The following is a 230,686-nucleotide window of genomic DNA, read 5'->3' as shown; positions in this document are numbered from 1 at the left end:
CGTTTCTCGCGGCTTGGAAGTACCAGCAGAAATGATTCAAGCCTGCAAAGAACATGAGATCACAATTTTGCGTTCGCCCATCTCAACCTCACGTCTGCAAGGAGAGCTTTCTAGTTTCCTCGATGGGCGCTTAGCCACAAGAACCAGTGTCCATGGGGTATTAGTGGATGTCTATGGACTAGGCGTTTTGATTCAAGGCGATAGCGGAATTGGGAAAAGCGAAACAGCCTTAGAGTTGATCAAACGTGGGCATCGGTTGATCGCTGACGATCGGGTGGATGTGTATAAGCAAGATGAATTGACTTTGGTAGGGGAACCGCCGAAAATCTTGCAGCACTTGATCGAGATCCGCGGAATCGGGATCATCGATGTCATGAATCTTTTTGGTGCCAGTGCCGTACGAGGGTATATGCAGGTTCAAGTAGCGGTGTATTTAGAAGCTTGGGCGAAAGACAAAAAGTATGATCGACTAGGAACCGATGATACGACGGTTGAAATTGGTGGCGTCGATGTACCACAAATCAAGATCCCCGTAAAAACTGGTCGAAATGTTGCGATCATTATCGAAGTCGCTGCCATGAATTTCCGAGCGAAAACGATGGGCTACGATGCAACGAAGACCTTTGAAAATCGATTGACGCAATTGATCGAAGAAAATTCTGGAAACTAGAGAGGATAAGATAGATGTTAGGTTTAGTAAATCGAGTCGCATTTGAACTATTTGGTTTGCCGATTTATTGGTATGCGATCATTATCGTATCAGGCGTGATCATTGCTATGTGGTTAAGCACGAGAGAGGCGGTTCGTGTCGGGCTCAAGCCAGATGATGTGACTGACTTTATGTTGATTGGATTGCCAGTAGCGATCATTGGTGCGCGGCTTTATTATATTCTGTTTGACTTGCAATACTACATTGATGACCCAAGTCAAATTTTCAATATTCGATCTGGTGGGATCGCCATCTACGGCGCACTGATCGCCGGGGGGATCTGGCTATACTTTTTCTGCCAACGAAATTTTATTTCTCCCTGGACCTTCTTAGACATCGCCGCACCAAGTGTCTTATTGGCACAAGGCATCGGGCGTTGGGGCAACTTTATGAACCATGAAGCTTTTGGCGCTGAAGTCAGCCGCTCCTTCTTAGAAAGTTTGTATATACCGAAATTTATTATCGATAATATGTATATTGATGAAGCGTATCGGCAGCCGACCTTTCTTTATGAATCGGTTTGGAACGTGATTGGATTTATCGTTTTGATCTTCTTGCGTAAGAAAACTGGGTTATTAAAAGAAGGCGAAGTCTTCTTGAGCTACTTGATTTGGTATGGATTCGGGCGCTTCTTTATTGAAGGAATGCGTACCGATAGTTTATACTTATTTGGTGGAATCCGTGTGTCACAGGCACTTTCCGCTTTATTATTCTTCGGAGCGATCGCTTTAATGATCTGGCGCAGGAAAAAACAAGCGTTAAAGGATTACAACCGCAGCTTTGGTAAGAACCAAACGATTATCTAAACAGTTATTTTATCGAAATTATGGTAAAATGATGAAGTGCATGAATTTGCGAAAAGGATAGAGGAGGTTTCCATAGTGAAACAGAAAATCGCCGTCTTAGGTCCCGGATCATGGGGGACTGCTTTGGCACAAGTCTTGTCTGAAAATGGACATGAAGTGACTATTTGGGGGAACAATCCCGCCCAAATCGATGAAATCAATACGTATCATACGAATCGGCATTATTTGCCAGATCTGAAATTGCCTGAAAATATCTTAGGCTGTAAAGATTTAGAAGAGGCGATCCAAGATGCCGATGCCGTTTTGTTTGTCGTACCAACCAAAGCGATTCGTGCCGTGGCACAAGAGTTCGCTGAAAAGACAACCGGCAAGCCAGTCATCATCCATGCCTCAAAAGGATTAGAACAAGGCAGTCATAAACGAATCTCAGAAGTACTTGCCGAAGAGATCCCAGCTGATAAACGACAAGAAATCGTTGTCTTGTCAGGACCATCACATGCCGAAGAAGTCGCTGTCCATGATATCACGACGATCACGGCAGCTTCAGAAAATGAATCGGCTGCGAAATATGTACAAGAGCTATTTATGAATGATTACTTTAGAATCTACACGAATAACGATGTGATCGGTGTCGAAACTGGCGCCGCTTTGAAAAACATCATCGCCATTGGTGCCGGTGCTATCGCAGGACTTGGCTTTGGGGATGATGCGAAGGCAGCGATCATGACCCGTGGGTTAGCAGAAATCAGTCGTCTTGGTGTGGCAATGGGAGCCAATCCTTTGACCTTTATCGGATTGAGTGGGGTTGGCGATTTGATCGTCACTTGTACCAGTGTCCATTCACGGAATTGGCGTGCAGGAAACCTATTAGGAAAAGGCCATAGCTTAGATGAAGTGTTAGACAATATGGGGATGATCGTTGAAGGAGTTTCAACCACCAAAGCTGCCCGCGAATTAGCAGAAGCTTTGGCGGTGGAAATGCCAATCACAGAAACGATTTATTCGGTCTTGTATGAAGGCAAAGACATCAAGCAAGCAGCGAAAGATATTATGCTGCGAGACGGCAAAGAAGAAAACGAATTTACGGTAGATCAATCATTATGATTAAAGGAGCGAGTCACATGAATGTCAAAAAAGCAGTTATCCCAGCAGCTGGTCTAGGTACCCGATTTTTACCAGCTACAAAAGCAATGGCAAAGGAAATGTTGCCGATCGTTGACAAACCAACGATTCAGTTTATCGTGGAAGAAGCTTTACAATCAGGGATCGAAGATATTTTGATCGTCACAGGGAAAGCAAAGCGTCCGATCGAAGACCATTTCGATGCCAATTTAGAATTAGAGATGAATCTAAAAGAAAAAGGCAAAACGGAGCTTCTGAAATTAGTGGAAGAAACAACTGACGTAAATCTTCACTTCATTCGCCAATCTCATCCGAAAGGATTAGGTCATGCCGTATTACAGGCTCGAGCATTTGTCGGAAATGAACCGTTCGTAGTTATGCTAGGTGATGACTTGATGGAAGATCAAGTACCGTTGACCAAACAGTTGATCGATAATTATGAAAAAACGCATGCATCAACGATCGCTGTCATGGATGTTCCTCATGAAGATACATCAAAATACGGGATCATTGATCCTGGTATGGAAGTTGAAAAAGGCTTGTTCAATGTCAAAAACTTTGTTGAAAAACCAGCGCCAGAAAATGCGCCAAGTGATTTAGCAATTATTGGCCGCTACTTGCTGACCCCTGAAATTTTTGATATTTTAGCCAATCAAGAACCAGGTGCTGGTGGTGAGATCCAATTGACGGATGCCATCGACACATTAAACAAAACTCAACGCGTCTTTGCTCATCAATTTACCGGCAAGCGTTACGATGTAGGAGATAAATTCGGTTTCTTAAAAACAAGTATCGAGTATGGTCTAGTGCACCCTGAAGTTAAAGACAACTTGAAAGAGTATTTGATCGAGTTAGGAAAAGAACTAGCTCCGGCTCAAAAAGAAGTCAAAGAAGCACCGAAAGCGTCAAAAAAATAACAAAAACTCCTAAACAAGGCGATTTCTGATGAAATTGCTTTGTTTTATATTATTTCCTGTTGAAAGCGGATAATTTTCTTAAAAATGCAGTCTTTTATTTGTAGAAAGTGCAGTGAAATGCTATTCTTAATATAAGTAAATGGGGAAAGGAGCCATTCTATGTCAGGAGGAGAACTAGCTGCATTGATTGCTGCGATCGCATTTGTCGTATTGGTCATTTTCGTCGTTCGTTTGTTGATGCAAGTCAGCAAGACAATGACCAAAGTAGACAAAACGGTCGAAGAGGCAAACACAACCATCCGTGTCATTACCAAAGACGTTGATATTCTTTCAAAAGAGGTTGAAGGTCTTTTGGTAAAAACGAATGAGCTTTTACAAGATGTGAACGGAAAAGTCGCAACCATCGATCCTTTGTTCACAGCAGTTGCAGATCTAAGTACCAGTGTTTCAGAACTAAATGTTTCTGGAAAAAATTTAATTACGCGCGTGGGTAGTCTTGGCCGGACCACTGCCAAAGCAACGGTAGCTGGAAAAGTCGGTCAAACAGCCATGAAATTTTTCAAAGACAAAAATAACCAAAAATAAAAGGAGGACTTTCAATGAGTAAAAAAGGCGGATTTTTATTAGGAGCAATCATCGGAGGAACAGCGGCAGCAGCAGCAGCACTTTTGTTGGCGCCAGAATCTGGTAAAACATTAAGAAATAAATTAGCAAAACAAGCAGACGATTTATTAGATAAAGCATCTGATTATGGTGATTTAGCCAAAGAAAGAAGTACGGATCTTGTCGATATCGCTAAAGACAAAGCGGCAAAACTAAGCGAGCAAGCATCTGACTTCACCGGTTCTTTAACAGCGAAAGTCGATGACTTAAAAGAAACAGCAGCTGGTTCATCAGAAGAAACCGTTGAAGAGTTAAAGAAACAAGCAGGTGATCTATCAGAACGCTTCAAAAAATCAGCGAACGAGGTCAAAGAATCAGCGAAAGATGCCAAAGTAGACGCTGATGACACGGTGCAAGATATCATCATTGATGCAAAATCTTCTGCAGCGGATATGAAACAAACCGTCAAAGAAGGAGCACAAGAAGCAAAACCTGTCGTTGAAGAAGCCAAAAAAGACGGTCAAGCAGCCGCAGCTGATTTGAAAAAAGAAGCTGGAAAAGCAGCAGATGATGCCAAAAAAACAGCGAAAGCAGAAACAAAAGATGCCAAAGCTGACTTAGAAGATGCGAAAGAAGAATTAAAAGATACATTAGAAAAAAACAATCCTGAAGCATAAGTAAGGATACAAAAATTTGATTACTTCAAAAGATAAAAACGTTCGCCAGTTAAATCGGCGAACGTTTTTTTGTGATTTGGTAGTTATTCGTTTGATGCTTGGGTGATTTCCCAATCGCAAAGTTGATAGAGCCAATCCTGCAGTTGACTGAATGGAAAGCCAATTTCCTCAGCGAGACCAACATTGATCGAATAAGCAGGTGTACCATTATAAGGGCCTTGATCGCCTGTTTCTGAAAAGAGCGGGGAAAGACCAGTTTTTTTCGTCACGTATTGCAGCACTTCTTCTAAGGAAACTGTACCTTTTGACGCACCATTGATGGGTCCTGTGAACGAGCTAGTACCTAGAAACGCTAAAAATTTACCAGCCTCTTGGGCATCCACAAAGCCCATTTGATGCGTTAGATTATCGACAGCCATTGGCTTTTGCTTTATCAGATGGTCAATGTAAAAGGTAAAACGTTTTGTGTAATCATCTGCACCGATCACATAAGGAAAGCGGACAAAAACGGACGGGATTTGACTGTATTTTTGGGTCAGGATCTCTTCCACGGTTCGCTTGCCTTGTGCATAATCGACCTCCTCAGAGCCAACCAGTCTGAAGGGTTCTTTAGCAGGGTCAAAATCCGCTTCAATCAAATCGAAGTGTAATTCATGGTATGCAGACATTGAGCTAGTAACGATGTAGCGCTTCGGTGTGACATGACGCAGTAGAATCTCAATGTCGTTGGAAGTATAAGCAATATTGTCGTAAATGACCTCATAGGTTTCTTTTGTTAATGCCGTTTTGATACTTTCTTCCTCCGTGCGATCGAAGATGATTCTGTTGACTTGATCGCCAAAGGAATCTTTCGTGTTCCCTCGGGTAGCGATCGTCACGTCCAATCCTTGATCAATTAGTGATTGGACCAAATATTTACCGAAAAAACGCGTGCCGCCTAAAACCAACACTTTTTTACTCATAAGAACACTCCTTTTCATGTAATGCCAACATGTTGCGCCGTTTCATTAGGAAAATCAAGATAAGATCAATAATTCTTTTGCTGTCTTGGTAAAAGGTACACAGCCATCTGCAGTGACATACACACAGTCTTCAATGCGGACACCGACCTGATCTGGTAAATAAATGCCCGGTTCGATAGAGAAGCACATGCCTTCTTCGATCACTAAATCATTGCCAGTGATCAAAGAGGGGAACTCATGAACCGTGGTCCCGATGCCGTGACCTAGACGATGGTTGAAGTAGTCGCCGTAGCCATAGCCAGTAATCACATCACGAGCAATCTTGTCTAATTCTCCAGCGGTAATCCCAGGTTTGACCGCTGCTTGCGCTGCTAGTTCTGCTTCAAGAACGATGTCATAAATTTTTCTTTGTAATGCAGTTGGTTCTTTATAGGCAACCGTTCTGGTTGCATCACTGCAATATCCTTTCCAAACGACCCCTAGGTCAAACAAGACAAGTTCATTGGCAGTCACTTTGCGGTCACCAGGTACGCCATGAGGACTGGCTGCATTAGCACCAGCTAACACCGTCGTATCGAAGGACATATGGGAAACCCCACGTTTTTTCAACTCGTACTCAATTTCCGCCACGATTGCCATTTCGCTGACGCCTTCTTTGATGGCAGCAAACCCAATCTCAAAAGCAACGTCTGCCCAGTTGCCAGCTTCTAGCAAGGTGTCAATTTCAGCAGCCGTTTTGGTTAACTGCATTTTTTGAATGACCGGAGTCACATCTAAAGAAAAATCGGTCTGTGGCAAAAACCGTTTCAATGCTTCATAGCGCTCGACGGAAAGGTCATTTTTTTCTAGTGCCAAGGAAGAAACTCGGTAACGAGAGGTCAATTCCTGACAGATTTTCGCCCAAGGGTCTTCGCTATCGAGATAACCGATAATGTCAAAAGGCCAGCCGCTATTTTTTGCTTCTTCTACTTCCAGAGCTGGTGTGAAAAGAAAGGGATCTTTTCCAGGTGCGACAAACAAAGCAAGGACCCGTTCATGAGGTTCACTTTTAAAACCTGAAAAATAAGCGATTGTTGCTGGATTAGAAATATAGGCAACATCTGCACCATTGGTTTTCAACCAGCCATTTAACTCATTGATTTTTTTATCATTCATTTGAAAAAACCTTCTTTCAAGTATTCTTTTTCTATTTTATCATGCTTTAGAAGAGAATAGGGGCGGGGAAAGTAGGAAATTGCTAAGTTTTCATGAAAACAAAATTAAAACGGTTGCAAATACGGAAAAAATTTGCTATTCTAACAAAGAAATGTAAATAAGATTTTCTGAAAATAGAATAAGGGAGATATATCATGGAAAAACAAACAATTACGATTTATGATGTTGCACGGGAAGCGAATGTATCGATGGCAACTGTTTCACGGGTAGTCAACGGAAATCCAAATGTAAAACCAGCAACTCGTAAGAAAGTGCTGGAAGTGATCGACCGCTTGGATTATCGTCCAAACGCAGTTGCTCGAGGGTTGGCAAGTAAAAAAACCACGACTGTTGGTGTCATCATTCCTGATGTCAGCAATATGTTCTTCTCATCACTTGCTCGTGGGATCGATGATGTAGCGACCATGTATAAATACAATATCATCTTAGCCAACTCTGATGGCGATACGATGAAAGAAGTCAACGTTTTGAACAACTTGTTAGCAAAACAAGTGGACGGCGTTATCTTCATGGGTCATCGCATCACGGATGAAATTCGCGGGGAATTCTCTCGCTCAAAAACACCAGTCGTTTTAGCTGGTTCGATCGATCCTGATGAACAAGTAGGAAGTGTCAATATCGATTACACAGCAGCTGCCAAAGATGCTGTTTCATTATTGGCGAAAAACAATCAAAAAATCGCTTTTGTCAGCGGTGCTTTGATCGATCCAATCAATGGCCAAAACCGCTTGAAAGGCTATAAAGAAGCCTTGAAAGAAAACAACCTTGAATATTCTGAAGGGTTGATCTTTGAATCACCATACAGCTTTAAAGAAGGCTTAGCCTTAGTTGATCGCATCATCAACAGTGGTGCAACAGCAGCTTATGTCACAGACGATGAGTTAGCCATCGGCGTCTTAGATGGTTTGTTAGACAAAGGTGTTAAAGTTCCTGAAGATTTCGAGATCATCACCAGCAACAATTCATTATTGGCTGAAGCAGCTCGTCCACGCTTATCAAGCGTGACGCAACCATTGTATGATATGGGTGCCGTTGCGATGCGTCTATTGACAAAAATGATGAACAAAGAAGATGTAGAACAAAAAACGATCGTCTTGCCTTACGGTATTTCAGAAAAAAGCTCTACGAAATAAGCAGCGATTTGATCAAACGATCAGTGGAACAACGCCTTGTTGTTCCACTTTTTGCTTCAACGATCGTTCGTGTGGGGAGAAAATCTATGGATTTTCTCCTCACACTTTTTTTGCATAAAAAAACTGATCAGCACAAGGCTGATCAGTCATCATTATTGTTGGTATTTTGTTGATTATTGTTTTGCTGTTCCTCATCGTCATCCTCATCATTTGCCGTAGGTGTAACATTGTTGGATGCGTTATTCGATGATGTATTCGACGAACGATTTGTTGAACGGCTAGAAGATGCTTTTCTCCAATAGTCAGCGTAGTTTGCATCTGAACCACCTAGTCCAAATTTGAAATCGACCGTATCTGGTCCGCCAGTGGCCCAATACGAAGTAACGGTACTGCTTGGATTGGTATAGGTTCGATTATCGACTCGCACGGTTCCTCCTGGTTGGGTACCAGTAAACTTGGAAACTTGAGCTTTTTTGACATCATTAGAAAGTTCAAACTTCTGATTCACACCAAAGACTTCTTGGTTTGTTTGATAAATACGATTGATCAAGTAAGCCATATAGTTGGCTGTCCGAGTTCCTGCAGCGCTATCGGTCCCTTTATTGTCATCTCGACCTGACCAGCTGCTGATGGTGATCGATGGGGTGGAGACGACTAGCCAAGAGTCCGACCAGTTGTTGGTGGAACCAGTTTTTCCGACCCAATCGGCATTTCCGAGGTTCCAATCCAATCCGCTGATAACCGATTTAAAGGAACTGGTTTTTTGCTCATCGATGACACTACGCATCATGTCGGTCATGATGGAAGCCGTCGCTTCTGAAAAGACTTGGACAGGTTTGGCTTCATGCTGGTAAAGCACTTCGCCTTCATTGTCTTTGATTGATTCGATGATATAGCCTTGCTGATAAACACCATTATTGGCAAATGTTTGGAAGCCATTCGTTTGATTCAAGACTGTGACATCTGTAACCCCTAATGGCGCTGATTCATACGCCCAGCTATTATCTTCGGGATAGCCCATTTTGCTTAAATAATTTGTGTAGGCATAAAAATGATCGCCTTCTTTTTCCCAAAGATCTTGGAAAATATTTGTCGCTGCGATATTACTGGAAACCTCCAATGATTCACGAATCGACATAAAAGTATTGGTTCCACGGTTTGTGGCATTGACGATCGGCTCACCGGCGTTTTCTCCTGTCCGCCATTTTGCGGCATAGTCAGAAACCATCGATTCAGAGCCCATTAAGCCACTTTCGATCGCCGGTCCGTAAACCAGCATGGGTTTGATACTTGAACCTGCTTGGCGTTTGGCATCAAAGGCATGGTTGAATTGATTGTCAGCATAGTTACGACCGCCAATAAAGCCTAGTACTTTCCCAGTGGCGTTGTCCATCATGACATTGCCGACTTCGATGGTGGAGTCACCCCAGTTGTCTAGCATATAGCCGTATTTGTCGACGGCATCTTGCATCGCATTATAAATATCTTTATCGATCGTTGATGTGACGGTATAGCCGCCATTAACAAGTTTTTGCTGCGCCAATTCGAAGTATTTTTGATAGGTTTCCTCTTTGGCGTATTCTTCGTCACTGACATCATCTTCATCTGCCAGCTGTTTGGCAATAATGTCTTTTGCTTCATTTAACACAGTGTAATAAAGGAAGCTTTGATCCGTTTGTTCAATGGCTTCTTGTTTTTTGAAGTCTTGCTTCAAGTCATAATTAAGCGCCTCTTCGTATTCTTCTTTCGTGATATCGTGGTTACGATACATACTGAAGAGCACGAAGTCTTTTCGTTCTAAGCCAGCGGTCAAGTTTTCCTTGATCTCACCCGTATTTGTATAAGGGCTGTAGACGATCGGGCTTTGTGGCAGACCCGCAATAAAGGCTGCTTGCGGTAAAGACAGGTCAGCTGCGTTGACGCCAAAAATTCCTTGCGCCGCTTCTTGCACACCTGCGATATTTTGCCCTTTATTGTTTCGACCAAAAGGGGAGATGTTTAAATACATGGTGACGATCTCATCTTTATCGAAAAATTTCTCCACTTCCATGGCTAATAAAATCTCATTGGCTTTGCGTTTAAAGGTCGTTTCACTGGAAAGGATTTGTTGTTTTACCAGCTGCTGGGTCAAAGTGGAACCCCCGCTGCCGCCAAAGCCTGTCGCTTCTGATAATAATGCCCGCACGACTGCTTTTGGTACGACCCCATTATGAATATTAAAATATTCATCCTCTGTTGCGATGATCGCTTTTTTCAAATAATCTGAAATTTGATCGGAATTAACCGACGTTCGCATTAGATCCGAGCGAATCGTTGCGATTTTGCTGCCATCAGCGTATGCGAGTTGAGAAGTCTCTGTGATGTCGGTCAATTCTTTTTGTAACTCATCTTTAGAAGGAGCTGCGGTATCTTCCACAAGAAAAGCAAAGTAGCCAGCACCGATCCCTAAGGCTAAAGAACCGCCTAGAACCAGCAAAGAAATAGCAACTAAGAACAAGGCATGTAAAACCCTAAGACTGATGTTGAAATAGAACCAGCCTCTATTTTTGTTTTCTGTATTCTTTTGATTTTTCGTTTTCTGGGACAAAAAGAGTCACCTCAATAAATTAGAATAGATTCCGTGTAATTATAGCAAAAAACAAGGCGCTTGGGTAGCACCCTATCTGTTATCGAAAGAAGTGTGCGAGAAAATGCCAGTTGGTGTTTGTATTGAACCAGCGATAATAAAGGAAAATGAACGGATTTGCCTAAAAGTTTCTTTTTTGGTAAAGGACTTTGAGAGAAAGACTTTTCATTGACCTCTTTTTCAGTTAAGATGAACAATGAAGCAATTATTAGGAGGAGAAAGAATGAGTACAGACTTTTTTGAAGAGCTAAAGCAACGCGGATTAGTTCATCAGACCACAGACGAAGCAGCCTTGACCAAACAATTAAATGAAGAGTCTGTGAAACTATATATCGGCTTTGATCCTACCGCAGATAGCCTGCATATTGGTCATTTATTGCCTATTTTGATGTTGCGCCGTTTCCAACAAAACGGACATGTGCCGATTGCATTAGTAGGCGGTGGTACAGGAATGATCGGTGACCCATCCTTTAAAGATCAAGAACGTCAATTAAACACACTAGATACCGTTTTAGAATGGTCACAAAGTATCAAGAGCCAATTATCTCGCTTCATTGATTTTGATGACCAAGAAAATCCTGCCATCATTGCCAATAACTATGAGTGGCTAGGGGAATTGAAACTGATTGATTTCTTGCGCGACACTGGGAAAAACTTTACCATCAATTACATGATGAGCAAAGAAAGTGTCAAACGTCGGATCGAAACTGGGATCTCCTACACGGAATTTGCATACCAGCTATTACAAGCCTATGACTTTTTGAATCTTTACGACAACCACGGTTGCTTGTTGCAATTAGGCGGTAGCGATCAATGGGGGAATATCACCTCTGGGATCGAGTTATTACGTCGTGAGCGTGAAGTCCAAGGGTTCGGTTTGACTATGCCATTGATCACAAAAGCAGATGGAACGAAATTTGGGAAAACAGAAGGCAATGCGGTTTGGCTAGATGCCAAGAAAACGACGCCTTACGAGTTCTACCAATTCTGGATCAATACGGATGATCGTGATGCAGTCAAATTCTTGAAATATTTCACCTTCTTATCATTAGAAGAAATCGCTGCGATCGAAGCAGAGTTTAACGCTGCACCAGAATCTCGAGCAGCACAAAAAGCTTTGGCAAAAGAAGTCACTACTTTGGTTCATGGGGCAGAGGCTTATGAACAAGCCTTACGCATCTCAGCAAGTTTATTCAGCGGCAATATCAAAGAATTGAACGCTGAAGAGATCGAACAAGGCTTCAAAGGGGTGCCAAGCCATCAGGTAACAGCAGATGATTCTTTAAACATCGTTGAAGTGTTGACGACTGCTAAAATCGAACCATCAAAACGTCAAGCAAGAGAAGACGTTCAAAATGGTGCCATCTACATTAATGGGGAACGCGTCCAAGACCTAACGTACGAGCTCCAAGCAAGTGACCGGATCGGTAGAAAATACGTCGTGATTCGTCGTGGCAAGAAAAAATATTTCTTATTAACATTTTAATCGCAAAAAGCGAACCGCCTTGTTGGTTCGCTTTTTTCAAATTTTTGTAGAGGAAGGGTTTTTGTTGGAATGGGAAATATAGTGTTGAATGCCGCCGGTTTATTTGCCATGATCTTCTTAGGGTATTTTCTTAAGCGGCTAAATGTCCTTTCGAAAGCGGATGGCTCGATCTTATCCAAAATTATTTTGAATGTGACGTTACCGGCAGCAATCATTTTGAATTTAGCTTCAATGCAAGTACAAGTCAGTGCGCTTAGTTTGATTGTGATCGCGTTGATCATTACGATCGTTCAGATCCTCTTCGCATTTTTCTTGACCAAAAAAGAATCGAACACGCTGCAGCAGTTTGCGATGTACTGCGGGTCAGGCTTTAATATCGGCAATTTTGCGATTCCTTTTGCCCAAAGCTTTTATCCTTTAGGGATTCCGCTGATTTCGCTGTTTGATATGGGGAACAGTATCATGTTGGCAGGGGGAACGACGATTTTCATCGAATTCTTGATTGGAAAGCGGACGACGTTTGAACCAGGGAAAATCTTTTTGAATCTCCTGCGTTCGCCAACGTTTACTATTTATCTAGTGATGCTGATTATCCGCAGTGCGGATTGGAGGATTCCCGAAGCGGCATTGGCGCTTGTCCAACCAATCGGGATCGCAAATACGTTTTTGTCCATGTTTATGATTGGCTTATTTTTGGATTTCCGCTTACCGAAGCACACCACCCAAACCGTGATCAAAATTTTAAGCTTGCGGTACGGACTGGCATTCGTGCTGTTCGCAGCTTTCTATGTTTTACCAATCCCAGTTTTATTAAAGCCAGTTCTTTGTTTGTTAGTGTTTGCTCCAATTCCTTTATTCGGTGTCATTAATTCCGTGATTGCTGGAATGGAGGAAGAAGCGGTGGGGTTCGTTTCTTCCATTAGCTTTTTGATAAGTATGCCGCTAATGACGGGTGTTCTGATGTTATTTGGACTCGCTTGATAAAAAAATACGGCAATGAGCAAAATAATCGCTTTACAAGGCGCTTTTATCGATAATAGAGAAGACTAGATTTAGGAGGAAAAGAAAAATGTTGATTGGTTCACACGTTTCAATGAGCGGCAAAAAAATGCTTTTAGGAGCAGCAGAAGAGGCAGCTAGCTATCAAGCTACTACGTTTATGATCTATACCGGAGCTCCGCAAAACACGCGGCGCAAACCGATCGAAGAAATGCAGATCGCAGCTGGACAAGACTTTATGACGGAAAAAGGAATTTCGAATATCGTCGTCCATGCCCCGTACATCATTAATTTAGGCAATACCATCAAACCAGAAAACTTTGGCTTTGCTGTTTCGTTCTTACAAGAAGAAATCCAACGAGCCCAAGCTTTAGGTGCAACTCAAATCACATTGCACCCCGGTGCCCATGTCGGTGCAGGACCAGAAGCTGGGATCAAGCAGATCATTAAAGGCTTGAACGAGGTCCTTGAAAAAAATCAAACTGCCCAGATCGCATTAGAAACAATGGCAGGTAAAGGCACCGAGATTGGTCGCAGCTTTGAAGAATTGGCAGCAATTATCGATGGTGTCACCTTAAATGAAAAATTATCCGTTACCCTAGATACTTGTCACACGAATGATGCTGGCTACAATGTCAAAGAAGACTTTGACGGCGTGTTAAACGAGTTTGACAAAATCATCGGGTTGGATCGCTTGAAGGTCATCCATGTCAATGATTCAAAAAATCCACAGGGCAGCCACAAAGACCGACATGCGAATATTGGTTTTGGCACGATCGGCTTTGAAGCCTTGAATAAGATCGTTCATCATGAGCAATTATCAGCATTACCGAAAATTTTGGAAACACCCTATGTCGGCGAAGACAAAAAGAATAAAAAAGCCCCTTATGGCTATGAAATCGCGATGCTGCGGGAGAAGACCTTTGATCCTGAGCTATTGACGAAAATCATGGCGGGTGCTTAAACGGTTCATTTAACCATGAGCCAGCTTATTATTGGAGGAAGAAAAATGGACTTTCAGTTGCTGATCGATGCCGCGAAACAAAAACTGGGATTCAGACAGCTCTCTCAATTTGCAGAAGCAGGGAGTGTCGCGGCAGCTCTGGCTACTGCAGATGGACAGATTTATACAGGGATCTGTATCGATACCAGCTGTTCTATGGGTTTTTGCGCCGAACAGGCTGCGGCTGCGCAAATGATCACCGATGGTCAGCAGCGGGTGTTACTGATGGTTGCAATCAATTCGGCAGGTGAGCCGATCCCACCTTGTGGTCGTTGTCGTGAATTCATCAGCCAGCTGGATCCTGCCAACCATAACACGCAGGTCATGATCGCAGCAGGAAAAATCATGACGCTAGAAGAGCTGTTGCCTGTTGATTGGAAAGCATCAAAATAAAAAGAGTCCCCTTAGACCGCTGTGTTCTAAGGGGACTCTTTGTTTTATCGATCCATAGACGAGCTACGTTTTTGGATAAAAAAACTCCTCAACAAGCAATAGCGCTTTGTTGAGGAGTTGATCGATAGCAATGATTAGAATTTTTTCGCAGCAGCTGCTACGCGTTCTAAACCTTCAGCAATGATTTCTGCTGTTTTAGAAGGATCTGCATTGTGGCCTTCAATGATTACTTCTTCTATGATGTTCATGCCGAACATACCACCGAAAACTTTTTCCATAAAGGTTACAGCGTTTTCCATTGCGCTCATTTCGCCTGAGTAAACACCACCACGGGCATTCAATAGAACGATTTCTTTGTCTTTCAGTAATTGGTTCATTGAACCATCTTCGTTATAAGAAAAAGTAAAGCCAGCTTGGAAAATATAGTCGATGAATGTGTGCAAGGCAGCAGGAATCGTTAAGTTCCACATTGGGAAAGCGAAAACGATGGTATCCGCTGCTGCGAATTTGTTCATCACGTCTTGGCGGACAGTCATCAATTCTTGTTCTTCTTGGTTTAATTCTTGTTCTTGTGAAAGTTTGCCAAATGCTTCAAATAACGTTTGACCGATATAAGGCATTGGTTGTGCGTACACATCAAAGGTTACAACGTCCACATTGTTGGTATCAAGATTTTCAACGAACGTATCAAACATTTTTGCAGATACTCCATCAGGACGGTTATTGGCTTTAACAACTAAAATATTTTTCATTTTTTTCCACCTTTACTTTAAGTAAGTTTTAATCACAAAATGTAGTATACTATAAAATAATTTTGCTTACAATAAATAAGTACACTTTTTTTAAAAAAGCTGGAATTTTGCAGTTTTTTTCACACAGATTTGGTAAACTTTAGAGAAAACAGGAGGATTTATATGAAAATATTCGTGGTCGAAGATGACAAATCGTTAGTCAAAATGATGGAAAATCAATTATCCCGCTATGCGTATCAAACCTTTGTTCCAGAAAATTTCGCTGCGGTTTTAGATGAATTCTTGATGATCCAACCTGATTTGGTTTTGTTGGATGTCAATCTTCCTTATTATGATGGGTTTTATTGGTGCCAAAAAATCAGGGAACGCTCGTTGGTTCCAATTCTCTTCATCTCCGCCCGTGACGGCAATATGGATCAAGTGATGGCTCTAGAATATGGTGCTGATGATTATCTAGTCAAACCTTTTTCTTATGATTTGCTGCTGGCAAAAGTAAAAAGCCACATCCGCAGAGTCTACGGGGATTATGCACAGTCTGATCGGGCGAGAAGTTTGAAAGCCGGCGAATTGATCTACTATCCCGAAGCATTGAAGATGGTCTATCGTGAAGCCAGTGAATGGCTGACTGTTCGAGAAGGAGAATTATTGACCCTGTTAATGTCGGCACACCCAGAGATGGTCAAACGGGAACGGATCTTAAATCTATTATGGGATGATGAGCGCTTCGTTGATGACAATACGCTTTCTGTCAATGTCGGCCGTTTGCGAAAAAAATTGGCGGCAATGGGCATCAATGATCCGATCCAAACGATTCGCGGAAAGGGCTACGCTTTATCAGTGATAGGTACGGAAGAATGAAAGCATATGCAAGTGTTCATTTACCTAAACTACTCGTTACGTTCCTAGCCATTTCATTGTTCGTTTTAGTGATTTGGTTGGATGGCTATCGAAATTACCTCGTAATTGGTTATGGTCTGCTTCTATTTGGGCTGTTCATTGTTCTTGTTTATTTGGTAGATTACCTTTCCAATACTGCGTTTTATCAGTATATCAAGCATGGAAGAGCGACAAACCGAAGCAATGGCTACCTTTCCAAGCAATGGCGCAAGCAGTTCGATGCCCATGAACAGCAAGAGCAAGAGCGGCTGACAGAATTAGATCAGCACCATCAAAATCATATTCGTTTCATGAATATCTGGGTTCATCAAATGAAAACACCTGTCTCAGTTTTGGCGCTAATGGCTGAAAGTGAAGAAGTCGATAGCTATGATCTTTTGGCTGAAACAGATCGCTTAAAAAGTGGCTTGGCGACTGCGCTGAATTTTGTGCGCTTGGAAGATTTCACGGAGGACTTCGTTATCGAATCAGCCTCATTGTTGGAATTGTTAAAACACAGTATCGGTGACCAGAAGCGAAATTTTATTCGCAGTGAAGTCTATCCGAAGCTGATGAGTGAAGCAGATATCACGGTGACAACAGACAAAAAATGGCTAGGTATTTTGCTCTTTCAACTCATCAGCAACGCCATCAAGTACTCAAAGCCAGACAGTAAAGTCTATTTTGAGATCGATCCTTTTTCTAGAAGCTTAACGATCGCAGATGAAGGCTGCGGGATTGCAACAGCGGATCTCCCGCGAGTTTTTCGCCCCTTTTATACAGGTCAGAATGGGCGGCAAACAGGAGAGGCAACTGGGATCGGTCTTTATTTAGTTGAAACGATCAGTACGCAATTAGATATCGATGTGTCGCTTGCCTCTAAGGAGAATCAAGGCACGACAGTTACCTTAACATTTCGGAGGTGAAGGCTTTCTTACAATTTTGTAAGCTTTCTATCATGAAATCGATAACTGATTGCGGTGCCGCCTGCTAAACTGGTAGCAAAGGAGTGAAGATGATGGCTTTACTAGAATTGAAAAATGTATCGAAAACCTATACAGGGGAAGTGTCTGTTGAGGTTTTACAACAAATCGATCTCAAAGTGCCAGAAGGAGAATTTATCAGCATTATGGGGCCATCTGGCAGTGGCAAGACCACCATGCTGAATTTGGTGGCAACATTGGATAAACCGACTTCAGGTTCGGTGATTCTCAAGGGAGAGCAGCCACTAGAATTATCTAAGCAAAAACTCGCGGAGTTTCGTCGTCGGCAACTAGGCTTTGTTTTTCAAAACTACAATTTGCTTTCGCCATTGAGCGTGCTTGAGAATGTGATTTTACCATTGACATTGGATCGGGTGCCAGTTCCTGAGATGAAAGAACGTTCGGAACAGCTATTACGTGAACTTGGGATCTATGAGAAAAAAGACAAACGCATCTATCAGCTTTCCGGTGGAGAGCAGCAGCGAGTTGCGATTGCTAGAGCTTTGATCCATCAACCAGAATTGCTTTTAGCAGACGAACCGACGGGTAATCTTGATTCCAAGGCAGCACGAGATGTCATGGAAATACTAAGTCAGATGAACAAACAGCGCAAAGTCACTACCATGATGGTCACCCATGATCCGTATTCCGCCAGCTTTTCTGATCGGGTCGTTTTCATCAAAGACGGAAAGCTGTATAACGAAGTCTATCGTGGTGCTGATCAACAGCAATTTTATCAAAAAATTCTTGAAGTCCTAGCACATTTAGGAGGTCGCCGTCATGAATTTCAGACAGTTGATCATTCGTAATCTGCGGGGAAATTTTCGAACCTATGCAGCATACTTCGTCAGCAGCGCTTTTGCAGCGATGGTGTTTTATATCTTTAGTCTTTTGCTCTTTCATCCGCAATTGGAAGAAAACTTATCTAATAGCGATACACTTTCAAGCTTAGCTAAGGTCGGTCTATCCGTCGCACTCGTGGTGATCGCCTTACTGTCGCTGTTGTTTTTATGGTATACATTTGTGGTCTTTTTGAAACGACGCAAACGTGATCTGGCGATCTACTTGATTTTGGGGATCGAAGAAAAAGATCTGCGAAAGATTTTGTTTGTCGAAAATGCCCTTTTAGGAACCTGTGCCACAGTATCTGGTATTGGGTTGGGGATTTTAGTGACGAAATTGTTGCTGCTGATTGCGCAAAATGTCATGTATCTAACAGAAGGACTGAAATTTATTGTTCCTATGGAAGGTTTAGGATTGACCTTTGGGATCTATGTCTTTATTTTCCTCTTGATCTCCTTTTTCAGTACTCGGACCTTGCAAGGAGAACAGATCATCTCATTGATCAAGGAAAATGAAAAACCTCGTCCTGAGCCAAAAAGTCATTGGGCATTGGCATTTTCAGGAATTGTGCTGTTACTAGTTGGCTATGGATCGGTCTTTTATTTTAGCTACCAAACGTACTCCATGCTGCCACTTATGCTAGGAGTCTTGTTGACTGTTGCAGGCACGATTTTGTCATTCCATCAGTTCAGCGTATTTCTGTTGAAACGATTAAAAAAACGCCCGACCTTCTTACGAGGGACTCGGATGCTGACTATCAGCGAATGGATCTTTCGCATGCGAGACAATGCGGCGATGTATAGTCTGATCGCTATTAGTACCTCCGTGGCATTCGTTGGGATTTCCGTGATGCTGGCGATTGGCAGTTCTTCTTTTTCTTCAATCCAAGGAATCAGTGTAGCCTATGTGTTCCCGTGGTCTGGGCCAGAAGACCTCGATCATTCTGAAGGAAAAGTGAATGAAATTAAAACTGCCATAGAAGAAAAAGGGTACTCACCTGTAACGGATAGTGTTTCCTTACTATGGGCCTATGCGAATCTTGATGAATCTGCAGTTATGAATGATTCATTTTATACGACGAATGGCTTTTCAATTATGCGAGAAAGCGACTATCAGAAAATGATGAAACAAATCGGTGAGGAAGCTGATTCTGTTGCAGATAATCAAATAATGACACTTAGTGCTAATTATTCACGTCGAAAACAGCTTCTAGAAGTCCCTGAGAACGAACGCACAAGTATCTATCCACTTGAATTAGGTTCAGAAACCGGTATAAAAAAGGATGTTACGATTGTCCACAGCCCCTCAATGCTTTCTCTGGATTACTTTGGATTGTCAGTTGTGACAGATAAGACCTTTGAGGAATGGCAAGCTCTCTTACAAGAATCTAACGATGATATGGAATCTGGTTTTATTTGGTTAGACTATCCAGAATGGGCTGAAACACCTGAATTGGTATCTGATTTCAATGGAAAGTTAGATAAAGAAAATGCCTTGATCGATCAGCAATACGAAGAACTCAGTCGGGAGTTTGAAGCCAAAGGTGACTATACAGATGAAGAATGGTCAGAAGCGGCAAAAGACATTCCGATGCGTACGTCTTATACCTCGAAATACCAAGTTTTCCAAGAAAATCGTCAAGGAAATGGCATCATTTTAATGATCACGGTATTACTAGGTTCGGTTTTCTTTATTTTCTCCGCTTCGATTATCTATTTCCGTTTATTTGCAGATTTAGATAAAGATGGAGCGTATCATCGTTCCTTGCATATTTTAGGTGTGTCGCCCAAGGAGCGTCACAACGTTCTGAAACGCCAACTGCAAGTGATGTACTTCTTGCCAACAGTCGTGGCAATGATCCATTTTGCGGTGGCAATGACCGCTTTGCGTATTTTAGTAGAATTGCCTGTTTGGCAATACTATGGTGTGATCGTTAGTCTCTTTTTGATTTTCCAAATCGTTTTTTACTTTGTTTGTCAGTACCGGTACTTCCAGCAAATTGATAGGATCGCCGATCCGACAGAGTGATTTATTTTTTAGCCAAATCCCTTTCAATCAACACAGATTGGGATTTGGTTTTTTGCTTGCTGCATTGTTATTTTTCTTTCACCAATGAAGCGTTTTAATTGTGTAAATCACCGAAAAGCCGATAAAATTAGTTAACACTGATTCTATTAGGCAGTCGCGGATACGCGGCAAGAATGTGGCAACTGGAAGACTATTTTTCTCACCGTGAAACGAAAAGACAACTGTTAATGAAAATATTCATGTCGAGTACAGTAATTGCTGTGACCGATGGGTTTAGCTAAGCGATCACTTAAGGGAGGAAACCAATGATCAAACGTTTAGGAAAAGCATTTGCTGTCTTGCTGCTGTTGATTCCTGTTTTTGCTGGTATGCGGGTAGTTTATGGGGAAACCGATGTGGGTGCCAAGCTGATCACAAATGTATCGATCGTTAATAGCCACAACGAGGTCATCACAAGTATTGAAAAGGATGATTCCTTTAAAATAGATATGACCTGAAGTTTGGAGGACTTAGGTGATTTAAAAGCAGGTGACAAAGCGACCGTCACTTTGCCAGCTGAGATTGAAGGCGTTAATAATACGTATGCTTTATACGATGAAAATAACAACTTAGTGGTCAATGTTACCCAAGTTGGCAATCAGCTGACCTTTGTTTTCACGGAATTTGTCGAACAAAATACCAATGTACATGGGGACTTTTATTTTTGGACAAAGTTCAGTGATGACGTGATAGAAAACCAGATCAACAACATCAACTTTGAAACGGCAAATGGGACGCAATCGGTGCCTATTTTTATTCAAGCAGTGGATGATTCAGGGGAGGGTGCCTTACTCACCAAACAAGGACTGTATTTAGGTACGCAACAACCCAAACGAATCATTGATTGGCGAGTGTATATCAACTCGTTTGACACGGACCAAGTGACGATCAAAGATGGAACGTTTATTGACTTTTTAGGTCCTCATCAGACTTTAGTCAGTACGAGTGCTCGAGTGGTCTATGGACCCAGCGTTTCCAACCCAACGTATGTCGAGCAAGTACCGATTGTTTTAAATAGTGACGGATCCTTTGAAATTCCTTTGCGGGATACAGAGGAACGGATCTACATTACCTACAAAACAGAAACGGATGGTTCATTGGAACAATATACCAATCGGGGCATCCTTGATGCTTTGGTCAATGATGTGCCAAGAACAAGCAGTATTACTGGCTATACGCCACGCTATGGTGGCGGTGGTGGCGGAACCGGTGAACCAGGAGAGTCCAGCAGCACGGAACCAAGTAGCGAAAGTAGTACAAGTAGCAGCACGGAACCAAGTAGTGAAAGTAGTACAAGTAGCAGCACGGAACCAAGTAGTGAAAGTAGTACAAGTAGCAGTACGGACCAAAGTAGCGAAAGCAGTATGATTAGTAGTTCAGAATCAAATAACGGGAGTAGTTCTAGTAATAATGGAGCGATTACACATCAAAGTTCAACCCCTGGGAACATGCAGGTATCCCAATCAAATAATTTGCATAATCAATCAGAAAAACAGCAGTTTCCTCAAACGAATGAATCGTCTAATCATTTATGGATTGCAATAGGAATGGTTTTAGCAGGATGCGCATTGAAGTTAAGTTGGAGTAAATTTATCAGGTAGATAGAAACTGACATTTTGGAGGCAGTTTATTTACTTGGAAGAATAATTAATAAAGACTTATTTAAAGGGAAGATGCCATTTTATTGGGTCTTTCCTTTTTTTTTTCGGCGCATGTTTTCTCTGAGAATTCATTATAATTTCCTTATCAAGTTATCTTGAAATATTCATTTAGGAAGTGAGAAAATGAGAAAACTGGTTGGAATTGTGTTGATTTTGCTGTTAGCGGGATTATTGCTGCTGGTGTTTGGTTTCGATCATTCTTCAGCAAAAGAACGAGCCGGAGGGAATTTATCGTTTTCTGTTCAAACGAACCGAGTGATCTATGATGAAGCCTTGAAAGTCATTACGATCCCGGTACGGCCGAACAAAACGCTGACTTCAGAAAACGTTTGTATCCGTTTAACTTATGGTTGGGATGGCAATGGACACAGTGAAAAGGTGATTGGTGAAACGTATCTAACAAATGTCGATTGGTTTTCAGGTGTTGAAAACTACTTAAGGATCTATGCTGAGATGGCCATCGATGAGATCAAAAGTGTGGATAAAGTAGATTTAGTTGTGATTTATGACGGTGAAACAACGATTACTGAAAACTTGAAGCCTAGTCAATGGCAGGTAATAACACCCTCGAGCTCTAGTGAGCGCACGAACTCTGAGATAAGCGCAAGCTCTAAGGTGTCTGAAGAAACAGGCTCTTCCTTTAGTAGTATCGAACCGAAATTTAGCGACTCTCAATCGACGGATCCAAGGACGTCTACTACGGAAAACACAAGTCTGGATTCTCAAAGTATCGAAAGTAGTCACAATGCAAGTGAGTCAGAAAACTTCAACACCCAACCAGTCAGTGAGAGTGAATCGACTCAGATAACTAGGAGTCGAGAAACCACCGCAACAATAGGAACAACGACCGTTAGTGAAGCTGCATCTGAGAATCTTTCAGATGCAGAAACGAAACCAAATAAATTAGCGCCGAACCAAAGTCAGTCAAGCAAGCGAAGTGTTTCCTCTAATGATCCCACAGGCAAACAACTCGCTAAAGCATCGTCTTCAGTGAAAATGGAACAGGAACAACGTACGGAGACAAGCAGTGCTAAGGAGGTCAATGGAGTTGTACTACCGAAAACCGGCAGCAAAAATACGAGTATTCACTATTTACTCTTTGGTTTAGGCGTGGTTATCCTTACTGTCTTCCTTTACTGGCTGAATCGAAAGTTATTTTCTGATGAGAGGCAGTAAAGAAAAAATCCGAGGATAATGAGAGAATTGATAACCCACGATTGGAATTTTCTTCCCCAGAAAGCACAATCACGTTTTGTTTTACCGTTTTTAACAAAATGTCTGACGATCGTTTTGAGGCGTCAGACTTTTTTTATGAAAATATACAGATAACGAAAGGAAAATTTGTTAAAAGTGATTTGACAGAAAAGAGCGCACGGTGGTACCATCACCAAACACTGACAGCTTACAATTTTGTAAGATGACAAATTTAGGATAAAAACAGCGTTTGCTGATTATACAAGCGAGGGAAATTTCATGTTACACGCACTTTTGGATGCGACAGAAAAACAAATTTATGCTTTTCTAAGTTATTGTTACGAAACGAACAAGGAAGACTATACAATTAAAGAGCTCTCAGGTGTTTTCGATAGGAAAACCACCAAAATGCAGTCGATCGTTCAGCAAGTAGAGGTGTTTCGCGCACGCTATCCTCAGTTTACTTTGACCTATGATCGACTGGAGAAAGAAGTGACGATTGCTTTTTCTCCACGATTCCTAATGAGTCAAGCCTATAGTGTATTGTTGCAGGGAACCGTTGGGTTTATCTTGCTGGATGCACTCTTTCAGGGGGATTATCATTCCCTTGAACAACTCAGCCACAAAATCTTTAGCAGTCCCCGCACGATTCAACGAAAATTGCAGGAGTTAAATCATGTTTTGGCGAATTATCATTTGTCCTATAGTTTAAAAAAAGGTGATCCTTTGGCAGGTGCTGAATATGCGATCCGCTATTTTTATCATCTTACCTATTGGCAAATTTTTGATGAGAAGGACTCACAAGTCTTGGCATCGATCAAGGAGAAAGAGCAGGCTGAAGCGTTGTTTGAAACCCATGCTTCTTATATGAGAAAAATCGATATCGATAAATTTCTTCATCTATTCGCTATCTCCGTGCAAAGAATCCATCAAAAGCATCCGCTTTCGTTTTTACCAAACGAAGTACTGACCTTTGAGCACCCATTAATTGAAAAAAACAGTTTGATCAGGTCTTTTTGAACCCATTGATTCACAGGAATCATCTGCCGTTTTCTGAAATTTCGGAGGTTGAACGCAGCTTCTTGTATTATATGTTTGGGGTAATGAACACCTATCTTGAGGAGGATCTCGATGCTGCTAACATCTCGTGGCTGACTCAGCCAAAGTACCAGCAAGAAGCGCAGCTCGTTGAAAAACTAGCCGTGTATTTTCGGTTGACGTTTACAGAAGCCGAAAAAAACTATTTACTGGTTAATCTGGTCATGATCCATTCCGCCTCTGGCTGTTTTGGTACGCGACAAAAAAGCGATAGTTTTGGCAAAACAACCGACGAGCAAGAGCTGCAAGCCGCTTTTCCAGTGCTTTATCCAACCATGAAACGGTTTTTTTGGGAAGCGACTGTTTCTTTACCAGCGTTGCGTAGATTACTGCAAATGAATGATCGTTTGATTTTTCAATACTGTATGTTACTGAGAGTTATTTTTATCAAATATGAACAGCCGGTCACGTTCTCGATCCATTCGAAATACGGAAAAACGCAAGAGCTTTGGATCAAGAACCGCTTGATGAATGCCACGCATCGAGCGATGGCCCATTATTCGCTGTCTCAAAAACCAGATTTGGTGATCAGCGATTATCCGATCCATCAGGAATTTTCCGAGGAAGAACAGCCTTACCTCTTTTATTGGAATGGTCACCCAAGCGCAAAGGAGTGGAAACAGCTCAAGCAAGTGATCAAACAGATCAGAAGTGCCAAGAACAAGGCAGCGTTCGCCCAACTGGCATTCACCCAAACGGAGTGAGCCATCTATAAGATCGAGCAAATAGAACTTATAATTTTGCCAAGCTTTTCACTAGCAGCAATAGGGCAAACGTGAAAAGCATCAGTGATAAACGAAGTTGTCAAGAAGCAAAAACAGGAGCACCGATGTTCCTTTTTCGCTTCTTGACTTTTTTTTACAGAGATGGCATGGTATACATATTATCATAACGTTTTTTATTTAAAATCGTTGCAGAAATGGTGTTAGGAAGAAGGGGTAACTTTGACAGAAGTATTAGCACTGCAAAATGTTTCCAAATTGATTGGAACCAAACGAATCATTGATGATGTTTCCTTTGTGGTGGACCAAGGACAAGTCGTTGGTTTATTAGGGCCCAATGGGGCTGGGAAGACGACGATCATCCGAATGATCGTTGGCTTGATGAAGCACAACACAGGATCGATTGCCATTATGGGAAATTTATTGGATTCTTCTTTTAAAACAGCGATTGCCTCAGTCGGAGCGATCGTTGAGAATCCTGAGTTTTATAATTATATGACCGGTTATGAGAATTTGATGCAGTATCAGCGTATGGCGAAGAAAAAAGGCACAGCCTCTGAGCTAGAAGCCCTGATCCGTCAGGTGCATTTAGAAGGACATATCCATCAAAAAGTCAAAACCTATTCATTAGGGATGCGTCAGCGTTTAGGTGTTGCCCAGGCGCTGGTCCATCAACCAGATCTATTAGTTTTAGATGAGCCGATGAATGGGCTGGATCCTAAAGGCATGCGGGAGTTCCGAGAAATGATTCTTTCTTTGAGAGAAAAAGGAGTTTCTGTCTTAGTTTCCAGTCATCAGTTAAGCGACATCGAGCAAATTGCCGATCATTTGATCGTGGTGCAAAAAGGAAAAGTCACCCATCAAGTAGCAATGGCAGAGTTGAAAGCAGAGAAAAATGTGTTGATCATCAAAACTGATGATAACTTGCAAACAGAAGCACTGTTAAAAGCTTCCTTTGACGTCGAGGTCTTGCACGTAGAAGACGAATTGCAAGTCACGTTGCAAACAGATCAGCGTTCTGAAATCGCTGTAGCGATCGTGACGGCGGGTATCGGCTTAAAAGAACTACGGACAAAGCAATCTTCTTTAGAAGATACATTCTTGGCTTGGACCGAAGAAGGAGGTTTGTAAGCATGCTGACATTGATTAAAAATGAATGGATCAAATTAACCAAAAAGCGTTCTACTTGGATCATGCTGCTTTTATTGGTTTTAATGACGTTTGGCTTGACCTATGTTGTACGCTTAGGTAGTCCAGAAATTGGTGCCAATGATTTATTTGCTTCTTTAAGCGATATGACGTCGTTCTTAAACTTATTTGTAGTGATTGTGGCGGCTTCTTCAGTGGCGGAAGAGTTCAGTCGAGGAACGATCAAGTTCTTATTGATTCGGCCTTTTTCCAGAAGCCAAATCTTAGCAGCAAAAGCCATCAACACGTTTTTATTTGCGCTGTTAGGGACCGCTGTTTTACTGATCAGTAGTTTAGCAGCTGCCAATTTATTTTTAGCAGCTGAATCACCTTTTGCTGCTACTGGCTACAACGGGCTAGCGGCGATTCTCGTTGCCCTTGTTTTTGCGGGAACCAACTTGCTATTGATCGTCTTTTATATTGCATTGACCCTCTTTATCTCAGCCGTCATTCGCTCTCAAAGCCTGGCGGTAGGGTTAGGCTTGGGTATGTTGTTTGGAAGCAGTATCATCAACTCGATCATGCTTTTTGCGCAAGAAAAATACCCATGGCTGAAGTGGAATCCATTTAATTTTATGAATATCAAAGAGCAGATACCGAGTGTATTAAATAGTCCTGACATGCAGATGACTGCTTTTGATCCGGGATTGGGCTATTGGGAAATGGCGATCGGGATCCTTGTTTACAGTGTTTTAATCTACCTTTTAACAAATTGGTTATTCAACAAAAGAGATGTCGCATTAAGTTGAGGAAACGAGTGAAAGTTTTTGGATAAATCCAGCTTTCACTCTTTCTTTTTGTGTTTTTTTCTAGTAAAATGATTCATTGAGAGTACAAGAGAAAGGAGAGTTTTCGAATGGTTAGTGTAGGAATCGTAATCGTGATCGCTGTTGTTGCAGCATTACTAGGCGCTGTCGGCGGCTTCTTTTTGGCGCGTAAATATATGCAAGATTATCTAAAGAAAAATCCTCCCGTTAATGAGGATATGCTTCGCTCGATGATGATGTCAATGGGTCAAAAACCTTCTGAGAAAAAAATTCGTCAGATGATGCAGCAAATGAAAAACCAAAAGTAGGTTTTTTTCTAAGAAGCGGGCTGATTTTATCAGCTCGCTTTTTCTTGCGGCAAAACGCAACAACGAATAAAAAATGTCCCCAGGCTGCTTTTTCTGTTTACGTTCTGTAAATAGCGGGGTAGCAATCGAATCTGAATCCAATGAATATTCGGAAAAATCGCAAAATTTAGGCAACAGGTCATAAAGAAATGGAGAGTGTTATGTCAATATTTAGGAAGTTAGGTTGGTTTTTTAAACAAGAAAAGAAACATTATTTGTTAGGCGTAGGCTCTTTAGTCTTGGTCGCCTTGGTACAGTTGGCACCTCCCAAAGTTATCGGAATCATCATCGATGAGATTGCGGAAAAAGAGATCTCGATGCAGACGATCTTTTTTTGGGTCATGATCTTGATTGCTTCAGCCATCGCTCAATACGTGTTTCGTTTCGTCTGGCGAACGCATATCTGGGGCAGTGCCGCTCGGCTAGAAAAAACGTTACGCAGACAGCTATTTGCACATTTTACAAGGATGGATCAGTTGTTTTATCAAAAGCATCGGACAGGTGATTTGATGGCCCATGCCACCAATGACTTGAATGCCATCCAAAATGTGGCAGGGGCAGGGATCTTGACCTTTGCCGATTCCTTCATCTCGGGAGGCGCAACCATCATTGCGATGGTTCTCTTTATCGACTGGCGGTTAACGATCATTGCTCTATTGCCGCTGCCTTTCTTAGCAGTCATGGCACGGGTTCTTGGCAGCAAATTGCATGATGCGTTTCGTGACTCGCAAGAAGCATTTTCTTCCATCAACGACAAAGCCCAAGAAAGTATTACTGGGATGAAAGTCATCAAAACCTTTGGACAGGAAAAAGAGGATATCGCTGATTTTCAAACCAAAATCGACCATGCCATCATCAAAAACCGCAAAGTCAATTTTCTGGATGCCTTGTTTGATCCGTTTATTACGATCATCATCGGAATCTCCTATGTGCTGACGATCATCGTCGGCGGCAATTATGTTATGGACGGTACCATCTCGATCGGTCAATTGGTATCCTTCATCAGTTATATCGGTATGTTAGTTTGGCCGATGTTTGCCATCGGACGTCTGTTTAATGTGCTGGAACGAGGCAATGCTAGTTATGATCGGGTTGCCGAATTGTTGGCGGCAAAGACCCATATCATTGAAGCCAAAGATGCGGTCGATGCCCCAGCTCAAGGAACGGTGAACGTTCAAATCAATGATTTTCACTATCAAGGAGATGATTTTGCTCTGCAAGACATCCACTTTACTTTACCAGCAGGTCAGACACTAGGTGTCGTCGGGAAAACCGGTGCTGGAAAAACCTCTTTGATGAAGCTCTTGTTGCGAGAGTATGATTCATTTGACGGGGCGATCACCTTCGGGGGCATTGACAGCAAGCAATACTCCTTGAATGCTCTTTTGGGGTCGATCGGTTATGTTCCGCAAGATCATTTCTTATTTTCCATGACGATTCGAGACAATATCCGCTTTGCGCAACCACGGGCTTCTCAAGCAGAAGTGGAAGCAGCTGCTGGATTGGCAGTGATCCACGAGGATATCAGTCAGTTTCCTGAAGGGTACGAAACGATGGTGGGGGAACGTGGTGTTTCTCTTTCTGGTGGACAAAAACAGCGTTTATCCATTGCCCGTGCTTTGATCACTGATCCAGAATTATTGATTTTAGATGACGCCCTTTCAGCAGTAGATGCCAAAACAGAAGAAGCTATTTTACAACAGTTGCGGACGTTCCGTCAGAATAAAACAACGATCATTGCTGCCCACCGCCTAAGTAGTGTTAAGCATGCAGAAGAAATTCTGGTGATCGACAATGGGAAAATCAGTGAACGTGGGACCCATGAACAATTATTGGCTGCAAATGGCTGGTATAAAAAAATGTGGGACAAACAGCAACTAGAAGCCAAAATCGAAGGGAGTGAAGCCTAATGCAAGAATCAGAATGGAGTAAATCGATTCCCTTTAAAGAGCAAAAAAACATCATCAAACGAATGTTTCTTTTTGCCAAGCCATTTCGAAAAACCTTCTATGCAGCGATTTTTTTTGCTTTTGTGCTATCGATCGTCAATATCCTGTTGCCTTTGATCATTCAAACCTTTATGGATAATTATTTGACCAATCAAACGGCGACCCAGCAAGTCATTTATTTCTTTGCTGCATTGTATTTCTTTGGGGTGTTGGTAAAAGCTGTGATTTGGTTTTTCCAATGGTTCCTTTATTCGATGGGTTCTTTAAAAACCTATCAGTATATTCGAGCAAAATTATTTGAAAAATTGCATAGTCTTGGGATGCGCTATTTCGATCAGACGCCAGCGGGTTCGATCGTTTCACGGGTCAGCAACGACACAGAAACGTTGTATGAATTTTGGTATGTCTTCTTGATGGTATTGACAGGAATTTTTGCGGTGGTTTCTTCTTTTGCCGCCATGTTCCGCATCAACGTCAAAATTGCCTTACTGAACTTGATTTTTCTGCCGATCCTAATGGTAGTCATCTGGTATTATCAAAAATTCAGCTCTCGTATCTATCGTCAAATGCGGGAAAAACTGAGTCAGCTGAATACGAAATTGAATGAATCGATTTCTGGTATGCAGATCATTCAGCAATTCCGTCAAGAGGCGCGGCTGAATGAAGAATTCGAAGCGACCAACGATGATTATTTGAAAACTAGATACGCTATGATCCGCACGAATGCGCTGCTATTATCACCAATCATTAGTTTGTTGTATGCCTTAGCGATCGCCTTGTCGTTGACGGTCTTTGGGTTTGATGCCTTAGAATCGCCCATTGAAGTCGGATTGATTTTCGCCTTTACGACCTATATTCAAGGATTTTTTAATCCCATGACACAGATGATGGATTTTCTCAGCGTCTTTACTGATGGGATGGTCGCCGGCAGCCGTATTCTAAAGATTATGGATAACGAAGAATACACGCCCCAGCAAAACCCCGATGCTAGTCAAACCATCACCAAAGGAAAAATCGAATTTCGCAATGTCAGTTTTTCCTATGATGGAAAAAACAACGTATTGAATCATATTTCTTTCATCGCCTATCCAGGTGAGACCGTGGCTTTAGTCGGTCACACAGGAAGTGGCAAGAGCTCGATCATCAATGTGTTGATGCGTTTTTATGAATTCGGGGAAGGGCAAATTTTGATCGATGATCAAGATATCCGCGACTTTACGATGGAAGAGCTTCGGAAAAAAGTCGGACTCGTATTGCAAGACGCCTTCATGTTTTATGGGGACATCGCTGACAATATTCGCTTATTGAATCAGGACATTCGTGAGGAACAGATCGAAGCAGCAGCAAAATTTGTTCAAGCAGATGCCTTTATTCAAAAATTACCTGGTAAATACCACGCCAAAGTGATTGAACGGGGCGCCAGCTATTCAAGTGGGCAGCGGCAATTGATTTCCTTTGCCCGCACCATGGTGACCGATCCGAAAGTGCTGGTCTTGGATGAGGCGACTGCCAATATCGATACTGAAACAGAAGGGCTGATCCAAGAAGGGTTGGCAAATATGCGTCAAGGGCGAACCACGATCGCGATCGCCCATCGATTGTCTACCATCCGCGATGCCGAGTTGATTTTGGTGCTTGATAAAGGCTCGATCGTCGAACGAGGCACCCATGATGAACTTTTGGCTCAAAAAGGGTTGTATGCCGATATGTACCGTTTGCAGGCAAGTGAAGTTTAAACGACCAATAGACCTTAAAATACCGCCTAGGTATTTTAAGGTCTATTTTGTATAAATTGAACAAATGGAGGAAAAAATTTCTATTTGTGATTGACAGCGTTTTCACCCTTTGCTATCATGTAGACATTAAAGCAACTAGCTCCTAGACATCCAAACGGATCAAACGGTCGCGAGACATTTCGGTTAAGATTAGGAATCACGCGCAGTCAAGCGAGTGGCAGAGGAGCTCTATGTGAAATTTTGCGCAAATAGGAGGGTCAAATTATAGACTAGATATATGGGGGAAGCTGCTCTAAGCAAAAGGCAAGTATCCTGAGCCTATCTTTTACGAAGAACCCAACCAACGAGAGAGGATTGTGGAGGGTGATTGGAATAAAGGCAGTCCCATCGAGAAGGGGGCGAAAAGGAATGTATTGAGAGCTCAAAGATAGTCGAGTGGATAAACACGAGAAATCATTCGTTGTTTTATTTTTTTAAATTCTTTGTTAACCGGTTAACTAAAACGGTTAACAAAAAAGAGGAGGAAAGCAAACGTGGGGAATGGTCACAAGTTTAGCCGTTTTTTTCATGACAAAGGTCGCATTCAGCGAGAATAGGGAAAGTAGCAAACGTAGAAACTTGCAACACGATCTATGAACAAAAAATAGTTCAAATGGAAAGATGAGGGGAAATTTATGGTAGAAATTATAATTGGTATTTTAATGATCGTTTCTTTCTTAGGAATGGTTTGGTACTGCGTCAAAGGGTTCAACCTGATGGTAGGTTTCTTCATTATGGCAACACTTTGGACCGTTTTAGCTTTTATTGGCAATGCGTTGAGTCCGGATTTAACAGCTTTGAATTTTGTCGATACGATCACCAACATTTATCAAACAGGACCCGCCGGTTTTGCTAGTTCGATTCTGGTCAATATTTTCTTCGGTTCCTTCTTTGGTCGGATTTTGATGGATACAGGGATCGCAGCAACGCTGATTCGGAAGGTTGTTGAGCTTGGTGGAGATAAACCACGGATCACCATGACCCTTTTATGTACTGTTACTGCCTTATGTTTCACTTCCATGACGGGCATTGGTCCTGTAATCTCTATCGCAGTGATCGTTATGCCGATTTTGCAAGCGTTGGGTATTCCAACAGCGATTGCTTTATTCGCTTTTATGGGTTCCATCATGGCGGGAATTTTTGCCAATGTAACAAATTTTGTGCAATACCAAGGTATTTTAGCAGCATTACAACCTGAAGGAAGTCAATCCATGATGGAATATGGGTTTTCCGACTATTTCACATTCGGCATGATCGCACTAGTCGTTTCCTTACTTGTGACATTGGTTTTTGCCAATATTGCTTTAAGTCGTGCGAAATCATCAAAAGTCAAAGCGTGGGCTTCCACACCTGGTGCAACTTCAGGCGATGCTCCTTGGTATTCTTGGGTGGCTGTGATCGCACCAGTCTTACTCGTTGTGTTTGCTGAGTTTCCTATTATTCCTGCATTTATTCTGGCAGCTTTGTACGCCTTACTGACTTGCGGAAAATTAAAAGGTGGTTTCGTAAATATTTGCCGCATGTTAGCTAAACAATTTGCAGATGGTGCTGTCGATGTTGCGCCCCTGGTAGGTTTCTTATTAGTACTGGCTATGTTTAATTCAGCTGCAAGTCTCGCGGTTCCTTTCTTTGAACCAATCGTTGGCGGTCTAGTTCCTCATAGTACCGTGGCTCTTGCGATCTTATTTGCTATCTTAGCACCCCTTGGTTTTTTCCGTGGTCCTTTGAACTTAGTCGGATCAGGAGGCGCAGTAGCGGCAGTGATCTTAGCTGCCACAAATTGGGATCTGGCATTCATTTTTCCACTTTTCGCTGTGGTCACGATCGCTCCTCAGCATTTGGATATTACTCAGTCATGGGTAGCATGGGGGCTAGGACATCATAAAGTTGGTTCTAAAGATTTCATGAAGTTTTCGATACCAGCTGGGTGGCTTTCTAGTGCGATCCTGTGTATCATTGCGCTCATTTTGTTCGGATTGAATAACTAGTCGATGAAGAAACGTAGCTAATCAATAAATCATGCAACTATGGATGTAGGAGGAAAGTGGAAATGAGTGAATTAAGAAAAGTTAGAATGGGAATCGATGTAGGCGGTACCCATACAAAAGCTGTCGCTATCGATAATCTGACTCACGAGATCATAGGAAAATCCAGCGTGAAGACCACCCATGATCATGAACGGGGGGTAGCTGCTGGCGTTGTCGAGAGTTTTCAAAATTGTATGAAAGAAAATGATATTGACCCAAAAAGTGTGATTTTTGTTGCTCATTCAACCACCCAAGCCACGAACGCTTTGATTGAAGGGGATGTGGCTGACATTGGTGTTTTCGGTATGGCTCGTGGTGGTTTCGAAGGGTTTCTGGCAAAGCGTCAATTAAAAATTGCCGATATCGTCCTAGGAAATCAGCGATCCATTAAGATCATCAATGCCTTCTCAAAACTCAAAGGAATGAATAAAGCGAGTGTGGAAGAGATGATCGATGATCTAGTGAGGCAAGGATCAGAAGTGATCGTCGCTAGTATGGCTTTTGGAGTAGATAATAATGATGCTGAGAATCTAGTGATGGAAGTTTGTACAGAAAAAGGAATTCCCTGTACCGTTGCTTCGGATATCACGAAACTTTACGGATTGACCAGAAGAACACGAACGGCCACTATCAATGCAAGCATTTTACCTAAAATGTTATCTGTCGCAAATTCAACGGAAGTCTCTGTGAAGGAGTCGGGAGTAGATGTACCTTTAATGATCATGCGCGGCGATGGTGGGGTTATGGAAATTGCTGAGATGAAAAAGCGACCAGTTCTGACTATGCTCTCGGGTCCAGCAGCTTCAGTAATGGGTTCACTGATGTATTTACGAGCATCAAATGGTGTGTATTTTGAAGTAGGCGGCACAACCACCAATATCGGTGTCATTAAAAACGGACGGCCAGCGATCGACTATTCTGTCGTTGGCGGACATGAAACATACATTTCCAGTTTGGATGTTCGGATCACGGGTTGTGCAGGGGGTTCCATGATTCGAGCAACTGCTAATGGAGTGGTAGATGTAGGACCTCATTCTGCTCATATTGCCGGTCTGGACTACGCAGTCTACTCTGATCCAACCAATTGGACAGGAGGAGAGGTGGAATTCTTTAGTCCGAAAGAAGGAGATCCTGCGGATTATGTTGCAATCAAATTTGATAATGGTGAGCGGGTAACTATCACCAATTCGTGTGCAGCGAATGTGTTGGGCTTGATCAAACCGGAACATTTTTCTTATGGGAATATCGAAGCGGCTCGAAAAGCGATGGGCGTATTAGCGGATTATTGTGGCACGACGATCGAAGATATTGCGACACAAATCATGGAGCGTTCTTATGCAAAATTAGAGCCAGTGATTTTGTCTTTAGCAGAAAAATACAAATTAGAAAAAAGCCAAATTTCATTAGTAGGAGTTGGTGGCGGCGCTTCGTCATTAATTATCTACTTGTCAGAAAAAATGGGCGTAAAATATTCGATTCCGGAGAACGCTGAGGTGATTTCCTCAATTGGCGTCGCCCTAGCGATGGTGCGAGATGTCGTTGAACGGATCATTCCTTCCCCTTCGAAAGAAGACTTGCGATCAATCAAAACAGAGGCTATCAATAAAGCCATTGAGAGTGGGGCTACCCCAGAAAGTGTGGAAGTCTTTATCGAAATCGATCCTCAAACGTCTAAAGTCACAGCCATTGCGACTGGTTCCACCGAAGTCAAGACGACGGATCTTTTAGCAGAGGCAACCGTCGAGGAAGCCCAAGAATTAGCAGCAGGCGATTTGGGGCTACCTACCAACGAAATTGATCTTTTAGAGAAAAGTTCGCATTTTTATGTGTTTGGAACCCGTGTTTCTTCAGGAGACAATCCGGCAATTCGAATCCTTGATAAAAAAGGCTTTATTAAAGTACAACGAGCTTCAGGGAAGGTCATCAAAACCACCGCGGAGAATTATGTGCAAGCAGTCGAGCAACTGTGGGATGACTTGGCGATCTATCAGACAGAAGTGATTTTGCGTCCAGATTTCTATATTTGTGCCGGACCACGGGTGATGGATTTTTCAGTAAACGATTTGGAGGCATTGATGTTGTTGATCGATATCGAAATGTCGACTTTAGATCCAAATGAAGAAGTGATGGTTCTGGCGGCGAATTCCCTATGATCAAGCAGAGGTTTTTCTTAAAACAGCAACATACGGTTGATCTGACATTATTAGAAACGTGGTATGAACAGCTCATGCCCATCAACGAATTTAGTTGGGGAGTATTTGAGTTTACCCGCGAGATGCTGCGTAATAAAGTGAGTGAAGAGGAAAAAAACGAAATCATTGAAGAAGCCATTTTATGTGGTAGAACATGGGCGCAAAAAATACTCGACCAGTTTGATTTAAAAAAACAGGAAAAGGCAGATCGTGCCTGGTACTTGGCGAATAAGCTTGGTTTAACGATTACGGAAAGATCTGGAAAACCGACGAAGTTTCGTATGGTCTTTGCGCAGTTTATCATGGAGCGCTCCATTGAATTGATCACTGAACCCATTGCTGCTTACACCGAGCTGACTCAATCTTCGGAAATATTGCCTAAACCAGAAGTTATCCGAGGAGTCTTGATCGCTCATGAAATTTTTCACTATTTAGAAGAGCAACATGGGGCAACGATGTACCATATCACCAAAACGATTCCCCTGTGGCGCTTTTTTTCCTACGAGCATCGGTCGACGGTTGGTTGTGCTTCGGAAATTGCGGCGATGGCCTTTGCAAAAGAACTGTGTGAGACAGACTTTGTGCCTCAAATGTTAGATATTTTGCTTTCTTATCCGTTGGAAGTCGACTTTTCAAAAAGTATATATGAAGTCGTGCAGCAAGAAATGCGCCACATTGAAGCAATGAGCTAGTTCTTTGAAAATCGCTCACTTAGCGGCTTCTTTACGATCCGTCACTATTGAGATAGGACAGTCCATGTCGAACGAAATCGGTCCTTGTTCATTTTTCAAGGGTTCCATGATATAATTGACCAACAGTAAAAAGCAAGGCGTGGATTGAATGGCAAATGAGAAAATCACCATTAAGATGGTGTCAGAAAAAGCAAATGTTTCAAAAACCACCGTTTCTAGATATTTGAATGGCAAATATGAATTTATGTCAGCAGAGACAAAAAAGCGCATCGAAGAAGTGATCGAGGAGCTTGAATACCGTCCAAATGCGCTAGCACAGGGGTTGAAAAACAATAAAACGGGATTGATCGGCATCGTTGTCAGCAATATCATGATCCCGGAAGTAGCAGCTTTAGTTCGAGGCGTCAATGATTATTGTATACGAAAATCTTTTCAGGTGATTCTTGTTGAAACCGATCACAAAAATATTTCTCAGCAGGATCAAATTCAAGCGTTGATCGACCGTCAAGTGGAAGGGCTGATTCTGTCGTCGAATCAGGACGAAGCATTCGTGAAAAGCTTGACTGAGCAAAAGGTCAAGATCGTGCTGGCTGATTGCACGATCGAAGAAGTGATGATTGATACAGTCATCGTTGATAATGAAAAAGCGACGGGCGAGATGATTCAACGTATTTATTCAGAAGGCTTTGATCGAGTCGCTTACTTTACACCACCGCTCACAACGCCTAGTCGGAAGAAAAAGCTCGCTCTTTTTCTGGAAAGTTCTAAAATCGCAGTTAGAAATCCTGAACAACTAGCATTTGAGATCGAAGAAACACAAGCGGCATTTGACGCGTGTAAGGAATCACTAAACGAATTGTTGAAAAAAAATCAAGGCTATCGTTTAGCAATACTAGCTGAAAACAGTGAGTTGATGTTTGCGTTGATCCATGTGATCTATAGCTTGGGCTTACGGATTCCAGAAGATGTTGCGATCGGGGGCTATGATGATTTAGGCTGGAACAAACTTTATCATCATGAAATGTCTGTGATTGAAAAACCGTCGTATGAGATTGGTTCGCAAGCTGCTGAACTTTTAGTCAAGCGGATCTCAAAAGGGAAAATGCAGTATAAACCAAAGGTAATCGAAGTACAGCCAAAAATCAAAATGAATGGTTCGACACAAGTGAGTGACAATAGTTTTGATAAGATCGTTATCCGTATGAACCAAGAAAACCAGCCTTACATCAAAAAAAATTATCGTAAACAAGATGATTAGGTTTTTTTGAAAAACAAGAAACAAATGACACCATAGCCGGCTCCCTAAAGATTAGACTGATCAGTCAAGTCTTTGGGGAGCGTTTTTTCGTTCGCTAAGGGTTTTGTCTTTATCTAAGATAAGAACGAATAAAAATTGATCGCTCGTGTATTTAAGAAACGATCAATAGATTCGTACTAGGTGTCAGTAAAAATAACGAACAACGATTGACAGCGCTTTCTACCTTTGCTATGATAAAGATAATAAAACTGGTTCTAATGGATAGTGATTGTTGATTTTTAACAAGCTAAACCTGATGAAGCTGCGGTATTTGCGCTGCTTTCATGAGGTTTTTTCTGTGTTGACTGTTGGCTCAGCAATAAAGACAAGCAATGAACCATATCCGCAATGATAAAGTAAGTGGGGGTAGGAGATGAAAATCAGTAAAGTGTTAAACAATAATGTTGTGATCACTACCGATCAAAGTCAAAACGAGATTATTGTTATGGGGCGGGGGATTGCATTTAAGAAAAAAGTGGGAGATGAAATTTCTTCAGAAACGGTCGATAAAGTGTATCGCTTAGAAAATCAGACGATCTTATCTCAATTTCAAGAGCTGCTTGCTGACTTACCACTGGAATATCTTGAATTATCCAATGAGATCATTGAGTATGCTCGGCGAGAATTGTCATCCCCAATCAATGATTCCATTTACATCTCGTTGACGGATCACATGCACTGTGCCATTGAACGATCGAAAAAAGGAATGACGGTCAAAAATGTCTTATTGTGGGATATCAAGCGTTTTTTCCCCGATGAGTACCAAATAGGCTGCAAAACAGTAGAAAAAATCAAAGAACATTACGGGATTCAGCTGCCAGATGACGAAGCTGGCTTTATTGCTCTGCATCTCGTCAATGCGCAAACTGAGAATGGGGTGACCAAGGCAATATTGCTGAACTAACCCAAACGATGCAAGACATTATTAACATTGTTAAATATTTTTTCAAAACAACCTTTGATGAAGAGTCCGTTTATTTTTATCGCTTCACTACGCATTTGAAATTTTTTGTCTCAAGAATGCAAAACCATACCCCTCATGCGGATGAAACCGATGAAGATCTTTTGGCTATGGTCAAAGTGAAGTACCGAAATGCGTATCAATGCGTACAAAAAATCGCTGAACTATTAGAAAATCAGTATCAGTATCAAATGTCCAGTGACGAAAGTTTGTATTTAACGATTCATATTGCCAGACTTGTGCAAAAGAATCGTTGATTGAAAAAAAACAAGAAAGGAGAAGGATTTTTTGATTCATGAGAAGGTGTCAAAAAAGAAAAGTTTCTTCGCAATGATTCTTATCAAACGTCAGCTTCAAGACATCTGACCATGCAGCAAGAAATCAAAAAAAGAAAACATTTTGGATAGTGACATTCAGTTGGCTAAACCTTCAATACAAAAAAATTGGAGGAATCAAAAATGGGAAAATATCGTGAATTAGCAGAAAAAATCGTAGCAAATGTCGGTGGGAAAGAGAACATCAATAGCTTGACGCATTGTATCACACCCCTGCGTTTTAAATTAAAGGATGAAGGCGTCGCAAATGATGAAGTCTTAAAGAACATGGATGGGGTCGTGACGGTCATGAAGAGTGGCGGTCAATACCAGGTGGTTATCGGAAACCATGTGCCAGATGTCTATGCAGAAGTGATCGATGTTGCAGGAATCAGTGGTGATGCTGAAGAAACAGCTTCAGGTGGCAACTTGTTTGATCGTTTGATCGATATTTTGAGCGGCTGCTTCCAACCCTTCTTAGGGGCTTTGTGTGCGGCGGGGATGATCAAAGGACTAAACGCACTGTTGCTTTTTATTGGTACAACAGGCTTGATCGATTATACAACGACGACAGGTACCTACGTGATGTTCAATGCGATCGGCGATTCGATCTTCATGTTTATGCCAGTGATTTTAGGGTATACGTCAGCGAAAAAGTTTCGCTTAAATCCAATGGTGGGAATCGTGATCGGGTCAGCGCTTTGTTACCCAACGATTCAAGGATCTGCTTTGCAAGCCACATTTCTTGCAGGGGCTGGCGAGGGAGCTGCTGCACCGTATAGCTTGTTAGGCTTGCCTGCGTACGAAACGTTTTTAGGAATTCCGTGGGTTGGCGCAACGTATACTAGCAGTGTGGTGCCGGTCATCTTTATCATTGCCTTTGCTGCACAAGTTCAAAAATTTGCGAAAAAAATCATTCCTTCTGTTGTCCAAACGTTCTTAGTGCCGTTCTTGGTTCTCTTGATTGCATTGCCAATTGGGTTTTTGGTGATTGGACCTGTAATCAGTATGTTGACGGATCTTTTGAGCTCAGGATTTGAAGCGTTGATGGACTTCTCACCAGTTGCCTATGGCTTGTTGCTAGGTTTCTTCTGGCAAGTATTGGTTATTTTCGGTCTTCACTGGTCAGTTGTTCCGCTACACATTATGCAAATCACGCAACTTGGTTATAGTCAGATTTTGGTAGCTACGTTTGGTGCCAGCTTTGCTCAAACAGCCGTAGTGATGGCGATGTACTTTAAACTGAAAGATAAAAAACTGAAAGCACTATGTCCACCAGCTATTATCTCAGGGCTTTTCGGTGTAACGGAGCCAGCGATTTATGGGATCACGTTACCGAAAAAAATGCCGTTCTTCTACTCAATGATCGGTGGTGCGGTCGCAGGTGCCTTCTTGATGATTAATGGAACAACGAGTTACACCTCTGGTGGGTTAGGGGTCTTTGGCATTTTCAACTACATCACTCCAGAAGGCGACGCTAGTGGCATGTGGTTCTCTGTCTTCGGAATCTTGATCGCTGCAGCGATTGGCTTTGGTTTGACCATGGCTTTCTGGAAAGATGATGCAGTGGAAGAAGAAATCGCAGAAGGACAACCAGCGATGACTGTTCGAAAAGAAGTGATCACTTCTCCAGTGGAAGGAACGATCGCGCCACTAAGCAGTGCCAAAGATGAAGCTTTTGCTCAAGGAGTGCTAGGAAAAGGCATCCTGATCCATCCATCAAAAGGCGAAGTCGTGGCTCCTTTTGATGGTACAGTGATGACATTGTTCCCAACCAAACATGCCATCGGGTTGATTTCTGAGAATGGTTTAGAACTTTTGATCCATATTGGTTTGGATACTGTTCAATTGAATGGTGAGTTCTTTGAAGCGCATGTGAAGCAAGGCGATAAAGTCACTCGTGGGCAAAAATTGATCAGCTTTGATAAAGATGCATTGATCAAAGCAGGATTCAATATTGAGACCCCAGTGCTAGTGACCAACTCAGCGGATTATTTGGATATCATCGAGTCTGACAAACGAGAAGTTGGTTGTTCCGATGATTTGATCACGGCTTTAGTTTAGGAAACATTTTCCTGCAAAACAGCTATATAAGGATAAAAGCGATCGGTCGTGAAGGCGCGATCGCTTTTTGACAGTCATTTAATTGGGAAACAGTGAGTCCTTATAATGAAGGTTTTTATCATAGGTTGGTTCAGCGATTATAGTTGATGAAGTGGGGCGCTTATCATACGCCATCCCAATATCGATCAAATGCTGCAGATTTTTCTCATAGTGCTCCGAAAAGACGACTGCATACAACAAATCTAGCAAGTAGCAAACTGAGGTATTGATCGTAAAATTCGCGATCTTTGAATAAAGCCTTTCTCTTGTTGTGATATTTAAGACACAATCGCTTAATTTCGCTAACGCATTCTCGCCAATACTAGTCATCCCAATGATGGAGACCTGCCGTTCGGCGAGGATCTTACCGATTTCTTTAACCATTTTGTTTTCACCTGTGTAAGAAATCAAAATCGCGGTCGTATCGGAGGTACAGTTGGATGCCTCATAGGCACTTTCGCCGAAGGTATCGCAGACGTGGATACTTTTTCCTAAACGCCGCATCTTCAAAACAAAGTCTTGAGAAATCAAGGTGTTGGCATTGCTGGCGAAAATCCTGATATGGTTGGCATTGAGCAACGATTGTTTCGCTTTTTGTAATTCATCATGATGGATCAAGGAAAGCGTATCTTCGATCGTTGTTTGTTCAAGCTTTGCCAACTTTTTGGCGATGGTCATAATACCGTCATGGGAAGAGAAGGGAAAGTTCGCATCCACATCGGTAAAATGGCTGCTCATATAAGTTTGCTCTTCCACAAAGGCCGTTTTTAAGTCGAGCCAACCATTGAAGCCTAATTTTTTGGCGATCCGAATAAAAGTAGAAGGATGAACATAGGTTTTTTCAGATAATTCCTTGATGGTTTGATCCGCCATCGCGGTCGGATTGGCTAATAAATAATCAATCAACGATCGTTCGGCGGGTGCTAGTTTGATTTGGCGCATTTTTTCTTGTAACAACATGGAATACATGCTCCTTTTTACATTTTTTTATGATTATTTGTAAATGGTTTTTACAGAAATTCGTTTTTACTCAGTACCTAGCGAATCGTTTACATCCTAATTATTCCTTATTTGATGCTCTTTGTAAATCTTTTTTACAAAACACCTGCAAGAAGAAGCGAGATTTGCAAACGCTTTTTCTAAATATGCTATTTACATTGAATCAAATGTTTTTATGAATGATAATAAGAATGTAAATAAAATAGCAAAGGAGCAATACAATGACAAAAGGAATTAAAATTGCAACCATTGGTGGCGGCAGCAGCTATACCCCGGAGTTAATGGAAGGCTTTATCAAACGCTATGAAGAATTGCCGATTCGTGAGATTTGGCTAGTAGATATCGAAGCAGGAAAAGAAAAATTAGCAATCGTTGGTGCGATGGCACAACGGATGTGGGATGCGTCACCCTACGATGTAAAAATCCACATGACATTGGATCGAGAAGAAGCGTTAAAAGATGCTGATTTCGTTACGACTCAATTCCGAGTAGGATTGCTGAATGCCCGTATCAAAGATGAACGAATTCCTGCCTATTACGGCATGATTGGTCAAGAAACCAACGGCCCTGGTGGTATGTTCAAAGCGTTTCGTACGGTTCCAATCATTCTTGAAATCGTTGAAGACATGAAACGCTTGTGTCCCGATGCCTGGTTGATCAACTTTGCGAATCCAAGCGGTATGGTGACTGAAGCAATCGTGCGTTACGGAAAATGGGACAAAGTCATCGGGTTGTGTAACGTGCCTGTCATGGCAACGATGGTTGAACCTGCGTTGCTTGGCAAAGAACCTGACGAATTGATTTACAAATTTGCAGGATTGAACCACTTTCACTGGCACAAAGTTACCGACTCACACGGCAATGACGTTACGATGGACATTATTGATAAAATGTATGAAGAAGACAATGGCTTACCGAAGAATATCTTTGATGTACCATTTTACAAAGAACAGCTGGAACAAATGAAGATGATTCCTTGCGGGTATCACCGTTATTACTATCGTCAAGAAGAAATGTTGAATCATGCGATCGAAGAGTACAAGACTGTCGGTACACGCGCACAGCAAGTGAAACAAACCGAAGCCGAATTGTTTGAGTTGTACAAAGATCCTGAATTGGATCATAAACCAGAACAGCTGCAAAAACGTGGTGGTGCTTACTACTCAGATGCAGCGTGTGAAACGATTGCTTCCATTTATGCTAATAAAAATACCCAAATCGTCGTTTCAACCAAAAATGAAGGCGCCGTTCCAGATCTTCCTGCCGATTGCGTAGTCGAAGTAACAGCTTACGTTGGCGGACAAGGGGCTAGAAATGTTGCCTTTGGTGAGTTACCGACAGCTGAAAAAGGTTGGTTACAGGTAATGAAAGCAATGGAATTATTAACGATCGAAGCAGCTGTGACGGGGGATTACAATATCGCATTACAGGCCTTCACCATCAACCCATTGGTTCCATCAGGTGATACGGCAAAACGTGTCATGGACGAACTGTTTATTGCCCACAAAGATCACTTGCCTAAATTTAAGGAAACGATCGCACGTCTTGAAAAAGAAGGCGTAGAAGTACAAGATGAAGTAGCCCGCGAACTTGATCGCGAACTAGTTAAATAAAGAGAAAGTAGGAAAGAAACATGGCATTTAGAAAAGACTTTTTATGGGGCGGCGCAACAGCTGCCAATCAATGTGAAGGAGGCTACCAAGAAGGCGGACGCGGCTTGGCAAACGTTGACGTGGTACCGATCGGCAAAGATCGTTTTCCAGTCATTACTGGTCAAATGAAAATGTTCGATTTTGATGACGAACATTTCTACCCAGCAAAAGAAGCGATCGATATGTATCATCGCTACAAAGAAGACATCGCGCTATTTGGCGAAATGGGCTTTAAAACCTACCGTTTGTCGATCGCTTGGAGTCGGATTTTCCCTAAAGGGGATGAAACAGAACCAAATGAAGACGGCTTGAAGTTCTATGAAGATCTTTTCAAAGAATGCCACAAATATGGGATCGAACCATTAGTAACGATCACTCACTTTGATTGCCCAATGCATTTAGTTGAAAAATACGGGGCATGGCGTTCTCGTGAATTGGTCGGATTCTATGAAAACTTGTGTAACGTGATTTTCAACCGTTACAAAGGATTAGTAAAATACTGGTTGACCTTCAACGAAATCAACATGATTCTCCATGCGCCATTTATGGGAGCAGGTCTTTACTTTGAAGAAGGCGATAACGTTGAGCAAGTGAAATACCAAGCGGCTCACCATGAGCTATTGGCCTCTGCGATCGCAACGAAAATCGCTCATGAAGTCGATCCTGAGAACAAAGTAGGCTGTATGTTAGCTGCTGGCGCATACTATCCATATACAAGCAAACCAGAAGATGTCTGGGAATCACGCAAAGCAGATCGCGAAAACTATTTCTTTATTGATGTTCAATCACGTGGGGAATATCCACAATATGCGCTGAAAGAAATGGAACGCAATGGGATCGAAATCAAAATGGAAGAAGGCGACCTTGAGCTGTTGAAAGCTCACACCGTAGACTTTATTTCCTTCTCTTACTATTCTTCACGCGTATCGACCACGGACGCTGAGTTATTAGAACAAACGGCTGGCAATATTTTTGCCTCTGTGAAAAACCCATACTTGGAAGCAAGTGAGTGGGGGTGGCAGATTGATCCACTTGGTTTGCGGATCACGATGAATGACATTTATGATCGCTACCAAAAACCATTGTTCATCGTTGAAAATGGCTTAGGAGCTGTGGATACACCAGATGCAGATGGCTATGTGGAAGATGATTACCGCATTCAATATTTGGCAGAACATATTCAAGCAATGAAAGATGCGGTTGAACAAGATGGTGTCGACTTATTGGGTTACACGACTTGGGGTTGTATCGATTTAGTTTCAGCTGGAACAGGTGAAATGAAAAAACGCTATGGTTTCATTTATGTGGACCGTGACAATGAAGGAAACGGCACCTTGAAACGAACAAAGAAAAAATCATTTGATTGGTACAAACAAGTGATTGCTTCAAACGGTGAAGATTTATCGAATAACTAATCATAAGAAGCTGCAGTTGATCCCTTAGAGAAATCTAAGTAGATCAACTGCAGTTTTTTTAAAGTCTTTTTAAAAAACTTTTTAACAAATGATTTCTATAAGTAGAAATGGCTGCTCAGAGATTTTTGATAACCGACAATTAGAGTACTGTAAAATGTTTGCGTTGAAGCAAGTGCAAAAAAGGCGACCTTAAGGATGACATGTTTTGTCCTTGAGGTCGCCTTTATCAGTTTTTTTAAAGAACTTTTTCGATTTCTGGAATCATTTTTTGAGGATTAGTTTGTGGAGCAAAACGCTCAACGACTTTACCTTGGCGGTCCACCAAGAATTTCGTAAAATTCCACTTAATGGCTTTGCCTAGTGTACCCGGTGCTTCTTCTTCCAAATAGCGAAACAAGGGATCTGCGTCTTTGCCATTGATCACCGTTAACTTGTGCATCGGAAAGTCGACACCATAGGTGGTTCGGCAAGCGGCTGCGGCTTCTTCGGCTGACCCGACTTCTTGTTTGAACTGATCAGAAGGAAACCCTAAAACGACCAACCCTTGGTCTTTATAAGTTTCATAAAGACCTTGTAATTCTTTGAACTGCGGGCTCAAACCACACTTCGTAGCTGTATTGACGATCACTAGCGGTTGACCTTCGTATTTTGCTAGCGAATAAGTTTCGCCATTTTCCAATGTTGCTTGGTAGTCATAGATTGACATAGCAAACGCTCCTTTTAATGTAAATCGTAGTCGATAGCTTCTGAGACAAGTATAGAGCAAAGTCTTCAAAAAAACCAAGCAAACTTCTTGGCGCATTTTATTTTTTATGGAAAACAAAAAAGTCCAGCAGTCACCGAGACCGCTGGACTTTAATTATGCTTCTGGCAATACTTCGGGTTCTGTTTCTTGTGGATGAACGACAGATTTAGTTTTCCATACCCCAGAATGCCAGCGATAGATCATTAAGACACTGCGCAATGCTTCGTCAATGGCATAAGCGATCCAAACGCCGATCAAGCCAAATTTCAAGACGATGGCAAGTGAGTAGGAAAACGGTAAGCTGATGACCCATAGAACAATTAGGCTGCAGATCAATGGGAACTTCACGTCACCACTTGCATTTAATGAACCAACTAGGATCATATTGACTGCACGCGCTGTTTCTAAGACGATCTCTACTAAAAAGACACCTTTAGCAATCTCGATTACTTCGGTATTGGAAGTAAAGATCCCCATGATCGGTTCAATAAATAGATAGGTCAATAAGCAGATCGTTACCGAGGCGATGATCCCGATCACCATCGTGCGCATGCCTCGCTGATGCGCACGATCGAATTCACCCGCACCGACATTGCGGCCAATCATGATTTGGTTTCCTTGACTTAATGCGGAGGCGATCAAATAAACAAATTGGGTGATAGCTGTTACGTAAGATTTTGCAATCAAGACACTTGCGCCAAGTTGAGCCACGATCATCGTCACCACGACTTGCGCTCCTTGATAGGAAAGAGACTCGCCAGAAGAAGGCAATCCGTAAGTCAAAATGTTTTTCATCACGCCCCAAGAGACATTCGAGAAACGGGCAGATAAAACAGAAAAATTCACATGTTTCTTCAGCAACATGGCGGCAATTAGTAAACCGATCGAATTACCAAAGACGCTAGAAAATGCCAATCCAGTCACACCGAAATTCGGTAAACCAAAGGGGCTGTATAAGACAAAGTAATTGCCAATGACGGCTAGGATACTAGCAAACATCGGTACCAATAACGCAGGTTTTGTGAAACTGTGGCTACGCATGACAGCAATTATGACCGCCGTGATCGATGAAAGGAACAGACTTCCGCCATACACTTGTAAGTATCCATGACCTAAAGCAACTAATTCAGCATCTAAGCCCATGAATCGCAAAAGGTAGGTTGAGCCGAAAAGGAACATCAAGCTGATCAAAATCCCGATGAACAATGACCCAAAAAGAGCGGTATTGATGACTTTCGGTATCTGGTCGCGTTTTTTCGCACCAATCAATTGTGCGATAATGATCTGAGTACCCACGGTGATGAAACCGTAAATAAAGACCGTTAAATTCAATAGTTGATTGGCAGCACTGACGGCCGCTACTGCTGGCTCGGAATAATGAGAAATCATCCAAACGTTGACATTCCCAATAACGACCCGCAAAAATAGCTCAACAAAAATCGGCCAGCTGAGAAAAATCAGTTCACGGTCTGATTTTCCTAAAAGTTTTTTCTTATTCAATTGTAAGGACTCCTTATTTTCTATATAATAGACGTATCGTGAAAATTTTACAAAAATTGAAAAGAAAGTCAATGTAATTTTCAAAAGTAAAAGCAGGAATATCTTATTATTTTTTGTAAGCAGATGAGTTGAAAGAATTTGCTTTTGAAAGTAAAGTATGGGTAGTCCAAATTGGAGGGAAATATATGTATGATGTAATTATCATCGGCGCAGGCCCTGCGGGGATGACAGCAGCGCTTTATGCGTCAAGATCGAATTTATCAGTACTAATGATTGAACGAGGAGCACCTGGCGGACAAATGAACAATACGGCTGAGGTTGAAAACTATCCTGGCTTCGAATCAATCTTAGGCCCTGAATTAGCATTTAAAATGTATGAAGGTGCCATTAAATTTGGTGTTGAAAATGCCTATGGGATCGTTCAAAGCATCACGGATCAAGGGGAGTTCAAAGAAGTTGCCACCGAAGACAAAACCTATCAAGGGAAAACAGTCATCATTGCCACAGGATGTGTACATAGAAAGTTAGGCGTCAAAGGCGAAGAAGAATTCGCAGGACGCGGAGTTTCATACTGTGCGGTTTGTGACGGTGCCTTTTTCCGTAACAAACGCTTGATCGTTGTTGGTGGAGGCGACTCAGCAGTCGAAGAAGCTATCTACTTAACGCAATTTGCTTCTGAAGTAACGATCGTTCACCGTCGTGATGAATTACGAGCACAAAAAATCATCCAAGACCGCGCATTTGCCAACGAGAAAATCTCTTTTATTTGGGATTCTGTTGTGGAAGAAATCAAAGGCAATGAGATGGTCGTAACTGGCGTGCAAATCAGAAACGTAAAAACGGATGAAGTGACAGAAGAAGCTGCTGGCGGTGTCTTTATCTATGTTGGTTTAGATCCGTTGACAGAACCATTCAAAGCTAGCGGTATCACGAATGATGCTGGCTGGATCTTAACAAATGATCAGATGGAAACTTCAATTCCTGGTGTTTACGCGATTGGCGATGTTCGTGAAAAAGGCTTGCGTCAAATCACAACGGCAGTCGGCGATGGCAGTATTGCTGGTCAACAAGTGTTTGATTTTATTGAAACACAAAAGGATGCGCAATTAACAAAATAATCTAATGGAATTAGCTGTTATATTTAAAGTGTCAATCACTTTTGATAGCAGCTTTTTTTATTTTTCGTTTGGTTATTCTTTGAGAAATCTGTAAGTAGTGTTATACTAATTTTAGAGCATTTTAACGGAAAAAGGAGAGGTTATTTTATGGCATGGGAACAAACATTTAATCAATGGAAAAACAGTGAACACTTAGATCCACAATTAAAAGAACAATTGACCGCATTAGAAGCAGATCCTGCGATGTTAGAAGACGCTTTTTATATGCCTTTGGAATTTGGGACTGCTGGCATGCGAGGGATTTTAGGACCTGGTATCAATCGGATGAACATTTATACGATTCGTCAAGCAACGGAAGGCTTGGCTCGCTTTATGGATACACAAGATCCCGAAACAAGACGTCGTGGCGTAGCGATTGCCTATGATTCCCGTCATTTTTCACCTGAGTTCGCGATGGAAGCAGCAAAAACATTGGCAAAACATGATATTCCAGCCTTTGTCTTTGAAAGCTTACGTCCGACGCCAGAATTATCTTTTGCTGTGCGTTACTTAAAAACCTTTACTGGAATCATGATCACTGCTTCTCACAATCCAGCCGAATACAATGGCTACAAAGTATATGGGGAAGATGGTGGGCAAATGCCACCAGCAGATGCGGATGCATTGACAAAATTTGTTCGGGAAATTGAAAATCCGTTGGAGATCCCTGTATTAAGTGAAGAAGAAGCCAAAAACAGCGGCTTGATCTCTATTATTGGCGAAGAAATCGATACTGCCTATCTGAAAGAAATCAAAGAAGTCACGATCGATCAAGAATTGATCGATACGGTGGGCAAAGATTTGAAACTTGTCTATACACCACTTCACGGAACAGGGCGGATGCTTGGCGAGAAAGCGTTGAAACAAGCTGGTTTCCAACAATTCATTATTGAACCCTCACAAGCGGTTGCTGATCCAAACTTCAGTACAGTAAAATCACCGAATCCAGAAGAGCACTCTGCCTTTGAATATGCGATTGCTTTAGGAGAAAAAGAAGGTGCTGATCTATTGATCGCAACAGATCCAGATGCCGATCGCTTAGGGGCTGCAGTAAGAATGCCAGATGGCAACTACCAAGTCTTGACAGGTAACCAGTTAGGTGCATTGATGATCCGTTACATTCTAGAAGCCCATAAAACAGCTGGAACATTGCCAGAAAATGCAGCAGTCTTAAAATCGATCGTTTCTAGTGAATTGCCAACAGCGATCGCTAAATCCTACGATGTTGATATGATCAATGTTTTAACTGGCTTTAAATTTATTGCCGAAAAAATCCAACAATTTGAAACAGACCATTCTCAAACTTTCATGTTTGGCTTTGAAGAAAGCTATGGCTACTTAGTTAAACCATTCGTACGGGACAAGGACGCGATCCAAGCGCTCGTTTTATTAGCAGAAGTGGCTGCTTTTTACAAACAATCAGACAAAACATTGTATGATGGTCTGCAAGATATTTTTGAAGAGTACGGCTACTATGCAGAAAAAACGATTTCTGTAACGATGAGCGGCATGGAAGGGGCAACTAAGATTGCTGCCTTGATGAAGACTTTCCGTGAAAAAGCACCTTCCGTCTTCGCAGGAACCCCTGTCGTGCAAACAGAAGACTTTAAATTGTTGACTCGTGTGGGCTTAGATGGTCACCAACAAAAAATGACCACACCGCCTTCTGATGTTTTGAAATACACCTTGGAAGATGAAAGCTGGATTGCTGTTCGTCCTTCTGGGACCGAACCTAAAATCAAGTTTTATATTGGTGTAAAAGGCGATACGGCAGAAGAAGCAGAACAAAAAATTGCTGATCTGCAAGCAGCGATCGAAGAAATCACAGGTGAATAAAGTCATCTGATGTCTTCATAATCAAAAAAATTGCAATTGACTGAATGATCCGAGTGGTAGAAAAAGAAGCGTTCGCTTCCCTCAGCAAACAGGTGTTGAGGGACCGAAGCTTCTAAAGGGAATTTTCTGACGCTTGGATCTATTCTTGTCTTTTAGCTCGTTTCTTCTCCTTGATCGTCGAGCATTGATTGACAAGCTGTCTATCAAGGGCTAAAATGCAAAAGGAAATAAGAGAGGATGTGGCGCGATGACTACGCCGAAACTAGAAGAAATTCAGCAAGTAACACAGATTTTTAAAATGCTTAGTGATCCCACTAGACTAAAAATTTTGTTGTCTCTTCAAGAAGGAGAGCGCAATGTCACTTCGATTGCAGAACAAGTACATATGGAACAATCAGCAGTTTCTCATCAGCTGAAACTTTTGAAAGATAATCGGATCGTAAAGTCGGAAAGACAAGGAAAAACCATCCTTTATAGTCTTGATGACAAACATGTTGTGGATATTTTGCAAAAAACATTCGAACATATCCATCACCGTTAAAACTAGGGCGAGAATTTCTCAAAAGTCCTAGTTTTTTCTTATTGTTTTTGGTATGCTAGTGGAAATATTAAAATTAGATGAACGGTTTTTAATAACGTTTTCAGTTAGGGGGCATTATGGGTAAGCAATTGAACATTGGATTATTAGGAATGGGTGTTGTCGGCAGCGGGGTATGCCAAGTGTTGGCAGAGCAAAAAGAAGCCATTCTGGCACGCACAGGAGTCAGTGTGCAAATCACGAAAGCATTAGCTTCGCCTTACGAGGATAAGTCTGCGTTAGCGGCTAAGTACGGGTTTGCGTTGACGAATGAGGCAAATGAGTTGTTTGAAGATGAGACCATCGACGTAATTGTGGAATTGATCGGGAAGATCGATCCGGCAAAAGCGTTTATTTCAGCTGCTTTAGAAAATAAGAAGCACGTTGTGACGGCAAATAAAGACTTGATTGCCACCCATGGACCTGAACTGCTGGCAATCGCTGAAAAAGCCGGGGTGTCTCTTTATTATGAAGCCAGCGTGGGTGGTGGCATTCCGATCTTGCGTACATTGAGCACCCACTATCTGCCTGATACCATCACAGGGATTTTTGGTATCGTCAATGGGACGACCAATTATATGCTGACAAAAATGACGGAAGATGGCATGACCTATGAAGATGCTTTGTCACAAGCCCAAGCAAAAGGTTTTGCCGAATCAGATCCTACTAATGATGTTGACGGTATTGATGCGGCCTATAAAATGGTGATCCTGACCAAATTTGCTTTTGGGAAAACGATCCATGTTGCTGATGTGGCAACAAAAGGCATCCGCGGCTTAGCTGTGGCAGATATTAAGCAGGCACAAGCCTTTGGTTATGAAGTGAAGTTGATCGGTGCAGCACAAAAGACAGTTGACGGTTCCCTTACTGTGTCAGTTGGACCTGTATTAGTGCCGAAAAACCATGCGTTAGCGACGATCCAAAACGAGTTTAATGGCATTTTTATCGAGAGTGAAGGCATCGATCAATCAATGGTTTATGGACCAGGAGCAGGATCACGACCAACGGCCACCAGCGTGGTAGCGGATTTGACCGTTTTAGCAAAAAATAAAAGCTTTGGGATCGTTGAACCTTTTCTAACTTTTGAAAAAGAAACAGCATTAGCATCTGTAGAAGAAGTCCCTAGCCAGCATTATGTGTCTTTTTCAAGTCAAGAGATCAAAGGGAACGCTCTTCCAGAATGGTTTGCGTTTGAGCAAACGGTGTTCAACGAAGCAGACCAACGAATAGCTGGAATCACCAATCCAATGAGCGAAAAAGAGTTAACAGAAAAACTCGCAACTTATACCGATGCACAAGACATACAAATAATGAAAGTGATGGAGGAATAAACATGTATCAAGGATTATTGCATCAATACAAGGAATATCTGCCAGTCAACGAAAATACACCAGCATTGTCGCTGGCTGAAGGCAACACGCCGTTGATTCCCTTACCAAGCCTTTCCAAGGAATTAGGGATTCAATTGTATGGAAAATACGAAGGGCTGAATCCGACAGGCTCTTTTAAAGACCGAGGGATGGTCATGGCGGTGGCAAAAGCGGTGGAAGAAGGTGCCAAAGCAATCGTCTGTGCATCGACAGGAAATACCAGTGCGGCAGCAGCAGCTTATGCGACCAGAGCGGGGATCAAAGCCTATGTTGTTATTCCAGATGGCAAGATCGCTATGGGAAAATTGGCGCAAGCAATCGTTTATGGAGCCGACATCATTTCGATCCCAGGAAACTTTGATGAAGCGTTAAAAGCAGTACGAGATATTGCAGAAACCGAAGCCGTGGCGCTAGTAAACTCAGTCAATCCTTATCGTTTAGAAGGACAAAAAACAGCGGCCTTTGAAGTATGCGAACAATTAGGACAAGCACCGGATGTTCTTGCGATTCCTGTCGGTAATGCAGGGAATATCTCGGCATATTGGAAAGGGTTCAAAGAATGGCATGAGAAAAAAGGCACCGCGTTGCCAAGAATGCATGGGTTTGAAGCTGAAGGTGCTGCTGCGATCGTCCGTGGTGAAGTCATCGAACAACCAGAAACGATTGCTACAGCGATTCGGATCGGCAATCCAGCCAGCTGGCAGTTGGCAGAAGCCGCTCGTGATGAATCAAATGGACACATCGATGCAGTAACCGATGAGGAAATTTTGAATGCTTACCGTAAAATTGCTGCGCAAGATGGTGTGTTTATTGAACCAGGCTCAGCTGCCTCGCTGGCTGGTGTCATCCAGCACGTGAAAGCAGGTAAAATCAAACCAGGTGAGACTGTCGTTGCCGTCTTTACTGGAAATGGTCTGAAGGATCCTGATACAGCTATCAAAGCGACAGAAGTAACCATCAATAAGATGAGTGATTTAGAAGAAATGCGTCAGCATCTTCGTGAAGGAGTTGCCAATCTATGAAGATCCGCGTTCCTGCAACCAGTGCGAACTTAGGGCCTGGTTTTGATTCCTGCGGGATTGCCCTGTCAAAGTATTTGTTCATTGAAGTTTTAAAAGAAAACGATACGTGGGAAATCATCCATGAGCTAGGTTCAGAGATCCCAACGGATGAAACCAACTTGCTTTTGCGTGTGGCATTGAAATTAGCACCAAACATGAAGCCTTTGAAAATCCGAATGAGTTCGGACATTCCTTTGGCAAGAGGCTTAGGCAGCAGTTCCTCGGTGATCGTCGCCGGGATTGAACTAGCCAACCGCATGGCCCACATGAATCTGAGTGCAGCACAAAAGCTTGAGATCGCAACTGCCATCGAAGGGCATCCTGACAACGTTGGACCAGCGATTTATGGAGATTTTGCGGTTGCTGCTTACGACCATCAGCACAAGCATACGTATTTAGTCAAGCATCATTTTCCAGAGTGCGAGATCATTGCCTATATTCCTCATGAAGAACTGTTGACTGAAGCAAGTCGTCAAGTCTTGCCGCAGACCCTTTCGCACGAGCAAGCTGTCGAAGCCAGTGCGATCGCCAACGTGATGATCGCAGCGGTCATCAATGGCAATCTGCCTCTTGCAGGAAAATTGATGCAACAGGATCGTTTTCATGAAGCCTATAGGGAAAAGCTTGTGCCGCACTTGTCGACCATTCGCCAAATCTGCGAAGAAGAAGGCGGCTATGGCTGTTTCTTAAGCGGCGCAGGTCCTACGGTCTTAGCGATCGTCCCAGAGGAACGGGCAGAACGAATCTCAAAACTTTTGCATGCCTTGGAGAGCAATGCGTATATCGAACAATTACAAATCGATCGTGAAGGGCTGCAAGTGTTCTAAAAGAGAATAATAATAAATGAGCCACAGACCAAAAACGGTGAGCAGAAGATTTTCTGCTCACCATTTTTCATTGCTTCATCGATGTTAGTCTTTCGTTTCTGACGTGTAATAGCTATGATCTTCTAAGTTTAATGCATTTAAAATCATAGAGGCGGTTTCTTCGATGGAAAGAGAAGCGACATTGATCACGACACAGCCTAGTTTTTCATACAGATCATTGGCAAACGTCAGCTCCGCTTTGATTTTTTCTATATCGGAATACGCAGAATCTGGGTTCAAGCCGTAGGAGCGCATCCGTTCTTTGCGAATACTGTTTAACACATTCGGATCGTTTGTTAGCCCGACGATTTTTTTCGGATCGATTTCCCAGAGCTGTTTTGGGATGTGGGCTTGCGGTACTAAAGGCAGGTTAGCAACTTTTAAATTTTTGTTTGCTAGAAATAGACTCAAAGGCGTTTTTGACGTCCGAGAAACCCCTAGTAACACGACATCTGCTTCCAAGAAGCCACGAGGGTCTTTCCCATCATCGTACATAACCGCAAATTCCATGGCTTTGATGCGTTTGAAATAATTTTCGTTCAAGTGGTGCAAAGCCCCTGGCTCTCGTGAAGGTGCTACGCCAGTTCGTCGTTCTACTTCACTTACTGGAGGGGTCAATACGTCGAAATGGTAAAGGTCAGCTTCTTCACAAAAATGATTCGTCAAATCCACAAGTTCTTCTTTGATCAAGGTATGAAGAATAATGGCGTTGTGTTTTTTTGCATCAGACAAAGCTTTGATCAAATGCTCTTTTGTGTGGATAAACGTGCGTCTAAAAAGGTTAAATTCGACGCTGGGGTATTGGGCCATTGTCGCTTGTGCAAGCTTCGATGCCGTTTCGCCGGCAGAGTCCGACAACACGAACATCGTCACTGCGGCACTGGTTTGCAATTTTTCTTGCAAGTCTGGTTGTTCAGGTTCAGTTGGCTTCATAAGAAAAATCCTCTCTTGCTTTTTTATTGATTTCATTATACCATACTTAAGATCGATAGAATCGGAATGATTTTGATTTATCAGGAGGGCCTACGATGAAAAATCAAACACTTATTGAGCATGCCATGACTACATTGAAAGAAAATGGCTTTAAATACACCAAAAAAAGAGAAGCGATCATCACCTATTTAGTGAAACGCAATCGCTATTTGCCAGCCAAGGAAATTCATGAATACATGTCAGAAAAGTATCCTGGCTTGAGCTATGATACGATCTACCGTAATCTGCATGATTTTTCTGAGATCGGTATTTTAGAAGAAACAGAGCTGAACGGGGAGATGAAGTTTCGCTATAACTGCTGTGCAGAATTAGAGGACCATCATCACCATCACTTTATTTGCACGGTTTGTGGCAAAACAAAAGAACTGCATATTTGCCCGATGGACTTCTTCCAAGAACAGCTTCCTGGCTGCTTGATCGAGGGACATCGCTTCGAGATTTTGGGCCGTTGTGAAGAATGTCAATGAAAACCCAAACAAACTTGATGGGATCGAAGACTTTTTTAACAGAATGCCTTGACACTTTTTCAGGGGTTAGCTATAATTTTTAAAGGACAGTCGTGTTTTTTGGGATTTTATTTCAATAACAACTACGGTTACTTTTTAAGCTCGGAGGGAGGGAATTTACATGTCAAAAACAGTCGTTCGCAAAAACGAATCACTTGACGATGCTCTTCGTCGCTTCAAACGTTCCGTGTCAAAAGCGGGTACTTTACAGGAATCTCGTAAACGTGAATTTTACGAAAAACCTAGCGTAAAGCGTAAGAAAAAATCTGAAGCAGCTAGAAAACGCAAAAAATTCTAATTTTCTACTGTTTTGAGAATTGGAGCTGGTAGTGTGACACTACTAAGTACACTGAATGATGACATGAAGACAGCGATGAAAGCCAAAGACAAGGAAACCTTGCAGGTGATCCGCATGTTGAAAGCATCAATTCAAAATGAGCAGATCAAAAAAGGTTCTGACTTGAATGAAGAAGAAGAGTTGACCGTTTTGTCTCGTGAGATGAAACAGCGTCGTGATTCTTTAAATGAGTTTGAGAAAGCTGACCGAAATGATCTAGCAGAGAAAGTCAAAGTTGAAATTGCAGTTGTTGAAAAATATTTGCCAGCACAACTCGATGAAGCGGAAATCCGCCAAATCGTCGCTGGAGCGATTGAAAAGACTGGTGCTTCTTCTTCCAAAGAATTTGGAAAAGTGATGGGTGCTGTAATGCCACAAGTTAAAGGCAAAGCAGACGGCAATCAAGTCAATGCGATCGTTAAAGAATTATTGGATCAAATGTAAGCTCACGCCGCAAGTATGGATGACATGCTTGCGGCTTTTTTTTCTGATTTCGAAAACTTAAAAAAAGCATAAGGACAAGGGGAAACGACTGTTGTGCTTGATAAGTAATTTTTCTTTTTTCCATCTTATGTTATTATTAATAAGAACGCCAAAAAAGGAGCTGTAACATATTTGACAGACAAAACAATAACGATCGAGATAACACTTAGTGAAAACGATGACGTTCGTTTATTATTAGGTGCCCACGATAAGAACATCAAAATTATTGAAGACTCCACAGGAACGGTCATTCACACTCGTGGTGAGCTGATCCAAATCGTAGGAGAAACTGAAGCCGCTGAAAAGGCACAATCCGTGATTCGGGCTTTGCAAGAGTTGATCAAACGAGGCATCAATATCAGTACCCCTGATGTGATCACTGCGTTGAATATGGTGAATAAGGGCAGTCTTGATTATTTCAAAGATATGTATGAAGAAGAGATCATCAAAGACCGTAACGGCAAACCGATCCGAGCGAAAAATGCTGGGCAAAAAAAATATATCGAAGCCGTCCGTAAACATGATGTAGTGTTTGGTGTCGGCCCCGCTGGAACCGGAAAGACCTTCTTAGCAGTCGTAATGGCAATTGCAGCTCTAAAGAAAGGCCAAGTGCAAAAAATCATTTTGACACGTCCCGCCGTTGAAGCAGGAGAAAATCTTGGTTTCCTACCAGGAGACTTGAAAGAAAAAGTCGATCCTTACTTACGCCCCGTTTATGATGCGTTGTATCAAATTTTTGGGATGGATCATACGAACCGTCTCATGGAACGAGGCGTCATTGAGATCGCACCCTTGGCATATATGCGTGGACGTACGCTAGAAGATGCCTTTGTCATTTTAGATGAAGCGCAAAATACGACGATCGCTCAAATGAAAATGTTTTTGACCCGTTTAGGATTCAACTCTAAAATGATCGTCAATGGCGATACCAGCCAGATCGATTTGCCAAAAGGGACTTTAAGCGGCCTGATCCACGCCGAACGGACGTTACAAGAGATCCCTAAAATTGCTTTTGCTAATTTTGAAGCAGGAGATGTCGTGCGGCATCCAGTTGTTGCCGAGATCATTCGCGCATATGAAGAAGCAGATCTTAAAGACAAGCGCTGATCGTCTTTTAGGAGGAGAACTATGATCATTCAACCACTACGGAAATTTAGAGAAAGACTTGGGAAATTCTATCTACCAGTTTTGATGTTCCTTTTCTTTCTTTTTTCGATTGGTATCATGTACACCAGCGTCAAACAAAACAATGTCGATTATAGCGAAGGTCAAGTGGCGGAAGAAAATATCCGTGCCAATAAAACGATCGAAAATACCGCTGCGACGGAACAAAAACGTAAACTGGCTGCCGAAGCTGTACCACCAGAGTATACGTATCAGGATACACTGGCGCAAACGCAGCATGATCGTATCGATCATTTATTTGACTTAGTTGCTTCAGTCAAAAAATCAGTGGATGAAGCTCATGAAAAAAAAGTGGCTGAAGCCGATGAGGATGAAAATATCCCTAAACCTAGTACAGATGAATATATCGCAGCCTTAAAACAAGAATTTGAAAAAATGAGTGATGATGAACTAGATTTTTATCAGTCATTTACCAATAATTTTTTGACGACGATGTTCTCATTAAGTGATGATGAATTAAATACAGTGCGTACCTATGCGCTACAATTAATAGATGAACAAATGGCGAAACAGATCCGCCAAACGGAATTAAGTACGTTTCGTTCTGAGGCGGAAGATAAGATCCAGTTCTTAGATGTTAGCTCAGATATGGCTTCTGTCTTACGTTTCTTAGTCAATCAAGGAATCGTCGTGAACGATATCCCAAATGAAAAACGGACAGAAGAAGCACGGCAAACCGCCATGGATGCTGTTCCTCCAGTGATGATTTATCAAGGAGAGATCATTGTCCGTGAGGGCTCGCAGATCGATGCCAATGCCCTAGAGAAGCTGCAGCTTTTAGGAATGACTAATCAGACCTTTTCTGTTTTTCCATTGATCGCTTTAGTGTTAGCAACAGTCTTACAGATGCTGATGGTGTTTTATTATACGAAACAGACGAAAGACGTGGAAAAACGGATGAATGCGGTCACGTTTTATATTTTGGCAATGGCATTCAGTATTTTGATCATGAAGTTTTTCCAACTTTTCCAATCTGAATTAGTGACCTTTATCCCGCTGTTTTTCCCAGCTGCGTTTACACCGTTGATCCTGAGTATTTTCTCCAGCCGTCGTTTGGGGATTTTGTCTGCGATTTTCCAAGTAATCAGTGCACTCTTTATTTACTTTGATTCTAGCGGAACCAACTTGTTGACGACCGTCTTAGTCACCTATTTGTTCTCTGGCTTGATGGGAACGATGATCAAGCGCGCCCGCATCGCTAGTCAAGGGAAAACGGCAGTAGCGTGGGTGATCGTCTTTCCGCTCTTACTGAGTTTTGTGCTGGTGATTTTCCAAGGAATGGATTTTGCTCGCGGGAACACTTGGACCACGATCATTTGTGGTTTAGCAGGCTCTCTCTTAAGCTATTTGCTAACGATGGGACTACATCCTTACATCGAATTGTTGGTGACGGATGAGAGTATGATCGTGTTAAATGAATTGAGCAACCCGAATCATCCATTATTAAAACAGTTGCTGGAAGAAGCGCCAGGAACATATCATCACAGTATGATGGTTGCCAATCTTAGTGCCAATGCCGTTGCCGAAATCGGCGGGCAAAGCTTACTGACTCGTGTGGCTTGTTATTACCATGATATCGGCAAGGTCAAACATGCCAATTTCTTCGTAGAAAATTTACCTGCTGGTGCCGAAAACCCGCATAATTTCTTGTTGCCTGAAGACAGCAAACAAATTATCTTCGGTCACGTGATCGATGGGGCGGAAATTCTCGAAGAAGCCAAAATGCCCCGCATGGTGATCGACATTTGTCGTCAACACCATGGCACGACCTTGATGCGGTATTTCTACGTGAAAGCCAAAGAGCGTAATCCCGAGGTAACGGAAGAAGATTTCCGTTATCCTGGTCCAAAACCGCAAACACGAGAAGCTGGCGTTGTGAGTATCGCGGATAGTTGTGAAGCAGCTGTTCGAGCGATGGAAAATCCAACAAATCAAAAGATTCAAGAATTTGTTGCAAATCTCATCAATGATCGGATCTTAGACGGTCAACTGGATGAAACAGGCCTTACTTTGAAAGAAATCCGAATGATTGAAAAATCACTGGTCAACGGACTTTGCAGTACCTTCCATTCACGGATCAAATATCCAAAAATGAAGTCGGAAGCAGAGAAAATGAAAGAAGAACAAGAAAGAAGAGAGCGCTAATGGAGATTACCTTTTTAGATGAGACAAATTCAGTGGGGGAAACCAAGATCAAAGAGATCGAAGGACTGTTGCAATTTGCTGCAGGACATTTAGAACTTCCAGAGGATACAGAAATGTCCGTCACATTTATGGACAATGCGGCGATCCAAGAAATCAATCGGGAGTACCGCGGCAAAGATATGCCAACAGATGTCATTAGTTTTGCCTTTGAAGAAGAAACAGATGAAGAGCTGTCGATCATTTTTGACAAAGCCCTTGAAGAGCTGCCGCGTGATCTTGGAGATATTATGATCTCCATTGAACGAGCGAAAGAACAAGCTGCTGAATACGGGCACACCTATGATCGGGAGCTGGGTTTCTTGGCGTTACATGGTTTCTTGCATATCAATGGCTATGATCATATGACACCTGAAGATGAAAAGGAAATGTTTGGATTGCAAAAGGAAATACTGGATGCCTATGGACTCAAAAGATAAGAATATTGGGAAAAACAAACAATTTATTTCGTCGATCGAATTTGCTTTCACTGGTATAAAAACCGTCTTTAAAGAGGAACGCAATATGCGTAAACATGTTGCACTAGGAATCGTTGCGATCATTGCAGGCTTTATTTTCCGTTTGAGTCAAATGGAATGGCTCTGGTTGCTGCTAGCTGTTTTCTTAGTCTGGATCGTTGAGATCATCAACACCGTCTTTGAAAACGTCGTAGATATGTTTACAGATTTCCATTTCCATCCTATCGGAAAAAAAATCAAAGATATGGCAGCTGGTGCCGTGCTGATGACCGCAGTTTTTGCGTTAGTCGTCGCAGCGATCATCTTCTTGCCAAAATTGCTGCAGCTCTTCTGATGCGCACCAAAACACAAGATAAAGGGGAACAACAATGACAACACACAAATCAGGCTTCGTTGCGATCGTCGGGCGGCCAAATGTTGGGAAATCAACACTACTAAATCGAGTCGTAGGACAAAAAATCGCGATCATGAGTGACAAAGCGCAAACGACCCGTAACAAAATCCAAGGGGTCTACACGACGGATGACGCACAGCTGATCTTTATCGATACACCAGGGATCCACAAACCCAAACACCGTTTAGGCGATTTTATGGTTGAAACCGCCTATAGTGCACTGCGAGAAGTTGACGTGACGCTATTTATGATCAGTGCGGACCAAAAGCGTGGCAAGGGCGATGATTTTATTATCGAACGATTGCGCCAAAGTCAGACACCGGTTTTCCTCGTGATCAATAAAATTGATAAAGTCCATCCAGATGCCTTATTGGCAATTATTGAAGACTACTCCTCACAAATGGACTTTGCTGAGATCGTACCGATTTCCGCAACAGAAGGCAATAATTTCGAAACGTTAATGAAGCTACTGATCGATGAAATGCCAGAAGGGCCTCAGTACTTCCCAGAGGATCACATCACGGATCATCCAGAATACTTTATCGTTTCCGAATTGGTGCGGGAAAAAGTCTTGCTACTGACCAGAGATGAAGTACCTCACTCAGTAGCGGTCGTGGTTGACTCCATGAAACGAGACCACAATGACAAGGTGCATATTCAAGCGACGATCATTGTCGAACGTGACAGTCAAAAAGGCATTATCATCGGCAAAGGCGGAAAAATGCTGAAACAGATCGGTACGAAAGCTCGTTTAGACATTGAACACTTGTTAGATGACAAAGTCTTCTTGGAATTATGGGTAAAAGTTCAAAAAGATTGGCGCGACAAGCAAACATTCTTAACAGATTATGGCTATCGCAAAGATGAGTATTGATGACATGCAGATCAAACATGATCTGTTTTAATGAAGAAAAACTGATGCAGTTAGCGAACTGGATCAGTTTTTTTAAAGAAATGGGGTGCGACGATGAATCTTGTTGAAACAAAAGGAATCTTACTTTTTTCAAAAGACCATAAAGAAAAAGACAAGCTAGTCAAAATCTTTACGGAATCTGCTGGGAAGCAAATGTTTTATGTCAAGGGTGCCCATCGGAAAAACAACCCCTTGGCACCAGCGCTGCTCTCCTATACTGAAGCCACCTACATGGGAACCATCAAAACGGAAGGCTTGTCCTTTTTAAACAATGCCAAAGACATCCATCCTTTTCGTACGATCCAAAGTGATATTTTTATTGCTGGTTATGCAACCTACTTATTGAATTTGGCTGATTCTGCTATTGATGATCGGGTCTATGACCCACATCTATACCAATTTTTACATGAGGCCTTGCAATTAATGGACCAAGAAAACGACGCAGAGATCATCACCAATATCTTTGAGATCCAGATTTTGCACCGTTTCGGGATCACCCCGAATTGGACCCATTGTGCGATCTGCGGAAAAACCGACGGTCGGTTTGACTATTCCTCAAAATATAGCGGTATTTTATGTGAACAGCACTGGGGGATGGACGAACGTCGTTATCATGCTGATTCTCGGGCGATCCATTTTATTCGCTTATTTTCGCAAATATCCTACGAGCAGATTGCTTCAATCAAATTAAAGCCAGAAACGAAAGCTGCGATCCGACGAGTGATTGATTTATTATATGATGAATATGTGGGCATTTATCTAAAAAGTAAGAAGTTTATCGATCAGATGGGGCAATGGCAAGACGTCTTAAAACCGAAAAATCAATGATAGAGTTGGCGAAACTTTAATGGAGTTAAGCCGACTCTTTTTTTGAATAATGCTGTAAAGTGACTTGCATCTTGAAACCCCACTGCGAAGGCAGCTTGTTGAATGGGCAGATCTGGCTGTGCCACCAAAAGCTCTTTGGCTCGGGTCATGCGGTAGTTCAATAAATATTGTGCAGTAGATTGCCCCAAAAAACGTTGGAACAAACGTGAGAGATACTGTGGTGACACATAGACGAGCCCTGCTAGTTCTTTGATCGTGATCGCCTGATCGTAATTCGTTTCGATTTCTTGTATAACGGGAACCAGATATTGTTGGAACAGCGGGTGTTTTTCTGTCGGATTCCCTGAGCGTTCTTGCATGATCGCCAATAAAAAGCGGTAACATTCGCTAGAAGCCCGTAGCGGGTCCCAACTGATTTGTTGGTCTTCTTTGATCCGTTGATTGATCCAGGTGACATAAGAAAAGGTTTCTGACTCTTCAGCTAATATATAGGGCTGATTCGTGTACTGCTTTAACACCTCAGCTGCCAAAGGGCCTTGGAATGTGGCGAAGGATGTTTTCCAATTAGTCAATGGATAATAGCGATGGGGCGTAAAAGGAAAAATCAAAATGCCTTCACTCGGACGTAAGATAAACGATTCCTGACCAAATGTGATTCGGCCTTCCCCTTGCTCGGTTTGCAGCCAATGGAAGTAGGGATAGCCATCAGGACGAGCGACGTCATCTTGCGCCCAATCGTTGCCGATGCTTTCCAGAGATAAAGGCAGCTGCTGATTGGTTTGATAAAAGTAGATAGGCATAGTGTACCTCCGTGTTTCGAAAAGTTATAAAATAGTGTTTCATGTATTATACTACAACAGAATGAAAAGCCTTACAATAAGAGAGTAGAAATCATTTTATTTTAAAGGAGCGTTCACTTACATGACAAAATTTTTTGATAGAATTCTATTTGGCGGCGATTATAATCCAAATCAGTGGCCGAAAGAGATTTGGGAAGAAGACATTCGGATCTTTAAAAAAGCAAGTATCAATAGCGCGACCGTCAATGTTTTTTCATGGGCAAAGATCCAACCCTCTGAAAATTGTTATGATTTTGAGGAATTGGATCAAATCATCGAAAAATTAAGTACGGAAGGTTTCGACATCGTCTTAGCCACTTCCACAGCTGCTTTGCCAGCTTGGATGTTTAAGAAGTATCCAGAAGTCGCTCGCACCGATTATGATGGACGCCATCATAAGTTTGGGCAACGGCACAATGCCTGTCCCAACAGTTTGGTTTATCAAAAATACGCAGAACGCTTGGCAACGAAATTAGCCGAACGTTACGGCGAAAATCCACAAGTGACTTGTTGGCACATCAATAATGAATACGGCGGCGAATGTTATTGCGACAACTGTGAAAAAGCGTTTCGTGTCTGGTTAAAGGATAAATATCATACGATCGAAGCACTGAATAAAGCCTGGAATATGGAATTTTGGGGTCATACCGTGTATGAATGGGATGAAATCGTGCTGCCAAATGCGCTGTCAGAAGGAATCGGCTATGACAAGACGGCATTTGCAGGAATTTCTATTGACTACCGACGGTTCAACTCGGATAGCCTTTTAAAAAACTACATGATGGAGCGGGACGCTATTCGGAAAATCGATCCCACAACACCGATTACAACGAATTTGATGGGAACCTTTAAAGGACTGGATTATTTCAAGTGGGCAAAGGAAATGGACCTTGTTTCGTGGGATAATTATCCATCGTACAATACGCCATGGAGCTTAGTAGCCATGACCCATGATTTGATGCGCGGGTTAAAACAGCAACCCTTTATGCTGATGGAACAAACACCTTCCCAACAAAACTGGCAGCCTTATAATTCATTAAAAAAACCAGGACAGATGCGGGCGCAAAGCTATCAAACGATTGCTCATGGGGCAGATACGATCCAATACTTCCAATTGCGACGTTCCATTGGTGCTTGTGAGAAATTTCATGGTGCGGTCATCGAACATGTCGGTCATGAAGACACGCGGGTTTTCCGAGAAACAGCAGCTCTTGGGGCTGAATTAGCGCAGCTTTCAGACATCATTGGCACGCAAACCCAAGCACAGGTTGCTGTGATTTTCGATTGGGACAATTATTGGGCTTTAGAATATACGAGTGGTCCAACCGTTGACCTGAAATATGTGGAACAGATCCATCGCTACTATCGCTATTTTTACGAACAAAATATTGCGGTCGATTTGGTTCCCGTGGATGCTGACTTATCAAAATACAAGCTAGTCGCAGCTCCGGTTCTGTACATGATCAAAGAAGGGATGCAAGAGCGGCTAACTGATTTCGTTATGCAAGGCGGTGCTTTACTTACAACGTATATGAGCGGCATCGTTGATCAATCAGACAATGTTCACTTAGGCGGTTACCCTGGCACCTTGCGGGAGTTAGCTGGCATCTGGGTGGAAGAAATCGATGCATTAGCGCCAGAACAATCAAACGGGGTTTCGTTAGTTAATGAAGAACTTACAGGAACAAGTAATTTAGTCAGCGATTTGATCCATTTAGAAAACGCCGAAGCGCTAGCGCATTACACGAGCAATTTCTATGCAGGAATGCCGGCAGTGACCAAAAATACATTTGGCGATGGAACCGTCTATTACTTTGGTGGACAGTTGGAAGATCAGCTGCAAGATCAGCTTTTCAAAACGATCGTCGAAGAGTCCGATATTACCCCAGTGATCGAGGAGGCAACAAAACTAGAAATTGCCTGTCGTGAAAATGAAGAGGCGAAATTTTTCGTCATCATCAATTTCCACGAAGAAGCACAACCGCTGCCAGAAATGTTTATTGGAAAAACGGATCTTCTGACGGGTAAGGTTCTTTCTTCAGAAATGATGCTGACGCAATACACCACCTATATCGTCAAAGAGGGGCGTAACTGATGCGAACTTTTGCTATTGAAGATGACTTTTATTTAGACAACAAGCCTTTTAAAGTGATCTCTGGAGCGATCCATTATTTTCGTGTCGTTCCTGAATATTGGCAAGATCGCTTAGAGAAACTACGCTTGATGGGCTGTAATACCGTCGAAACCTATGTTCCTTGGAATCTTCATGAAGCACAGGAAGGTGTCTATCAATTTGATGGGATCCTTGATTTGCGGCGATTTATCCAAACGGCACAAGAAGTAGGGCTTTATGTCATTTTGCGACCAGCACCTTATATTTGTGCGGAGTGGGAATTTGGGGGACTGCCTTATTGGCTATTGCAAGACCCTATGATGAAGCTTCGGTTTGATTATCCCCCATTTATGGAAAAAATCACTCGTTATTTCGCCCATTTGTTTACACAAGTGCGGGATCTGCAGATCACCCAAGGCGGTCCGATTATAATGATGCAAGTAGAAAATGAATACGGCAGCTATGCCAATGATAAAGAGTATTTGCGGAAAATGGTGGCTGCGATGCAGCAGCATGGTGTAGAAACGCCGTTAGTGACCTCTGACGGACCTTGGCACGATATGCTAGAAAACGGCAGTATCAAAGACTTGGCATTGCCTACGATCAACTGCGGCTCCAACATCAAGGAAAATTTTGAAAAACTTCGAAAATTTCACGGAGAAAAACGGCCACTGATGGTCATGGAATTTTGGATCGGCTGGTTTGATGCCTGGGGTGACGACCAGCATCATACGACCTCAACACAAGATGCAGTAAAGGAATTGCAGGATTGTTTAACATTAGGTTCTGTCAATATCTATATGTTTCATGGCGGGACCAACTTTGGCTTTATGAACGGGTCAAATTATTATGAACGCTTAGCGCCGGATGTCACTAGTTATGATTACGATGCCTTGTTGACAGAATGGGGAGAACCTACTGCCAAATACCAAGCCTTCAAAAAGGTGATCGCTGACTATGCGGAAATTCCTGAGTTTCCCTTGAGTATGGAAATTGAGCGAAAAGCTTATGGAACATTCTCAGTGAAAGAACGAGTCTCCTTGTTTTCGACGATCGACACGATCAGTCAACCGATTATAAGTAATTACCCGTTATCGATGGAAGCCTGCAATCAAGCGACAGGTTATATCTATTATCGCTCACTGATTGGGCCTGCTCGGAAGATTGCCGACTACCGTCTGATCAATACGATGGATCGTGCCCATACGTTTATCAACCAGGAACTTTTGCGCATCGATTACGATCAAGAAATCGGTCAAACCTACAGTTTCGATTTATCAGAATCAGAAAACGAGTTGGGGATCTTAGTGGAGAATATGGGGCGGGTCAATTATTCCGTAAAAATGAACCATCAGCACAAAGGCATCAAAGACGGTGTGATCATCAACGGTGCCTTCCAAAGCAACTGGGAAATCTATCCCTTACCGATGGATAATTTGCATGCCATTGATTTCCAAGGAAAATGGCAAAAAGGACAACCAAGTTTCTCACGCTTTGAATGTGCTTTTGATGAATGTGCAGATACTTTTATCGAATTGCCAGGCTGGGGTAAAGGGTTTGTCCAAGTCAATGGTCATACGATCGGCCGTTTTTGGGAAAAAGGACCGCAGCAGCGCTTGTACGTCCCAGCACCGTTTTTAAAAATCGGAATGAATGAGATCATCGTTTTTGAAAGTGATGGGAAAATCGCTGATGAGATCGTCTTTCATGATCAGGCGGATTTAGGTCCAGAAGCATAAAAGTTCAAATTAATCATTGACAAACCCTAGCTTCAACTACTATCATAAGGGTAATCGAATCCGTGCTATGATCGGAAGAAAGAAAGAAGACCATTCCATGAAGCGAACTTGGGAGAGTGAAAGCCAAGTTGGAACCTTATTTCGCAGGCGTCCGTGAGCATGATCAATGAAGCTGCCGACTTGTCGGAAGTAGGGTGGAACCGCGAATTTATCGTCCCTATATCTATACAAAGTGTATAGATATAGGGACTTTTTTATGTTTCACACCAAGAATAGCCAAGAACAAAGGAGGGTTTTTATGTTATTTGATATGACGATTCCAGCAAGTGCGTTTACCGAAAAAAAGCTCAAAGTATTAGCAAGTATTCCACTGCAAGTTCGCCTTTTAAAGGATGAACAGCTTTTACATGAATTTACAACGAGTCCAGACCAAATGCTTTACGACTTATCGGATGTTTTAGAAGCAGATGTCGTGGTCGAAGTGAAATTGATCCCTGGATCAGTTGTCGAATTTTATCCTGTCGTCAATGCGTTATAAGAAAGGAAGAAAAAGATGAGTAAACTAACTGTGCAAGAGATGATTTTGACCCTGCAAAAATTCTGGTCCGAAAACGGCTGTATGCTGATGCAGGCCTATGATACAGAAAAAGGGGCTGGAACCATGAGCCCATACACATTTTTACGTGCAATCGGTCCAGAACCATGGAACGCCGCTTACGTAGAACCTTCTCGCCGTCCAGCTGATGGCCGCTACGGGGAAAACCCAAATCGTTTGTATCAGCACCACCAGTTCCAAGTCGTGATGAAGCCTTCTCCTGAAAATATCCAAGAGCTTTATTTAGAAAGCCTGCGTCTTTTAGGGATCGATCCATTAGAACATGATATTCGTTTTGTCGAAGATAACTGGGAAAATCCTTCAATGGGTTGTGCAGGTCTTGGTTGGGAAGTTTGGTTAGACGGGATGGAGATCACTCAGTTTACGTACTTCCAACAAGTCGGCGGCTTAGCATGTAAGCCAGTGACATCAGAGATCACTTACGGCTTAGAACGTCTGGCATCTTATATTCAAGAAGTTGAAAGTGTCTACGATCTTGAATGGTCTGCAGGTGTCAAATATGGTGAGATTTTCCGCCAACCTGAGTATGAACATTCAAAATATTCTTTTGAAGTCAGTGACCAAGACTTGCTTTTAGGGAACTTCGATCGTTTTGAAAAAGAAGCAAAACGCTGTATCGATGAACGCTTAGTTCATCCAGCTTACGACTATATCTTAAAATGCAGCCATACCTTCAATTTGTTGGATGCACGTGGTGCAGTCTCCGTCACTGAACGTGCTGGGTACCTCGCACGTATCCGTAACATGGCACGTCAAGTAGCAAAACTATTTGTAGCAGAACGGGAAAACCTCGGTTATCCATTGCTTGATCCAGAAGTGGCGCAAAAACTGATTGAGGAGGGAAAATAAGATGGCACAAAACCTATTATTAGAAATCGGCTTAGAGGAATTACCTGCGCATGTCGTAACCCCAAGTATGAAACAATTACAAGAAAAAACGGCAGCTTTCTTAGATGCTCATGCGTTGCCTTATACAACGATCGAAGCCTATTCCACACCTCGCCGCTTGGCTGTCTATGTCACCGGTATTCCTGAAAAACAAGCGGATACGCAAGAAGAGGTCAAAGGACCAGCGAAAAAAATCGCGTTAGATGATGCAGGCGATTGGTCGAAAGCAGCTCAAGGGTTTGTTCGTGGACAAGGATTGACAACCGATGACATCACCTTCCGTGAATTAAAAGGTGTTGAGTATGTCTATGTAACAAAACATACCCAAGGTCAACCAACCGTTGAGGTATTGAAAGGATTGCAGGAAGTAATCACGAGTTTGACGTTCCCAGTAACGATGCACTGGGCAGACTACGATTTTGAATATATCCGACCAATTCATTGGATCGTAGCACTCTTTGGTGAGCAAGTCATTCCTTTCCAAATCCTTGATATTGTTACCGGTCGCGAGTCAAAAGGTCATCGTTTCTTAGGTGAGGCGGTCACGTTTGATCATGCGGACGACTATTTGGAAAAAATGAAGCATCAATTTGTCATCGCTGATCCAAGCGAACGTCAACAAATGATCACCGCACAAATCAATGCGATCGCTCAAGAAAACAACTGGCGGATCGATTTAGATGAAGACTTACTAGAAGAAGTGACAAATCTAGTTGAATACCCAACAGCCTTTGTAGGGGACTTTGAAGAAAAATATCTTTCTGTCCCTGAAGAAGTATTAGTTACTTCTATGAAAGAACATCAACGTTACTTCGATGTCCGCACCCTTGACGGAGAATTGCTGCCGCACTTCATCTCTGCCCGCAACGGGGATGCTGTGAAAATCGATAATGTTATCAAAGGAAACCAAAAAGTCCTGACCGCTCGTCTAGAAGATGCTGAGTTTTTCTACAATGAAGACAAAAAGCTGACCATTGACCATTGCGTAGAAAAACTTAAGCAAGTCACCTTCCACGAAAAAATCGGCAGCTTATATGAAAAAATGCAACGTGTCGGACTAGCAGCGCAAATCATCGGGAAGACCGTTGGTTTAACACAAGAAGAACTGACCGACCTTCAACGGGCAGCTCAAATCTATAAATTTGATTTAGTGACCAATATGGTAGGGGAATTCCCTGAGTTGCAAGGGATCATGGGGGAAAAATATGCCCTGATCCAAGGAGAGAAACCAGCAGTTGCCCAAGCGATTCGTGAACACTACATGCCGATCTCAGCAGAAGGCGAGCTGCCACAATCAAAAATCGGGGCTGTTTTAGCGATTGCGGATAAATTAGACAGCTTACTTGCTTTCTTCGCTGTTGATATGGTTCCAAGCGGTTCAAACGATCCTTATGCTTTACGCCGTCAAACCTACGGGATTATCCGCATCTTAGCTGAAAAGCGCTGGTACTTCCCATTTGCTCAGTTGCAAGAAGAAATTCGTGAAGCCATTAATGCTCAACCAGAAGTTTTTGGGATTCAACTTGCCGCTGGTCAAGAACAAGTGACCGATTTTGTGAAAGGTCGTCTGCGTCAATTCTTACTCAGCAAAAATACGCGTCATGATGTCATCGAAGCTGTCTTAGGCGCACGTCAAGCAGACATCAGTACGTTGTTTGAAACGGCTCAAATGTTAAGAGAACATCTGCAAGACACCGACTTCAAACCATCGATGGAAGCTTTGACACGGGTGATCAATTTAGCGAAAAAAGCCGAATTGGATCAAGCAGCAATTGATCCTGCCTTGTTTGAAAACGACTCTGAAACTGCCTTGTATGAAGCGGTCTTAACAGTAGAGGACAAGTTCCCACATCAAACGATGGAAGAAAACTACCAAAGCTTAGTGGCACTGCGCCCATTGATCGAAGCTTATTTTGATCAAACAATGGTCATGGTGGAAGATGAACAGATTCGCCGCAACCGTTTTGCCTTGTTGGATAAAATCGCGAAGATGAGTCTGGCAGTGGCTAGTTTAGATGCTTTGATTACGAAATAAAAGAAGCTTGCAGTTGCACGTTTCTAAATAAAAAAAGCTGGAACTGAAAGAATCAGTTCTGGCTTTTTTCTATGTTTCTCGATTTACTTGTGTTCAGTCCCAAGAAAACCGTCCTTTTCGTACAATGAAAGGACGGTTTTTGGTGTTAAATTTTATAGCCGATCCCCCAAACGGTTTTGATATAAGAGGACTTCTTGTGGGTATCGTGCATTTTTTCCCGAAGGTTTCGAACGTGGACCATGATGGTATTATTGGAAGACGTGTAATATTTTTCGCCCCAAACCTCTTGAAACATTTCCTCAGAGCATACCACTTGGCCTTTTCGCTCCATCAATAATTTTAAAATGGAAAATTCGATCGGCGTCAGGGAAAGTTCTTCTTCTTGCAAGAAACATTTTCGCTTATTGACATCTAATTCCAACTCCCTCACGATCAATTTGTTTTGATCTGAGCCGTTGTATTGAGTCGAGCGGCGTATCTGAGCTTTCACCCGAGCGATCACTTCCAACGGACGAAAGGGCTTGGTGATGTAATCATCGGCACCAATTGTCAAACCAGTGATCTTATCGATCTCCTCGGATTTAGCTGTCAACATAATAATTGGGTAATGATGCTTTTTGCGGATGATTTTACACAGGTCAAAGCCAGTGATATCTGGCAGCATGACATCAAGAATCGCCAAAGAAAAGCTGTTTTGCTCGATCTGTACCTGAGCTTCATTCCCATCTGCACAAGTGATGACAGAAAAATTTTCGTTTCGTAAATAAAAGGCAATCAAATCTGAAATTTCTTTTTCATCTTCAACTAAAAGTATCTTTTCCACTCGTATTGACCTTCCTTTTCAGTTAACTGACTTTCTAGTTTTTTCATGTTGATTTGTCGCTAAAGGCAATGTGACGATCATTTGAATCTCATTGTTCTTGCTAGCAGCTCGGATCGTTCCTTGATGCGCCAAAATAATTTCTTTGGCGATCGCCAATCCGAGACCTGCTCCACCTGTCTTGGTTGAACGAGCTTGATCCAGACGATAAAATTTTTCAAATAATGCCTCCAATTGTTCTTGTTCGATCGGCTCACTTTGATTCGCTAGGATAAAAATTGCTGCTTGTTCGTCTACGGTTAGCTGCATTGTGATCGTGGTTTGATCAGGCGCATAGGCAATGGCATTTTTTAACAGATTGTTTAACACTCGCGCCAACTGTTCACTATCGGCTTTTAATTTCAAGCTCTCTGGTCCAGAGTAGCAGATGGTTTGTTCTTTTTCTTTCAGAAGCGGATAGAATTCTTCTTGGATTTGCTTCAGTAAGAAGACGAAATCAAGTTCCCGTTGATACAATTGGATGTCTTGCAGATTAAAACGGGTGATGTCGAAAAATTCATTCATCAGCGTTTCCAAACGCTCAGACTTTTCTAAAGCAATCGTCAAGGATTGCGTCATTTGTTCATTGGTCAAGTTTTTCGTATCCAACAATAGATTGAGATAGCCGATCACTGAAGCCAAGGGAGTCTTCAAGTCATGCGCCAAATAGGTGATCAAGTCCTTGATGCGCTGTGTTTCTTCCTTTAAAAGAGCCTCATTGCGGTTCATCGAATCTTTTATTTTTAATAATTCATGATCGATCGCTAGGCTGCCCGTCGAACTTGCTTCCGATTGAGAGAAAAAGAGCTGAATTCCTTCGGCGATCCTTGCAATTTTTTTCCTTGAAACATAACGATAGATAAAATAGCAAATCAAGGTAACGGCAAAAACGAGAAAGAGGGAGAATGCCAAGAACAATTGTTTAACAGGGCGCCAGTCGACAAATGTACCAAGGATCATCCCGCCTTGGCCATCACTTGATTCCACAACTTCCTGTAAAACGAGGTTTGAAAAAAAATTATCCAGCACCATTTGAATGAGTCTCGTTTCCTTTAATAGCCATAAGGCTCCTACCAATAAGAAGAAGCCAACCAGAAAAAAGACAAATGAAGAATATTTACTACGCATGAAACAGTCCTTTCTAACTCGTTCTTGATTCTTTCTTGATTATAGCAAAGAGGAGTAGGAGCGAATAGCTAATTCTTCTTAAGAATTCTTCATATTAATAAAAAAAGAACGGAAAAATTTTATTTTCTTAAGAAATCTTCAGCAGATATTAAGAGAAACGTTCAAAACGGAAATTGATTCAATGGTTAAATAAAGGTGGTCATTCGATTAACCAATCAGGAAGGTGAGATGTTTGAGAAAGCATATGAACAAATCAAAAAAGAGTTTCATGATCATCAGTAGTTTACTGATCATCGGCAGTTTAGGCTGGACGAGTGCCTGGGGGGTTGCTCGTCGTGAAGAACCTTCCATCACTCAAATAACTTTGCAAGATCTGCAACCGAGAGCAGATTTTTACTTAGTAGGAGTCGTTGAACCAGCAAGAACGGTTGAAGTCAAGGTGGATAGCTCAAGAGGATCAGTTGTTGAGAAAAAAGTAGAGGCAGGGGATCAAGTCAAAGTAGGGCAAGCTCTTTTTGTTTACTCTAACCCTGAGGTAGCTTTGGCCATTAAAAAAGCAGAACAGGCGACGGCAAATCGCTCGAGAGCTGTGGAACAAGCAAGACGGCAAACGAATCAAAAATGGGAACAATACAATAAGGTAACGAATCAGCTGGAGGAGACGAAACAAAAAATTGCCAGTGCGGAAGAAGAGGACAAAGAAGGGCTGGAAGATCGTAAAACCGATTTGGAAATGCAGCAAAGTCAATTACTGCTAGAAGCGCAAAACTTGGAAAGCAGCATTGGCGATGCCGAATTAGAGCTGGAACGGGCAGAATTAGAACTACGTTCAGTCAAAGAGCAACATGGCTCAGACGTCGTGGAAGCCGAAATTGATGGAATCGTTAAAGACGTGGACGAGCGACAAATGAATCGAAGCGCAAGTGAAGCGGCCCCAGAGAATCCTTTTATGACGATCGTTGATACCAGTCGGCTCTTTTTAAAAGGGACTGTGGATGAATTTCGCCGCAATCAACTTGAGCCTGGTCAAAAGGTTGAACTTAGAGACCGTAATGGCGGCAGTCAGCGATGGACTGGAAAGATCACCCGAGTTGGGGATATGAAAGAGCCTTCGGTAGTGGTTGAAGAACAAGGCTCAAACCCCAATTTGTCGCAATTTAGTTTTGAGGTCGTTTTGGATGAAAGTGAAGAGCCACCTAGTATTGGCATCCATTGTTTTGTAGAACGCATTGAGGAAGAGCAAACCGCGATCAAGCTGCCCAAATCTTTCGTGTTTTATGAAGAAGATAGGCCCTTCATCTACGTCGTTGAGGACCATAAAATCAGTAAACTATCCGTGGAAATCATGGAAGATGAAACGGATGAAGCCATGTATCTGTTAGAAAGTGAACTGGATATGCAAGTGGTGCTCGTCTTCCCAACAGTTCGGATCCAAGAAGGAATGGATGTGAAACCAAATGATCCAACTGATTGATGTCTGCAAAACGTTCCCACAGGGCACTAGCGAAATTCACGTTTTGAAAAAAATCAACTTAACAATCAATGCTGGCGAGTTTGTTTCCATCATGGGCCGATCAGGATCAGGCAAGTCGACCTTGATGAATATTATTGGCTGTTTAGACACGCCAACAACGGGCAGCTATCTACTTGATGGTAAAAATACCAGTCAAATGAGTGAAGATGAACTGTCCGAGATCCGCAATCAAAAAATCGGCTTCGTGTTTCAAAATTTTGAACTGTTGCCCAAACTATCCGTTTTACAAAATGCTGCCTTACCGCTCTTGTATGCTGGTGTCAATCAGGAAGAACGAACGACTCGAGCAATTCACGCCTTAGAAAGTGTCGGATTGAGGGATCGGATCGATTTTAGGATCAATCAGTTGTCAGGGGGGCAAAAACAACGAGTAGCGATCGCTCGGGCATTAGCAGGAGAAGCAAATGTGATTTTAGCAGATGAGCCGACAGGTTCTTTAGATACCGCTAATAGTCATGAGATCATGGCGTTATTTACTAAGCTGAACCATCATGGAAAAACAGTGGTTTTGATTACCCACGAACAAGAAGTCGCGGACTATGCAAAGCGGCAAATCGTCATTAAAGATGGTGAAGTTGTTGAGGAGGGCACAAGATGACCGAAAATATTCGCTTAGCCATTCACGCAATCTACCAGCATCGTTTGCGTTCCTTGTTGACGATGCTAGGAATCATTGTCGGGATTGCCTCGATCATTTCCATTGTGAGTATCATCAACGGAAATACTGAGAACATGAAAAAGCAGCTGATTGGTGGTGATACTAACTCGATGCGGATTGAATATGACGCCAGAAGTGCTTTTTTAGCGGGCGAAAGCGGCAGAAATGATCGTTTGCCTGATTATGCCCCGCAACTATCAGAAGGAGAGCTGCAAAAGTTGCTGACCATTGATCACGCCAAGAACGTTAGCTTGTTCTATGAAGCCAATCTGACAGTTTTCCAAAGAGACCAGCAAACCGATACGACAGTGCTAGGCATGGATGGCGGGTTCTTTGAAATTTTGCCCCATACGATCCTTGCTGGCAGAGCAATGACTGAAACCGAATTGCAGACACAAAAGCAAGTTGCGGTGATTACGAAAGATTTGGCGGAAATTTTTTTCTCGTATCGTGATCCTATCAATCAACTGATCGAAATCAATGGGACGCCCTTTCGCATCGTTGGCGTAGCTGTTTCTGACACGGAGCAACTGTCAGGGAAATATGTCTTCATCCCTCGAGGCAGCCAAAGTTTCGTCGAAGGAAAGCTCAACCAAAGGCCAACAGTGCTGTTTCAGGCAACGAATGCGGACGTCTTAGAATCAGCAGTCGTTCAAGCCAGCCATGAATTGACCAAGAGTATTCCGCCTTCAGATTTTGTTTTTTCCATCCGCAACTATGATGAAGTGCAGAAAATGACCGATGATATCAATCGATCGAATATGATTTTACTGGGGGGAATTGCTAGCATTTCCTTACTCGTCGGTGGGATCGGTGTAATGAATACGATGCTGGTCAGTGTGACAGAGCGTACCAGAGAGATCGGTTTGAAGAAAGCATTGGGTGCCAAACGTAAAGTGATTTTGCAGCAATTTTTGACAGAAGCAATCGTTTTATCGGTGATCGGGGGGCTGATTGGCATCATCGTCGGTCTGTTGATCAGTCTGATCGCTTTGCGTCTGTTAGAGTATCCGATGACGATCTCATTGTTATCCATTTTGATCAGTGTGTCATTTTCAATGCTGATCGGTACTATTTTTGGTTACTTACCCGCTTATAAAGCGTCGAAATTAAAACCGATCGAAGCATTACGCTATGAATAAAAGGGAGGTGTTTTTTATGAAAAAAAGTCAAACAGCGATTATCTTGTTTGTGGCATTACTTAGTGGTTGTGGTGTTGCTGCGAATGACCCACAGACAAACAACGACAACGTACCCATCAACAATCAAATCAATACGGCGCAAACGCAAACACAATCGAGTCAAAGTGGAGATGAGACGCAAAATAATCACGATCAAACCGATCAGACAAAAGCGCAACAAGTGACTCAGACTGATGCAGAGCGAGCGAATGAGGAATTGGCACAAGCAGATGAAACGGGCACACTCATTCTTATTGATGGTGATCGTTTTGAGATGGAATTGACGAACATTTCTCAAGGAACAGGGGAAGACGGCGAAGTCTTTGATATGGCGATCGCATCTGAGGAAAGATTATCCTTTACGATTACTAGCGAGACTGAGATAAAAGTAATTCTATATGATGCACAATCGCATAATTCTCGAATCGTGGAGGGCTCACGTGCGGATCTGCAGCTTGAACGATCGGTAAGTCTTTATGGGCAGCGAGTAGGTGACACCTTTATTGCCACGAATGTCCTCGTCTTACAAATCAATTAATCGTTATGCTTAAAAGACAACGAAAACAATATTCGCCTGACAGATCACAAGATGATTTGTCAGGCGAGTGTTTATTTTCGGGTCAATTTTACCACTACTTCGCAGCGGGCGGTTTGTGGAAACATATCTACTGATTGCAGATATTCTACGTGAAACACTTTGGCTAATTGGACCAAGTCTCTTGCTAAAGTAGAAACATTACAAGATATATAGACCATCTTTTTCGGTGGTTGTTTCAGCAAAGCTTGCAATAATCGTTCATCCAAGCCTGTCCTTGGTGGATCAACAATGATGCTATCAGGTTTGAAGCCTTCATTGAACCATTTTGGTAAGAGCTCCTCAGCAGTCCCCGTTTCATAATGGGTATTTTGGGCACCAATGCGGCGTGCATTTTCTTGGGCATTTTCAATTGCTTGAGGAATAATGTCCATGCCGCGGACTTCTTTGGCATATGGAGCCACGCTCAACCCAATCGTTCCCACACCGCAATAGGCATCAACGACTGTTTCATTTTTGCTCAAGTCAAGGGCTTTTAACCCTTCTTGATACAAGATGCTGGTTTGCTGTGGATTCAGCTGGAAGAATGCGCGGGCGGACAAGTCGAAGGTCAGTTCATTCAACCGTTCTTCGATCGCTTCTTTGCCCCAAAGATGAATCGTTTCCTCTCCCATGACGACGGACGTTTTTTTGTTTTGCACATTTTGCATGATGGAAACGACTTGCGGCAAGCGCTGATTGATCTCGCGAATCAGCGCATTTTTTTGCGGCAGTTTGACAGAGTTGGTAATGAACACGACTTGAACTTCGCCAGTCGCGATCCCGATACGAACCATCAATGTCCGTAGAATCCCGCTGTTCTTGCGTTCATCGTAAATCGGGATCTGGTATTTATTCAACAATTGGACGATGCCGTTGATCACTTTTTGCGTATCTTGTTCTTGTACGAGGCAATCATCAATGGCGACTAAGCGATGAGACTCCATTTCGTATAAACCCGCTTCGATTCGTTTGGTTTGACTGTTGTAACGCAATTGAAATTGTGCTTTGTTGCGGTAATGCCAAGGAACATCCATGCCTAAAGTATCCCTTAGTTCAAACTGTTGGTAGCCTTTTGGCTTAAATTTTTCAAGTGCTTGTTTCAATAGGTCTTTTTTGAAGTCTAATTGTTTGTCGTAGACTAAGTGCTGCAATTGGCAGCCGCCGCACCGGTCGTAAAACTTGCAGGGTGGTTGGATGCGATCGCTGCTTGGCTTGATGATTTTGGTCATCTTAGCTTCAGCAAAGCGGGGAGATGCTTTGGTGACTTCGGCAATGACCTGTTCCCCCGGTAGAACACGGGGAACAAAGATGATCAGCTTTTTGTAATACCCGATGCCTTCTCCGTTGATCCCCAAGCGTTTGATCGTTAGTTGTAGTTTTTGTCCAAGCTGGACTTGTGTATTTGCCATGTGAACTCCTTAAATAAAATAGTCAGTTCATTTTACCACATTTTTTCAGCTTGATTAGAAGGAATTTCATCGTAGTTGTGGTAAAATAGAATGTACGTTCGCGAGGTGAAGAAGATGAATACAATTATTCGTATCGATAAAGGAAAAGGACCATTTTATGAAGTGGCGACATCAGAAGGTGAAACGCTGCGGGTCTCAGAAGATCTTTTGGTCCGTTTTCGGCTATTAAAAGGCAAGGAACTGAGTGAAGAAGAATTAAAAGAAATCAAAAAAAGTGCGGGGTTTGATTTAGGATTGCAGCAAGCCATGAACTATATCAGCTATCAGCTGCGTTCTGAAATGGAAGTCCGTACCTATTTGAAAGACAAAGAAATCGAAAAACAAGACCGAGACTTAGTCGTTGAACGTCTGAAAGAGTTGAATTTGATCGATGACAAAAACTACGGAGAAAGCTACATTCGCACCCAAGTCCGCATGAGTGATAAAGGACCCGTGGTCATCAGTCAGCAACTGAGAAAAAAAGGATTAAAAGATTCCGTGATTCAGGAAGTATTGCCTTTGTATACCGAGGAAATGCAGTTTGAAGTCGGTTATCATACGGCTGAAAAAGCGATGCGTCGTTTTCACAACAAAAGCCATAAAGAAATGATCCAAAAGATAAAAATGCATTTGATGCAAAAAGGTTTTCATCAAGGAGTCATTCAGATGATTTTGGATGAATTACCGATGGAAAAAGATGAGGACCAAGAAAATGAAGCGCTCCAAAGAGAAGGTGCCCGACTTATGCGGCGGCATCAGCGGTTACCGTTGATGAAACGAAAAATGAAAATCAAGCAAGGCCTTTATCAAAAAGGGTTTGCCATCGATGATATACAACGATTCTTAGATGAGGAAGTAATGGATGAGTAAGCAATGGCAAACTTGGGATGAAGAAAAAATCAAGACGTTCCAAGAAACATTTTTAACTTGGTATCATAAAGAAAAACGCAATCTCCCTTGGCGGGCGACCAACGATCCGTATGCAATCTGGATCTCAGAGATCATGCTTCAACAAACACGAGTGGAGACAGTGATTGGCTATTTCTATCGTTTTATGGAACAATTCCCGACGATCCAAGACTTGGCGGCAGCCGAAGAACAAAAGCTTTTAAAGGTTTGGGAAGGTTTAGGTTATTACTCTCGTGCCCGTAACCTTAAGGCTGCCGCCCAGCAAATCGTTGCCGAATTCGACGGAGAAATGCCCCAATCAATTGAAGAGATTCGCTCATTAAAAGGAATTGGTCCCTACACAGCTGGAGCGATTGGCAGTATTGCTTTTGGCTTGCCAGAACCGGCAATCGATGGAAATGTGATGCGGGTCGTCAGTCGGTTATTTTGTATCGAAGCAGATATTGCGAAAGCCAGCAGCCGAAGACCATTTGACGAGGCGATGAGAACAATCATTTCCCCCGATGAACCTGGTGAGTTTAATCAAGCCTTGATGGATCTTGGCTCACGAATCTGTACACCCACTACACCGAAATGTGAAGAGTGTCCCATCAGTCAGTATTGTCTTGCTTATGCGGAGAATCGACAAACAGACTTTCCAGTGAAATCGAAAAAAGCAAAGCCAAAAGATGTCTATTACATCGCAGGCGCCATCGAAGATCAAGGCTCGTTTTTACTCGTGCAGCGACCTGAAACAGGCTTATTGGCTTCTATGTGGCATTTTCCTTTGGTAGAAGTGACGAAAGAACAGTACGAGGCTCTGCAGCGAACATGGGCAAAAGAGGAGCAGCTGCAGTTGGATTTGATTGCCGAAGATGATGCGCTCGAGATTTTTCCTGATCTACCTGTCGTTTGGCAAAAACGACATTTTGGCGAAATCACTCATATCTTTAGTCATTTGAAATGGCACGTCCTTTTATTTTACGGCAGAAAACGTGGAGAGCTCACGTTACAAGACAGCGAATGGGCAGCAAAAGAATCCTTTCAAAACTATGTTTTCCCAAAACCCCAGCAGAAATTGGTGGATCAATTAAAGAAATATCAGAAACTCGATAAAGATTTCTAGGCAAAGCTTTCTTTTATTGCTATAATATTAACGATGTCGGTGTAATGAACACCCAAACAAAACGCAAGTTTTCTTGCTGAGGGAAGGGTTGCTATGCGAGTTCCAAAAGAAGGAGAGTTTGTCAGCATTCAAAGCTACAAACATGACGGCAATTTGCATCGAACGTGGCGGGATACGATGGTCTTAAAGACCAGTGAATTCTCAGTGATAGGGGTCAACGATCATACATTAGTGACCGAATCAGATGGAAGACGCTGGGTTACCCGTGAACCAGCAATTGTATATTTTCATAAAAAATACTGGTTTAATGTTATTGCAATGATTCGAGAAAAGGGGGTTTCCTATTATTGTAATCTTGCTTCACCGTATTTACTTGATGAAGAGGCATTGAAATATATCGATTATGACCTTGATATCAAAGTATTTCCTGATGGCGAGAAACGTTTACTAGATGTGGATGAGTATGAATTGCACAGTAAGATTATGCAATATCCGCAAGACATTGATTTTATCTTGAAAGAAAATGTCAAAATTTTAGTAGATTGGATCAATAATGGCAAAGGACCCTTTTCGCAAGGGTATGTGGACATTTGGTATGATCGCTACAAGCAGTTGTCTCAAAAATAAGTGAAATGGGTCGGATCGCTCATTTTTCCCGAGAAACTTCAACCATTTCGGTTGAAGTTTTTTTGTGCTGTGAGAGGGTTGCTTCTAGCAGTTGCCTTTAAGTTCTGTTTAAGCTGCTAGTCCCATGATAGAAAGACCAAGAAAAAGTGGGGGAAGCAAATGAAGAAAAAAGGGAAGCTTGTTATCGGTACTACCATGATTCTACTTTTTGCGGCAGGTTTTGCTGTGTTGAGAAATGATCATTTTGTTCAAGAAGAGACCCAAGAAAGCACGGCTCGAACCGAGTCGGACGCTCAAGCAGAAGAGGTCGCACAAACGGCAAGCATGGTCCAAATTTACGTGGATCCCTCAGAATACGATGCAGCGATTGAAAGTGAGAACGATTATGTATCGATCTATCAGACAACAAGTCAAGAGACCGTCATCGGGAAGATCCACCGTGGAAGTTGGGCAACCGTACTTAGTCAAACAGAAGAGATGGTTGAAATCCAAACTGACGATGGAATAACGGGTTACATTGAAAAGCATTCTGCATCCATCCAAGAAGTTCCACTTTCGGAGACTCCAAAAAAATTGTCAGACTTTAAAGTCGTTCTTGATGCGGGGCACGGCGGCGAAGATTCTGGGGCACTGTCAACGGATCAAACGATCATGGAAAAAGATTTGACGTTAGCCACCGTCCAAACGATTGGCGAAGTACTGACCCAAGCGGGAATTCAAGTTAGTTATACACGCACCGAAGATCGCTATTTAGCGCTGTCTGAAATTACTGCAGCTTCACTCTCGGAGGAACCAGATCTATTTATCAGCATTCATTACGATAATTCAGAGCTACCAAATAGCATTCAAGGACTGACAACTTACTATTACTATACTGGGGCAAAAGAGATGGCAGAAACGATCACTTCCAGTTTGAGTAGTTCAGTGGCATTGAGTTCCAACGGCACTCGTTTTGGTAACTATTATGTTTTACGAGAGCAATATATTCCAGCAGTTTTGTTGGAGTTAGGCTATTTGAACAGTGACACTGATTTAGCGGTGATTACAAGTGAAGGCTATGATCAAAGGGTGGCGCAAGCGTTGCTGACAGCGATTGAAGAGATCGTTGAAGCAGAGGAATAAAAAACAGCGACCACAAAACAGAGGAAGGATCTGTTTTGTGGTCGCTGTTTTAAGTAATCACTGCTCGTTAAAAGGTTTTGCTCATTTTGATATGGGGCATATCCGCGTCTAAAAAGACATCGCCTTCAGGCTGATAACCTAACTTCAAGTAAAATTCTTTGGCAGTTAATTGTGCCCCTAACGTGACTTTTTTGATTCCTTGTTTTTGAATGAAAGCTTCCGCTCCCTCGATCAACTGCCTGCCGTAGCCTGAACCTCGATGAGCAGCTGGCACCGCCATTCGCTGTAATTTCACCTCATGATCAGAGATCGGTAAAAAACGTAAGGTTGCGACTGCTTCATTGTCATTGTCATATAAGACGAAATGAACAGCCAATGCCTCATTTTCATCTACTTCTAATGCTAATGGAACCCCTTGCTCTTTTACGAACACTTGATTTCGTATTTTCAATGACGCCAAATAGATCTCACTTAGCGTATCTTTTGTTTGTGCGATATGCATAAAAAAAACTCACCTCAGCTATGATTTCTCCGTTATTTTTATTAGTATACCACTTTTTTTACAAATTTCTTTTTTTTGCGGCTAAAGTCGCAAGCTTTTTTTTACAAAATCAACTATAATGTTATAAAAAAGGGAGGGAATCTTTTGTTCGACAAATTCAAACAATCAAAACTGTTCTTTTGGTCATTGGAAGCATTGGTTTTAGTGACACTCGTGTTTGTGTTAAGTAAAGTCAATTTTCTATTTGCACCGATCGGCACGTTTTTTTCTACTTTATTTGCACCAGTATTGATTGCTGGCTTTCTGTATTATCTGCTAAATCCAATCGTCCTATTTTTGATGAAAACGACAAAAATAAAACGACTGTTTGCTGTCATATTGGTTCTATTGTTATTAGTAGCAGCAATCATCTTGATTTTTGTCAGCGTTATTCCTAATCTGGTGAGTCAGATTACTTCATTGGCGGAAAATATTCCAACATTTGCCAAAAATATGGAAAGCTGGATCTCAAGAATCGCAGATGATCCATTTTTCAAACAAATCGATATCGCGCAGCAGTTAGAAAACCTAAATCTTTCTTATGGTTCTTTGCTGCAGCAGTTTCTTAGTGGGTTATCCACTAGCTTAGGATCGATCGTCAGTACGATTGCTTCCGCGACGATGATCATCGTTACAGTCCCATTCATCCTTTTCTACATGTTGAAGGATGGAGAAAAGCTAGTTCCTAATCTGAAAACTGTCTTTCCAGAAAGAAGACGAGAGCAGATTGTTGGGTTGCTAGGTGACTTAAACAAGACATTATCCAATTACATCAGTGGGCAAGCGATCGAATGTATTTTTGTCGCTACCTTCACGTTTATTGGGTACTGGATGATCGGCGTCAACTATGCCTTTCTTTTTGGGGTGATCGCAGGGGTCACAAACTTGATTCCTTATTTAGGTCCGTATCTTGGCTTGATTCCAGCAGTCTTAGTGACGGTCTTTGATGAACCGTTCCGCGCATTGCTGTGCTGTGTCGTGGTACTAGTCGTCCAACAATTAGATGGAAATGTTATCTACCCGAATGTGATCGGAAAATCATTAGCGATCCATCCATTAACGATCATCTTGGTTTTATTGGTCGCTGGAAATCTGGCAGGTTTGCTGGGAATTTTCTTAGGAGTACCGTTTTACGCAATTTGTCGGACGATCGTGGTCTTTATTGTTCGTCTGATCAAAGATGACAAAATCAAGAAAAATCAAGAACGGTTGATCGAGTAATCAATGACTGGTGTTTTTTATTGCAAAGAAAAAAACTTTGTGATAGGATTTTATCGTGGGCTAAGCCCACGATTTTTTTTAGAATATGAAAAAATAAGGAGAGAATGCTATTATGAATGCTGACCCCGAGAGTCAGTCGCTTCTAGCGCAAATTTTATTATTGATCGTTTTGACATTGATCAACGCTTTTCTAGCGGCCTCTGAGATCGCAGTCGTCTCAGTCAACAAAAACCGTGTGGAGCAAAAAGCGGAAGAAGGAAATGTCAAATCACAAAAATTATTGAAAATCATTGATAATCCAACAAATTTCTTGTCAACGATCCAAGTTGGGATTACCTTGGTGAATATCTTATCTGGGGCATCTCTGGCAGATACCTTGTCGACCCGTCTGGCACCTTTATTAGGTGGGGGAACGGCGGCTAAAAGCTTAGCGAACATTATCGTTTTAGCGATCTTGACCTATGTGTCGATCGTTTTCGGTGAGTTGTATCCAAAACGTATCGCCATGAACAAATCAGAAGAAGTTGCCCAGTTCACTTCTGGTGTGATTCGAACGATCGGGATTATTGCAAAACCCTTCGTCTGGTTCTTATCTGCTTCAACAAGCTTATTGGCGCGGATCACTCCAATGGAATTTGACGATGAAGACACAAAGATGACCCGTGATGAAATGCGGTATATGTTGGAAACAGAAGGAGTCTTCGAAGAAGATGAATTAGAGATGCTGCAAGGGATCTTTTCATTAGATACGAAAGTCGCCCGTGAAGTCATGGTTCCCCGAACCTCTGCCTTTATGGTGGATATCAATGACTCAGTAGAAGAAATTTTGACTGAAATTTTAGCAGAAAATTATTCTCGTATTCCTGTATATAATGAAGATAAAGACAAAGTCGTTGGGATTTTGCATACCAAAAACCTTTTGAAATGTGCCTACAAATACGGCTTTGAAACAATGGACATCAAGCAGATCTTGCAAGAACCATTGTTTGTTCCAGAAACAGTCTTTATCGATGATTTGCTTTATGAATTAAAGAAAACCCAAAACCAAATGGCGATCTTGCTTGATGAATACGGCGGAGTCGTTGGGTTAGTTACGTTAGAAGACTTGCTTGAAGAAATCGTCGGTGAGATCGATGATGAATCCGATGAGGTCGAAGAGCTTTATGAAAAAATCTCTGATAAAGAATACGTGATCCAAGGTCGGATGCTGATCGATGATTTCAATGAAGCTTTCAATATGAGCTTGCATATGAGCGACGTCGATACGATGGCAGGCTACCTGATCACTGCTTTAGGAATGATTCCAGATGAAGGAGAAAAACTTTCCTTTGAAGTGGATAACGTGAAATTGATTTCTGAAGAAATGGAAGGATCACGTGTCTTGAAGATCCGTGTAATCTTCCATGATCCAGAAGAAGGCGAAGTGGAACCAGAAGAAGAACGCCGCTATTTCCGCAAAGATTTTGAGGAAGATGAGCCTCGCCGTTAAAGTTCCGCATGAATGAAATGAGAAAGACCAAGGCAACTGCTTTGGTCTTTTTTGTTCCTTTTTTTACTTATTCCCCTTGATTTGTTTGTAAGAAACGGTTACGATAAATCTAATCAATAATACAGTTTAAAAACAGATAAAAAAACACGTGTATCTTATCGTTAAGCACTTTGATTGCAATTTTCCGTAAGAAAAGCGAGAATATCCATAGAAATCTAATAAGAACGAGGGGCTTGAAATGAAATTTTACCGTATGCTTAGTGATGATATCCGTTACAATTTGGCAACTGAAGAGTATTTAATGAATAACGTAGATGTTTCAGAACCTTGTCTTCTGTTATACATACAAAAACCATGTGTTATAATCGGCAGAAATCAAAATGCGTATCAAGAGATTGATTTTGACTATTTAAGGAGTCGCAATATCGTGTTGACTCGCAGGAAATCTGGCGGTGGAGCAGTTTATGACGATCTAGGCAACATGAGCTTTAGTTTTGTCACCAAAAAAGATGCCACGAGTTTTGGTGACTACCAAAGTGCAACACAACCGATCATGAAAGGCTTAGCGGCAATGGGAGCCAAGGAGGTAGAAGTACATGGCCGCAATGATCTGTTCATTGATGGGAAAAAGTTTTCTGGCAATGCGATGTATACAAAAAAAGGTCGAACGTATTCTCATGGCACATTGATGTATGATGTGGATCTAGAAGAATTAAAAAAAGTCCTACACGTTGCCCAAGAAAAAATTGCCTCTAAAGCAACGAAATCCGTACGGAAAAGTGTGACGAATATTAAACCGTATTTGGCAGAACAATACCAATCAATGGATACCAAGGCATTTCGAGATACACTCCTTTGCCGAATCTATGAAGTAGAATCGATTGATGAAATCAGTGAGCAAGAGATCGTCTTGACGGATGCGGATCGCCAAGCAATCCAAACGTTGTTTGAAGAACGTTACGCGAACAATGAGTGGATTTTTAATGAAGCGCCTGCTTTTGAATGGCAAAAAAGAAAGCGGTTTGCGCAGGTTGGGATCGTTGAAGTCGATTTTACTGTCAACAAAGGCAAGATTGCAGCGATTCAAATTACCGGTGATTTTTTTGGACAAAAAGAGATCAGTGAACTTGAAGCGATGCTACGAGGTATTGATTTTGAACAAAACACCATTAGCCGCTTGCTAAAGGATATTGCCATCGAGCAATTTATCCATCAGATGACTAACGCTGAATTTCTTGCGTTGCTGTTTGATTAGGAGGAAAAAAGATGCTAGAAGCCATCAACATCACAAAGCGTTACGATCGAAGCGTCCTAGATGGTCTCTCTTTTGCTGTTCAGCCGGGGGAAATTGTTGGGGTCGTCGGCAAAAGCGGCTCGGGGAAATCAACGTTGCTTCGGCTTTTGAACTTAATTGAGACACCTGACAGTGGGGAGCTGCTCTTTGACGGGAAACGAATCGATCCCTTAAACAAAAAGCAACTGCTACATGCGCAGCAGGAAATCGGCATGATTTTTCAAAATTACAATCTGTTACACAATCGAACCGTTTTTGAAAATGTCTATTTGCCCTTGAAGTTAATGGGGAAATCATCGGAGAAGGTGTTGAAGATGCTTTCATTTGTTGGGATGGAAGACAAAGTCGACATTTATCCAGCCAAGTTGAGCGGTGGGGAGAAACAACGAGTAGCTATCGCACGGGCGTTGATCCGTGAGCCGAAAATCTTGCTGTGTGACGAACCCACTAGTGCGCTGGATGAAGATACGAAAGCCGATGTACTTGCTTTACTGCAAAAAGTTCAACAGACGTTTCAGCCAGCAGTCATTTTCGTTAGTCATGAGCTAACCGCAGTTAGACAAATTTGTCAACGCGTGTTTGTATTGGAAGATGCCGTCTTTGCGGCGGAATTTGTCAATCATCCGCAGCCAATTGTCCGCAAAGAAAGCTCTTATGTGGACAAAGTGGAGAGGAGTTTGCTGCATGACGATCAGTGAGAGTATTTTGTATTATTTACCTGAATTACTTCAGTCTTTGAAAGAAACAGCGATCATGATGGGGATTTCGATGCTCGCAGCCATTCTCTTAGGACTACCGCTAGGTGTCTGGCTCTTTCTTAGCCGCAGTCGTGGGAAAAAAATCTCATTTCTTTATGAGGGTTTGAATCTCGTTGTGACGATTATCCGCTCATTTCCGTTTCTATTATTTGTCGTAGCCTTGATTCCACTGACGCGAATGCTTTTGGGTAGCTCATTTGGACCAATTCCCGCCAGTTTCCCTTTGAGCATCGTTGCTATGAGTATTTTTGCTCGTTTGACGGAGCAAGTACTGCTGGATGTCCCAGAAGAAGTTTCTTATTTGGCGAAATCCCTTGGCGTCAGTCAATGGCAATACGTTTGGTCGTTTTTACTAGTGGAAGCTAGAAGCGGATTGATTTTATCTTTAACGACGACAGCAGTCAGTATGGTTTCTTATTCGACGGTGATGGGGATCGTCGGCGGTGGTGGTATCGGCGATTTTGCGATCCGCTATGGCTATCAACGCTATGAATATGGCGTCATGTATTTTGCAATTATCATCATGATTCTTTTGGTCTTTATCCTGCAAGGGATTGGCAATCAAGCAGCAAGAAAACTTGATAAACGAAAATAGGAGGAATGAAAGTGAAAAAAGGATTTGTTTTAGGATTGAGTGTATTGGCATTAGGTGTATTGGGGGCTTGCGGTACGGGTTCGGATGAGGCGAGCGAAGAGAAAATCATCAAGGTCGCTTCGCAAACGACGCCAATGACCGATGTCGTAAAAGTTGCAGCGGAAGCAGTGGAAGATGGCTGGGAAATCCAGTTGGTCCAAGTCAATGACAATATCCAGTACAATGAGCTGCTGAATAATGACGAGGTCGATGCCAACTTTGCGCAACATGAACCATATATGCAAATGTATAATGAAGAAAAAGATGCAAACCTAGTGGCATTAGATAAAATCTACAATGCAAAAGTCGGTTTTTATTCCAAAGAGTATACGGATATCAATGATATTCCAGAAGGAACAAAAGTCGCATTGCCGAATGATGTGTCTAACGAAGGTCGAGCGTTAGCGATTTTAGCAGAAGAAGGATTGATCACCCTTAAAGAAGGCGTTGGTGTCAATGGGACCTTAAAAGACATTACCAAAAATCCGAAAAATTTTGAATGGTTATCTGTTGATTTACTGAATCTTGCGGAAGCCTATGATGAGCCGAATGTATCCTTGGTATACAACTACCCAACCTATATTGCGAAAATCGGTTTGAAACCAGCTGATGCACTTTTCTTAGAAAAAACGATCGATGATCGCTTTGCTATCTCATTGGTTGCTCGAGAAGACAATCAAGATTCTGAAAAAATCGCCGTTTTGCGCCGTGCCATGACTAGCGATAAAGTTCGCGAATTTTTAGAAAACGACCATAGCGATACCTTACTGCCAGCATTTTAATTTATTTCCATCAAATGGAAGGAACGCCCTTTGCCTAACTCTTTAAAAGAGAGTAGTCAAAGGGGTTTCTTGTCTTTTTTTGCTTTTTTATCACCCTTATCCATGATATACTGATTTGGTCAGAAAACTAGCGACAGGTTAAAATAGACACTGTTCGCATTGTAAATACAAGAAATGGAGCAATAAAATCAATGGATAATCCAAAATTAAAACAACAAGTAGATAGTCGCCGTACCTTTGCGATTATTTCCCACCCGGATGCGGGGAAAACAACCATCACAGAACAATTATTATTATTCGGTGGCGCGATTCGCCAAGCTGGTACGGTCAAAGGGAAAAAGACTGGGAATTTCGCAAAGTCCGACTGGATGGAAATTGAAAAACAACGGGGGATCTCCGTTACCAGTTCTGTTATGCAGTTTGATTACCAAGGCAAACGGGTCAATATTTTAGATACCCCTGGGCATGAGGACTTTTCTGAAGATACCTACCGTACCTTGATGGCGGTGGATAGTGCGGTCATGGTGATCGATAGCGCAAAAGGGATTGAAGCGCAAACGAAAAAACTCTTCCAGGTCGTTAAAAAACGTGGTATTCCGATCTTTACCTTTATCAATAAACTCGACCGTGATGGCCGCGAACCATTAGAATTATTAGAAGAACTAGAAGATCTTTTAGAGATCGAATCATTTCCAATGAATTGGCCGATCGGCATGGGGAAAGGCTTGGAAGGACTGTATGATATCCATAACCAACGGGTCGAATTTTATCGTCCAGACAATCACGGTGGGGAACGTTTAGTTGCCCTAGATGAAAATGGACAATTTCCTGCAGATCATCCATTTGCCGAAGATGGGCTGTTCCAACAAGTTTTAGAAGAAGTGGAATTGTTGCAAGAAGCTGGCGATGCCTTTGATACAGAAAAAATCGCACGAGGCGATCAAACACCCGTGTTCTTTGGTTCCGCCCTTACGAATTTCGGCGTGCAGACCTTTTTGGAAACCTTCTTGTCCTTTGCACCAGCGCCTTACGGTCACAAAACTTTGGCTGGTGATGAAGTCAGCCCTTATGAACCAGAAATGTCTGGGTTTGTGTTCAAGATCCAAGCAAATATGAACCCTGCCCATCGTGACCGGATCGCCTTTGTCCGTATTTGTTCAGGAACCTTTGAACGAGGCATGGACGTGACACTTGAGCGTACTGGCAAAAAAATGAAACTCAGCAATGTGACACAATTTATGGCAGATACCCGAGAAAATATTGAAGAAGCAGTCGCTGGAGATATCATCGGGGTTTATGATACGGGAAATTACCAAATTGGCGATACGATCTATGAAGGAAAACTAAAAGTTGCTTACGAAGAGCTACCATCATTTACTCCGGAACTCTTTATGAAAGTCACTGCAAAAAATGTGATGAAACAAAAATCTTTCCACAAAGGAATCTATCAGTTGGTCCAAGAAGGAGCCATCCAGTTGTACAAGACGTATCTTAGTGATGAGTATATCATTGGTGCTGTCGGGCAGCTGCAATTTGAAGTTTTCCAATACCGCATGATGAATGAGTACAATGCCGAAGTCATTATGACCCCAATGGGCCACAAGATTGCCCGTTGGATCGATCCGAAAGACTTGGATGAGCGTATGAGCTCCAGTCGTAACATTTTAGCGAAAGACCGTTTCGACCAGCCATTGTTCTTGTTTGAGAACCAATTTGCGATGCGCTGGTTCGCAGATAAGTACCCAGACGTCGAATTGAAGAGTTTGATGTAAGAGTCGATTCCCGCGAGACTGTCTAGGTATGCACAACTTTGTACGTAAGGCTGATCTTTTTTAATTGAACGATCGTAGAAAGTCTTTTCTTATCCAAATGGATAAGAAGGGGCTTTTTTTGCTGAAAACGTGCTTTTGATACAGAAGGAAGGTTGCATGATTGGGGGCAATCGTCCAATGATCAGACAATTATCCTAATTTATAACCATTCTTTTAAAAGAAGATAAAATGAGTCGGAAAAAGAGCGTAGTATTAAAGGTGACCACAAGGAAATGCATTTGAAATGAATAGAAAAATATCATAGGCACATTTGATGATTCAGGAAATTTTCACTTGTTTGAAAGTAGAGGAAAAGCAGAGAATAGATTGCCAGTGATAAAGGTCATTTAATCATTTGATTGAGGGAAATGTTTTTTTGTCAGATGCTACTAGTGAAGACTAAACTTTCTTTATCTGAACATGAATCGGTGATAGCCCTTGAAACTTCATTTGAAGCTCTTCTACAGATGGTTTAAGTTTTCAGTTGGTGAACCATGGCTTCGCGACTCAAAAAATGAATTAGTCTTATTGCTAGTCTACTAGTTATCTATCTATCGATTTTGCTAAAGCAAATGATTATTTATTAAATAAAAGTGATTTCTGAAACCAGAAAGGGGACCAGATAGTGCTAAAAAGTTTGTTATTCATATTTTCGGCGATATTTTTCTTTCCAACAATAGAGACTGCAGCTGATGAGGTTTCCGAAACGTTGATTTTTGATTTGAACACGATTGACTTTAAGGACGAACACTATTATTTGTTGAAAACCACACAAGATCTTCAGCTGACCGTCAATAGCAATGGCAGTGAAGGTGCTTTTGACGTAACGATCACGGCTGTCGGAGAAGGATTTTCAGCAGAACTAAACAGCGTGAACGGTTCGGAAGAGATGATCTTTCAGATTGAGGATACTGATGAAGCATCAATGATTCTTAACGTAGCTGCAACATTGAACATAAAGGAATATCTTGATTCTAACTCTGAGTACTACCTATCAGTCACGTTTACAGCAATTGATGATTCAGAGACCTTTACGAAAGATATAAAAATGAATCAGACGGATGAGGAAAAAGAAGAGATTCCAGATGAAAACTTGACAGATGAAGACCAAGACGATGAAAAGCAAGAAGACAATGGCATTGAAGATGAATCTGAACGCCCAGAGGAAGAAGACTCATTAGAGAATGATTCATTCAGCCAAGAAGAATCACTTGAGGATATCAATGATGATACTGTCCATGAGGATCGTTTAGAGGAAGAGTGCCAGTACGAGATAGCGACAATTTTTATAAAAGAAGTGATTTTTGATAAAAGATATGTTTAAAACAAGTGTAGAAAAAACCGCTTAGCTGAATAGGAGCGGTTTTTTGCACATCTTTTTCTAATACTAGGTGAAAAGTGCTTTTGCTGGAACAAGTTTGTGACTAATTGGTGGTACTAAAAAAGGAGCTTTGAAGCGACCTCCAAAAGTTAGTCCTAAAAGCTAACTTTTGGGGTCACAACACTAGCCCTCTCTTTTTCTTTTTGATTTTAAAATGTAAATGACTGCAACTGCCAACGCTGCAACGAGAACAAAAATGATCCAGATAAGGATTTGATTATTTGTCTGAACATCGGCAGTGTTCGTTGGACGGTTCTCTTTTTTGAAGTTATCCAAGTCTTCTTTCTCATAAGAAAAAGTAGTCGTGATCGCTTTTCTAGTTGTTTCTATTGTTAAACGGTATTCTCCTGCAATAAGTTCACTATCGTCTATTAGAGGAATCTGCATTCTTGATTTGGTTAACGGCGTTAAAAGAACGGAATTTGCTAATTCCCCAGAGGCAATTGTTTCTCCATTGGGGTTTATTAATTCATAGAGCGCATTGTTTAAGTTGCCTAAAATAGGATTATAGTTGAGTGCATAAAATTGTAGGTTTGCCGTGTCCTGAAGAGCAACAAAGGAGAAGTCTTCATAAACGACATCTTTGATCTCTTCTACATCACTAAAAAGTAAGTTGATAAAAATAAGTGACTCATACACAGATTTGATACCGACTGAATCTTCTGCTGTTTCAAGACCCATGATCTGACTAAAATTGATTGCCCCCATCACGGTTCCTTCACGTGCAGGATCATCTGGAAGAGTGATTGTAACGGTCACAAGAACGGATTCATTTGGGAGAATCTCGATTTGATCATCGTCATCTAATGCTTCTGATTCGATCAATGCATAATTTGAAAAGTTATACTTATCATCTAGCAGTAAAGTCAAGTCCTCGCTATAGATGATAGCCGATTCTCGTGAGAGAGCAGTAGAGGTGTAAGGCGTGACAACAATGGATGAGTCACCAGATCCAACATTTTCTAGTAAAATTTCAACAGTATACGCCGTCTCCTTTTCCGGAGAAATACTCAAGGTATTATCTGAAATTTTGTACTCCGTTTCTCTCAGAGTAAGTTTCAGTGAGTTCGTCGTCTCATCGGCATTTGCATTACGGATGTTTGTATTGCTGATCAGTGTTAGTAAGAGAAGCAACACAGAAATCCTTAGAAAAGAATTTCTGTGTTTGAATGTATGATTCATGATTTTTTTCCTTCTGAAAATTATAGTGGTGGAGTTTCACCAGTATCAGGAGTACCGTCTTGTGCTGTTATTGTAATTACAGGTTTATCATCAGTTTCTTGTAACAAAGCAAATGTTCTATTAATGGTAAATGCTATTTCTGTTTCTGTTTCAGGTGTTGAAACAACTTCAATCGCTCTTGCTTCTAAAGAAGAAGGGTTACTTCCGATAATGCTTATGCCACTGTCATTAGGTGCCGTTACGGAAATATTAACTGTTTTAGGAGAACGAGTTAAGTTTTGTAATGTTCCTCCCACATTAGATACAGATCCTTCCACAATTCCAGTATTTCCCTCCAATAATGCTTCTGTAATTTGTATGGGATTTGATAGCTCCATTTTATTAAAAGTGAATGTTGCATCACCATCAATAACTTCAATTTCAATAGGTTCGGTAATTGTTGCTATAGTATTGGCAAATGCGTTGACTCCTCCGGCTAACAACAAAGATGCAATGAATGTAGTACCCAAAATAACTTTTTTCATAATAAAACCTCACTTTAATTTTTGCAGATGATTTACTGCTTAAATAAAGTATTTTATTAATCTGATTTTTTTATAAAATAATTTAATAAAATATTCAAGTGGTCAAATCATGTTGATTATCAAGTCGACCTATCTTTCTGTCTATGAATTATCAATTCGGTAATAATGACTATGAAAGTAAATTTGTTGCAGGGTTATATTTTGGCTTTTATTTTAAGTCAAAGTCTTCTCAGAATTGAAAGAATTGTCGTTCCAACTAGGATGGGACCTAAAAAACGAAAAAAATGTTATTCGTTGTCTCTGAGAATTTGCTCTGAATCAGTCGCTGTCAGAGAAACCAATTCTGAAAATTCATGTTTAATATTTCTTTAGTGAACCCCTGCAATTCAATAGAAATCAACTTTCTATCATTTTTAAGAAACTATTTTGGCAGTAGCTTTACGCGTATGAACAGTTGCGTAGGGTGGGGATTGAAAAGTATGATTCTATTTATGCGTTCCTATTGGATAGGTATATCAAAGTTACTTATGAAAAAATATCAATTAACGTTTTCATTCAATTAGTAATCTGCACCTACAATTCTTCTAGCTTCACGCGACAGAGACATCAAGGTTACTCCTGTGTTAATAAACGTTCATGTTTGTTTCATTATAAAGATATCTCAAAAAACTAACTGTGTGGGATGGCTATCTCATGAACCCTAGATTTTAATAGGAAGCATATTTTTTTAGGAATATACAATCAGACTCTTTGAAGAAAGCTTTGAAAGAGTTTTTTTGTCTTTCTTAATTTTATGAAGTTGCTACTCGTTTCTAATCGACAGGTCTTTTAGTCAGTAGAAAGAAAAAGAGTGACAATGATTATTTTATTTGTAGTTTTTTTGAAAAAAAGACGATAAAAATCAGCTGGTTCTTACTATATCCTTAATAGCAGAGGATCAAAGTTCTTTTAAGGAGTGAATCAAAATGCTGCAAACCAGAATAAATTTCAGTGGACAAAAGAATGCTACCATGTTGACTGTGCGCTTTTTCAGCAACAAGACGAACACGATTTTAGAGAGAAATTTAATTGTGGATCAAGAGGATGATCGTCAATCGGTTCTTGACTACTTAGCAGAATCACTAGGGGAAATCAACATCTTGCAATACTCTTCGAAAAACGTTTTGTGTATCGCTGAACGTTCAAGGCTAGAAAAAGCAGGAGGCACGCATCGATTGGAACATTTTTGGGGAGATGTCATCAGTTATATCGTTGAGTGCGTGGATAAATCTGGTATTCATTATGATTTGCATGTCATTGGCAATGTTGATTCGGATGATGAAGAAATTATGCGGGCAATTAATGAGATGAGTAATGAATTGTCGATCATCAACATTTATGAATACAAAGATTGCTGGCTAAAAAGAGAAGATATTTTATTACAAGATCTTTGAAATGAACTTGATTCCTCAAAGAAGTTTGTCCAGCTAGAAAATGATTTTACTCTCCAAGTCACTTACCAATCAATGAAAGAATACGAATTTTTTCTAAGTCTATGGAAACAGCTAATTCACAGGATCTTTTTAATGGTTTCCAACACTTTTTTGTTATAAAAGGTAAGAATCGTTTCACAAGTTTTTCTCACCCGTTCTGTTTTAAAGAAGCGGGGATTTTTCTGAAGTTTTTATTAAAATTGTCCGTTTAATGAAAAAAGAGGCTCAAATTTAAGTTTATTTTACTATAATTGGAAACTAGGATACTTTTTAAATAAGGCGGGTAAAAAATTTTGGAGTATATAGAAAAGTTGTATAGGTTTTATTTAACCAAAAAACAGGTAGATAAATTAACTATTATTAGAAATATCATTTTGGAGAAGCAGCTGTCTCTTGATAAAATATGTGAAACGATAAACAAATCTTTGTATCAGGTGAAAATATTGATCAATGAAATCGCCGAAGATATGAGAGAGTTTACGACCTTTAACGAGTCTATTTTTTTGCTGAAAAAGAGAACCGTTTATTTGTCACGAGAATTAAACGAAGAACAAAGCCTGCATATTTTTGTGAATCTAAAGAAGAAGTATTTCTTAGAATCTCCTTATTATCGTCTATTATCCTATTTGTTAAGAAAAAGAAAGACCCGTATGGTGGACATCTCAGAAGAATTGATTTTTAGTATTTCTTATTGTTATAAATTGATCAGCTATCTGAAAAAAATGCTGGTTATCCAAAATGTCCCGATTACTATCAATAACAACACAGATTCCATTGATCTGACAGGGGCAGAGCCTTGTGTGCGGATGTACCATTATTTAGTTGAGATCATGGCTTGCAATGTTTACATCAATCAGCGCACCCGTGCAAGCGTTGAATTAGCTGCGAAAGAATATGAGCCGTTGAAAACTACAAAAGTGAAGCACGACATTATGTTTTCAATCATTGAGAATGCGGTGTTGAGGGGTTATATCGTCAATGAATTAGACGAAGCTTCCATCGCTATTTATGAGCAAATCAAGCAACTCAATGGGGAAAAGCAAGTGATCAAGCTGCTGCCGATCAGAAGTCAGCAAGATATCGAGAAAGAACAGATTTTTTATCATTTCTGGGTTTTTCTCTTCATACCTGAAACGATCTCGGATCAAGAGAAACTTCTTTTGGGGAAACAGCTGCGAAACCTCTCGGGGAATCCATTGGTCGAATTTTCTGCCGATGTTGTGGCTGTCTTGTCGCAAAAGTATGATCTTTCCAAAGCGATCGAAGCGTTTCTTATCTATGAATTAGTGATGAATACATGGGGCTGTCTTCATCTCTTTTTGGATAGTTTTGTGTCTACTGAAGATTTGTCCTCTACGAACAAACGCGTATTAGAGGTGGAGGAACTGATTGCGACCGTCTTGCAGCGCCATTCGTTTGTAATAGAAAAAGAAGCCCTTTTCTTAAGGAAAATCGCTCAGATTACAGCATCTTATTTACCTATCCAAAAAGAGGAACCGATTCGCATTGGTATTTCTCTTTTGAACCACCCTGAATATATTCCGGTCATTAAGAACAAACTATTGAAAATTTACAATGAAAATGTGATTCACTTTAGTTCGAACTTAGGAGACTCAGACATACTGGTTTCTGATGGCGTGCTGATCCATAATGAGTCACAGAAATTTACATTTTTTGGCAATGTTCATAGTACCAAGGATTGGCACAATCTACATGTGATGATCCAGTCGATGATTTCTAATAAATATACTTGAAAAGAGAGCGTAAGGCTCTCTTTTTTTGCTTGACTATCAGGTATCGTTGGTCGAAGTACTAGACGAAAGAAGGAGGAGAGAAGACAAAAAAAGATATCTATAAAAGAGGGCTGCGACAGTCACCTTTTATAGATATTTTTTAATCACATGATTAGGAAAAGCTAACGTGAGGAAGACAACGTTTTTTTGATGGAGATTTCTACCACTTCGGGCATTTGGATCACAGAGATCGTAGCAGGATCATAGGAGCCATCAGGTAATTTTTTCAAGAAGTAATTTTTGATTTCTTCTACTTCCGTCGGGCGAATATTCCGTTTTTTATTGATCAGCAAAATTTCATTGTGGTTCGGCGCTGAGGTAAAGATCACGGTCGTGTCTCCGGCTGTGTAAACATTTACAAGTTCTGCGTCGGTATTTTCAAGTTGATTCAATACTAGTCGAGAATGGCTGTTTGTAACGTTGATTAATTTCACCAGACTCACCTCACATTCTATGTATTTATTAATAACATTATAGGTCGTTTTTTTTCAAAAGAAAAGCCAGACAACTCGGAATTACCCAATTTTTTGGCAAAACATGGTTGTCTGGCAAAACGAACGGTTTGGTCACCGTTTTGACACGTTATTACTCATCTGTTTCCGATGGTTTTTCCTCTTCAGCAGAAGGTGTTTCTTCAGGAAGTGCAGAGGATTCGGCTGAAGTTACAACGATTTTATCGGAATCCTCCAATTGTGCTTTTAATTGACGAACTTGAGGATGCTCAAGATAATATTCAGCAATCCCGTCTTCGATTTGATCTTGGATGGTCCTGCGCAATGGGCGAGCACCCATCGTTGCACTGTAACCTAGATCGACCAGTTTTTCTTGCACGTCTTGTGGAACATCGATATGCAATTTTTGATGACTAAGTGTTTGATTGACATCATGCAGCATAAGGGACACGATCGATAACAAGTTTTCCTTGCTTAGTGCCTTGAATTCGATGATCCCGTCAAAGCGATTGAGAAATTCTGGCGTAAAGTAATTGTTCAATTGATTTAACACGGAACGAGTGATGCCTTCACGCGCTGCGCCAAAGCCGACGTTGGCTTCAACTTTGCCAGTTCCCGCATTACTAGTCATGATGATCAGCGTATCTTTAAAGCTGACCGTACGTCCTTGGGCATCCGTCAAACGACCATCATCGAGAATTTGCAAGAACATATGCAATACATCAGGATGGGCTTTTTCCACTTCGTCTAATAAAATCAGGCTATATGGATTCCGACGAACTTTTTCAGTCAATTGACCCGCTTCTTCATAGCCAACGTAACCAGGAGGAGAGCCAATCAGTTTGGATACACTGTGTTTTTCCATGTATTCTGACATATCGAAACGAATCATCGATTCTTCAGAACCAAACATCTCATAGGCTAATTGTTTTGCTAATTCGGTTTTCCCGACACCGGTTGGGCCGACGAATAGGAAAGAGCCAATTGGACGGTTTTGTTTGCCTAAACCGACCCGATTTCTGCGGATCGCTTTGGCTACTTTATCGATCGCTTCATCTTGTCCGATAACTTTAGCTTTCAAGTCATCCGCAAGATTTTTCAATTGGGTTTGTTCTTTTTCTTTCAATTCACCAACTGGAATATTCGTCCGTTCTTCAACGATTTGTTCCATGTCTTTTTCGGTAATGACTGGCGTTTCTTCTTCGCTGATTTGGCGTTCCTTCATTTTTTGCAGTTTATTGATTTGATCGCGATAGTAAGCAGCTTTTTCGAAATCTTCTTCTCGAGAGGCAGCTTGTTTTTGTTCTTCTGCTTCTTGTAATTTCTTTTCGATCGTTTTTGGATCAACGATTTGGATCGTTAAGTTTTTCTTAGAACCTGTTTCATCTAGTAGATCGATTGCTTTATCAGGCAAGAATCGGTCTTGGATGTATCGGTTAGAAAGGGTAGCGGCAGCTGCGATCGCTTCATCAGTATATTTCACATGATGATAATCTTCATAACGTGGTTGCAAACCTTTTAAGATGCGGATCGTTTCTTCCACAGAAGGTTCATCTACACGTACTGGTTGTAAACGGCGTTCTAAAGCAGCATCTTTTTCGATGATGCGGTATTCATTTAACGTCGTTGCTCCGACCATTTGTAGTTCTCCACGAGCAAGAGCTGGTTTTAAGATGTTTCCAGCATCCATATTTCCGTCGCCAGCTGCACCAGCGCCAACGATTTCATGGACTTCATCAATAAACAAAATCACGTTTTCTGCTTGCTTGATTTCTTCAATCAATTTTTGGATACGTTCTTCAAATTGTCCACGAATACCTGTGCCTTGAACAAGAGACGCAACGTCCAAACGAATGACTTCTTTGTCCATTAGTTTTTGTGGCACATCGCCATCGACGATTTTTTGGGCTAACCCTTCAACGACGGCAGTTTTCCCAACCCCAGGTTCACCAATAAGCACAGGGTTGTTTTTTGTTCGACGATTAAGGATCTCAATCACTCGTTTGATCTCTGAATCACGACCAACGACTGGATCGACTTCGCCATCACGAGCCATTTGGGTAATATTGATACCGTATTCTCCTAACAAACCTGCAGGTGCTTGGTTATTGCGTGGAGGCTGACCGCCGACAAAACCGTTACCGCCGGTTTGCGTCGGAGGGGTTTGTTCATAAGGGGTATTTCCTTGCTGCATCTGGCGAGACATTTGACGAAATAGATCATCAATATTGCCGAATCCAAAAGGATCTTGCGCCATTGCAGCTGCAGCATTCCCAGATTGAGCTTTTAATTTTTGGTAACAACTTTGACAATAATCGAGTTGTTTTCTTTGACCATTGACACTGGCATATAAATGAATAGACGCTTCATTTTTGCCGCAATTTTGACAAAGCATAGATTCACGACCTTTCATATTTGTTCCAACACCCTTATTTTACGGCGCTTTTTTACACTTGTAAAAGAAAAGGGGCTGTGTGCATAGAAACGGTCATCTTCGAGGTAATGTGTTATTGACCTTTACTGACCATAATTCTATTATACTAACTTTTTGTCAGACTGCAAGAATTTTACTCGTAAAAATTTTTGCCGCTCTTTCATTAGCAGAAGCGTCTTTTAAATAAAAAGTAATTCCATTATAATAGAAAGAAAGAGGTGAGAATTGAGGATGGAGAACAGAGATTTTGCTTCAGAAATAACGCGTTTGCGCAATGGAGAGATCCAAGAATTGATTGTCCAACAGCCAGAATTCCTGGCGTTTAGAGATGTCTGGCTCCAGTTGGAAGATCGGTCTTCTTTTGTCGGAGAAGCGGGCTTAAATGGGAAGATCATCTACCGTTATGTGCAAGAAAATAAATAGGACATTTATTTCAATCGTTTATTTAAGAGAAAACGGTTGTCTATCGAGGAAAAAAATGGTAATCTTAACAGTTGAAAGGGCGATTTTTTTCGGGTGTCATTGCATGCATGGAAATTTTGCCTTCACACAAAAAAACGTATCATAAAGGAGATTGATCAATATGGAAAAGAAAGATTTTCACGTAGTTGCTGAGACAGGGATTCACGCACGTCCAGCTACATTATTGGTTCAAACAGCAAGCAAATTCAACTCTGATATCAACTTAGAGTACAAAGGTAAATCAGTAAACCTTAAATCAATCATGGGCGTAATGTCATTAGGCGTTGGCCAAGGTTCTGATGTAACTATCACTGCTGAAGGTGCTGACGAAGCAGATGCAATCGCTGCAATCGTAGAAACAATGAAAAAAGAAGGTTTGTCTGAATAATGGTTGAGATGCTAAAAGGAATTGCTGCTAGTGATGGTGTAGCCGTTGCGAAAGCCTACCTGTTAGTACAACCTGATTTATCTTTTTCAAAAGTATCAGTTGAAGATACTGCAGCAGAGGAAGCACGCTTAGATGATGCGTTAGCGAAGTCAACAGCGGAATTACAACAAATCCGTGACAAAGCAGCGCAAACTTTAGGTGAAGCAGAAGCACAAGTATTTGATGCTCATTTAATGGTTCTTTCAGATCCTGAGATGATTGGTCAAATCAAACAAAACGTGACAGATAACAAAGTCAATGCAGAAGCTGCGTTGAAAGAAGTTACTGACATGTATATTGGTATGTTTGAAGCAATGGATGACAATGCTTACATGCAAGAACGGGCAGCTGACATTAAAGATGTCGCAAAACGTATCTTGGCGCATTTGCTGAATGTGACTTTGCCTAATCCTTCAATGATCAACGAAGAAGTAGTCGTTGTTGCGCATGACTTGACACCAAGTGATACTGCACAATTAGACCGCAACTTTGTAAAAGCTTTTGTAACAGATATCGGTGGACGTACTTCTCATTCCGCTATCATGGCACGTTCTCTTGAAATCCCAGCAATCGTTGGAACAATGGAGATCACTGCAAAAGTGAAAGCGGGCGACATCTTAGCTGTTAACGGTATTATCGGTGACGTTATCGTCAACCCGACAGATGACCAAGCAGCTGAATTTGTTGAAGCTGGGAAAGCCTACGCAGAACAAAAAGCAGAATGGGAAAAATTGAAAGATGCTGAAACAGTTACCGCTGATGGCAAGCACTTTGAATTAGCTGCGAACATTGGAACGCCAAAAGATTTAGAAGGTGTCCACAACAATGGTGCAGAAGCAGTCGGTTTATACCGTACTGAATTCTTGTACATGGATTCTCCTGATTTCCCAACAGAAGAAGACCAATACAAAGCATACAAAGCAGTTTTAGAAGGAATGGCTGGCAAACCAGTGGTTGTCCGTACAATGGATATCGGTGGCGATAAAGAACTTCCTTACCTAAAATTGCCTCATGAAATGAATCCTTTCTTAGGCTATCGTGCATTGCGTATCAGCTTATCTGAACTTGGGGATGACATGTTCCGTACTCAACTTCGTGCGTTGTTACGTGCTTCTGCTCACGGCAACTTACGTATCATGTTCCCAATGGTGGCAACATTGAAAGAGTTCCGTACTGCGAAGAAAATGTATGAAGAAGAGCGTCAAAAATTGATTGACGAAGGCGTTGAGGTTTCTAACGAGATCCAAGTCGGAATCATGATCGAAATTCCAGCAGCTGCTGTCTTAGCAGACAAGTTTGCGAAGGAAGTTGACTTCTTCAGTATTGGTACCAATGACTTGATCCAATACACAATGGCTGCAGACCGCATGAACGAGCGCGTGTCTTACTTGTACCAACCATACAACCCATCAATTTTACGTTTGATCAAAAACGTGATCGACTCAGCGCATGCTGAAGGCAAATGGGCTGGTATGTGTGGAGAAATGGCGGGCGATCAAACTGCTGTGCCGCTTCTTGTAGGTATGGGCTTAGATGAGTTCTCAATGAGTGCAACATCTGTTCTGAAAACACGTAGCTTAATGAAACGCTTGTCAACGACTGACATGCAAGAATTAGCAAAACGTGCTTTAGAAGATTGCGATACAATGGAAGAAGTTGTTGAGCTAATCGAACAGTATGTAAACTAATCATTTCTAGGCAACAAGCAATTTTGCTTGTTGCCTTTTTTTTGTTATAAGAAGCCTTCTTGTTCGATTTGACTTGCAATAGCCTGCTCGTTTTTCAGAAAACGAACAATTTTGTCATATCTTTGTATAAAGCTATGATTCCGTAAGTTTTTCACGTATCATGATTAAATGGGGAACAAAATCTAGGACCATGGTAGGAGTATGTCTCCGATTGCCTATGGTATACTAATATCAGATATAAGCATTTCCAAGGAGGAATCATCTTTGAAAGTACTTCTTTATTTTGAAGGAGAAAAATTATTAGCTAAATCAGGTATCGGTCGAGCGTTGGCCCATCAGCAACGAGCACTGACATCTGTCGGGATTCCTTTTACTCTTGATAAAAATGATGAGGACTATGATATCCTTCATATCAACACGTATGGGATCAATAGTATGCACATGGTCAACAAAGCCAAAAGACAAGGGAAAAAAGTGATTTACCATGCCCATTCTACAGAAGAGGATTTTCGGAATTCATTTATCGGCTCAAACCAGCTTTCGCCATTATATAAAAAATATTTGATCAATCTCTATTCTAGAGCCGATCAGTTGATCACACCGACTCCTTATTCGAAAGAACTTTTGGAAGGGTATGGTATCCAAGTACCGATCGAGGCAATCTCAAACGGCATCGATCTTGACAAATATCAGCCGGATCAAGAGAAAGAAAAAGCCTTTCGTGAGTATTTCAATCTCTTATCAGATCAAAAAGTCATTATATCCGTCGGTTTATTTTTTGAACGAAAAGGCATTCTTGATTTTGTAGAGATAGCTAGACAATTGCCTGAGTATACGTTTATCTGGTTTGGTCATACACCAATGATGACGATTCCTAAACAGATCCGCGACCTCGTCAATGAAGACCATCCAGAAAATGTGTTGTTTCCAGGTTATATCAAAGGGGATATCATCGAAGGCGCATATTCCGCTGCCGATTTATTCTTCTTTCCTTCTTATGAAGAAACAGAAGGGATCGTAGTCCTTGAGGCGTTAGCCAGCCGCCAAAATGTGCTTGTTCGGGATATTCCTGTTTATAAAGGGTGGCTAAGTAATGGGCGCAATGCATACATGGAAAAAACCAATGAAGGATTTATTGAGAAAATCAAAGGAATCGTGGAAGGCACGTTACCACCATTGAGTGAAGCGGGTTATGAAACAGCAAAGCAAAAGAGTATTGATGAAATTGGGTTTAAATTACAAGAGGTTTATACAAAAGTGATGAATACGGAATGAAGAAACTAATGTAAAGTTTGGAGGTACCGTTTTGAAAATCGGATTTTTTACTGACACCTACTTCCCCCAGGTAAGTGGTGTGGCGACATCGATCAAGACATTGAAAGAAGAGCTTGAGAAAAAAGGCCATAAAGTGTATATCTTTACAACGACCGATCCAAATGCTGATCTGGACGAAGAAGATATCATTCGCATGCCAAGTGTCCCGTTTGTGTCCTTCAAAGATCGGCGAATCGTGGTTCGCGGCATGTTATATGCCTATTTGATCGCCAAAGAATTAGAATTGGAATTGATCCATACCCATACAGAGTTTGGTTCTGGGATGTTGGGGAAAATGGTGGGGCGTAAATTGCAGATTCCTGTGATCCATACCTACCATACAATGTATGAAGATTACTTGCACTACATCGCAAACGGAAAGGTCTTGCGGCCATCTCACGTGAAATATCTTTCACGGCTATTTGCCAACCACTCGACAGGTGTTGTTTGTCCAAGTGAACGGGTCATCGATACGCTGAGAGGGTATGGTGTGGTTTCACCAATGCGGATCATCCCCACAGGGATCGAAGTTGAGAAGTTTCGCCGACCGGATATTACAACTGACATGAAAAAAGAATTGCGGGAGAAATTGGACATCACTGAGAATCAACCCATGCTGCTTTCCCTCAGTCGTATTTCTTATGAAAAGAATATCCAAGCAATCATCGACGGCATGCCAGAAATTTTAACGAAGATTCCTGATGCGCAATTAGTGATCGTTGGGAAAGGTCCGCATAAAGAAAAATTAGAAGAAAAAGTGGTGGATATGGCTTTATCTGACCATGTTCAATTTGTCGGTGAAGTGGCAAATGATAAAGTGGCGATCTATTACCATGCTGCGGATTACTTCGTCAGTGCCTCCACATCAGAAACACAAGGACTGACTTACACGGAAGCAATGGCTGCTGGAACACCGTTAGTCGTTGAAGGAAATGACTACTTAAATACCTTGATCGACGATCCGTCTTTAGGCGTCACCTATGAGAGTGATCGGGATTTCGCAAAAGCATTTATTGATTATTATGAACGAAAGATTCCTGCTGATCCCGAAGTTCTTGCTAGAAAAATGTACGAGATCTCGGCATTGCGCTTCGGTGAGTCGATGCTATCTTTCTACCATGACATGGTCGCTTATTATGAAACAGAACGCATCGAAAAAGAAACCGAGCAGACGCTAGAAAAATTCAAAGTAAAATTAAAGGCCTTTCGCCGAACGATCGATTAAACAGAAAATTTTCGCAAGTTCATGTTTTTAGCGTATACTAAAGACATGAACTTTTTTATTTTGGAGGGATCTGCATGAAATTAGGATTTATCGGTACTGGTGTCATGGGTCAAGCGATGGTTTGTCATCTCTTAGCTGCAGGACATACAGTGAATGTTTACAATCGGACGAAAGAAAAAACTGATGAACTCGTTGCGAATGGAGCAATTTGGTGTGACACCCCAACAGAAGTTGCATCAGAAAGTGAAATTATCTTTACAATGGTTGGTTATCCATCCGACGTTGAAGAAGTTTACTATGGGCCTCAAGGGATTTTTCAAACGGCTGTGACGGGCAAAACATTGGTGGATTTTACCACGAGTACACCTGATTTGGCAGAACGAATCTACCAGACAGCGAAGGAAAAAGGAGCAGCGAGTATCGATGCGCCAGTTTCTGGTGGTGATCTTGGTGCGAGAAACGCCACACTAACGATTATGGTTGGTGGCGATGAAGAAGCTTACCAACAAGTAAAACCACTTTTTGAAGTATTAGGAAAGACGTTTCAACTTCAAGGAGGGGCAGGGAAGGGTCAGCATACGAAAATGGCCAATCAGATCATGATTGCCGGAACCATGACGGGGATGACAGAAATGCTGGTCTATGCGAATCAAGCCGGTCTTGATTTACCACGAGTGATTGACACGCTTTCTGGCGGTGGGGCAGCCAATTGGTCCATGACGAATTACAGTCATCGTATCCTAAAAGAGGATTATTCTCCAGGCTTTTTTGTCAAACATTTCATCAAAGATTTGGGGATCGCTTTGGATGAGGCCAAGAAGATGGGATTGGATTTGCCAAGCACCGCTTTAGCTAAAAAATTGTATGATCAGTTAGCTGAAAAAGGCTTCGAAAATGACGGAACGCAGGCGCTGATTAAACTTTGGTGGCAAGATGGAAAAAAATCTTAAAATGACAAAAAAAATACGAAAAATCAATGCAAGATAGAGGATGTTTTGATACAATATAACGGACAGAAAAAGGAGGCTTACGAATGAAAAGTTCGCAATTAGTCGCTATCATCAAACGTTTAGAAGCGATGGTCGAAGCGCAAGACAATGAAGTTCAAGTACGTCGTTTTGAAAAAGAAGGCGTCGAAAAATGTACCGTTACTTATGACAATTCGACAGAAACGTTTGAATTAACGGAAGCAGAATCAAGTCAATCTTATCAATTTGATAATGTTGATATTGTAGCCATGGAAATCTATGATTTGATCCAATAAGAATGAGTGGGACGTTCGTCGTCGCTTTCTCATTTCTAAACAGCAAGCCTACTTGGGCTTGCTGTTTTTTATTTATCTGCTGCTTTTTCTTGGCGATACAAGTGATTAAGGATGATCCCTAATGGATCGAGATCTTCCGGGGCTAAAGGAAGCGCAGCGCTTGCTGGCGGGAGTGGCTGGAATGTTTCCTCGGGAGAAAGAACTTTTGTTTGGATCAACTTGCCAAAGCTAACTTGATAGTATTTGATTTGAGTCGTCTGTGATCCTGGCTCCTCTAAGTCAAGGAGAATAGAAAAAATCACTTCTGGTTCTTGAATAAACTGATTGACCCTCACGATTTCTTGGTAAAAGCTTTGTGCTAAATGGATCTGGCGCTGCAGTACACTAGCTTGTTCAAACAATAGGTGATCAATCAGATATGCTAAGCGTTTTTTAAGGAGTGAAAAACAGTCGGTCTTCTTTCCTGCAAAAAAACAGCCGATTTCTCGCCACTTCTGTTCCAAGGGATACGCATCCATTTGAGGGAGTTGCTTACGCAAGGTCAATAGCGTCAGTTCGTTGACAGTCGGCAATTGAAAGGTTTCTGACAATACTTGAAACAATGCTGGCAATTTTTTTGTTTGCCGAAAGGGACCATAACTGCCAATTTGTGGTGTTTGAGTGATCGTGAAGGTATGATTCGTCAAGTCAACAAAGCAATAGTTGGCTGAATGGTTCATTTGTCGGTTGTAGATAGGATGAAAAGCTTGGATCAAACGACATTCAAGTAATAGTGCATCCAATTCTGTATCTGTTTCGATCGTTTCAAAATCAACGACATTATAAACAAGTCGAAGCACCTTATTGGCATGCTGCTGATTTTTTCGGAAGTAAGAAACGACACGCTGTTTCAATGATTTGGCTTTTCCTACATACAAGACTTCGTTGTGCTGATCTTTCATTAAATAAACACCAGGCTTTTCAGGCAGTGCATTTGCTTTGTTTTTTAGAAACTCTTTGTTCGGATTCATCGATCGTTCCTCTCCTTCCTTCAAAGAGTAGCAGATGAAGCGTAAGAGAGCAACGTTTGTTGGCTATCGACAAGAAAAAATTAGAAATAGAGTGGAGGCAACAAAATGATAAACTTTGACATTCAAAGGAAATTTCTCTATAACGGAAACGGATTATTTTGTCAACTCGCAGCTTTTAAAATCTTAGAAAATCAATTCTTAAATAAAAATGCGCTTAAAAATAAAAAAAGTTCGAAAAAATTCTTGCATTTCTCAATAACTTCCGATATAGTTTGACTATCAAATGATTTGATTATCAAAGTATTCGGATGGTGAAGGTTATGGAACCCAATTTAGAAACAGTTAATGACTACTTAGTCAGCGTCTTTAATGACATCTTAGTGATTGAAGAATCTGAATTGAAAAAATCTCAATTCAAAGACCTTTCAATTACCGAAATGCATACCATCGAAGCCATCGGGATGTACAAAAAAAAGACCACGACTGAAGTTGCCAAAGAGCTTTCGATCACTGTTGGGACTTTGACCATCGCGATCAATCGTTTGGTGAAAAAAGAATATGTAGAACGGATTCGCAGTGAAGATGATCGGCGAGTCGTCAAACTAGGTTTGACGAAAAAAGGAAAACTCCTTTATCGTGTTCATCAGCATTTTCATCGTGAGATGGTGAAAGGTGTCTTGAGTCAGATGTCTCCTGAAGAGGAACAGGCACTGTTGAAAGCACTGAAAAATCTGCATGACTTTTTACAAGATTATAAGTGAGAATAATGGATGAATATGTTTGGAAAAATTACCGCGACTGCAAGTTATGTTCCAGAAAAAATCGTAACAAATGATGATCTATCAAATTTGATGGATACTTCAGATGAATGGATCCATTCTCGCACGGGAATCAAACGAAGAAGAGTCGCTGTTGGCGAAAACACTTCAGACCTTTGTATTCGCGTCGCTCAAACGCTCTTGCAAGATGCTCAGCTTTCAGCAGAAAGTCTAGATTTTATCTTGGTAGCGACGATCACACCGGATTTCAATACACCGGCGGTTGCTTGCCAAGTCCAAGGGGCGATTGGGGCAGTCAATGCCTTTGCTTTTGATATCAGTGCAGCATGTGCTGGTTTCGTGTATGCATTGTCTATGGCTGAAAAACTGATTCGAACGGGCGCTAAAAAAGGATTGGTCATCGGTGGAGAAGTACTTTCAAAAGTCTTGGATTGGAACGACCGTTCGACGGCTGTTTTATTCGGAGATGGTGCCGGCGGTCTATTGCTGGAAGCATCTTCAGAGCAGCATTTGCTCAAAGAGTCTTTAAAAGCAGATGGGACGCGAGGCATGTCCTTAACATCTGGTTTTCGCACGAATGAGAATCCTTTTTCACAAAACGCTCCGGCGTATAGTGCTTGTATGCAAATGATTGGACGAGAAATCTTTGATTTTGCGACGCGTGATGTGGTCGCCTCGATCAATGATCTGACACAAAATGAAGCAATCGATTATTTTTTGCTTCACCAAGCAAATTCACGTATTTTAGACAAAGTTGCTCGCAAGCTGAAGCAGCCCCGTGAGAAATTTTTGCAAAATATGCAAGATTATGGCAATACTTCGGCAGCCTCGATTCCGTTATTGCTAGATGAAGAAATCAAACGAGGTACACTGTCACTTGGCAGTGGTCAAAAAGTGGTGTTCTCAGGTTTTGGCGGCGGATTGACATGGGGAACTATGTTAGCCACCTTATAACTTGTTCACGAAACAAAATTACTATTGAAAAACACATTGGAGGAATATACACATGGTATTCGAAAAAATTCAAGAAATCGTAGCAGAAGAATTAGGAAAAGAAAAAGAAGAAATCAAATTGAACACAAACATCCAAGAAGATTTAGAAGCAGACAGCTTGGATCTTTTCCAAATCATTAACGAGATCGAAGATGAATTCGATGTGAAGATCGAAACAGAAGATGGTATCACAACCGTTGAAGATCTAGTTAAATATGTAGAAAAACAACAAGCATAAAACAAAGGCTAGGCAGACAGCCTAGCCTTTCCTTTTTAAGAACGTGTTTTTGCTGATTCATAGACGAACTGCAAGAAGCCATGTTCTCCAACGACAACGATCAAAGTAATGAAGGAGTGCAAGATGAAGACAGCCTTTTTATTTAGCGGTCAAGGCGCACAGTACCCCAAAATGGGAGAAGAGCTCTATCACCAAGAAGCCATCGTTCGTGAGACGTTTGAACAAGCCAGCACCATTCTAGGATATGATATGGCCGAGCTATGCTTTACTGAAAACGAACGTTTAAACCAGACGGAATATACGCAGCCTGCCATCTTAACGGTAAGTATGGCTTTTTGGCGACTTTTGGATGCGCAAGGAATCAAAGCAGATGCTGTTGCTGGCTTGAGTTTAGGCGAATATACAGCCTTAGTCGCTAGTGGTGCGCTTGATTTCCAGACAGCAGTCGCATTGGTGCAAAAGCGCGGTCGGTATATGGCAAGTGCGGCGCCAGCAGGTATTGGGAAAATGGTCGCTGTGATGAACACACCCGCTGAAACGATTGAAGAAATCTGTAAAGAAGCAAGTCAAGTGGGGATCGTGACACCAGCGAATTACAATACGCCGCAGCAGATCGTCATTGGCGGTGAAGCGCCGGCAGTGGATAAAGCGGTGGAATTGTTACAAGCTGCTGGAACCAAACGGGTGATTCCTTTAAATGTCAGCGGTCCTTTCCATACTGCTTTGTTGGAACCCGCATCGCAGCAATTAGCACAGGAATTAGCTCAAATCACCTTTGATGAGTTACAAGTACCTGTCATCAGCAATACGACCGCGCAGCCAATGCAGCAAGACCAAATCAAGGAACTGTTGACGCTGCAAGTGAAATCGCCAGTGCGTTTTTACGAAAGCATTGCGACACTGAAGCAGCTTGGCATCCAACAAGTCATCGAGATCGGACCAGGAAAAGTATTGAGCGGTTTTATGAAGAAAATAGACAAAGAAATACAGACTGCGCGTGTAGAAGATAGCCAAACGTTGGCAGATACACTAGCCCGATTCAACTAGGAGGAATTTATGGATCTGCAAAATAGAAACGTCTTTGTAACTGGTAGCTCGCGAGGGATCGGTTTTACCATCGCGGAAGCCTTTGCCAAAGAAGGAGCGAATATCGTTTTAAATGGACGAAAAGAAATTCCCCAGTCACTGATCGATCGCATCACCAGCTACGGCGTGAAATGTGTAGCGATCAATGGGGACATTTCTGATTTTGATCAAGCGGCAGCCATGCTTTTAGAAGCAGAAGCGGCAGTCGGACCGATCCACATTTTAGTCAACAATGCCGGGATCACGAATGACAAATTATTGTTGAGAATGAAACCCGAAGATTTTGATTCAGTGATCAAAATCAATTTGACTGGTACCTTCAATATGACGCAGCACGCGTTGAAAAAAATGATGAAGCTGCGAGAAGGCCGCATCATCAATTTGACGAGTGTGGTCGGCTTGACGGGAAATATCGGGCAAGCCAACTATGCGGCAAGTAAAGCTGGCGTGATCGGTTTTACGAAATCTGCCGCTCGTGAAGGTGCCGCTCGGGGGATCACCTGCAATGCGATCGCCCCAGGATTTATCGAAACAGAGATGACTGAAGTGCTGTCGGATAAAGTCAAAGAACAATCATTGGCAAATATTCCATTACAGCGTTTTGGTTCCACACAGGATGTTGCGCAAACAGCAGTCTTTTTAGCAAAAAGCCCCTACATCACTGGTCAGGTGATCAGTGTAGACGGCGGGATGGCAATGCAAGGGTAGGAGGAAGAATAGATGAATCGAGTAGTAGTTACAGGATACGGCGTCACTTCTCCAATCGGAAATGACCCAGAAACATTTTTAGCAAGTTTACAAAACGGGACCAACGGCATCGGCCCGATTACAAAATTTGACGCAGAAGCAACAGGGATCTCAGTTGCCGCTGAAGTCAAAGATTTTCCGTTAGAAAAGTACTTCGTTAAAAAAGATACGAAGCGGATGGATCTTTTTTCCATTTATGGAATTTATGCGGCGTTAGAAGCGATGGAAATGGCGAAGTTAGATACAGAAACCATTGATGTGGATCGTTTTGGCGTGATGGTTGGTTCAGGGATCGGCGGCTTGCCAACGATTCAAGACCAAGTGATTCGGATGCATGACAAAGGAGCAAATCGGGTATCACCAATGTTCGTACCGATGTCGATCGTAAATATGGTTGCCGGCAACATTGCATTACGGGTAGGTGCGAAAGGCATTTGTACGACGACTGTTTCCGCCTGTGCTTCTGGTACCCATTCAATCGGTGAAGCTTTTCGGAACATCAAGCATGGCTACGCAGATGTCATGATCGCTGGTGGTTCAGAAGCAACGATCTGTGAAATCGGTATCGCTGGTTTTGCGTCTCTGACGGCGTTAACCACTGAATCAGACCCTGACAAAGCTTCCGTTCCGTTTGATAAAAATCGTAGTGGGTTTGTCATGGGTGAAGGCGCCGGTGTCTTCATTTTAGAATCATTGGCGCATGCGCAAAAACGTGGGGCAACGATTTTAGGTGAAGTCGTAGGGTATGGTGCGAACTGTGATGCCTACCATATGACTGCGCCAAATCCAGATGGATCAGGTGCTGGAAAAGCAATGAAATTGGCGATGCAAGAAGCAGCGATCACCCCGGCTGAAGTTGGCTACATCAATGCCCACGGTACAAGTACGCCTGCCAATGACAGTGCAGAAGCGACATCGATCCAATACGGATTGGGCGAAGACTATAAAAAACCATATGTCAGCAGTACAAAGTCAATGACTGGTCATTTGCTTGGAGCGGCTGGTGGAATCGAAGCCATTGCTTCACTATTAGCATTACAACATCAATTTATTCCACCAACCATCAACGTGACAGAACAAGATCCTGAGATCGACTTGAACGTTGTTATCAATCAAAGCCAACCAGCAGAATTGACCTATGCCATGAGTAATTCACTTGGGTTTGGCGGTCATAATGCAGTGATCTTGCTGAAACGTTGGGAGGAAGCGTAATTGGAAACACATGAGGTAAAAGAGCTGCTCAGCCAATTCGATCAATCGACGTTAACTGAGCTTCAATTAAAAAAAGAGACATTTGAACTTTATTTTAATAAAAATACGACAAGTGGGCTACAAAGTGCATCCTCTGCACCTGCATCTGCTCCTGCAGCGAATGCTGCGCCAACTCCTGTTGCACCAACGCCTGCTGTCTCAGCAACACCGGACACAGTAGAAACGGCAAAACCTGTTTTAGAGGGCAAAGAAGTTGTCTCTCCATTAGTGGGTGTCGTTTATTTGAAACCAAGTCCTGATAAAGACAACTTCAAACAAATCGGCGATCACGTGAAAAAAGGTGATATTCTCTGTATCGTTGAAGCGATGAAAGTCATGAATGAAATCGTCAGCGACGTCGATGGCGAATTAGTTGAAGTCTTGGTTGAAAGCGAACAAATCGTTGAATACAATCAACCATTATTCCGTGTGAAAGAAGGGTAAAGCAATGAGCGCATTAACGATTCAAGAAATCAAAGAAATCATCCCTCATCGTTATCCGATGCTTTTAGTGGATCGGGTAGAGGAGTTAGAAGAAGGCAAACGGGTCGTTGCGAAGAAAAACGTTACTATCAATGAGCCGTTTTTCCAAGGTCATTTTCCCCATGAACCAGTGATGCCCGGAGTATTGATCGTGGAAGCAATGGCACAAGCAGGTGCTGTGGCATTGCTATCATTGGAAGATTTTCGTGGGAAAACTGCCTACTTTGGCGGTTTAGACAAAGCGAAATTCAGAAAAAAAGTAACACCAGGCGATACCTTGATCTTAGAAGTAGAAATAATCAAAGTGAAATCTGCAGCTGGCATCGGCAAAGGAATTGCCTATGTTGATGGGAAAAAAGTGGCGGAAGCAGAATTGACTTTCATGATTGGATAGGTGAGACATGTTTTCTAAAGTATTGATCGCAAACCGTGGCGAAATCGCCGTACGTATCATTCGCGCTTGTCGCGAATTAGGTATTCAAACGGTCGCCGTTTATTCAGAAGCAGATAAAGAAGCGTTGCACACAGAGCTTGCCGATGAAGCGATTTGTATCGGACCTGCCAAAGCAGCCGACTCTTATTTGAATGTACAGCAGATCCTAAGCGCTGCGATCGTCACAAAGGCTGAGGCGATCCATCCTGGATTTGGCTTCCTTTCAGAGAATAGCCGCTTTGCTGCGATGTGCGAGGAATGCAATATCGTCTTTATTGGGCCAAAGAGTGAGACTATCGATGCAATGGGAAACAAAATCAATGCAAGACGCTTGATGATCGAAGCAGAAGTACCGGTCATTCCCGGAAGCAAAGGCGCGATTTCTGATGTGGAAGAAGCTTTAACGATCGCTGAAGAGATTGGTTACCCAGTCATGCTCAAAGCTGCGGCCGGCGGTGGCGGTAAAGGAATACGGAAAGTCGCCGATAAAGAAGCGTTGCCGCATCATTTTGCTTCGGCGCAGCAAGAAGCGAAAGCGGCATTTGGCAACGATGAAATGTACATTGAAAAAATCATTTATCCTGCTCGACACATAGAAGTGCAAGTGTTAGGTGATTCTTTTGGTAATATTATCCACCTTGGTGAACGCGATTGCTCGCTACAACGCAACAACCAAAAAGTGTTGGAAGAATCCCCTTCTGTGGTGATTTCTGAAAGCAAGCGAGCAGAACTAGGAGAAGCAGCGGTACGTGCCGCACAAGCGGTAGGGTATCGTAATGCTGGCACGATCGAGTTTTTAATGGCGGACACTGGGGAGTTTTATTTCATGGAAATGAACACTCGAATTCAAGTGGAACACCCGATCACCGAAATGGTGACAAACATTGATCTAGTCAAAAAACAACTTGAAGTCGCTAGTGGCGAACCGCTAGGCTTGACGCAAGCAGACATCAAGATGACGGGCGCGGCGATCGAATGTCGGATCAATGCAGAAAATCCAGCCTTCAATTTTGCACCGTCACCAGGCAAGATCAACAATTTGTTTTTACCAAGTGGCGGCCTAGGCGTTCGTGTAGACAGTGCCATGTATTCTGGCTACACGATTCCACCTTATTATGATTCTATGATCGCTAAAGTGATCGTTCACGGCGAGAACCGTTTCGAAGCGTTGATGAAGATGCAGCGGGCGTTAGCCGAATTAGTGACCGATGGTGTCATTACGAATGCAGAATTCCAAATGGACTTGATCAGTCACCCGAAAGTGATTGCGGGAGACTATACAACCGCCTTTTTACAAGAGGAATTTCTGCCAAATTGGACACCTGAACAATAGGAGGGAAGATGAGTGGCTTTATTTAAGAAGAAAAACTACATTCGCATCAATCCTAATCGAGGTCAGCTGCCAACGAACGAACCAGTCGTACCAGATAATCTTTGGGCGAAATGTCCTAGTTGCAAACGAACGCTTTATACGAAGGAGATGGGGGCAGAGAAAGTCTGTCCTCACTGCGGGTATAATTTCCGAATCAGTGCCTGGGAACGGATCGCTATCACGATTGATGAGAAAAGTTTTGAAGAATGGGACACAGATGTAACCACAAAAGATCCTCTTGATTTTCCTGGATATTTGGATAAAGTCGCACAAATGCAAGAAAAAACTGGGTTGCATGAGGCTGTCCTCACAGGAGAAGCAAAAGTTCAAGGATTGCCGTTAGCGATCGGGATCATGGATGCGAATTTCATCATGGGCAGTATGGGAACGGTCGTGGGGGAGAAGATCACCCGTTTGTTTGAACGTGCGATCGAAAAACAGCTACCAGTTGTTCTTTTTACCGCTTCAGGTGGTGCGCGGATGCAAGAAGGAATTTTGTCACTGATGCAAATGGCAAAAATCTCTGCGGCGGTAAAACGCCACAGTAAAGCTGGCTTGTTTTATCTAACGGTTTTAACGGACCCGACAACCGGTGGCGTCACCGCTAGTTTTGCGATGGAAGGGGATATCATCCTGGCAGAACCGCAAGCCTTGATCGGTTTTGCTGGACGACGTGTGATTGAACAAACCATTCGTCAGGAACTACCTGAAGACTTTCAAAAGGCAGAGTTTCTGTTAGATCATGGCTTTGTCGATCAAATCGTTCCACGGACGAACTTGCGGGAGAAAATCCACCATTTGATTTCTTTGCATACGCGGAAAGGATGGGATCGCAATGACTAGAGCAGCCCACGAAATCGTTGAACTCGCTCGCAGCAAAGACCGTTTGACGGCACTGGATTACTTTGACGGCATTTTTTCTGAGTTTGAAGAGTTTCATGGAGACCGTCTGTTTGGCGAAGATGAAGCCGTTGTTGGCGGGATTGCTTGTTTAGATGGCAAGCCCGTGACCGTGATCGGTATTCAAAAAGGCCGTAATCTGCCTGAAAATTTACGCAGAAACTTTGGCTCGCCACATCCTGAAGGCTATCGCAAAGCGTTACGCTTAATGAAGCAAGCAGAAAAATTTCAGCGACCTGTGGTCACATTGATCAATACAGCAGGGGCGTTTTGCGGTATTGGCGCGGAAGAGCGCGGAGAAGGCGAAGCGATTGCCCGTAACTTGATGGAAATGTCCGATTTAACGGTGCCGATCTTGGCAATCATCATTGGTGAAGGCGGCAGCGGCGGTGCCTTAGCACTGGCATTAGGCGATGAGGTTTGGATGATGGAACATTCGATCTATGCCATTTTATCTCCCGAAGGCTTTGCTTCGATCCTATGGAAAGATGGCAGCCGTGCCAAAGAAGCTGCTGGCTTGATGAAGATCACAGCTCAAGAACTATATGAACTCGGTGTTATTGAAAAAGTGATTGCTGAAACCCATGAAGAGGCCTTTTTACCGAAAGAGCAATTGATGGAACAGATGAAAGCGGCAATTTCAAAGAAACTTGCCGAACTTTCTACCTTGCAAACAGATGAATTGCTTGAGGCAAGGTATCAACGTTTTCGCCGATTTTAAAAACTAGGATATCCACTCTGATTAGAGGATGGGTATCCTAGTATTTTTTTATTAAAAGTGTTATTGAATAAATCGTACAAATGGCGAAGTTTTTAGTTTAAAATTTAATTATTCTGTGCTATTATGTATATATTCTGAATATAAGAAGATTATATTGCATAAATATTTGTTTTGAAGAGGAGCGTTTTTAATGAAAAAATTATTTGGAGCACTTGTTGTATTGACGGGGATTTTGGTTTTAGGAGCTTGTGGGAATGGCGGCTCATCGAGTACTGGAAGTTCTAGTGCCAGCGGTTCGGCGGATAATCAATTGGAAGCCATCAAAGCAGCTGGTGTGTTAAATGTGGCAACTTCTGCTGACTTTGCCCCGTTTGAATTTCATGCCTTGATCGATGGCAAAGATACGATCGTGGGCGCAGATATCGATATGGTCAATGAGATCGCTGATCGTCTTGGTGTCGAAGTGAATATTTTGGACCTTGATTTCAATGCTGTTTTGACTGCTTTGCAACAAGGGAAAGCCGATATCGCTGTTTCAGGCATCTCAGCAACTGACGAACGTAAACAGACTTTTGATTTCACCGATAACTATTTTACACCAGAACAAAAATTAGTTGTTAATAAAAACAATGAATCGGCATTTGATTCAATCGAAAGCTTGTCTGGCAAAAAAGTAGGCGCTCAAAAAGGCTCGATCCAAGAAATGATCGTTCAAGATCAATTAGCTGATTCGCAATTGGTTTCCATCGCCAAAGTTCCGAATCTAGTCAATGAATTGAAACAAGGCTCGATCGACGGTTTGGTCCTTGAAAGTGCGGTTGCTGAATCGTATGTTGCACAAAATGATGACCTCGTGATCACTGATGTAGCATTAGAAGCATCTGAAGGCGATTCTTATGCAATTGCTTTACCTAAAGGGAGTACCGAATTACAAGAAGAACTAAACAGTATTTTGAAAGAATTGATTGAAGATGGTACAATCGATGAGTATGTACAAAAGAACACAGATCTAGCCAACGAAAATGCGGCGCAATAGATAGAACGGAGTAGACACAATTATGGATTTATCCTTTTTAGCGATATATTACCCTTATTTTCTTTCTGGTGTGGTGATCACCATCGTGATCTCTATCATCACCGTGATCTTTGGAACGATTCTAGGGGTGATTTTCGCCCTAATGAAATTATCAAAAGTGACGCCTTTGCGCTGGTTTGCTAATGCGTATATTGAAGTCATCCGCGGCACACCGATGCTGGTGCAGATATTGATCGCTTTTGGTCTTTTGCAAGGAATGTTTGCCTTGCCGACGGTCTCGATCGGCGTGTTGAGTCTTGATTTTGGGCGGCTATTTCCTGGGATCATTGCGCTCTCGCTTAATTCTGGGGCATATGTTGCTGAGATCGTCCGAGGGGGAATCAATGCCGTTGATTACGGTCAAACAGAAGCGGCTGGTTCTTTAGGGTTGCGGCCTTTTCAAACGATGCGTTATGTCGTATTGCCACAAGCACTACGCAACATTTTGCCGCCACTAGGCAATGAATTTATCGTTTTGATTAAGGATTCCTCTTTGCTTTCAACGATCGGCATCTACGAGCTGATGAACAGTGCGCAGATCGTTGTCACCAGTTCTTTCCAACCATTAACGCCTTTCTATGTGGCGGCGGTCATTTACTTCATCTTGACGTTTACGACTTCGCGACTATTGAGTTTATGGGAAAAGAAACTAGGCAAAGGCTATCGTCGTTAAAAGGAGAAGACAAGCTATGATGTTAGATATTCAAGATTTACACAAAACCTTTGGCAGCAATCAAGTGCTAAAAGGGATCACAACGACGATCGATCAAGGAGAAGTCGTAGTGGTGATTGGGCCATCTGGGTCAGGAAAAAGCACGTTTTTACGCTGTTTGAACCTATTAGAAGTACCGACAAGCGGAAAAATCTTTTTTGAAGGAACCGATATTACCGATCCAAAGAATGATTTGTATAAGATGCGTGAAAAAATGGGTATGGTATTTCAAAATTTTAATCTTTTTCCGAATATGACGGTTTTAGAAAACATTACTTTGTCTCCGACGAAAGTCAAGAAGGTAGCAAAATCGGCGGCTGATCAGTTGGCAAAACAACTACTAAATGATGTTGGCTTACCAGACAAAGCAAAAGCCTATCCTCAAAGTCTTTCTGGTGGACAAATGCAACGAATCGCTATCGCACGTGCCTTGGCGATGGAACCAGACGTGATGCTCTTTGATGAACCGACTTCAGCGTTAGACCCAGAAATGGTTGGCGAAGTATTGTCCGTCATGCAGCGTTTGGCTCAGCAAGGAATGACGATGGTCATCGTCACTCATGAAATGGGCTTTGCGAAAGAAGTCGCGGATCGGATTTTATTTATGGATCAGGGAATCATTATGGAGGAAGGAACGCCAGAACAGATCTTTGATCATCCGAAAAATCCACGAACCATTGATTTTTTGAGTAAAGTATTGTAAACTGCGAGAAGTTCGCAGTTGTTAGTGATAAATTTGGACCTTTCCTAAGCATCCTTTCAGTAAAAGGATGCTTTTTTGACGGAAAAAAGACTACTTTAAAGAAGTGATAGGACAAACGGTTGTCTTGGCAGGTTCCTTTTTCAGTTCTTTTACAAGAAACCTGCAGAAACTGGCGCACTTGCTAGTATTCAAAAAGATTCTATTGTATAATTACAGGTTGAAGAGGTCTGATCTTGATAGAAACCATCTGCGTGATTGTAGGCAGATCGGACTGTTTCTTTTTAAGATCGACAATTTGGATCGATGACTAGTCGCCGATTTTTAATACGTGAAGAAATCATGCAGCAAAGGAGATTTTATGTTTTCAAATTATAAACCGACTTGGATGGTCGATGCGATTTATAAAATCACCCCTAGCCAACTAAAGGCACAGGGGATCAAAGGGATTTTGACCGATCTTGATAATACCTTGATTGCTTGGAACAATCCTGACGGAACCGAAGAACTAAAAAACTGGCTACTGGAAATGAAAAATGCTGGGATACCGGTAGTTGTCGTTTCCAACAACAATAGTGAACGAGTGGCACGGGCAGTTGCGCCCTTTGGTTTAAAGTACGTACACCGCGCATTAAAACCCTTTTCAAGAGGGATCAAACAAGGCTATCAACAATTAGGCTTGAAAAAAGAAGAGGTCGTGATGATCGGCGATCAAATCATGACGGATGTACGAGGTGCCAATCGTGCCGGTGTTCGCAGTATTTTAGTGAAACCAGTGATCCCAACGGATTCTTGGAAAACCCAATTTAATCGAGCCACAGAAAGAAAAATCATGAACTATTTATTGAAGCATAACCCAGAGTTAAAATGGCGTGGAGGAATTTAATATGACAGAAGGAATCGAAGAAATTCACTGTATCGGCTGCGGGGCAGTGATTCAGACAACGAACCCCAATGAATTGGGCTACACCCCGCAATCCGCATTAGAAAAAGGACTTGAATCAGGAGAAGTCTATTGTCAACGCTGTTTCCGTTTGCGCCATTACAATGAGATCCAAGATGTTTCCCTTACCGACGATGATTTTCTGCGTCTACTGAATGAAATCGGGGAAAAAGAAGCTTTGATCGTTAATGTCGTTGATATTTTCGATTTTAATGGTTCATTGATCCCAGGACTGCACCGCTTCGTCGGCAATAATCCTGTTTTATTAGTGGGCAACAAGGTGGATATTTTGCCAAAATCTTTGAAAAAATCGAAGATGACCCAATGGATGAAGGAACGTGCTCATGAAGCTGGTTTAAGACCAGTGGATGTATTATTGACGAGTGCCAAGAAGCCAGGTGAAACGGAAGCTTTACTGCAAGCGATTGAAACGTATCGTGAAGGACGCGATGTCTATGTGGTGGGTGTGACGAATGTTGGAAAATCAACATTGATCAATCAAATCATCAAACAAACAGCGGGGATCAACGAATTGATCACGACTTCGCGTTTCCCAGGAACCACATTGGATAAAATCGAGATTCCCTTGGATGACGGACACTTCTTGATCGACACACCAGGAATCATTCATCGTCATCAAATGGCGCATTATTTAGGTAAAAAAGATCTAAAAATCGTGGCACCAGCCAAAGAGATCAAACCAAAGGTGTATCAGTTGAATCCAGAACAAACTTTGTTCTTAGGAGGACTTGCCCGATTTGATTTCATTCAAGGAGAACGCAGTTCATTTATTGCTTATGTAGCAAATGATGTGGCGATCCATCGGACCAAATTAACGAAAGCCGATGAGTTTTATGAGAAACATGTTGGTGGGCTGCTGCAGCCGCCGCGAGCAGATGAAGTGGCGGATTTTCCTGAACTCGTCCGTTTCGAATTTTCAATCAAAGAAAAAACCGATATCGTTTTTGCTGGACTTGGCTGGATCACGATCACCAAACCGTGTGTCATCGCTGGGTGGGCGCCAAAGGGTGTCGATGTGCTTAGACGTAAAGCATTAGTATAAGGAAGAAGGAAGAATATGGACTTACGAGGAAAACAAAAAAGATTTTTACGAAGTGAAGCGCACCATTTAAACCCGATTTTTCAAATCGGCAAAGGCGGCTTGAATGACGCGATGATGGCGCAAATTGAAGAAGCGCTAGAAAAACGAGAATTGATCAAAGTCTCATTGCTCCAAAATACCGATGAGGTTGCTGACGAAGCAGCTGAAACGATCCGTGAGAAAGTCGGCTGTGAAGTGGTACAGATCATCGGACGAGTGATCGTTTTATTCAAACCGTCAAGCAAAGAAAAATACCAAACGATTTCAAGCAAAGTTCGTTCAATTTAGGAGGGAGAAGGCATGCAAGGACAAACATTTGGAAAGGTACAAACGGTTTTAGAGACACAAACACAAGAACTTGTACCGAAAAAGCAAGTGGGCATTCTTGGTGGGAATTTTAATCCAGTACACTACGCACATCTGGTCATGGGTGAGCAAGTAGGGCAAGCATTAGGGCTGGATAAAGTTTATTTCATGCCTGAGTATTTACCGCCTCATGTTGATGAGAAAAAGACGATCCCAGCTGAGCACCGCTTGGCGATGTTGGAGTTGGCGATCGCCGATAATCCGCGATTTGCTGTAGAGACCATTGAGTTGGAACGAAAAGGCAAGAGTTATACGGTTGATACGATGCGGGAATTGACAGCTAAGAATCCAGATACCAATTATTATTTTATCATTGGCGGGGATATGGTGAACTATTTACCAAAATGGCATCAAATCGATGAGCTGATGGAATTGGTGACTTTTGTGGGGGTTCGTCGTCCAGAAGTGCCGATCGATAGCCCATACCCGATTATTTGGATCGATATCCCGCTAATGGATGTCAGCTCAACAACAATTCGTAAAAAAGTGCAACAAGGTTGTTCGGTTCGCTACTTATTGCCAGATAATGTGTTACACTATATTCAAGAAAAGGGGTTGTACTTGGATGAAGAGTGAATACTACACACAAGCAGAACGGGAACTTTTGATGCAAAAGGTCCAAATGCAGATGAGTCAAAAGCGCTTTGAGCATGTGTTAGGTGTCGAAAAAACGGCCGTTGCCCTTGCGGAAAAATATGGTGCTTCACCGGTCAAAGCCAGCATCGCCGCCTTGACGCATGATTATGCGAAGGAACGCAGCGATGAAGAATTTCAATTAGTCATTCGTAGAGACGGATTCGACTTGGATCTCTTGAACTGGAACAATGCTATCTGGCATGGACTCGTCGGTGCTGATTTCGTTCAACGAGAATTAGAAATCGATGACGAAGAAATCTTACAAGCGATCCGTTTGCACACCACCGGAGCTGCTAAGATGAGCCTGTTAGATAAAATCATCTATGTGGCAGATTATATCGAACCCGGACGTACGTTTCCTGGAGTCGTTGAAGCCAGAGAGATCGCAATGATTGACTTAGATGCCGCTGTTGCTTACGAAACGAAACATACCTTGCTTCATTTGATCGAAACAGAAGCAGTTATCTACCCAAAAACGATCGAAACCTACAATTTTTGGGTAGCCAAATATAGGAGGGAATTACCATAGATAGTCAGAAAATATTAGAAATTGCTGTAAAAGCCGCCGATTCAAAACATGCCGAAGATATTATGGCATTAGATGTGCGGGAAATCTCTTTGCTAGCAGATTACTTTGTGATCTGTTCAGGAAATAGCGAACGTCAAATCAATGCGATCATTGATGAAGTCATCGATAAAGAAGAAGAAAATCAAGTATCTGTTCGCCGTGTCGAAGGAAAAGATGGTGGAAAATGGGTCTTGATCGACTTAGGTGACGTGATCGTTCACGTATTCAGTGCCTCAGAACGTGCTTTTTACAACCTAGAAAAATTATGGTCTGATGCGCCGCTTGTGGATCTTAATGAATGGGTCGTGGCGTAATGGCTTACGAAACCTTCGCATTTGTCTATGACGAAGTAATGGATTCCAGTCTCTATAAAAAGTGGCTGGATTTTTCTTGTCGTCATTTAGGAAAAAGAAAACAGCTGTTAGAATTGGCTTGTGGAACTGGTGCGTTAGCCGTTGAGTTTGCCAAGGCTGGTTTTGATGTGACTGGGTTAGATCTTTCAGAAGAGATGCTGATGATCGCTAGTCAACGGGCTGAAAAAGAAGAGGCGGCTGTGCAATTTGTTGCGGGTGACATGCTGGATCTCGTAGATGTTGGCACCTATCAAGCAATTACCTGCTATTCTGACTCCCTTTGCTACATGGAAGACGAGCAGAGTGTGCAGCAAGTGTTTGATGGTGTTTACAGTTGTTTAGAAGAAGATGGCGTCTTTTTATTTGATGTACATTCCTTATATCAAATCGATGAAGTCTTTCCTGATTATAGCTATCATTACCAAACCGATGAATTTGCCTTTCTTTGGGAAAGCTATCAAGGCGAAAAAGACCATAGCATTGAACACTTTTTGACCTTTTTTGTTGCACAAGAGAATGGGTTGTTTGAACGCTTAGATGAGCTTCATCAAGAAAGAACCTATCCTCTTGAAAGCTATTTAAGAATGTTAGAAAATGCTGGTTTTGCTAATGTTGAATGCTATGCTGATTTTATCGATACGAAACCAAATGAAAAAAGCCGTCGCTGGTTTTTTGTCTGCCATAAGTAACCGTTATGTAAAACAGGAGGGATGTCGATGAAGGCTTGCGGACTAGTCGTAGAATACAATCCTTTTCACCATGGACACCAATACCATGTGGAAAAAGCACGGCAAGTAACGAATGCTGATGTCGTCGTTGCGGTGATGAGTGGAAATTTTTTACAGCGTGGCGAACCAGCAATCATCGATAAATGGCAGCGAGCTCAAGCAGCACTACAACATGGGGTAGACTTGATCGTCGAATTGCCACCCGCTTGGGCCGTCCACTCTGCTGATTTTTTTGCATCGGGAGCGATTAGGATTCTGCAGGATCTGCAATGTGAGTTGTTATGCTTTGGCACAGATACGAAACACCCCTTCGACTATGCCAAGTTTGCTCACTTTGAAAAAGAAAATCAACTAATGATCGATGACGCATTTCAACGCTTAGCTAGGCAAAATGCTACCTATAGTCAAAAAATGAGTGCGGTCCTCAGTGAGCTATATCCTGAGTACCATGAAGAAAAAGACCAGCCCAATCATCTGTTGGGTATGGCGTATGCACGGGAAGTGCTGCATTATGAAAAACCAATGCGTTTGGTCCCCATCCAACGCGTTGCGGCGTCTTATCATTCAGAACAATTCGATCATCCCACGATCGCCAGTGCAACAGCCATTCGCCAAGCAATCAAACAAGGTGCAGCTGTTGTGGATTTTGTTCCTGAAGCCACACAAAACTTTCTTTCACAAGCAACAGTCGACTGGGAAGCCTTTTGGCCGTATCTTCAATACCAGATCATTTCTGCCCCAATCGAAAAATTAGCTGCTATTTACCAGATGGAAGAAGGATTAGAATATCGACTAAAACAATATGTGACGGCGGCGGATTCTTTTGCAGATTTTATCAAGTTGTTAAAGACGAAACGTTATACCCAAACGCGGCTGCAGCGTCTTGCTTGTTATGTATTGTTCCAAGTGACAAAAGCTGAAATGAAGGAAGCTCAAGAACATTCCTTTATTCGAGTCTTAGGGTATACGAAGCAAGGGCAGCACTATTTAAAAGAGGTCAAAAAAGAGCTGACCCTGCCGCTGATCGCTAAATTTGGTAAGCAAGAAGCACAGCGCTATGGCTTGTCATTGCGGATCGACCAGATCTATCAGCAAGGGAATCCTCAAATCACAGAACAAAATTTTCGAAAAATTCCGCTTTTTATTGATAAATAAGTGAAAATTACTTCACAGAACGCCATTTGACAAGTATAATGAATAAGGATTTTTAAAAACAAGAAAGCGAAGTGAAATCATGGGTCGTAAATGGGCAAATATCGTAGCGAAAAAAACTGCTAAAGATGCAAACAATAGCCGAGTTTATGCAAAATTTGGAATCGAAATCTACGCAGCAGCAAAATCGGGTGATCCTGATCCTCACGCGAACCAAAAATTACGCTTTGTTATCGAACGTGCGAAAACCTACAATGTGCCAAAACACATTATTGACCGTGCGATTGAAAAAGCCAAAGGTTCTGGCGATGAACAATACTCAGAACTTCGATACGAAGGATTTGGACCAAATGGATCAATGGTGATCGTCGATACGTTGACAAATAACGTCAACCGTACCGCAGCCGATGTTCGGGCCGCTTTTGGTAAAAACGGCGGGAATATGGGTGTTTCAGGGGCCGTTGCTTATATGTTTGATAACACGGCACTCTTTGGCTTTGCTGGTGACGATGCGGATGAAATCTTAGAATACTTGATGGACAAAGAGATCGATGTTCGTGATGTCGTTGAAGAAGATGGACAAATCATCGTTCACGGTGAACCAAGTGACTTCCATGCCATTCAAGAAGCCTTGAAAGAAAAAGGAATCACTGAATTCTCAATTGCAGAAATGCAAATGATTCCTCAAAATGAAGTAACCTTGACGGGTGACGATCTAGAAAAATTCGAAAAAATGATCGATGTGTTAGAAGATCTTGAAGACGTACAAAACGTCTATCACAATGTGGCAGACGCGGAAGAATAAGTGTCACTTGGCAGCCTAGAGACAATCTGGCTGCCATTTTTTTAGTATGTTTTTTTATGTAGAGGCTTTGTCGCTTATGCAAGAGAAATAATGAAGCGGTAGCGTTGCTCATTTACTGAAAATTCTTCTGTGTTGATCATCTTTTCAGTTGGTTTCTATACATTTTATGTGTTATGATTTACTACATAAGCAAACAAATCGTTAGGGGGGCAGACATGGAAGAAAAAATCGTTTTAGAGCCATTTAATCGAATCTTAAGTGGTTTTGAAAAGCTAGCAGAAGTGTCTGTATCGATTTCTGACTGCTCGGCTCTTTGTCGGAAATATCAAAAGTATGGGGTAGAAGGGTATCGTCTAGGTGATTATCGTGGTTCTTCTTATTTGAATCGTTATTTAAATGTCGTCGTTGATCGCGCACCCTTATTAATTTATAAAGAGCGATTCTTGATTCCATTAGTCTTTCGCATGTCGGAATACTCTGAACGGCTCTTTATCGATGAGTATCGAATGGAAGGGTTCTTCTTGCTGTTGGATTGGCTTTTAGAGCACCGACCAGAAAAAGCAATTATTGATTATAAACGAACGCGTGCTTTGCCTCATAGAAAAGAATTTGTCATCGACAGTTCCTATGTACTTTTTCGATTGACAGAAATTCTAGATGGCGCTGGCTTTCCTCTTAGTCGCTTTACGACGATTGAAGAATTTAGTGAGTGGAATCGTACCCATCGCTTGATCGATAACGGCAGCATTGGACGACATACAAAATTATTTGTTCCAGAAGATCCCGAACACGTTTCTGAGCTGCAAATGATTTTAACCATCGTAGGGATGCGCTATCCAGAAACCCGTTTATTTATTGGCGAGTTAAAAGGCTAAAAAAACATCACGATCGGCTTGTTTCCTTTGGGAACTCGCCGAAAGTGATGTTTTTTGTTATCCGATCGTTGATGCTTCTTGGAACTGATAAGTGGTAGGATCAGCTTTTGCTAGCAGCGGCAATTCCTCTTGGGTGAGGACGGTCAACTGATGCATCGCCCGTGTCGCCATTGTATAAAAAATCAATTGGTCTTGTTCAGTCACGAAAGTGGCACCTGGTGTCCAGACAAATACTTGGTCAAACTCTAGCCCTTTTGCTAAAAAGGCCGGGAAGATCATCACATTGCGTTTCATGAAGTCTTCTTCAGAGGTGATCAGCTGCACTTGTTCCTGCATTGTTTCTGCCAGCTGGGCATATAACTGCTGGCAATCCTTTGCGGTTTTACAAATGATCGCGGTGCGCCAACGCTGATTCTCAGCGGCGTCACGAATACTGGTTTCTAGGAAAGCCAGATTTTCAGTTGCAGTTCCTTTAACAATTGTTGGTACCGCCCCTTTACGAGCCGTCAATTCCACTTGATCACTGCCAACTAAAAATTGATTGGCGAAATCTGTGATTTCCTTAGTCGAACGATAGCTGGTTTTCAATTGATAACGTTTCACACTTTCGCGGGGGAATAATTCTGCTAATGTCCCGACGATCGTTTCATTGCCATAAACTTTTTGATTCAAATCGCCGCATAGGGTGATGCCAGCCTTTGGATAAAGCTGACGCAGTAGGGCCACTTGTGCTGGTGGAAAATCCTGCATTTCATCGATAAAGATAAACCGAGCTTTTTCTTCGACATGAACAGGATAAAGCTGTTTGATCAGTAAGAAAAACAAAACGGCGTCTTCTTGTTTGATCTGTCTTTGGCGCATGACTTGTCGAATATCGGCAATACTTTGCTGCCAAGTCGCAGCCTCGATGCCAGTTTCTTTGACTGCAGCAGACTCAACCGATTGTAAAAAGTGTAAGTATTGCTTGGCTTGGTTGATAAACTGAAAGTTTTTCACTCCCCGCGTCAAGGAACGGAACTTCTTGCGGACGATCTGCTGTCTAAGTTTCTTCCGCAAACGGCGTTCGTTTTCTTCGCTGTATTCTTGATGAGGATCATTGGCAAATACTTGTTGCAATTGTTCTTCGGTCGCTTCTTTGACCCAGTCTTTTTTGGCTTCATCTTTTTCCAAGCCGCCGATTTTTTTTAATAATTTCGTTTGAAGCAGTTGGGTTCTTTGGTAAATCGGCAGTTCGTTATTGGTTTCTTGATACCAGCGGCGAATCTGTTCTTTTGTCAAATAGGTTTGCCCTTGGATTTTTAGATCACGGAACAAGGGACCGATTGGTGCAATCGAACGGACATAACGGTTGATTTTTTCCACCAAGAAAAGACTACTTTTGATTTTTTCAATGGCATCATCGTCGCCGCTTAAAAAGGTTTCTTCTTGTTGGGTTTCTTTCGTCACTTCATAGCCAGTCAGAATCAATTGGATAAAGTGGTGGAAGGTTCTTGTGGGCACTTCACTTTCACCTAAAGAAGGCAGGACCATGGAAATATAGTCAGAAAACAAATGATTGGGTGAAAACAGCAAGACTTGTTTTTCGTCCAACCATTTGCGATTCCGATAAAGTAAAAAGGCGACCCGTTGCAACAAAGCAGAGGTTTTCCCACTTCCAGCAATCCCTTCGATCAGTAAGAATTTATTGGTGGTATCACGAATGATTTGATTCTGTGCTTTTTGGATCGTCGAAACGATGTTACGCATTTGAGAAGAAGAGGCTTCATCCAATATTTCCAACAAAAATTCGTCATTGATGATCTCCGAAGTATCGACCATCGACAAGATTTCACCATTTTGAATTTTAAATTGGCGTTTCAAAAGCAATTCTACCGTAAACCGATCAGTGTCTGTTTCGTAGAAGGTTTCACCAAGCTCTCCTTCATAATAAAGATTGGCGATCGGTGCGCGCCAGTCAATGACGATCGTTTCTTCATCTTTGTCTCGCAATGAAGCGATCCCCAAATAGAGGGTCTCGGTTTCTTGTTCTTCTTTGAAATCGATTCGAGCAAAATACGGATTGCCCGCCATCGTTGTTAAGGTTTTGACGCGTTTTTCTTGTGATTCTGCGGTTTGGTATTTTATCAGCAATTCTTGTTCATGCTGCTGGTACTCGATAACTGATTCATAAAAGGCTTCACTGTCGCCCCCGCGAATTTTCTTATCGGCGATTTCTTTTAATTGATCATCCATTTTAGCGGCTAACTCTTGTTTTTGCTGCGAAAGGATCGCTTGTTCTCTGTGGATCAGAGCAATGGTTTCATTGACATGTTGTTGTTCTTTTTGACGTTCGTTCACGAAGGATCCTCCTTAAAAAAATTGCGACATAAAATTATAGCATATTTTCCCTGCGAATGTCGTGGAAAAAAAGAAACTATGCTAATATTTATAAAAAGAGCTTAGGTGTTCAAAAACGAAACGAAAAAGAGGTGGAGACGGTGAGGGAAGAAGCAGAATTGCACCAATTGATCCTGTCTGTGGGGCAACGTGTTGGGGCACGTGCCATCGGTTTATCTGGTTCACGGACCGATCCACAGGCGCCAAAAGATTTTTTGCAAGACTTTGATGTGGTTTACGTAATGGATGATATTCAGCCCTTGGTCGATGATCCTTCATGGTTAGAAGCCTTTGGACCGATCATGATCAGGCAAACACCGGAAGCTAGCACCATCTATCCGTCAAGTTTGGGCGGGTGTTTTACGTACTTGATGCATTTTTTAGACGGAGTAAGAATCGATCTCATGCTATGTCCTCTTGCACTGGTCGATCGTCTGGCTAACGAACCAGGCTTGCATCCGCTGCTTGATCCAGACCAAATACTAAGTTTTGCTAATCAAGCAAATCATTCGCATTACTGGATCAAGCGCCCGACCCAAGCCGCTTTTCAGGAACACTGCAACGAATTTTGGTGGGTAAGCACGTATGTCGTGAAAGGGCTGCTTCGAAAGCAGCTGATTTATGCTGCGGATCATTTATACACTATTTGTTGGCAAGAATTGTTATGGATTGAAGATTTTTTCGTTGCCCAAGCTCAGCAATTTCAGGTGAGTACAGGGAAAAATCATAAATACCTACAGTCGTTTCTAACGGAAAAGGAGTGGCGGGAATTGACCTCATTGCTTGATTTTTCCACGATCACTGCCTGCGGTCAGTCCCTCTTGAAGATGCAAAAACGTTTTGATGGCCAAGCAAAGAACATCAGCGAGAAATTAGGGCTGGCCTATGATTGGCAAGAAGCTGAGAATGTCCAAACATATACGAAGTATTGGAGTGAAAAAAATTGGCAGATGAAACCAGAGAATCAAAAATAAAAGACTGTCAGATTCAGGCGTTTTGGCAGCGGTTTTTAAAAGCAAATCCAAGAAATCAATCTCCTTTGACCTATGAAGATGCTTGGTCCTTTGGTGATACACCACAAATGGCCGATGAACTGGCAGCACTGGTTTTAGCTGGCAAAAAGACGGCAACGACATCTGCCGCTGCGCTCTATGAAATCGAGCAAGAAGCATTGCCGCAATCAGGAACCTATAGTGTCCTTTTAAATGGGTCGGATGTACCAAAAGCTGTTCTTTACTTAGAGTCAGTGTCGATCGTGCCTTTTGATGAGGTGACAGCAGACTTTGCCTTTTTAGAAGGGGAAGGAGATCGCACTTTGGCTTATTGGCGCCGTGTTCATGAAGCTTTTTTTCGACGAGCTTATGCCTCAGCGGGGTTGTCTTTTCACGATCAAATGCTGTGTGTTTGCGAAAAGTTTTGTGTCGTTTATCAGGAAGAATAAAGTCATGGTTTTCTTTGGAAACCAAGGTAATAGTTTTTGTCTTTTTGAAAAAGGTGTATAATCAAAAGCAAACAAAGGAGGAAGTCGTATGCCATTTATCCATGTCGAACTAGTTGAAGGACGTTCGCAAGAGCAACTGACGAATATGATGAAAGAAATCACTGAGGCGGTCCATAAAAATACAGGCGCCCCTAAAGAGCATATCCATGTTATCATCAATGAAATGAAGCAAGGAACCTATGCTGTGAATGGCGATTGGAAATAATTCTCTTGCTTTTTTATCAAGAGAGTGGTTTAATTGAGCCATAATCGATCAATAAAAAAGACACCTGAATTTGAGAGTCTTCGATAAGAGAGGGAAATCTTGGCTGAAAATTTCCTAGAAGAAAACCAAAGGATGACCACTTTTTTAAGACCTCTGTTGAAACGGAGGCGGTTGAACCGTTATCTCATGAAGAGGAAAACAGACTTTTTCTGTTTTTGAAGAATAGGTGGAACCACGAGTGATCGTCCTAGTATCGTAACCGATACTAGGACTTTTTTTATTGATTGAAATCATCAAAGGAGGACATTCATATGTCATTATTTATTACATTTCCTGATGGCGCAAAAAAAGAATTTGCTGTTGGGGTAACAACCAAAGAGATTGCTGAAAGTATCTCGAAAAGTCTTGCAAAGAAAGCCTTAGCTGGAAAAGTCAATGGACAACTGATCGATCTTTCACGTCCGATCGAAGAAGATGCAACGATTGAGATCGTGACACCCGATCATGAAGACGCCTTAGGCTTACTTCGTCATTCGACAGCTCATTTAATGGCTCAAGCTATGCGCAGACTCTATCCATCGATCCATTTTGGGGTAGGACCTGCAATTGATTCTGGTTTTTACTATGACACAGACAATGGGGAAAACCCAATAACTGCAGAAGATCTACCAGCAATCGAAGCAGAGATGATGAAGATCATCAAAGAAAATCTGCCAATCGAACGCCGCGTGTTAACAAAAGAAGAAGCGTTAGCTCTTTTTGCCGAAGATCCATACAAAGTAGAGTTGATCACTGAATTACCAGATGATGAAACGATTACTGCCTATCAGCAAGGTGAATTTGTCGATCTTTGCCGCGGTCCTCACGTCCCATCAACTGGTCGTATCCAAGTGTACAAATTGTTATCAGTGGCAGGTGCTTACTGGCGTGGAAGCTCTGACAACCAGATGATGCAACGGGTATACGGAACAGCCTTTTTCGATAAAAAAGACTTGAAGGAATTTATCCGTTTACGGGAAGAAGCAAAAGAACGCGATCATCGCAAATTAGGAAAAGAATTAGAATTGTTCATGTTATCACCTGAAGTCGGCGCTGGTTTGCCTTTCTGGCTGCCAAAAGGAGCTACGATCCGTCGTACGATCGAACGGTATATCGTGGACAAAGAAATCAGCTTAGGGTACCAACATGTGTATACACCAATCATGGCAAACGTGGATCTATACAAAACCTCAGGGCACTGGGATCATTACCATGAAGACATGTTCCCGCCAATGGATATGGGGGATGGGGAAATGTTAGTATTGCGACCAATGAACTGTCCGCATCATATGATGGTTTATAAAAATGACATTCATTCGTATCGTGAGCTACCGATTCGGATCGCTGAATTAGGGATGATGCACCGCTATGAAAAATCAGGGGCATTATCTGGATTGCAACGGGTTCGGGAAATGACTTTAAACGATGGGCATACATTCGTCCGTCCGGATCAAATCAAAGAAGAATTCAAACGGACACTTGATTTAATGATCGGTGTTTATGAAGACTTTAATATCACCGATTATCGTTTCCGTCTAAGTTATCGTGATCCACAAAACAAAGACAAATATTTTGATGACGATGCAATGTGGGAAAATGCGCAAACGATGCTAAAAGCCGCTATGGATGAATTAGAATTGGATTATTTTGAAGCAGAAGGCGAAGCAGCTTTCTATGGACCAAAACTAGATGTCCAAGTGAAAACAGCTTTAGGCATGGAGGAAACCTTGTCAACGATCCAATTAGATTTCTTGTTGCCTGAACGGTTTGACCTAACGTATGTTGGTGAAGATGGTGAAAACAACCACCGTCCAGTGGTGATCCACCGCGGCATCGTTTCAACGATGGAACGCTTTGTGGCTTATCTAACGGAAGTCTATAAAGGCGCATTCCCAACTTGGTTGGCGCCGATCCAAGCATCGATCATTCCAGTTTCAGTCGAAGCTCACAGTGACTATGCTTACGAAATCAAAGAACGCTTGCAGGTACAAGGACTGCGGGTAGAAGTGGATGACCGCAACGAAAAAATGGGGTATAAGATCCGCGCATCACAAACCCAAAAAATTCCTTACCAAATCGTTGTTGGGGATCAAGAAGTCAATGACGCGACAGTCAATATCCGTCGCTACGGCAGCAAAGAGACCCAAGTCGAAGAATTGAATCTGTTTGTTGATGCAATGGCTGCAGAAGTAAAAAACTATAGTCGCAAATAGTTTTATGATGGATAAAGCGAAAAAGCACCTTCTTTAAGACGGTGCTTTTTTTGTCTAAATTAACAAAAATAAATAAATAGGTTTTGTTATGATGATTATATTGTAGTATAATTGATAAGTGGCAAAAATGAAAAAAAAGAAAAGGAGTTTGTGATGAATTATAATTACGGAGTTAGAAAGAAATCGGTTGTATCGGTCATTTTATTAACATTTATTACTTGTGGCATTTATACATTCTTTTGGATGTACCAAACAACCAAAGAGCTGGCAGAATACAGCGGGGATAATCGTCTTTCGCCAGAAACATCGATCTTACTCACGATCCTTACTTGCGGATTGTACCAAATTTATTGGTGGTACCGAATTGCGGATATCTTTATGAGTGCACAGCAACGAGCGAATATGCCTCGTCTGAGTGACAACAAAATCCTTTTTGTCGTCTTGAGCCTTTTTGGTTTTGATTTTATCAACATGGCGATTTTACAAGGAGATATGAACCAAATGTGGGAAGCTGCTGATCAAAATGCCATGATGTCATCTGCTACATCAAACGATTCGTCTGATTCAGATGATTGGGTCGATTATTGATTTGTCCGTTTAAATGGTTAACGGGGTTTCCTTGTCCAGGTTGTGGCATGACGCGCGCCTACTTGCACTTATTTCAGGGTGATCTTGAAGGTGCGCTGCATTTTCATCCCTTGTTTTGGTTAGTGCCGATCGTATTCGGAATCGTTTTGTTCAAAAAAAATCCGAAAATCAGCAAACTTTACCACAGTCACAACCTGTGGCTGACCTTGACACTTTTGGTACTAGTGGTTTATGGTGGTCGGCTCTGGCTTCATTTCCCACATGACGCGCCAATGGACTTTGATCCAGAGAGCATTTTCCCACAACTACTACGCCGGATTGGTCAAGGGATTCACTAACAGCCCTTCATCTAAGCATTAAAAATCTTTAAGAAAATGCTTTGTTTTTTTCTGAAAGCGAAGGGAACATGCGACAGTAGTTGAATCTTTATGAAAATTGTGTTATATTTACAATGTAATGATACTTAGAGTGAGTGAGCGGTTTTTTCGCTCACTCTTTTTAATGGAATGAAGTTCGTTTCGTTGAGAAATAAAGGAGGCGATGTTGTGAGTACGGTAGTGGAAACTGTTACAGATATAGTGACCCCTATTCTGGATGCGCAAAAATTTGAATTAGTTGAAGTAGAATTCGTGAAGGAAGGGAAAAATTGGTTTCTTCGTGTGTTCATCGATAAAGAAGGCGGAATCGATATCGAGGAATGTGCCTTTGTCAGTGAACAACTTAGTGAACAATTAGACCAATGCGAACCTGATCCTATTCCACAGGCCTATTTCTTGGAAGTTTCTTCCCCTGGCGCCGAGCGTCCATTGAAGAAAGAAGCAGATTATCAACGGGCAGTCGGCGAGTACATTCATGTTTCTTTATATCAACCGATTGATGGAGAAAAACAGTTCGAAGGCTTTTTACAGTCATTCGACGAAAATCAGCTAGCTATTAAGACCCGAATCAAAACCAGAGAAAAAGAACGAACGATCGACCGGAAAAATATTGCCAAAGCTCGTTTAGCCATTCAATTTTAAACACGGAGGAATGAAAGAATCATGAGTAAAGAAATGTTGAATGCATTGGATGCATTAGAAGCAGAGAAAGGCATTTCAAAAGAGATTGTCATCGATGCCTTGGAAGCGGCATTGGTTTCAGCGTACAAACGTCATTACGGGCAAGCACAAAATGTGGAAGTTGAATTTGATCAGAAAAAAGGCAACATCCACGTCTATGCAGTCAAAGAAGTGACAGAAGAAGTCATGGACTCGCAACTAGAGGTTTCATTAAAAGAAGCGATGACAATCAATCCCGCTTATGAAATCGGCGACAAAATCCGTTTTGAAGTAACGCCTAAAGACTTTGGTCGTATTGCGGCGCAAACGGCAAAACAAGTCATTTTGCAACGGGTCCGTGAAGCAGAAAGAAACATTATCTATAACGAATTTAGTGCGTACGAAAAAGACATTCTGCAAGGAATCGTTGAACGCCAAGACAATCGTTATATCTATGTAAACTTAGGCAAAATTGAAGCCGTGCTTTCAAAACAAGACCAAATGCCAAATGAGTTTTATCAACCCCATGATCGGATCAAAGTATTCGTTTCTCGTGTTGAAAATACTTCGAAAGGCCCTCAAGTATTCGTTAGCCGTAGCCATCCAGATTTGCTACGCCGATTATTTGAACAAGAAGTGCCAGAAGTATATGATGGTACTGTAGAGATCGTAAGTATTGCTCGTGAAGCAGGGGATCGTGCCAAAGTCGCTGTTCGTTCCTTTGATGCCAACGTCGATCCAGTCGGCACTTGTGTCGGCCCTAAAGGTCAACGGGTTCAAGCGATCGTCAATGAACTAAAAGGCGAAAACATGGACATCGTGGAATGGAATGAAGATCCAGCGATCTTTATCGCCAATGCGTTGAATCCAGCAGAAGTCAGCGACGTTATTTTCGACGTTGATAATCCGAAAGCATGTACTGTTGTCGTTCCTGATTACCAATTATCATTGGCGATCGGTAAACGCGGACAAAATGCTCGTCTAGCAGCCAAATTGACTGGCTTCAAAATCGATATCAAATCAGAAACAGATATGGAAGAGTTTTATGCGAAGCTGGATGAAGGCGACTATATCGATGAGTATGATGCAACTGCTTCAGAAGCTGCTGAAGAAAGCAGCACAGAAGCAACAGAATCTGCAGAAACAGTTGATGAAGCGATCCTTTCATCAGATATGACTGCGGATGATTATGAAAATGTTGAGTTTGACGAAAAATAGTTGAGGTGAGATCGTGATGAAAAAACGAAAAATTCCTTTACGAAAATCAGTGATTTCAGGCGAAATGCTGCCTAAGAAAGAAATGCTTCGTATCACTCGTTCAAAAGAAGGCGTTGTTTCCATCGATCCAACAGGAAAAATGCCAGGTCGAGGAGCTTATATAGCGATCGAACCGGCTGAAGCCCAGAAAGCATGGGATAAGCGGATCTTGGATCGGGTGCTGGAAACGAAATTAACAGATGAATTTTACCAAGAACTATTGGACTATGTAACGCACCAAAAAGCGCGAAAAGAGTTATTTGCAAATGAATAAAACCAAAGCATTAAATATGTTAGGACTAGCCATGCGTGCTGGGAAATTAGTGACTGGTGAAGAAATGACCTTAAAAGAGATTCGCAATGAGAAAGCTGCTTTGGTCATTGTCGCCAGTGATGCTGGTAAAAATACACAAAAGAAAATTAAGGACAAAAGTTCTTATTACGAAATTCCGCTCCTAGATGCATTTTCTGCTGATGAAATCAGTGCGGCCATTGGGAAACCAAGAATGGTCATTGGCATCTTAGATCAAGGATTTGCAAGGAAGGTGCAGGAATTAATATTAGGTTAGGAAGGTGATTGCATGGGGAAAAAAAGAATTTATGAACTTGCAAAAGAATGGAACAAATCGAGCAAAGAGGTTGTTGAAAAAGCACAATCTTTAGGCTTTGATGTCAAAAATCATATGGGCGCGATCTCAGATGGAGAGGCGCAGAAATTGCAGCAGTCATTAGGCGGCAATCCAAATGGTAAAACATCTGCAAACTCAAATCCCGCAAATCAGAAACCAGCCAACCAGCCGGAAAAACAAGAACAAAAGAAATTTAAAACGCAAAGAAATAATCCTAACTTCCAAAACCGTCATAACAATCAAAGTCAACAGCGAACTACGCAAAGCAATAACCGTCCTGCTGGTCAAGGACAAGTAGAGCGCACGAACAGTCAAGGAAGTAACAGACCAAATAACCAAGGAAGTCATAATCGAGTGAATAACCAAGAGAATCGTAACAATCAAGGGCAACAAAACCGCCCAACAAACCAAGGACAACAAAACCGTCCGAATAATCAAGGGCAACAAAATCGCCCAAACAACCAAGGACAACAAAATCGTCCGAACAATCAAGGGCAACAAAATCGCCCAAACAACCAAGGACAACAAAATCGTCCAAACAATCAAGGACAACAAAACCGTCCAAACAACCAAGGGCAACAAAATCGTCCGAATAACCAAGGACAGCAAAACCGTCCAAACAACCAAGGACAACAAAATCGTCCGAACAATCAAGGGCAACAAAACCGTCCAGCCGCTCAATCTTCTGGAAATACGCAAGGGGCAGACCGTAACAACAACCGTACGCAAGGCTCGAATGATTCCCGTGGAGGAAATCAAAACCGCGGCAAGTCAAATTACGGTGGACGCAATAACAATTTCAACAACAACAATCGCAATAAATTTAACAAAAAAGGGAAAAAAGGCCGTCAGCAGACGGAAAAGAAACCGCCAGTTCCAGCACGTAAATTCCGTGAACTGCCAGAAGTATTGGAATATACAGAAGGCATGAACGTAGCGGATATCGCGAAAAAAATCTACCGTGAACCAGCAGAGATCATCAAGAAGCTCTTTATGATGGGGGTTATGGTCAATCAAAACCAACCTTTAGATAAAGATACGATTGAACTGCTTGCTACCGATTACGGAATCGAACCACAAGAAAAAGTTCAAGTGGATATCGCAGACATCGATAAATTCTTCGAAGCAGAAGAACAAATTGAAGAGAATTTAGTATCACGACCACCTGTTGTTACCATCATGGGTCACGTTGACCACGGGAAAACAACATTGCTTGATACGTTACGTCATTCACGCGTAACAAGTGGTGAAGCTGGAGGAATCACGCAGCATATTGGGGCTTACCAAATCGACATCAATGGCAAACCAATCACTTTCTTAGATACTCCTGGACACGCGGCGTTCACCAGTATGCGTGCACGGGGAGCAAGTATCACTGATATTACGATTTTAGTTGTCGCAGCTGATGATGGTGTCATGCCGCAAACGGTGGAAGCGATCAACCATGCGAAAGCAGCAAAAGTGCCAATCATCGTTGCAGTTAACAAAATCGATAAACCAGGTGCTAACCCTCAACATGTGATGCAAGAATTAAGTGAACATGAGTTGATCCCAGAAGCTTGGGGTGGGGATACGATCTTCGTTGAAATCTCAGCGAAATTTGGGCAAAACATTGAAGAATTGCTTGAAATGATCCTCTTAGTAGCAGAAGTCGAAGATTTGAAAGCTGATCCTACCCAACGAGCGATCGGTACCGTTATTGAAGCGCGCCTTGATAAAGGCAAAGGTCCTGTAGCAACACTATTGGTACAACAAGGAACTCTTCATGTTGGTGATCCAATCGTTGTAGGGAACACTTTCGGTCGTGTCCGCGTGATGACGAATGATTTAGGTCGTCGTGATAAAGCAGCTGGACCTGCAACGCCAGTCGAAATCACAGGATTGAACGATGTCCCTCAAGCAGGTGACCGTTTCGTTACCTTTGAAGATGAAAAAACGGCTCGGGCAGCAGGTGAAGAACGTGCAAAACGTGCCTTGATGGAACAACGTGCATCAAGCAGTCGTGTGACATTGGATAACTTGTTTGAAAGTCTAAAAGAAGGCGAACTGAAAGAAGTGAACGTCATCATCAAAGCAGACGTACAAGGTTCAGCCGAAGCGTTAGCTGCGTCATTGAAGAAAATCGATGTTGAAGGTGTGCGAGTAAACATCGTCCATTCAGCCGTTGGTGCCATTAATGAAAGTGACGTAACGCTAGCAGCAGCAAGTAATGCCATCATCATCGGATTCAACGTCCGCCCTACACCGCAAGCCAAACAGCAAGCGGAAGCAGAAAAAGTCGATATTCGTTTGCATCGCATTATCTACAAAGCGATCGAAGAAATCGAAACAGCGATGAAAGGGATGCTTGATCCTGAATTTGAAGAAAAAATCACCGGTCAAATGATCGTTCGTGAAACCTACAAAGTTTCTAAAGTTGGTACGATCGCTGGTTGCTATGTGACGGAAGGCAGTATTCGCCGTGACAGTGGTGTACGGGTGATTCGTGACGGTATCGTCATCTATGAAGGCAAACTTGCCAGCTTGAAACGCTTCAAAGACGATGTCAAAGAAGTGAAGCTAGGATTTGAATGTGGCGCGATGATCGAGAAATTCAACGACGTAAAAGTCGATGATGTGATCGAAGGCTATGTCATGGAAGAAGTACCAACAAAATAAACGAAATGACAACTATACAAGGAGGCTTTTTGAATGGCTAACTATCGAGATCGCCGAGTGGCGCAAGAAATCTTAAAAGAAGTCAATCAAATTCTTCGTAAAAAAGTTCGTGATCCTCGCGTGCAAGATGTGACGATCACAGATGTACGAGTAACTGGAGATTTGCAGCAAGCAACGATCTTTTACAGCACCTTGACGGACTTGGCTTCAGATAAGCAAAAAGCCCAAGCAGGACTGGAAAAAGCAACTGGGTTGGTTCGTCGTGAACTTGGCCAAGCGCTAACGCTCTACAAAGTTCCAGAAATCCAATTCGAGTTGGATGAATCTGTACAATACGGGAATAAAATTGATGAAATGATTCGCGCATTGCACTCAGAAGAATAAAAAAAGAACAGCTTCCAGTCGAATGTAGTGACCCCAAAAAGTTAGACTTTTATGGAGTGGAGAAATCCACTCCTTTTTTGTACGATAAAATTAACTGTTAGACAGCTGTTTTTACAGCTTCTCGAAACTGAACCGGACTTCGCCAATTTAATTTCTTTTTGATGCGTTTATGGTTGTAATAATAGATATATTGGTCAATTTTTGTTTTCAATTCATCTAAACTCCGATAGACTTCTCCATGAAAAATCTCTTGCTTTAATAAACCAAAGAAGTTTTCCATAGGTGAGTTATCTAAACAATTCCCTTTACGAGACATACTCTGGAAGATTTTATGCTGCTTCAATTTATTCTTATAAGCATTCATTTGATAGGCCCATCCTTGATCTGAATGGAAGGTTCTACGAAATGGACAATCATTTGTCATCTGGATTGCTTCTTCTAATCCTTCCATTATGGCTAGTGCGTTTGGTTTTTCAGAAATCCGATAAGATAGAATTTCACTATTGTAGAAATCCATGAAAGGATCTAAATACAGCTTTTTCTGACGAACGACACCTGTGGTGTCTACTTCATAATACTTAAACTCTGTGGTATCAGTTGTAATTTTTTGGTGACAGATATTTGTATAAAACCGACGATGAATACGATTTTTGGCGACATTGCCAACCTTCCCACGATAAGAATTGTACCGTCGAGATTTTCGAGTGTAAGAATTTACTTCGATACCTAGTTTTTTTATCAGACGTTGAATCTTCTTTTTATTGACATGAATCCCTTGATTCTCTAATTCTTTTTTTAGTCGCAGACAGCCATAGTCTTTATGCTCCTTGCGAATTTCAATCATTTTTTCTTCAATTTCTTGGTCTGGGTTTGGTCTGTCAAACCGTTTCTGCCAATACATATAGGTTGCTTTAGGAAATTTCAATGTTTCAAGAAGCTCAACTAGTTTGAATGATCCTCGGAGGCTGGCGATGATTCGTGCGATTGATTCTTGCGTCTTTGCTGGGCTTCCTGTTTTCGCAGCTTCCTCAACTCTTTTAAAAAGGCATTCTCAATTTGAAGGGATCGGACTTGCTTTTCTAATGCCTTGATACGATCGCGTTCTTCAGTTGTTGTATTTTCTTTTTTGTTCTCTTTTTTTCTAGCCAAAGTAAGTGGTCGCCCTTTCTCTTTTGAGATCCCCTCAATACCTGCTTCTCTGAAATTACGCATCCAATTGGCAATAAGCGCAGGGTTGTTCATTTCTAAAGTGCTGGCAACTTCTCGATAGGACATCTCACTTGTTTGATATAACTCTATCGCATTTAACTTAAATTGAACAGAATATTTCTGATTTTGATGCTTTCTCAATAGACCTTCCTCTCCGTATTCACGATAGGCATTCACCCAATCACTTACTTGAGACTTGCTTGAAATACCGTATTTATTGGCAAGATGCCGATATCCACCCACACCACTAAGATATTCTTTAACGATTTTTAGTTTTAATTCAAAAGGATATTTTGCCATACAAATAGCGACCCCCAAAAGTTAGATTTTTGGTCTAACTTTTGGGGGTCGCTTCAGAAGCTGTTCTTTTTTATTTGGAAAAAGCATCAGGAATTCATCAGTAAAGTAACCAGTCCAGCAACACCTGCCCCTAAGAGCCAACCACCGATCACATCTGTTAAAAAATGGATCCCTAAGTAGACTCTGCTAAAGCCAATCATAAAGCTAAGCAAAATTGCCAGTAAGGTCATCGGGATGACAGCTGAGGGAACCAATTGTCCAAGATTCAAGGCGATCGTTCCATACATGGCAGCGGATGTGGCAGCATGAGCACTAGGAAAGCTGTGATCTTTTTCTTCAACTAAACGATGATCAATAGGACGATCTCGTCGGACGATTCGTTTGATCAAGTAAGCAGCTGCTGATACTATGAAGATACTGACTGCTGTTTTTGGTGCAAGATCCGCCCGCGATGATGGAAAGGCAAACAACAGTAAAGCGATCGCAACTGTCGGAAAGGCTTTTCCTAAATTGGTAAAAAAGTGCATCATGCGCGTCAAAGAGGGCGTACGGCTTTGGATGATCTGCAAAGCAAACGCTTCTTCCCAACGCTGCATCGTGCCGAGCTGAATCATGATCAAAAAAATGGCAAATCCAATAAATGACCCTATCGTTAAAACAACCATTTTAGGACCTCCTTATATGCTTAGTTTATCATGTAATGAGAAAGAGCGAAAAGGATTTTGTCGTGCAATGAATTTTTTTTATATGTTATAATAAGCAAGTTGAAGTGAAATGGAGGAATACGATGGACGGGATTTTACCATTATGGAAAGAGCGTGGACAAACAAGTCACGACTGCGTGTTTAAATTACGAAAAATATTAAAGACAAAAAAAATCGGACACAGCGGCACACTAGATCCTGACGTGGATGGTGTCTTGCCCATTTGTATCGGAAAAGGAACGAAGATCGTCGAATACTTGGTTGATTCTGGAAAAGTCTACACCGGGGAAATCACTTTGGGCTTCAGTACCACTACAGAAGATCGGTCGGGGGATATCGTTGAACAACAAGCACTAACTCGTCCTTTTACGAAGGAAGAGATCGATCAGGCAATGAAACAGTTGACGGGGACGATTACCCAGATCCCGCCGATGTATTCGGCGGTCAAAGTCAATGGCAAACGACTTTACGAATATGCTCGTAACAATGAAACTGTCGAGCGGCCACAGCGCAAAGCAGAAATTTATTCCTTTGAACGAATTTCAGAGCCGATTATTCATGAGAACAATACGCAAAGCTGGCGTTTTGAAGTTGCTTGTGGAAAAGGGACCTATGTTCGCACATTAGCGGTCGACACAGGGAAATTGCTGGGTGTACCCGCGCATATGTCTGATTTGACTCGCCTAAAAAGCGGTGGTTTTTCAAAAGAACAATCCTACACGATTGCAGAGGTGCAAAAGGCAGTCGATGAACAACGTGTTTCGGAACTACTACTACCTTTAGAATACGGGGTATCAGAATTTCTTCAAGTGACGATCGATGCAGACCTCTGGCAGAAAGTAAAAAATGGCATGCGTTTGCCCTTCAGCGCGTTTGGATTACCAAAGCGCCCAGAGGAATTAGTGGCGATTTTTTATCGAGAACAATTGATCAGTATCTATAAAGCTCATGACAAATACCAGGATATGATGAAACCGGTAAAAGTCATCCGTACAGAAATAGGAGAATGAATATGGAAATCATTGAAATAAGACACCCTTATGATCACGCAGCGATTCCTGATGAGGAGATCGTCTTAGTTTTAGGCTTTTTCGATGGCGTGCATTTAGGTCATCAAAAAGTCATTGAAACAGGACGAAAGATTGCAGAGGAGAAAGGGTTAAAATTGGCGTTGATGACCTTTAATCAGCATCCCTCGATCGTTTTTCAAAAGGTTGATCCTGAAAAAATGCAATACCTGACCAGTTTGCCGCAAAAAGAAGCGCACATGGAACAACTTGGGGTAGATATTCTTTATATCATTGAATTTACTTCTGCTTTTGCAAATTTGGCACCGCAAGTATTTGTAGATGAATACATGATCGGACTGCATGCAAAAGTTGTTGTTGCAGGTTTTGACTATACCTATGGCAAGAAAGAGATAGCCAACATGGCGCTTTTGCCAACCTATGCAGAAGGACGTTTTGAAGTCGTGACTGTCGCGCAAGAATCGTTTCATGAGGAAAAGGTCAGCTCCACACGCATTCGCTCTGCACTACAAAATGGTGATATGGCGCAAGTCAATCGCTTGTTAGGGTATATTTATGAATTTGAAGGAACCGTCGTTCACGGTGATGCTAGAGGACGAGAACTTGGGTTTCCAACCGCAAATATCAAAGTGAAGAGCACCGTTCGGTTGCCAAAAGAAGGCGTCTATGTGACGGAAATCAAAGTTGGTGACAAGTGGTATCCATCGATGGGATCGATTGGTCACAATGATACGTTTGGTCAAGGTCGCCAGTTAACAGTAGAGATTTATATTCTCGATTTTCACCAAGATATCTATGGTGAAACCGTGGCGATCCGTTGGCATCATTTCTTACGTGATCAAGTCGCTTTCAATGGCGCACAAGCGTTGATCGAGCAATTAAAGCAAGATGAACGAGACACTGAAGCTTTTTTTAATGGGCTTTCTGAAGAAAACTAGTCATTCGTAGTGAAAAGAAGCGTTTCTGGCTTCTTTTCACTTTTTCTTTTTCTCTCTTTTTATAACGTAGTTTATTTGAATTCTAATGCTTTCCCCATGAGGAAAAAACGTTTTTTCGATATACTAAAAAATAGGCTAAAATGATAATTTATGCAGTACGCTGCAAAGGGAAAGGGAGAGAAAAAGTGACAATTGGAAAAAAAGCGAAAAAGGGGAAAGAAAAGAAAGATTTAACCAAAATGAAAACGCCGCATACGTATGTCATCATTTTTGGGGTTGTGCTGTTGGCATGGTTGCTGACTTTCTTAGTTCCTGCTGGGAAATTTAGTACACAAGAAATCGAGTATACCGATGCAAATGGGGACATAAGTACCAGAACGGTCTTGATGCAAGATTCGTTTCGTTATGCCTACCCGTTAGATAACGAATACGTCTATCAACAGTTGAATCAATTGGAAGACGATCCACAAGAGCTGGAAGAATTAGATGTCGATCCTGAGGCTTTAGCAGCTGTTCTAGCTGAAGGGCCTAAAGAGTTGTCCCAGAGTCAATTAGATGAGGTCGGGCTAACGGATGACACCCTTTACAGCCTTTATGGCGAAAAGATTTATGATACTTCAGAAAAACTGCATAAAACAGCCAAGGTTTGGGGAACCGATGACTTTGGCGGTTTCGGCTTTTTAAATTTCGTTTTTGAAGGGTTGGTTTCTGGCGACAAATACGGCTCAGCAGTAGGGATTGCAGCACTGATTTTAGTGGTCGGTGGTGCATTTGGTATTATCATGCAAACCGGAGCGATCGATGCGGGGATCTTTGCATTTATCAGCAAAACCCGTGGATTAGAACGTTTGGCATTGCCGCTGTTGTTCTTTGCTTTTTCATTTGGTGGTGCTACTTTTGGGATGGCAGAAGAAGTCATTCCGTTTTCGATGGTCATGGTGCCTTTCGTGATCGCATTAGGGTATGACTCGATCGTGGCGGTCACTGTCACCTATGTCGCCTCCCAGATTGGGAATGCCACCTCGTGGATGAGTCCATTTAGTGTGGCAGTGGCTCAAGGGATCGCAGGTATTCCCGTTCTTTCAGGCGCAACGTTCCGAATCATCATGTGGGTCGTGGTTACCGCATTATCCGCAGGATACCTCATGATCTATGCCGAAAGAATTCGCAAGAATCCTGAGAAATCGCTCACGTATCAATCAGATGCGTATTTTCGAAATCATCTTGAAAAAACCTCCAGTGAGCAAAAACCATTTTTATTAGGTCATAAATTGATCTTGGTTGAAATGCTGGCGGTCTTGATCTGGATCGTATGGGGTGTGACACAAAAAGGCTATTATATTCCCGAGATCGCTTCTCAATTCTTTGTTATGGGCTTAGGGGCAGGAATCATAGCGGTTCTTTTCAAATTAGAAAATATGGGCTTGAATGATGTGGCGAGTGCCTTTCAATCAGGGGCCTCAGAATTAGCGGGAACTGCAATCGTTGTAGGGATGGCCAAAGGGATTCTTCTGGTTCTCGGCGGTTCTGATGCCAACGTGCCGTCAGCCTTGAATACGATTTTGCACAGCATCGGTGGTTTGTTAAGCAATGTTCCAGCATTTATTGGTGCATGGTTCATGTACATTTTCCAAAGCTTCTTCAATTTGATCGTGACCTCCAATTCAGGTCAGGCTGCATTGACCATGCCGATCATGGCGCCATTAGCTGATCTTTTAGGTGTTTCAAGACAGATCGCTGTATTGGCTTATCAATTAGGCTCAGGCTTCATGGATGCCTTCACCCCAGTATCGGCAAGTCTGATCGGTGTGCTAGGTGTCGCAAGAATCGAATGGGTGAAATGGGCGAAATTCCAGATCAAAATGCAAGGGTTCTTATTTGTATTAGGAACGATCTTCATCTTTATTGCAGTCGCGATCGGCTTGCAATAAGAAGCAATCAGACACGAGGAGGAAGCACTCATGAAGGTGATACGACAAGCGGAGGTTTATGCGCCTGACTATTTAGGAAAAAAAGATATTCTTTTAAGCGAAGACAAGATCATTGCTATTGAAGATTCGATCGAAGGAGGATTCTCAGGGGTTCCTCTTGAAGAAATCGATGGCACAGGGTTACTCGCTGTTCCCGGCTTTATTGACTGCCACTTTCATATCTTAGGAGGTGGCGGGGAAGGCGGCTTTCAGAACCGGACACCAGAAGTGAAATTGTCTCAGCTGACCTCTGCGGGGGTAACGACAGTGGTTGGGTGTTTGGGTACTGACGGAGTAGGCAGAGATATGACTGCCTTGATCAGTAAGGCCCGTGGACTAGAGGCAGAAGGCATCACGACGTACTTGTATGACGGTTCTTATCGATTGCCATTGACTCCGGTCACCGATTCTATCATTCAAGATTTTTTGACTATTGACAAAATCATTGGTATCGGTGAAATTGCCGTTTCTGACCATCGTTCTTCACAACCGAGTTTCGAAGAATTTACCCGCGCGGTGGCGGATGCCCGTGTTGGTGGGATGCTTTCTGGAAAAGCAGGCATCGTAAACGTCCACTTAGGTGGAGGAAAGAGAAAATATGAGCTACTTTTACGAACCATCGAAGAAACAGAGATTCCAATCAGCCAATTTTTACCGACACATGCCAATCGGACCAGCGAGCTTTTCGAAGCAAGTATTGCTTTTGCAAAAATGGGTGGAACGATTGATTTTACAGCGAGTGAGGATCCTGATTTCTGGGAAAAAGAAGACGATGAGGTTCGCTTCAGTAAAGGATTGAAGCGTTTGTTAGCAGAAGGGATCGGGCTGGATCAATTTACCATGACCTCTGATGGGCAAGGCAGCCTCCCGTACTTTGATGAAAACAATCAATTCATAGGTCTGGGTGTCGGTAGTTCGCGAGCGCTGATGGTAGGCATTAAAGAAGCAGTCCAAAAAGAGCAGATTCCATTGGAGATCGCCATTCGAGCAATCACTTCTAATCCAGCGAAAGTATTGAAGCTTGATCAAAAGGGACGTCTTGCAGCAGGGATGGATGCTGATATTTGCTTGCTGAACAAAGAAACATTAGTAGTAGAAACGGTTCTAGCGAAAGGCAGAACGATGGTAGAAAAACAAGAAGTAAAAGTGTGGGGTACCTTTGAGCAACTAACATAAGAAGATTCCAGCTTTGACAAACTAAGAAACGGTTGTTTTTCTAAACAGAGTTGTAGAAGATAAAAAATAAGCAGCCCGATCCATGACCAGCATTTACTGGACTTGATCGGACTGCTTTTTTTCAATTAAACGCAAGCATTCTTAAGCTTGTAACTCATCCAATTTCTTCATGTCTTCTTCAGAAATTTCAAAGTCAACTTTGGCATTGTCAGCAATGTATTCTTCATGAACGGATTTTGGCAATGGCAGAATGTCTTTTTGTAGCAAGTAACGAATTGAAAGTTGTGGAATAGATTTTCCATAAGCTTCCGCAATCGTCTTCACTGCATCGTTATCGAGTAAACGACCGGTGGCGATTGGAGAATAGCCTTCCACTAAAATTTCGTGGTCTTTACAAAATGCCAATAACTCTTCATTTGTGCGTCCAATATGGTAAACAAACTGGTTGACCATCGGTTTCACATCGCAATGATCAAAAATATTCTGTAAATCTTTTTGATCGAAGTTGGAAACACCAATTGATTTTACTTTCCCACTTAAGTAGGCTTCTTCTAATGCTTTCCAAACATCGATGTTTTCAAGATAAAAATCTTTGTTTTCTGGATTGTTTCCCATGATTTTCCAAGGACGAGGGGCGTGGATCAAAATCAAATCGATATACCCTAAGTCAAGTTTTTTTAGAGAAGCATCAATGCTATCAACCGCTTCTTGGTAGGTCTTCAACTCAGCAGGTACTTTCGTGGTAACAAAAATTTCTTCGCGGGCAACGCCTGAATCGCGCACAGCTTTCCCAACCGCTTCTTCGTTTTTGTAAGCTGCCGCTGTATCGACATGTCGATAACCGTTTTGAATGGCAAATTTTGTGGCGTTGTAAGCATCTTCTGGAGAAGATTGCCAGGTTCCAAGGCCAATCTTAGGAATCGTCAGTTTGTTCTGCAAGGTAAATGTTTCTTGTAATATCACGTATCTCAACCTACTTTCATCGCTTTTTTTTGTTACATCTTCCATTATAAAACGTTTTCTTGTTTGAAACAAATCAGACGCTGAAACTTTTTCGGTAAATTGACTTTCAAAAGGATCTTTGATACATTATCAGCAACCTAAACGCAGAAAGATGTGGAAAAAATGGATTTTGTAAAAGAAGATTTTGCCTATTATCGGCGCTCTTTTGAATTGATGTATCGCAGTTATTTCCGTAGAAGAATGATTGCCCTGGGTGTAGCGATTTTGATTATCTTAGGTTATTTATTTTTGTTACAAGAAAGTTTGCTTTTAAATATCATCTTGCTAGGTATTTTGCTAGGGATGATGGCGTGGCTGGTTTCACTTTCTCAGAAGGCGAGTGAGGTCGTACGTGCTTTTGAAGAAGAAAATCAGGTGCCGCAAATTCATCAACTGACAGAATTCGAGGATCATTATGCGTTCCCAATGAACGATGGAACAACGATGCGCGTTAAGAAAAACGGCAATCGCAACTTCCCTTCCAATAATAAGCAGTACACGTTGATGGCAGGCTATAAAAAAGTTTTCTTTGTGCAACAACCCTTGATGATTTTTTACTATGACCTCTTGGAAATGAAGTATGATGAAGCGTATCGTTTGAAACGAAATCGACAAAACGGGTTCAATCGTTGGTCGCGTTATTTCAGCTTTCGCTCCTTTAAGGGATCGATCGGCAATGTTTTTCAATTCTTGCTGGGAAATATTTTCTTCTTATTTATTGCGTATCGGTTGATCCGCTATCTGATCGATATTTTGCTACACATTCTATAACGGTCGCCAAGGGGATAATTCTCATCGTTTTCATAGACTGGTGAAAAAGATGATAGGACTTAATTTTTTAAAAAAGGTATACTTAAGTCAGATAAGACAAGCAATTGTCTTTCAAGAATAAGAGTACTGCTCTTGTTAAGTAAGCCGTCAGCAACAGCTTATCTATTGTGGCGCTAACAGTTTGGGGGAAGTGTTAGTTCTTGTAACAAACAGATTTTTTTCTGGGTGGGATAAGAACAAAAGCGGTATTTTACCGTACTTAATAAGAGTAGTGCTCTTAATTTTTGCTATGACTATTTGAAGACATCACTTCTTGGAAGTGGTGTTTTTTCTTGCCCAAAAATAGTCCAAGTGATAGGAGAATTCTAAGAACTATGCTACAATGAGTGCCGATGCTCTCAGCGCTGGGAGCAAAAAAAGAAGGTAGAGGAGAATCACTTAGGAATGCCTGAAGATCAAACAATAAACGATCCATCTACAAAAAGCGCGCAAAATATTTCTGCGTATATACATATACCATTCTGTGAACATATCTGCTATTACTGTGACTTCAACAAAGTGTTTTTAGAAGGGCAGCCAGTGGATGAGTACATCGAAGCGTTACTAAAAGAAATTGAGCTGACCCTCTTGCGTCAGCCTATCAATGAGGCGGAAACAATTTATATCGGCGGCGGGACGCCAACGTCGCTTTCGGCGAACCAGCTGGATCGATTGCTTTCAGGTGTGCATGAATTGCTGCCGACCCACACAACCAAAGAGTTTACCGTGGAAGCAAATCCTGGCGATTTGAGTGAAGAAAAAATGCTGGTTTTGAAAAACCATCAAGTCACTCGCTTGTCGATGGGGGTCCAAACCTTTGATAATCGCTTGCTTAAAAAAATTGGCCGCAAGCATACCGCTGAAGATGTTTATTCAACCATTCAGCTACTGGAAAAACATGATTTTCAGAATGTGACGATCGATTTGATTTATGCACTTCCGGGACAAAGCATAGAAAGCTTCCGTGATACACTGACGCGAGCGATTGATCTCGGGTTGCCTCACTATGCGATGTATTCCTTGATTTTAGAAAACAAAACCATGTTTATGAACTGGGTTCGCCAAGGGAGAATGGCGCTGCCTTCTCAAGAAGCTGAAACGCAGATGTTTGATGAGGCGATCGCCGCGATGACAAAAGCTGGCTTGAATCAATATGAAATCAGTAATTTTGCACGACCAGGGTATGAGTCCTTGCATAATCTAGTGTATTGGAACAATGAACATTATTTTGGCTTTGGGGCAGGCGCCAGCGGGTATCTTGGACAGACCCGCTACAAGAATAAAGGTCCAATCCAGCATTATTTGAAACCATTACAGGAAAATCAATTGCCAATCCATGAAACCGAAGAATTGACAACCAGTAATCAAATGGAAGAGGAACTGTTTTTAGGCCTTCGTAAAAAGGCTGGCATTTCAAAAATACGCTTTGCAGAAAAATTCGGGAAGTCTTTTCAGGAAATCTATGGTTCAACTAGCGAACAGTTGATTCAAAAAGGCTGGTTGGCTAGTCAAGGTGATCGTGTCTTTTTAACGAAAGCTGGGATGTTCATTGGCAACGAAGTGTTTGAAGCATTTCTCTTGGATGGAGAAAAATAAGAAAGAACAAGGAAGAGAAGTAGCCATTTCGCGCTGCTTCTTTTTTTGATTTCTTTTTTTAGCACTCTCTTAGAAAGAGTGCTAAAAAAGTGATGCAAATACTTGACATTCCTAGCAAATATGGTATATTTATAATCGTGTTAGCACTTAATAGGAATGAGTGCTAACGGAGGAGTGGATAAAATGTTGACACCTAGACAACAAATGATTTTACACCTCATCATCCAAAACTATACGAATACTGGTCAGCCCACGGGCTCGAAGCGATTGATGGAAGATGGGGTTGAAGCTAGCTCTGCCACCATTCGTAATGAGATGAAGGCGCTGGAAGAAGCTGGACTTCTGCTAAAAACACATTCATCTTCAGGGCGTGTGCCATCAATAAAAGGGTATCGCTATTACGTTGATCACTTATTGAAGCCATCTGAAGTTGACCAAAACGAAATTCAAACCATTCGTCATTCTTTTGGAAAAGATTTTCATGAAATCAATGAAATCATCCAGCAGTCTGCCACGATCTTGTCCAACTTGACTAGCTATACAGCGTTGTCTCTCGGACCAGATATGAAGGAAAGGAAATTGACGGGCTTTCGAATCGTCCCTTTGAATGCACGACAGATCATCGCGATCATCGTGACGGATAAAGGAAATGTCGAAAATCAAGTCTTTACTCTTCCTGAATCGATGAGCAGCGAAGATTTGGAAAAAATGGTAAGGATCATCAACGACAAATTGATCGGTGAACCTCTAATGACGGTCTACCATCGATTAAGAACCGAGATTCCTATGATTCTGCATAAGTATTTTCAAACGACTGACGGAATCGTTGATCTCTTTGATACGATGCTGAGCCATATTTTTGAAGAAAAAATCTTCGTCGGCGGGCGAATGAATCTTCTGGATTTTGAACCGACGCAAGATGTTAGTCAGTTCAAATCGATGTATTCATTTATGAAAAACGCAGATCAGCTGACACAGTTACTGGCGCCAAGAGATTCTGCGATTCAAATCAGAATCGGCTCTGAGCTTGGCAACGACTTGTTACAAAATATGAGTTTGATCCAAGCCAGCTATGAAATCGAAGGTCATGGACAAGGAACGATCGCTTTATTAGGTCCATCAAGTATGCCGTATTCACGGATGTTTGGATTGATGGAAGTTTTTCGAGGCGAGTTAGCAAAAAAATTGGCCGATTATTATCGCGCATTAGACGCTGCCAATGAATAAGCGGCAATGAAACAAATCGTAGAAGGGATGGTTGAAACGTGACGGAAAAAGAAGAGCGTTTAGATGAAGAATTAGATAAAACTGCTGAAGAAACCGCAGAAACAACTGAATCTTCAAATGAATCAACTGAAACTGAAGCACAGACTCCTCAACCAGAGGAAGAAGCAGTGGAAAAAAGCGAATTGGAACTTTTGCAAGAAAAGAATAACGAATTGGAAGATCAATTCCTTCGTGCTCGTGCAGAGATCGCAAATATCACTTCACGTAACCGCAACGAGCGGGAACTTTTACAAAAATACCGCTCGCAAGATCTTGGCAAAAAACTGTTGCCAGCAATCGACAATTTGGAACGAGCGATGGCAGCAGATGTCGATCAAGACCAAGCTGCGAATTTGAAAAAAGGCGTTGAAATGGTTCTTGAAAGTCTGCGTCAAGCCTTAAAAGAAGAGGGAATCGAAGAGATTCCTGCTGAAGGTGCAATGTTCGATCCGAACTTGCATCAAGCGGTGCAGACTGTACCTGCCTCTGATGAAACACCGGCAGACACAATCGTTACTGTCTTGCAAAAAGGGTATAAATTGCATGATCGTGTCTTGCGTGCAAGCATGGTCATCGTTGCACAATAGTTCTTTCTATCTATAAGTAGATGTTTAAATTAAAAAAGGGAGTGTATTACTTATGAGTAAAATTATCGGTATCGACTTAGGAACAACAAACTCAGCTGTTGCTGTCCTTGAAGGCGGCGAAGCAAAAATCATTACGAATCCAGAAGGAAACCGTACCACACCTTCTGTTGTCTCATTCAAAAACGGTGAGATCCAAGTAGGGGAAGTTGCAAAACGCCAAGCAGTAACAAACCCGAATACGATTTCTTCTATTAAACGCCATATGGGTGAAGCTGGATACAAAGTAGAAGTTGAAGGCAAATCCTATACACCACAAGAAGTTTCCGCAATGGTTCTTCAATACATCAAAGGATTTGCTGAAGACTATTTAGGTGAAAAAGTTGAAAAAGCAGTCATTACTGTTCCTGCATACTTCAACGATGCACAACGTCAAGCAACCAAAGATGCTGGTAAAATTGCCGGTCTTGAAGTAGAACGGATCGTCAACGAACCAACTGCCGCAGCTTTAGCTTATGGGTTAGATAAAACAGATAAAGATGAAAAAATCCTAGTCTTTGACTTAGGTGGCGGTACTTTTGACGTATCGATCCTTGAATTAGGGGATGGCGTCTTTGACGTATTATCAACTGCTGGGGACAACAACCTAGGTGGGGATGACTTTGATAACAAAATCATCGATCACATGGTAGCAGAATTCAAAAAAGAAAACGGCATTGATCTTGGAAAAGATAAAATGGCCTTGCAACGTTTGAAAGATGCTGCTGAAAAAGCAAAAAAAGACTTGTCAGGTGTAACAAGTACTCAAATCAGCTTGCCATTTATCACAGCTGGTGATGCTGGTCCATTGCACTTGGAAATGACCTTGACTCGTGCGAAATTCGATGAATTGACCGCAGACCTAGTCGAACGGACAAAAATTCCAGTACGCCAAGCTTTGAAAGATGCTGGCTTATCACAATCAGAAATCGATGAAGTCATCTTAGTTGGTGGTTCAACACGTATTCCAGCAGTAGTTGATGCTGTTCGTAAAGAAACCAATAAAGAACCAAACAAATCAGTAAACCCAGATGAAGTGGTAGCGATGGGTGCTGCGATCCAAGGTGGCGTGATCACAGGTGATGTGAAAGATGTCGTCTTACTAGACGTTACACCATTATCATTAGGTATCGAAACAATGGGTGCCGTCTTCACAAAACTGATCGATCGTAACACAACGATCCCTACAAGTAAATCACAAGTCTTCTCAACTGCAGCAGACAATCAACCAGCCGTTGATATCCATGTCTTGCAAGGGGAACGCCCAATGGCAGCTGACAACAAAACATTAGGTAGATTCCAATTGACGGATATTCCACCAGCACCTCGTGGCATCCCTCAAATCGAAGTAACATTTGATATCGATAAAAATGGGATCGTCAATGTTTCTGCAAAAGATTTAGGTACACAAAAAGAACAAAAAATCACGATCAAATCATCTTCAGGTTTATCAGATGAAGAAATCGAACGCATGGTAAAAGATGCTGAAGCAAACGCTGAAGCCGACAAACAACGCAAAGAAGAAGTTGATCTACGCAATGACGTCGATGCTTTGTTGTTCACTGTTGATAAAACATTGAAAGAGCTTGAAGGCAAAGTGGATGCAGACGAAGTCAAAAAAGCGGAAGAAGCTCGTGATGAGTTGAAAGCTGCACTTGAAGCAAACAACTTAGAAGAAATGAAAACGAAACGTGATGCTTTGAATGAAATCGTACAAAACTTAACTGTTAAGTTATACGAACAAGCAGCACAACAACAAGCACAAGAAAATCCAGAAGCTGCACAAGGCGGCGCAGACGATGTGGTTGACGCCGACTTTGAAGAAGTAGACGGTGACGATAAATAATCGCTGTTTGTGAAAAAGCCAAAGTCACCGCTTTGGCTTTTTCTTATGAATTTGCGAAACGTATTTTTCTAGAGCGAATTATATGCTAAAATACGAGAGACGCAAGAATATAGTGGAGGGAAGCCAATGGCAGACAAAAGAGATTATTATGAGGTCTTAGGTCTACAAAAAGGGGCTTCGGATGACGAAATCAAAAAAGCTTATCGTAAGCTTTCAAAACAATATCATCCAGACATCAATAAAGAACCTGATGCAGAAGCAAAGTTTAAAGAAATTTCTGAGGCCTATGAAATATTAAGTGATTCCCAAAAAAGAGCTGCTTATGACCAGTATGGTCATGCTGGTACCGATCCGAACTACGGAGGCGGTTATGGCGGTGGATTCGGCGGCTTTAACAGTGGCGGATTCTCCGGAGGCGGTTTTGGTGGATTTGAAGACATTTTCGAATCGTTTTTCGGTGGTGGAGGCGGCAGAGCAGCCAATCCTAATGCACCTCGACAAGGAGCGGACTTGCAATATGCGGTTGATCTTTCCTTTGAAGAAGCGATTTTCGGAGTGGAAAAAACTGTTCAATACAATCGTGAAGAAACCTGTCATACCTGTGGTGGAAACGGGGCAAAACCAGGTACTTCACCAGAAACCTGTCATAAATGTCATGGTGCAGGTACCATCAATGTTGAACGTCAAACACCGCTTGGTCGTGTGATGAGCCGTCAAACCTGTGATGTTTGTCATGGAACTGGGAAAGAAATCAAAGAACCATGTACAACATGTCATGGTACTGGCCATGAAAAGAAAAAACACAGCGTGAAAGTCAACGTACCTGCAGGTGTCGAAGATGGACAACAAATGCGCTTGTCTGGTCAAGGAGAAGCTGGCACCAATGGTGGTCCTTATGGTGATCTGTACGTTGTTTTCCGAGTGGAAGAAAGTGATATTTTTGACCGTGATGGGTCGGAAATTTATTACGAACTGCCGTTAAACTTTGTCCAAGCTGCTTTAGGCGACGAAGTCAATGTACCAACGGTTCATGGGAATGTGAAATTAAAAATTCCAGCTGGTACGCAAACAGGCACAAACTTCCGCTTACGCGGTAAGGGAGCCCCTCGCTTACGGGGAGGCGGCAATGGCGATCAACAGGTCAAAGTGAAGCTGATCACACCTAAGAACTTAAATGAGGAACAAAAAGAGGCATTGCGGGCTTATGCAAAAGCCAGTGGCCATGAAACGAACGAACAACAACCAGAAGGATTTTTTGATAAAATGAAAGATGCTTTTGGTGGGAAAAAGAAATAACCATGAAAGAATCCAACTCATGCCCTTATAAAACCATCCGTTTTATAAGGGCATGAGTGTTTGTATGGCTATAAATGTGCAGTATGGGCAAGAATCGAATCTTCTTGGCCATCTTTTTTTCTTTTCCTTTGAAATCGCTTGCTTAGTGTGTCACAATAAAAGTAGACCAATTAAAGGAGGAGATACAATGGAAAGAATATTTGCGAGTCCGTCACGATACGTTCAAGGAAAAGGGGTCTTAAAGCATGGGTTATCCCATATCAAAGATTTAGGAAAGAAAGTGCTTCTTTTGACCGATGAAACTGTTTGGAAAATTGCCGGTGAAGAACTATTTGAGAACCTGAAAGCAGCCGAGTTAGATCCGGTAAAAGAAATTTTTGGTGGAGAAGCTTCTGCAAATGAAATCGATCGTATCGTCTCTAAAGCCAAAAGTGAATCAATCGAAGTGATTGCCGCATTAGGTGGTGGGAAAGCCATCGATACTGGGAAAGCTGTTGCGGATGAATTGAAAATACCGATTGCTGTTTTGCCAACGATTGCCTCCACTGATGCACCAACTTCGGCACTTTCTGTTATTTATACTGATGAAGGTCGTTTTGAAAAGTATCGTTTTTATAACAAAAATCCTGAACTTGTCTTAGTGGATACCGCTGTGATTGCCAAAGCGCCTGCCAAATTGCTAGCCGCTGGTATTGCGGATGCACTCGCAACCTATGTCGAGGCACGTGCTGTTGCTCGAAGCCATAGTAAAAATATGGTCGGCGGGGTGCAACCAATTGCCAGCATGGCGATCGCTGAAAAATGCGAAGAGATCCTTTTTGAGAATGCCTTAAAAGCCTATCAAGCGAATAAAAAACAAGTCGTTACCGAAGCTTTTGAACAAATCGTGGAAGCCAACACTTTGCTTAGTGGATTAGGCTTTGAAAGTGCAGGTCTGGCAGCAGCTCATGCGATTCATAATGGCTTGACAGCCCTTGAAGGAGACGTTCATGATCTGACCCATGGTGAGAAGGTTGCTTACGGAACACTCACTCAATTGATGCTGGAAAATGCAGATCCTGAAGAGCTCGACCAATATATAGAATTGTATCAGGCATTAGAATTACCGACGACATTATCCGACATGCATCTTGCGGAAGCCAGCGATGCAGACCTATTAAAAATTGGCGAGCAAGCAACCATCGAAGGGGAAACGATCCACAATATGCCATTTCCGGTTTCTGCAGAAGATGTTGCAGCAGCGATCAAAGCCGTGGATGCCTATGTGAGTGCTTACTATCCTCTATGATGTTATTTTATTAAAGATCATCAATGTGTGCTCGGTGATTTCAAAAAACGTTTGACAATAAAAAAGAGTCGTGCTATTTTGATAACAAGCAAATTAAAGGAGGGAACAAGACATGACAAACGTCAACACACAAACTACCTGTTGTTGTTGTATGGTGCAAAAAGCAGCATACCGATTTGTCATGCCTATTATTAGTTCCTTTGTCGCAGAAGATCGCTGAAGTTTCTTTAGTGATTCACTTCTTTCCGGATAAGACGACATTTTTTTGGGGTACTGATGTAATAGTCAGTACCCCTTTTTGTTTGCTGTTTTTTACCGCTTTCATTGGCGACGGCTGATGATTGCAAATGAAAATGGGTACATGAAGCATACGAGTTGTGCCAAACAAAGTTGAGCGAGGAGTCGAGCGATGATCGTTAATAATATAAAAGCATTGATTGGGCACACCCCATTCTTTGAATTTGATGCCGCAGCATTTGGCGGCAAAAAGGGAAGTACCATCTATGCGAAACTTGAGTATTTAAATCCTGGTGGAAGTATCAAGGACCGCTTAGGAAAGTATTTGATCGATGAAGCGTTTCGCGAGCATGTGATCGATCATGAGACAACCGTTATCGAACCGACAGCGGGAAATACTGGAATTGGTTTAGCTTTAGCTGGAATCGAGTATGGCTTAAAAATGATTTTTGTCATTCCTGAAAAATTTAGCCTTGAAAAGCAGCAACTGATTGAAGCGTTGGGCGGGACCATCGTTCATACGCCCACTGAAGCAGGCATTCAAGGGGCGATTGAAAAAGCAAAGGAAATAGCAAAACAGCTACCAAATAGTTATATGCCAATGCAATTTCACAATCAAAACAATCCTGCAGCCTACCAAGCAACCTTAGGCCCAGAGATCTTTCAGGAGTTATCTGGAAAAATTGACAGCTTTGTTGCTGGAGCTGGCAGCGGGGGGACCTTCGCGGGTGTCGCAACATACTTAAAGAAGCAAAAATCAAGCACTCGACTTGCTGTCGTTGAACCAGAAGGATCGATCTTAAATGGCGGGCCTGCCCATGGACATGAGATTGAAGGGATCGGTGTTGAGTTCATTCCACAATTTTTTGACGATTTGCTTATTGATCAAATTTATACGATCAGTGATGCGGAAGGCTTTGCTTTTACTCGTTACTTGGCAAGAAACTATGGTTTGCTTGTTGGAAGTTCAAGTGGAGCGGCGATGGCAGCAGCAGTAAAAGAAAGCCTCGAATTACCAACTGGAAGCTCGATCGTTACCGTCTTTCCAGATGGAGGCGATCGCTATCTATCAAAACAGATTTATGCGGGTGAATCAGCAATCACCCCATTCATAGGAGGAGTAAACCATGCATTTTAATACAAAAGTAATCCACGGCGGTATCAGCGAAGACGAAATGACTGGTGCTGTTAGTGTGCCAATTTACCAAACATCAACCTATCGGCAAAATGCTCTTGGTCAGCCAAAGCAATATGAATACAGTCGTTCAGGCAATCCAACTCGATTTGCCTTAGAAGAATTGATTGCGGATCTGGAAGAAGGCGCCCAAGGGTTTGCTTTTGCCTCTGGATTAGCAGCCACCCATGCGGTCTTCTCGCTGTTTCAGACTGGAGACCATGTCATTTTAGGGGATGATGTATATGGCGGGACGTTTCGTTTGCTCCATCAAGTATTAGAAAAAAGCGGATTGTCTTATACACTTGTCAAAACAAATGAGCTAGCTGCCGTTGAAGCAGCCATCCTTCCAGAAACCAAAGCGATCTTTCTGGAAACGCCGACTAATCCATTATTGAAGATCACGGACATCGCAATCGTTGCCCAACTAGCTAAAAAACAGGACATTTTGACGATCGTGGATAATACCTTTGCGACCCCTTACTTTCAAAAGCCGCTACAATTAGGCGCAGATATTGTGATTCACAGTGCTACCAAGTATCTCGGTGGACACAGTGATGTAGTAGCTGGGTTAGCGGTTGCCAAAGAGCCGCAAATCGCCAAAAGAATTGCTTTTTTACAAAACGCCATTGGTGGTGTATTGGGGCCTCATGATAGCTGGTTGATCCAACGAAGCATCAAAACACTTGCTTTGCGGATGGAAGCACATCAAAACAACGCGATGAGAATTGCCCACTACTTACAAGCACATCCAGCTGTCGCAAAGGTTTATTATCCAGGATTGATTGCCCATGAAGGACATGAGATCGCCAAATCACAGATGTCTGGGTATAGCGGTATGATATCTTTTGAACTAAACGATGAATCGAAAACAGCAGAATTTGTTGAATCATTAAAGATTTTTACTTTAGCAGAAAGCTTAGGTGGCGTGGAAAGCTTGGTAGAAGTGCCAGCCGTGATGACCCATGCCTCGATCCCTAAAGAAATTCGTGAGCAATCTGGGATCAAAGATGGCTTGATTCGGTTGTCTCTCGGCATCGAAGACGGTGAGGATCTGCAGGCAGATTTAGAGCAAGCGTTTGAAAAGGCAGGTAGCTAGTGATGGGGAGAGAGTTTATTCCAATTTTTTCTGACTGGGCAGCTGAGTACGATGAAACAGTTGCAGGTAAGGATGAAGAATATCGAGCGGTTTTTTTCAAATATGAACAGTTACTCGCTGAAATTGCTGAAAAAGCAGGGCAGTCTGTGGTAGAATTTGGTAGTGGAACTGGAAATCTAACACAAGCTCTGCTTGATCAAGGAAAAAACGTGCTGGCAATCGAGCCATCGCCAGAGATGCGGCGAATCGCCAAGTCAAAACCCAGTCTTTCTAAAGTGACTTTTGTAGATGGTGATATGGAGGTTTTTCCTGAGATCACGGATGTGATTGATACGATCGTTTCTACCTATGTTTTTCATCATCTTACGGAGGACGAAAAACAACGGGCAATCGGCAAATATGCTGCGATGCTGCCCAAAGGCGGGAAAGTGCTTTTCGGGGATACGATGTTTCTTTCTCTAGCCCACAAAATGGAACGAATCGATGAAGCACGGCAAGCTGGTCACCAGCGACTAGCCGCTGATCTGGAAAGAGAGTACTATCCAGTCACAGCGGATATCGAACGATACTTTCGTCAGCATGGGTTTACCAGTCGTTTTAAGCAGATCAATGAGTATGTTTGGCTTGTGGAAGCACAAAAAGAGTAGGAGAGAAGTACAATGAAAATGAATGTTGAAAGCTTTAATTTGGATCATACGAAAGTCAAAGCACCTTATGTACGGGTTGCCGATAAAAAACAAGGAACGAATGATACCATCATCAAATATGATGTCCGTTTGAAGCAGCCGAACCAAGCGCATATGGATATGGCAAGTCTGCACTCGCTAGAACATTTGACGGCAGAATTGATTCGTAATCATGCGGATTATATCGTGGACTGGTCGCCAATGGGCTGCCAAACCGGCTTTTATTTGACTGTCTTGAATCATGACGATTATGAAGAGATTTTGACCGTCCTAGAAAAAACCATGAAGGACGTTTTGCAAGCAACTGAAGTACCTGCCAGCAATGAAGTGCAATGCGGTTGGGCGGCGAACCATACCTTAGAGGGTGCCCAAAAATTAGCGCAAGAATTTCTTGATGAACGTGACAATTGGTCGACCGTTTTTGCCTAAATAAAAATAGAAGTAGAAAAAAGGTGCCTGCGTTTGGATTCGCAGACGCCTTTTTTGTTAAACCCGCAAAGAGACGGGGGTTCGATAGTTTTTGTTTATGGTTCTACTGCTTGGACAGTGATGCCGACTCCGTTTGGATTATAGGTTTGACTAATGTAAAACTCAAATCCTTCATGAATAAAGAAAAGTCTCCGAATGGCGCTAACGTCTCTGATGTGAGCATCTAAACCATACTGTTCGATCAATGTCTCTTTGATCTCCTCAATATCATCCTCTTTCCCGAATTGTGAGAAATCAATACCGAAAAATTCTGGGACATCAACCAATGTGATTCTAGATAAATGTTCATTTCCCGCGTTATCCGAGTCAAAATCAAAGCTGATTTTGGACAGTTTGTCCCTTGAACCTAAAGGAACTCTTTTTGTCTCGAGAGCGCTGCTGTCAGCCATCGTTGATAACAAATCAATGGCTGAATCAGGTAAACGAGTGGTTACTTTTCTTACTTCATCAACCATTGCTCCTTGATCGGGAGAAAAAACTTTTCTAGTCTCTTCCGTGACGATCACATTTTCGCGGCGCCGCTTTCGGTTAATGGCACTGCGCTCTTGGTTTACCCGATCACTACGTTTGATGAGATCGAGGCCAAGATCGCTGATGGATTCAGGGGAAGGCCTTTCTTCCAGTAAAGCAGTTAAGTAATCGATCTCTAAAAACTGCTCGTAGGCAGCTGCTGGCTGAGTTTCGCTGTAGAAGAGGACAGCTCCGAGTAAAAAACAACTAATGCCCAAACAAAGCAAAAGACTTCTTCTGCGATGCTCCCGGATTTTTTTCAGAGGACGATTCAGTTTCATTTTATCCTTCAACTCCTAAGTTTTTTAGACGACTCATGATAATAGAGGTGTTTGAATTTCATCACGCATTTTGCCAATCTTAGTTACGAGAGATCGCTTAATGGATTACTCAATTTCTGTTTCAGAAAACTGATCATGCCAGGTAACGCCAGTAACGGTTCGGTTGGAAAGGGTAACGATGATCGCTTCGCCCTCTTGATTGATCCAGGCATTGGATTCCACGCCTAGAATCGCTAGTCGCCAAGAAGGCAGTCCACCCATGATCTCTAATACTTGATCGCAGGACATTCCTTCTTGCAATTGGTGGAGCAAATCTTTGGTGACGGTTCTATTCCAACGTCGTGGCAATCCTATCTGCAATTGCTCGCAATAGGAGAAGTGAGAGGTGGATTCTTCGGTACTTACTGACTGTTGATCAAGGCTGTCAGAAGAGCTGCTTATGTCAATTGTAGTAGACGTTGTTTGCTTTTCAGTAGAGAAAGAGCTGCTAGCTTCCGAATCCATTGACAATGATTGAGAAGTCACCGCTGTTTCTAATGAAGAACTGCTTTGTCGCGTTTCATCCAGGAGTTCGTCAATCAGGGTACAGCCTGTGAGTGAGAAGGAAAGGAAAATCAGTAAGGGAAAGAAATAGATGGTTTTCATACGATGCATGCCTCCAAAGTAATTTTCTGCATTTTTCTTTTGTTGTTATTTTAAGGTTGGTTTTTTATAAGAAGGGTTCTAACCGATGTTTAAACAAAAGAATCAATGTATTTATACAGCTTATGCAGTTATGGAGGGAGTGTTGTTTAATAAGTGTAACATGCCACTCCTGATCTGACTACTCGATTTCAAATTGCATTTCATAGTTTTAATAAAATTTAGTCTCTATTCCTGATGATTATAAAATTCACGTGATATACTATAGTCAACTACAAGATAAAAAAATACGGCTTCAGTGGCAAAGGGCATTTGACGCAAACAGATCGTTGGGAATGTTTTCGAGCATTTGAATGTGGCATTGTTTTAATAGAAAAGGGAGGAAGAGGGAATGAAGATCTTAAGGGATTGGCAAGCAAAACATCAAGCGAAAAAAGAAGCAAAAAAACAGGCATTACGGTTAAAAAATGCCAAGCTTCGTGCAGCAGGGAAAGAGCCGTTGAAGGGCTGGGGGAAAATGGTTGATACTGGCATCGGCGGGGCGAACAAAGCAAACCCCATCGATACAAAAGTGTTTTTGGGGGAAAATCAAAAGCGGATCGCAGATGAAACGAAACGGAACAAACAATAAAGAAAACCTCTGCAACAGTTCCTTCGTCGGACTGTTGCAGAGGCTTTTTTAAATATTCAATACTTTGTCTAAGAAGTCTTTGGTACGCTCATGCTTAGGATTGGTAAAGATTTGCTCAGGTGTACCGTCTTCCAAGAAGTTCCCGCCGTCAATAAACATCACACGGTTTGCTACTTCTTTGGCAAACCCCATCTCGTGAGTAACGATCACCATGGTCATTCCTTGTTTTGCCAAATCCTTCATAACATTGAGTACATCGCCAACCATTTCTGGATCGAGTGCGGAGGTTGGTTCATCGAACAACATCACATCGGGATTCATTGCTAAAGCTCTAGCGATCGCCACCCGTTGTTTTTGTCCTCCAGACAGATTGTCAGGGTACATGTCTTTTTTATCTGCCAAACCGACCGTTTCTAATAAACGAATTGCGTTCTTTTCCGCTTCTTGCCGAGAAGCATTTTTTAGATCCATCGGTGCTAAAATGATATTTTCTAAAACCGACAAGTGAGGGAAGAGATTGAAATGCTGAAACACCATGCCGATATGTTGACGAACAGCATTGATATTGGTGTTTTTATCCATCAGATGTGCGCCGTCAACGATAATATCGCCGCTGGTTGGTTCTTCTAAGCGGTTCAAACAGCGTAAGAACGTCGATTTCCCGGATCCTGAAGGACCGATCACACAAACGACTTCTCCTTCAGCGATTGAAACATTGATATTGTTCAATACGGTATTGTCGCCGTATTTTTTTACAAGATTTTCAACTAAGATTTTTTCTTTCATGCTATTTCACCTTCTTTTCTAAAACTTTTGCAAGTTTCGTTAAAGCTGTGATCACGACTAAGTAAATAATCGCGATGATCAAGTAAACATAGGTACTTTGCGTAGTCCGAGCAACGATGATTTTCCCAGTTTGCAATAATTCTACGACTCCGATAACCGAGATGATCGTTGTATCTTTCAACGAAATAACGAATTGGTTAACGAAAGATGGAATCATGATTTTGATCGCTTGCGGTAAAATGATTTTCTGCATTGTCCGAGTGTAGGTCATCCCCAAACTACGAGAGGCTTCCATCTGACCTTTTGGCACCGCATTGATCCCGCCACGGACGATCTCAGCGATATAGGCACTGGCATTTAAAGTCAATGTAATGACCCCGGCTGCAAAGTCGGGAATCGTGATACCAATGGCATCGGAAAGGCCGAAGAAGATGAAGAAAGCCAATACCATCATAGGAATACCACGAATGATATCAACATAGATCCCTGCAAAAACCCGCAATGCTTTGATTGGAGCAACACTAAATAGTCCAAAAATGATGCCGATCACTAATGCTAAGGCAAAAGAAATCAATGCTAGTAAAAGGGTATTCCATAAACCTTTTAATAAGACGTTATAGTTGTTGCTGATCAAACCAGTGATCGTTGATTCATCCACTCGTTTTTCTGTGGCAGAGCCATCTTCAACGTATTTATTGATGATTTGATCGTACTCGCCAGTCCGTTTCATTTCTTTCAATGCTTCATTGAACATTTGGATCAGTTCAGGATTTTGGCCTTTTTTCACCGCAAAACCGTACTGACCGCCAGATTCTTTTTCAATCGGTGTCACTAGTTTTTGACCTTGGCTGATGGCATAACCGATCACTGGATAATCATCCATCATGGCATCGATTTGTCCGCCGTTAACAGCCGCATATAATTGATCGGCCGCATCATAATATTTGATCGAATAGCCATATTTTTCTTCGTTGGCGATCAAGAAGTCTGCACTTTCTGTCCCCACTTTCGCACCAACGGTTTTTCCATCTAGATCTTCATAGGAATTGATGGAATCATTGCCTTCTTTTACAGCGATCTGAATGCCGCTTTCAAAGTAAGAGTCTGAGAAGTCGTAGGATTGGCGACGCTCATCAGTGATCGTCATCCCAGCGATCATCCCATCTGCTTGGTTACCATCCAAGGCTTGCAAAGCTCCTGAAAAACCGATGAAATTGAATTCAATGTTGAACCCTTGCAATTCTGCCGCCCGATTCATTAAATCAACATCGATCCCTACATACTCATTGTCTTCATTTTGGAATTCAAAGGGAGCGAAGGCGGAGTCACTGGCAATTCGGTAAACATCTTTCTTTGGTTCGACTTTCACCATTTCACTGGTGTCTGCATCTGAATCAGACGTTGTGATGTAAGTATTGACGATTTCGTCGTATTTGCCAGAAGCTTTCATGTTGGCTAAACCAGCATTGAATTTTTCAAGTAGTTCTTGATTTTGGCCTTTTCTGACAGCGAATCCGTAAGAAGCACCTTTTTCAGGTTCGCCGACAAGTTTCATCGGTTCGCCGTTGTTGATGGCATAGCCAAGCACTGGATAATCATCAAAAGCGGCTGCCACAGTACCATTGCGTACAGCGCCATACAACCCAGTAGCGTCATCATAAAGTTTGATGTCGTAGCCATATTGGTCTTTATTTTCTTCTAAAAAGCGGGCACTTTCGGTACCAACCTTTGCACCGACCGTTTCGCCCTCAAGATCTTCGTAGCTAGTAATGCTGTCATTGTCAGCAGCTACCGCCATTTGAATCCCACTATCAAAATAAGGATCTGAGAAATCAAACGTTTCTTTACGTTCATCAGTGATGCTCATCCCAGCAATCATGCCATCTAACTGATTTGATTGCACACCTTGAATGGAGGCGTCAAAACCTAAAGGACGTAAATCAACTGCAAAACCTTGATCTTCAGCGATCGCGTTTAATAAATCTATATCGATCCCAACGTATTCATTATTTTCATTTTGGAATTCGAAAGGAGCAAATGTTAAATCTGTTCCTATCTTATACGTAGTTTCCTCCGCACTTGCTGACTTTACTGATAGCGTAAAAATGCTGATAATCAGCGCGATTAAAGCGAAGGACATGTGTTTTCTTTTCAAGAAAATTCCCCCTTTAGATATAACGTATTTATAGATTATATGGATTTTTTCTTCAACACACAAGTCTTTCTCTTTAAAAATATGACAAAATTGCTTAAACCTCACATCAGATGTTAGAAAATCAAACATGTTAAGTTATGCTTAATCGCATGAAACTTTCATAGCAAATGATGGCGAAAGTATGTTCGCTATGATATACTTATTTATGGAAAAGCGGCAGCGAGTTTTTCTTTTTTTGTTGTCGTTTAGAATAATCGAGGGGGAATGAAGATGATCGAAAGAACAACTTCCCATGAATTTGACTTAGTATCAAAATATCAACCAGCTGGGGATCAACCAGAAGCGATCCATCAATTGGTTGACGGGGTGGTCGGTGGAAAAAAAGCACAGATTTTGTTGGGAGCCACTGGGACCGGTAAGACTTATACGATTTCTAATCTAATCAAGGAAGTCAATAAACCGACATTGATCATTGCCCATAATAAAACACTGGCTGGACAATTATATGGCGAGTTCAAGGACTTTTTCCCAAATAATGCGGTCGAGTACTTTGTCAGTTACTATGATTACTATCAACCAGAAGCGTATGTTCCTTCCAGTGATACATACATCGAGAAAGACTCCAGTGTCAACGATGAAATCGATAAGCTGCGTCACTCGGCCACAAGTTCTTTATTAGAGAGAAACGATGTGATCGTTGTAGCTTCTGTCTCTTGTATTTTCGGTTTAGGTTCGCCGATCGAGTATGCCAGACAGGTTGTTTCTTTACGAGTAGGGATGGAAAAGTCTCGCGATCAACTATTAAAAGAATTGATCGAGATCCAATTTGAACGAAACGACATCGATTTTCAACGGGGACGTTTTCGCGTACGTGGCGATGTTGTGGAGATTTTCCCAGCTTCTCGTGATGAGCGAGCGTTACGCATTGAGTTTTTTGGCGATGAAATCGATCGGATTCGTGAAGTCGATGCCTTGACGGGCGAGATCATGAGTGACACCGAACATGTGTCGATCTTTCCAGCAACTCACTTTGTGACCAATGAAGACCATATGGAACATGCGATCGCTTCGATCCAAAGTGAACTCGATGAACGACTGAAAGTTTTGCGAGCAGAAAATAAGCTGTTGGAAGCACAGCGTTTAGAGCAGCGAACCAACTATGATATTGAAATGATGCGAGAAATGGGGTATACCTCAGGGATCGAAAACTACTCTCGCCACATGGATGGACGAAAAGAAGGCGAACCGCCTTATACGTTATTAGATTTCTTTCCTGATGACTTTCTGATCGTTATTGATGAATCCCACGTGACCATGCCGCAAGTTCGTGGGATGTATAATGGTGACCGTGCTAGAAAACAAATGTTAGTGGATTATGGTTTCCGTTTGCCTTCTGCACTGGATAACCGTCCGCTACGCTTGGAAGAATTTGAGAAGCATGTCAACCAAATCGTCTATGTTTCAGCAACACCTGGACCATATGAATACGATCAAACCGATACCGTCATTCAGCAAATCATTCGTCCGACTGGTCTGTTAGATCCGGTGATCGAAGTACGACCGATCATGGGTCAAATTGACGACCTCGTAGGAGAAATCAATGAGCGAGTCGAGCGAAATGAACGGGTCTTTGTCACGACCTTGACGAAAAAAATGTCTGAAGATTTGACGGATTACTTTAAAGAATTAGGGATCAAAGTCAAATACCTGCACAGTGACATCAAAACATTGGAACGAACAGAGATCATTCGCGACCTGCGTCTCGGTGAATTTGATGTACTGGTCGGAATCAACTTATTGCGAGAAGGGTTAGACGTCCCAGAAGTTTCCCTGGTTGCGATCCTTGATGCCGATAAGGAAGGCTTCTTGCGCAGCGAGCGTTCATTAGTCCAAACCATCGGACGAGCAGCTCGTAACTCAGAAGGAAAAGTAATCATGTACGCCGATAAAATGACCGATTCGATGCAGCGAGCGATCGACGAAACAGCGCGACGCCGAAGTATTCAAGAAGCCTATAACGAAGAACATGGAATCGTACCGAAAACCATCATCAAAGAGATTCGCGATCTGATCGCAATCACGAAAGTGGCGGAAGAAACTGGCGAATACACCACGACTTCTTATGAAGAGCTGAGTCGTGAAGAAAAAGCAACCTTGTTGTTGAAATTAGAAAAAGAAATGAAAGATGCTGCGAAAGCACTGGATTTTGAAACGGCTGCTACCTTGAGAGATACTATTCTTGAGCTAAAAGCTGCTGATTAGAAGGAGAAACAATATGGCAAATGATAAAATCGTGATCCATGGGGCACGGGCCCATAATTTAAAAAATATCGATGTGACGATTCCCAGAGACCAGCTCGTTGTTGTAACTGGTCTTTCGGGTTCAGGGAAAAGCTCCTTAGCATTTGATACGTTGTATGCCGAAGGACAACGCCGATATGTCGAAAGTCTATCGGCGTATGCCCGTCAGTTTTTAGGGCAAATGGATAAACCCGACGTAGATAGCATTGATGGACTTAGTCCAGCGATTTCTATCGATCAAAAAACCACCAGCAAGAACCCGCGATCAACAGTGGGGACGGTTACTGAAATCAATGATTATCTGCGGCTTCTTTACGCCAGAATCGGTCACCCAATCTGTCCCAATGATCATATTGAGATTACTAGTCAGTCGGTTGAGCAGATGGTGGATGAAGTTTTGGCATTACCAGAACGCACCAAGATCCAATTGTTGGCACCTATCGTTTATCAAAAGAAAGGGCAGCACAAAAAAGTCTTCGAACGTATCCAAAGAGAAGGTTATGTTCGGATGCGGGTGGATGGCGAAGTCTATGATGTCTCCGAAGCGCCTGAATTAGAAAAAAATAAAAAGCATGATATTGCCATCATCATTGACCGAATCGTTGTAAAGGAAGGCATCCGTTCTCGTCTGTTTGATTCCTTTGAAGCGGCATTACGTTTAGCTGATGGCTATGCGGTAGTCGATGTGATTGGTCAAGAAGAGATGCTTTTCAGTGAACATTATTCTTGCCCGTATTGTGGCTTTACAGTTGGTGAATTAGAACCACGGCTCTTTTCATTCAATGCGCCTTTTGGTGCTTGTCCAGACTGTGATGGTCTTGGTGTGAAGCTAGAAGTCGATGTCGACCTAGTGATTCCCGATCAAAGCAAAACGTTGCGTGAAGGCGCACTATTACCTTGGAACCCAATCAGTTCACAGTACTATCCGCAAATGCTGGAACAAGCCTGTCAAGAGTTCAATATCGATATGGACACACCCTTTGAAGAGCTACCAGAAGAACACAAAGACATTATTTTGAATGGTTCGAATGGCGAAATTTTCCATTTCCATTATGAGAATGATTTCGGTGGCGTGCGTGATGTTGAGGTAGCTTTTGAAGGAATCTTACCAAATATTAAACGCCGTTATCATGAAACCAACTCTGATTTCACCCGTGATCAAATGCGTTTGTATATGACGGAATTGACTTGTAAAACTTGTCATGGCTATCGTTTGAACCCTCAAGCGCTGTGCGTGCAAGTCAACGGAAAACACATTGGTGAAATGAGCGAGATGGCAATCAACAATGCGTTGAACTTTGTCGAAGAATTGAAACTATCGGAACAAGAGCAAATGATCGCACGTCCGATCGTGAAAGAAGTCGATGATCGTTTAAGCTTCTTGAAAAATGTCGGATTGGACTATTTGACCTTGAGTCGTGCATCAGGCACACTCTCTGGTGGGGAAGCGCAACGGATTCGTTTGGCAACACAAATCGGCTCCAATTTGTCTGGGGTGCTTTACATTCTTGATGAGCCATCGATCGGTCTTCACCAACGGGATAACGATCGCTTACTAGATTCATTGCGGAAAATGCGTGATCTTGGGAATACCCTGATCGTCGTTGAGCATGACGAAGACACGATGCGGGCAGCGGACTACTTGATCGATGTCGGTCCAGGTGCAGGACACGCAGGTGGTGAGATCGTCGCTGCAGGCACTCCTGATGAAGTCGCAGCCAATGCGTCTTCCTTAACAGGTCAGTACTTATCAGGAAAACGACAAATCCCGACACCAACGGAACGCCGCAAAGGCAATGGTGAAAAGATTCGTGTGACCGGTGCTTCTGAGAATAACTTGAAAAACATTTCGGTCGATTTTCCATTAGGAAAGTTCGTCGCCGTTACTGGGGTCTCTGGCTCTGGTAAATCGACATTAGTCAACGAAATTTTGAAAAAAGCCTTGGCGCAAAAAATCAATCGGAATTCGAACAAGCCTGGTCGCTTTAAAACCATTACTGGTTATGAAGCGATTGAGAAATTGATCGATATCGATCAAAGCCCTATCGGTCGGACGCCTCGAAGCAATCCAGCAACGTATACCAGTGTCTTTGATGACATTCGCGATTTATTTGCTAAAACCAATGAGGCGAAAGTCCGTGGTTATAAAAAAGGCCGCTTTAGTTTTAATGTAAAAGGTGGACGTTGTGAAGCATGTAAAGGGGACGGAATCATCAAGATCGAGATGCACTTCTTACCTGATGTCTACGTACCTTGTGAGGTTTGTCATGGCAAACGTTATAACTCAGAAACGTTAGAAGTTCATTACAAAGGAAAAAATATTTCGGAAATCTTAGATATGACCGTGGAAGATGCAGTGGAATTTTTCCAACATATTCCTAAAATCCATCGAAAATTGCAAACGATCGTCGATGTCGGTCTAGGTTATGTCACGATGGGACAACCAGCGACTACTTTGTCTGGTGGGGAAGCGCAACGGATGAAGCTTGCCAGTGAACTGCACAAAAATTCCAATGGCAAGAGTTTTTATATCTTAGATGAACCAACGACTGGTCTGCATACGGATGATATTGCCCGTTTGTTGAAAGTTTTGGAACGATTTGTCGACGCTGGCAATACCGTTTTAGTGATCGAACACAACTTGGATGTCATCAAATCAGCGGACCATGTGATTGATCTAGGTCCAGAAGGTGGCGAAGGCGGTGGAACGATCATTGCAACTGGTACACCAGAAGAAATTGCTGCGGTTTCTGAAAGCTACACCGGTCATTATTTGAAAAAAGTCCTTTAAGCAAGGAAAAGAGCACTCACTTTTTTACTTGTCTGTCAATAGGTTTCGCTAAAGTTTAAGGAAGCGTGAAATATCTGCAAATTTCATGATAAGGGCTTGAAATCAAAATTTTATTTGATAGAATAGCAATAGGTATACGTATATTCGCATTGAATAAACTGCCTATAAGTTCTATCCGTTCAAAGTGGGAGAAAGCAATCAAAGATAGATACTTTGATTGCTTTTTTCTTTGTGGTATTATAATTCTATTGTAATTAAACGAAACGAGAGAGGTCGTTTTTCGTATTCAAAAGAGAGAGTGATTTTTGATGAGTCAGGAAAATTTTCTTCCCATATTATTAGGAAGCGATATGAATGTTTATGGTATGGCCAGAGCATTCCACGAAGCATATGGCATTCAATCAGTTGCTTATGCTGGTGCGGAACTTGCGCCAACCCGCTTTAGTAAAATTGTTACAATCAATCAAGTGGAAGGTTTTGACCATGATCCAGGATTCACTGAGACGTTGATCAAGTTAGGTAAAAATACTTACAACGATCCTGCCATGAAATATTTATTGATTCCCTGCGGCGATGGCTATGCAGAACTGTTAGCGAAGCATAAAGAAGAATTGAAGCCTTATTATACCTTTATTGCCAATGACTATTCCTTATTAAAACGGTTGATCAATAAAGTCAGTTTTTACGAAGTTTGCGAGGAATATGGCTTGCCTTATCCTAAGACCTTCATTTTAACACCTGAACTGTTGACGGAAGGAACGTTCAAAGGAGAGCTGCCTTTTGATTTTCCTGTGGCTTTGAAACCAGCAAATAGTGTCGCGTGGCTGTCAGTTGATTTTGAAGGGCGCAAAAAAGCCTTCATTATTGACAATCGAACAGAATTTGAAGAAATCGTTTCTCGCATTTATCAAGCGGGTTATCAATATGAAATGATCGTCCAAGATTTTATTCCTGGCGATGACAGCAACATGCGGGTCTTAAATGCCTATGTTGATGAGAATCACGAAGTTCGCGTGATGGGCTTAGGTCATCCTTTATTAGAGGATCCAACGCCTGGAGCTGTTGGGAATTATGTCGTGATCATTCCAGATGAAAATGATCAAATCTATCAAATGATCCGTAAGTTTTTAAAAGAGATCGAATATGTTGGATTTGCCAATTTTGATTTGAAATATGATGCGCGGGACGGTCAATATAAATTATTTGAAATCAACTTGCGTCAAGGAAGAAGCAGTTTCTTTATTACCTTAAGCGGATTGAATCTGGCGAAGTTCATCACAGAGGATTTAGTCTTCGAAAAACCATACACAGAAACGGTTTATGGCAAAGCTGACGCACCTGAAGCGAAATTATGGCTAGGGGTACCAAAAAATATTTTCTTGACTTATGCAAAAGAAAATCCTGCGAAAGAACGAGCAAAAAAATTATTAGCAGAAAATCGCTGGGGAACGACTGTCTTTTACAAAGAAGACTTATCTCTAAAGCGCTGGATTCTATTAAAGAGAATGTTCCATCTGTACAACAAACGATTCAAAACGTATTTCCATACGAAAGAAGGCTAGAAGATGGAGAATTTTTTTAGTATTTTAGGCGGCATGGGAACGTTAGCGACGGAAAGTTTTGTCCGCATTTTAAACCGACGGACACAGACCCATAAGGACCAAGATTACTTGAACTATGTTTTATTCAATCATGCGACAGTCCCAGATCGGACGGCATATATTTTAGACAACACGTTAGAAAACCCTGTTCCATATTTAATGGACGACATCGAAAAACAAAATTTGTTAAAGCCAAATTTTATTGTGTTGACTTGTAACACCGCCCATTATTTTTTTGATGAGCTGCAAGCTGCCACTGAGATCGAGATTTTGCATATGCCTCGTGAGGCTGCGAAAGTCGTTTTTGAAAAAGGCGTCACTGGAAAAGTGGCCTTTCTTGGGACGGAAGGAAGTGTCAAAGCTGGTATCTATGAAAAAGAATTGCGGAAGTTCGGACTTGACGTCTATCTTCCAGAGCCGACGATCCAAAAAAAGGTCAATACATTGATCTATGATCGAATCAAAGAAAATGATCATTTGGATCAAGAACTTTACTTTGAGATACTGGAAGAAGTCACCGAACGTATCGGCTGTGAAAGCGTAGTGCTTGGATGTACCGAGTTGTCCTTGATGGATGAATTTGTGACTGATAATCCGTATCCAGTCGTCGATGCCCAATCGATTTTAGTTGATCGGACGATCGAAAAAGCATTGGCAAATCGCCAAGCAATCTAAAGCTGATAGCGACGTTAGCGGCATTTTTTGAGCTAACGTCTTTTTTTATGCCAGTGTTCCAATGATACGCCCGGCATGATATAATAGAGTTGTTTCAGAAAGGAGTTTTACCTATGACTGAAGTGGATCATTTAGAATTGGTCATTATTACTGGGATGAGCGGAGCCGGCAAAACGGTCGCGATCCAGAGTTTTGAAGATATGGGGTACTTTTGTATCGATAATATGCCCCCAAGCTTGATCCCTAAATTTTGGGAACTGATCAAAGAATCAGGAAAAGTGACAAAAATTGCCTTAGTTGTCGATCTGCGTTCAAGATCGTTTTTTGAAGAAATCCAAAGTATGCTGATCGATATTGAAAACACGAATTTTATCGACACACGGATGCTCTTTTTAGATGCATCGGACAATGAATTGGTGTCAAGATACAAAGAAACGAGAAGAGCACATCCATTAGCGATGGATGGCTTAGTTACGGAAGGCATTCGCAAAGAGCGAGCGATCTTAAACGATTTGAAGACGCGTGCCAGTATTGTTATCGACACAACGACGCTGACCCCACGGCAATTGAGAGAAAAAATCAATCAAGAATTTCGTGCTTCTCATGAGACAGGGTTTCGTATTGAAATACTTTCGTTTGGCTTCAAGTATGGCTTGCCGATCGATGCTGATATTGTGATGGATGTTCGTTTCTTACCGAATCCCCATTACATTCCAGAGTTGCGTCCTTTAACGGGTAAAGATGAACCCGTGTATGAGTACGTCATGTCTTTTCCAGAAACGGAAGAATTCTATCAGCAATTTAGTACACTGTTGCAAACGATCATGCCAGGCTATGTCAAGGAAGGCAAAAGCAGCTTGACGGTGGCTATCGGCTGTACTGGGGGCCAACACCGTTCAGTTGCATTATCTGAGCGCATCGGTGCGGTTTTGGCAGAAGACTATCGCGTCAATATTACTCATCGCGACAAAGATAAGCGTAAAGAGACGGTGAATCGTTCATGAAAATGAAAACGTACCGAATCAGAAAGCCGAAGATCGTTGTGGTAGGTGGCGGAACTGGGTTACCAGTCATCCTGAAGAGCTTGCGGAATCAGGGTGTCGACATCACAGCGATCGTTACGGTCGCTGATGATGGCGGTAGCAGCGGCGAAATTCGCAATTTGGTTTCCTCTATCTCGCCACCAGGGGATCTGCGCAATGTTTTGGCGGCTCTATCTGATATGCCGCAACTGTATAATGATATTTTTCAATACCGTTTTAAAGCCGAAGACAAATTTTTAGCCAATCATGCCCTGGGGAACTTGATTATTGCGGCGATTGCTGAAATGCGCAGCAGTACCTATGAAGCCATTCAAATTTTGTCAAAAATCATGCATATCGATGGACGAGTTTATCCTTCGTCAGATCTGCCATTGGTGTTGCACGCTGTTTTTAAAGACGGCACCGAAGCGGTAGGAGAGTCCAAGATCGCGGTTGATCGCAAAACGATCGATCGGGTCTTTGTTCGTAATCAAGAAAATAATGATGAGCCGAAAGCAGCTCGTAAAGTTGTTTCTTCAATTATGGAGGCAGATATGATCGTCTTGGGTCCTGGTAGTCTTTTTACTAGTATTTTGCCCAATCTCATGATTAGCGAGATCGGCCAAGCAATGTTGGAAACACAAGCTGAAACGGTTTATATTTGTAATATCATGACCCAAAAAGGTGAAACTGAACACTTTAGTGATGCCGACCATGTGCGGGTCCTGCATAAGCATTTAGGCAAACCCTTTATTGATACGGTGTTAGTCAACACCGAGAAAGTTCCAGAAGGGTATATGGACCCAGAGATTTATGATGAATATCTTGTACAAGTGAAACACGATTTCCAAGGACTGCGAGAAGAAGCCAGCCGTGTCATTTCAGCTGACTTTCTGGAGCTTAGAGATGGCGGAGTTTTTCATGACGGAGATAAAGTGATTGAAGAACTTCTACGTATCGTTTACGGGGCCAAAATCTAAGAAAGACTAACTATATAGAGTCAAGTGAAAATTAGCTAAATCAAAAAAATATTTTATAACAGTTAAGTCCAAAAAATGAGTACAACAAATAGACCTTTCACTATTAGATTTTTTTGATTGTTCAATAGCTAATCGGAAACAATCTTATAAGGTTCATTTTTAGTTAAAATAGCATGAATCACATAACAAAGCTTACGAGAAACAGCACCTAAGGCCGTCAGATGATGCTTTCCCTCAGAAATTTTTTTCTGATAAAACGCGCGAAAAACAGGATCACATTGAGAAGCAACTAGAGCAGCTGAAAACAAGGCTTTTCGTAAGTATGGAGATCCACGCTTGCTCATAACATTATGTGTTGCTTCGTATTGCCCAGATTGGGACACAGACGCGTCTATGCCAGCATAAGCAACCAGTTTTTTCGGATTAGAAAATTTGCGAATGTCTCCAATTTCACCAAGAATTGTCGCGCCATTTATAGGGCCGATTCCAGGGATTGTGAGAATAACAGAGTCTAAATTACTCATTATGCGCTTAATTTCTTTTTCAGTTTCTTTTACTTGGCTTTCGATGAATTTCAATTGTTCAATCATGGAGCGTAATTGAAATGTAAAAGCTTCTTGAGCAAATTTCACTCCAAAGGAGTTAGAAGCTGCTTGCTTCAATTGATCTGCTTTCTCTGGCTTTATTCGGTTCCTGCTTAACTCAGCTAAGTATTGAGCCAACGTTTCTGCCGAAATTTCTTCTAGCTCTATAGGAGAACTAAACTCAAGCAATAACTCTTTAGACGCTTTTCCGAAAATACCTTGTTTAGAAAAAATTGATGCATATTCAGGAAACACTTGATCTAGTACAGCTATGATTTTTCGTTTGAAGTCGCTTGCGGTACCTACTAAATAGGTTCGGTAACGTGAAAGTTGTTTTAACGAAAAAACATTTTCATCAGACAATACTGTTTCTACAAAGGAACCATAACGCATCAAGTCAGCAATCAAAACAGAATCAATAATATCATTTTTTCGTTTTCTGATTTCTGTTCCTTTGCGCCAGCCATCGGTTTGAAGAGGATTCACAACGTGAATCAAAAAGTCTGATTCGTGGAGGTATGAAAAGATGGAGAGCCAATAATGACCCGTAGCTTCCATTCCGACAATAAAGTCAGCGGGAGTCTCTGAATATTTTGAAAGCCGCTCAATCAGGGAATCAGCTCCTTCAGTAGTGTTAGGGAAAGAAAAACCTTTTAGGATCACTTTACCTTCTTCACTCATTAAAGAAGCCACGTGAGTTCGCTTGCCGATATCAATTCCTAAGAAGTACATACATTTGACCTTTCTAAAAAAATATTTTGGATTGAAACCCGCTCAACTGAAAAGCGTCACTACCTTGTACGAGATACGGAGTAAAGCAAAAACTTTCAACATCTAACTCATACGTAATCCACTTATCAGAGAGAGGTGCCAGTCTTTCGATTACGAGCTTCAAAACTCAAGGAGGCAACGGCATAGCCTCTCAATCCAATAAATATATTATCTCAAAATGAATGAGTTAATACCAAATTAAAATAACGATGGTTCATAGGGTTATCCAATCAAAACCGGAAGGTTAAAACCCTAACTCTAATATACAAGGAGGGATTTTTTTATGTCCTTTGCAGCAGAAGTAAAAAAAGAATTGACCGCATTAGAAGTTCATCGCGAACATGCCAAGGCAGAATTGGCCGCTTTGATTCGGATGAATGGGTCATTAAGTATCAACAACCAACAATTTGTTTTAAACGTTCAAACAGAAAACGCGGCGATCGCCAGACGCATCTATTCGTTACTAAAAGATCATTACGACGTGCGCAGCGAATTGCTGGTCCGTCGTAAAATGAAATTAAAAAAGAACAACGTTTACATCGTTCGTTTGAAGCAAGATACACAGCGCGTGCTTTTGGACTTAGATATCATGGACGGGCTGATGTTTCAAAGCCATGTTTCTGATGAGATCATGGGCAATACTCAAAAAATGCGTTCCTATTTACGAGGCGCTTTCATGGCATCTGGGTCCATCAACAATCCAGAAACCAGCCGCTATCATTTAGAGATCTATTCCATCTACGAGGAGCATAACCAAGATATTTGCGATATGCTAAACGCATATGGATTGAATGCCCGTCCATTAGAACGCAGAAATGGGTATATCTCTTACTTGAAAGGCGCTGAGAAAATCGCTGATTTTTTGACACTGATCGGTGCCACCAATTCCATGCTGAAATTCGAGGACGTGCGGATCGTGCGTGATATGCGTAACTCAGTCAACCGTTTGGTGAATTGCGAAACCGCCAATATGAACAAAACGATCGACGCTGCTTCGAAGCAGATCGACAATATCGAATTTATTCAAGATCGAGTTGGCTTGCAAGCTTTACCTGAAAAGCTGCAAGAAATCGCCGAATTACGTTTGGAACATCCCGAGATCAGCTTGAAAGAGCTAGGAGAAATGATTCCATCAGGAGCGATCTCGAAATCAGGAATCAATCATCGCATTCGCAAAATCAATGAATTTGCGGATCATTTGCGTGAACAAGTCAGCTAGTCGAATGGAATAAAAATGAATCAAAAAACAGGAGCCGATTTGACGTGGAAGTTCGCGTCAAATCAGCTCCTGTTTTTTGTTAGAGGTTATTCATTGATCAATGCAGTTAATTCCTCAGCAGAGATCGATTCATCAAAAATGTGCCCATCTAAGATAATCGTTGGCACAAATTGAATGTTGGCGTTTTTCGCTTCTTCCACAATTTCTCCTGCGATCGCAGGATGGTTTTGTTCAGATAGCCCTAAGGTATTTTTCGCATATTCTGCCACTTCAGGTAAAGATAAATGCCCCCATTCGTCTTGTGTTTGATAAATTTTTGTGATCTCAGCGATCGTTGCCTGAGGATCTGTACTGGAAACAAAGCGGTGCATCACATTGCCTCGTTGCAATGATTCTTTTTCTTTGTCGAATAATTTGATGACACGGCGTAGTTTCCCAGCTGCGACAGCTTCACTTAAGATCGGTAACGATTCTTCAAACCATTGCCGACAATAAGGACAGCGCAAATTCATAAATTCGACGATCGGTTTAGCGGAAGGGTCTCCGATTTGTATCCCTGTTACCGCATTTGTTTCCTGTGCTTTGATGATTGAAATATCCATTAAGATTCCTCCTTTTTCTTTTAGTTTACCGAAGTTTCTACTGAAAGAAAAGCCTCAGGTCTTTTGATTTAAGTCTGTGAAAAGAGGAGGAGAATGAGCTAAATACTATGTATTTCGTTTCACGAAATTAAGAAAAATCCCCTGACTGTGCTTTTATATTCCTTGATTTTCAGCTATAATGAATTGTGTTTTATTGTGCAAAATGATGATTAAAGGAAGTTATATAGATGAGAAAAAGAAAAACAATGGATGGCAATACGGCAGCAGCCTATATTTCCTATGCCTTTACGGAACTTGCGGCGATTTATCCGATAACCCCTAGTTCAACCATGGCTGAATTAGTGGATCAGTGGTCTGCTCAAGGAAAGCATAATCTTTTTGGCCAGCCGGTGAAAGTGGTTGAAATGCAATCTGAAGCAGGGGCGGCCGGTGTGGTTCACGGCTCATTAAAAACGGGCGCCTTAACGACGACCTATACGGCATCCCAGGGACTTTTATTAATGGTACCAAATATGTACAAGATTGCTGGGGAAATGCTGCCAGGCGTCTTTCATGTCGCCAGCCGAGCAGTGACCACCAATGCTTTGAATATTTTTGGAGATCATACCGATGTAATGGCCACCCGACAAACAGGCTTTGCTATGTTAGCGGAAAGCAGTGTTCAAGAAGTAATGGATTTAGCGCCAGTCGCTCATTTAGCAGCTATCGAAGCCAATATCCCATTTTTAAATTTTTTTGATGGGTTTCGAACCAGTCATGAGATTCAAAAAATAGAGATCTTAGATTATGAGGAATTGGCACAGTTGGTCAATCATGAAAAATTGACTGCCTTTCGACAAAAAGCCATGAACCCGAATCACCCGACGACGAGTGGAACGAATCAAAATCCTGATATCCATTTTCAACAGCGGGAAACGATCAATCAGCATTATCAAACAGTGCCTGAGATCGTTCGTTTTTACATGAAAAAAATCAATGCTTTAAGAGGAACCAACTATGATTTAGTGGATTATTATGGTGCTTCGGACGCCGAAGAAGTCATCGTTTCGATGGGGTCCTCGACGCAAACGATCCAGCAAACGGTGGATCATTTATGCGCTTCAGGCCGCAAGGTGGGGGTCTTGTCGATCCATTTGTATCGACCATTCCCACTAGAAGTCTTCTTAGAAAAACTGCCTGCTACCGTTAAAAGTATCGCTGTATTGGATCGCAGCAAAGAACCTGGTGCCAATGGCGAGTCTTTGCTTTTGGATGTGCAAAGTGCCATGTATGATGCAGCGATTCGGCCGACGATCATTGGTGGACGCTATGGTCTTGGGTCAAAAGATGTGACGCCTGATCAAATCGTTGCCGTTTATGACGAATTGCTCAAGCCAAAAGCGAGCCAAAAGAAACGCTTCACCATTGGGATCACGGATGATGTGACGCAATTGTCGTTGCCATCAAAGGGCACGCTAGATCTAACTGATCCATCCACCTTCCAAGCGAAATTCTGGGGATTCGGCTCTGACGGGACCGTCGGGGCAAATAAGTCAGCAATCAAAATCATCGGTGACCATACCGAAAAATATGTACAAGGCTATTTCCATTATGATTCGAAAAAATCTGGTGGTCTAACGGTTTCTCATCTGCGATTTGGGGATACCCCCATTCGTTCTACCTATTTGATCGAACACGCGGATTTCGTTGCGTGTCATACGCCTGCGTATTTGCATACGTATGATTTGCTGAAAGGACTCAAAAAAGGCGGAACCTTTTTATTAAATACGACCTGGTCACAAGAGCAAATCTTAAAAAATCTACCGAAGAAAATGAAACGTTATCTTGCTGAAAACGAGATTCGCTTTTATACCATCAATGCCATGCAGTTGGCAATGGAAGTCGGCTTAGGTGGGCGGATCAATACCGCGATGGAAACAGCCTTCTTTTACTTGGCAAACATCATTCCGACTGAGGAAATCTTGCCGATTTTAAAAGAAGAGGTGCTGAAAAGTTATCGGCACAAATCGATGGCGATCGTTGAAAAGAACCAAGCAGCCATCGATCGCACCATCGAATTATTACAAGAAATCCCTGTTCCAAGCAAGTGGGCAACGATCGAAGTACCGAAGAGGACATCCACTGCTACAACACAATTTGTGCGAGAAATCGTGGAGCCCATCAACCGTCAAGAAGGCAACCAACTAAGCGTGGGTACCCTCGTACGAAATCAAATGACTGAAGGGGTGATCCCTGTCGGGACAACAGCGGTTGAGAAGCGGGGCATCGCTGTTGAAGTGCCCGAGTGGCTATCAGATCGCTGTACCATGTGCAATGAGTGTGCTTTTGTCTGTCCTCATGCGGCGATCCGTCCGTTTTTGGCAGATGAAGATGAATTAACCGAAGCACCTGAAGGCTTTATCGTCAGAGAGATGCGAGGCGCGAATGGGCAAAAATATCGAATTCAAGTTTCCGTTGAAGATTGTACAGGTTGCGGCCTTTGTGTGGAAGCATGTCCCGCCAAAGGGAAAGCTTTGACGATGCGTCCTTACGAAGAACAAAAAGAACAAGCTTTAAATTGGGCTTTTGCGATGACTTTACGTCAAAAAGAAAATCCAGCAAAACCAGGAACTGTTTTGGGCTCTCAATTCAATAAACCTTTGTTGGAGTTCTCTGGTGCTTGTGCGGGCTGTGGGGAAACCCCCTATGTGAAACTATTGACCCAAATGTTTGGTGATCGCATGATGATCGCCAATGCGACCGGCTGCTCTTCGATTTGGGGTGGAACCTCACCAGTATCTCCTTATACAACCAATCACTTAGGACAAGGGCCAGCTTGGTCAAACTCGTTGTTTGAAGACAATGCCGAATATGGCTATGGCATGTTCTTAGCCAACCAAACCCGACGGGAGAAATTAGCGGCCCAGCTGCAGTCGTTGAAAGCCAATGTATCAGAAGAATTGCAGGCTTTGATTGATGATTGGGACCTTCATCGAGAAGAAAGTGCTGGGACGCAACAGCGAGCAGCAAAATTGATCGCCGCCTTAGAAGCTGAAGCTGCCACAACACCTCAGCTGAACAAAATCTTGCAGGAGAAAGATTTGTTTGTTAAGCCAAGCCAATGGATGATAGGCGGTGACGGCTGGGCATATGATATTGGGTTTGGCGGTATCGATCATGTTCTCGCTTCTGGTGCAGACGTCAATATTCTCGTGTTAGATAATGAAGTCTATTCTAATACAGGGGGGCAAGTCTCTAAAGCGACACCGACTTCGGCCATTGCTAAATTCGCTGCGAGTGGCAAGTTTGTTTCCAAAAAAGATTTAGGAATGATGGCGATGACCTACGGACATGTCTATGTCGCACAAATCGCATCTGGTGCAAATCAAATGCAAACGATCAAAGCCTTTGAAGAAGCCGAGCGGTTCCCAGGACCGTCAATCATCATTGCCTATACGCCATGCATCACCCACGGTCTTGCAGGCGGAATGCGTCAATCCTTGAAAGAAGCACAAGAAGCAGTTGCATCGGGGTATTGGAGTCTCTACCGCTATAACCCGCTGTTGACAGAAAAAGGGAAACAGCCAATGACACTCGACTTCAAAAAGCCAGCATTTGATCAAATGCCTGCCTTTATGCAGACACAAGTTCGATTTGCATCCTTGCAGTCTGCCAATCCGAATGCGGCGCAAGCATTGTTTGAAAAAACCGTTTCAGATGCGAAAACTCGTTTCTACAACTATGCCCGCTTAGCAGGTCAAGAAGAAAAAATACGAGCAAAGCTTGAAAAAAAGGTAAGTACTGATGCAGAACAACCAACGGCAGTAAAAACGGAGCGTGTACGAAGAGAAAAGCAGCCGTTAAGCGAAGAACAGCTCGCTGAAAGAGCAGCACGGCGTGCAGCGCGCGCAAAGCGCCGTCAGCAAGAGTAATCGCTCGCTGAGGAATGACCCTGAAAAACGGTTTGACCCGTTTTTCAGGGTCATTTGTTGTTTTTCCTAAGAAATGAGTGCAAGAAGCTCGTTTAGATGAAATCTTCTAAGACCTTTGACAAACAATGATTTCAGGATAATGGTAAACTAAGTAAAAGAGCTGTTTATTTTTTCAAAACTTTTTCATAAATTTGTTTTTTTTCAAATCTTTGAAGAGGTCCTATGTTATACTATTATCTGAAGTCTTAAGAATAAAGGAAGGCTGTTTATGTTGATAAATTTCAGGGATTTTTTTAATTTAGATTATTGGAGAGAATTGCTCTCATTTGATATATTTTCTTGGTCATTTTTAGTAAATGTTTTAGATGTGATCGTTGTTTGGTACTTGGTTTATAAGCTGATCCAGCTTGTGCGAGGAACAAAAGCGATCCAGTTGTTTAAAGGCGTTGGCCTATTCATTGTTCTAAGGTTTTTGGCAGGTATCGTAGGATTAAAGACGCTATCTTGGTTGATGGATCAAGTCATCACATATGGGGTGATCGCCGCGATTGTTATTTTCCAACCAGAAATTCGACGAGGGCTGGAGCATCTTGGCCGTAGCTCTTTCTTCAAGACTTCTAAGAATGAAAAACGACGGGATGAAGTGTTGGTCCAAGCGTTGGACAAAGCTGTTCAATATATGGCAAAACGAAAAATCGGTGCATTGATCACGATCGAACGGACGACGGGGTTAGAAGAATATATTGAAACGGGGATTCCTTTAGATGCGGATGTGACGGGCGAATTACTGATCAATATTTTTATTCCCAATACACCGCTACACGATGGTGCAGTCATCTTAAGAGATGATAAGATCGCTGTTGCTAGTGCCTACTTACCACTGTCAGAAAGTCCGCTGATCCCCAAAGAATTTGGGACGCGCCATCGAGCGGCTGTCGGGATTTCAGAAGTTAGTGATGCGTTGACCATTATCGTCTCAGAGGAGACGGGAGACGTCAGTATTACCCTGAATAATCGGATGCTTACTGAGCTTTCGCGACAAGAGTATCTCGACGTGTTGAATCGCGAATTAGTGCCAGAAGAAAAGCCTGGTAAACGCAACTTGCTGCAATCTTTCTTTGAAGGGGTCAACAAAGGAGGAAGAAAATGATCAAGAAAGAACGTCGTCAAAACGTATTTTATGGTATACTAGCGCTGTTCTTTAGTCTGGTTCTGTTTTTCATCGCCAGCGGATCAAGCCTGCAAGTCAACCTTGCAGGAACTTCAAATCCTTATGAGGAAGAGATCGATAATGTACCGATTCAGACCACCTATGACACAGATGAATACTTTATCCAAGGATTTGAAACAACAGTAGACGTGACTTTGTCTAGTCGAAATCGGGTGCAATTGAATGCTGAACGTAGCGAGGAAACGCGGAGCTTTCGAGTAGTTGCTGATTTGACTGGACTCGATGAAGGAACCCATGAGGTCCCTTTAGAAGTGAAAAATCTTAGCTCAAGTGTGACAGCCGAAATCGAACCCAAAACCGTCACTGTGACGATCGAGAAAAAAGTCACCCAAACGTTTACCGTTGAGCCAGTCATCTCGACTGATGGATCAACGAGTGGTTACGGCGTTGATTCAATGAGTGTTGAACCGCAAGAAGTAGAGATCACTACTGGCGACAAGACACTGGCAGAAATCGACCGAGTGATAGCGATCGTGAATCCAGATGATATTACTGGCGATTCGATCACGGTGGATGGAACGATCGAGGCTTGGGATAGTGAAAACAATCCTTTAGCGATCATTCCTGAGCCAGATTCGGTCGATGTGGCATTGATGATGGAAGCACCAAGCAAAGAAATTGAATTGTTTGTCACTCAACAGGGGACAACACCAGATGGGATCTCTCATTACATCTACCGGATGAGTAGTATCAGTGCGGTGCTAACAGGACCACAAAGTATTTTGGATGAGACCCAGCAGATCGGTGTCCCAGTGGATGTTAGTGAGATCACAACCACGACCGAACGGACAGTAACGATTCCAGTACCAGAGGGAACAACGATCAATCCAACAGTAGTGACGATCCAAATCACTCCGGTTGCAGAAACAACTACTGAGAATCAATCAAACAATGATGGCGATGAAGCAACGAACAGTGCGAATTCTCAAGCCAATTCTTCGACAGTCGACACGACGCAAGAACAAACAGAGAATTCCGCAAGCAGAACGACGACAAGCAGTTCTTAGTCGTTTGACTGTAGAGAATGAATAAGAGAGGTTATTAAAATGGGAAAATATTTTGGTACTGATGGTGTTAGAGGAGAAGCAAATAAGGAGTTGACACCTGAATTAGCATTTAAATTAGGTCGTTACGGCGGCTATGTATTAAGTCAACATGAAACTGGTGACCGCCGTCCCCGCGTTTTGGTGGGACGGGACACACGGATTTCTGGACAGATGCTAGAAAATGCATTGATTGCTGGACTATTATCTGTCGGGATCGAGGTATTCCAATTAGGTGTTATTTCTACACCGGGTGTTGCGTACTTGACGAAAGTGCAAAAAGCGAGTGCAGGTGTAATGATCTCTGCCTCTCACAATCCTGCACAAGACAATGGCATCAAGTTTTTCGGGAATGATGGCTTTAAATTAGTCGATGAACAAGAAGCTGAAATTGAAGCATTACTTGATGCACCGGAAGATACGCTTCCACGTCCTTCTGCCGATGGCTTAGGAACAGTGGATGAGTTTCCAGAAGGGTTGTTGAAATACTCTCAATTTCTACGTCAAACGATTCCTGATGATTTGGAAGGAATCACGGTGTGTGTTGATGCAGCAAATGGCGCAACAGCAACAAGTGTCAATCGTTTGTTTGCCGATCTAGAAACAGAATTCTTCACAATGGGGACGTCTCCAGACGGGTTGAACATTAATGATGGTGTGGGATCGACTCACCCTGAAGCGTTAGCTGAATTTGTCGTTGAAAAAGGGGCGGATGCTGGTCTTGCGTTTGATGGAGATGGTGATCGGGTCATCGCAGTAGATGAACTAGGAAACATCGTTGATGGCGATAAAATCATGTATATCTGTGCGAAATATTTAGCGGAGCAAAAGCGCTTGAACCAAGGAACGATCGTGACAACAGTCATGAGCAATTTAGGGTTCCATAAAGCAGTGGAAGCAATTGGACTGAAAGATGTCATCACACAAGTCGGTGACCGTTATGTCGTCGAAGAAATGCGTAAAAACGATTATAATTTTGGTGGCGAGCAATCAGGTCACATGATTTTCTTGGATTTCAATACGACAGGTGACGGTTTGCTATCAGGAATTCAACTATTGAATATCATGAAACAAACGGGCAAGAAACTGTCGGAATTAGCAGGAGAGGTAACGATCTATCCACAAAAACTTGTCAACATTCGAGTGACAGATAAAAATGGCGCGATGGATGTTCCAGCTATCCGTAAAATCGTGGAAGAGACAGAAGCAGAAATGAACGGCGAAGGCCGTATCTTGGTTCGTCCTTCAGGAACAGAACCATTGCTTCGGGTGATGGCAGAAGCGCCAACCATTGAAAAAGTCGATTACTATGTTGAAAAAATCGCAGCGGTCGTTCGAGAGGAAATCGGTGCGGAATAAATGAAAAAGTAAGACGATCAAAGATATCCTTTGGTCGTCTTCTTTTGTCTACTTACCAGCAAGAAGCCAATTGCGAATTAGAGAAACTTGTCAACGAATTTGTCGGCAACGTTTAACAGAGGAGACGCAGTGGGCAAGCCTTGCGAAGGATAGTTGCTTTTAAAAGTCTTTTCGGATTTGTTGTGCAGAAAATAAGAAAAAAAGAACCCCTATGAACGATCGAGTCATCGAACGAGGAGTTCTTTTTATTATACAGAAGATAACCAATTCGGTTTCAATCTTTTAAAAAACTTATTCAACGGTAACGGATTTTGCTAAGTTTCTTGGTTTATCAACGTCGAATCCGCGCTGTAAAGTGGCAAAGTAAGCCAGCAGCTGTGTTGGAACGACTGCCACTAAGCTTGTTACCAATGGGTGAACGTTTGGTAAAATGATTTGATCAGTCGCTTTTGCTAATTCTTGGCTAACGATCACAAGGGTATGAGCCCCACGAGATTCGACTTCTTTCAAATTGCCTCGCGTATGAGAGCCGGTCACTTTTTCCGTGATCACACCGATCACTGGTGTACCTTCTTCGATCAACGCGATGGTGCCGTGTTTTAATTCACCAGCCGCAAAGCCTTCCGCTTGGATATAAGAAATTTCTTTTAATTTCAATGCCGCTTCCATCGATACATAGTAATCATTTCCACGTCCAATGTAAAACGCATTACGGGTTTCGGAAAGGAAATCCTCAGCAAATTGACTGATAACAGCTTTTTCATCCACTAAAGCCTCCATTGCAGAAGCAACGATGCTTAGTTCATGGAAAACATCAAAGTCCAATGCTTCAGGAACAGCTTTTTCATCACCAATGGCTTTTGCTAATAACGTCATCACTGCGATCTGTGCAGTATACGCCTTTGTAGAGGCAACAGCGATTTCTGGACCAGCATGAAGCAATAAGGTATGGTTCGCTTCTCGAGAAAGAGTAGAACCAGCAACGTTGGTAATCGTCAGACTAGGAAGACCTAACTGGTTGATCGTCACTAATACTTGACGGCTATCTGCCGTTTCACCACTTTGTGATAAGAACAAGAAGAAGGGGTTTGCTGACAACAATGGCATGTTGTAGCCAAACTCACTAGATAAATGAACCTCAACAGGAATCTGTGTTAGTTTTTCTAAAATGGCTTTTGCTGCCCAGCCAGCATGATTGCTGGTACCACAAGCAATGATGTAGATCCGATCGCTAGCTAAAAGTTCGTTTTTTAACGCTGGATCGATCACTACTTCACCAGATTCTCCTTGATATTCTTGAATCAAGCGGCGCATCACAGTTGGTTGATCATCGATTTCTTTTAACATGTAGTAAGGGTATGTTCCTTTTTCGATGTCAGTCAGATCTAGTTGTGCTTCATAAGACTCACGGTACACAAGGTTTCCTTTTGGATCTTCGATTTCGATCGCATCGGCTGTTACGGTCACCATTTCGCCATCTTCGATCTCAACAAAGTGAGTCGTTTGATCGAGCATTGCTAAGGCATCGCTGCAGATGACATTGAACCCATCTCCCAAACCGATCAATAAAGGACTTTTGTTTTTGGCAACATAAATGGTTTCTGGATCATTTTTTTCTACTAAGGCAAAGGCATAAGAGCCGCGAATCAAGGACAAAGCTTTTTTAAAGGCTGCTTTGGTCGTGCTGTTGTCTTGCTCCTTCAATGCTTCAATCAAATGAACAACGATTTCCGTATCTGTTTGACCTTCAAATTGGTGGTTGCTTAAATATTCTTGATGAAGCTCTTCAAAGTTTTCGATCACACCGTTATGAACCAACACGAGTGCTTGGTTTGCTGAAGTGTGAGGATGAGCGTTCATTTCTGATGGCTTGCCGTGGGTCGCCCAACGGGTATGTCCGATACCGATCGTTCCTGTTACTTCAGAAGTCACTTTTTCTTCCAAGTTTTTGATTCTTCCTTGGGCTTTAATTAAGTGATCCGAAGTCCGATCAGCGACATAAAGACCTGCTGAGTCATAGCCGCGATACTCTAAGCGTTCCAATCCGTTCAAAATAATTCGTTCTGCATTTGATTTTCCTACGATTCCTACAATTCCACACATAATGATAATCCTACTTTCAAAAAATTTAGTTTGGCATTATGTATTTCTATCTGCGTAGCAAGTCTTTGTCATCACCTTACGATGAGATTTGTTCTTGCCTGTAGAGTGCAGTCCCTAGAGTCATCCGCCGAATGTTTCGATAAACTCTTTCCTCGTCATCTGTTTCCAGATCAGGCGCTATCCTTATTGGTCTATCTATCCTCCTTGTGAGATATTTTATAGAAATACAAGCAATATCATAATATTTATTCCTGTTTCTGTCAACTCAAAGTTATATAAAAATAATTGGTATAGTTATTGGTAAGGTTGATTTGAACCTGTTTAAAGGAAATCAAAACAGCTGACATAGCTTTGTCGAATAAGATTCCCAAGAAATTTCCTCATAAAGCTATGCTTTTTTTTTTAAGTTCGCTACAATAAAAAAGTAAGAAAGTGAGGGAATGAAATGCCAGAATTTGTAAATTGTATGACTTTTTCAGAGCTAAAGAAAATGGTAGCTGCGATAGAAAAAGATCCTAATGTCACAGATGAAACAAAGGTCATGTTGGATACGGGCTGGGACAGCTTGCAAGAAATTTTGCCTGGATCAGTCACCGTGGAAACCGCGCAAACATTCGAAGTCCAGGATGAACTGACAAAGGAATTTTTTGGTGGCTACGTCTTAGCTGAAAAAAGCGAGAAATTTGATGCGGTTGGAGACGAAGAAGCAGTGATCGTCATCAAAAATCTATACTAAAAATGGGAAAGGTGAAAAGTTAGGTGGGAAAATGAATAAAAGAAGATGGATCGCAGCGGCGATCGCAGCAGGGTTATTTATCTGCTCGGGGGTTTTTTCAGTAATCATAAATCGTCCAGAGCAAGAGGAAACTCAGACGCTACAAGGGTTAAATGCTTTGTTCTATGGAAGTAATGCGATCGAAGAGACAACGTTAGTTGCCGGAGATCAAGACAATCGTATTGTTCGCTTATCTTTAGAAGGAACCATCGCCAGCCGCTCCAGTGGTGGCTTATTCACAACAGAATCTTATGATCATCAGCGATTTTTAGAAGAACTACGGATGATCCAAGGAGATCCAACTATTGGGGGCATCTTGATGGAAGTCAATACCCCAGGAGGCGGCGTCTATGAAAGTGCGGAGATCGCTCGTGAGTTAGCAAAAATCAAAGAGTTAGGGATTCCAATGTATGTCAGTATGAAAAACATGGCAGCCAGTGGCGGTTATTATATCTCGGCAGGTGCTGATAAAATTTTTGCAACGGATGAAACCATTACTGGTTCAATCGGGGTGATCATGTCAGGGCTAAACTATGCTGGCTTATTCGAAAAGCTAGGGATCGAAGACAATACGTATAAAAGTGGCGCACTAAAAGATGTAGGTTCATCAACGAGAGAACCCACAGAAGCCGACAAGGAAGTCTTGCAGACCTATGTCGACAATGCCTATGGTCGGTTCGTAAAAATCGTAGCAGAAGGACGTGGCATGACAGAAGAAGCCGTTAGAAAGATCGCTGATGGCCGCATCTATGATGGGCAGCAAGCAGTGTCCGTTGGTTTAGTGGATGAAATCGGTTTTCCTGAAGATACATTAGCAGCAATGCAAGCAGATCTAGGCTTGGAAGATGCCGAGATTTTCAGCTATGATGTTTCATCTACTGGATTTGCTTCTACTTGGTTAGGTTCAAGTTTAGCCGAACTACAAGGATTAAAAGAATCAAACACAGAGCGAGTGATCCAATTGATGGAAAGCCTTGGAACCAGCGATGCTCCGAAACCTCTTTATTACTATGGAGGTGAATGACTATGACAGAGAAAAACAAGTATTCCGCTGGCACATCGTCAAGGGATGACAATCACACAAGTTCGTCAATCGATCAAAGGGAACAGCGGGAAACCTCGACACCGTCAACCAATCATACGGATGTGCAAACTGAAGCGCAGGTTTCAGAAACAACCGAACCAGTAACTGCCAACAAAGCGATGAGGAACACACAAGTAAATCATCCCGATGATTTTTACCAACAAGTCTTGACGTCTTTTAGGGAAGAAGAGTATACCCAAAGCGAGATCGAGGAAAAACAACAAGCCTGGCAACGGTATGAAGAACCTGAAAAACAGGCAGAAGACAAACGGTTCTTCAATGATTTTCCTAGCTACTTTTTTGCTGGGTTTTGGATTCGTTTCTTTGCTTATCTCGTTGATGTGTTGGTGATCCGAGCGATTACCCAAATAACGATCGGTAGTATCTACAATCTAGCGAATTTAACGGCAACCAATCAGCGGTTTGGCCTTTACAACATCTGTGCCTTAGCAATCTATCTAGGCTATTTTGTTCTAATGACAAAGCTAAATCATGGTCAAACGATTGGAAAAATGCTTTTTGGCATTCGAGTGGTTTCTTTTGTAGAGGAAGAACTCAGCTGGCAAACTGTGTTGATTCGCGAGCTATGCGGACGCTACGTATTACAATTCAATCTTTTCTTTTATCTCGGTTATTTACCAATCGTCTTTAATAAAAATAAGCAGCAGGCTGCGGATTATTTTGCAGAAACCAGTGTGGTGACCATTAATCTGATCAAAGCTTTCAATAAACAGGTGGATGCCAATCACGTAATGATTGGCGCACAAAACTAACTAGCAGATCAAGCAAGTAGTAAAGGAGGGATCGAGAATGGGTGAGACGATTGATTTCCCAGGACCAAATGAACGGCTTCGGCTGGCGGCAGAAAAAGCCTACCAGTCAAAGGAGTTTTTGCAAGCTTTTCGCCTGTACAATGAACTCTATCAAAAAAATGCCAGTTTTGAGATCAATCAATGGCTTGTTGAATGTCTGCAGCAGTTGAATGATTTTGCCAAAGCGTTAGATCTGGCGGAAGACTATTTGGATGATTATCTAAAAGAAACCGACGGGTATTTACAAATTGGTCATCTGCTGATCTTGGATGGTCAGTATTTAAAAGCTCGGCGCTGGCTTACATTAGGTAAAAAAACAAAAATTGCAAGCCGCTATCAGGAACAGTTAGCAAGTGAATTAGCAAAGGTAGAAGAAGTGCAGCAAATTTTAGGGCTGGAAGATTTTCATGGGAAACGCAAGCATTTACGTGCATTAGATGAAGCCAATCAACCGGTGAGTGCAACAGAATGGCACGTTTTTACCCAAGCCATTACCAAACCACAATTTGTCACGCTGATGCATGAAACGTTAGCTTCCATCAAAAATCCATATTTGCTGCCCAAATTAGTGGATGAGCTCGTGCGTCTTGAAGTGGACGAACCTCTTGAACTGATTGATTACCTTGGGAATATGCAGCAAATCGTTCCGAAAGAGTTAAAACTTTTGCAAGAAGATGCCGCTGTTAAAGCGATCCAGAAAGAGATTGACGAAACGATCGCCCAAGAAGATCCGATTTTAGCAGAAAGCATCTCAGCAGAAATCAATGATCATTTAGCCATCAGCTACCCATTTTTACCTGCAAAAGAGGAGGCAAAAGCATGGGTGGCAAGCTACATTGAAGATTATCGTGGGTTATTTGAAGAAAAAGAACAGCCAAAAGCAGCGAATGAAATAGAAGAACGCAAACGACACCTACGCAATATCCTACGATTGAGCATTCGCTGAAAGAAAAATTCGCAACTTTCATGGTAAAATGTTTACAATTAAACAACGTTAGTGTACTATTTAAAGGTATGCATGAAGCTATTTCATATGTAAATCAATTAATATTCGGAGGGAAATAAATGACTGCAAAATGGGAAAAAACAGGCACCAATGATGGTGTTTTGACATTTACGATCGCTCAAGCAGAAATCCAAAAAGGCTTGACGACTGCATTCAATAAAGTGAAAGGCAATCTTAACGTACCTGGCTTCCGTAAAGGGAAAGTTTCACGCCAAGTATTTAACCGTATGTACGGCGAAGAAGCGTTGTATGAAGATGCATTGAACGCTGTTCTTCCAGAAGCTTATGAAGCTGCTGTAAAAGAAGCAGGGATCGATCCTGTTGCGCAACCAAAAATCGACGTTGACAGCATGGAAAAAGGCCAAGATTGGGTTATCAAAGCAGAAGTTACTGTAAAACCTGAAGTAAAACTTGGTGATTACAAAGAATTAACAGTTGAAAAACAAGACCGTGAAGTAACAGAAGAAGACGTGGATGCACGCATCAAACGTGAACAAGAAGCACAAGCTGAATTAGTTATCAAAGAAGACGAAGCAGCTGAAAATGGCGACACAGTCGTTATCGACTTTGAAGGCTTCTTAGGGGAAGAAACATTTGAAGGCGGCAAAGGTGAAAACTACTCACTTGAACTTGGCTCAAACTCATTCATCCCTGGTTTTGAAGAACAATTAGTAGGAACAAAAGCTGGTGATAGCAAAGACGTTACCGTTACTTTCCCAGAAGATTATCAAGCAGAAGATTTAGCTGGTAAAGAAGCAGTCTTCAAAGTAACTGTTCACGAAGTAAAAGCAAAAGAACTTCCTGAATTAGATGATGAATTCGCAAAAGACGTTGATGACAGCGTTGAATCATTAGCTGAATTAAAAGAAAAATACCGTGCTGAATTGACTGAAACAAAAGAAAAAGCAGCTGAAGATGCAAAAGATGAAGCTGCGATCCGTCAAGCAGTTGAAAACGCAGAAATCGTTGAATTACCACATTCAATGGTTCATGATGAAGTACACCGTTCAATGGATGAATTCTTGAACAACATGCAACGTCAAGGAATCTCACCAGAAATGTATTATCAATTAACTGGTTCAACTGAAGCAGATCTGCACACACAATTTGAAGGTGAAGCAGAAACCCGCGTGAAAACAAACCTTGTTATTGAAGCAATCGCTAAAGCAGAAGGTTTGGAAGCAACAGAAGAAGATATCGAAAACGAAATCAAAGAACTTTCTGAAGCTTACAACATGCCAGTGGATCAAATCAAACGCGTCTTAACAGAAGACATGTTGAAACATGATATCACGATGAAGAAAGCAGTTGAACTTGTCACAGGTACTGCAAAAGAAGCGTAAGCAAAATGCTTAAAAACGGCGAACATCTAGCGGTGTTTGCCGTTTTTTCTTGGGAGTAAGAGGGGCTAGTTTAACAATTACTAACAAATGATAAGAAAACGTTAGGCAACGTAAAAAGAACTTTTTCTTTCAAAAAAGTTATGATATGATTGTTTAAGACTGCAAAGTTAGTAAACAAAATTCCACTCCTTTAAATAGGTTGGAAAATTTTCAAGGGGTGAACAGTATGTACGATAATACAAACGGTAATGAAGCTGTTCGTTGTTCTTTTTGTGGCAAAACGCAAGAAGAGGTGAAGAAGATCGTTGCAGGTCCTGGGGTCTATATCTGTAATGAATGCATCGATTTGTGTAAAGAAATCATTGATGAAGAGTTTTACGAAGAAGCAATTCGTGAATTTACCGAAGTGCCGAAACCGCAAGAACTACTGAATGTTCTCAATGAATATGTGATTGGACAAGATCGTGCGAAACGGACATTGGCTGTAGCGGTTTACAATCACTACAAACGGGTCAATGTAGAAACGACAGCAGAAGATGTAGAATTACAAAAAAGCAATATTTGCTTGATCGGACCAACAGGTTCTGGGAAAACATTTTTGGCACAAACGTTAGCACGTTCACTAAACGTGCCTTTTGCAATCGCTGATGCAACCAGTTTGACAGAAGCCGGCTATGTCGGTGAAGATGTGGAAAACATTCTTTTGAAACTGTTACAAGCTGCTGATTATAACGTAGAAATGGCAGAAAAAGGAATCATCTATATTGATGAGATCGATAAAATCGCCCGTAAGAGTGAAAATGTATCGATTACTCGTGACGTATCCGGTGAAGGCGTACAGCAAGCATTGCTGAAGATCCTAGAAGGAACGACTGCTAGTGTACCGCCACAAGGTGGACGGAAACATCCACATCAAGAGATGATCCAAATTGATACCACCAATATTCTCTTTATCGTTGGCGGGGCGTTTGACGGAATCGAAACCATCGTTAAAAACCGTTTAGGTGAAAAAACAATTGGTTTTGGCACGAACAATAAGCGCCTTGAAGAAGGCGAAAGCGTGATGCAGCAAATCATTCCTGAAGACTTGCTTAAATTCGGTTTGATTCCTGAATTTATTGGCCGCTTGCCAGTGATGGCTGCGCTAGAGAAATTAACAGTAGATGATTTAGTGCATATTTTGACTGAACCAAAAAATGCGCTGGTCAAACAATACCAAAAGTTAATGGCATTAGATGACACCGAGCTGGAATTTGAGCCAGAGGCTTTGCGTGCCATTGCTGCGCAAGCCATTGAGCGAAATACCGGTGCTCGTGGGTTGCGTTCGATCATCGAGAATATCATGATGGATGTCATGTTCAATGTCCCTTCTGATGAGTCGATCCAAAAAGTCACCATCACGGAAGAAGCGGCAAAAGGACTTGGTGAACCAAAAATCATTTACAATGAAGAGACAAAAAAAGCAGTCTAATCGAGACCAAGTCGGATAGTTTCATTGCTATCCGGCTTTCTTTTTGAAAAAATAGAAAGGAGCGATTCGATGAAAGTACATGATGCTGAAATCGTCATCAGTGCCGTTTCTCCAGCACAATATCCAGCTACACCTTTACCGGAGATTGCCTTAGCAGGCCGCTCAAATGTCGGAAAGTCATCCTTCATCAATACATTGATCAATCGTAAAAATTTAGCCCGTACCTCATCAAAACCTGGGAAGACGCAAACGCTGAACTTTTATTTGATTGAAAATACGCTGCATTTTGTCGATGTCCCCGGCTACGGCTATGCAAAAGTATCGAAAACAGAGCGAGCGAAATGGGGGAAAATGATTGAGACATATCTTGAACAAAGAGAGCAACTGCGTGCAGTCGTATCTCTTGTTGATTTGCGTCATGCCCCCTCACAAGAAGATATTCAAATGTATGAGTTTTTGAAATACTACGAGATTCCAGTGATCGTGGTCGCCACCAAAGCAGACAAAATCCCTCGTGGGAAATGGAACAAGCACGAAAGCATGATCAAAAAAGCATTATCCTTTGATCCAGCAGATACGTTTATCCTCTTTTCTTCCATTACCAAACAAGGAAAAGAAGAAGCGTGGAAAGCGATTGAAGCAGCAATAAAATAATTATCATTTAGGAAACCGAAGCAAGAAAGTCCTTTGCTTCGGTTTTTCTCATTTTACAGTGGAAATCAGCTGATTTAAGCTATTCTACGCAGCGTAGAGTGCTGAATATGCTCCATTTTAGCGAAAATCTCCTTGTTATTTGTTAAACTTGTAACAAGGAGGTGTGGTCGAATGCATGAATCATTAAGTAAAAAATTAAAAGAGTATCGATCAAGACATAATTTAACACAGAAGGAATTAGCTGCGAGGTTATTTGTTTCTGATAAGGCCATTTCAAAATGGGAACGAGGAAATGGGTTGCCAGACATCGAGACATTGGTCCGTCTAGCCGATTTATTAGGCACACCAGTGGAAGAGCTATTAAAAGAAAAAAAAGAAACCTACTATTATGAATACAAAAGTGAACGGACGGTTCTGCGGCTTCCGTTGATGCACATTTTGATTCCCAATTTATTCTTATTACTGAATCAAGTGACGAGTGTTCGAGCGTTTTTTGTGCTGATGAAAGAGTTACCAACTGCCAGCGGCTGGTTTAGCCTTGGTGTCAAAGCCAAAGGGATTATTGCTTTGGGGGTTGTCAGTTTAGGCTTTTTATCGATTGGCTTATTGTCCTTCGGAATGTTGGGAATTGGGACAGTCAGTATCGGTGTCATTGCAATAGGGAATCTCTGCTTTGGCTTATTAGTTGGGATTGGCAATCTTGCGATCGGTTCGATCGTTGTCGGTAATCTTGGCGTTGGCTGGCTCGCTCTAGCAAACATCGCAATTGCTTGGATTGGGGTCGCAAATTATGGTGTAGGGAGTTTTATGGCTGTTTTGCCCGCAAATTCATCAACGGAAGATTTTAACCAAGCGATTCAACAACTCTTAGTCTCTGAGATCCCTGACTTGATTAAAACAACTATCTTTGAACCAATGATTCGTTTTATAAGCTCACCGATTTTTGTGGTGATCTTCGTGATGACGATCTTAGCAACCATCTTTTTTATTCTTTGCTTGTTGACCATTGGCTTGGTGCGATTACGTCAAAGCATGTTGTATGAAGAGCTATAAGAAAACCTCTAGATGATGATTCTGATCGTTGAACTTATGTAGCTTCAGTGGCTCATTTTCTATTTCGACAAGTAAAAAAAGGCAAGGGACTGACGCGTCCTTTGCCTTTTTTATTAGTCTGCTTTCTTACTATCTTTAGGTTGTGTTTTTTTCTTTTCATCAGATTCGTTTTTCAAGAAACGCTCAATATCGTTTTCCTGCTTTTTCTTGTCTTTGTCGTTATCGGGAAGAAAGGCAAAATCATCAAACATTTTATCTAGCGAGTCTTCTCGTTGGAATTTTAAGCCCATAGGTTCACCTCCAAGCGCCTTAAGTTTACCACGAACGGTGGTAGATTTCATCAAAAAAAAGCGAAATAGTGTTCAATCGTTTCCCCCTTTACTATAATTAAAGAAAGGGGATAGAAAAGAGGGGTAGCGATGATCAAAACTGAAAAAATCTATGGCTTTCTACAATCAACCCAAATGGAAGCAGCACAGTTGCGTTTGTTGATTGAAAATTGGTTCGCTTTGGTTCGTCTTAGCTATCAGCCGACGGAATACTACTACAATCAGCAAGCAAAGAAACCTTATGATTTGGATGAGGTCAGTCAACTACTGCATAGCGCCCCTGAAAAAATCAATACGGAATTGATTGTGACGGACGGCCAAAATGAGTCCAGTATCCATATCATTCAAGAGGCTGTTTTACAACGGCACCTGTTTACGAAAGACGTATTTTCCACGCAAAAACCCGTGATTTTAAGTTACTTCGATGAAACGATGCAAAGAGATGGCTTGTTCGGCTATTTGCGTTCATATGATGAGTACTTGATGCATAACGTCGAGGGAATCGAGAAAAGGCAAAATTTTCAATCGATTGCTGAAATCAACGCGTTACCGAAGCGGAAAAACTTTGAACAAGAAATCGTCATCGACTGCAATCAGTTTTCTGGTTACGACGTCTTTTACAATGGCTATACACTGACTTCTTGCTGGCGCATGTACTTTTCGGCATTCTACGCGCATATCATTCCTCAGGTGATCATTACTGATGCGCAGCAGGTGGAGCAAGTGCAGGTAAGAGACCAAGGGGTTGTGATGGTGGAATTGTATCGAGATCCTTTCCAGTGGGATCACGAATTGAATCTATCCTACCAGCGATTGTTTCGCGATCAAACTGGAATCGATCAATTGACTTGGGATAACGGGGTCGGTATTTTGAGAGAACCATATATTGAATATGCCTTTGGCGATCACTTGATCCAAACCATCCAATACCAAAATGATCGACTGCAGCCAACAACAAAACGAAGCGCGACACATTTTGTCACCAGAAGCTTCGACCTCGTGAACGAAGAGTATCAAGAGCGGAGAGTGAAAGGGTATTTGAATGCCCAAGCGTATTTTCCTTGGGTGGATCAAGAGCGGTTGCGCATGATGGATTATATCGTATTAAAGCCAGAACTAACGATAGACGATGGAGTAGAGGCTTATTCATTCTATATTCGTAGCCATCTTGAGATTGAATATTCAGAGGATCGTTTTAAAGACTATACTGCTTGCCTGCAATTTTATTTGCCGGAGACTGCTTTGAAGCACTTACCGCTAGATGCTTTGAAAGCGGCCATGCCTGATGTTCATTTTGGCTATCTGCACCGCACGCGCAAATATACATGGGTCAATCTAAAGAAGGATGGGAAAAAACTACGAGTGTATTTTATGAACACCCAAAAGCTAGTCGAGCAGCAGCTTTTTACCAATCAAGAATGAAAAAGACCCGCAAGATCACGAGGATCTTGTGGGTCTTTTCAATTAAGCTGTTTGCTCAGGCGCTTTTTTCAACAAACCGAATACGACGCCAGAAACGATCGCACCGATCAAGATGAATAGCAAGAACAAAATTGGTTTAGATAATAATAGGACAACGAAGATCCCACCATGTGGCGCCATCAATTGGATATCAAAGGCACCGACAAGTGCACCAGTCAGGGCAGAACCGACGATAAAGCTTGGGATCGCTCGCAGTGGATCTGCTGCTGCAAATGGAATCGCACCTTCTGTGACGAAGGACAGCCCCATGACGATATTTGTCAAACCTGCTTCTTTTTGGTCTTTTGTAAATTTATTTTTGAACAATAACGTTGCGACAAAGATTGCTAATGGAGGAACCATTCCGCCCGCCATTACAGATGCCATTACGACGCTACCACCTTCAGCAACGGTCGTTGCCAATGTTGCAGTACCGAAAACATAAGCGGCTTTGTTGATTGGGCCGCCTAGATCGGCTGCCATCATCGCTGCTAACAAAGCGCCAAGTAAAGCTGCGTTGGTACCACTTAAGCCAGTCAAGAAGCTGTTTAAGCCGTCGTTGATAGCTTTCATTGGCACGTTGATCAGTAACATCAAGAAGCCAGTGATCAATAGGCCGAAAACAGGGTAGAAGAGGATCGTTTTGATTCCTTCTAATGATTTTGGTAAGCCTTTGAATAATGAACGTAAGAACTTGATGACGTAACCAGCTAAGAAACCGCCGATCAAGGCACCTAAGAAACCAGCACCACCTGTATTTGCTAACGCACCTGCTGCAAAACCGACGATCAATCCAGGTCGGTCACTGATACTTGAAGCGATAAATCCAGCTAAGACAGGTAGCATAAAACCAAATGCCGCGCTACCGATTTGATTGAACCAAGAAGCTGCTTGGTTGTAGTTTCCTAATTGACTCAAGGCATCTTGAGGGACACCCATGAACTGGTCCACCATGAAGGAAATAGCGATCATGATTCCACCGGCAATAACAAATGGCAGCATATGAGAAACACCATTCATCAAATCTTTATAGATTCGTTGACCGACTGAACCATCAGCAGAAGCGTCCTCTTTATCAGAAGCTTGGCCGCTACCATGAAAAACAGGAGCAGTACCGCTCATTGCTTCATTGATTAATTGCTCGGTTTTACGGATACCATCACTGACAGGACGGTTTACTAAATGTTTGCCGTCAAAGCGATCCATTTCTACTTTTTTATCAGCAGCTACGATTACACCAGTAGCTCGGGCGATATCAGCTTCTGTTAGACGATTTTTGATTCCTTCTGAACCATTTGTTTCGACTTTGATGTCAACACCCAGCTCTTTGGCTTTCTTTTTCAAAGCATCTTCTGCCATGTAGGTATGGGCGATTCCTGTCGGGCAAGCTGTAACTGCGACGATATAGGGACGTTCGCTAGCAAGTGCTGCTTCTTGGTTTGCCGCTTCTTCTGCTAAAGCATCGGCTTCTTGCTGTGCCTCAGCTTCTGAGAAAAGTTGCTGTACTTGATCAGCAGTCGTCGCTGTTTTTAATTTAGCAACGAAGTCTGGATCGATCAACAAGCGAGATAGCGCTGCTAATGCTTGTAAATGAGTATCATTTGCTCCTTCTGGTGCTGCGATCATAAAGAAGAGGTACGTTGGTTGTCCATCTAACGCCTCATAGTCAACACCCGCATTACTTTTTGCGAATAAGACCGTCGCTTCTTTGACCGCACTGTTTTTGGCATGAGGCATTGCGATGCCGTCACCTAGCCCTGTTGATGTTTGAGCTTCTCGGGCAAGAATTCCTTCTTTGTAGACCTCGATATCTGAAATTCGTCCGACAGCATATAATTTTGCTACCATTTCATCAATGGCACCTTTTTTGTCTGTTGCTTGTAAATCCATGATCATGGCATCTTTCAGCATCAACTCATTGATTTTCATTTTTTCCATCCTCCTATAGATTCACTTGTTCAATTATGACTTCCGGTAGTAATTCTTCGATAAATGACGCCTCAGCTAAATCATCTGAAAACGCAGTGGCACTGCCACAAGCGACTCCCCATTTGAATGCTTCAACCACATCTTTGGTCTTTGCATAATGCCCAATGAATCCAGCAATCATGGAATCTCCAGCGCCAACTGAATTTTTCAAAGGTCGTTTCAACACATTGGATCGATAGATCTCATTGCCAGTAAAGAGCAGGGCGCCATCGCCGCCTAGAGAGACAATGACATTTTTAGCGCCATCCTTTAGCATTCTTTGACCATAAGGCAAAATATCTTCGATTGTTGAAAAAGAAGTTTCATAAAGTTCGGCTAATTCATGATTATTTGGTTTGATCAGCAAAGGCTGATCGGATAAAGCGTCAAAAAGTTCCGCGCCGGTCGTATCAATGACAAATTCCGCACCCGCTTCTTTAACGATTTTGATCAATTCTTTATAAAAGTCGGTTGGAAGACCAGCTGGTTTACTTCCTGATAGGATGACGATGTCTTCGGCAGAAAGAGTGGCTAATTGGTGTTTCAATTCAGCAATTTCTTGCTGGCGAATGACTGGACCAAGACCGTTGATTTCTGTCTCTTCGCCGGATTTTAGTTTGATATTGATTCGTGTGTCCGCAGCGACTTGGGTAAAGTTGCTGTTGATTTCCTCTTTGGTCAGCCACTCTTCAATAAAACGACCAGTAAATCCGCCAACGAAACCAAGGGCAGTCGAGGCGATGCCGATGCGTTTTAAAATCCGTGAGACATTGATTCCTTTGCCGCCAGGTAGTTTAAAGTCTTGTTTCATTCGATTAAGGGCGCCGATTTCCAAATGATCGACATGGACGATAAAGTCGATCGAAGGATTGAGTGTTACTGTGTAAATCATTGTATTACCTCCATAATGGTTGTTTTTGCTCTGAATTTCGCTAAATAGTTTTTTGGGCAATAATCGGTGATGATCGTCGCACCTTCGATAAAGGCAACTTGAGCAAAAGTCGTTTGCTGAAATTTGGAATGGTCTAGCAAGACATAGGCTTGTTGACTGTGCTCTAAAGCGATCTGCTTGATCAGGGCTTCTTCAGGATCAGGTGTTGTGAATCCAGCCTCAGAATGAGCCCCGTTCATGCCCATAAAGCAACGATTAAAGCGTAGTTTTCGCAGTTGCTCACCAGCATTGATCCCTAACACAGCGTTCGTCGATATCTTAATGGTCCCCCCTAAAATCATGGTGTCGATCCCATGATCGATCAATAGGGAAGCGTGTTTGACGGAGTTTGTGACCACCTTAAGGCCTGTGATAGCCGATAGGAAAGGAATCATTTCGAGGGTCGTTGTGCCAGCATCTAAGTAAATGACTTCACCATTTTTGATCGTCTGGGCAGCTGCTCTTGCTATCTTTTGCTTTTCCGTTTGAAACTTCGCCGTTTTTTCTGACATGTTTGGTTCGAAGCCTAATTGCTGACTTTTCTTGGCTCCACCGTGAATTCTGACTAAAAATCCTTTGTCTTCCAACTCTTGCAGGTCTCGACGGATCGTTGATTCTGAAGCATCTAACAGTTGAATCAGTTCACTGACCTTGACGATCTCTTCTTGTTCCAATCGTGCCAAAATCGCTTGATGACGCTCCTCTGTAAGCATTTTCATCACCTCTTCACTTGCCATGATACCACATGATTCGTTCAAAATCAATCATAAACAGTAAAAAACATTCAAAATGAAAGCGTGAATAAACGGAATCGGTCATAAACGGTCATGATAACCTTCATTTTGATTTAATAGCTATTCTTATATTTGACAATTTTTACTATTATTTGGCTTAATTGAAGTAAGGGGGGATAAATAAATGAATAACAAAGTCATTTTACAAGGGTTCGAATGGGACCTGCCGGCAGATAGCCAGCACTGGAACAAATTGAAAGAAATGAGTAAAGAAATCAAAGAGTATGGATTTACCGCAATTTGGCTGCCGCCTGCCTATAAAGGGACAGCTGGGTCCGAAGACGTTGGGTATGGTGTCTATGATTATTATGATCTAGGCGAATTCGATCAAAAGGGGTCGGTGCCAACAAAATATGGGACAAAGAATGAATACCTAGAAGCCATCAAAGCACTGCAAGAACAAGGAATAGAGGTTTATGCCGACATCGTTTTCAATCACTTGATTGGTGCCGATGAAAAAGAAGTCGTTCCAGCGGTTAAATACAATACCGAAAACCGTAATGAACCGATCAGTGATGAGGAAGAAATCGAAGCTTGGACCAAGTTCACATTCCCAGGACGTCAGGGGACGTACAATGATTACGTTTGGACGTGGCATAATTTTTCTGGTGTCGATTATGATGACCGCAACAAAGACCACGGGATTTTTAACTTCGCTGACAAGGGCTGGGAAAACCAAGTGGATGATGAGATGGGCAATTACGACTACTTAATGGGTTGTGATTTGGACATGGAAAATCCCGAAACAGTGGAACAACTCAATAAATGGGGCCAATGGTACCAAGAACTGACCGGCGTTGACGGGTATCGACTAGATGCGGTCAAACACATTGAGTTCAACTATTACGCGGATTGGATCTTAAACCGACGCGAGGAAAAAGGCAAACCACTATTTGTTGTCGGAGAATATTGGTCAGGGGAGCTGCCAAAATTAGAAGAGTATTTAGATTCTTCAGGAAATTTGATTTATTTATTTGATGTGCCATTGCACTACAATTTATATGAAGCATCTCACTCAAATGGCGAATACGATATGAGCCAAATTTTTGCAGGTACGTTGACCGCCGCTCGCGAAGATTATGCAGTGACTTTTGTGGATAATCATGACACGCAGGTTGGGCAAAGTTTACAATCTTGGATAGACGGATGGTTCAAAGTCCATGCCTATTCATTGATCCTTTTACGTAAAGCTGGCGTACCAGTAGTTTTCTGGGGGGATTTATTTGGGATTCCCGCGCAAGAAATCGCCCCTGTCGGGGATGCGCTGGTCCATATGCTGAAACTTCGGGAGAAGCTTGCATTCGGGAATCAAGTCGATTATTTCGATGATCCTAATTGCATTGGCTGGGTATTAACTGGCGATTATGAACATGAGCTTTCTGGATTAGCGGTCGTGATGACCAATGCCCAAGGAGCGGAAAAAGAAATGACTATCAGTGCGATCCATGGTGGAGAGACATTCGTGGATATATTGAGAAACAATGAAGCGAAAGTTGTTTTAGATGATACCGGAAAAGGTGTTTTCCCGGTCAATGATGGGCAAGTCTCGATTTATGTAAATGAAAAACTAGTAGAGAAGTACTTTAGTTAACCAAAATCTTCAAACGAATAAAAAGGCTGGTAGGTTTACAGCCTTTTTATTATGTAAACAAACCAAGCCTGCTTTCTCTTGAAAAATCGCATGAATCGTAAGGGAAAAAATCAAAGCGCTTTTAATTAAAAGTTTTCAAAGCGTTCGGTTTTCCCCTTTCCCGGATAATGCTATAATTGAGAAGATTGAGAAAGAAAGGATGTTTAAAATCATGTCATCCAAAAGTGAATTACTTGAACGCATGAACCCACGGCAAAAAGAAGCCGTTATGCATACGGAAGGACCGTTGCTGCTGATGGCAGGTGCAGGAAGCGGGAAGACCCGTGTCCTAACCCACCGAATCGCCTATTTAATAGAAGAAAAAAATGTAAATCCATGGAATATTTTAGCCATCACATTTACGAATAAAGCGGCACGTGAAATGAAGGAACGGGTCAGTCAACTATTAGGATCAGGTGGAGAAGACGTTTGGGTTTCAACCTTCCACTCGATGTGTGTCAGAATCTTGCGCAGGGATGTTGATCGTATCGGCTATTCGAAGAATTTTACCATCATTGACTCTTCTGAGCAAAATACACTGATGAAACGGGTATTAAAAGAATTGAATATCGATCCCAAAAAATATGATCCTCGTTCTATTTTGGGAACGATCTCTCATGCCAAGAACGAGCTGTTGACACCTGAAGCTTACCAAGCCATGGAAGGTAGTCTATTTGAGCAGATCGTAGGTCGTTGCTATGAAAAATATCAAAAAGAGCTGCGAAACAATCAATGCATGGACTTCGATGATTTAATCATGAATACGATCCGCCTCTTCCAAGACAATGAAGATGCGCTGCAATTTTATCAACGGAAATTCCACTATATCCATGTCGACGAATACCAAGATACCAACCACGCCCAATACACGCTGGTCAATTTATTGGCCGCTCGTTTTCGAAATCTTTGTGTTGTTGGGGATGCGGACCAAAGTATTTACGGTTGGCGTGGTGCCAACATGCAAAATATTTTAGACTTTGAAAAGGACTATCCAGATGCCGCAACGATTTTGTTAGAGCAAAACTATCGTTCAACGCAAACGATTTTAAATGCGGCAAACCAAGTAATCAAAAATAACCGCAACCGTCCAGATAAAAATCTGTGGACAGAAAATCATGATGGGGAAAAGATCACTTATTATCGCGGGGATAGTGAACGAGATGAAGCGCGATTTATCGTCAGTGAAATGCAAAAACAAATTGCAGAAAAGAACCGTAAATTCGGTGATTTTGCGATATTGTATCGGACCAATGCCCAGTCACGGATCATTGAAGAAATGCTTTTAAAAGCCAACGTTCCTTATACGATGGTCGGCGGCAGAAAATTCTATGACCGCAAAGAAATCCGTGATATTTTGGCCTATTTATCGGCGATCGCCAATCCGCGAGATTCCATCAGCTTAGAGCGTATCATCAATGTACCAAAACGTGGGATCGGTGCGACATCCGTCGAGAAACTACGAGCGTTTGCGAATCTTCATGAATGGTCATTGTTAGAAGCAGCCATGAACGTCGAGTTAGCGAATATTTCTGGAAAGGCTGGCAAAGAATTAGGGAGCTTTGGGATGATGATGGATGGCTTCGCCCAGATGGTTCCTTACCTATCAGTAACCGAACTGACGAAAGAAATATTAGAAAAAACGGGTTATCGTCAAGAGTTAGTCAACCAGAATAATTTAGAAGCACAAGCTAGACTTGAAAACTTGGAAGAATTTTTATCGGTTACCCAAGAATTCGACAAACGATTTGAGGCGCAAAACGAAGACGATGCAGATGCGCCAGATGAGAAGTTGAGTGTTTTCTTAAATGACTTAGCTTTATTGTCAGACGTCGATAGTTATGAAGAAGAAAGTAGTCAAGTGACTTTGATGACCTTGCATGCTGCAAAAGGACTAGAGTTTCCAGTGGTATTTTTGATTGGGTTGGAAGAAAATATCTTCCCGCTTTCTCGTGCCTTAATGGAAGAAAGCGAGCTCGAAGAAGAACGGCGCCTTGCTTACGTGGGAATCACTCGTGCCGAGGAAGAGCTCTTTATGACCAACGCTTTTTCCAGAACATTATACGGTCGGACCCAATACAATCGTCCGTCTCGGTTTATCGAAGAGATCGAACAAGATCTGCTGCAATCATTAGGCGAGCGTTCACAGCCGAAAGCTGCTGCACCGTTTCAACCAAAAGTGTTCAAACCGAGCTATACACAACCGCGTCAAACGACCGTCGCTTCTAAACAACAGACTTCTGCAGCTGGTAATACTTGGCAAGTAGGCGAGAAAGTTCAACATAAAAAATGGGGAATCGGTACCGTCGTTCGGACGACTGGCAGCGCGCAAGATGTTGAATTAGATGTGGCGTTCCCACAACAAGGCGTCAAACGATTGTTGGCGGCCTTTGCGCCGATTGAAAAAGTTGAAAAATAAGGAGGATATTAGGATGGATGTCCCTTCAAAAGAAATCCAATCACGAGCAGAAGAGCTGCGCACACAATTAAATCAGTATGCTTACGAATACTATGTAAAAGATCAGCCTTCCGTGGAAGATTATCTCTATGATCAGCTATATGCAGAACTGGTTGAAATTGAAACCAATTATCCGCAGCTAGTAACCGAAGACTCACCCACCCAACGAGTAGGCGGTATCATTTTACCTGGCTTTGAAAAGGTCACGCATGATATTCCGCTGTATAGCCTGAACGATGTCTTTGACAAAGAAGGAATCGTGGCTTTTGATGCCCGTGTTCAAAAAGCACTGGGGAAAGCGGTAGATTATGTCTGCGAGTTAAAGATCGATGGATTGTCAATTTCCTTGAAATATGAAGAAGGGCGCTTTGTTCGGGGAGCAACTCGAGGAGATGGTACGGTAGGTGAAAACATTACAGAAAACCTAAAGACCGTCAAATCGATTCCACTGAAATTAAAAGAACCGATCTCGTTGGAAGTTCGTGGCGAATGCTATATGCCAAAGGCTTCGTTTTTGAAATTGAATCAACAGCGAGAAGAAGAAGGGGCGGAAGTTTTTGCCAATCCTAGAAACGCAGCGGCTGGAAGCTTGCGACAATTAGACACACGGATCGCAGCCCAAAGAAACTTAAGCACCTTCTTGTACACACTAGCTGACTTTGGACCAATTGAAGCCAATGATCAATTTTCAGCATTGAATGAACTGGATCAATTAGGCTTTCGTACAAATCACGAACGCAGAGTGTGTCACACCATCGATGAGGTTTGGGCATATATCGAAGAGTTTCATGACAAGCGCAGTGAGCTTCCCTATGAGATTGACGGCGTAGTCATCAAAGTCAATAATTTCAAAGATCAAGATGCGCTAGGCTTTACCGTAAAAGCACCCCGATGGGCGGCAGCATATAAGTTTCCACCGGAAGAAGCGGAAACAGTGATCGAAACGATCGAATGGACCGTGGGACGGACGGGTGTTGTGACACCGACCGCTGTTATGACCCCTGTTCGTGTTGCTGGAACGACGGTCAGCCGTGCCAGTCTCCATAATGTAGATTTCATTAAAATGAAAGACATCCGCATTGGCGATTCGGTCATCATCTATAAGGCGGGGGACATTATTCCAGAGGTTGCGAAAGTCTTGGAAGAAAAACGAACAGAAGCAAGTCAACCCTTTGAATCGCCTACACATTGTCCCGAATGTGGGAGTGAGCTGATCCATTTAGATGAAGAAGTTGCCTTGCGTTGTATCAATCCAAAGTGTCCAGCACAGATCAAAGAAGGACTCAGCCATTTCGTTTCACGGAATGCTATGAACATTGACGGTTTAGGGCCCCGTGTTTTAGAGCAAATGTTCGATAAATCCTTAGTTAAAGATGTGGCCGACTTGTACTTTTTAACAGAAGAACAATTGTTGACCCTTGATAAAATCAAAGAGAAATCAGCCAATAACCTGTTGCGGGCGATTCATCAAAGTAAAGGAAATTCGGTTGAACGTTTGATTTTTGGGCTAGGCATCCGTCATGTCGGTGCGAAAGCGGCTCGGATTTTAGCAGAACATTTCGGTGATCTGCGGGCGCTCAGCAAAGCCAAGGAAGAAGAAATCATTTCGCTAGAAGCTATCGGCGCAACGATTGCTGAAAGTGTCGTCACGTATTTTGACAATCAAGAAGTTCACGACCTGTTAGATGAACTTGAAAGAGCGGGTGTCAACTTTGCTTATTTGGGGCTTAGAAATGAACAGTTGGAAGACGTCGAATCACCATTTAAAGAGAAAACCGTCGTTTTAACAGGAAAATTAAGTCACTTCACTCGTGAAGAAGCCAAGGAACGAATTGAAAATCTCGGTGGGAAGGTAACAGGGAGTGTATCGAAAAAGACCGATATCGTTGTTGCTGGGGAAGAGGCAGGCAGCAAACTGACCAAAGCACAATCCCTAGGTGTCACCGTTTGGGATGAAGCTCAAATGGTGGCTGCGATCGAAGGCAGTCATTCGGCAGATCAATAACCTTTAAGCATTGTCACAGACGAGAAGCAGTTGTTTTTTCTTGTCTAATTGAAATCATTTCTTCCCTGCACTACGAGGAAAGAAATGATTTCTGCTTTTATTTACAATTATATTTGATAATTTTCAAATTCTATTTCATGATTTGTTAAAAAAATGATACAATACATTGGAAAAACGTAAACGTAGATTACGGATACGAGAAAGAGGAGGATTTTATGGCGATCAGCGAAGAACAAGTCAAACACGTTGCCAAACTAGCAAAACTTTCATTCTCAGACGATGAATTACATGAGTTTACCTCTCAGCTAGGGAAAATTATTGATATGGTTGAAACACTTGAAGAAGTGGACACCACAGGAGTACCATTCACATCGAATGTCGCAGAAACGATTAACGTGATGCGTGAAGATGTAACGACCGGCGGCTGGGACCGTGATGAATTAATGAAAAATGTTCCAGAATCCGAAGAAGGCTTTATCAAAGTGCCTGCAATCATTGATAATGGGGAGGCGGGTGCCTAATGACTGAATTATATAAAAAAAGCTTAGAAGAATTACACAGCTTATTAGTGTCAAAGGAAATTACTGCAACAGACTTAACGAGCGAAACCTTTGCTCGCATTAAAGAAACAGAGCCGAAAGTCGATGCGTTTCTAGCGTTGAATGAAGAAAAAGCGCAGGAATTGGCACAAGCCATCGATCAAAAAGGCATCACTGAAAGCAATGTGTTGGCGGGAATTCCAATCGGAATCAAAGACAACATCGTTACCAAAGATTTGCGGACAACAGCTGCTTCAAAAATCTTAGGTAATTTTGATCCAATTTACGATGCGACCGTTATGGACAAAGTTTACCAAGCAGACATGATTCCAGTTGGTAAGTTAAATATGGATGAATTTGCCATGGGCGCAAGTACCGAAACGTCGTTCTTTAAGAAAACGAAAAACGCTTGGGACGAAACAAAAGTACCTGGTGGTTCATCAGGTGGCTCGGCAGCTGCCGTTGCAGCTGGACAAGTTCCCCTATCATTAGGTAGCGATACGGGTGGTTCGATTCGTCAACCAGCAGCTTTCAATGGGATCGTCGGGATGAAGCCAACCTACGGACGGGTTTCTCGTTTTGGTCTGATCGCGTTTGCATCATCTTTAGATCAAATTGGTCCGATGACGCGTGGTGTGAAAGACAATGCCTTTGCATTAAATGCCATCAGTGGGTTTGATGCGAAAGATAGTACGTCAGCAGGCGCTGCTGTTCCTGATTTTACAGCAGGTTTGACGGGTGATATCAAAGGTATGAAAGTCGCTTTGCCAAAAGAATACTTAGGTGAAGGGATCCAAGCAGGCGTTCGAGAAGCAATCTTAAAAGCAGCGGACACTTTCCGTGCGTTAGGAGCGACTGTGGAAGAAGTCAGCTTGCCACACTCAAAATACGGGGTAGCCGTTTACTATATCATCGCTTCTTCTGAAGCAAGTTCTAATTTGCAACGTTTTGACGGTATTCGTTATGGTTTCCGTTCAGAAAATGTCAGCAATCTAGAAGATGTCTATGTCAATTCTCGCAGTGAAGGATTCGGGGAAGAAGTAAAACGCCGGATCATGTTAGGTACGTTTTCACTAAGTGCTGGCTACTACGATGCCTACTTCAAAAAAGCCGGTCAAGTACGGACGTTGATCAAAAAAGATTTCGATAAGGTCTTCAGCCAATACGACTTGATCATTGGCCCAGCTTCCCCAACGGTAGCATTTGGTATTGGAGAAAACATCAATGATCCGATCACCATGTACTTGAATGATATTTTAACCATTCCTGTGAACTTAGCAGGACTGCCAGGGATGTCGATCCCAGCAGGTTTTTCTGAAGGACTGCCAGTCGGCTTGCAGATCATTGGGAAACATTTTGATGAAGCAACCATGTATAAAGCGGCTTATGCCTTTGAACAAGCAACTGATTTCCACACGAAAAAACCAGTGATTTTAGGAGGGGATAAGGCATGAACTTCGAAACAGTCATTGGGCTTGAAGTCCACGTAGAATTAAAAACAGAATCAAAGATTTTTTCTCCAGCACCTGCTCACTTTGGCGCTGAACCAAATAGCAACACGAATGTGATCGACTGGGGCTATCCAGGTGTTTTACCAGTAATGAACAAAGCGGCTATCGAATTTGGGATGAAAGCTGCGCTTGCGCTGAATTGTGAAATCTCAAAAGAAACGCATTTCGACCGCAAAAACTATTTCTATCCCGACAATCCAAAAGCGTATCAAATTTCGCAATTCGATCAACCGATCGGTCATGATGGGTGGATCGAGATCGAAGTGGAAGGCAAAAAGAAAAAGATTCGCATCGAGCGAGTTCATTTGGAAGAAGATGCTGGGAAAAACATGCACGGCAAAGGCGGTTATTCTTATGTTGATCTAAATCGTCAAGGAACCCCTTTGATCGAGATCGTTTCCGAAGCGGATATGCGTTCACCAGAAGAAGCATATGCGTATCTAGAAGCGTTGCGTTCAATCATCTTGTTTACAGAAGTATCCGATGTGAAGATGGAAGAAGGTTCCATGCGTTGTGATGCGAATATTTCGTTGCGACCTTACGGCCAAGAACAATTCGGAACAAAAACAGAACTGAAAAACTTAAACTCTATGTCCTTCGTGAAAAAAGGGTTGGCATTTGAAGAAAAACGCCAAGCCAAAGTATTGCTTTCTGGAGGCGAGATCCAACAAGAAACTCGACGTTTTGATGAAGCAACCAGCAAAACCTTATTGATGCGTGTCAAAGAAGGTTCTTCTGATTATCGTTACTTCCCAGAACCAGATATCCCACGGTTTGTGATCGATGATGAATGGATCGAACGTGTACGTCAAAGCTTGCCAGAAATGCCGCAAAAACGTCGTGCCCGTTACATCTCTGAATTGGGCTTACCAGAATATGATGCAATGGTCTTGACTTTATCAAAAGAAATGTCCGATTTCTTTGAAAAAACCATCGATGCTGGTGCTGATCCTAAACAAGCTTCTAACTGGTTGATGGGTGAAGTTTCAGCGTATCTGAACAGCGAGAAATTGGAACTGCCAGAAACGAAATTAACCCCAGACAATTTAGCGGGAATGATTCGTTTGATCGCCGATGGCACGATCAGTTCGAAGATTGCGAAAAAAGTCTTCAAAGAGTTGATCACAAACGGCGGCGACGCTGAAGAAGTCGTAAAAGCCAAAGGATTGATCCAATTATCAGATCCTGCGCAATTACTACCAATGATCAATGAAGTATTAGATAATAACCAACAATCCGTCGATGACTTCAAAAACGGAAAAGACCGCGCAGTCGGTTTCTTAGTTGGTCAAATCATGAAAGCAACCAAAGGACAAGCGAATCCAGGCGTTGTGAACAAGCTGTTGCAAGAAGAACTAGCAAAGCGATAAGAGGCAAGCGATGAAAAGAGCAAGAGTAATCTACAACCCGACATCTGGGAAAGAATTGATTCGAAAAAACTTAGCAGATATTTTAGATGTTTTGGAAACTGGCGGTTATGAGGCGAGTGCATTTGCCACGACCGCTGCGCCATTTTCCGCTCGTGATGAAGCAAGAAGAGCCGGCGAAGCTGGTTTTGATTTGGTGGTAGCTGCCGGTGGGGATGGCACGATCAATGAAGTCGTCAATGGGATCGCTCCTTTAGAAAAGCGACCAAAAATGGCGATCATTCCTGGAGGCACGACCAATGACTACGCACGAGCGCTAAAGATTCCCCGTACGGATATCAAAGCAGCTGCGGAAGTGATTTTGAAGCAGCAGACAGTGAAAATGGATGTCGGAAAAACACCCAACACGTATTTTATCAACATTGCTGCTGGTGGGCACTTAACGGAATTGACCTACGATGTTCCCTCTGAACTGAAAAGTGTTTTTGGCTACTTAGCTTATCTAGCAAAAGGAGCGGAATTACTCCCTCGTGTCAAACCAATCAAAATGCATCTAAAGTATGAAGACGGAGAATACATTGGCGGAGCGTCGATGTTCTTTTTAGGGCTGACGAATTCAGTTGGGGGCTTTGAACAGATTGCGCCTGATGCAAAGCTTGACGATGGGAAATTTTCGTTGATCATTGTCAAAACGGCCAATATTTTTGAGATCGTCCACTTAGTTGCTTTAATGATGAATGGTGGAAAACACATCAACGATCGTCGCCTGATTTATACGAAAACATCTTTTCTTGAAGTAGACGCACCAGAACAGGTCAATCGTTTAATGATCAACCTTGATGGCGAATACGGCGGAGATGCTCCTATGCGCTTTGAAAACCTACACAATCATATTGAGTTTTTTGCAAATGTCGATCAAATCCCTGACGATGCGGTCGTTGGTGAGCAAAATTATCAAGAGATGAGCGAAGGTTTTATTAAAGAAGTCGAACGTCTTTCCGATGAGGACATCAATGGGGATGGCAAGATCGGCGATGAAACAAAGTAAACGATTTTTCTTTTCATGCGAGTTGAAAGAACAGGGACTTTTGGACCTGTTCTTTTTTTAAAACGTAATTGTGGAAAAGCAGGCACCGATTTTTTTTCGAATACTTGATAGAATAGCTTTTCTTAAATTTTAGTAAAGGACGTTTTTTATAAAGCGTTTCACGATCTGCCTTTGTTTCACGAGATCGGGCGCGGATCATATAAATAAAACGAATAAAATTTCCAAAACACGAATGATAATCATCAAAAAGCGAACTTTTCGAATATATGCTCATTAAAGTTCGTTATTTCCGTATTTCTATCCAATCTATGGATGCAAAAGCGAATAAGAATATGCTATAATGGTGAAACGAAGAAATGGGGGGACCGGAATGGAGCAAATCGATTCTACAAAAGCGCTTGATCTGCTGAGAGATGACGCAGAACGAATCAAAAAGCTGATCCGAAACCAAGAAAATAGTTTATGTATCGCACAATGCAAAGCATTTGAAGAAGTGGTTGATACCCAGATGTATGGTCTATCACGACAAGTGGCATTTGCGATCCGCTTGGGGATCGTTGATAATCAAACAGGGCAGCAATTGATGGCGGATCTTGAAAAAGATTTGAACCAATTGTATAGCGAGGTCTACGAGGACCAGCGGACACCTGACATCGGCAAGGAGGCATAAACTTGCCAGAGAAAGTAAAGAAAAGACATTTATTAGATTATAGTATTTTGTTACCATATATTGTTATGTGTGTCACGGGCTTGATGATGGTTTATAGTTCCACATCTTACGTTGCGATGACCGCCACACAACCGACGACAGCTGCTTCTTACGTCATCAATCAAACATTGTTTTGGTTGGTGAGCCTAATAGCGATCACTGTCATGTATAAAATGAAAACGGATGTTTTTCGGAACAAAAAATTTGTCCAGATCGCCATGATCGTCATCTTGTTTTTATTGATCGCTGCCTTCTTTTTCCCAAGAAGAAATGGGGCACTCGGTTGGTTATCGATTGCTGGCTTTTCCATTCAACCAGCAGAGTATTTAAAGTTTATTGTGATTTGGTTTTTATCGGTGACGCTATCTTATCGTCAAAAAGGTATCCAACAAGAATTTTGGAAAACGGTTTGGCGTCCAATCGGAATCGTTTTTGTCTACACCGGGATCATGGCACTTTATCCCGACTTAGGGAATGCTGTAATCGTTATGTTGCTGGCATTTGTCGTGTTATTGTCTAGCGGATTGAATTACCTGTATACCTTAATATTAGGTGTGGCAGGTATTATCGGTAGTATGTTGATCGTCTTGTTTGTGAATCTAACCGGTGGTAAGCTTTTACCCGACTATGTCTATAGTCGTTTTTCATCTTTTTTGAACCCGTTTGCTGATGAATACAATACAGGTCATCAAATGGTTAATGGGTATTACGCAATGTTCAACGGTGGGCTGTTCGGGCGCGGGCTTGGAAATAGTATCCAAAAACGTGGCTTCTTAAACGAAGCGCACACCGATTATATATTTTCGATCGTTATGGAAGAATTAGGGCTGATCCCATCGATCATCATTTTAGGTGTTTTGTTCTATATGGTGGGACGAATCTTTCTTGTCGGTATCCGTTCAAGAGATCCCTTTAATTCCATGATGTGCATAGGTATAGGGACATTATTTATGTCTCAGATTTTTATCAACTTAGGTGGAATCACTGGTTTGATCCCATTGACGGGAATCACTTTCCCATTTCTAAGTCAAGGTGGATCAAGCTTGCTGATGCTATCGATTTGTATCGGTTTTGTGTTAAATATCAGTGCCGAAGAAAAGAGGAAACAGGTTTATTTGAATTATTGATCAATTGAATGGAGTGGATTAGATGAAGAAAATTCTTGTTGCCAATCGTGGAGAAATCGCGATCCGTGTCTTCCGCGCATGTGCGGAACTTGGGATCAAAACTGTCGGAATTTATGCTGCGGAGGATGAATACTCCGTCCATCGCTTTAAAGCAGACGAAGCGTATTTAGTGGGGAAAGGCAAACGTCCGATCGATGCGTATTTAGACATTGAAGATATCATTCGCACGGCGAAAAAGGCCGGTGCCGAAGGAATCCATCCTGGATACGGCTTTTTATCAGAAAATCTGGGATTTGCTCAACGCTGTGAAGAAGAAGGTTTGATTTTCATCGGACCATCCACCCATCATTTAGATATTTTTGGCGACAAGATCAAAGCAAAAGCAGCAGCGATCGAGGCAGGGATTCAATCGATTCCTGGCTCTGACGGTCCAGTTGCATCGATCGATGACGTTTTAGCTTTTGCAAACGAACATGATTATCCAATCATGATCAAAGCAGCCCTTGGGGGCGGTGGGCGAGGCATGCGTGTCGCTCATGATGAAAAAGAAGCAAGAGACGGCTACGAACGTGCCAAAAGTGAAGCCAAAGCGGCATTTGGTAGCGATGAAGTCTACGTTGAAAAATACATTAGTAATCCAAAACATATTGAAGTCCAAATTTTAGGAGATACGCACGGAAACGTCGTTCACTTATTTGAACGTGATTGCTCGGTTCAGCGCCGCCACCAAAAAGTAGTCGAGGTGGCACCTTGTGTGTCAATGACTGATGAACAACGGGAAAAAATATGCCAAGCAGCCGTTCAACTAATGAAGCATGTCGGCTATATCAATGCTGGAACCGTGGAATTTTTAGTAGAGGGCGACAAATTCTACTTTATCGAAGTAAACCCACGGGTCCAAGTGGAACATACGATCACTGAAATGATCACCAATTTAGACATCGTGACGACACAAATTTTGATTGCACAAGGCAAAGACTTGCATAAAGAAATCGGAATTCCTGAACAAAAAGACATTCGCTTTGAGGGTGTTGCGATCCAATGTCGCGTGACGACAGAAGATCCAGCGAATAATTTTATGCCAGATACTGGTAAGATCGATACCTACCGCTCTCCGGGTGGGTTTGGGGTTCGTTTAGATGTCGGAAATGCTTATGCCGGTGCAGTGGTAACCCCTTATTTCGACTCGCTACTTGTAAAAGTCTGTACGCATGCTGCTTCGTTCGACCAAGCAATTCAAAAAATGATGCGCTGTCTGAAAGAATTCCGAGTACGTGGTGTGAAAACAAACATTCTCTTTATGCGTAATGTTGTTTCTCATCCAGCCTTTCGTTCAGGGGAAGCCAAAACTACCTTTATCGACAATACGCCAGAACTATTCAATTTCCCTCGGATTCGTGACCGTGGAAACAAAACCATGAAGTATATCGGTGAAATCACGATCAATGGATTCCCGGGAATCGAAAAACAAAAGAAACCTTTCTACAATGAACCACGGATGCCACAACACATCCAAGCAACGCCTGATTTTGTCAGCGCCAAAAATATTTTAGATACGAAAGGTGCCGAGGGTGTCGTTGAATGGATCGGTCAACAAAAGAATGTCTTACTGACGGATACAACCTTCCGAGATGCCCATCAAAGTTTGTTGGCAACTCGTGTAAGAACCCATGACTTTAAGAAAATTGCCGCGATGACGGAAGCTGGCCTACCACAATTGTTCTCAAGTGAAATGTGGGGTGGGGCAACCTTTGACGTTGCGTACCGTTTCTTAACAGAAGATCCATGGGAAAGATTGCGGATGTTCAGGAAAAAAATGCCAAATACACTCTTACAAATGTTGTTTAGAGGCTCCAACGCTGTCGGGTATTCCAATTATCCAGACAATGTTTTGGAAGAATTCATCAAAGAATCTGCGGCACAAGGAATCGATGTATTCCGAATCTTTGATAGTTTGAACTGGGTCCCACAAATGGAGAAAAGTATCCAAGCTGTTCGTGATACGGGGAAAATTGCAGAAGCGACGATTTGTTATACAGGGGATATCAATGATCCATCCCGCCAAAAATATTCAGTACAATATTACAAAGATATGGCAAAAGAATTGCAAAATCTTGGTGCCCATATTATTGCTATCAAGGATATGGCTGGATTATTAAAACCGCAAGCGGCTTATCGTTTGATCAGTGAGTTAAAAGATACGATCGATGTACCGATCCATCTGCACACGCATGATACCAGCGGGAATGGGATTATCACTTACTCAGCAGCTACCAAAGCTGGCGTTGATATCGTGGATGTCGCTATGTCAGCTATCAGTGGCGCAACGAGTCAGCCAAGTATGAGTAGTTTGTATTATGCTCTTTTAAACGGCGAGCGTTGCCCAGAGATCAATGTGGATAATATCCAACAATTGAATCACTATTGGGAAGATGTCCGTATGTACTACCATTCCTTTGAAAATGGCTTGAACGCCCCTCAAACGGAAGTGTACAAGCATGAGATGCCAGGAGGACAATATACCAATCTCCAGCAACAAGCCAAAGCCGTTGGTTTAGGCGAAAAATGGGATGAAATCAAAGAAATGTATCATGAAGTCAATATGATGTTTGGAGACATCGTGAAAGTGACACCTTCTTCGAAAGTCGTGGGCGATATGGCGCTCTTCATGGTACAAAATGGCTTGTCAGAAAAAGATATTTTTGAAAAAGGCGATACATTGAGTTTCCCAGAATCAGTGATCACCTTCTTCCAAGGCGAGTTAGGTCAGCCAGTCGGTGGTTTCCCGAAAGAATTGCAACGCATTATCTTAAAAGGACGCCCAGCCTTTACGGAACGTCCAGGAGCCTTTGCCAAACCAGTTGATTTTGCCGTAGTGAAACAAGAACTAGCCGAAAAAATCGGCTATGAACCAAAACACGAAGAAGTCTTGAGCTACTTGATGTATCCGCAAGTCTTCCTTGATTATCGAAAAGCGTATGAGCAGTTTGCCGATGTAAAAGTCCTTGATACACCAACCTTCTTTAATGGTATGCGCTTAGGCGAAACGATCAATGTCGAATTAGAAAAAGGCAAAATCTTGATCATTCGTCTCGATGAAATCGGTGAACCAGATATCGAAGGCAATCGGACCCTCTTCTTTAACTTAAACGGTCAACGACGAGAAATCGTTGTGAAAGATAGTTCGATCATCAGTTCTGTTCAAACAAAACGCAAAGCAGAGCCAACGAACAAAGAACAAATCGGTGCCTCCATGAGTGGTTCAGTTTTAGAAGTATTAGTCAAAAAAGGTGATCGAGTGGCACGTGGACAGACGTTGATGGTCACTGAAGCGATGAAGATGGAAACTTCCGTCGAAGCTCGCTTCTCTGGTGTAGTTGAGCATGTTTACGTAACCGATGGGGAACCAATCCAGTCAGGAGACCTTCTGATTGAAGTCAAAGAAAAATAAGGAGTCGATCAGCAGATGAAGCGAAGGGGATTATTATTTTGCGGCTTATTTGTCCTAGCCCTGATAATCGTGTATTTGCAGCCAGTATTCATGCAAAACGCTTCAGATTCAAGAATGACGATCGAGAACCCAATCAAAGCACCAACGACCATGAATTATGAACCAATCGCAGCCCAAGGATTAGCTGAATTGATTGGGGAGCCTGTTTCTGATTTTGAAGAAATCTACGGGCTTCCAGTTCAAACGTATCGCTCGGGCTACGAGTTTGAAATTCGGGTCTACAATCAATTAGACGATCAGCAATATGTTGAGATCAATACTGATGGTGAGAGTGTGCAGGCAATCAAAGTGATCGGCGCCGGGGGATCTTCCCTAGCGCCCTTTGCAATGGGCATGACCTTGACTGACTTGACTGAGCTGACCATGATTTATCCCAATTTTACCTTGACACAAAATGATCGCACCATCAGTTTTGAGTTGATGGAAGAAGATATGAACTACCGACCCTTAGTAGCGTTTGATAATGGGACATTTGCTGTTTTATTCTTTGATCAAGAGACGGCTCAACTGCAGGCGATCACTTATTTGGATCAGACGACCCTGCTTAAGTTAGCGCCCTATCCCTTGACAGAAGGAGAACGACCGCTGTTTCAAGTTTCGCAAACGATTGACCAAGCACAAGCTGATCTTGAAAAAGAGACGTTAGCCTTTGTCATTATTGATAAGCTTCGTAATCAAATCGGTTTGGAAAGCTTTGTACAAGATACCCAGACGCATCAAGATGCGGTCGGACTTTTAGCAGATTTGACGAATAATCTATCGGATCATTTGACCTCTCAACGCATCCATTCCTATCAACGTGCTCTTTCTTCGGAAAAAACGAGTAATTTTGTTTTGACGAACGATGAGTGGCAGGAGTTATTAGCAGCGAAGGAGTTAGAGGCTTCTGCTTCGATTTTTGAAGCGCCTGTCTATGATCCAACCTTTACTATTTTATCTTGGTTCAGTAACCCAAGATTTACTGAACGTTTGACCCATGAACAATCAGAAAAGATAGGAATTGCTTTTTCTGAAGCAAATATGGTAGTCTTAGTGCAAGAAGATGTAGAAGGGACCGAGGATAGTACATCAGATGATTTACGATGAAGCCTTTTTCGAGATTGAAGATCAAATCGATTCACTTGTAACGGCAATCAAAGCGAGTGAAACGTGTAGAAACTATCAAATAGCGAAACAAACCATGCATCAAGATCCTGTTGCTCAGGAATTGATGCGAACGTTTTTAGAAAAAAAGCTGGATTTTGAAAGAATTGAAGCGTACGGCGCATATGCCCCTGATTTCAAAGAGAAAAAGCGTGCGATGCGCACAGCTAAGCGACAGCTGGATCTCCATGAGCAAGTGAGCGAGTACCGCTGGAGTGAAACGCAGCTGCAGCGTTTGCTGGATGAACTGACCGTAGCGATTTCTACGTGTTTTTCACCAACTGTCAAAGTGGATGCTGGAAGTCCTTTTTTTCAATCAAAATCAAGTTGTGGAGGAAATTGTCATGCACGAGGATAAAACGCCTTTTACGATGCAGAAGCGTCGAGGATTGATCGTATGGGTCTACAGCCTACGTCAACTAAAAAATTTGCGTCGTTTTGGCTTCGTTCATTATGTGTCACGCAAAATGAAATACGTGGTCATGTATTTGAACGAAGAAGAATACGAAAGCAAAAAAACAAAAATCGAGCAGTTTCACTTTGTTCGACAAGTTGAAGCTTCCTATCGACCAGATGTCGAAATGGATTTTGCTGAAAAAATTGGTACATCAGCAGCCTATCCAGTGAAAGATGAAGGGTTTGATATCGAAGAAAAAAATACGATGATTCGATTGGCAGAAAACGTGTAATAGAAAAGTGGGGGTGCCTTGAGTCACCGCCATTTTTTTATTGCTATTTATAGAAACAGTGCTATATTTGTATTTACGAAGATCTTGGAGGGAAAAACGCATGCGTGTAGTAGCCGGAGAATATGGTGGCCGCAGATTAAAAAGTCTTGCTGGAGATAACACTCGCCCCACGACAGACAAAGTAAAAGGGGCGATCTTTAACATGTTAGGGCAATATTTAGATGGAGGAGTTGTACTGGATCTGTTTAGTGGGAGCGGGGGCTTAGCGATCGAAGCGGTCTCTCGTGGTGCGGAGCATGCCGTTTGTGTCGACCGTAGTTTTCCAGCTATCAAAGTGATCCGTGAAAATATTGCAATAACCAAAGAACCAGAAAAGTTCACGGTACTAAAAATGGATGCCAATCAAGCCTTACGCCAGTTTGCAGCTGAGGGACAAAGCTTTGACTATCTATTTTTAGATCCACCTTACGCAAAGCAAGAGATCCTGCAACAGCTAGAAGCTATGCTGAAGGATGAATTGATTCGTCCGTTTGCTTATGTGGTTTGCGAAACAGATAAGTCCATCGTCTTGCCAGAAAAGATTGGTTCTTTGCATTTGATGCGCGCCCAAACCTATGGCATATCTGCGGTGACGATCTATAGAAATGAGGGATAACATGAAAAAGATTGCTTTATTTCCAGGAAGTTTTGATCCGCTGACGTCAGGTCATGTGGATCTGATTGAGCGAGGCGCAACGCTTTTTGATGAACTGATCGTGGGTGTTTTTACAAATACCAATAAAAAAAGTTTTTTTACAAGTGAAGAAAAAGTTCATCTAATTGAAGAAGCCCTCGCTCATATTCCAAACGTCAAGATTCTGGCGCAAGAAACGGAGCTGACGGTCACGATCGCGAAAAAACTAGGCGCCCAGTTTCTGCTTAGAGGCATTCGCAGTGTGAAAGATTATGAGTATGAGCGGGACATCATGGAAATGAATCATCACTTAGAACCTTCCCTGGAGACCGTCTTTCTTTTAGCAGATGCAAAGCATAGTTTCATCAGCTCCAGTTTGTTGAAAGAAATCTTAACCTTTAACGGCGATGTTGCGGAATATTTACCACAAAATATCTACGATGCTATAGTAAAGAAGCGTGATACCAATGAATCTTAAATCAACGATCAAATATGTTCTCTTGTTTGTTTTAGCACTGATCATCGCAGCCTGTGCCTTTTTGCCGATTCCTTATTATATCGAGCAACCTGGTGCAACGATCGATTTAAAAGAATTGATTACCGTCAATCAAAAAGAAGACACCTCAGCTGGCTCCTTTTCTTTAACCAGTGTCGGGATTCGACAGGCTACCGTGTTTACGGCGATTGGAACAAAATTCAATGAATTTCAAGACTTGATCAGTGAGGAAGAACTTTTAGGCGGTGCGACAGATGAGGAGTACAATCGCATCCAGCGCTATTATATGGAATCCTCGCAAAATAGTGCGATTGAGCAAGCATTAAAGCTGGCAGACTTGCCTTATGAAATGACCTATAAAGGGGTCTATGTCATGGGGATCGATCCAAATTCCAGTTTTGCGGGGAAAATATCCGTTGGAGATACCGTCACCGCTGTCAATGGCAAAGAATTTAAAAGTAGCCAAGACTTTATCGACTATGTACAAAGTCAAACCATTGGTGATGAGATCACCGTAACTTACTTGCAAGATGGTGAAGAAAAAGAAGCAACAGGCAAATTAATTGAACTGGAAAGCAATCAAAAAGCAGGTATCGGTATCTCACTCGTCGATCATACAGAGATCACTTCTGATGAAGAGATCGTGATCGATTCTGGCAATATCGGTGGGCCTTCAGCTGGGTTGATGTTCACCCTTGAAATCTATGAACAGCTAACTGGAGATAACTTGCGTAAAGGCCATAATATTGCTGGAACCGGAACGATCTCAGCTGATGGGACGGTTGGTCGAATCGGTGGGATTGACAAAAAAGTAGCGAGTGCCAGCGAAAGTGGAGCAGAAATCTTTTTTGCTCCGGACGATGAAATCACTGACGAAGAGCGTGAAATAGATCCTTCCATTAAAACGAATTACGAAGAGGCAGTGGCAGCAGCGAAGAAGTTAGACACAGACATGAAAATCGTTCCGATCGCCAATGTTCAAGATGCATTGGACTACCTAGCAACACTAAAAGAAGCAAATTAAAACGGCACTTGCCGTTTTTTTTATTGTCTAAAGAATACAGTAGGCTCAAAGAAAAGGTTATGCTATACTTTTAGGTAAGGAGTGTGAATCTAGTGGAATTAAAAAGACAACAACCGATCGTTGAAGCATATCATTTTGATATGAAACCGAAAGACAAAGAAATGGAAACAAAATTGAATGTCGGCTTTGCGCCGTTAAAAGTCAAAGATGAAGAATATATGGAAAAAAACAGTATTATTGGTGCCCGCTTAGAATTCCAATTGGTGTTCCCTGATTACGTTTTGTCAGGACGTGTCGGACAAGTCAATCATATTTTGAATCGCAAAGTCAATTCTGGAGAGGATTTGACGAAAGCCGAAACTGATCGCTTGGTTGAGCCCTTGTTTGATATCGTCAAACGCTTGACTTATGAAGTGACAGAGATCGTGACCGACAAACCAGGTTTACAATTGAACTTTAATACCAATTCGAACGCTGCGCAAGAAGCGAAGGAAGCAGACGAATAACGAGAAATAGGAGGGATGCCCATTGTTTTCCAATCAAATGCAAGTGATGCTATACGTCGACGATGTGACGAAAGCAGTTGAGTTTTGGCAAGAACTAGGGTTTGTGATCATTGAACAACAAACCGTTGATGGAACATCCGTCGTTGAAATCGCGCCATCAAAAGAGGCGGAGGTACATTTTGTCTTATATGACCGTGAGTTTATCGAAACACATTCACCTGAAGTCGCTTTGAATTCCCCATCGATCATGTTTTTTGCAGAAGATATTACGACACTTTATAAGAAGCTTTTAGAGATGGAAGCAGAAGTGGGTGAATTGATTCAGATGGAAGAACAACTGGTTTTCAATTTTGCCGATCCGGATGGCAATTATTTTGCTGTTTCAGGAAAATAGCTTTTGTCGATCGTAACCAATCATTCGTCCTTTTGAACCCGACTTTATGTTGTCGTACTGTTCAGGACAAATGGTTGGTTTTTTCGTTTTATTGCAAGACATTTTACAGGCAAAGGTCTAAAATTGATAACAAGAGAATCAATTGCCTTTAAGGAGGAATTGACTATGCAAAACTATCTATATGCAATCAGTGATATTCATGGAATGGCCGATCTGTTTAAAAAACTTCTTACCGATTATGACCCTAAGCTCCATCAGCTGCTTTTGATTGGAGACTTAAATGATCGGGGGCCGAAGTCAAAAGAGTGTTTTTTTCTGGGAAAAAAGTTAGTCGAAGAATACCAAGCGATTTATTTACGCGGCAATCACGAGGAGTATTTTCTGCAATTTCTAAATGCCCCTGAGGATTGGTTTGCCGCTTACGTACGCAATGGCGGCAAAGAAACGATTGAAAGTCTTTTGCATACAGGCGCTACTGAGGAGTATTCGCCGACGGAAATCGCCTTAATGATCCGCAGTAGCTATCGAGACTTAATAGAGTTTTTGATGGAGCGACCGCTTTATTACGAATGGGGAAAGTATCTCTTTGTTCATGCGGGCGTGGATTTAAGTAAAAAAGATTGGCGTAAGACCGCAGACCATGATTTTATCTGGATTCGCGAGCCGTTTCATAAAGGAAAAAACCGTACAGGAAAAACGATCGTTTTTGGCCATACCGTCACGCCCATGCTGCATGGAGATATGCAGACGACGGATCTATGGCAACAAGACGACAAAATCGGCATCGATGGCGGGGCAGTATTTGGTGGATCGGTGCATGGCGTGATTTTTGATGATAAAGGGATCGTTCAGGACATCGAATACCAAAATTTAGCAGGTCCTTGGCAACCAGACTTTTAAAAGTCTTTTTGATAAAAGACAAAAGCAGCCATAACAAGAGTCGCGAAAGCAACATTGTTTTCGTGCAATCTTGTTCGCTCAATGGCTGTCTTTTTTATGTTAAAATAGCAAAAGCAACAAAGGAAAGGTGAGAACAAATGGCAGAAATGAATCAAGAGGTACTTGATTTAGTAAAACAAGAATTAACCGCTTTTACCCAAAAACAAATCAGTACGGTGTTGCAGTTATTGCAAGAAGGAAATACCGTCCCCTTTATTGCCCGCTACCGTAAAGAAATGACGAATGGACTTGACGAAGTTCAGATTCGAGAAATTGAAGAGCGATACCAGTACTTAGAAAACTTAGAGAAACGCAAGCAAGAGGTTTTGCGTTTGATAGAAGAACAAGAAAAGCTAACGCCTGAACTATCACAGGCGATTTTAGCTGCGACAAAAATGCAGGCCGTCGAAGACCTGTATCGTCCTTATAAACAAAAACGACGCACCAAAGCGACGATCGCCAAAGAGAACGGCTTGGAACCATTTGCTCAGTGGCTGTTAAGCTTCCCAAAAGCAGGTGACGTTCAAGAAAAAGCGGCCGAATTTATCAGTGATGCTGTTCCTACTGTAGAAGATGCCTTAGCAGGCGCGCACGAGATCATTGCAGAAGGCGTTGGTGATACTGCAGAGTTTCGTAGTTGGATCCGCAGCTATTACACAAACAAAGGACTGTATCAAAGCACGGTCAAAAATGCTGAAAAAGATGAAAAAGGCGTTTATGAAATGTATTACGATTTCCAGCATCCTATCAATAAGATGGTATCCCACCGAATTTTAGCCACTAATCGTGGGGAACAAGAAGACATCTTGAAGGTCGCCCTTGTGGCAGATGAAGAAAAAATCATGGATTACCTACGTCGCAAATTGATCACGAATAGGGATTCACCCGCAGCCGGTTTTGTTGAAGCTGCAGCTGCTGATGCGCTGAAACGGTTTATTTCACCAGCCATCGAACGAGAGATCCGCAATGAATTGACAGAAAAAGCTGACGAACAAGCAATTGCGATTTTTGGAGAAAATCTTCGCAATCTGTTGCTGCAGCCGCCATTGAAGGGCAAAGTCGTTTTAGGTTTTGATCCAGCGTATCGTACAGGCTGTAAACTAGCCGTCATTGATGAGACTGGAAAAGTACTAGCGATCGAAGTGATCTATCCTCATAAACCAGCGCCTATGAATAAGCGAGAAGCTGCCGGACCAGCGTTTCGTCGCTTATTACAAACCTATAGAGTCGAGATGGTCGCAATCGGTAATGGGACTGCGAGTCGGGAATCAGAGCAATTCGTCGCTGAACAATTAAAATTGATCGATCAAGAAGTATATTATGTGATCGTGAATGAGGCAGGCGCTTCTGTTTATTCTGCCAGTCCGATCGCTCGTCAAGAATTCCCTGATCTGCAAGTGGAAGAACGCAGCGCTATCAGTATTGGCCGCCGTCTGCAAGATCCCTTGGCAGAATTAGTCAAAATTGATCCACAATCCGTGGGCGTCGGACAATACCAGCATGACGTTTCGCAAAAACGCCTCGCTGAACAATTGGATTTTGTTGTTGAGACTGTTGTCAACCAAGTTGGCGTTGACGTCAATACCGCAAGTGCGGCACTCTTGCAGCATGTAGCTGGTTTAAATAAAACCACTGCTCAAAATATCGTGACTTATCGAGAAGAAAATGGTGTATTTACGCAGCGGAATCAACTGAAAAAAGTCCCTCGCTTAGGACCAAAAGCTTATGAACAGGCGATCGGCTTTATGCGGATACCTGGCGGAAAAGTCATTTTGGACAATACCGGGATCCATCCAGAAAGTTATGACACTGCCAAAGAAATTTTGGCGATCGCGGGTATTTCTTTAGCGGAGCTAGGGAAAGAGCAAATGGAAGAAAATAAAGCGAAACTTGCCCAACTACGCCCAGCGGAGCTTTCCGCAAAATTGTCAGTCGGTAAAGAAACCATCACGGATATCCTAAAGGCGTTAATGCAGCCTGGACGCGATATGCGTGATGAAATGCCAGCGCCATTATTGCGCAAAGATGTGCTGAGTATGGAGGACCTAAAACCGGGAATGGAACTGAAGGGAACGGTTCGAAATGTGATCGACTTTGGTGCTTTCGTCGATATCGGTGTCAAACAAGATGGACTGGTGCATTTGTCGAAGCTGAGCCGTTCGTTTGTAAAGCATCCGAAAGACGTTGTTTCCGTCGGTGATGTCGTAACCGTTTGGATCGAGCAAGTAGATGTCAAAAAAGGCCGTATCAGTTTAACCATGGTCGATCCGGGAAATGCAAAATGACCCAACAAGAATTGCAGCATTTGGTGGAAGAGCTGTCGCTGTCTGTTTTCAACAAACCATTCACGCATCGAGCGGTGTTTAATTCTCGCTTAAAAACAATCGGTGGCCGCTACCATCTAAGTGATCACCACTTGGATTTCAATCCAACCATGCTCACAGAACACGGGATGGAGGTTTTTATCGGCATTATCAAGCATGAATTGTGTCATTATCATTTGCACTTAGCAGGTCTTGGTCACCGTCACCAAGATCCTGCCTTTAAAGCATTGCTGGCAAGAACGGGAGGCTTGCGTTATGCACCTCCTGCCAAAAGGACAGCCAAACATCGCTATCGATGCCAAAATTGCGGCTGCGAGATTCGGCGGCAGCGACGTGTGGATATCAAAAAATATGTTTGTGGAAAATGTCGTGGACGTTTGCTAGAAATAGGAAATGATGAGAAAAGTCAAGTCGAAAAATAAAACTCGTTGCTATTTTTTTCATTTTGTATGATAATGTAGGTCGTGTGACAACCTGATATTTGTCAATACACGCGTTTTTTTACGACGCGGATTTGAGAAAAGAGGATTATAATAATGGAAAATCAAAACAAAATACATCATTTTGTTGGAATCAAAGGTTCCGGTATGAGTTCATTGGCTTTGATTCTGCACGAAAAAGGCTACCAAGTACAAGGCTCTGATGTGGAAGAATATTTCTTCACTCAACGTGATCTAGAAAAAGCAGCGATCAAATTGTTGCCTTTCGATAAAGCAAACATTCAACCAGAAATGGTCATTATCCAAGGGAATGCTTTCCCTGACACCCACGAAGAAATCGTACGGGCAAAAGAACTTGGTTTAGAAGTTACTCGTTATCATGACTTTATTGGCCAATTCATTCAGCCCTATACGAGTATTGCGGTGACCGGTTCTCACGGGAAAACCAGTACGACAGGATTGCTTTCTCATGTCTTAAGCGGCATCCGTCCAACAAGTTTCTTGATTGGCGATGGGACTGGTCATGGGGAACCTGATGCGGAATTCTTTTCATTTGAAGCCTGTGAATACCGTCGTCATTTCTTAGCATATTCACCGGATTATGCAATCATGACCAACATCGATTTTGATCACCCAGACTACTTCCACTCGATCGAGGATGTCTTCTCAGCCTTTCAATCGATGGCAAGTCAAGTGAAAAAAGGCATCTTTGCTTTTGGTGATGATGAATACTTGCGTAAACTTGAAGCCGATGTCCCAATCTACTATTACGGCGTCAACGATAACGACGATGTCCAAGCGAAAAATATTGAACGCACCACCCAAGGTTCAGAGTTCGACGTCTTTATCCATGGTGAAAATATTGGCCATTTTGTCTTGCCAGCGTTTGGTCAGCACAACATCAACAACGCATTAAGTGTGATCGCTGTGGCTTACAAAGAAGGATTGGATATGAAAGAAGTTGCTGCTGAGATGATTTCATTTCCTGGAGTGAAACGCCGCTTTAGCGAAAAAATCGTGGCGGATATGACGATCGTGGACGACTACGCCCACCATCCTGCAGAAATCAAAGCAACGATCGATGGCGCTCGTCAAAAATATCCAGAGAAAGAAATTATTGCTGTCTTCCAGCCACATACCTTTACCCGCACGATCGCTTTGATGGATGAATTTGCGGAAGCATTGGATCTTGCAGACCATGTCTATCTATGTGACATTTTTGGATCTGCTCGTGAATCACGAGGAGATGTTAAAATTGAAGATCTAGGCAAGAAAATTCAAAAAGGTGGAACTGTGATCAAAGAAGAGAACGTATCTCCGCTATTGGATCATCAAAATGCTGTCGTGATTTTCATGGGAGCAGGCGATGTGCAAAAATTTGAGACAGCCTATGAAAAACTATTAAGCAATACAACTCGTAACGTATTGTAATCAAAGACTCTTGTGGCGTGTTTGCTGCAAGAGTTTTTTACATCTGAAGTTTTTGCAAAAGCAGCACCGCGAACTTGCACTTTTGTCGGCATCTGATAGAATATACTCAGATGAAACTATTCTTTTTGGAGGAATTAAATTTTGAATATAGGGAAACCGCGAAAAATAGGAAAAAGTATTGAAGATATCGAGGAAGGCGATTCGTTATCCTTAACAGAATCGATCGAAGACAATCAACTGTTGTTATATTTAGGGCTGACTAATGATGCCAATCCTTTGTATATACAACATGACTACACGCAAAAAACTGAGTACCAGCGTCCCATCGTACCATCCATTATGTTGATGGGGATCATCACCAGTGCCGTATCGAAACATTTGCCTGGTCCTGGCTCTCATGTAGTCAATTTTTCGGTAAACTTTATTGAACCTGTATATCATTATGAAACGTTGACCTTTGAATTCGAAGTGATCAAAGTGGATAAAATGAAAGACGTGGTAACTATTTCGGTTGAAGCGATCAACACAGAAGATCATCGTATTTTAGATGCTGTGGTCATGGTCCAGCCACCAAAAGCAGTAGCAGAAAATGAGGAGGAACAACAAGATGAATAATTTAAATAATGAAACTGTCCAAGCCCAAGGCTTAAATCGCTTTTATTCAAAAGTGTACTTATTCTTCGGCGTTGGGCTTGCGATCAGTGCGATCTCAGCCTATATATTTGGGGAAGTCTTTCAAGCGCAAACCCTACAATTTATCAGCAACTTTCCGCTAGGATTTACTGGTCTTTGGATCTTACAGATCATTCTAGTTATTGTATTAGGGGTGAAGGCGCAGAAAAATCCGTCCTTGACCGTTGCTGGCTTTTTAGTCTATTCGCTCTTGAATGGATTGACCTTGTCTGTGACACTGATGATCTATGACTTTGGATCGATCGTGGGAGCATTTGTTTCAGCAGCTGTCACTTTTGGTGTCATGTCAGCATTTGGGATCATGACTAAACGTGATCTAAGTGTGGTTGGTCGTATCGGCTATGGTCTGTTGATCGGGATCATCATCTCGACGCTCTTGAATGTATTTATTTTACGCAGTCAACCGGTTGACTTTTTCTTATCGATCGTGACCGTCTTTGTCTTTATGGGGATCACCGCTTATGACAATCAGCAAATCCGCAATGTATACTTCGCAACGAATGGTGGCGCAAATACAGGAGTGGCCGTTTTCATGGCATTACAACTGTATTTGGACTTTATCAACTTATTCCTTGCGTTATTGCGAATCTTTGGAAAAAACAACTAAAAAAAGTGCGAGGAAACTCGCCTTTTTTTTTGTATAAAATGAGAGAGAAAACAAAGCAATTCATCGCTTTTGTGCCCGTTCTTTGATAGAATAAAGAGGAACTTTTTGAGAAAAGGAGTAATCAAATGCCAAAAAATAAATTACTACTCGTTGATGGAAATAGTGTGGCTTTTCGCGCGTTTTTTGCGTTGCATAATTCATTAGAACGGTTTAAAAATGCCAATGGGCTGCACACAAATGCCATCTATGCGTTTCATACTATGTTTGAAAATGTGATGGCAAAAGAACAGCCAACACATGTTTTAGTGGCTTTTGATGCTGGAAAAACCACCTTCAGGACAGCGATGTATGAAGACTATAAAGGCGGACGTTCAAAAACCCCTGGGGAATTTAAAGAACAAATGCCTTACATTCGCGAATTGATCAACGCGTTAGGTGTTCAATATTACGAATTAGATAATTACGAAGCCGATGATATTATTGGTACATTGGCGAATAAAGTCGACAAGGAGCTATTTGACGTTGTCGTTTTATCTGGCGATCGCGATTTGACCCAGCTGGCAACGGAGCACGTGAAAGTTGACATTACGGTCAAAGGAGTTAGCGAAATTGAAAGTTATACACCCGCTCATGTGGCTGAAAAATATGACGGCCTAACGCCCTTACAAATCATCGACATGAAAGGACTAGCTGGTGATGCTTCCGATAATATTCCTGGTGTCACCAAAATTGGTGAGAAGACAGCCATCAAGCTATTGAAGGAATATGGCTCCGTTGAGGGGATCTATGAACACATCGATGAAATGAAAAAAAGCAAGATGAAAGAAAACTTGATCAATGACCGTGAGATCGCCTTTCTTTCAAAACAGTTAGCAACCATCGATGTGGATGCGCCCATTGAGGTCGATGTCGACAAACTGAAATATGAAGGCAAAGACTTAGAGAAATTGGTGCCATTCTACCAAGAAATGAACTTTAATAGCTTCTTAGAGAAGTTGCAGATTACAGCTGAACCAGTTGAGATGGAAGACATTTTATTTTCGGTCGTTGAAGAAGTAACAGAAGATATGTTCCAAGGAGACACGGCATTGTATGTCGAGATGATGGGGGATAACTATCATTTGGAAGACATCGTCGGTGTTGCTTGGGGCAATCAAGAAAAAATTTATGTCAGCAATCGTGAAGAATTGTTTGAAAGTCCAGTCTTTACCAATTGGTTAAAAGACGAGGAGCGTAGAAAGTTCGTCTATGATGCCAAACGCACGTACGTGGCATTAAACCGATACACGACAGCACCAAAAGGAATCGCTTTTGATGTTTTATTGGCAGCTTATCTTTTAGACACGAATGATACGAATAATGACATCGCAGGTGTTGCCGCTCACTATGGCTATGATGCGATCCAATCGGATGAAGCGATTTATGGAAAAGGTGCGAAAAAAGGTCTGCCAGCGGATGAGGAAGACTTCTTTGCTCATTTAGCCCGTAAAGTAGCAGCGATTACGAACCTAACACCAAAGCTTACGGAAGAATTGGCAGCGAAGAATCAAACAGCGCTATTTGAAGAAATGGAATTGCCTTTATCAATGATTTTAGCTGATATGGAGATTACTGGAATCAAAGTTGATGCGTCTCGCTTGCATCAGATGAAGGGCGAATTTGCGCAACGGTTGCATGAAATTGAAGAAAAAATCTATGCCGAAGCTGGTGAAACCTTCAATTTAAACTCACCGAAACAATTGGGTGTGATCTTATTTGAAAAAATGGGCTTACCAGTCATCAAAAAAACCAAAACTGGCTATTCGACAGCAGTCGATGTGTTAGAACAACTAAAAGAGCAAGCACCGATCGTTGAAGACATTTTGACTTATCGTCAAATCGCTAAGATCCAATCAACCTATGTAGAAGGCTTATTAAAAGTGATCCAAGGGGATGGCAAAGTCCATACACGATATGTACAAACCTTGACCCAAACTGGTCGATTAAGTTCTGTCGATCCGAACCTGCAAAACATTCCGATTCGTTTAGAAGAAGGTCGAAAGATCCGTGAAGCCTTTGTGCCACGAGAAGCTGATTGGGTGATCTATTCTTCTGACTACTCTCAAATCGAATTACGGGTGTTGGCACATATTTCAGATGATACCCATTTGAAAGAAGCCTTTATCGAAGGTCAAGATATCCACTCAAGCACAGCGATGCGAGTCTTTGGTATCGAAAAAGCAGAAGATGTGACACCAAATATGCGTCGTCAAGCCAAAGCGGTCAACTTCGGTATCGTTTATGGTATTTCCGATTATGGCTTATCCCAGAATCTAGGGATCACCAGAAAAGCCGCCCAACAATACATTGATACGTATTTTGAAAAATATCCTGGTGTGAAAACGTATATGGAGGATGTGGTTCGTGAGGCGAAGGACAAAGGGTACGTTGAAACCTTGTATCATCGCCGTCGTTACCTGCCTGATATCAATTCGCGCAATTTCAATATTCGGACTTTTGCGGAAAGAACCGCCATCAATACACCGATCCAAGGCAGTGCGGCGGATATCTTAAAAATTGCCATGATCGATTTGGCGAAACGTTTGAAAGAAGAAAAATTAGCAGCAACGATGCTGCTGCAAGTACACGATGAACTAGTCTTTGAAGTACCTGAATCTGAATTGCCTCGTCTTGACGCTTTAGTGAAAGAAGTGATGGAGCAAGCCGTTGCATTGCATGTCCCTTTACTGACAGACAGCAATTGGGGCAAAACATGGTACGATGCAAAATAAATGAGGTGAACAGAGGTGCCTGAATTACCAGAAGTTGAAACGGTCCGCAAAGGACTTGAAAAACTTGTTTTAAATAAAACGATCGAATCGCTCGAGATCCTTTGGCCACGAATCATCGAAAGTCCTGAAGTGCCGATTTTTTCGGCACTGTTGAAAGGGCAACGTTTTGAAAAATTTGAACGACGTGGAAAATTTTTGATTTTTAAATTGACAGATTATGATCTGATCTCTCATCTACGAATGGAAGGCAAGTACGAGTATTTTGAGTCAGAACCGATTGTCGATAAACATACACATGTCATTTTCCATTTTACGGATGGCAGTCAGTTAAATTACCATGATGTAAGAAAATTTGGTCGTATGACTTTAGTGGATAAAGACCAAAGCGCAGCCTATAAAGGCATCATGCAATTAGGTCCTGAGCCTAAGCCTGAATTGTTTTTATTAGAAGCATTTGAGCAAGGATTGAAGCGGTCTAAAAAAGCCATCAAACCCCTTTTGTTAGATCAAAAACTTGTGACTGGTTTGGGCAATATTTATGTAGATGAGGCGCTATGGCAAGCGAAGATCCATCCTGAACAACCAGCAGATTCGCTCACCCCAGCAGAAGCCAACGTGTTGCATCAAGCGATCATCGATGTCTTGGAACGCGCCGTTGAAG

206 protein-coding genes and 2 pseudogenes (2 of these 208 cut by a window edge) are annotated in these 230,686 nt (G+C 42.1%); 175 read left to right on the top strand and 33 right to left on the bottom strand.

Annotated features, from left to right (window positions below; all coding sequences use genetic code 11):
• From hprK to IGJ05_RS04650, 6 genes are all read left to right on the top strand, one after another.
• Nucleotides 1–670, top strand: the 3' portion of a protein-coding gene (hprK, locus tag IGJ05_RS04675; RefSeq protein ID WP_005225790.1) for an HPr(Ser) kinase/phosphatase. Its footprint begins 266 nt before the window's first position; only the last 670 of its 936 coding nucleotides appear in the window; its start codon lies off the left edge, out of view; its stop codon occupies nt 668–670.
• Nucleotides 671–684: 14 nt separating this feature from the next.
• Complete coding sequence (lgt, locus tag IGJ05_RS04670) at nt 685–1,515, top strand: prolipoprotein diacylglyceryl transferase (protein WP_074931610.1); 831 nt, start codon at nt 685–687, stop codon at nt 1,513–1,515.
• A gap of 75 nt (nt 1,516–1,590) precedes the next feature.
• Nucleotides 1,591–2,619, top strand: a complete 1,029-nt coding sequence (locus IGJ05_RS04665) for an NAD(P)H-dependent glycerol-3-phosphate dehydrogenase (RefSeq protein WP_266166882.1) — start codon at nt 1,591–1,593, stop codon at nt 2,617–2,619.
• A gap of 17 nt (nt 2,620–2,636) precedes the next feature.
• On the top strand, nt 2,637–3,554 hold the full coding sequence (galU, locus tag IGJ05_RS04660) for a UTP--glucose-1-phosphate uridylyltransferase GalU (RefSeq protein ID WP_074931604.1): 918 nt from the start codon (nt 2,637–2,639) through the stop codon (nt 3,552–3,554).
• A gap of 159 nt (nt 3,555–3,713) precedes the next feature.
• The gene (locus IGJ05_RS04655; RefSeq protein WP_005235398.1) at nt 3,714–4,139 is read left to right on the top strand and encodes a DUF948 domain-containing protein; all 426 of its coding nucleotides are present in this window, start codon (nt 3,714–3,716) and stop codon (nt 4,137–4,139) included.
• Between the two features lie 14 nt (nt 4,140–4,153).
• A complete protein-coding gene (locus IGJ05_RS04650) occupies nt 4,154–4,834 on the top strand; it encodes a YtxH domain-containing protein (protein ID WP_016610287.1) in 681 nt (226 codons plus the stop codon).
• Nucleotides 4,835–4,917: 83 nt separating this feature from the next.
• Here the strand turns inward: IGJ05_RS04650 and IGJ05_RS04645 are convergent, their stop codons facing one another.
• Nucleotides 4,918–5,796, bottom strand: coding sequence for an NAD-dependent epimerase/dehydratase family protein (locus IGJ05_RS04645; RefSeq protein WP_225001309.1), 879 nt, complete (start codon nt 5,794–5,796; stop codon nt 4,918–4,920).
• Nucleotides 5,797–5,850: 54 nt separating this feature from the next.
• Nucleotides 5,851–6,951 (bottom strand): M24 family metallopeptidase, encoded by a 1,101-nt coding sequence (locus tag IGJ05_RS04640; RefSeq protein ID WP_015509518.1) that lies wholly within the window; start codon nt 6,949–6,951, stop codon nt 5,851–5,853.
• A gap of 194 nt (nt 6,952–7,145) precedes the next feature.
• On the opposite strand from IGJ05_RS04640, the gene ccpA reads away from it, so the two are divergent.
• Nucleotides 7,146–8,144 carry a catabolite control protein A gene (gene ccpA, locus IGJ05_RS04635; protein WP_005225798.1) on the top strand — a complete coding sequence of 333 codons (999 nt, stop codon included), beginning with the start codon at nt 7,146–7,148 and terminating at the stop codon, nt 8,142–8,144.
• A gap of 142 nt (nt 8,145–8,286) precedes the next feature.
• Here ccpA and IGJ05_RS04630 read toward each other — a convergent pair whose 3' ends face one another.
• A complete protein-coding gene (locus IGJ05_RS04630) occupies nt 8,287–10,731 on the bottom strand; it encodes a transglycosylase domain-containing protein (RefSeq protein ID WP_317755828.1) in 2,445 nt (814 codons plus the stop codon).
• Nucleotides 10,732–10,993: 262 nt separating this feature from the next.
• Between IGJ05_RS04630 and tyrS the strand changes: the two genes are divergently transcribed.
• From tyrS to IGJ05_RS04610, 4 genes are all read left to right on the top strand, one after another.
• The gene (gene tyrS, locus IGJ05_RS04625; RefSeq protein WP_266166889.1) at nt 10,994–12,256 is read left to right on the top strand and encodes a tyrosine--tRNA ligase; all 1,263 of its coding nucleotides are present in this window, start codon (nt 10,994–10,996) and stop codon (nt 12,254–12,256) included.
• A gap of 69 nt (nt 12,257–12,325) precedes the next feature.
• On the top strand, nt 12,326–13,237 hold the full coding sequence (locus IGJ05_RS04620) for an AEC family transporter (protein WP_005225801.1): 912 nt from the start codon (nt 12,326–12,328) through the stop codon (nt 13,235–13,237).
• An 88-nt stretch (nt 13,238–13,325) separates the two neighbouring features.
• Nucleotides 13,326–14,219 (top strand): deoxyribonuclease IV, encoded by an 894-nt coding sequence (locus IGJ05_RS04615; RefSeq protein ID WP_005225802.1) that lies wholly within the window; start codon nt 13,326–13,328, stop codon nt 14,217–14,219.
• Nucleotides 14,220–14,264: 45 nt separating this feature from the next.
• Complete coding sequence (locus IGJ05_RS04610) at nt 14,265–14,651, top strand: cytidine deaminase family protein (protein ID WP_151195320.1); 387 nt, start codon at nt 14,265–14,267, stop codon at nt 14,649–14,651.
• Nucleotides 14,652–14,785: 134 nt separating this feature from the next.
• Here the strand turns inward: IGJ05_RS04610 and IGJ05_RS04605 are convergent, their stop codons facing one another.
• The gene (locus IGJ05_RS04605; protein ID WP_266166892.1) at nt 14,786–15,403 is read right to left on the bottom strand and encodes an FMN-dependent NADH-azoreductase; all 618 of its coding nucleotides are present in this window, start codon (nt 15,401–15,403) and stop codon (nt 14,786–14,788) included.
• Nucleotides 15,404–15,565: 162 nt separating this feature from the next.
• Here IGJ05_RS04605 and IGJ05_RS04600 point away from each other — a divergent pair, with 162 nt between their 5' ends.
• The 19 genes and pseudogenes from IGJ05_RS04600 to IGJ05_RS04510 all read left to right on the top strand — a co-directional run bounded on the left by IGJ05_RS04600 (nt 15,566) and on the right by IGJ05_RS04510 (nt 40,420).
• A complete protein-coding gene (locus tag IGJ05_RS04600) occupies nt 15,566–16,261 on the top strand; it encodes a response regulator transcription factor (protein WP_005225805.1) in 696 nt (231 codons plus the stop codon).
• Nucleotides 16,258–17,205 (top strand): sensor histidine kinase, encoded by a 948-nt coding sequence (locus IGJ05_RS04595; RefSeq protein WP_266166893.1) that lies wholly within the window; start codon nt 16,258–16,260, stop codon nt 17,203–17,205. Before IGJ05_RS04600 ends, IGJ05_RS04595 begins: the two co-directional genes overlap by 4 nt.
• Nucleotides 17,206–17,294: 89 nt before the next feature.
• Nucleotides 17,295–18,071, top strand: coding sequence for an ABC transporter ATP-binding protein (locus tag IGJ05_RS04590; protein WP_015509524.1), 777 nt, complete (start codon nt 17,295–17,297; stop codon nt 18,069–18,071).
• A complete protein-coding gene (locus IGJ05_RS04585; protein WP_266166894.1) occupies nt 18,043–20,133 on the top strand; it encodes an ABC transporter permease in 2,091 nt (696 codons plus the stop codon). Before IGJ05_RS04590 ends, IGJ05_RS04585 begins: the two co-directional genes overlap by 29 nt.
• A 305-nt stretch (nt 20,134–20,438) precedes the next feature.
• Nucleotides 20,439–21,773: pseudogene (locus IGJ05_RS04580) on the top strand (Ig-like domain-containing protein).
• A 183-nt stretch (nt 21,774–21,956) separates the two neighbouring features.
• A complete protein-coding gene (locus IGJ05_RS04575) occupies nt 21,957–23,009 on the top strand; it encodes an LPXTG cell wall anchor domain-containing protein (RefSeq protein WP_266166895.1) in 1,053 nt (350 codons plus the stop codon).
• A gap of 297 nt (nt 23,010–23,306) precedes the next feature.
• Nucleotides 23,307–24,047 carry a helix-turn-helix domain-containing protein gene (locus IGJ05_RS04570; protein ID WP_438725053.1) on the top strand — a complete coding sequence of 247 codons (741 nt, stop codon included), beginning with the start codon at nt 23,307–23,309 and terminating at the stop codon, nt 24,045–24,047.
• Between the two features lie 62 nt (nt 24,048–24,109).
• Nucleotides 24,110–24,829: a hypothetical protein gene (locus IGJ05_RS04565; protein ID WP_266166897.1), complete on the top strand. Its 720-nt coding sequence runs from the start codon at nt 24,110–24,112 to the stop codon at nt 24,827–24,829.
• Nucleotides 24,830–25,069: 240 nt separating this feature from the next.
• On the top strand, nt 25,070–25,978 hold the full coding sequence (locus tag IGJ05_RS04560; RefSeq protein WP_266166898.1) for an ABC transporter ATP-binding protein: 909 nt from the start codon (nt 25,070–25,072) through the stop codon (nt 25,976–25,978).
• 2 nt (nt 25,979–25,980) lie between these two features.
• The gene (locus IGJ05_RS04555) at nt 25,981–26,784 is read left to right on the top strand and encodes an ABC transporter permease (RefSeq protein ID WP_167822441.1); all 804 of its coding nucleotides are present in this window, start codon (nt 25,981–25,983) and stop codon (nt 26,782–26,784) included.
• 107 nt (nt 26,785–26,891) lie between these two features.
• Entirely contained in the window at nt 26,892–27,110 is a 219-nt protein-coding gene (locus IGJ05_RS04550) for a YneF family protein (RefSeq protein ID WP_005235432.1), read from the top strand.
• 200 nt (nt 27,111–27,310) lie between these two features.
• Nucleotides 27,311–29,059 (top strand): ABC transporter ATP-binding protein, encoded by a 1,749-nt coding sequence (locus IGJ05_RS04545; protein WP_042890950.1) that lies wholly within the window; start codon nt 27,311–27,313, stop codon nt 29,057–29,059.
• A complete protein-coding gene (locus tag IGJ05_RS04540) occupies nt 29,059–30,834 on the top strand; it encodes an ABC transporter ATP-binding protein (protein ID WP_266166899.1) in 1,776 nt (591 codons plus the stop codon). Before IGJ05_RS04545 ends, IGJ05_RS04540 begins: the two co-directional genes overlap by 1 nt.
• 674 nt (nt 30,835–31,508) lie before the next feature.
• Nucleotides 31,509–32,861 carry an SLC13 family permease gene (locus tag IGJ05_RS04535; protein WP_266166900.1) on the top strand — a complete coding sequence of 451 codons (1,353 nt, stop codon included), beginning with the start codon at nt 31,509–31,511 and terminating at the stop codon, nt 32,859–32,861.
• Nucleotides 32,862–32,923: 62 nt separating this feature from the next.
• Nucleotides 32,924–35,053: a hydantoinase/oxoprolinase family protein gene (locus IGJ05_RS04530; RefSeq protein WP_266166901.1), complete on the top strand. Its 2,130-nt coding sequence runs from the start codon at nt 32,924–32,926 to the stop codon at nt 35,051–35,053.
• Nucleotides 35,050–35,784, top strand: a complete 735-nt coding sequence (locus IGJ05_RS04525; protein ID WP_081116554.1) for a hypothetical protein — start codon at nt 35,050–35,052, stop codon at nt 35,782–35,784. The genes IGJ05_RS04530 and IGJ05_RS04525 overlap by 4 nt, the downstream gene beginning before the upstream one ends.
• A gap of 148 nt (nt 35,785–35,932) precedes the next feature.
• Nucleotides 35,933–37,042, top strand: a complete 1,110-nt coding sequence (locus tag IGJ05_RS04520) for a LacI family DNA-binding transcriptional regulator (protein WP_225001317.1) — start codon at nt 35,933–35,935, stop codon at nt 37,040–37,042.
• Between the two features lie 412 nt (nt 37,043–37,454).
• Nucleotides 37,455–38,299, top strand: a pseudogene (gene licT / locus IGJ05_RS04515) (BglG family transcription antiterminator LicT).
• Nucleotides 38,300–38,500: 201 nt separating this feature from the next.
• On the top strand, nt 38,501–40,420 hold the full coding sequence (locus tag IGJ05_RS04510) for a beta-glucoside-specific PTS transporter subunit IIABC (protein WP_438725051.1): 1,920 nt from the start codon (nt 38,501–38,503) through the stop codon (nt 40,418–40,420).
• A gap of 78 nt (nt 40,421–40,498) precedes the next feature.
• On the opposite strand, the gene IGJ05_RS04505 is transcribed toward IGJ05_RS04510, so the two are convergent.
• Entirely contained in the window at nt 40,499–41,419 is a 921-nt protein-coding gene (locus IGJ05_RS04505) for a MurR/RpiR family transcriptional regulator (RefSeq protein ID WP_010748037.1), read from the bottom strand.
• A gap of 260 nt (nt 41,420–41,679) precedes the next feature.
• On the opposite strand from IGJ05_RS04505, the gene IGJ05_RS04500 reads away from it, so the two are divergent.
• Entirely contained in the window at nt 41,680–43,071 is a 1,392-nt protein-coding gene (locus IGJ05_RS04500) for a 6-phospho-beta-glucosidase (protein WP_005225822.1), read from the top strand.
• Nucleotides 43,072–43,091: 20 nt separating this feature from the next.
• The gene (locus IGJ05_RS04495; protein WP_008378424.1) at nt 43,092–44,525 is read left to right on the top strand and encodes a 6-phospho-beta-glucosidase; all 1,434 of its coding nucleotides are present in this window, start codon (nt 43,092–43,094) and stop codon (nt 44,523–44,525) included.
• A 235-nt stretch (nt 44,526–44,760) separates the two neighbouring features.
• Here the strand turns inward: IGJ05_RS04495 and IGJ05_RS04490 are convergent, their stop codons facing one another.
• On the bottom strand, nt 44,761–45,231 hold the full coding sequence (locus IGJ05_RS04490; RefSeq protein WP_005235460.1) for a glutathione peroxidase: 471 nt from the start codon (nt 45,229–45,231) through the stop codon (nt 44,761–44,763).
• 153 nt (nt 45,232–45,384) lie between these two features.
• On the bottom strand, nt 45,385–46,770 hold the full coding sequence (locus IGJ05_RS04485; RefSeq protein ID WP_081116558.1) for an MATE family efflux transporter: 1,386 nt from the start codon (nt 46,768–46,770) through the stop codon (nt 45,385–45,387).
• 185 nt (nt 46,771–46,955) lie between these two features.
• On the opposite strand from IGJ05_RS04485, the gene trxB reads away from it, so the two are divergent.
• From trxB to thrB, 6 genes are all read left to right on the top strand, one after another.
• Nucleotides 46,956–47,888, top strand: a complete 933-nt coding sequence (gene trxB, locus IGJ05_RS04480) for a thioredoxin-disulfide reductase (RefSeq protein ID WP_015509534.1) — start codon at nt 46,956–46,958, stop codon at nt 47,886–47,888.
• A gap of 147 nt (nt 47,889–48,035) precedes the next feature.
• The gene (locus IGJ05_RS04475) at nt 48,036–49,763 is read left to right on the top strand and encodes a phospho-sugar mutase (protein WP_081116559.1); all 1,728 of its coding nucleotides are present in this window, start codon (nt 48,036–48,038) and stop codon (nt 49,761–49,763) included.
• Nucleotides 49,764–50,010: 247 nt separating this feature from the next.
• Nucleotides 50,011–50,304 carry an ArsR/SmtB family transcription factor gene (locus tag IGJ05_RS04470; RefSeq protein ID WP_005225828.1) on the top strand — a complete coding sequence of 98 codons (294 nt, stop codon included), beginning with the start codon at nt 50,011–50,013 and terminating at the stop codon, nt 50,302–50,304.
• Between the two features lie 116 nt (nt 50,305–50,420).
• Nucleotides 50,421–51,671 (top strand): homoserine dehydrogenase, encoded by a 1,251-nt coding sequence (locus tag IGJ05_RS04465; RefSeq protein ID WP_081116560.1) that lies wholly within the window; start codon nt 50,421–50,423, stop codon nt 51,669–51,671.
• A 2-nt stretch (nt 51,672–51,673) separates the two neighbouring features.
• On the top strand, nt 51,674–52,732 hold the full coding sequence (gene thrC, locus IGJ05_RS04460; protein WP_005225830.1) for a threonine synthase: 1,059 nt from the start codon (nt 51,674–51,676) through the stop codon (nt 52,730–52,732).
• Entirely contained in the window at nt 52,729–53,598 is an 870-nt protein-coding gene (gene thrB, locus IGJ05_RS04455) for a homoserine kinase (RefSeq protein ID WP_005225831.1), read from the top strand. The genes thrC and thrB overlap by 4 nt, the downstream gene beginning before the upstream one ends.
• A gap of 84 nt (nt 53,599–53,682) precedes the next feature.
• On the opposite strand, the gene IGJ05_RS04450 is transcribed toward thrB, so the two are convergent.
• Complete coding sequence (locus tag IGJ05_RS04450) at nt 53,683–54,570, bottom strand: pyruvate, water dikinase regulatory protein (RefSeq protein ID WP_010748043.1); 888 nt, start codon at nt 54,568–54,570, stop codon at nt 53,683–53,685.
• A gap of 95 nt (nt 54,571–54,665) precedes the next feature.
• Between IGJ05_RS04450 and IGJ05_RS04445 the strand changes: the two genes are divergently transcribed.
• The 9 genes from IGJ05_RS04445 (at nt 54,666) to recO (ending at nt 61,936) form a co-directional block, all read left to right on the top strand.
• On the top strand, nt 54,666–55,097 hold the full coding sequence (locus IGJ05_RS04445; RefSeq protein ID WP_005225833.1) for a Fur family transcriptional regulator: 432 nt from the start codon (nt 54,666–54,668) through the stop codon (nt 55,095–55,097).
• Between the two features lie 160 nt (nt 55,098–55,257).
• On the top strand, nt 55,258–55,434 hold the full coding sequence (rpsU, locus tag IGJ05_RS04440) for a 30S ribosomal protein S21 (protein WP_002356740.1): 177 nt from the start codon (nt 55,258–55,260) through the stop codon (nt 55,432–55,434).
• A 33-nt stretch (nt 55,435–55,467) separates the two neighbouring features.
• Entirely contained in the window at nt 55,468–55,917 is a 450-nt protein-coding gene (locus IGJ05_RS04435) for a GatB/YqeY domain-containing protein (protein WP_005225841.1), read from the top strand.
• A gap of 171 nt (nt 55,918–56,088) precedes the next feature.
• Nucleotides 56,089–57,063: a PhoH family protein gene (locus IGJ05_RS04430; protein WP_005225842.1), complete on the top strand. Its 975-nt coding sequence runs from the start codon at nt 56,089–56,091 to the stop codon at nt 57,061–57,063.
• A 21-nt stretch (nt 57,064–57,084) separates the two neighbouring features.
• A complete protein-coding gene (locus tag IGJ05_RS04425; protein ID WP_005225843.1) occupies nt 57,085–59,286 on the top strand; it encodes an HD family phosphohydrolase in 2,202 nt (733 codons plus the stop codon).
• Nucleotides 59,286–59,762, top strand: coding sequence for an rRNA maturation RNase YbeY (gene ybeY, locus IGJ05_RS04420; RefSeq protein ID WP_081116562.1), 477 nt, complete (start codon nt 59,286–59,288; stop codon nt 59,760–59,762). Before IGJ05_RS04425 ends, ybeY begins: the two co-directional genes overlap by 1 nt.
• On the top strand, nt 59,746–60,135 hold the full coding sequence (locus tag IGJ05_RS04415; RefSeq protein WP_016610244.1) for a diacylglycerol kinase family protein: 390 nt from the start codon (nt 59,746–59,748) through the stop codon (nt 60,133–60,135). The genes ybeY and IGJ05_RS04415 overlap by 17 nt, the downstream gene beginning before the upstream one ends.
• 34 nt (nt 60,136–60,169) lie before the next feature.
• A complete protein-coding gene (era, locus tag IGJ05_RS04410; protein ID WP_438725049.1) occupies nt 60,170–61,069 on the top strand; it encodes a GTPase Era in 900 nt (299 codons plus the stop codon).
• Between the two features lie 93 nt (nt 61,070–61,162).
• Nucleotides 61,163–61,936, top strand: a complete 774-nt coding sequence (gene recO, locus IGJ05_RS04405; protein ID WP_074535734.1) for a DNA repair protein RecO — start codon at nt 61,163–61,165, stop codon at nt 61,934–61,936.
• On the opposite strand, the gene IGJ05_RS04400 is transcribed toward recO, so the two are convergent.
• Nucleotides 61,930–62,736, bottom strand: coding sequence for an AraC family transcriptional regulator (locus IGJ05_RS04400; protein ID WP_081116563.1), 807 nt, complete (start codon nt 62,734–62,736; stop codon nt 61,930–61,932). The two genes, recO and IGJ05_RS04400, sit on opposite strands and share 7 nt — an antisense overlap.
• Before the next feature lie 121 nt (nt 62,737–62,857).
• Here IGJ05_RS04400 and IGJ05_RS04395 point away from each other — a divergent pair, with 121 nt between their 5' ends.
• The 5 genes from IGJ05_RS04395 (at nt 62,858) to glyS (ending at nt 70,166) form a co-directional block, all read left to right on the top strand.
• The gene (locus tag IGJ05_RS04395) at nt 62,858–64,870 is read left to right on the top strand and encodes a beta-galactosidase (protein ID WP_266166910.1); all 2,013 of its coding nucleotides are present in this window, start codon (nt 62,858–62,860) and stop codon (nt 64,868–64,870) included.
• Nucleotides 64,870–66,627, top strand: coding sequence for a glycoside hydrolase family 35 protein (locus tag IGJ05_RS04390; protein WP_081116565.1), 1,758 nt, complete (start codon nt 64,870–64,872; stop codon nt 66,625–66,627). Before IGJ05_RS04395 ends, IGJ05_RS04390 begins: the two co-directional genes overlap by 1 nt.
• Before the next feature lie 298 nt (nt 66,628–66,925).
• Nucleotides 66,926–67,165, top strand: coding sequence for a hypothetical protein (locus IGJ05_RS04385; RefSeq protein WP_015509542.1), 240 nt, complete (start codon nt 66,926–66,928; stop codon nt 67,163–67,165).
• Nucleotides 67,166–67,180: 15 nt separating this feature from the next.
• Complete coding sequence (gene glyQ, locus IGJ05_RS04380) at nt 67,181–68,092, top strand: glycine--tRNA ligase subunit alpha (protein ID WP_005225852.1); 912 nt, start codon at nt 67,181–67,183, stop codon at nt 68,090–68,092.
• A 1-nt stretch (nt 68,093) separates the two neighbouring features.
• The gene (gene glyS, locus IGJ05_RS04375) at nt 68,094–70,166 is read left to right on the top strand and encodes a glycine--tRNA ligase subunit beta (protein WP_438725047.1); all 2,073 of its coding nucleotides are present in this window, start codon (nt 68,094–68,096) and stop codon (nt 70,164–70,166) included.
• 145 nt (nt 70,167–70,311) lie between these two features.
• On the opposite strand, the gene IGJ05_RS04370 is transcribed toward glyS, so the two are convergent.
• Together IGJ05_RS04370 and IGJ05_RS04365 are read right to left on the bottom strand one after the other, a co-directional pair.
• Nucleotides 70,312–70,989, bottom strand: a complete 678-nt coding sequence (locus tag IGJ05_RS04370) for a response regulator transcription factor (protein WP_317755835.1) — start codon at nt 70,987–70,989, stop codon at nt 70,312–70,314.
• Nucleotides 70,990–71,007: 18 nt separating this feature from the next.
• Complete coding sequence (locus tag IGJ05_RS04365) at nt 71,008–72,153, bottom strand: sensor histidine kinase (RefSeq protein WP_266166912.1); 1,146 nt, start codon at nt 72,151–72,153, stop codon at nt 71,008–71,010.
• A gap of 244 nt (nt 72,154–72,397) precedes the next feature.
• On the opposite strand from IGJ05_RS04365, the gene IGJ05_RS04360 reads away from it, so the two are divergent.
• Genes IGJ05_RS04360 through IGJ05_RS04345 form a run of 4 tightly spaced genes read left to right on the top strand, consistent with a single transcriptional unit; the run spans nt 72,398 to nt 76,064 of the window.
• Nucleotides 72,398–73,627, top strand: coding sequence for an efflux RND transporter periplasmic adaptor subunit (locus IGJ05_RS04360; RefSeq protein WP_266166913.1), 1,230 nt, complete (start codon nt 72,398–72,400; stop codon nt 73,625–73,627).
• Nucleotides 73,611–74,285 (top strand): ABC transporter ATP-binding protein, encoded by a 675-nt coding sequence (locus IGJ05_RS04355; RefSeq protein ID WP_081117303.1) that lies wholly within the window; start codon nt 73,611–73,613, stop codon nt 74,283–74,285. Before IGJ05_RS04360 ends, IGJ05_RS04355 begins: the two co-directional genes overlap by 17 nt.
• Nucleotides 74,282–75,487, top strand: a complete 1,206-nt coding sequence (locus IGJ05_RS04350) for an ABC transporter permease (RefSeq protein ID WP_081117302.1) — start codon at nt 74,282–74,284, stop codon at nt 75,485–75,487. Before IGJ05_RS04355 ends, IGJ05_RS04350 begins: the two co-directional genes overlap by 4 nt.
• Nucleotides 75,488–75,503: 16 nt before the next feature.
• On the top strand, nt 75,504–76,064 hold the full coding sequence (locus tag IGJ05_RS04345) for a hypothetical protein (RefSeq protein WP_317755839.1): 561 nt from the start codon (nt 75,504–75,506) through the stop codon (nt 76,062–76,064).
• 71 nt (nt 76,065–76,135) lie between these two features.
• On the opposite strand, the gene rlmD is transcribed toward IGJ05_RS04345, so the two are convergent.
• Nucleotides 76,136–77,512 (bottom strand): 23S rRNA (uracil(1939)-C(5))-methyltransferase RlmD, encoded by a 1,377-nt coding sequence (gene rlmD, locus IGJ05_RS04340; RefSeq protein WP_081117300.1) that lies wholly within the window; start codon nt 77,510–77,512, stop codon nt 76,136–76,138.
• Between the two features lie 114 nt (nt 77,513–77,626).
• Here rlmD and recX point away from each other — a divergent pair, with 114 nt between their 5' ends.
• From recX to IGJ05_RS04320, 4 genes are all read left to right on the top strand, one after another.
• The gene (gene recX / locus IGJ05_RS04335) at nt 77,627–78,421 is read left to right on the top strand and encodes a recombination regulator RecX (RefSeq protein WP_179135487.1); all 795 of its coding nucleotides are present in this window, start codon (nt 77,627–77,629) and stop codon (nt 78,419–78,421) included.
• A complete protein-coding gene (mutY, locus tag IGJ05_RS04330) occupies nt 78,414–79,565 on the top strand; it encodes an A/G-specific adenine glycosylase (RefSeq protein ID WP_081117298.1) in 1,152 nt (383 codons plus the stop codon). The genes recX and mutY overlap by 8 nt, the downstream gene beginning before the upstream one ends.
• Before the next feature lie 93 nt (nt 79,566–79,658).
• Nucleotides 79,659–80,192, top strand: a complete 534-nt coding sequence (ntdP, locus tag IGJ05_RS04325; protein WP_005225863.1) for a nucleoside tri-diphosphate phosphatase — start codon at nt 79,659–79,661, stop codon at nt 80,190–80,192.
• 159 nt (nt 80,193–80,351) lie between these two features.
• Nucleotides 80,352–81,314, top strand: coding sequence for an N-acetylmuramoyl-L-alanine amidase (locus tag IGJ05_RS04320; RefSeq protein WP_081117297.1), 963 nt, complete (start codon nt 80,352–80,354; stop codon nt 81,312–81,314).
• Nucleotides 81,315–81,381: 67 nt separating this feature from the next.
• On the opposite strand, the gene IGJ05_RS04315 is transcribed toward IGJ05_RS04320, so the two are convergent.
• On the bottom strand, nt 81,382–81,816 hold the full coding sequence (locus IGJ05_RS04315; RefSeq protein ID WP_010748065.1) for a GNAT family N-acetyltransferase: 435 nt from the start codon (nt 81,814–81,816) through the stop codon (nt 81,382–81,384).
• Nucleotides 81,817–81,960: 144 nt separating this feature from the next.
• Here IGJ05_RS04315 and IGJ05_RS04310 point away from each other — a divergent pair, with 144 nt between their 5' ends.
• The 8 genes from IGJ05_RS04310 (at nt 81,961) to IGJ05_RS04275 (ending at nt 91,168) form a co-directional block, all read left to right on the top strand.
• Nucleotides 81,961–83,076: an AI-2E family transporter gene (locus IGJ05_RS04310; RefSeq protein WP_005225866.1), complete on the top strand. Its 1,116-nt coding sequence runs from the start codon at nt 81,961–81,963 to the stop codon at nt 83,074–83,076.
• Nucleotides 83,077–83,188: 112 nt separating this feature from the next.
• Nucleotides 83,189–84,565 (top strand): hemolysin family protein, encoded by a 1,377-nt coding sequence (locus tag IGJ05_RS04305; protein ID WP_005225867.1) that lies wholly within the window; start codon nt 83,189–83,191, stop codon nt 84,563–84,565.
• A 238-nt stretch (nt 84,566–84,803) separates the two neighbouring features.
• The gene (locus IGJ05_RS04300; RefSeq protein WP_438725045.1) at nt 84,804–85,820 is read left to right on the top strand and encodes a lipoate--protein ligase; all 1,017 of its coding nucleotides are present in this window, start codon (nt 84,804–84,806) and stop codon (nt 85,818–85,820) included.
• Between the two features lie 11 nt (nt 85,821–85,831).
• Nucleotides 85,832–86,557, top strand: a complete 726-nt coding sequence (locus IGJ05_RS04295) for an ATP-binding cassette domain-containing protein (RefSeq protein WP_081117354.1) — start codon at nt 85,832–85,834, stop codon at nt 86,555–86,557.
• Nucleotides 86,544–87,212, top strand: coding sequence for a methionine ABC transporter permease (locus tag IGJ05_RS04290; protein WP_081117355.1), 669 nt, complete (start codon nt 86,544–86,546; stop codon nt 87,210–87,212). The genes IGJ05_RS04295 and IGJ05_RS04290 overlap by 14 nt, the downstream gene beginning before the upstream one ends.
• 5 nt (nt 87,213–87,217) lie before the next feature.
• Nucleotides 87,218–88,033 (top strand): MetQ/NlpA family ABC transporter substrate-binding protein, encoded by an 816-nt coding sequence (locus tag IGJ05_RS04285; RefSeq protein WP_081117356.1) that lies wholly within the window; start codon nt 87,218–87,220, stop codon nt 88,031–88,033.
• Nucleotides 88,034–88,224: 191 nt separating this feature from the next.
• Entirely contained in the window at nt 88,225–89,805 is a 1,581-nt protein-coding gene (locus IGJ05_RS04280; RefSeq protein WP_005225872.1) for a peptide chain release factor 3, read from the top strand.
• Nucleotides 89,806–90,469: 664 nt separating this feature from the next.
• Complete coding sequence (locus IGJ05_RS04275) at nt 90,470–91,168, top strand: hypothetical protein (protein WP_081117357.1); 699 nt, start codon at nt 90,470–90,472, stop codon at nt 91,166–91,168.
• A gap of 180 nt (nt 91,169–91,348) precedes the next feature.
• On the opposite strand, the gene IGJ05_RS04270 is transcribed toward IGJ05_RS04275, so the two are convergent.
• Nucleotides 91,349–92,407, bottom strand: a complete 1,059-nt coding sequence (locus IGJ05_RS04270) for a hypothetical protein (RefSeq protein ID WP_311954393.1) — start codon at nt 92,405–92,407, stop codon at nt 91,349–91,351.
• A 20-nt stretch (nt 92,408–92,427) separates the two neighbouring features.
• Nucleotides 92,428–92,931, bottom strand: a complete 504-nt coding sequence (locus tag IGJ05_RS04265; protein ID WP_081117359.1) for a hypothetical protein — start codon at nt 92,929–92,931, stop codon at nt 92,428–92,430.
• Between the two features lie 965 nt (nt 92,932–93,896).
• Here IGJ05_RS04265 and IGJ05_RS04260 point away from each other — a divergent pair.
• A complete protein-coding gene (locus IGJ05_RS04260; protein ID WP_081116863.1) occupies nt 93,897–94,364 on the top strand; it encodes a hypothetical protein in 468 nt (155 codons plus the stop codon).
• A 566-nt stretch (nt 94,365–94,930) separates the two neighbouring features.
• Nucleotides 94,931–96,157, top strand: coding sequence for a helix-turn-helix domain-containing protein (locus IGJ05_RS04255; RefSeq protein WP_428218528.1), 1,227 nt, complete (start codon nt 94,931–94,933; stop codon nt 96,155–96,157).
• 161 nt (nt 96,158–96,318) lie between these two features.
• Here IGJ05_RS04255 and IGJ05_RS04250 read toward each other — a convergent pair whose 3' ends face one another.
• Together IGJ05_RS04250 and IGJ05_RS04245 are read right to left on the bottom strand one after the other, a co-directional pair.
• A complete protein-coding gene (locus tag IGJ05_RS04250) occupies nt 96,319–96,630 on the bottom strand; it encodes a DUF1827 family protein (protein ID WP_225001250.1) in 312 nt (103 codons plus the stop codon).
• Between the two features lie 151 nt (nt 96,631–96,781).
• Nucleotides 96,782–99,043, bottom strand: coding sequence for an ATP-dependent Clp protease ATP-binding subunit (locus IGJ05_RS04245; RefSeq protein WP_225001252.1), 2,262 nt, complete (start codon nt 99,041–99,043; stop codon nt 96,782–96,784).
• Between the two features lie 270 nt (nt 99,044–99,313).
• Between IGJ05_RS04245 and IGJ05_RS04240 the strand changes: the two genes are divergently transcribed.
• From IGJ05_RS04240 to IGJ05_RS04210, 7 genes are all read left to right on the top strand, one after another.
• A complete protein-coding gene (locus tag IGJ05_RS04240) occupies nt 99,314–99,505 on the top strand; it encodes a hypothetical protein (RefSeq protein WP_005225880.1) in 192 nt (63 codons plus the stop codon).
• Between the two features lie 160 nt (nt 99,506–99,665).
• Nucleotides 99,666–99,932, top strand: coding sequence for a phosphocarrier protein HPr (locus IGJ05_RS04235; protein ID WP_003126335.1), 267 nt, complete (start codon nt 99,666–99,668; stop codon nt 99,930–99,932).
• Nucleotides 99,932–101,659 (top strand): phosphoenolpyruvate--protein phosphotransferase, encoded by a 1,728-nt coding sequence (gene ptsP / locus IGJ05_RS04230; RefSeq protein ID WP_005225882.1) that lies wholly within the window; start codon nt 99,932–99,934, stop codon nt 101,657–101,659. Before IGJ05_RS04235 ends, ptsP begins: the two co-directional genes overlap by 1 nt.
• Nucleotides 101,660–101,923: 264 nt before the next feature.
• Nucleotides 101,924–102,934, top strand: coding sequence for a glycosyltransferase (locus IGJ05_RS04225; protein WP_081116860.1), 1,011 nt, complete (start codon nt 101,924–101,926; stop codon nt 102,932–102,934).
• A gap of 31 nt (nt 102,935–102,965) precedes the next feature.
• Complete coding sequence (locus tag IGJ05_RS04220; protein ID WP_081116859.1) at nt 102,966–104,198, top strand: glycosyltransferase family 4 protein; 1,233 nt, start codon at nt 102,966–102,968, stop codon at nt 104,196–104,198.
• Nucleotides 104,199–104,272: 74 nt separating this feature from the next.
• A complete protein-coding gene (locus IGJ05_RS04215) occupies nt 104,273–105,148 on the top strand; it encodes an NAD(P)-dependent oxidoreductase (RefSeq protein ID WP_266166916.1) in 876 nt (291 codons plus the stop codon).
• Nucleotides 105,149–105,231: 83 nt separating this feature from the next.
• Nucleotides 105,232–105,462 (top strand): YkuJ family protein, encoded by a 231-nt coding sequence (locus IGJ05_RS04210; protein ID WP_005225886.1) that lies wholly within the window; start codon nt 105,232–105,234, stop codon nt 105,460–105,462.
• Nucleotides 105,463–105,530: 68 nt separating this feature from the next.
• Here IGJ05_RS04210 and IGJ05_RS04205 read toward each other — a convergent pair whose 3' ends face one another.
• Nucleotides 105,531–106,472, bottom strand: coding sequence for a GIY-YIG nuclease family protein (locus tag IGJ05_RS04205; RefSeq protein WP_016610190.1), 942 nt, complete (start codon nt 106,470–106,472; stop codon nt 105,531–105,533).
• A 320-nt stretch (nt 106,473–106,792) separates the two neighbouring features.
• Between IGJ05_RS04205 and fabT the strand changes: the two genes are divergently transcribed.
• From fabT to IGJ05_RS04085, 24 genes are all read left to right on the top strand, one after another.
• Nucleotides 106,793–107,233 carry a fatty acid biosynthesis transcriptional regulator FabT gene (fabT, locus tag IGJ05_RS04200; protein WP_008378199.1) on the top strand — a complete coding sequence of 147 codons (441 nt, stop codon included), beginning with the start codon at nt 106,793–106,795 and terminating at the stop codon, nt 107,231–107,233.
• Between the two features lie 9 nt (nt 107,234–107,242).
• Nucleotides 107,243–108,205, top strand: coding sequence for a beta-ketoacyl-ACP synthase III (locus IGJ05_RS04195; protein WP_016610187.1), 963 nt, complete (start codon nt 107,243–107,245; stop codon nt 108,203–108,205).
• Between the two features lie 52 nt (nt 108,206–108,257).
• Nucleotides 108,258–108,482, top strand: coding sequence for an acyl carrier protein (locus IGJ05_RS04190; RefSeq protein ID WP_005225890.1), 225 nt, complete (start codon nt 108,258–108,260; stop codon nt 108,480–108,482).
• A 123-nt stretch (nt 108,483–108,605) separates the two neighbouring features.
• Nucleotides 108,606–109,529 carry an ACP S-malonyltransferase gene (gene fabD, locus IGJ05_RS04185; RefSeq protein WP_225001247.1) on the top strand — a complete coding sequence of 308 codons (924 nt, stop codon included), beginning with the start codon at nt 108,606–108,608 and terminating at the stop codon, nt 109,527–109,529.
• Nucleotides 109,530–109,538: 9 nt separating this feature from the next.
• Nucleotides 109,539–110,276: a 3-oxoacyl-[acyl-carrier-protein] reductase gene (gene fabG / locus IGJ05_RS04180; protein WP_008378189.1), complete on the top strand. Its 738-nt coding sequence runs from the start codon at nt 109,539–109,541 to the stop codon at nt 110,274–110,276.
• 12 nt (nt 110,277–110,288) lie between these two features.
• Entirely contained in the window at nt 110,289–111,527 is a 1,239-nt protein-coding gene (gene fabF / locus IGJ05_RS04175; protein ID WP_016610185.1) for a beta-ketoacyl-ACP synthase II, read from the top strand.
• Complete coding sequence (gene accB / locus IGJ05_RS04170) at nt 111,528–112,010, top strand: acetyl-CoA carboxylase biotin carboxyl carrier protein (RefSeq protein ID WP_016610184.1); 483 nt, start codon at nt 111,528–111,530, stop codon at nt 112,008–112,010.
• 4 nt (nt 112,011–112,014) lie between these two features.
• Nucleotides 112,015–112,443 carry a 3-hydroxyacyl-ACP dehydratase FabZ gene (fabZ, locus tag IGJ05_RS04165; RefSeq protein ID WP_005225895.1) on the top strand — a complete coding sequence of 143 codons (429 nt, stop codon included), beginning with the start codon at nt 112,015–112,017 and terminating at the stop codon, nt 112,441–112,443.
• 7 nt (nt 112,444–112,450) lie between these two features.
• Nucleotides 112,451–113,815, top strand: coding sequence for an acetyl-CoA carboxylase biotin carboxylase subunit (locus tag IGJ05_RS04160; protein WP_005225896.1), 1,365 nt, complete (start codon nt 112,451–112,453; stop codon nt 113,813–113,815).
• Nucleotides 113,816–113,827: 12 nt separating this feature from the next.
• Nucleotides 113,828–114,697: an acetyl-CoA carboxylase, carboxyltransferase subunit beta gene (accD, locus tag IGJ05_RS04155; RefSeq protein ID WP_005225897.1), complete on the top strand. Its 870-nt coding sequence runs from the start codon at nt 113,828–113,830 to the stop codon at nt 114,695–114,697.
• On the top strand, nt 114,690–115,475 hold the full coding sequence (locus IGJ05_RS04150; RefSeq protein WP_015509573.1) for an acetyl-CoA carboxylase carboxyl transferase subunit alpha: 786 nt from the start codon (nt 114,690–114,692) through the stop codon (nt 115,473–115,475). Before accD ends, IGJ05_RS04150 begins: the two co-directional genes overlap by 8 nt.
• Nucleotides 115,476–115,665: 190 nt before the next feature.
• Nucleotides 115,666–116,511, top strand: coding sequence for a transporter substrate-binding domain-containing protein (locus tag IGJ05_RS04145; protein WP_005225899.1), 846 nt, complete (start codon nt 115,666–115,668; stop codon nt 116,509–116,511).
• A gap of 22 nt (nt 116,512–116,533) precedes the next feature.
• Nucleotides 116,534–117,223: an amino acid ABC transporter permease gene (locus tag IGJ05_RS04140; protein ID WP_005225900.1), complete on the top strand. Its 690-nt coding sequence runs from the start codon at nt 116,534–116,536 to the stop codon at nt 117,221–117,223.
• 16 nt (nt 117,224–117,239) lie between these two features.
• Nucleotides 117,240–117,965: an amino acid ABC transporter ATP-binding protein gene (locus IGJ05_RS04135; RefSeq protein WP_005225901.1), complete on the top strand. Its 726-nt coding sequence runs from the start codon at nt 117,240–117,242 to the stop codon at nt 117,963–117,965.
• 358 nt (nt 117,966–118,323) lie between these two features.
• Nucleotides 118,324–118,848, top strand: coding sequence for a YqeG family HAD IIIA-type phosphatase (locus IGJ05_RS04130; protein WP_081116856.1), 525 nt, complete (start codon nt 118,324–118,326; stop codon nt 118,846–118,848).
• A gap of 1 nt (nt 118,849) precedes the next feature.
• The gene (yqeH, locus tag IGJ05_RS04125; protein WP_010748089.1) at nt 118,850–119,968 is read left to right on the top strand and encodes a ribosome biogenesis GTPase YqeH; all 1,119 of its coding nucleotides are present in this window, start codon (nt 118,850–118,852) and stop codon (nt 119,966–119,968) included.
• Between the two features lie 15 nt (nt 119,969–119,983).
• The gene (gene yhbY / locus IGJ05_RS04120) at nt 119,984–120,295 is read left to right on the top strand and encodes a ribosome assembly RNA-binding protein YhbY (protein WP_005225905.1); all 312 of its coding nucleotides are present in this window, start codon (nt 119,984–119,986) and stop codon (nt 120,293–120,295) included.
• 12 nt (nt 120,296–120,307) lie between these two features.
• Nucleotides 120,308–120,949, top strand: a complete 642-nt coding sequence (locus IGJ05_RS04115; RefSeq protein ID WP_005225906.1) for a nicotinate-nucleotide adenylyltransferase — start codon at nt 120,308–120,310, stop codon at nt 120,947–120,949.
• Entirely contained in the window at nt 120,939–121,538 is a 600-nt protein-coding gene (yqeK, locus tag IGJ05_RS04110) for a bis(5'-nucleosyl)-tetraphosphatase (symmetrical) YqeK (protein WP_225001245.1), read from the top strand. The genes IGJ05_RS04115 and yqeK overlap by 11 nt, the downstream gene beginning before the upstream one ends.
• An 11-nt stretch (nt 121,539–121,549) precedes the next feature.
• Nucleotides 121,550–121,891 carry a ribosome silencing factor gene (rsfS, locus tag IGJ05_RS04105; RefSeq protein ID WP_034695537.1) on the top strand — a complete coding sequence of 114 codons (342 nt, stop codon included), beginning with the start codon at nt 121,550–121,552 and terminating at the stop codon, nt 121,889–121,891.
• Nucleotides 121,891–122,619, top strand: a complete 729-nt coding sequence (locus IGJ05_RS04100; RefSeq protein ID WP_016610179.1) for a class I SAM-dependent DNA methyltransferase — start codon at nt 121,891–121,893, stop codon at nt 122,617–122,619. Before rsfS ends, IGJ05_RS04100 begins: the two co-directional genes overlap by 1 nt.
• Before the next feature lie 27 nt (nt 122,620–122,646).
• A complete protein-coding gene (locus tag IGJ05_RS04095; protein ID WP_081116855.1) occupies nt 122,647–123,813 on the top strand; it encodes a nucleotidyltransferase in 1,167 nt (388 codons plus the stop codon).
• A 79-nt stretch (nt 123,814–123,892) separates the two neighbouring features.
• Nucleotides 123,893–124,615 (top strand): YebC/PmpR family DNA-binding transcriptional regulator, encoded by a 723-nt coding sequence (locus IGJ05_RS04090; protein ID WP_005225911.1) that lies wholly within the window; start codon nt 123,893–123,895, stop codon nt 124,613–124,615.
• 215 nt (nt 124,616–124,830) lie between these two features.
• Nucleotides 124,831–125,490 carry a hypothetical protein gene (locus IGJ05_RS04085; RefSeq protein WP_005225912.1) on the top strand — a complete coding sequence of 220 codons (660 nt, stop codon included), beginning with the start codon at nt 124,831–124,833 and terminating at the stop codon, nt 125,488–125,490.
• A gap of 57 nt (nt 125,491–125,547) precedes the next feature.
• Here IGJ05_RS04085 and helD read toward each other — a convergent pair whose 3' ends face one another.
• The gene (gene helD / locus IGJ05_RS04080; protein ID WP_225001244.1) at nt 125,548–127,827 is read right to left on the bottom strand and encodes an RNA polymerase recycling motor HelD; all 2,280 of its coding nucleotides are present in this window, start codon (nt 127,825–127,827) and stop codon (nt 125,548–125,550) included.
• A 140-nt stretch (nt 127,828–127,967) separates the two neighbouring features.
• Here helD and IGJ05_RS04075 point away from each other — a divergent pair, with 140 nt between their 5' ends.
• From IGJ05_RS04075 to rbfA, 12 genes are all read left to right on the top strand, one after another.
• Nucleotides 127,968–128,840 carry an aminoglycoside 6-adenylyltransferase gene (locus IGJ05_RS04075; RefSeq protein WP_438725041.1) on the top strand — a complete coding sequence of 291 codons (873 nt, stop codon included), beginning with the start codon at nt 127,968–127,970 and terminating at the stop codon, nt 128,838–128,840.
• Entirely contained in the window at nt 128,810–129,307 is a 498-nt protein-coding gene (locus tag IGJ05_RS04070) for an ASCH domain-containing protein (RefSeq protein WP_081116852.1), read from the top strand. Before IGJ05_RS04075 ends, IGJ05_RS04070 begins: the two co-directional genes overlap by 31 nt.
• An 88-nt stretch (nt 129,308–129,395) precedes the next feature.
• On the top strand, nt 129,396–129,572 hold the full coding sequence (locus tag IGJ05_RS04065) for a 2-hydroxymuconate tautomerase (RefSeq protein WP_005225916.1): 177 nt from the start codon (nt 129,396–129,398) through the stop codon (nt 129,570–129,572).
• A gap of 311 nt (nt 129,573–129,883) precedes the next feature.
• Nucleotides 129,884–131,824: a threonine--tRNA ligase gene (gene thrS / locus IGJ05_RS04060; protein WP_081116851.1), complete on the top strand. Its 1,941-nt coding sequence runs from the start codon at nt 129,884–129,886 to the stop codon at nt 131,822–131,824.
• A 153-nt stretch (nt 131,825–131,977) separates the two neighbouring features.
• A complete protein-coding gene (locus IGJ05_RS04055; protein WP_121261544.1) occupies nt 131,978–132,412 on the top strand; it encodes a DUF4234 domain-containing protein in 435 nt (144 codons plus the stop codon).
• Nucleotides 132,412–132,750, top strand: coding sequence for a DUF2752 domain-containing protein (locus IGJ05_RS04050; RefSeq protein ID WP_179135466.1), 339 nt, complete (start codon nt 132,412–132,414; stop codon nt 132,748–132,750). The genes IGJ05_RS04055 and IGJ05_RS04050 overlap by 1 nt, the downstream gene beginning before the upstream one ends.
• Nucleotides 132,751–132,957: 207 nt before the next feature.
• Nucleotides 132,958–133,431, top strand: coding sequence for a ribosome maturation factor RimP (gene rimP / locus IGJ05_RS04045; RefSeq protein WP_225001243.1), 474 nt, complete (start codon nt 132,958–132,960; stop codon nt 133,429–133,431).
• A gap of 21 nt (nt 133,432–133,452) precedes the next feature.
• Nucleotides 133,453–134,667, top strand: a complete 1,215-nt coding sequence (gene nusA, locus IGJ05_RS04040; protein ID WP_060792086.1) for a transcription termination factor NusA — start codon at nt 133,453–133,455, stop codon at nt 134,665–134,667.
• Nucleotides 134,668–134,683: 16 nt separating this feature from the next.
• Entirely contained in the window at nt 134,684–134,980 is a 297-nt protein-coding gene (gene rnpM, locus IGJ05_RS04035) for an RNase P modulator RnpM (RefSeq protein ID WP_005225922.1), read from the top strand.
• The gene (locus IGJ05_RS04030) at nt 134,973–135,275 is read left to right on the top strand and encodes a YlxQ-related RNA-binding protein (protein ID WP_015509584.1); all 303 of its coding nucleotides are present in this window, start codon (nt 134,973–134,975) and stop codon (nt 135,273–135,275) included. Before rnpM ends, IGJ05_RS04030 begins: the two co-directional genes overlap by 8 nt.
• A 12-nt stretch (nt 135,276–135,287) precedes the next feature.
• Complete coding sequence (infB, locus tag IGJ05_RS04025) at nt 135,288–137,993, top strand: translation initiation factor IF-2 (RefSeq protein WP_266166918.1); 2,706 nt, start codon at nt 135,288–135,290, stop codon at nt 137,991–137,993.
• 33 nt (nt 137,994–138,026) lie between these two features.
• On the top strand, nt 138,027–138,377 hold the full coding sequence (gene rbfA / locus IGJ05_RS04020) for a 30S ribosome-binding factor RbfA (protein WP_005225925.1): 351 nt from the start codon (nt 138,027–138,029) through the stop codon (nt 138,375–138,377).
• A gap of 97 nt (nt 138,378–138,474) precedes the next feature.
• Here the strand turns inward: rbfA and IGJ05_RS04015 are convergent.
• Both IGJ05_RS04015 and IGJ05_RS04010 read right to left on the bottom strand, forming a co-directional pair.
• A protein-coding gene (locus tag IGJ05_RS04015) for an IS3 family transposase (RefSeq protein ID WP_438724977.1) occupies nt 138,475–139,886 on the bottom strand; the annotation gives its coding sequence in 2 pieces (ribosomal slippage) (nt 138,475–139,418 and nt 139,418–139,886; 1,413 coding nt in all).
• Between the two features lie 86 nt (nt 139,887–139,972).
• Nucleotides 139,973–140,551 (bottom strand): phosphatase PAP2 family protein, encoded by a 579-nt coding sequence (locus IGJ05_RS04010; protein ID WP_015509588.1) that lies wholly within the window; start codon nt 140,549–140,551, stop codon nt 139,973–139,975.
• 122 nt (nt 140,552–140,673) lie between these two features.
• Here IGJ05_RS04010 and truB point away from each other — a divergent pair, with 122 nt between their 5' ends.
• The 4 genes from truB (at nt 140,674) to iadA (ending at nt 145,702) form a co-directional block, all read left to right on the top strand.
• Nucleotides 140,674–141,600 carry a tRNA pseudouridine(55) synthase TruB gene (gene truB, locus IGJ05_RS04005; RefSeq protein ID WP_005225927.1) on the top strand — a complete coding sequence of 309 codons (927 nt, stop codon included), beginning with the start codon at nt 140,674–140,676 and terminating at the stop codon, nt 141,598–141,600.
• 2 nt (nt 141,601–141,602) lie between these two features.
• On the top strand, nt 141,603–142,556 hold the full coding sequence (gene ribF / locus IGJ05_RS04000) for a riboflavin biosynthesis protein RibF (protein WP_081116847.1): 954 nt from the start codon (nt 141,603–141,605) through the stop codon (nt 142,554–142,556).
• Nucleotides 142,557–142,795: 239 nt separating this feature from the next.
• Nucleotides 142,796–144,487: a putative basic amino acid antiporter YfcC gene (gene yfcC / locus IGJ05_RS03995; RefSeq protein WP_170927566.1), complete on the top strand. Its 1,692-nt coding sequence runs from the start codon at nt 142,796–142,798 to the stop codon at nt 144,485–144,487.
• A gap of 30 nt (nt 144,488–144,517) precedes the next feature.
• Nucleotides 144,518–145,702, top strand: coding sequence for a beta-aspartyl-peptidase (gene iadA / locus IGJ05_RS03990; protein WP_074934019.1), 1,185 nt, complete (start codon nt 144,518–144,520; stop codon nt 145,700–145,702).
• A 141-nt stretch (nt 145,703–145,843) separates the two neighbouring features.
• On the opposite strand, the gene IGJ05_RS03985 is transcribed toward iadA, so the two are convergent.
• Nucleotides 145,844–146,710 (bottom strand): aldo/keto reductase, encoded by an 867-nt coding sequence (locus IGJ05_RS03985; protein ID WP_016610157.1) that lies wholly within the window; start codon nt 146,708–146,710, stop codon nt 145,844–145,846.
• A 117-nt stretch (nt 146,711–146,827) separates the two neighbouring features.
• On the opposite strand from IGJ05_RS03985, the gene IGJ05_RS03980 reads away from it, so the two are divergent.
• The 11 genes from IGJ05_RS03980 (at nt 146,828) to IGJ05_RS03930 (ending at nt 159,054) form a co-directional block, all read left to right on the top strand.
• Nucleotides 146,828–147,475, top strand: a complete 648-nt coding sequence (locus IGJ05_RS03980; RefSeq protein WP_015509594.1) for a hypothetical protein — start codon at nt 146,828–146,830, stop codon at nt 147,473–147,475.
• A 444-nt stretch (nt 147,476–147,919) separates the two neighbouring features.
• Nucleotides 147,920–149,110, top strand: coding sequence for a radical SAM family heme chaperone HemW (gene hemW, locus IGJ05_RS03975; protein ID WP_081116846.1), 1,191 nt, complete (start codon nt 147,920–147,922; stop codon nt 149,108–149,110).
• A 183-nt stretch (nt 149,111–149,293) separates the two neighbouring features.
• Nucleotides 149,294–150,337, top strand: coding sequence for a heat-inducible transcriptional repressor HrcA (gene hrcA, locus IGJ05_RS03970; RefSeq protein ID WP_005225934.1), 1,044 nt, complete (start codon nt 149,294–149,296; stop codon nt 150,335–150,337).
• A 38-nt stretch (nt 150,338–150,375) separates the two neighbouring features.
• Nucleotides 150,376–150,963: a nucleotide exchange factor GrpE gene (grpE, locus tag IGJ05_RS03965; protein WP_005225935.1), complete on the top strand. Its 588-nt coding sequence runs from the start codon at nt 150,376–150,378 to the stop codon at nt 150,961–150,963.
• Between the two features lie 52 nt (nt 150,964–151,015).
• The gene (gene dnaK / locus IGJ05_RS03960; protein WP_005225936.1) at nt 151,016–152,845 is read left to right on the top strand and encodes a molecular chaperone DnaK; all 1,830 of its coding nucleotides are present in this window, start codon (nt 151,016–151,018) and stop codon (nt 152,843–152,845) included.
• 126 nt (nt 152,846–152,971) lie between these two features.
• The gene (dnaJ, locus tag IGJ05_RS03955; RefSeq protein ID WP_005225937.1) at nt 152,972–154,141 is read left to right on the top strand and encodes a molecular chaperone DnaJ; all 1,170 of its coding nucleotides are present in this window, start codon (nt 152,972–152,974) and stop codon (nt 154,139–154,141) included.
• Between the two features lie 187 nt (nt 154,142–154,328).
• Nucleotides 154,329–155,429, top strand: a complete 1,101-nt coding sequence (locus IGJ05_RS03950; protein WP_081116845.1) for a glycerol dehydrogenase — start codon at nt 154,329–154,331, stop codon at nt 155,427–155,429.
• A gap of 409 nt (nt 155,430–155,838) precedes the next feature.
• Entirely contained in the window at nt 155,839–156,804 is a 966-nt protein-coding gene (locus IGJ05_RS03945) for a PLP-dependent cysteine synthase family protein (protein ID WP_074536418.1), read from the top strand.
• Nucleotides 156,794–157,939, top strand: a complete 1,146-nt coding sequence (locus tag IGJ05_RS03940; RefSeq protein ID WP_081116844.1) for a cystathionine gamma-synthase — start codon at nt 156,794–156,796, stop codon at nt 157,937–157,939. The genes IGJ05_RS03945 and IGJ05_RS03940 overlap by 11 nt, the downstream gene beginning before the upstream one ends.
• A 2-nt stretch (nt 157,940–157,941) precedes the next feature.
• Nucleotides 157,942–158,586 carry a class I SAM-dependent methyltransferase gene (locus tag IGJ05_RS03935; RefSeq protein ID WP_266166920.1) on the top strand — a complete coding sequence of 215 codons (645 nt, stop codon included), beginning with the start codon at nt 157,942–157,944 and terminating at the stop codon, nt 158,584–158,586.
• Nucleotides 158,587–158,598: 12 nt separating this feature from the next.
• Nucleotides 158,599–159,054 (top strand): S-ribosylhomocysteine lyase, encoded by a 456-nt coding sequence (locus IGJ05_RS03930; protein ID WP_008382180.1) that lies wholly within the window; start codon nt 158,599–158,601, stop codon nt 159,052–159,054.
• A gap of 95 nt (nt 159,055–159,149) precedes the next feature.
• On the opposite strand, the gene IGJ05_RS03925 is transcribed toward IGJ05_RS03930, so the two are convergent.
• The gene (locus IGJ05_RS03925) at nt 159,150–159,905 is read right to left on the bottom strand and encodes a Tat pathway signal sequence domain protein (protein ID WP_081116842.1); all 756 of its coding nucleotides are present in this window, start codon (nt 159,903–159,905) and stop codon (nt 159,150–159,152) included.
• A gap of 105 nt (nt 159,906–160,010) precedes the next feature.
• Entirely contained in the window at nt 160,011–160,550 is a 540-nt protein-coding gene (locus tag IGJ05_RS03920) for a hypothetical protein (protein WP_081116841.1), read from the bottom strand.
• A gap of 388 nt (nt 160,551–160,938) precedes the next feature.
• On the opposite strand from IGJ05_RS03920, the gene IGJ05_RS03915 reads away from it, so the two are divergent.
• Complete coding sequence (locus tag IGJ05_RS03915) at nt 160,939–161,178, top strand: hypothetical protein (RefSeq protein ID WP_074934010.1); 240 nt, start codon at nt 160,939–160,941, stop codon at nt 161,176–161,178.
• Nucleotides 161,179–161,226: 48 nt separating this feature from the next.
• Here IGJ05_RS03915 and IGJ05_RS03910 read toward each other — a convergent pair whose 3' ends face one another.
• Together IGJ05_RS03910 and IGJ05_RS03905 are read right to left on the bottom strand one after the other, a co-directional pair.
• Nucleotides 161,227–161,964 (bottom strand): amino acid ABC transporter ATP-binding protein, encoded by a 738-nt coding sequence (locus tag IGJ05_RS03910; RefSeq protein WP_005225946.1) that lies wholly within the window; start codon nt 161,962–161,964, stop codon nt 161,227–161,229.
• Nucleotide 161,965: 1 nt separating this feature from the next.
• Nucleotides 161,966–164,119 carry an amino acid ABC transporter substrate-binding protein/permease gene (locus IGJ05_RS03905; RefSeq protein ID WP_438725037.1) on the bottom strand — a complete coding sequence of 718 codons (2,154 nt, stop codon included), beginning with the start codon at nt 164,117–164,119 and terminating at the stop codon, nt 161,966–161,968.
• A gap of 270 nt (nt 164,120–164,389) precedes the next feature.
• On the opposite strand from IGJ05_RS03905, the gene uvrB reads away from it, so the two are divergent.
• From uvrB to IGJ05_RS03875, 6 genes are all read left to right on the top strand, one after another.
• Nucleotides 164,390–166,381: an excinuclease ABC subunit UvrB gene (uvrB, locus tag IGJ05_RS03900; protein ID WP_010748162.1), complete on the top strand. Its 1,992-nt coding sequence runs from the start codon at nt 164,390–164,392 to the stop codon at nt 166,379–166,381.
• A 13-nt stretch (nt 166,382–166,394) separates the two neighbouring features.
• Nucleotides 166,395–169,211 carry an excinuclease ABC subunit UvrA gene (uvrA, locus tag IGJ05_RS03895; protein WP_005225949.1) on the top strand — a complete coding sequence of 939 codons (2,817 nt, stop codon included), beginning with the start codon at nt 166,395–166,397 and terminating at the stop codon, nt 169,209–169,211.
• A gap of 308 nt (nt 169,212–169,519) precedes the next feature.
• A complete protein-coding gene (locus tag IGJ05_RS03890) occupies nt 169,520–170,773 on the top strand; it encodes a carboxylate--amine ligase (protein WP_016610145.1) in 1,254 nt (417 codons plus the stop codon).
• Nucleotides 170,774–170,776: 3 nt separating this feature from the next.
• Nucleotides 170,777–171,487: an amino acid racemase gene (locus tag IGJ05_RS03885; protein ID WP_005225951.1), complete on the top strand. Its 711-nt coding sequence runs from the start codon at nt 170,777–170,779 to the stop codon at nt 171,485–171,487.
• Nucleotides 171,488–171,600: 113 nt separating this feature from the next.
• A complete protein-coding gene (gene rapZ / locus IGJ05_RS03880; RefSeq protein WP_005225952.1) occupies nt 171,601–172,491 on the top strand; it encodes an RNase adapter RapZ in 891 nt (296 codons plus the stop codon).
• Entirely contained in the window at nt 172,488–173,489 is a 1,002-nt protein-coding gene (locus IGJ05_RS03875; RefSeq protein WP_010748165.1) for a gluconeogenesis factor YvcK family protein, read from the top strand. Before rapZ ends, IGJ05_RS03875 begins: the two co-directional genes overlap by 4 nt.
• Before the next feature lie 128 nt (nt 173,490–173,617).
• Here the strand turns inward: IGJ05_RS03875 and IGJ05_RS03870 are convergent, their stop codons facing one another.
• Nucleotides 173,618–174,805 carry an IS110 family transposase gene (locus tag IGJ05_RS03870; RefSeq protein ID WP_010748508.1) on the bottom strand — a complete coding sequence of 396 codons (1,188 nt, stop codon included), beginning with the start codon at nt 174,803–174,805 and terminating at the stop codon, nt 173,618–173,620.
• Nucleotides 174,806–175,127: 322 nt separating this feature from the next.
• On the opposite strand from IGJ05_RS03870, the gene whiA reads away from it, so the two are divergent.
• Nucleotides 175,128–176,063 (top strand): DNA-binding protein WhiA, encoded by a 936-nt coding sequence (gene whiA, locus IGJ05_RS03865; RefSeq protein WP_081116840.1) that lies wholly within the window; start codon nt 175,128–175,130, stop codon nt 176,061–176,063.
• 86 nt (nt 176,064–176,149) lie between these two features.
• Here whiA and IGJ05_RS03860 read toward each other — a convergent pair whose 3' ends face one another.
• A complete protein-coding gene (locus IGJ05_RS03860) occupies nt 176,150–176,665 on the bottom strand; it encodes a DsbA family protein (protein ID WP_081116839.1) in 516 nt (171 codons plus the stop codon).
• Nucleotides 176,666–176,892: 227 nt separating this feature from the next.
• Between IGJ05_RS03860 and nifJ the strand changes: the two genes are divergently transcribed.
• The 4 genes from nifJ to glmM all read left to right on the top strand — a co-directional run bounded on the left by nifJ (nt 176,893) and on the right by glmM (nt 184,209).
• Nucleotides 176,893–180,576 carry a pyruvate:ferredoxin (flavodoxin) oxidoreductase gene (gene nifJ / locus IGJ05_RS03855; RefSeq protein ID WP_438725035.1) on the top strand — a complete coding sequence of 1,228 codons (3,684 nt, stop codon included), beginning with the start codon at nt 176,893–176,895 and terminating at the stop codon, nt 180,574–180,576.
• A 268-nt stretch (nt 180,577–180,844) separates the two neighbouring features.
• Nucleotides 180,845–181,726 (top strand): diadenylate cyclase CdaA, encoded by an 882-nt coding sequence (gene cdaA, locus IGJ05_RS03850; protein WP_005235688.1) that lies wholly within the window; start codon nt 180,845–180,847, stop codon nt 181,724–181,726.
• Nucleotides 181,723–182,814, top strand: a complete 1,092-nt coding sequence (locus IGJ05_RS03845; RefSeq protein WP_081116837.1) for a CdaR family protein — start codon at nt 181,723–181,725, stop codon at nt 182,812–182,814. Before cdaA ends, IGJ05_RS03845 begins: the two co-directional genes overlap by 4 nt.
• A 39-nt stretch (nt 182,815–182,853) precedes the next feature.
• The gene (gene glmM / locus IGJ05_RS03840; RefSeq protein ID WP_005225959.1) at nt 182,854–184,209 is read left to right on the top strand and encodes a phosphoglucosamine mutase; all 1,356 of its coding nucleotides are present in this window, start codon (nt 182,854–182,856) and stop codon (nt 184,207–184,209) included.
• A 291-nt stretch (nt 184,210–184,500) separates the two neighbouring features.
• Here the strand turns inward: glmM and glmS are convergent, their stop codons facing one another.
• Nucleotides 184,501–186,312, bottom strand: a complete 1,812-nt coding sequence (gene glmS, locus IGJ05_RS03835; protein WP_208773497.1) for a glutamine--fructose-6-phosphate transaminase (isomerizing) — start codon at nt 186,310–186,312, stop codon at nt 184,501–184,503.
• Nucleotides 186,313–186,757: 445 nt separating this feature from the next.
• Here glmS and IGJ05_RS03830 point away from each other — a divergent pair, with 445 nt between their 5' ends.
• The 8 genes from IGJ05_RS03830 (at nt 186,758) to IGJ05_RS03795 (ending at nt 194,510) form a co-directional block, all read left to right on the top strand.
• Nucleotides 186,758–187,048 carry a hypothetical protein gene (locus tag IGJ05_RS03830; RefSeq protein ID WP_005225961.1) on the top strand — a complete coding sequence of 97 codons (291 nt, stop codon included), beginning with the start codon at nt 186,758–186,760 and terminating at the stop codon, nt 187,046–187,048.
• A 31-nt stretch (nt 187,049–187,079) separates the two neighbouring features.
• The gene (sppA, locus tag IGJ05_RS03825; RefSeq protein ID WP_081117328.1) at nt 187,080–188,111 is read left to right on the top strand and encodes a signal peptide peptidase SppA; all 1,032 of its coding nucleotides are present in this window, start codon (nt 187,080–187,082) and stop codon (nt 188,109–188,111) included.
• Nucleotides 188,112–188,113: 2 nt separating this feature from the next.
• Complete coding sequence (locus IGJ05_RS03820) at nt 188,114–188,944, top strand: RDD family protein (protein ID WP_208773496.1); 831 nt, start codon at nt 188,114–188,116, stop codon at nt 188,942–188,944.
• A 37-nt stretch (nt 188,945–188,981) separates the two neighbouring features.
• Nucleotides 188,982–189,929 carry a hypothetical protein gene (locus IGJ05_RS03815; protein WP_266166712.1) on the top strand — a complete coding sequence of 316 codons (948 nt, stop codon included), beginning with the start codon at nt 188,982–188,984 and terminating at the stop codon, nt 189,927–189,929.
• Between the two features lie 119 nt (nt 189,930–190,048).
• Nucleotides 190,049–191,332: a trigger factor gene (gene tig / locus IGJ05_RS03810; RefSeq protein ID WP_005225965.1), complete on the top strand. Its 1,284-nt coding sequence runs from the start codon at nt 190,049–190,051 to the stop codon at nt 191,330–191,332.
• A 226-nt stretch (nt 191,333–191,558) separates the two neighbouring features.
• Entirely contained in the window at nt 191,559–192,803 is a 1,245-nt protein-coding gene (gene clpX, locus IGJ05_RS03805) for an ATP-dependent Clp protease ATP-binding subunit ClpX (RefSeq protein WP_010748174.1), read from the top strand.
• Between the two features lie 69 nt (nt 192,804–192,872).
• The gene (gene yihA / locus IGJ05_RS03800; RefSeq protein ID WP_005225967.1) at nt 192,873–193,457 is read left to right on the top strand and encodes a ribosome biogenesis GTP-binding protein YihA/YsxC; all 585 of its coding nucleotides are present in this window, start codon (nt 192,873–192,875) and stop codon (nt 193,455–193,457) included.
• A 171-nt stretch (nt 193,458–193,628) separates the two neighbouring features.
• The gene (locus tag IGJ05_RS03795) at nt 193,629–194,510 is read left to right on the top strand and encodes a helix-turn-helix transcriptional regulator (RefSeq protein WP_317756200.1); all 882 of its coding nucleotides are present in this window, start codon (nt 193,629–193,631) and stop codon (nt 194,508–194,510) included.
• A 113-nt stretch (nt 194,511–194,623) separates the two neighbouring features.
• Here the strand turns inward: IGJ05_RS03795 and IGJ05_RS03790 are convergent, their stop codons facing one another.
• Nucleotides 194,624–194,800: an SPJ_0845 family protein gene (locus IGJ05_RS03790; protein WP_010748176.1), complete on the bottom strand. Its 177-nt coding sequence runs from the start codon at nt 194,798–194,800 to the stop codon at nt 194,624–194,626.
• Nucleotides 194,801–194,929: 129 nt separating this feature from the next.
• On the opposite strand from IGJ05_RS03790, the gene IGJ05_RS03785 reads away from it, so the two are divergent.
• Complete coding sequence (locus IGJ05_RS03785) at nt 194,930–196,261, top strand: hypothetical protein (RefSeq protein ID WP_015509617.1); 1,332 nt, start codon at nt 194,930–194,932, stop codon at nt 196,259–196,261.
• Nucleotides 196,262–196,303: 42 nt separating this feature from the next.
• Here IGJ05_RS03785 and IGJ05_RS03780 read toward each other — a convergent pair whose 3' ends face one another.
• From IGJ05_RS03780 to IGJ05_RS03770, 3 genes are read right to left on the bottom strand one after another with little or no spacing between them, the layout of a single operon-like run.
• On the bottom strand, nt 196,304–198,229 hold the full coding sequence (locus IGJ05_RS03780; RefSeq protein WP_225000790.1) for a PTS fructose transporter subunit IIABC: 1,926 nt from the start codon (nt 198,227–198,229) through the stop codon (nt 196,304–196,306).
• Between the two features lie 13 nt (nt 198,230–198,242).
• The gene (gene pfkB / locus IGJ05_RS03775; protein WP_081117065.1) at nt 198,243–199,160 is read right to left on the bottom strand and encodes a 1-phosphofructokinase; all 918 of its coding nucleotides are present in this window, start codon (nt 199,158–199,160) and stop codon (nt 198,243–198,245) included.
• Entirely contained in the window at nt 199,157–199,912 is a 756-nt protein-coding gene (locus IGJ05_RS03770) for a DeoR/GlpR family DNA-binding transcription regulator (protein WP_005225973.1), read from the bottom strand. The genes pfkB and IGJ05_RS03770 overlap by 4 nt, the downstream gene beginning before the upstream one ends.
• 205 nt (nt 199,913–200,117) lie before the next feature.
• Between IGJ05_RS03770 and IGJ05_RS03765 the strand changes: the two genes are divergently transcribed.
• The 26 genes from IGJ05_RS03765 to mutM form a co-directional block, all read left to right on the top strand.
• The gene (locus IGJ05_RS03765; RefSeq protein ID WP_266166707.1) at nt 200,118–201,584 is read left to right on the top strand and encodes an alpha-amylase; all 1,467 of its coding nucleotides are present in this window, start codon (nt 200,118–200,120) and stop codon (nt 201,582–201,584) included.
• Nucleotides 201,585–201,795: 211 nt separating this feature from the next.
• A complete protein-coding gene (gene pcrA, locus IGJ05_RS03760; RefSeq protein WP_005225975.1) occupies nt 201,796–204,039 on the top strand; it encodes a DNA helicase PcrA in 2,244 nt (747 codons plus the stop codon).
• Nucleotides 204,040–204,052: 13 nt separating this feature from the next.
• The gene (ligA, locus tag IGJ05_RS03755; RefSeq protein ID WP_081117063.1) at nt 204,053–206,083 is read left to right on the top strand and encodes an NAD-dependent DNA ligase LigA; all 2,031 of its coding nucleotides are present in this window, start codon (nt 204,053–204,055) and stop codon (nt 206,081–206,083) included.
• Nucleotides 206,084–206,298: 215 nt separating this feature from the next.
• Nucleotides 206,299–206,604 carry an Asp-tRNA(Asn)/Glu-tRNA(Gln) amidotransferase subunit GatC gene (gene gatC / locus IGJ05_RS03750; RefSeq protein ID WP_005225977.1) on the top strand — a complete coding sequence of 102 codons (306 nt, stop codon included), beginning with the start codon at nt 206,299–206,301 and terminating at the stop codon, nt 206,602–206,604.
• Nucleotides 206,604–208,076 carry an Asp-tRNA(Asn)/Glu-tRNA(Gln) amidotransferase subunit GatA gene (gatA, locus tag IGJ05_RS03745; protein ID WP_081117062.1) on the top strand — a complete coding sequence of 491 codons (1,473 nt, stop codon included), beginning with the start codon at nt 206,604–206,606 and terminating at the stop codon, nt 208,074–208,076. The genes gatC and gatA overlap by 1 nt, the downstream gene beginning before the upstream one ends.
• A complete protein-coding gene (gatB, locus tag IGJ05_RS03740; RefSeq protein ID WP_005225979.1) occupies nt 208,073–209,503 on the top strand; it encodes an Asp-tRNA(Asn)/Glu-tRNA(Gln) amidotransferase subunit GatB in 1,431 nt (476 codons plus the stop codon). Before gatA ends, gatB begins: the two co-directional genes overlap by 4 nt.
• 10 nt (nt 209,504–209,513) lie before the next feature.
• Nucleotides 209,514–210,548 (top strand): diacylglycerol kinase, encoded by a 1,035-nt coding sequence (locus tag IGJ05_RS03735; protein WP_010748185.1) that lies wholly within the window; start codon nt 209,514–209,516, stop codon nt 210,546–210,548.
• A 370-nt stretch (nt 210,549–210,918) separates the two neighbouring features.
• The gene (locus IGJ05_RS03730) at nt 210,919–211,218 is read left to right on the top strand and encodes a YlaN family protein (RefSeq protein WP_010748186.1); all 300 of its coding nucleotides are present in this window, start codon (nt 210,919–210,921) and stop codon (nt 211,216–211,218) included.
• A 2-nt stretch (nt 211,219–211,220) separates the two neighbouring features.
• On the top strand, nt 211,221–212,384 hold the full coding sequence (locus IGJ05_RS03725) for an FtsW/RodA/SpoVE family cell cycle protein (RefSeq protein ID WP_005225982.1): 1,164 nt from the start codon (nt 211,221–211,223) through the stop codon (nt 212,382–212,384).
• A 22-nt stretch (nt 212,385–212,406) separates the two neighbouring features.
• Complete coding sequence (locus IGJ05_RS03720; protein ID WP_016609529.1) at nt 212,407–215,835, top strand: pyruvate carboxylase; 3,429 nt, start codon at nt 212,407–212,409, stop codon at nt 215,833–215,835.
• A gap of 15 nt (nt 215,836–215,850) precedes the next feature.
• Nucleotides 215,851–216,981, top strand: a complete 1,131-nt coding sequence (locus IGJ05_RS03715) for a CAP-associated domain-containing protein (RefSeq protein WP_015509623.1) — start codon at nt 215,851–215,853, stop codon at nt 216,979–216,981.
• A complete protein-coding gene (locus IGJ05_RS03710; protein ID WP_081117060.1) occupies nt 216,968–217,396 on the top strand; it encodes a YlbF family regulator in 429 nt (142 codons plus the stop codon). Before IGJ05_RS03715 ends, IGJ05_RS03710 begins: the two co-directional genes overlap by 14 nt.
• The gene (locus tag IGJ05_RS03705) at nt 217,383–217,727 is read left to right on the top strand and encodes a YlbG family protein (protein ID WP_005225986.1); all 345 of its coding nucleotides are present in this window, start codon (nt 217,383–217,385) and stop codon (nt 217,725–217,727) included. Before IGJ05_RS03710 ends, IGJ05_RS03705 begins: the two co-directional genes overlap by 14 nt.
• A gap of 100 nt (nt 217,728–217,827) precedes the next feature.
• Nucleotides 217,828–218,382, top strand: coding sequence for a 16S rRNA (guanine(966)-N(2))-methyltransferase RsmD (rsmD, locus tag IGJ05_RS03700; protein ID WP_005225987.1), 555 nt, complete (start codon nt 217,828–217,830; stop codon nt 218,380–218,382).
• A 1-nt stretch (nt 218,383) separates the two neighbouring features.
• On the top strand, nt 218,384–218,878 hold the full coding sequence (gene coaD / locus IGJ05_RS03695) for a pantetheine-phosphate adenylyltransferase (protein WP_005231326.1): 495 nt from the start codon (nt 218,384–218,386) through the stop codon (nt 218,876–218,878).
• On the top strand, nt 218,868–219,920 hold the full coding sequence (locus IGJ05_RS03690) for a SepM family pheromone-processing serine protease (RefSeq protein WP_005235759.1): 1,053 nt from the start codon (nt 218,868–218,870) through the stop codon (nt 219,918–219,920). Before coaD ends, IGJ05_RS03690 begins: the two co-directional genes overlap by 11 nt.
• Nucleotides 219,921–220,012: 92 nt before the next feature.
• A complete protein-coding gene (locus tag IGJ05_RS03685) occupies nt 220,013–220,426 on the top strand; it encodes a DUF1149 family protein (protein WP_005225990.1) in 414 nt (137 codons plus the stop codon).
• Nucleotides 220,427–220,448: 22 nt separating this feature from the next.
• Nucleotides 220,449–220,820, top strand: coding sequence for a VOC family protein (locus IGJ05_RS03680; RefSeq protein ID WP_081117059.1), 372 nt, complete (start codon nt 220,449–220,451; stop codon nt 220,818–220,820).
• Nucleotides 220,821–220,985: 165 nt separating this feature from the next.
• Nucleotides 220,986–221,720: a metallophosphoesterase family protein gene (locus IGJ05_RS03675; protein WP_081117058.1), complete on the top strand. Its 735-nt coding sequence runs from the start codon at nt 220,986–220,988 to the stop codon at nt 221,718–221,720.
• 137 nt (nt 221,721–221,857) lie between these two features.
• Entirely contained in the window at nt 221,858–224,044 is a 2,187-nt protein-coding gene (locus IGJ05_RS03670; protein WP_081117057.1) for a Tex family protein, read from the top strand.
• Nucleotides 224,041–224,505 (top strand): SprT family protein, encoded by a 465-nt coding sequence (locus tag IGJ05_RS03665; protein WP_081117056.1) that lies wholly within the window; start codon nt 224,041–224,043, stop codon nt 224,503–224,505. Before IGJ05_RS03670 ends, IGJ05_RS03665 begins: the two co-directional genes overlap by 4 nt.
• A 114-nt stretch (nt 224,506–224,619) precedes the next feature.
• Nucleotides 224,620–225,954 carry a UDP-N-acetylmuramate--L-alanine ligase gene (gene murC / locus IGJ05_RS03660; protein ID WP_005225995.1) on the top strand — a complete coding sequence of 445 codons (1,335 nt, stop codon included), beginning with the start codon at nt 224,620–224,622 and terminating at the stop codon, nt 225,952–225,954.
• Between the two features lie 141 nt (nt 225,955–226,095).
• A complete protein-coding gene (locus IGJ05_RS03655; RefSeq protein ID WP_005225996.1) occupies nt 226,096–226,569 on the top strand; it encodes a MaoC family dehydratase in 474 nt (157 codons plus the stop codon).
• A complete protein-coding gene (locus IGJ05_RS03650) occupies nt 226,562–227,254 on the top strand; it encodes a Bax inhibitor-1/YccA family protein (protein WP_074535957.1) in 693 nt (230 codons plus the stop codon). The genes IGJ05_RS03655 and IGJ05_RS03650 overlap by 8 nt, the downstream gene beginning before the upstream one ends.
• Nucleotides 227,255–227,379: 125 nt before the next feature.
• Entirely contained in the window at nt 227,380–230,025 is a 2,646-nt protein-coding gene (gene polA / locus IGJ05_RS03645; protein ID WP_081117054.1) for a DNA polymerase I, read from the top strand.
• A 15-nt stretch (nt 230,026–230,040) separates the two neighbouring features.
• A protein-coding gene (gene mutM, locus IGJ05_RS03640) for a DNA-formamidopyrimidine glycosylase (RefSeq protein ID WP_081117053.1) crosses the window boundary here: on the top strand, nt 230,041–230,686 show its 5' portion. 197 nt of this gene lie beyond the right edge of the window; 646 of the gene's 843 nt are visible here — the first part of the coding sequence; its start codon is at nt 230,041–230,043; the stop codon falls past the right edge of the window.

Source organism: Enterococcus sp. AZ167 (assembly GCF_051714025.1).
Lineage (GTDB): Bacteria > Bacillota > Bacilli > Lactobacillales > Enterococcaceae > Enterococcus_D > Enterococcus_D casseliflavus.
Note: the sequence above shows the minus strand (reverse complement) of the source record. Positions and strands in the feature narration are given on the sequence as shown.

What these genes read in the sequence shown, in the direction of transcription:
- lgt (WP_074931610.1), top strand. Translation starts at nt 685, where the DNA reads ATGTTAGGTTTAGTAAATCGAGTCGCATTTGAACTATTTGGTTTGCCG.
- galU (WP_074931604.1), top strand. Translation starts at nt 2,637, where the DNA reads ATGAATGTCAAAAAAGCAGTTATCCCAGCAGCTGGTCTAGGTACCCGA.
- IGJ05_RS04655 (WP_005235398.1), top strand. Translation starts at nt 3,714, where the DNA reads ATGTCAGGAGGAGAACTAGCTGCATTGATTGCTGCGATCGCATTTGTC.
- IGJ05_RS04650 (WP_016610287.1), top strand. Translation starts at nt 4,154, where the DNA reads ATGAGTAAAAAAGGCGGATTTTTATTAGGAGCAATCATCGGAGGAACA.
- IGJ05_RS04645 (WP_225001309.1), bottom strand. Translation starts at nt 5,796, where the DNA reads ATGAGTAAAAAAGTGTTGGTTTTAGGCGGCACGCGTTTTTTCGGTAAA.
- IGJ05_RS04640 (WP_015509518.1), bottom strand. Translation starts at nt 6,951, where the DNA reads ATGAATGATAAAAAAATCAATGAGTTAAATGGCTGGTTGAAAACCAAT.
- ccpA (WP_005225798.1), top strand. Translation starts at nt 7,146, where the DNA reads ATGGAAAAACAAACAATTACGATTTATGATGTTGCACGGGAAGCGAAT.
- tyrS (WP_266166889.1), top strand. Translation starts at nt 10,994, where the DNA reads ATGAGTACAGACTTTTTTGAAGAGCTAAAGCAACGCGGATTAGTTCAT.
- IGJ05_RS04620 (WP_005225801.1), top strand. Translation starts at nt 12,326, where the DNA reads ATGGGAAATATAGTGTTGAATGCCGCCGGTTTATTTGCCATGATCTTC.
- IGJ05_RS04615 (WP_005225802.1), top strand. Translation starts at nt 13,326, where the DNA reads ATGTTGATTGGTTCACACGTTTCAATGAGCGGCAAAAAAATGCTTTTA.
- IGJ05_RS04610 (WP_151195320.1), top strand. Translation starts at nt 14,265, where the DNA reads ATGGACTTTCAGTTGCTGATCGATGCCGCGAAACAAAAACTGGGATTC.
- IGJ05_RS04605 (WP_266166892.1), bottom strand. Translation starts at nt 15,403, where the DNA reads ATGAAAAATATTTTAGTTGTTAAAGCCAATAACCGTCCTGATGGAGTA.
- IGJ05_RS04600 (WP_005225805.1), top strand. Translation starts at nt 15,566, where the DNA reads ATGAAAATATTCGTGGTCGAAGATGACAAATCGTTAGTCAAAATGATG.
- IGJ05_RS04595 (WP_266166893.1), top strand. Translation starts at nt 16,258, where the DNA reads ATGAAAGCATATGCAAGTGTTCATTTACCTAAACTACTCGTTACGTTC.
- IGJ05_RS04590 (WP_015509524.1), top strand. Translation starts at nt 17,295, where the DNA reads ATGATGGCTTTACTAGAATTGAAAAATGTATCGAAAACCTATACAGGG.
- IGJ05_RS04585 (WP_266166894.1), top strand. Translation starts at nt 18,043, where the DNA reads ATGAATTTCAGACAGTTGATCATTCGTAATCTGCGGGGAAATTTTCGA.
- IGJ05_RS04575 (WP_266166895.1), top strand. Translation starts at nt 21,957, where the DNA reads ATGAGAAAACTGGTTGGAATTGTGTTGATTTTGCTGTTAGCGGGATTA.
- IGJ05_RS04570 (WP_438725053.1), top strand. Translation starts at nt 23,307, where the DNA reads ATGTTACACGCACTTTTGGATGCGACAGAAAAACAAATTTATGCTTTT.
- IGJ05_RS04555 (WP_167822441.1), top strand. Translation starts at nt 25,981, where the DNA reads ATGCTGACATTGATTAAAAATGAATGGATCAAATTAACCAAAAAGCGT.
- IGJ05_RS04550 (WP_005235432.1), top strand. Translation starts at nt 26,892, where the DNA reads ATGGTTAGTGTAGGAATCGTAATCGTGATCGCTGTTGTTGCAGCATTA.
- IGJ05_RS04545 (WP_042890950.1), top strand. Translation starts at nt 27,311, where the DNA reads ATGTCAATATTTAGGAAGTTAGGTTGGTTTTTTAAACAAGAAAAGAAA.
- IGJ05_RS04540 (WP_266166899.1), top strand. Translation starts at nt 29,059, where the DNA reads ATGCAAGAATCAGAATGGAGTAAATCGATTCCCTTTAAAGAGCAAAAA.
- IGJ05_RS04535 (WP_266166900.1), top strand. Translation starts at nt 31,509, where the DNA reads ATGGTAGAAATTATAATTGGTATTTTAATGATCGTTTCTTTCTTAGGA.
- IGJ05_RS04530 (WP_266166901.1), top strand. Translation starts at nt 32,924, where the DNA reads ATGAGTGAATTAAGAAAAGTTAGAATGGGAATCGATGTAGGCGGTACC.
- IGJ05_RS04525 (WP_081116554.1), top strand. Translation starts at nt 35,050, where the DNA reads ATGATCAAGCAGAGGTTTTTCTTAAAACAGCAACATACGGTTGATCTG.
- IGJ05_RS04520 (WP_225001317.1), top strand. Translation starts at nt 35,933, where the DNA reads ATGGCAAATGAGAAAATCACCATTAAGATGGTGTCAGAAAAAGCAAAT.
- IGJ05_RS04510 (WP_438725051.1), top strand. Translation starts at nt 38,501, where the DNA reads ATGGGAAAATATCGTGAATTAGCAGAAAAAATCGTAGCAAATGTCGGT.
- IGJ05_RS04505 (WP_010748037.1), bottom strand. Translation starts at nt 41,419, where the DNA reads ATGTTGTTACAAGAAAAAATGCGCCAAATCAAACTAGCACCCGCCGAA.
- IGJ05_RS04500 (WP_005225822.1), top strand. Translation starts at nt 41,680, where the DNA reads ATGACAAAAGGAATTAAAATTGCAACCATTGGTGGCGGCAGCAGCTAT.
- IGJ05_RS04495 (WP_008378424.1), top strand. Translation starts at nt 43,092, where the DNA reads ATGGCATTTAGAAAAGACTTTTTATGGGGCGGCGCAACAGCTGCCAAT.
- IGJ05_RS04490 (WP_005235460.1), bottom strand. Translation starts at nt 45,231, where the DNA reads ATGTCAATCTATGACTACCAAGCAACATTGGAAAATGGCGAAACTTAT.
- trxB (WP_015509534.1), top strand. Translation starts at nt 46,956, where the DNA reads ATGTATGATGTAATTATCATCGGCGCAGGCCCTGCGGGGATGACAGCA.
- IGJ05_RS04475 (WP_081116559.1), top strand. Translation starts at nt 48,036, where the DNA reads ATGGCATGGGAACAAACATTTAATCAATGGAAAAACAGTGAACACTTA.
- IGJ05_RS04470 (WP_005225828.1), top strand. Translation starts at nt 50,011, where the DNA reads ATGACTACGCCGAAACTAGAAGAAATTCAGCAAGTAACACAGATTTTT.
- IGJ05_RS04465 (WP_081116560.1), top strand. Translation starts at nt 50,421, where the DNA reads ATGGGTAAGCAATTGAACATTGGATTATTAGGAATGGGTGTTGTCGGC.
- thrC (WP_005225830.1), top strand. Translation starts at nt 51,674, where the DNA reads ATGTATCAAGGATTATTGCATCAATACAAGGAATATCTGCCAGTCAAC.
- thrB (WP_005225831.1), top strand. Translation starts at nt 52,729, where the DNA reads ATGAAGATCCGCGTTCCTGCAACCAGTGCGAACTTAGGGCCTGGTTTT.
- IGJ05_RS04450 (WP_010748043.1), bottom strand. Translation starts at nt 54,570, where the DNA reads ATGAAGCCAACTGAACCTGAACAACCAGACTTGCAAGAAAAATTGCAA.
- IGJ05_RS04445 (WP_005225833.1), top strand. Translation starts at nt 54,666, where the DNA reads ATGAAAAATCAAACACTTATTGAGCATGCCATGACTACATTGAAAGAA.
- rpsU (WP_002356740.1), top strand. Translation starts at nt 55,258, where the DNA reads ATGTCAAAAACAGTCGTTCGCAAAAACGAATCACTTGACGATGCTCTT.
- IGJ05_RS04425 (WP_005225843.1), top strand. Translation starts at nt 57,085, where the DNA reads ATGATCATTCAACCACTACGGAAATTTAGAGAAAGACTTGGGAAATTC.
- ybeY (WP_081116562.1), top strand. Translation starts at nt 59,286, where the DNA reads ATGGAGATTACCTTTTTAGATGAGACAAATTCAGTGGGGGAAACCAAG.
- IGJ05_RS04415 (WP_016610244.1), top strand. Translation starts at nt 59,746, where the DNA reads ATGGACTCAAAAGATAAGAATATTGGGAAAAACAAACAATTTATTTCG.
- era (WP_438725049.1), top strand. Translation starts at nt 60,170, where the DNA reads ATGACAACACACAAATCAGGCTTCGTTGCGATCGTCGGGCGGCCAAAT.
- recO (WP_074535734.1), top strand. Translation starts at nt 61,163, where the DNA reads ATGAATCTTGTTGAAACAAAAGGAATCTTACTTTTTTCAAAAGACCAT.
- IGJ05_RS04400 (WP_081116563.1), bottom strand. Translation starts at nt 62,736, where the DNA reads ATGCCTATCTACTTTTATCAAACCAATCAGCAGCTGCCTTTATCTCTG.
- IGJ05_RS04395 (WP_266166910.1), top strand. Translation starts at nt 62,858, where the DNA reads ATGACAAAATTTTTTGATAGAATTCTATTTGGCGGCGATTATAATCCA.
- IGJ05_RS04390 (WP_081116565.1), top strand. Translation starts at nt 64,870, where the DNA reads ATGCGAACTTTTGCTATTGAAGATGACTTTTATTTAGACAACAAGCCT.
- IGJ05_RS04385 (WP_015509542.1), top strand. Translation starts at nt 66,926, where the DNA reads ATGTTATTTGATATGACGATTCCAGCAAGTGCGTTTACCGAAAAAAAG.
- glyQ (WP_005225852.1), top strand. Translation starts at nt 67,181, where the DNA reads ATGAGTAAACTAACTGTGCAAGAGATGATTTTGACCCTGCAAAAATTC.
- glyS (WP_438725047.1), top strand. Translation starts at nt 68,094, where the DNA reads ATGGCACAAAACCTATTATTAGAAATCGGCTTAGAGGAATTACCTGCG.
- IGJ05_RS04365 (WP_266166912.1), bottom strand. Translation starts at nt 72,153, where the DNA reads ATGCGTAGTAAATATTCTTCATTTGTCTTTTTTCTGGTTGGCTTCTTC.
- IGJ05_RS04360 (WP_266166913.1), top strand. Translation starts at nt 72,398, where the DNA reads ATGAACAAATCAAAAAAGAGTTTCATGATCATCAGTAGTTTACTGATC.
- IGJ05_RS04355 (WP_081117303.1), top strand. Translation starts at nt 73,611, where the DNA reads ATGATCCAACTGATTGATGTCTGCAAAACGTTCCCACAGGGCACTAGC.
- IGJ05_RS04350 (WP_081117302.1), top strand. Translation starts at nt 74,282, where the DNA reads ATGACCGAAAATATTCGCTTAGCCATTCACGCAATCTACCAGCATCGT.
- IGJ05_RS04345 (WP_317755839.1), top strand. Translation starts at nt 75,504, where the DNA reads ATGAAAAAAAGTCAAACAGCGATTATCTTGTTTGTGGCATTACTTAGT.
- rlmD (WP_081117300.1), bottom strand. Translation starts at nt 77,512, where the DNA reads ATGGCAAATACACAAGTCCAGCTTGGACAAAAACTACAACTAACGATC.
- recX (WP_179135487.1), top strand. Translation starts at nt 77,627, where the DNA reads ATGAATACAATTATTCGTATCGATAAAGGAAAAGGACCATTTTATGAA.
- mutY (WP_081117298.1), top strand. Translation starts at nt 78,414, where the DNA reads ATGAGTAAGCAATGGCAAACTTGGGATGAAGAAAAAATCAAGACGTTC.
- ntdP (WP_005225863.1), top strand. Translation starts at nt 79,659, where the DNA reads ATGCGAGTTCCAAAAGAAGGAGAGTTTGTCAGCATTCAAAGCTACAAA.
- IGJ05_RS04320 (WP_081117297.1), top strand. Translation starts at nt 80,352, where the DNA reads ATGAAGAAAAAAGGGAAGCTTGTTATCGGTACTACCATGATTCTACTT.
- IGJ05_RS04315 (WP_010748065.1), bottom strand. Translation starts at nt 81,816, where the DNA reads ATGCATATCGCACAAACAAAAGATACGCTAAGTGAGATCTATTTGGCG.
- IGJ05_RS04305 (WP_005225867.1), top strand. Translation starts at nt 83,189, where the DNA reads ATGAATGCTGACCCCGAGAGTCAGTCGCTTCTAGCGCAAATTTTATTA.
- IGJ05_RS04300 (WP_438725045.1), top strand. Translation starts at nt 84,804, where the DNA reads ATGAAATTTTACCGTATGCTTAGTGATGATATCCGTTACAATTTGGCA.
- IGJ05_RS04295 (WP_081117354.1), top strand. Translation starts at nt 85,832, where the DNA reads ATGCTAGAAGCCATCAACATCACAAAGCGTTACGATCGAAGCGTCCTA.
- IGJ05_RS04290 (WP_081117355.1), top strand. Translation starts at nt 86,544, where the DNA reads ATGACGATCAGTGAGAGTATTTTGTATTATTTACCTGAATTACTTCAG.
- IGJ05_RS04285 (WP_081117356.1), top strand. Translation starts at nt 87,218, where the DNA reads ATGAAAGTGAAAAAAGGATTTGTTTTAGGATTGAGTGTATTGGCATTA.
- IGJ05_RS04280 (WP_005225872.1), top strand. Translation starts at nt 88,225, where the DNA reads ATGGATAATCCAAAATTAAAACAACAAGTAGATAGTCGCCGTACCTTT.
- IGJ05_RS04270 (WP_311954393.1), bottom strand. Translation starts at nt 92,407, where the DNA reads ATGAATCATACATTCAAACACAGAAATTCTTTTCTAAGGATTTCTGTG.
- IGJ05_RS04265 (WP_081117359.1), bottom strand. Translation starts at nt 92,931, where the DNA reads ATGAAAAAAGTTATTTTGGGTACTACATTCATTGCATCTTTGTTGTTA.
- IGJ05_RS04260 (WP_081116863.1), top strand. Translation starts at nt 93,897, where the DNA reads ATGCTGCAAACCAGAATAAATTTCAGTGGACAAAAGAATGCTACCATG.
- IGJ05_RS04245 (WP_225001252.1), bottom strand. Translation starts at nt 99,043, where the DNA reads ATGCTTTGTCAAAATTGCGGCAAAAATGAAGCGTCTATTCATTTATAT.
- IGJ05_RS04240 (WP_005225880.1), top strand. Translation starts at nt 99,314, where the DNA reads ATGGAGAACAGAGATTTTGCTTCAGAAATAACGCGTTTGCGCAATGGA.
- IGJ05_RS04235 (WP_003126335.1), top strand. Translation starts at nt 99,666, where the DNA reads ATGGAAAAGAAAGATTTTCACGTAGTTGCTGAGACAGGGATTCACGCA.
- ptsP (WP_005225882.1), top strand. Translation starts at nt 99,932, where the DNA reads ATGGTTGAGATGCTAAAAGGAATTGCTGCTAGTGATGGTGTAGCCGTT.
- IGJ05_RS04215 (WP_266166916.1), top strand. Translation starts at nt 104,273, where the DNA reads ATGAAATTAGGATTTATCGGTACTGGTGTCATGGGTCAAGCGATGGTT.
- IGJ05_RS04210 (WP_005225886.1), top strand. Translation starts at nt 105,232, where the DNA reads ATGAAAAGTTCGCAATTAGTCGCTATCATCAAACGTTTAGAAGCGATG.
- IGJ05_RS04205 (WP_016610190.1), bottom strand. Translation starts at nt 106,472, where the DNA reads ATGAATCCGAACAAAGAGTTTCTAAAAAACAAAGCAAATGCACTGCCT.
- fabT (WP_008378199.1), top strand. Translation starts at nt 106,793, where the DNA reads ATGGAACCCAATTTAGAAACAGTTAATGACTACTTAGTCAGCGTCTTT.
- IGJ05_RS04195 (WP_016610187.1), top strand. Translation starts at nt 107,243, where the DNA reads ATGAATATGTTTGGAAAAATTACCGCGACTGCAAGTTATGTTCCAGAA.
- IGJ05_RS04190 (WP_005225890.1), top strand. Translation starts at nt 108,258, where the DNA reads ATGGTATTCGAAAAAATTCAAGAAATCGTAGCAGAAGAATTAGGAAAA.
- fabD (WP_225001247.1), top strand. Translation starts at nt 108,606, where the DNA reads ATGAAGACAGCCTTTTTATTTAGCGGTCAAGGCGCACAGTACCCCAAA.
- fabG (WP_008378189.1), top strand. Translation starts at nt 109,539, where the DNA reads ATGGATCTGCAAAATAGAAACGTCTTTGTAACTGGTAGCTCGCGAGGG.
- fabF (WP_016610185.1), top strand. Translation starts at nt 110,289, where the DNA reads ATGAATCGAGTAGTAGTTACAGGATACGGCGTCACTTCTCCAATCGGA.
- fabZ (WP_005225895.1), top strand. Translation starts at nt 112,015, where the DNA reads ATGAGCGCATTAACGATTCAAGAAATCAAAGAAATCATCCCTCATCGT.
- IGJ05_RS04160 (WP_005225896.1), top strand. Translation starts at nt 112,451, where the DNA reads ATGTTTTCTAAAGTATTGATCGCAAACCGTGGCGAAATCGCCGTACGT.
- IGJ05_RS04150 (WP_015509573.1), top strand. Translation starts at nt 114,690, where the DNA reads ATGACTAGAGCAGCCCACGAAATCGTTGAACTCGCTCGCAGCAAAGAC.
- IGJ05_RS04145 (WP_005225899.1), top strand. Translation starts at nt 115,666, where the DNA reads ATGAAAAAATTATTTGGAGCACTTGTTGTATTGACGGGGATTTTGGTT.
- IGJ05_RS04140 (WP_005225900.1), top strand. Translation starts at nt 116,534, where the DNA reads ATGGATTTATCCTTTTTAGCGATATATTACCCTTATTTTCTTTCTGGT.
- IGJ05_RS04135 (WP_005225901.1), top strand. Translation starts at nt 117,240, where the DNA reads ATGATGTTAGATATTCAAGATTTACACAAAACCTTTGGCAGCAATCAA.
- IGJ05_RS04130 (WP_081116856.1), top strand. Translation starts at nt 118,324, where the DNA reads ATGTTTTCAAATTATAAACCGACTTGGATGGTCGATGCGATTTATAAA.
- yqeH (WP_010748089.1), top strand. Translation starts at nt 118,850, where the DNA reads ATGACAGAAGGAATCGAAGAAATTCACTGTATCGGCTGCGGGGCAGTG.
- yhbY (WP_005225905.1), top strand. Translation starts at nt 119,984, where the DNA reads ATGGACTTACGAGGAAAACAAAAAAGATTTTTACGAAGTGAAGCGCAC.
- IGJ05_RS04115 (WP_005225906.1), top strand. Translation starts at nt 120,308, where the DNA reads ATGCAAGGACAAACATTTGGAAAGGTACAAACGGTTTTAGAGACACAA.
- yqeK (WP_225001245.1), top strand. Translation starts at nt 120,939, where the DNA reads ATGAAGAGTGAATACTACACACAAGCAGAACGGGAACTTTTGATGCAA.
- IGJ05_RS04100 (WP_016610179.1), top strand. Translation starts at nt 121,891, where the DNA reads ATGGCTTACGAAACCTTCGCATTTGTCTATGACGAAGTAATGGATTCC.
- IGJ05_RS04095 (WP_081116855.1), top strand. Translation starts at nt 122,647, where the DNA reads ATGAAGGCTTGCGGACTAGTCGTAGAATACAATCCTTTTCACCATGGA.
- IGJ05_RS04090 (WP_005225911.1), top strand. Translation starts at nt 123,893, where the DNA reads ATGGGTCGTAAATGGGCAAATATCGTAGCGAAAAAAACTGCTAAAGAT.
- IGJ05_RS04085 (WP_005225912.1), top strand. Translation starts at nt 124,831, where the DNA reads ATGGAAGAAAAAATCGTTTTAGAGCCATTTAATCGAATCTTAAGTGGT.
- IGJ05_RS04065 (WP_005225916.1), top strand. Translation starts at nt 129,396, where the DNA reads ATGCCATTTATCCATGTCGAACTAGTTGAAGGACGTTCGCAAGAGCAA.
- thrS (WP_081116851.1), top strand. Translation starts at nt 129,884, where the DNA reads ATGTCATTATTTATTACATTTCCTGATGGCGCAAAAAAAGAATTTGCT.
- IGJ05_RS04055 (WP_121261544.1), top strand. Translation starts at nt 131,978, where the DNA reads ATGAATTATAATTACGGAGTTAGAAAGAAATCGGTTGTATCGGTCATT.
- nusA (WP_060792086.1), top strand. Translation starts at nt 133,453, where the DNA reads ATGAGTAAAGAAATGTTGAATGCATTGGATGCATTAGAAGCAGAGAAA.
- rnpM (WP_005225922.1), top strand. Translation starts at nt 134,684, where the DNA reads ATGAAAAAACGAAAAATTCCTTTACGAAAATCAGTGATTTCAGGCGAA.
- IGJ05_RS04030 (WP_015509584.1), top strand. Translation starts at nt 134,973, where the DNA reads ATGAATAAAACCAAAGCATTAAATATGTTAGGACTAGCCATGCGTGCT.
- infB (WP_266166918.1), top strand. Translation starts at nt 135,288, where the DNA reads ATGGGGAAAAAAAGAATTTATGAACTTGCAAAAGAATGGAACAAATCG.
- rbfA (WP_005225925.1), top strand. Translation starts at nt 138,027, where the DNA reads ATGGCTAACTATCGAGATCGCCGAGTGGCGCAAGAAATCTTAAAAGAA.
- IGJ05_RS04010 (WP_015509588.1), bottom strand. Translation starts at nt 140,551, where the DNA reads ATGGTTGTTTTAACGATAGGGTCATTTATTGGATTTGCCATTTTTTTG.
- truB (WP_005225927.1), top strand. Translation starts at nt 140,674, where the DNA reads ATGGACGGGATTTTACCATTATGGAAAGAGCGTGGACAAACAAGTCAC.
- ribF (WP_081116847.1), top strand. Translation starts at nt 141,603, where the DNA reads ATGGAAATCATTGAAATAAGACACCCTTATGATCACGCAGCGATTCCT.
- yfcC (WP_170927566.1), top strand. Translation starts at nt 142,796, where the DNA reads ATGAAAACGCCGCATACGTATGTCATCATTTTTGGGGTTGTGCTGTTG.
- iadA (WP_074934019.1), top strand. Translation starts at nt 144,518, where the DNA reads ATGAAGGTGATACGACAAGCGGAGGTTTATGCGCCTGACTATTTAGGA.
- IGJ05_RS03985 (WP_016610157.1), bottom strand. Translation starts at nt 146,710, where the DNA reads ATGGAAGATGTAACAAAAAAAAGCGATGAAAGTAGGTTGAGATACGTG.
- IGJ05_RS03980 (WP_015509594.1), top strand. Translation starts at nt 146,828, where the DNA reads ATGGATTTTGTAAAAGAAGATTTTGCCTATTATCGGCGCTCTTTTGAA.
- hemW (WP_081116846.1), top strand. Translation starts at nt 147,920, where the DNA reads ATGCCTGAAGATCAAACAATAAACGATCCATCTACAAAAAGCGCGCAA.
- hrcA (WP_005225934.1), top strand. Translation starts at nt 149,294, where the DNA reads ATGTTGACACCTAGACAACAAATGATTTTACACCTCATCATCCAAAAC.
- dnaK (WP_005225936.1), top strand. Translation starts at nt 151,016, where the DNA reads ATGAGTAAAATTATCGGTATCGACTTAGGAACAACAAACTCAGCTGTT.
- dnaJ (WP_005225937.1), top strand. Translation starts at nt 152,972, where the DNA reads ATGGCAGACAAAAGAGATTATTATGAGGTCTTAGGTCTACAAAAAGGG.
- IGJ05_RS03950 (WP_081116845.1), top strand. Translation starts at nt 154,329, where the DNA reads ATGGAAAGAATATTTGCGAGTCCGTCACGATACGTTCAAGGAAAAGGG.
- IGJ05_RS03945 (WP_074536418.1), top strand. Translation starts at nt 155,839, where the DNA reads ATGATCGTTAATAATATAAAAGCATTGATTGGGCACACCCCATTCTTT.
- IGJ05_RS03940 (WP_081116844.1), top strand. Translation starts at nt 156,794, where the DNA reads ATGCATTTTAATACAAAAGTAATCCACGGCGGTATCAGCGAAGACGAA.
- IGJ05_RS03935 (WP_266166920.1), top strand. Translation starts at nt 157,942, where the DNA reads ATGGGGAGAGAGTTTATTCCAATTTTTTCTGACTGGGCAGCTGAGTAC.
- IGJ05_RS03930 (WP_008382180.1), top strand. Translation starts at nt 158,599, where the DNA reads ATGAAAATGAATGTTGAAAGCTTTAATTTGGATCATACGAAAGTCAAA.
- IGJ05_RS03925 (WP_081116842.1), bottom strand. Translation starts at nt 159,905, where the DNA reads ATGAAACTGAATCGTCCTCTGAAAAAAATCCGGGAGCATCGCAGAAGA.
- IGJ05_RS03920 (WP_081116841.1), bottom strand. Translation starts at nt 160,550, where the DNA reads ATGAAAACCATCTATTTCTTTCCCTTACTGATTTTCCTTTCCTTCTCA.
- IGJ05_RS03915 (WP_074934010.1), top strand. Translation starts at nt 160,939, where the DNA reads ATGAAGATCTTAAGGGATTGGCAAGCAAAACATCAAGCGAAAAAAGAA.
- IGJ05_RS03910 (WP_005225946.1), bottom strand. Translation starts at nt 161,964, where the DNA reads ATGAAAGAAAAAATCTTAGTTGAAAATCTTGTAAAAAAATACGGCGAC.
- uvrB (WP_010748162.1), top strand. Translation starts at nt 164,390, where the DNA reads ATGATCGAAAGAACAACTTCCCATGAATTTGACTTAGTATCAAAATAT.
- uvrA (WP_005225949.1), top strand. Translation starts at nt 166,395, where the DNA reads ATGGCAAATGATAAAATCGTGATCCATGGGGCACGGGCCCATAATTTA.
- IGJ05_RS03890 (WP_016610145.1), top strand. Translation starts at nt 169,520, where the DNA reads ATGAGTCAGGAAAATTTTCTTCCCATATTATTAGGAAGCGATATGAAT.
- IGJ05_RS03885 (WP_005225951.1), top strand. Translation starts at nt 170,777, where the DNA reads ATGGAGAATTTTTTTAGTATTTTAGGCGGCATGGGAACGTTAGCGACG.
- rapZ (WP_005225952.1), top strand. Translation starts at nt 171,601, where the DNA reads ATGACTGAAGTGGATCATTTAGAATTGGTCATTATTACTGGGATGAGC.
- IGJ05_RS03875 (WP_010748165.1), top strand. Translation starts at nt 172,488, where the DNA reads ATGAAAATGAAAACGTACCGAATCAGAAAGCCGAAGATCGTTGTGGTA.
- IGJ05_RS03870 (WP_010748508.1), bottom strand. Translation starts at nt 174,805, where the DNA reads ATGTACTTCTTAGGAATTGATATCGGCAAGCGAACTCACGTGGCTTCT.
- whiA (WP_081116840.1), top strand. Translation starts at nt 175,128, where the DNA reads ATGTCCTTTGCAGCAGAAGTAAAAAAAGAATTGACCGCATTAGAAGTT.
- IGJ05_RS03860 (WP_081116839.1), bottom strand. Translation starts at nt 176,665, where the DNA reads ATGGATATTTCAATCATCAAAGCACAGGAAACAAATGCGGTAACAGGG.
- nifJ (WP_438725035.1), top strand. Translation starts at nt 176,893, where the DNA reads ATGAGAAAAAGAAAAACAATGGATGGCAATACGGCAGCAGCCTATATT.
- cdaA (WP_005235688.1), top strand. Translation starts at nt 180,845, where the DNA reads ATGTTGATAAATTTCAGGGATTTTTTTAATTTAGATTATTGGAGAGAA.
- IGJ05_RS03845 (WP_081116837.1), top strand. Translation starts at nt 181,723, where the DNA reads ATGATCAAGAAAGAACGTCGTCAAAACGTATTTTATGGTATACTAGCG.
- glmM (WP_005225959.1), top strand. Translation starts at nt 182,854, where the DNA reads ATGGGAAAATATTTTGGTACTGATGGTGTTAGAGGAGAAGCAAATAAG.
- glmS (WP_208773497.1), bottom strand. Translation starts at nt 186,312, where the DNA reads ATGTGTGGAATTGTAGGAATCGTAGGAAAATCAAATGCAGAACGAATT.
- IGJ05_RS03830 (WP_005225961.1), top strand. Translation starts at nt 186,758, where the DNA reads ATGCCAGAATTTGTAAATTGTATGACTTTTTCAGAGCTAAAGAAAATG.
- sppA (WP_081117328.1), top strand. Translation starts at nt 187,080, where the DNA reads ATGAATAAAAGAAGATGGATCGCAGCGGCGATCGCAGCAGGGTTATTT.
- IGJ05_RS03820 (WP_208773496.1), top strand. Translation starts at nt 188,114, where the DNA reads ATGACAGAGAAAAACAAGTATTCCGCTGGCACATCGTCAAGGGATGAC.
- IGJ05_RS03815 (WP_266166712.1), top strand. Translation starts at nt 188,982, where the DNA reads ATGGGTGAGACGATTGATTTCCCAGGACCAAATGAACGGCTTCGGCTG.
- tig (WP_005225965.1), top strand. Translation starts at nt 190,049, where the DNA reads ATGACTGCAAAATGGGAAAAAACAGGCACCAATGATGGTGTTTTGACA.
- clpX (WP_010748174.1), top strand. Translation starts at nt 191,559, where the DNA reads ATGTACGATAATACAAACGGTAATGAAGCTGTTCGTTGTTCTTTTTGT.
- yihA (WP_005225967.1), top strand. Translation starts at nt 192,873, where the DNA reads ATGAAAGTACATGATGCTGAAATCGTCATCAGTGCCGTTTCTCCAGCA.
- IGJ05_RS03795 (WP_317756200.1), top strand. Translation starts at nt 193,629, where the DNA reads ATGCATGAATCATTAAGTAAAAAATTAAAAGAGTATCGATCAAGACAT.
- IGJ05_RS03790 (WP_010748176.1), bottom strand. Translation starts at nt 194,800, where the DNA reads ATGGGCTTAAAATTCCAACGAGAAGACTCGCTAGATAAAATGTTTGAT.
- IGJ05_RS03785 (WP_015509617.1), top strand. Translation starts at nt 194,930, where the DNA reads ATGATCAAAACTGAAAAAATCTATGGCTTTCTACAATCAACCCAAATG.
- IGJ05_RS03780 (WP_225000790.1), bottom strand. Translation starts at nt 198,229, where the DNA reads ATGAAAATCAATGAGTTGATGCTGAAAGATGCCATGATCATGGATTTA.
- pfkB (WP_081117065.1), bottom strand. Translation starts at nt 199,160, where the DNA reads ATGATTTACACAGTAACACTCAATCCTTCGATCGACTTTATCGTCCAT.
- IGJ05_RS03770 (WP_005225973.1), bottom strand. Translation starts at nt 199,912, where the DNA reads ATGCTTACAGAGGAGCGTCATCAAGCGATTTTGGCACGATTGGAACAA.
- IGJ05_RS03765 (WP_266166707.1), top strand. Translation starts at nt 200,118, where the DNA reads ATGAATAACAAAGTCATTTTACAAGGGTTCGAATGGGACCTGCCGGCA.
- pcrA (WP_005225975.1), top strand. Translation starts at nt 201,796, where the DNA reads ATGTCATCCAAAAGTGAATTACTTGAACGCATGAACCCACGGCAAAAA.
- ligA (WP_081117063.1), top strand. Translation starts at nt 204,053, where the DNA reads ATGGATGTCCCTTCAAAAGAAATCCAATCACGAGCAGAAGAGCTGCGC.
- gatC (WP_005225977.1), top strand. Translation starts at nt 206,299, where the DNA reads ATGGCGATCAGCGAAGAACAAGTCAAACACGTTGCCAAACTAGCAAAA.
- gatA (WP_081117062.1), top strand. Translation starts at nt 206,604, where the DNA reads ATGACTGAATTATATAAAAAAAGCTTAGAAGAATTACACAGCTTATTA.
- gatB (WP_005225979.1), top strand. Translation starts at nt 208,073, where the DNA reads ATGAACTTCGAAACAGTCATTGGGCTTGAAGTCCACGTAGAATTAAAA.
- IGJ05_RS03735 (WP_010748185.1), top strand. Translation starts at nt 209,514, where the DNA reads ATGAAAAGAGCAAGAGTAATCTACAACCCGACATCTGGGAAAGAATTG.
- IGJ05_RS03730 (WP_010748186.1), top strand. Translation starts at nt 210,919, where the DNA reads ATGGAGCAAATCGATTCTACAAAAGCGCTTGATCTGCTGAGAGATGAC.
- IGJ05_RS03720 (WP_016609529.1), top strand. Translation starts at nt 212,407, where the DNA reads ATGAAGAAAATTCTTGTTGCCAATCGTGGAGAAATCGCGATCCGTGTC.
- IGJ05_RS03715 (WP_015509623.1), top strand. Translation starts at nt 215,851, where the DNA reads ATGAAGCGAAGGGGATTATTATTTTGCGGCTTATTTGTCCTAGCCCTG.
- IGJ05_RS03710 (WP_081117060.1), top strand. Translation starts at nt 216,968, where the DNA reads ATGATTTACGATGAAGCCTTTTTCGAGATTGAAGATCAAATCGATTCA.
- IGJ05_RS03705 (WP_005225986.1), top strand. Translation starts at nt 217,383, where the DNA reads ATGCACGAGGATAAAACGCCTTTTACGATGCAGAAGCGTCGAGGATTG.
- rsmD (WP_005225987.1), top strand. Translation starts at nt 217,828, where the DNA reads ATGCGTGTAGTAGCCGGAGAATATGGTGGCCGCAGATTAAAAAGTCTT.
- coaD (WP_005231326.1), top strand. Translation starts at nt 218,384, where the DNA reads ATGAAAAAGATTGCTTTATTTCCAGGAAGTTTTGATCCGCTGACGTCA.
- IGJ05_RS03690 (WP_005235759.1), top strand. Translation starts at nt 218,868, where the DNA reads ATGAATCTTAAATCAACGATCAAATATGTTCTCTTGTTTGTTTTAGCA.
- IGJ05_RS03675 (WP_081117058.1), top strand. Translation starts at nt 220,986, where the DNA reads ATGCAAAACTATCTATATGCAATCAGTGATATTCATGGAATGGCCGAT.
- IGJ05_RS03670 (WP_081117057.1), top strand. Translation starts at nt 221,858, where the DNA reads ATGGCAGAAATGAATCAAGAGGTACTTGATTTAGTAAAACAAGAATTA.
- IGJ05_RS03665 (WP_081117056.1), top strand. Translation starts at nt 224,041, where the DNA reads ATGACCCAACAAGAATTGCAGCATTTGGTGGAAGAGCTGTCGCTGTCT.
- murC (WP_005225995.1), top strand. Translation starts at nt 224,620, where the DNA reads ATGGAAAATCAAAACAAAATACATCATTTTGTTGGAATCAAAGGTTCC.
- IGJ05_RS03650 (WP_074535957.1), top strand. Translation starts at nt 226,562, where the DNA reads ATGAATAATTTAAATAATGAAACTGTCCAAGCCCAAGGCTTAAATCGC.
- polA (WP_081117054.1), top strand. Translation starts at nt 227,380, where the DNA reads ATGCCAAAAAATAAATTACTACTCGTTGATGGAAATAGTGTGGCTTTT.